General features: G+C 63.8%; 207 protein-coding genes, 4 tRNA genes, 5 pseudogenes and 2 riboswitches (1 of these 218 only partly in view). Of the genes and pseudogenes, 115 read left to right on the forward strand and 101 right to left on the reverse strand.

Annotated elements, in window-relative coordinates:
* Positions 1-243, forward strand: a pseudogene (trkD, locus tag X743_RS168480) (potassium transporter Kup); the annotation flags it as partial.
* Between the two features lie 42 nt (positions 244-285).
* Positions 286-1,326 carry an aldehyde reductase gene (locus X743_RS168475; protein WP_023763281.1) on the forward strand — a complete coding sequence of 347 codons (1,041 nt, stop codon included), beginning with the start codon at positions 286-288 and terminating at the stop codon, positions 1,324-1,326.
* A gap of 34 nt (positions 1,327-1,360) precedes the next feature.
* Here the strand turns inward: X743_RS168475 and X743_RS168470 are convergent, their stop codons facing one another.
* Positions 1,361-2,254, reverse strand: a complete 894-nt coding sequence (locus X743_RS168470) for an SDR family oxidoreductase (protein ID WP_023763282.1) — start codon at positions 2,252-2,254, stop codon at positions 1,361-1,363.
* Between the two features lie 134 nt (positions 2,255-2,388).
* Here X743_RS168470 and X743_RS168465 point away from each other — a divergent pair, with 134 nt between their 5' ends.
* Together X743_RS168465 and X743_RS168460 are read left to right on the forward strand one after the other, a co-directional pair.
* Positions 2,389-2,799 carry a helix-turn-helix domain-containing protein gene (locus X743_RS168465; RefSeq protein WP_023763283.1) on the forward strand — a complete coding sequence of 137 codons (411 nt, stop codon included), beginning with the start codon at positions 2,389-2,391 and terminating at the stop codon, positions 2,797-2,799.
* Between the two features lie 47 nt (positions 2,800-2,846).
* Positions 2,847-4,184, forward strand: coding sequence for an NAD(P)/FAD-dependent oxidoreductase (locus X743_RS168460; RefSeq protein WP_023763284.1), 1,338 nt, complete (start codon positions 2,847-2,849; stop codon positions 4,182-4,184).
* On the opposite strand, the pseudogene X743_RS01000000168485 reads toward X743_RS168460, so the two are convergent.
* Positions 4,108-4,796 (reverse strand): annotated as a pseudogene (locus tag X743_RS01000000168485) (glutathione S-transferase family protein); the annotation flags it as partial. The gene X743_RS168460 and the pseudogene X743_RS01000000168485 overlap by 77 nt on opposite strands.
* A gap of 98 nt (positions 4,797-4,894) precedes the next feature.
* Between X743_RS01000000168485 and X743_RS168455 the strand changes: the two are divergent.
* The 3 genes from X743_RS168455 to ilvC all read left to right on the forward strand — a co-directional run bounded on the left by X743_RS168455 (position 4,895) and on the right by ilvC (position 7,193).
* Complete coding sequence (locus X743_RS168455; protein ID WP_023763285.1) at positions 4,895-5,353, forward strand: MarR family winged helix-turn-helix transcriptional regulator; 459 nt, start codon at positions 4,895-4,897, stop codon at positions 5,351-5,353.
* A gap of 137 nt (positions 5,354-5,490) precedes the next feature.
* Positions 5,491-6,150, forward strand: coding sequence for a TetR/AcrR family transcriptional regulator (locus tag X743_RS168450; RefSeq protein WP_031257336.1), 660 nt, complete (start codon positions 5,491-5,493; stop codon positions 6,148-6,150).
* Complete coding sequence (gene ilvC / locus X743_RS168445; protein ID WP_348625894.1) at positions 6,150-7,193, forward strand: ketol-acid reductoisomerase; 1,044 nt, start codon at positions 6,150-6,152, stop codon at positions 7,191-7,193. Before X743_RS168450 ends, ilvC begins: the two co-directional genes overlap by 1 nt.
* Positions 7,194-7,370: 177 nt before the next feature.
* Here ilvC and X743_RS1000000169750 read toward each other — a convergent pair whose 3' ends face one another.
* Both X743_RS1000000169750 and X743_RS168440 read right to left on the reverse strand, forming a co-directional pair.
* Positions 7,371-8,660: an alpha/beta hydrolase gene (locus X743_RS1000000169750; protein ID WP_023763287.1), complete on the reverse strand. Its 1,290-nt coding sequence runs from the start codon at positions 8,658-8,660 to the stop codon at positions 7,371-7,373.
* A gap of 179 nt (positions 8,661-8,839) precedes the next feature.
* Positions 8,840-9,412 (reverse strand): BA14K family protein, encoded by a 573-nt coding sequence (locus tag X743_RS168440; RefSeq protein WP_023763288.1) that lies wholly within the window; start codon positions 9,410-9,412, stop codon positions 8,840-8,842.
* 187 nt (positions 9,413-9,599) lie between these two features.
* On the opposite strand from X743_RS168440, the gene X743_RS168435 reads away from it, so the two are divergent.
* Both X743_RS168435 and X743_RS168430 read left to right on the forward strand, forming a co-directional pair.
* Positions 9,600-10,715, forward strand: coding sequence for an endonuclease/exonuclease/phosphatase family protein (locus X743_RS168435; RefSeq protein WP_023763289.1), 1,116 nt, complete (start codon positions 9,600-9,602; stop codon positions 10,713-10,715).
* Between the two features lie 2 nt (positions 10,716-10,717).
* Positions 10,718-11,434 (forward strand): hypothetical protein, encoded by a 717-nt coding sequence (locus X743_RS168430; protein ID WP_023763290.1) that lies wholly within the window; start codon positions 10,718-10,720, stop codon positions 11,432-11,434.
* Here the strand turns inward: X743_RS168430 and X743_RS168425 are convergent.
* From X743_RS168425 to X743_RS168415, 4 genes and pseudogenes are all read right to left on the reverse strand, one after another.
* Entirely contained in the window at positions 11,431-11,673 is a 243-nt protein-coding gene (locus X743_RS168425; protein ID WP_023763291.1) for a hypothetical protein, read from the reverse strand. The two genes, X743_RS168430 and X743_RS168425, sit on opposite strands and share 4 nt — an antisense overlap.
* A 124-nt stretch (positions 11,674-11,797) precedes the next feature.
* Positions 11,798-13,023 (reverse strand): annotated as a pseudogene (locus tag X743_RS01000000168490) (ABC transporter permease).
* Positions 13,024-13,025: 2 nt separating this feature from the next.
* Positions 13,026-13,733: an ABC transporter ATP-binding protein gene (locus X743_RS168420; protein ID WP_023763292.1), complete on the reverse strand. Its 708-nt coding sequence runs from the start codon at positions 13,731-13,733 to the stop codon at positions 13,026-13,028.
* A 4-nt stretch (positions 13,734-13,737) separates the two neighbouring features.
* Positions 13,738-15,030 (reverse strand): efflux RND transporter periplasmic adaptor subunit, encoded by a 1,293-nt coding sequence (locus X743_RS168415; RefSeq protein ID WP_023763293.1) that lies wholly within the window; start codon positions 15,028-15,030, stop codon positions 13,738-13,740.
* 101 nt (positions 15,031-15,131) lie between these two features.
* Between X743_RS168415 and X743_RS168410 the strand changes: the two genes are divergently transcribed.
* Both X743_RS168410 and X743_RS168405 read left to right on the forward strand, forming a co-directional pair.
* Positions 15,132-16,040, forward strand: a complete 909-nt coding sequence (locus tag X743_RS168410; RefSeq protein ID WP_023763294.1) for a PhzF family phenazine biosynthesis protein — start codon at positions 15,132-15,134, stop codon at positions 16,038-16,040.
* 106 nt (positions 16,041-16,146) lie between these two features.
* Positions 16,147-16,222, forward strand: a tRNA-Lys gene (locus tag X743_RS168405).
* A 76-nt stretch (positions 16,223-16,298) separates the two neighbouring features.
* Here the strand turns inward: X743_RS168405 and X743_RS1000000171825 are convergent.
* The 8 genes from X743_RS1000000171825 to X743_RS168370 form a co-directional block, all read right to left on the reverse strand.
* Positions 16,299-16,568: a hypothetical protein gene (locus X743_RS1000000171825; RefSeq protein WP_156934365.1), complete on the reverse strand. Its 270-nt coding sequence runs from the start codon at positions 16,566-16,568 to the stop codon at positions 16,299-16,301.
* Between the two features lie 88 nt (positions 16,569-16,656).
* Positions 16,657-17,667, reverse strand: coding sequence for a nicotinate-nucleotide--dimethylbenzimidazole phosphoribosyltransferase (gene cobT / locus X743_RS168400; RefSeq protein WP_023763295.1), 1,011 nt, complete (start codon positions 17,665-17,667; stop codon positions 16,657-16,659).
* A 40-nt stretch (positions 17,668-17,707) separates the two neighbouring features.
* Entirely contained in the window at positions 17,708-18,487 is a 780-nt protein-coding gene (cobS, locus tag X743_RS168395; RefSeq protein WP_023763296.1) for an adenosylcobinamide-GDP ribazoletransferase, read from the reverse strand.
* Positions 18,488-18,490: 3 nt separating this feature from the next.
* A complete protein-coding gene (locus X743_RS168390) occupies positions 18,491-19,804 on the reverse strand; it encodes a cobyrinate a,c-diamide synthase (RefSeq protein WP_023763297.1) in 1,314 nt (437 codons plus the stop codon).
* Positions 19,801-20,619, reverse strand: a complete 819-nt coding sequence (gene cobA, locus X743_RS168385) for a uroporphyrinogen-III C-methyltransferase (protein WP_023763298.1) — start codon at positions 20,617-20,619, stop codon at positions 19,801-19,803. Before cobA ends, X743_RS168390 begins: the two co-directional genes overlap by 4 nt.
* On the reverse strand, positions 20,616-21,380 hold the full coding sequence (gene cobM / locus X743_RS168380; protein WP_023763299.1) for a precorrin-4 C(11)-methyltransferase: 765 nt from the start codon (positions 21,378-21,380) through the stop codon (positions 20,616-20,618). Before cobM ends, cobA begins: the two co-directional genes overlap by 4 nt.
* Positions 21,377-21,763 (reverse strand): cobalamin biosynthesis protein, encoded by a 387-nt coding sequence (locus X743_RS168375; RefSeq protein ID WP_023763300.1) that lies wholly within the window; start codon positions 21,761-21,763, stop codon positions 21,377-21,379. The genes cobM and X743_RS168375 overlap by 4 nt, the downstream gene beginning before the upstream one ends.
* Positions 21,760-23,001: a bifunctional cobalt-precorrin-7 (C(5))-methyltransferase/cobalt-precorrin-6B (C(15))-methyltransferase gene (locus X743_RS168370; RefSeq protein ID WP_023763301.1), complete on the reverse strand. Its 1,242-nt coding sequence runs from the start codon at positions 22,999-23,001 to the stop codon at positions 21,760-21,762. The genes X743_RS168375 and X743_RS168370 overlap by 4 nt, the downstream gene beginning before the upstream one ends.
* A 1-nt stretch (position 23,002) precedes the next feature.
* On the opposite strand from X743_RS168370, the gene X743_RS168365 reads away from it, so the two are divergent.
* On the forward strand, positions 23,003-23,779 hold the full coding sequence (locus X743_RS168365) for a cobalt-precorrin-6A reductase (protein WP_023763302.1): 777 nt from the start codon (positions 23,003-23,005) through the stop codon (positions 23,777-23,779).
* Here X743_RS168365 and X743_RS168360 read toward each other — a convergent pair.
* The 8 genes from X743_RS168360 to X743_RS168325 form a co-directional block, all read right to left on the reverse strand.
* The gene (locus X743_RS168360; RefSeq protein ID WP_023763303.1) at positions 23,743-24,507 is read right to left on the reverse strand and encodes a precorrin-3B C(17)-methyltransferase; all 765 of its coding nucleotides are present in this window, start codon (positions 24,505-24,507) and stop codon (positions 23,743-23,745) included. The genes X743_RS168365 and X743_RS168360 overlap by 37 nt on opposite strands.
* Positions 24,504-25,262 (reverse strand): precorrin-2 C(20)-methyltransferase, encoded by a 759-nt coding sequence (locus X743_RS168355; protein ID WP_023763304.1) that lies wholly within the window; start codon positions 25,260-25,262, stop codon positions 24,504-24,506. Before X743_RS168355 ends, X743_RS168360 begins: the two co-directional genes overlap by 4 nt.
* Positions 25,259-25,891 carry a precorrin-8X methylmutase gene (locus X743_RS168350; RefSeq protein WP_023763305.1) on the reverse strand — a complete coding sequence of 211 codons (633 nt, stop codon included), beginning with the start codon at positions 25,889-25,891 and terminating at the stop codon, positions 25,259-25,261. Before X743_RS168350 ends, X743_RS168355 begins: the two co-directional genes overlap by 4 nt.
* Positions 25,892-25,893: 2 nt before the next feature.
* Positions 25,894-27,387: a precorrin-3B synthase gene (gene cobG, locus X743_RS168345; RefSeq protein WP_023763306.1), complete on the reverse strand. Its 1,494-nt coding sequence runs from the start codon at positions 27,385-27,387 to the stop codon at positions 25,894-25,896.
* Positions 27,384-31,040, reverse strand: a complete 3,657-nt coding sequence (locus X743_RS168340; protein WP_023763307.1) for a cobaltochelatase subunit CobN — start codon at positions 31,038-31,040, stop codon at positions 27,384-27,386. The genes cobG and X743_RS168340 overlap by 4 nt, the downstream gene beginning before the upstream one ends.
* Before the next feature lie 16 nt (positions 31,041-31,056).
* Positions 31,057-32,109, reverse strand: coding sequence for a cobalamin biosynthesis protein CobW (gene cobW / locus X743_RS168335; RefSeq protein WP_023763308.1), 1,053 nt, complete (start codon positions 32,107-32,109; stop codon positions 31,057-31,059).
* 2 nt (positions 32,110-32,111) lie between these two features.
* Positions 32,112-32,540 carry a DUF1636 family protein gene (locus X743_RS168330; protein WP_023763309.1) on the reverse strand — a complete coding sequence of 143 codons (429 nt, stop codon included), beginning with the start codon at positions 32,538-32,540 and terminating at the stop codon, positions 32,112-32,114.
* A 38-nt stretch (positions 32,541-32,578) separates the two neighbouring features.
* Positions 32,579-32,785, reverse strand: a riboswitch (cobalamin riboswitch).
* Between the two features lie 29 nt (positions 32,786-32,814).
* Positions 32,815-34,014: a winged helix-turn-helix domain-containing protein gene (locus tag X743_RS168325; RefSeq protein ID WP_023763310.1), complete on the reverse strand. Its 1,200-nt coding sequence runs from the start codon at positions 34,012-34,014 to the stop codon at positions 32,815-32,817.
* A 333-nt stretch (positions 34,015-34,347) separates the two neighbouring features.
* On the opposite strand from X743_RS168325, the gene X743_RS168320 reads away from it, so the two are divergent.
* The 23 genes from X743_RS168320 (at position 34,348) to X743_RS168205 (ending at position 59,509) form a co-directional block, all read left to right on the forward strand.
* On the forward strand, positions 34,348-34,713 hold the full coding sequence (locus tag X743_RS168320) for an NADH-quinone oxidoreductase subunit A (RefSeq protein ID WP_010910112.1): 366 nt from the start codon (positions 34,348-34,350) through the stop codon (positions 34,711-34,713).
* Positions 34,704-35,285 (forward strand): NADH-quinone oxidoreductase subunit B, encoded by a 582-nt coding sequence (locus X743_RS168315; RefSeq protein WP_013894808.1) that lies wholly within the window; start codon positions 34,704-34,706, stop codon positions 35,283-35,285. The genes X743_RS168320 and X743_RS168315 overlap by 10 nt, the downstream gene beginning before the upstream one ends.
* 4 nt (positions 35,286-35,289) lie before the next feature.
* Positions 35,290-35,892 carry an NADH-quinone oxidoreductase subunit C gene (locus tag X743_RS168310; RefSeq protein WP_023763311.1) on the forward strand — a complete coding sequence of 201 codons (603 nt, stop codon included), beginning with the start codon at positions 35,290-35,292 and terminating at the stop codon, positions 35,890-35,892.
* Complete coding sequence (locus tag X743_RS168305; protein WP_013894810.1) at positions 35,893-37,083, forward strand: NADH-quinone oxidoreductase subunit D; 1,191 nt, start codon at positions 35,893-35,895, stop codon at positions 37,081-37,083.
* Complete coding sequence (locus X743_RS168300; protein ID WP_023763312.1) at positions 37,084-38,364, forward strand: NADH-quinone oxidoreductase subunit E; 1,281 nt, start codon at positions 37,084-37,086, stop codon at positions 38,362-38,364.
* A gap of 10 nt (positions 38,365-38,374) precedes the next feature.
* On the forward strand, positions 38,375-39,679 hold the full coding sequence (nuoF, locus tag X743_RS168295; RefSeq protein ID WP_013894812.1) for an NADH-quinone oxidoreductase subunit NuoF: 1,305 nt from the start codon (positions 38,375-38,377) through the stop codon (positions 39,677-39,679).
* A 77-nt stretch (positions 39,680-39,756) separates the two neighbouring features.
* Positions 39,757-40,446, forward strand: a complete 690-nt coding sequence (locus tag X743_RS168290; RefSeq protein WP_023763313.1) for an NADH-ubiquinone dehydrogenase subunit — start codon at positions 39,757-39,759, stop codon at positions 40,444-40,446.
* A 73-nt stretch (positions 40,447-40,519) separates the two neighbouring features.
* Complete coding sequence (gene nuoG / locus X743_RS168285) at positions 40,520-42,601, forward strand: NADH-quinone oxidoreductase subunit NuoG (protein WP_023763314.1); 2,082 nt, start codon at positions 40,520-40,522, stop codon at positions 42,599-42,601.
* 2 nt (positions 42,602-42,603) lie between these two features.
* A complete protein-coding gene (nuoH, locus tag X743_RS168280; RefSeq protein WP_023763315.1) occupies positions 42,604-43,647 on the forward strand; it encodes an NADH-quinone oxidoreductase subunit NuoH in 1,044 nt (347 codons plus the stop codon).
* Positions 43,647-44,138 carry an NADH-quinone oxidoreductase subunit NuoI gene (gene nuoI, locus X743_RS168275; protein ID WP_023763316.1) on the forward strand — a complete coding sequence of 164 codons (492 nt, stop codon included), beginning with the start codon at positions 43,647-43,649 and terminating at the stop codon, positions 44,136-44,138. The genes nuoH and nuoI overlap by 1 nt, the downstream gene beginning before the upstream one ends.
* Before the next feature lie 233 nt (positions 44,139-44,371).
* Entirely contained in the window at positions 44,372-44,992 is a 621-nt protein-coding gene (locus X743_RS168270; protein ID WP_023763317.1) for an NADH-quinone oxidoreductase subunit J, read from the forward strand.
* A 1-nt stretch (position 44,993) separates the two neighbouring features.
* Positions 44,994-45,302, forward strand: coding sequence for an NADH-quinone oxidoreductase subunit NuoK (nuoK, locus tag X743_RS168265; protein ID WP_013894819.1), 309 nt, complete (start codon positions 44,994-44,996; stop codon positions 45,300-45,302).
* A gap of 10 nt (positions 45,303-45,312) precedes the next feature.
* Complete coding sequence (nuoL, locus tag X743_RS168260; RefSeq protein ID WP_023763318.1) at positions 45,313-47,286, forward strand: NADH-quinone oxidoreductase subunit L; 1,974 nt, start codon at positions 45,313-45,315, stop codon at positions 47,284-47,286.
* Positions 47,286-48,791, forward strand: a complete 1,506-nt coding sequence (locus X743_RS168255) for an NADH-quinone oxidoreductase subunit M (RefSeq protein ID WP_023763319.1) — start codon at positions 47,286-47,288, stop codon at positions 48,789-48,791. The genes nuoL and X743_RS168255 overlap by 1 nt, the downstream gene beginning before the upstream one ends.
* Positions 48,792-48,809: 18 nt before the next feature.
* Positions 48,810-50,246, forward strand: coding sequence for an NADH-quinone oxidoreductase subunit NuoN (gene nuoN / locus X743_RS168250; protein WP_023763320.1), 1,437 nt, complete (start codon positions 48,810-48,812; stop codon positions 50,244-50,246).
* A gap of 5 nt (positions 50,247-50,251) precedes the next feature.
* A complete protein-coding gene (locus tag X743_RS168245) occupies positions 50,252-51,073 on the forward strand; it encodes a biotin--[acetyl-CoA-carboxylase] ligase (protein ID WP_023763321.1) in 822 nt (273 codons plus the stop codon).
* 94 nt (positions 51,074-51,167) lie between these two features.
* Positions 51,168-52,838, forward strand: coding sequence for a ribonuclease J (locus tag X743_RS168240; protein ID WP_023763322.1), 1,671 nt, complete (start codon positions 51,168-51,170; stop codon positions 52,836-52,838).
* Between the two features lie 102 nt (positions 52,839-52,940).
* The gene (gene mce / locus X743_RS168235; protein WP_023763323.1) at positions 52,941-53,345 is read left to right on the forward strand and encodes a methylmalonyl-CoA epimerase; all 405 of its coding nucleotides are present in this window, start codon (positions 52,941-52,943) and stop codon (positions 53,343-53,345) included.
* Entirely contained in the window at positions 53,342-53,626 is a 285-nt protein-coding gene (locus X743_RS168230; protein ID WP_023763324.1) for a DUF1467 family protein, read from the forward strand. The genes mce and X743_RS168230 overlap by 4 nt, the downstream gene beginning before the upstream one ends.
* 655 nt (positions 53,627-54,281) lie before the next feature.
* Positions 54,282-55,610 carry a proline--tRNA ligase gene (gene proS / locus X743_RS168225; protein ID WP_023763325.1) on the forward strand — a complete coding sequence of 443 codons (1,329 nt, stop codon included), beginning with the start codon at positions 54,282-54,284 and terminating at the stop codon, positions 55,608-55,610.
* A complete protein-coding gene (locus X743_RS168220; protein WP_023763326.1) occupies positions 55,607-56,893 on the forward strand; it encodes a lipoprotein-releasing ABC transporter permease subunit in 1,287 nt (428 codons plus the stop codon). The genes proS and X743_RS168220 overlap by 4 nt, the downstream gene beginning before the upstream one ends.
* Entirely contained in the window at positions 56,890-57,573 is a 684-nt protein-coding gene (locus X743_RS168215; protein ID WP_023763668.1) for an ABC transporter ATP-binding protein, read from the forward strand. The genes X743_RS168220 and X743_RS168215 overlap by 4 nt, the downstream gene beginning before the upstream one ends.
* A 685-nt stretch (positions 57,574-58,258) precedes the next feature.
* Entirely contained in the window at positions 58,259-59,509 is a 1,251-nt protein-coding gene (locus tag X743_RS168205; RefSeq protein WP_023763328.1) for a peptidase M50, read from the forward strand.
* Positions 59,510-59,530: 21 nt separating this feature from the next.
* Here X743_RS168205 and lipB read toward each other — a convergent pair whose 3' ends face one another.
* Positions 59,531-60,274, reverse strand: coding sequence for a lipoyl(octanoyl) transferase LipB (gene lipB / locus X743_RS168200; RefSeq protein ID WP_023763329.1), 744 nt, complete (start codon positions 60,272-60,274; stop codon positions 59,531-59,533).
* Positions 60,275-60,508: 234 nt separating this feature from the next.
* Between lipB and X743_RS168195 the strand changes: the two genes are divergently transcribed.
* The 3 genes from X743_RS168195 (at position 60,509) to X743_RS168185 (ending at position 64,185) form a co-directional block, all read left to right on the forward strand.
* Positions 60,509-60,593 (forward strand) — tRNA-Leu (locus X743_RS168195).
* A 155-nt stretch (positions 60,594-60,748) separates the two neighbouring features.
* The gene (locus X743_RS168190) at positions 60,749-63,187 is read left to right on the forward strand and encodes an FAD-dependent oxidoreductase (protein ID WP_023763330.1); all 2,439 of its coding nucleotides are present in this window, start codon (positions 60,749-60,751) and stop codon (positions 63,185-63,187) included.
* 209 nt (positions 63,188-63,396) lie between these two features.
* Positions 63,397-64,185, forward strand: a complete 789-nt coding sequence (locus tag X743_RS168185) for a hypothetical protein (RefSeq protein WP_023763331.1) — start codon at positions 63,397-63,399, stop codon at positions 64,183-64,185.
* A gap of 24 nt (positions 64,186-64,209) precedes the next feature.
* Here the strand turns inward: X743_RS168185 and sucD are convergent, their stop codons facing one another.
* The 5 genes from sucD to X743_RS168160 form a co-directional block, all read right to left on the reverse strand.
* Entirely contained in the window at positions 64,210-65,109 is a 900-nt protein-coding gene (sucD, locus tag X743_RS168180; RefSeq protein WP_023763332.1) for a succinate--CoA ligase subunit alpha, read from the reverse strand.
* Positions 65,110-65,123: 14 nt separating this feature from the next.
* Positions 65,124-66,308 carry a malate--CoA ligase subunit beta gene (locus tag X743_RS168175; protein WP_023763333.1) on the reverse strand — a complete coding sequence of 395 codons (1,185 nt, stop codon included), beginning with the start codon at positions 66,306-66,308 and terminating at the stop codon, positions 65,124-65,126.
* Between the two features lie 18 nt (positions 66,309-66,326).
* Positions 66,327-67,304 carry a CoA ester lyase gene (locus X743_RS168170; protein ID WP_023763334.1) on the reverse strand — a complete coding sequence of 326 codons (978 nt, stop codon included), beginning with the start codon at positions 67,302-67,304 and terminating at the stop codon, positions 66,327-66,329.
* Between the two features lie 13 nt (positions 67,305-67,317).
* Positions 67,318-68,508 carry an aminotransferase class V-fold PLP-dependent enzyme gene (locus X743_RS168165; protein WP_023763335.1) on the reverse strand — a complete coding sequence of 397 codons (1,191 nt, stop codon included), beginning with the start codon at positions 68,506-68,508 and terminating at the stop codon, positions 67,318-67,320.
* Between the two features lie 137 nt (positions 68,509-68,645).
* Positions 68,646-69,314 (reverse strand): response regulator transcription factor, encoded by a 669-nt coding sequence (locus X743_RS168160; RefSeq protein WP_023763336.1) that lies wholly within the window; start codon positions 69,312-69,314, stop codon positions 68,646-68,648.
* Positions 69,315-69,689: 375 nt separating this feature from the next.
* Here X743_RS168160 and mgtE point away from each other — a divergent pair, with 375 nt between their 5' ends.
* Both mgtE and X743_RS168150 read left to right on the forward strand, forming a co-directional pair.
* Positions 69,690-71,102 (forward strand): magnesium transporter, encoded by a 1,413-nt coding sequence (gene mgtE / locus X743_RS168155; protein WP_023763337.1) that lies wholly within the window; start codon positions 69,690-69,692, stop codon positions 71,100-71,102.
* Between the two features lie 141 nt (positions 71,103-71,243).
* Positions 71,244-71,630 (forward strand): MerR family DNA-binding transcriptional regulator, encoded by a 387-nt coding sequence (locus tag X743_RS168150; RefSeq protein ID WP_006203215.1) that lies wholly within the window; start codon positions 71,244-71,246, stop codon positions 71,628-71,630.
* A 337-nt stretch (positions 71,631-71,967) separates the two neighbouring features.
* Here X743_RS168150 and X743_RS168145 read toward each other — a convergent pair whose 3' ends face one another.
* Together X743_RS168145 and X743_RS168140 are read right to left on the reverse strand one after the other, a co-directional pair.
* Complete coding sequence (locus X743_RS168145) at positions 71,968-72,444, reverse strand: isoprenylcysteine carboxylmethyltransferase family protein (protein ID WP_023763338.1); 477 nt, start codon at positions 72,442-72,444, stop codon at positions 71,968-71,970.
* The gene (locus X743_RS168140; RefSeq protein ID WP_023763339.1) at positions 72,441-73,439 is read right to left on the reverse strand and encodes a DUF1624 domain-containing protein; all 999 of its coding nucleotides are present in this window, start codon (positions 73,437-73,439) and stop codon (positions 72,441-72,443) included. Before X743_RS168140 ends, X743_RS168145 begins: the two co-directional genes overlap by 4 nt.
* A 236-nt stretch (positions 73,440-73,675) precedes the next feature.
* On the opposite strand from X743_RS168140, the gene X743_RS168135 reads away from it, so the two are divergent.
* Positions 73,676-74,875, forward strand: coding sequence for an MFS transporter (locus tag X743_RS168135; RefSeq protein ID WP_023763340.1), 1,200 nt, complete (start codon positions 73,676-73,678; stop codon positions 74,873-74,875).
* On the opposite strand, the gene X743_RS168130 is transcribed toward X743_RS168135, so the two are convergent.
* Positions 74,867-76,090, reverse strand: coding sequence for an aromatic ring-hydroxylating dioxygenase subunit alpha (locus X743_RS168130; RefSeq protein ID WP_023763341.1), 1,224 nt, complete (start codon positions 76,088-76,090; stop codon positions 74,867-74,869). The genes X743_RS168135 and X743_RS168130 overlap by 9 nt on opposite strands.
* 158 nt (positions 76,091-76,248) lie before the next feature.
* Positions 76,249-76,447: riboswitch (cobalamin riboswitch) on the forward strand.
* Between the two features lie 35 nt (positions 76,448-76,482).
* On the opposite strand from X743_RS168130, the gene X743_RS168125 reads away from it, so the two are divergent.
* Genes X743_RS168125 through cobO form a run of 4 tightly spaced genes read left to right on the forward strand, consistent with a single transcriptional unit; the run spans position 76,483 to position 78,617 of the window.
* Positions 76,483-76,662 (forward strand): CbtB domain-containing protein, encoded by a 180-nt coding sequence (locus X743_RS168125; RefSeq protein ID WP_023763342.1) that lies wholly within the window; start codon positions 76,483-76,485, stop codon positions 76,660-76,662.
* Positions 76,663-76,677: 15 nt separating this feature from the next.
* Positions 76,678-77,478 (forward strand): CbtA family protein, encoded by an 801-nt coding sequence (locus tag X743_RS168120; RefSeq protein WP_023763343.1) that lies wholly within the window; start codon positions 76,678-76,680, stop codon positions 77,476-77,478.
* On the forward strand, positions 77,471-77,986 hold the full coding sequence (cobU, locus tag X743_RS168115; RefSeq protein ID WP_023763344.1) for a bifunctional adenosylcobinamide kinase/adenosylcobinamide-phosphate guanylyltransferase: 516 nt from the start codon (positions 77,471-77,473) through the stop codon (positions 77,984-77,986). Before X743_RS168120 ends, cobU begins: the two co-directional genes overlap by 8 nt.
* A 1-nt stretch (position 77,987) precedes the next feature.
* Positions 77,988-78,617, forward strand: coding sequence for a cob(I)yrinic acid a,c-diamide adenosyltransferase (gene cobO, locus X743_RS168110; RefSeq protein ID WP_023763345.1), 630 nt, complete (start codon positions 77,988-77,990; stop codon positions 78,615-78,617).
* Between the two features lie 84 nt (positions 78,618-78,701).
* Here the strand turns inward: cobO and cbiB are convergent, their stop codons facing one another.
* The gene (gene cbiB, locus X743_RS168105; RefSeq protein ID WP_023763346.1) at positions 78,702-79,670 is read right to left on the reverse strand and encodes an adenosylcobinamide-phosphate synthase CbiB; all 969 of its coding nucleotides are present in this window, start codon (positions 79,668-79,670) and stop codon (positions 78,702-78,704) included.
* Between cbiB and cobD the strand changes: the two genes are divergently transcribed.
* Both cobD and X743_RS168095 read left to right on the forward strand, forming a co-directional pair.
* Positions 79,669-80,715 carry a threonine-phosphate decarboxylase CobD gene (cobD, locus tag X743_RS168100; protein WP_023763347.1) on the forward strand — a complete coding sequence of 349 codons (1,047 nt, stop codon included), beginning with the start codon at positions 79,669-79,671 and terminating at the stop codon, positions 80,713-80,715. The genes cbiB and cobD overlap by 2 nt on opposite strands.
* A complete protein-coding gene (locus X743_RS168095) occupies positions 80,712-81,221 on the forward strand; it encodes a tyrosine phosphatase family protein (RefSeq protein ID WP_023763348.1) in 510 nt (169 codons plus the stop codon). Before cobD ends, X743_RS168095 begins: the two co-directional genes overlap by 4 nt.
* A gap of 103 nt (positions 81,222-81,324) precedes the next feature.
* On the opposite strand, the gene X743_RS168090 is transcribed toward X743_RS168095, so the two are convergent.
* From X743_RS168090 to X743_RS168080, 3 genes are all read right to left on the reverse strand, one after another.
* The gene (locus X743_RS168090; RefSeq protein WP_023763349.1) at positions 81,325-81,579 is read right to left on the reverse strand and encodes a type II toxin-antitoxin system ParD family antitoxin; all 255 of its coding nucleotides are present in this window, start codon (positions 81,577-81,579) and stop codon (positions 81,325-81,327) included.
* Between the two features lie 79 nt (positions 81,580-81,658).
* Complete coding sequence (locus tag X743_RS168085) at positions 81,659-82,462, reverse strand: creatininase family protein (RefSeq protein ID WP_023763350.1); 804 nt, start codon at positions 82,460-82,462, stop codon at positions 81,659-81,661.
* A 55-nt stretch (positions 82,463-82,517) separates the two neighbouring features.
* A complete protein-coding gene (locus X743_RS168080) occupies positions 82,518-82,901 on the reverse strand; it encodes a RidA family protein (RefSeq protein WP_023763351.1) in 384 nt (127 codons plus the stop codon).
* 266 nt (positions 82,902-83,167) lie between these two features.
* Here X743_RS168080 and X743_RS168075 point away from each other — a divergent pair, with 266 nt between their 5' ends.
* From X743_RS168075 to X743_RS168045, 7 genes are all read left to right on the forward strand, one after another.
* A complete protein-coding gene (locus X743_RS168075; RefSeq protein WP_023763352.1) occupies positions 83,168-84,172 on the forward strand; it encodes an ABC transporter substrate-binding protein in 1,005 nt (334 codons plus the stop codon).
* 13 nt (positions 84,173-84,185) lie between these two features.
* A complete protein-coding gene (locus X743_RS168070; RefSeq protein ID WP_023763353.1) occupies positions 84,186-85,010 on the forward strand; it encodes an ABC transporter ATP-binding protein in 825 nt (274 codons plus the stop codon).
* Positions 84,997-85,842, forward strand: a complete 846-nt coding sequence (locus tag X743_RS168065) for an ABC transporter permease (protein ID WP_023763354.1) — start codon at positions 84,997-84,999, stop codon at positions 85,840-85,842. Before X743_RS168070 ends, X743_RS168065 begins: the two co-directional genes overlap by 14 nt.
* Positions 85,843-86,037: 195 nt before the next feature.
* The gene (locus tag X743_RS168060; RefSeq protein ID WP_023763355.1) at positions 86,038-87,330 is read left to right on the forward strand and encodes a cytosine deaminase; all 1,293 of its coding nucleotides are present in this window, start codon (positions 86,038-86,040) and stop codon (positions 87,328-87,330) included.
* Positions 87,330-88,733, forward strand: a complete 1,404-nt coding sequence (locus tag X743_RS168055) for an FAD-binding oxidoreductase (protein WP_031257340.1) — start codon at positions 87,330-87,332, stop codon at positions 88,731-88,733. The genes X743_RS168060 and X743_RS168055 overlap by 1 nt, the downstream gene beginning before the upstream one ends.
* Before the next feature lie 205 nt (positions 88,734-88,938).
* The gene (locus X743_RS168050; RefSeq protein ID WP_023763357.1) at positions 88,939-89,520 is read left to right on the forward strand and encodes an NAD(P)H-dependent oxidoreductase; all 582 of its coding nucleotides are present in this window, start codon (positions 88,939-88,941) and stop codon (positions 89,518-89,520) included.
* On the forward strand, positions 89,520-90,107 hold the full coding sequence (locus X743_RS168045; protein ID WP_023763358.1) for an NAD(P)H-dependent oxidoreductase: 588 nt from the start codon (positions 89,520-89,522) through the stop codon (positions 90,105-90,107). Before X743_RS168050 ends, X743_RS168045 begins: the two co-directional genes overlap by 1 nt.
* Positions 90,108-90,254: 147 nt before the next feature.
* On the opposite strand, the gene X743_RS168040 is transcribed toward X743_RS168045, so the two are convergent.
* The 5 genes from X743_RS168040 to X743_RS168020 are packed head-to-tail and all read right to left on the reverse strand — an operon-like array spanning position 90,255 to position 97,862.
* A complete protein-coding gene (locus X743_RS168040; protein WP_023763359.1) occupies positions 90,255-92,714 on the reverse strand; it encodes an FAD-dependent oxidoreductase in 2,460 nt (819 codons plus the stop codon).
* Positions 92,711-93,892, reverse strand: a complete 1,182-nt coding sequence (locus tag X743_RS168035) for a pyridoxal phosphate-dependent aminotransferase (protein ID WP_023763360.1) — start codon at positions 93,890-93,892, stop codon at positions 92,711-92,713. Before X743_RS168035 ends, X743_RS168040 begins: the two co-directional genes overlap by 4 nt.
* Positions 93,892-94,791 (reverse strand): homocysteine S-methyltransferase family protein, encoded by a 900-nt coding sequence (locus X743_RS168030; protein ID WP_023763361.1) that lies wholly within the window; start codon positions 94,789-94,791, stop codon positions 93,892-93,894. Before X743_RS168030 ends, X743_RS168035 begins: the two co-directional genes overlap by 1 nt.
* Positions 94,788-97,241 carry an FAD-dependent oxidoreductase gene (locus X743_RS168025; protein WP_023763362.1) on the reverse strand — a complete coding sequence of 818 codons (2,454 nt, stop codon included), beginning with the start codon at positions 97,239-97,241 and terminating at the stop codon, positions 94,788-94,790. The genes X743_RS168030 and X743_RS168025 overlap by 4 nt, the downstream gene beginning before the upstream one ends.
* A 21-nt stretch (positions 97,242-97,262) precedes the next feature.
* On the reverse strand, positions 97,263-97,862 hold the full coding sequence (locus X743_RS168020) for an XRE family transcriptional regulator (RefSeq protein ID WP_198028397.1): 600 nt from the start codon (positions 97,860-97,862) through the stop codon (positions 97,263-97,265).
* A 163-nt stretch (positions 97,863-98,025) separates the two neighbouring features.
* Here X743_RS168020 and X743_RS168015 point away from each other — a divergent pair, with 163 nt between their 5' ends.
* Entirely contained in the window at positions 98,026-98,730 is a 705-nt protein-coding gene (locus X743_RS168015) for a nitroreductase (protein WP_023763364.1), read from the forward strand.
* Between the two features lie 22 nt (positions 98,731-98,752).
* Here X743_RS168015 and X743_RS168010 read toward each other — a convergent pair whose 3' ends face one another.
* The 5 genes from X743_RS168010 to X743_RS167990 all read right to left on the reverse strand — a co-directional run bounded on the left by X743_RS168010 (position 98,753) and on the right by X743_RS167990 (position 105,515).
* Complete coding sequence (locus X743_RS168010; RefSeq protein ID WP_023763365.1) at positions 98,753-100,195, reverse strand: MFS transporter; 1,443 nt, start codon at positions 100,193-100,195, stop codon at positions 98,753-98,755.
* A 153-nt stretch (positions 100,196-100,348) separates the two neighbouring features.
* A complete protein-coding gene (locus X743_RS168005; protein WP_023763366.1) occupies positions 100,349-100,936 on the reverse strand; it encodes a sarcosine oxidase subunit gamma in 588 nt (195 codons plus the stop codon).
* Positions 100,929-103,952 (reverse strand): sarcosine oxidase subunit alpha, encoded by a 3,024-nt coding sequence (locus tag X743_RS168000; RefSeq protein WP_023763367.1) that lies wholly within the window; start codon positions 103,950-103,952, stop codon positions 100,929-100,931. Before X743_RS168000 ends, X743_RS168005 begins: the two co-directional genes overlap by 8 nt.
* On the reverse strand, positions 103,949-104,245 hold the full coding sequence (locus X743_RS167995; RefSeq protein WP_023763368.1) for a sarcosine oxidase subunit delta: 297 nt from the start codon (positions 104,243-104,245) through the stop codon (positions 103,949-103,951). The genes X743_RS168000 and X743_RS167995 overlap by 4 nt, the downstream gene beginning before the upstream one ends.
* 10 nt (positions 104,246-104,255) lie before the next feature.
* Positions 104,256-105,515 (reverse strand): sarcosine oxidase subunit beta, encoded by a 1,260-nt coding sequence (locus X743_RS167990; RefSeq protein WP_023763369.1) that lies wholly within the window; start codon positions 105,513-105,515, stop codon positions 104,256-104,258.
* Between the two features lie 198 nt (positions 105,516-105,713).
* On the opposite strand from X743_RS167990, the gene X743_RS167985 reads away from it, so the two are divergent.
* From X743_RS167985 to X743_RS167915, 15 genes are all read left to right on the forward strand, one after another.
* Positions 105,714-108,203: a mechanosensitive ion channel family protein gene (locus X743_RS167985; protein ID WP_023763370.1), complete on the forward strand. Its 2,490-nt coding sequence runs from the start codon at positions 105,714-105,716 to the stop codon at positions 108,201-108,203.
* Between the two features lie 144 nt (positions 108,204-108,347).
* On the forward strand, positions 108,348-108,611 hold the full coding sequence (locus tag X743_RS167980) for a hypothetical protein (protein ID WP_023763371.1): 264 nt from the start codon (positions 108,348-108,350) through the stop codon (positions 108,609-108,611).
* A gap of 226 nt (positions 108,612-108,837) precedes the next feature.
* Complete coding sequence (locus X743_RS167975) at positions 108,838-110,271, forward strand: UbiA family prenyltransferase (protein WP_023763372.1); 1,434 nt, start codon at positions 108,838-108,840, stop codon at positions 110,269-110,271.
* Positions 110,272-110,273: 2 nt separating this feature from the next.
* Positions 110,274-111,623, forward strand: coding sequence for an FAD-binding oxidoreductase (locus X743_RS167970; protein ID WP_023763373.1), 1,350 nt, complete (start codon positions 110,274-110,276; stop codon positions 111,621-111,623).
* 88 nt (positions 111,624-111,711) lie between these two features.
* Entirely contained in the window at positions 111,712-112,179 is a 468-nt protein-coding gene (locus X743_RS167965; RefSeq protein WP_280800541.1) for an EamA family transporter, read from the forward strand.
* A complete protein-coding gene (locus tag X743_RS167960; protein WP_023763375.1) occupies positions 112,176-113,183 on the forward strand; it encodes an NAD(P)-dependent oxidoreductase in 1,008 nt (335 codons plus the stop codon). Before X743_RS167965 ends, X743_RS167960 begins: the two co-directional genes overlap by 4 nt.
* Before the next feature lie 103 nt (positions 113,184-113,286).
* Positions 113,287-114,717 (forward strand): aspartate aminotransferase family protein, encoded by a 1,431-nt coding sequence (locus X743_RS167955; RefSeq protein ID WP_245264143.1) that lies wholly within the window; start codon positions 113,287-113,289, stop codon positions 114,715-114,717.
* Positions 114,718-114,757: 40 nt separating this feature from the next.
* Positions 114,758-115,987 (forward strand): DUF2029 domain-containing protein, encoded by a 1,230-nt coding sequence (locus tag X743_RS167950; protein WP_023763377.1) that lies wholly within the window; start codon positions 114,758-114,760, stop codon positions 115,985-115,987.
* Positions 115,984-116,742, forward strand: coding sequence for an FkbM family methyltransferase (locus tag X743_RS167945; protein WP_023763378.1), 759 nt, complete (start codon positions 115,984-115,986; stop codon positions 116,740-116,742). The genes X743_RS167950 and X743_RS167945 overlap by 4 nt, the downstream gene beginning before the upstream one ends.
* 148 nt (positions 116,743-116,890) lie before the next feature.
* Positions 116,891-119,452 (forward strand): FAD-dependent oxidoreductase, encoded by a 2,562-nt coding sequence (locus tag X743_RS167940; RefSeq protein WP_023763379.1) that lies wholly within the window; start codon positions 116,891-116,893, stop codon positions 119,450-119,452.
* 92 nt (positions 119,453-119,544) lie between these two features.
* A complete protein-coding gene (locus tag X743_RS167935) occupies positions 119,545-120,393 on the forward strand; it encodes a DUF1194 domain-containing protein (protein ID WP_023763380.1) in 849 nt (282 codons plus the stop codon).
* Positions 120,394-120,485: 92 nt separating this feature from the next.
* Positions 120,486-120,824, forward strand: a complete 339-nt coding sequence (locus tag X743_RS167930) for a peptidase inhibitor family I36 protein (RefSeq protein ID WP_023763381.1) — start codon at positions 120,486-120,488, stop codon at positions 120,822-120,824.
* A gap of 162 nt (positions 120,825-120,986) precedes the next feature.
* Positions 120,987-121,937 carry an ABC transporter substrate-binding protein gene (locus tag X743_RS167925; RefSeq protein WP_023763382.1) on the forward strand — a complete coding sequence of 317 codons (951 nt, stop codon included), beginning with the start codon at positions 120,987-120,989 and terminating at the stop codon, positions 121,935-121,937.
* A gap of 99 nt (positions 121,938-122,036) precedes the next feature.
* Positions 122,037-122,810, forward strand: coding sequence for an ABC transporter permease (locus tag X743_RS167920; protein WP_023763383.1), 774 nt, complete (start codon positions 122,037-122,039; stop codon positions 122,808-122,810).
* On the forward strand, positions 122,807-123,604 hold the full coding sequence (locus X743_RS167915) for an ABC transporter ATP-binding protein (protein ID WP_023763384.1): 798 nt from the start codon (positions 122,807-122,809) through the stop codon (positions 123,602-123,604). The genes X743_RS167920 and X743_RS167915 overlap by 4 nt, the downstream gene beginning before the upstream one ends.
* Before the next feature lie 16 nt (positions 123,605-123,620).
* On the opposite strand, the gene X743_RS167910 is transcribed toward X743_RS167915, so the two are convergent.
* From X743_RS167910 to X743_RS167905, 3 genes are all read right to left on the reverse strand, one after another.
* Positions 123,621-124,622, reverse strand: coding sequence for a GlxA family transcriptional regulator (locus tag X743_RS167910; RefSeq protein WP_023763385.1), 1,002 nt, complete (start codon positions 124,620-124,622; stop codon positions 123,621-123,623).
* Between the two features lie 252 nt (positions 124,623-124,874).
* Complete coding sequence (locus X743_RS1000000173875) at positions 124,875-125,009, reverse strand: hypothetical protein (protein ID WP_013894968.1); 135 nt, start codon at positions 125,007-125,009, stop codon at positions 124,875-124,877.
* A gap of 339 nt (positions 125,010-125,348) precedes the next feature.
* Complete coding sequence (locus X743_RS167905; protein WP_023763386.1) at positions 125,349-125,534, reverse strand: hypothetical protein; 186 nt, start codon at positions 125,532-125,534, stop codon at positions 125,349-125,351.
* 224 nt (positions 125,535-125,758) lie between these two features.
* On the opposite strand from X743_RS167905, the gene X743_RS167900 reads away from it, so the two are divergent.
* Entirely contained in the window at positions 125,759-126,658 is a 900-nt protein-coding gene (locus X743_RS167900) for a LysR substrate-binding domain-containing protein (protein ID WP_013894970.1), read from the forward strand.
* Between the two features lie 27 nt (positions 126,659-126,685).
* On the opposite strand, the gene X743_RS167895 is transcribed toward X743_RS167900, so the two are convergent.
* The 9 genes from X743_RS167895 to X743_RS167855 form a co-directional block, all read right to left on the reverse strand.
* Entirely contained in the window at positions 126,686-127,639 is a 954-nt protein-coding gene (locus X743_RS167895) for an alpha/beta hydrolase (protein WP_023763387.1), read from the reverse strand.
* 251 nt (positions 127,640-127,890) lie between these two features.
* Complete coding sequence (locus X743_RS1000000172665) at positions 127,891-128,076, reverse strand: hypothetical protein (RefSeq protein ID WP_023763389.1); 186 nt, start codon at positions 128,074-128,076, stop codon at positions 127,891-127,893.
* A 1-nt stretch (position 128,077) separates the two neighbouring features.
* The gene (locus tag X743_RS167885; RefSeq protein WP_245264144.1) at positions 128,078-130,375 is read right to left on the reverse strand and encodes an ASKHA domain-containing protein; all 2,298 of its coding nucleotides are present in this window, start codon (positions 130,373-130,375) and stop codon (positions 128,078-128,080) included.
* Positions 130,376-130,427: 52 nt separating this feature from the next.
* The gene (locus X743_RS167880; protein WP_023763391.1) at positions 130,428-131,402 is read right to left on the reverse strand and encodes a methyltetrahydrofolate cobalamin methyltransferase; all 975 of its coding nucleotides are present in this window, start codon (positions 131,400-131,402) and stop codon (positions 130,428-130,430) included.
* Positions 131,403-131,483: 81 nt separating this feature from the next.
* Entirely contained in the window at positions 131,484-132,575 is a 1,092-nt protein-coding gene (locus tag X743_RS167875) for a methylenetetrahydrofolate reductase (RefSeq protein WP_013894976.1), read from the reverse strand.
* Positions 132,572-133,201: a methylenetetrahydrofolate reductase C-terminal domain-containing protein gene (locus X743_RS167870; RefSeq protein ID WP_023763392.1), complete on the reverse strand. Its 630-nt coding sequence runs from the start codon at positions 133,199-133,201 to the stop codon at positions 132,572-132,574. The genes X743_RS167875 and X743_RS167870 overlap by 4 nt, the downstream gene beginning before the upstream one ends.
* Positions 133,194-133,496, reverse strand: coding sequence for a virulence factor (locus tag X743_RS167865; RefSeq protein WP_023763393.1), 303 nt, complete (start codon positions 133,494-133,496; stop codon positions 133,194-133,196). The genes X743_RS167870 and X743_RS167865 overlap by 8 nt, the downstream gene beginning before the upstream one ends.
* 305 nt (positions 133,497-133,801) lie before the next feature.
* Positions 133,802-134,584 carry a formyl transferase gene (locus X743_RS167860; RefSeq protein WP_023763394.1) on the reverse strand — a complete coding sequence of 261 codons (783 nt, stop codon included), beginning with the start codon at positions 134,582-134,584 and terminating at the stop codon, positions 133,802-133,804.
* Between the two features lie 114 nt (positions 134,585-134,698).
* Entirely contained in the window at positions 134,699-135,274 is a 576-nt protein-coding gene (locus X743_RS167855) for a DUF4893 domain-containing protein (RefSeq protein WP_023763395.1), read from the reverse strand.
* Between the two features lie 150 nt (positions 135,275-135,424).
* Here X743_RS167855 and X743_RS167850 point away from each other — a divergent pair, with 150 nt between their 5' ends.
* Positions 135,425-136,348, forward strand: a complete 924-nt coding sequence (locus tag X743_RS167850) for an NAD(P)-dependent oxidoreductase (protein WP_023763396.1) — start codon at positions 135,425-135,427, stop codon at positions 136,346-136,348.
* Position 136,349: 1 nt separating this feature from the next.
* Here X743_RS167850 and X743_RS167845 read toward each other — a convergent pair whose 3' ends face one another.
* Positions 136,350-136,994 carry a DUF1638 domain-containing protein gene (locus tag X743_RS167845; protein WP_023763397.1) on the reverse strand — a complete coding sequence of 215 codons (645 nt, stop codon included), beginning with the start codon at positions 136,992-136,994 and terminating at the stop codon, positions 136,350-136,352.
* A 65-nt stretch (positions 136,995-137,059) separates the two neighbouring features.
* Between X743_RS167845 and X743_RS1000000170160 the strand changes: the two genes are divergently transcribed.
* On the forward strand, positions 137,060-137,194 hold the full coding sequence (locus tag X743_RS1000000170160; RefSeq protein WP_013894983.1) for an entericidin A/B family lipoprotein: 135 nt from the start codon (positions 137,060-137,062) through the stop codon (positions 137,192-137,194).
* A 100-nt stretch (positions 137,195-137,294) separates the two neighbouring features.
* Here X743_RS1000000170160 and X743_RS01000000168495 read toward each other — a convergent pair.
* Positions 137,295-138,057: pseudogene (locus tag X743_RS01000000168495) on the reverse strand (B12-binding domain-containing protein).
* 290 nt (positions 138,058-138,347) lie between these two features.
* Here X743_RS01000000168495 and X743_RS167835 point away from each other — a divergent pair.
* From X743_RS167835 to X743_RS1000000172670, 6 genes are all read left to right on the forward strand, one after another.
* The gene (locus X743_RS167835) at positions 138,348-139,922 is read left to right on the forward strand and encodes a trimethylamine methyltransferase family protein (protein ID WP_013894985.1); all 1,575 of its coding nucleotides are present in this window, start codon (positions 138,348-138,350) and stop codon (positions 139,920-139,922) included.
* Between the two features lie 97 nt (positions 139,923-140,019).
* On the forward strand, positions 140,020-140,700 hold the full coding sequence (locus X743_RS167830) for a 4Fe-4S dicluster domain-containing protein (RefSeq protein ID WP_023763399.1): 681 nt from the start codon (positions 140,020-140,022) through the stop codon (positions 140,698-140,700).
* 105 nt (positions 140,701-140,805) lie between these two features.
* Entirely contained in the window at positions 140,806-141,543 is a 738-nt protein-coding gene (locus X743_RS167825; RefSeq protein WP_023763400.1) for a dienelactone hydrolase family protein, read from the forward strand.
* A 69-nt stretch (positions 141,544-141,612) separates the two neighbouring features.
* A complete protein-coding gene (locus X743_RS167820; RefSeq protein WP_023763401.1) occupies positions 141,613-142,173 on the forward strand; it encodes an RNA polymerase sigma factor in 561 nt (186 codons plus the stop codon).
* Positions 142,174-142,175: 2 nt separating this feature from the next.
* A complete protein-coding gene (locus tag X743_RS167815) occupies positions 142,176-144,332 on the forward strand; it encodes a VWA domain-containing protein (RefSeq protein ID WP_023763402.1) in 2,157 nt (718 codons plus the stop codon).
* 210 nt (positions 144,333-144,542) lie between these two features.
* Positions 144,543-144,812, forward strand: a complete 270-nt coding sequence (locus X743_RS1000000172670; protein ID WP_023763403.1) for a hypothetical protein — start codon at positions 144,543-144,545, stop codon at positions 144,810-144,812.
* 15 nt (positions 144,813-144,827) lie between these two features.
* Here the strand turns inward: X743_RS1000000172670 and bmt are convergent, their stop codons facing one another.
* Positions 144,828-145,850: a betaine--homocysteine S-methyltransferase gene (gene bmt / locus X743_RS167805; protein ID WP_023763404.1), complete on the reverse strand. Its 1,023-nt coding sequence runs from the start codon at positions 145,848-145,850 to the stop codon at positions 144,828-144,830.
* A 116-nt stretch (positions 145,851-145,966) separates the two neighbouring features.
* Complete coding sequence (locus X743_RS167800; RefSeq protein WP_023763405.1) at positions 145,967-146,824, reverse strand: helix-turn-helix transcriptional regulator; 858 nt, start codon at positions 146,822-146,824, stop codon at positions 145,967-145,969.
* Positions 146,825-147,052: 228 nt separating this feature from the next.
* Here X743_RS167800 and X743_RS167795 point away from each other — a divergent pair, with 228 nt between their 5' ends.
* Positions 147,053-148,063, forward strand: coding sequence for a fatty acid desaturase (locus X743_RS167795; RefSeq protein WP_031257344.1), 1,011 nt, complete (start codon positions 147,053-147,055; stop codon positions 148,061-148,063).
* A gap of 92 nt (positions 148,064-148,155) precedes the next feature.
* The gene (locus X743_RS167790) at positions 148,156-148,983 is read left to right on the forward strand and encodes a PhnD/SsuA/transferrin family substrate-binding protein (protein WP_023763407.1); all 828 of its coding nucleotides are present in this window, start codon (positions 148,156-148,158) and stop codon (positions 148,981-148,983) included.
* Here X743_RS167790 and X743_RS167785 read toward each other — a convergent pair.
* The 4 genes from X743_RS167785 to X743_RS167775 form a co-directional block, all read right to left on the reverse strand.
* A complete protein-coding gene (locus X743_RS167785; protein WP_023763408.1) occupies positions 148,948-150,303 on the reverse strand; it encodes a Xaa-Pro peptidase family protein in 1,356 nt (451 codons plus the stop codon). The genes X743_RS167790 and X743_RS167785 overlap by 36 nt on opposite strands.
* A gap of 9 nt (positions 150,304-150,312) precedes the next feature.
* The gene (locus X743_RS167780) at positions 150,313-152,883 is read right to left on the reverse strand and encodes an FAD-dependent oxidoreductase (protein ID WP_023763409.1); all 2,571 of its coding nucleotides are present in this window, start codon (positions 152,881-152,883) and stop codon (positions 150,313-150,315) included.
* On the reverse strand, positions 152,880-153,365 hold the full coding sequence (locus X743_RS01000000168500; RefSeq protein ID WP_023763410.1) for a DUF559 domain-containing protein: 486 nt from the start codon (positions 153,363-153,365) through the stop codon (positions 152,880-152,882). Before X743_RS01000000168500 ends, X743_RS167780 begins: the two co-directional genes overlap by 4 nt.
* A gap of 568 nt (positions 153,366-153,933) precedes the next feature.
* Entirely contained in the window at positions 153,934-155,511 is a 1,578-nt protein-coding gene (locus X743_RS167775; RefSeq protein ID WP_023763412.1) for a trimethylamine methyltransferase family protein, read from the reverse strand.
* A 255-nt stretch (positions 155,512-155,766) separates the two neighbouring features.
* On the opposite strand from X743_RS167775, the gene X743_RS167770 reads away from it, so the two are divergent.
* From X743_RS167770 to X743_RS167750, 6 genes are all read left to right on the forward strand, one after another.
* Positions 155,767-156,948: an MFS transporter gene (locus X743_RS167770; protein ID WP_023763413.1), complete on the forward strand. Its 1,182-nt coding sequence runs from the start codon at positions 155,767-155,769 to the stop codon at positions 156,946-156,948.
* The gene (locus X743_RS167765) at positions 156,945-158,108 is read left to right on the forward strand and encodes an MFS transporter (RefSeq protein ID WP_023763414.1); all 1,164 of its coding nucleotides are present in this window, start codon (positions 156,945-156,947) and stop codon (positions 158,106-158,108) included. The genes X743_RS167770 and X743_RS167765 overlap by 4 nt, the downstream gene beginning before the upstream one ends.
* Positions 158,109-158,192: 84 nt before the next feature.
* Complete coding sequence (locus X743_RS167760; protein WP_023763415.1) at positions 158,193-160,256, forward strand: prolyl oligopeptidase family protein; 2,064 nt, start codon at positions 158,193-158,195, stop codon at positions 160,254-160,256.
* 132 nt (positions 160,257-160,388) lie between these two features.
* On the forward strand, positions 160,389-160,514 hold the full coding sequence (locus X743_RS1000000170165; RefSeq protein WP_041164190.1) for a hypothetical protein: 126 nt from the start codon (positions 160,389-160,391) through the stop codon (positions 160,512-160,514).
* Positions 160,515-160,563: 49 nt separating this feature from the next.
* Complete coding sequence (locus X743_RS167755; protein ID WP_023763416.1) at positions 160,564-161,943, forward strand: aspartate aminotransferase family protein; 1,380 nt, start codon at positions 160,564-160,566, stop codon at positions 161,941-161,943.
* Positions 161,944-162,088: 145 nt separating this feature from the next.
* A complete protein-coding gene (locus tag X743_RS167750; protein WP_023763417.1) occupies positions 162,089-162,733 on the forward strand; it encodes a cytochrome c oxidase assembly factor Coa1 family protein in 645 nt (214 codons plus the stop codon).
* Between the two features lie 290 nt (positions 162,734-163,023).
* On the opposite strand, the gene mmsB is transcribed toward X743_RS167750, so the two are convergent.
* Entirely contained in the window at positions 163,024-163,908 is an 885-nt protein-coding gene (mmsB, locus tag X743_RS167745) for a 3-hydroxyisobutyrate dehydrogenase (protein ID WP_023763418.1), read from the reverse strand.
* Between the two features lie 26 nt (positions 163,909-163,934).
* Positions 163,935-165,101, reverse strand: a complete 1,167-nt coding sequence (locus tag X743_RS167740) for an isobutyryl-CoA dehydrogenase (protein WP_023763419.1) — start codon at positions 165,099-165,101, stop codon at positions 163,935-163,937.
* A gap of 138 nt (positions 165,102-165,239) precedes the next feature.
* On the opposite strand from X743_RS167740, the gene X743_RS167735 reads away from it, so the two are divergent.
* Both X743_RS167735 and X743_RS167730 read left to right on the forward strand, forming a co-directional pair.
* A complete protein-coding gene (locus X743_RS167735) occupies positions 165,240-165,854 on the forward strand; it encodes a dimethylsulfonioproprionate lyase family protein (protein ID WP_023763420.1) in 615 nt (204 codons plus the stop codon).
* Between the two features lie 3 nt (positions 165,855-165,857).
* Positions 165,858-167,333, forward strand: coding sequence for a cobyric acid synthase (locus X743_RS167730; protein ID WP_023763421.1), 1,476 nt, complete (start codon positions 165,858-165,860; stop codon positions 167,331-167,333).
* A 192-nt stretch (positions 167,334-167,525) separates the two neighbouring features.
* Here the strand turns inward: X743_RS167730 and X743_RS1000000170170 are convergent, their stop codons facing one another.
* Together X743_RS1000000170170 and X743_RS167725 are read right to left on the reverse strand one after the other, a co-directional pair.
* Positions 167,526-167,696 (reverse strand): hypothetical protein, encoded by a 171-nt coding sequence (locus X743_RS1000000170170; protein ID WP_023763422.1) that lies wholly within the window; start codon positions 167,694-167,696, stop codon positions 167,526-167,528.
* 52 nt (positions 167,697-167,748) lie between these two features.
* Entirely contained in the window at positions 167,749-168,534 is a 786-nt protein-coding gene (locus tag X743_RS167725) for a TSUP family transporter (RefSeq protein WP_023763423.1), read from the reverse strand.
* Between the two features lie 116 nt (positions 168,535-168,650).
* Between X743_RS167725 and X743_RS167720 the strand changes: the two genes are divergently transcribed.
* Positions 168,651-169,082, forward strand: a complete 432-nt coding sequence (locus X743_RS167720; RefSeq protein WP_023763424.1) for a TerB family tellurite resistance protein — start codon at positions 168,651-168,653, stop codon at positions 169,080-169,082.
* A 15-nt stretch (positions 169,083-169,097) separates the two neighbouring features.
* On the opposite strand, the gene X743_RS167715 is transcribed toward X743_RS167720, so the two are convergent.
* The 5 genes from X743_RS167715 to X743_RS167695 all read right to left on the reverse strand — a co-directional run bounded on the left by X743_RS167715 (position 169,098) and on the right by X743_RS167695 (position 175,692).
* A complete protein-coding gene (locus X743_RS167715; RefSeq protein WP_023763425.1) occupies positions 169,098-170,720 on the reverse strand; it encodes a dipeptide ABC transporter ATP-binding protein in 1,623 nt (540 codons plus the stop codon).
* Positions 170,717-171,586: an ABC transporter permease gene (locus X743_RS167710; RefSeq protein ID WP_023763426.1), complete on the reverse strand. Its 870-nt coding sequence runs from the start codon at positions 171,584-171,586 to the stop codon at positions 170,717-170,719. Before X743_RS167710 ends, X743_RS167715 begins: the two co-directional genes overlap by 4 nt.
* On the reverse strand, positions 171,583-172,530 hold the full coding sequence (locus tag X743_RS167705) for an ABC transporter permease (protein WP_023763427.1): 948 nt from the start codon (positions 172,528-172,530) through the stop codon (positions 171,583-171,585). The genes X743_RS167710 and X743_RS167705 overlap by 4 nt, the downstream gene beginning before the upstream one ends.
* 244 nt (positions 172,531-172,774) lie before the next feature.
* On the reverse strand, positions 172,775-174,253 hold the full coding sequence (locus X743_RS167700) for an ABC transporter substrate-binding protein (RefSeq protein WP_023763428.1): 1,479 nt from the start codon (positions 174,251-174,253) through the stop codon (positions 172,775-172,777).
* Between the two features lie 158 nt (positions 174,254-174,411).
* Complete coding sequence (locus X743_RS167695) at positions 174,412-175,692, reverse strand: acetylornithine deacetylase/succinyl-diaminopimelate desuccinylase family protein (RefSeq protein WP_023763429.1); 1,281 nt, start codon at positions 175,690-175,692, stop codon at positions 174,412-174,414.
* A 222-nt stretch (positions 175,693-175,914) separates the two neighbouring features.
* On the opposite strand from X743_RS167695, the gene X743_RS167690 reads away from it, so the two are divergent.
* Positions 175,915-176,343 carry a L,D-transpeptidase gene (locus X743_RS167690; RefSeq protein ID WP_023763430.1) on the forward strand — a complete coding sequence of 143 codons (429 nt, stop codon included), beginning with the start codon at positions 175,915-175,917 and terminating at the stop codon, positions 176,341-176,343.
* A gap of 163 nt (positions 176,344-176,506) precedes the next feature.
* Here the strand turns inward: X743_RS167690 and X743_RS167685 are convergent, their stop codons facing one another.
* The 10 genes from X743_RS167685 to X743_RS167640 all read right to left on the reverse strand — a co-directional run bounded on the left by X743_RS167685 (position 176,507) and on the right by X743_RS167640 (position 187,168).
* Entirely contained in the window at positions 176,507-177,490 is a 984-nt protein-coding gene (locus X743_RS167685) for a lipid A biosynthesis lauroyl acyltransferase (protein ID WP_023763431.1), read from the reverse strand.
* A 13-nt stretch (positions 177,491-177,503) separates the two neighbouring features.
* Positions 177,504-178,532, reverse strand: coding sequence for a zinc-binding dehydrogenase (locus X743_RS167680; protein WP_013895022.1), 1,029 nt, complete (start codon positions 178,530-178,532; stop codon positions 177,504-177,506).
* Between the two features lie 36 nt (positions 178,533-178,568).
* Positions 178,569-179,846 (reverse strand): beta-ketoacyl-ACP synthase, encoded by a 1,278-nt coding sequence (locus X743_RS167675; protein WP_013895023.1) that lies wholly within the window; start codon positions 179,844-179,846, stop codon positions 178,569-178,571.
* Between the two features lie 42 nt (positions 179,847-179,888).
* A complete protein-coding gene (locus X743_RS167670) occupies positions 179,889-181,079 on the reverse strand; it encodes a beta-ketoacyl-ACP synthase (RefSeq protein WP_023763432.1) in 1,191 nt (396 codons plus the stop codon).
* Positions 181,080-181,135: 56 nt separating this feature from the next.
* Positions 181,136-181,417: an acyl carrier protein gene (locus tag X743_RS167665; protein ID WP_010909964.1), complete on the reverse strand. Its 282-nt coding sequence runs from the start codon at positions 181,415-181,417 to the stop codon at positions 181,136-181,138.
* Positions 181,418-181,648: 231 nt separating this feature from the next.
* Entirely contained in the window at positions 181,649-182,791 is a 1,143-nt protein-coding gene (locus tag X743_RS167660) for a slipin family protein (protein WP_023763433.1), read from the reverse strand.
* A 360-nt stretch (positions 182,792-183,151) separates the two neighbouring features.
* Positions 183,152-183,219 (reverse strand) — tRNA-Met (locus X743_RS167655).
* A gap of 2 nt (positions 183,220-183,221) precedes the next feature.
* Positions 183,222-183,295, reverse strand: a tRNA-Gln gene (locus X743_RS167650).
* Between the two features lie 206 nt (positions 183,296-183,501).
* The gene (locus X743_RS167645) at positions 183,502-184,050 is read right to left on the reverse strand and encodes a histidine phosphatase family protein (protein WP_023763434.1); all 549 of its coding nucleotides are present in this window, start codon (positions 184,048-184,050) and stop codon (positions 183,502-183,504) included.
* Positions 184,051-184,150: 100 nt separating this feature from the next.
* Positions 184,151-187,168 carry a caspase family protein gene (locus X743_RS167640; RefSeq protein ID WP_023763435.1) on the reverse strand — a complete coding sequence of 1,006 codons (3,018 nt, stop codon included), beginning with the start codon at positions 187,166-187,168 and terminating at the stop codon, positions 184,151-184,153.
* A gap of 111 nt (positions 187,169-187,279) precedes the next feature.
* Between X743_RS167640 and X743_RS167635 the strand changes: the two genes are divergently transcribed.
* From X743_RS167635 to X743_RS167625, 3 genes are all read left to right on the forward strand, one after another.
* Positions 187,280-188,230 carry an AEC family transporter gene (locus tag X743_RS167635; RefSeq protein ID WP_023763436.1) on the forward strand — a complete coding sequence of 317 codons (951 nt, stop codon included), beginning with the start codon at positions 187,280-187,282 and terminating at the stop codon, positions 188,228-188,230.
* Between the two features lie 170 nt (positions 188,231-188,400).
* Complete coding sequence (locus X743_RS167630; protein WP_013895029.1) at positions 188,401-189,858, forward strand: NAD-dependent succinate-semialdehyde dehydrogenase; 1,458 nt, start codon at positions 188,401-188,403, stop codon at positions 189,856-189,858.
* 93 nt (positions 189,859-189,951) lie between these two features.
* A complete protein-coding gene (locus X743_RS167625; protein ID WP_023763438.1) occupies positions 189,952-190,974 on the forward strand; it encodes an aldose epimerase family protein in 1,023 nt (340 codons plus the stop codon).
* A gap of 12 nt (positions 190,975-190,986) precedes the next feature.
* Here the strand turns inward: X743_RS167625 and X743_RS167620 are convergent, their stop codons facing one another.
* Entirely contained in the window at positions 190,987-191,907 is a 921-nt protein-coding gene (locus X743_RS167620) for a sugar kinase (protein ID WP_023763439.1), read from the reverse strand.
* A gap of 149 nt (positions 191,908-192,056) precedes the next feature.
* Here X743_RS167620 and X743_RS167615 point away from each other — a divergent pair, with 149 nt between their 5' ends.
* From X743_RS167615 to X743_RS167605, 4 genes are all read left to right on the forward strand, one after another.
* On the forward strand, positions 192,057-192,506 hold the full coding sequence (locus X743_RS167615) for a FixH family protein (RefSeq protein WP_023763440.1): 450 nt from the start codon (positions 192,057-192,059) through the stop codon (positions 192,504-192,506).
* A 7-nt stretch (positions 192,507-192,513) separates the two neighbouring features.
* Complete coding sequence (locus X743_RS167610; RefSeq protein ID WP_023763441.1) at positions 192,514-193,716, forward strand: cytochrome c peroxidase; 1,203 nt, start codon at positions 192,514-192,516, stop codon at positions 193,714-193,716.
* A 228-nt stretch (positions 193,717-193,944) separates the two neighbouring features.
* The gene (locus tag X743_RS1000000173180; RefSeq protein ID WP_245264139.1) at positions 193,945-194,094 is read left to right on the forward strand and encodes a type II toxin-antitoxin system RelE/ParE family toxin; all 150 of its coding nucleotides are present in this window, start codon (positions 193,945-193,947) and stop codon (positions 194,092-194,094) included.
* Positions 194,091-194,405, forward strand: coding sequence for a helix-turn-helix transcriptional regulator (locus X743_RS167605; RefSeq protein ID WP_023763442.1), 315 nt, complete (start codon positions 194,091-194,093; stop codon positions 194,403-194,405). The genes X743_RS1000000173180 and X743_RS167605 overlap by 4 nt, the downstream gene beginning before the upstream one ends.
* A gap of 3 nt (positions 194,406-194,408) precedes the next feature.
* On the opposite strand, the gene X743_RS167600 is transcribed toward X743_RS167605, so the two are convergent.
* Positions 194,409-194,861, reverse strand: coding sequence for a winged helix-turn-helix transcriptional regulator (locus X743_RS167600; RefSeq protein WP_023763443.1), 453 nt, complete (start codon positions 194,859-194,861; stop codon positions 194,409-194,411).
* Positions 194,862-195,024: 163 nt separating this feature from the next.
* Here X743_RS167600 and putA point away from each other — a divergent pair, with 163 nt between their 5' ends.
* Together putA and X743_RS167590 are read left to right on the forward strand one after the other, a co-directional pair.
* Positions 195,025-198,633, forward strand: a complete 3,609-nt coding sequence (gene putA, locus X743_RS167595) for a bifunctional proline dehydrogenase/L-glutamate gamma-semialdehyde dehydrogenase PutA (RefSeq protein WP_023763444.1) — start codon at positions 195,025-195,027, stop codon at positions 198,631-198,633.
* A gap of 108 nt (positions 198,634-198,741) precedes the next feature.
* Positions 198,742-199,794 (forward strand): glycosyltransferase family 2 protein, encoded by a 1,053-nt coding sequence (locus tag X743_RS167590; protein ID WP_031250597.1) that lies wholly within the window; start codon positions 198,742-198,744, stop codon positions 199,792-199,794.
* Positions 199,795-199,919: 125 nt separating this feature from the next.
* Here the strand turns inward: X743_RS167590 and X743_RS167585 are convergent, their stop codons facing one another.
* The 4 genes and pseudogenes from X743_RS167585 to X743_RS167575 all read right to left on the reverse strand — a co-directional run bounded on the left by X743_RS167585 (position 199,920) and on the right by X743_RS167575 (position 204,085).
* Positions 199,920-200,234, reverse strand: coding sequence for an antibiotic biosynthesis monooxygenase (locus tag X743_RS167585; protein WP_023763446.1), 315 nt, complete (start codon positions 200,232-200,234; stop codon positions 199,920-199,922).
* A gap of 57 nt (positions 200,235-200,291) precedes the next feature.
* Positions 200,292-201,428 (reverse strand): TonB family protein, encoded by a 1,137-nt coding sequence (locus X743_RS167580; protein WP_348625893.1) that lies wholly within the window; start codon positions 201,426-201,428, stop codon positions 200,292-200,294.
* A 1-nt stretch (position 201,429) separates the two neighbouring features.
* A pseudogene (locus X743_RS01000000168515) lies at positions 201,430-201,872 on the reverse strand (hypothetical protein).
* Positions 201,873-201,877: 5 nt separating this feature from the next.
* Positions 201,878-204,085: a TonB-dependent hemoglobin/transferrin/lactoferrin family receptor gene (locus X743_RS167575; protein ID WP_023763448.1), complete on the reverse strand. Its 2,208-nt coding sequence runs from the start codon at positions 204,083-204,085 to the stop codon at positions 201,878-201,880.
* A gap of 200 nt (positions 204,086-204,285) precedes the next feature.
* Here X743_RS167575 and hemP point away from each other — a divergent pair, with 200 nt between their 5' ends.
* From hemP to X743_RS167550, 5 genes are read left to right on the forward strand one after another with little or no spacing between them, the layout of a single operon-like run.
* Positions 204,286-204,492 carry a hemin uptake protein HemP gene (hemP, locus tag X743_RS167570; RefSeq protein WP_023763449.1) on the forward strand — a complete coding sequence of 69 codons (207 nt, stop codon included), beginning with the start codon at positions 204,286-204,288 and terminating at the stop codon, positions 204,490-204,492.
* Positions 204,493-204,514: 22 nt separating this feature from the next.
* Positions 204,515-205,573: a hemin-degrading factor gene (locus X743_RS167565; RefSeq protein ID WP_023763450.1), complete on the forward strand. Its 1,059-nt coding sequence runs from the start codon at positions 204,515-204,517 to the stop codon at positions 205,571-205,573.
* Between the two features lie 10 nt (positions 205,574-205,583).
* On the forward strand, positions 205,584-206,507 hold the full coding sequence (locus X743_RS167560) for a hemin ABC transporter substrate-binding protein (protein WP_023763451.1): 924 nt from the start codon (positions 205,584-205,586) through the stop codon (positions 206,505-206,507).
* Positions 206,508-206,512: 5 nt separating this feature from the next.
* Positions 206,513-207,616 (forward strand): iron ABC transporter permease, encoded by a 1,104-nt coding sequence (locus X743_RS167555; RefSeq protein WP_023763452.1) that lies wholly within the window; start codon positions 206,513-206,515, stop codon positions 207,614-207,616.
* Positions 207,617-207,653: 37 nt separating this feature from the next.
* Positions 207,654-208,445, forward strand: coding sequence for a heme ABC transporter ATP-binding protein (locus tag X743_RS167550; RefSeq protein WP_023763453.1), 792 nt, complete (start codon positions 207,654-207,656; stop codon positions 208,443-208,445).
* 130 nt (positions 208,446-208,575) lie between these two features.
* On the opposite strand, the gene rirA is transcribed toward X743_RS167550, so the two are convergent.
* A complete protein-coding gene (gene rirA / locus X743_RS167545) occupies positions 208,576-209,037 on the reverse strand; it encodes an iron-responsive transcriptional regulator RirA (protein ID WP_013895047.1) in 462 nt (153 codons plus the stop codon).
* 287 nt (positions 209,038-209,324) lie between these two features.
* Between rirA and X743_RS167540 the strand changes: the two genes are divergently transcribed.
* The 3 genes from X743_RS167540 to X743_RS167530 all read left to right on the forward strand — a co-directional run bounded on the left by X743_RS167540 (position 209,325) and on the right by X743_RS167530 (position 211,881).
* A complete protein-coding gene (locus X743_RS167540; RefSeq protein ID WP_023763454.1) occupies positions 209,325-210,620 on the forward strand; it encodes a DUF445 domain-containing protein in 1,296 nt (431 codons plus the stop codon).
* Positions 210,621-210,721: 101 nt separating this feature from the next.
* On the forward strand, positions 210,722-211,150 hold the full coding sequence (locus X743_RS167535) for a phasin family protein (RefSeq protein ID WP_023763455.1): 429 nt from the start codon (positions 210,722-210,724) through the stop codon (positions 211,148-211,150).
* Positions 211,151-211,383: 233 nt separating this feature from the next.
* Positions 211,384-211,881 (forward strand): MaoC family dehydratase, encoded by a 498-nt coding sequence (locus X743_RS167530; RefSeq protein ID WP_013895050.1) that lies wholly within the window; start codon positions 211,384-211,386, stop codon positions 211,879-211,881.
* 125 nt (positions 211,882-212,006) lie between these two features.
* Here the strand turns inward: X743_RS167530 and X743_RS167525 are convergent, their stop codons facing one another.
* Positions 212,007-213,461: an MFS transporter gene (locus X743_RS167525; RefSeq protein ID WP_023763456.1), complete on the reverse strand. Its 1,455-nt coding sequence runs from the start codon at positions 213,459-213,461 to the stop codon at positions 212,007-212,009.
* A 130-nt stretch (positions 213,462-213,591) separates the two neighbouring features.
* Here X743_RS167525 and X743_RS167520 point away from each other — a divergent pair, with 130 nt between their 5' ends.
* A complete protein-coding gene (locus X743_RS167520; RefSeq protein ID WP_023763457.1) occupies positions 213,592-214,482 on the forward strand; it encodes a LysR family transcriptional regulator in 891 nt (296 codons plus the stop codon).
* Positions 214,483-214,484: 2 nt separating this feature from the next.
* Here X743_RS167520 and X743_RS167515 read toward each other — a convergent pair whose 3' ends face one another.
* Entirely contained in the window at positions 214,485-215,834 is a 1,350-nt protein-coding gene (locus tag X743_RS167515; protein ID WP_051508495.1) for a PLP-dependent aminotransferase family protein, read from the reverse strand.
* Positions 215,835-216,024: 190 nt separating this feature from the next.
* Between X743_RS167515 and X743_RS167510 the strand changes: the two genes are divergently transcribed.
* Positions 216,025-216,888: a DMT family transporter gene (locus X743_RS167510; protein WP_023763459.1), complete on the forward strand. Its 864-nt coding sequence runs from the start codon at positions 216,025-216,027 to the stop codon at positions 216,886-216,888.
* A 14-nt stretch (positions 216,889-216,902) separates the two neighbouring features.
* Here the strand turns inward: X743_RS167510 and X743_RS167505 are convergent, their stop codons facing one another.
* The 4 genes from X743_RS167505 to X743_RS167490 all read right to left on the reverse strand — a co-directional run bounded on the left by X743_RS167505 (position 216,903) and on the right by X743_RS167490 (position 219,869).
* Positions 216,903-217,943, reverse strand: a complete 1,041-nt coding sequence (locus X743_RS167505; RefSeq protein WP_023763460.1) for a zinc-dependent alcohol dehydrogenase family protein — start codon at positions 217,941-217,943, stop codon at positions 216,903-216,905.
* Between the two features lie 90 nt (positions 217,944-218,033).
* Positions 218,034-218,519, reverse strand: coding sequence for a DUF4262 domain-containing protein (locus X743_RS167500; RefSeq protein WP_023763461.1), 486 nt, complete (start codon positions 218,517-218,519; stop codon positions 218,034-218,036).
* Entirely contained in the window at positions 218,509-219,159 is a 651-nt protein-coding gene (gene maiA / locus X743_RS167495) for a maleylacetoacetate isomerase (protein WP_023763462.1), read from the reverse strand. The genes X743_RS167500 and maiA overlap by 11 nt, the downstream gene beginning before the upstream one ends.
* Before the next feature lie 11 nt (positions 219,160-219,170).
* Positions 219,171-219,869 (reverse strand): fumarylacetoacetate hydrolase family protein, encoded by a 699-nt coding sequence (locus X743_RS167490; RefSeq protein WP_023763463.1) that lies wholly within the window; start codon positions 219,867-219,869, stop codon positions 219,171-219,173.
* A gap of 206 nt (positions 219,870-220,075) precedes the next feature.
* Between X743_RS167490 and X743_RS167485 the strand changes: the two genes are divergently transcribed.
* Positions 220,076-220,759 carry a response regulator transcription factor gene (locus X743_RS167485; protein WP_013895059.1) on the forward strand — a complete coding sequence of 228 codons (684 nt, stop codon included), beginning with the start codon at positions 220,076-220,078 and terminating at the stop codon, positions 220,757-220,759.
* A 118-nt stretch (positions 220,760-220,877) separates the two neighbouring features.
* Here the strand turns inward: X743_RS167485 and X743_RS167480 are convergent, their stop codons facing one another.
* Both X743_RS167480 and X743_RS167475 read right to left on the reverse strand, forming a co-directional pair.
* Positions 220,878-222,218: a hybrid sensor histidine kinase/response regulator gene (locus X743_RS167480; protein ID WP_023763464.1), complete on the reverse strand. Its 1,341-nt coding sequence runs from the start codon at positions 222,216-222,218 to the stop codon at positions 220,878-220,880.
* A gap of 14 nt (positions 222,219-222,232) precedes the next feature.
* A complete protein-coding gene (locus tag X743_RS167475; RefSeq protein WP_031257346.1) occupies positions 222,233-223,339 on the reverse strand; it encodes an FIST signal transduction protein in 1,107 nt (368 codons plus the stop codon).
* 343 nt (positions 223,340-223,682) lie between these two features.
* Here X743_RS167475 and X743_RS167470 point away from each other — a divergent pair, with 343 nt between their 5' ends.
* The 4 genes from X743_RS167470 to X743_RS167455 form a co-directional block, all read left to right on the forward strand.
* Positions 223,683-224,183 (forward strand): (2Fe-2S)-binding protein, encoded by a 501-nt coding sequence (locus X743_RS167470; RefSeq protein WP_023763466.1) that lies wholly within the window; start codon positions 223,683-223,685, stop codon positions 224,181-224,183.
* A 113-nt stretch (positions 224,184-224,296) separates the two neighbouring features.
* Positions 224,297-226,648, forward strand: a complete 2,352-nt coding sequence (locus X743_RS167465; protein WP_013895065.1) for a xanthine dehydrogenase family protein molybdopterin-binding subunit — start codon at positions 224,297-224,299, stop codon at positions 226,646-226,648.
* A 113-nt stretch (positions 226,649-226,761) separates the two neighbouring features.
* Positions 226,762-227,559 (forward strand): xanthine dehydrogenase family protein subunit M, encoded by a 798-nt coding sequence (locus tag X743_RS167460; protein WP_023763467.1) that lies wholly within the window; start codon positions 226,762-226,764, stop codon positions 227,557-227,559.
* Between the two features lie 273 nt (positions 227,560-227,832).
* Positions 227,833-228,249: the start of an acyltransferase gene (locus tag X743_RS167455; RefSeq protein WP_023763468.1), read on the forward strand. It continues 606 nt past the right edge of the window; only the first 417 of its 1,023 coding nucleotides appear in the window; its start codon is at positions 227,833-227,835; the stop codon falls past the right edge of the window.

Below are 228,249 nucleotides of genomic sequence, written 5' to 3' on the forward strand. Positions count from 1 at the left end.
ATGGAGCAGCCCAACATCCCGCGCGCCCTGGCGATCTGCCGCAAGCAGGGCTGGAAGTTCGACATCATGACGACGTCGTTCTTCCTGTCGCGGCGCTCGCTCAAGGCCTCGCCCAATTCCGGCATGCCGGTGTGGCAGGACCGGCTGTTCATCGGACTGGCACGCACCGCGGCCGATGCGACCGAATATTTCCAGATCCCGACCGGACGCGTCGTGGAAATCGGCACGCAGGTGGCGATCTGACGAGCTCAGTCGCCTCGGCCTGATGGATGGGGGAGGTTGGGGATGAGCGGCGAATTGGTGCTTGTCACCGGCGGGTCTGGCTTCCTCGGCGCCCACTGTATCCTCGCACTCTTGAAGGCGGGCTACCGCGTGCGCACGACCGTGCGCTCCGCCAAGCGGCAGGCCGACGTCCTGGCCATGCTCAAGGCCGGTGGCGCCGACCCGGGCGGTAGCCTCTCCTTTGCCATCGCCGACCTCATGATCGATGCGGGCTGGCCGCAAGCGGTCGCCGGCTGCGACTATGTGCATCATGTCGCCTCGCCATTCCCGCCCGGCGTGCCGAAGCACGAGGATGATTTGATCGTTCCGGCTCGCGAAGGCGCGCTGCACGTGTTGCGGGCGGCACGGGACGCTGGTGTGAAACGCGTCGTGCTGACCTCGTCCTTCGCCGCCATCGGCTATGGCAAGATGCCACCCGACGGGCGGCCGTTCACGGAGGAGAGCTGGACCGATCCGACCGGCAAGGTCAGCGCCTATGTCAAGTCGAAGACGCTTGCCGAGCGCGCCGCCTGGGATTTTGTCGCCGCCGAGGGTGGCGGACTGGAGCTGGCTGTCGTCAATCCGGTCGGCATCTTCGGCCCGGTGCTCGGGCCCGACCATTCGACCTCCACGGAATTTGTCCAACGCATGATGAACGGTGCGATGCCCGGGTTGCCGCGCCTGTCCTTCGGCGTCGTCGACGCACGTGACGTGGCGGACCTGCATGTGCGCGCCATGACCGATCCCGCCGCGCGCGGCGAGCGCTTCCTGGCGGTGTCGGGCGATTTCATGACCGTGCGGGACATCGCGCAGACCTTGAAAACGCGGCTGGGCGGCGCAGCGTCGCGCGTTTCCACGCGGCAGCTTCCCGATTGGCTGGTGCGGATCGTCGGCCTGTTCAACCCGGAAGCCGCGCAGCTGGTGGCGGAATTGGGCAAGGTCAAGAATGCCACCGGCGCCAAGGCGGTGCGCATGCTCGGCTGGGCGCCACGATCGCGGGAAGACGCACTGGCCGCCACCGGAGAAAGCCTGATCCGGCTCGGCCTGCTTAAGAGTTCGAAGTAACGCGGCGGGAGAAAGACCTGCCGCCGCGCTGCTTTCAGCCAGCCAACGCGGCTTTGTTGGCCTCGAGGAATTGCTTCAAGGTCTTCGGCGTCCTGCCGGAAAGCGTCTCGATCGCGTCGGTCACCATGGCGATGCGGCCGGAGCGCGTGTTGACGTCGAAGGACACGACGACGTCGGCGAAATCATCGGGAATGCCGGCCGCCTTCACACCTTCGGCCAGCGCCGCGTCCGGAACCTGAATGACTTCCAGCGGCTTGCCGGTAACCTCGCTTACCAGGGCCGCGATCTCGACCGTGGTGTAGGCATGCGGACCGGTCAAGGTGTAGGTCTTGCTGTCGGTCGAACCGGAAACAAGGCCCGCGGCGATCGCCGCCGCCATGTCGTCGCGTGCGCCGTGGGCGATGCGGCCTTCGCCGGCGGACGTATACCAGCGTCCCGAGGCGATCGCATGCGGCAATGCCAGGAACAGGTTCTCCTGGTACCAGCCGTTGCGGAAGATCGTGTAGGGAATGCCGCTCGCCTTGATCGCCTGCTCGGTGCTGTAGTGGTCATCGGCAAACAGGACCGGCGATACCGGCTCCGGATTGGGCATCGAGGTGTAGAGCAAATGCGAAATGCCGGCGGTTTTGGCCGCGGCGACGGCATTTTCGTGCTGCTTCAGGCGCCTGCCGCTCTTGAGATCGAGATCGCCGGTCGAAATGATCAGCACCTTGTCGGCGCCCTTGAAGGCGGTTTCCAGCGAGGCCGCGTCGTTGAAGTCGGCGGCCCTGACGACGACGCCGCGCGCCGCCAGATCGGCAACGCTTTCTGGATTGCGTGTGGTGGCGATGATGTTTGCCGGCAGAACTTTGTGCGTGTCCAAGAGAAAGTTGATGACGCCGCGGCCAAGCTGGCCGGAGGCGCCTGTAACGAGGAGGGTTTCGGTCATGGGAGATCCTGACATTGTACCGCAACGGCGGTCGAGTGGTAGTCTCAGAAAGAGACCAGCACTAAAATAGGAATTGACCCGGTGCCGTAAAGAAGGCAGTTTTTTGGGAGGTAGGCACGCGCAGGGAACCAGCCATGGACGGCAAGATCATCAATCTGAAATCGAAGATGGAGATCTACAAAGCGATCAGCGGCGGCGGCAATATTGCCAATTGTCCGGTTCGCGACGTCATCCAGGGCGTCAGCGGCAAATGGAGATCGCTGCTGATGATGGCATTGGCTGAACAACCCTACCGCTTCGGCGAGTTGCGGCGCCTTGTGCCCGACATTTCGCAGCGCATGCTGACCCAGACGCTGTACGATCTCCAGCGCGATGGCTACGTGCATCGCGAGGTGTTTCCGACCAAGCCACCGAGCGTCGAATATAGCCTGACCGATCTCGGGCGCTCGATGTTCGGCGCCTTTCATCAATTGATCCTGTGGGCCGAACGCAACCATGATGCGGTGCGCGAGGCTCGTGCCGATTTTGATGCCGCCCAAGGCTGAACAGCCGAAGAGCCGCCGCGACTTGATTTCATCCGGCCGCTGAAGGATTGTCCCGGCCAGATCGGCTTGGGGGCACTGGCATTTCCTACGACATCGCAATTGCAGGCGCCGGCCCGGCGGGGCTCGCCATGGCGCTCTATCTCAAGCGCGCCGGGCACAGGGTCACCATCTTCGAGCGCTTCGAGGGACCTAAGCCCGTCGGCTCCGGACTGATCCTGCAGCCGACCGGGTTGACCGTGTTGGGCGATCTCGGCCTACTCGACGACATACTGGCGCTCGGCGCCCGCATCGACCGGCTGCATGGCGCCGACGCCTCGACCGGCCGCACCGTGCTCGACGTCCGCTACGATGCGCAGCGCGGCCGCCGTTTCGGCCTGGCGGTGCATCGGGCTGCCCTGTTCGGCGTGCTTTTCCGCGCCGCCCGGCGCGAGGCCATCGCCATCGAGACCGGCGTCGAGATCGAGGCCGTGGAGGCCGGCGAACGGGCGACGCTGGTCTGTGGCAACGGACGAAGGGCAGGGCCGTTCGATCTGATCGTCGACGCCAGCGGCTCGCGCTCGAAACTGCGGCGATGCGCTGATAATGGAGGCGCGCCGCGGCCGCTCACCTATGGCGCGTTCTGGGCATCGCTCGGCTGGCGCGGCGATGGCTTCGACGAGCACGCGCTTTCGCAGCGCTACGACAGGGCGAGCGTGATGATCGGCGTGCTGCCGATCGGCCGGCCGGAACCGGGTGCTGAAAAGATGGCGGCCTTCTTCTGGAGCCTGAAGCCTGATGATGCCGACGCGGTGCGCGCTCAAGGCCTGGGCGCCTGGAAGGAGAGGGTGGTCCGGCTGTGGCCTCAAAGCCAGGCGTACACCAGCCAGATCGACAGTTTCGACCAGTTGTCGCTGGCCCGCTACGGCCATCACACGATGAAGCTTCCGGTTGGCCGGCGGCTCGCGATCATCGGCGATGCCGCGCATTCGACCAGCCCGCAGCTCGGGCAAGGGGCCAACATGGCGCTGCTCGACGCCGCGGCACTCAGCCATGCGCTGGCACGGACCGACAATATCGAGGCTGCACTCGAAGCGTATGCCAAAGCGCGGCGCTGGCATGTGCGTGTCTTCCAGGCGCTGTCGCTGGCGTTCACGCCGTTCTACCAGTCGGATTCCGTGGCGCTGCCCTTGATCCGTGACCGGCTGGTGGCGACCATCGCGAAAATCCCTCCGGCGCCGCAGTTCCTGGCGTCGATGGTGGCCGGCACGGCGATCGATCCGTTCAAGCGGATTGGGCTGACGGAAGCGCGATGGGCAGATCGTTTCGATGGCTCGACAGAAATGAGCCCTTCGCCCGCAGGAAGGTATCCAGACGCTGCGGATAATCCGGTGCAACGGCGTCCCTGATGGAGGGGCGTTCGCTCAATGCTTTTCGCCAAGCCTGGACGCGCGGCTTGCCGTCCAGGATGCCGAAATCGCCGATCCGGTCGAAGGCGTCGAGATATCTGAAAACAGGGCCATAAACAGCATCGACGAGCGAGAAACAGTGGCCGGCAAACCATGGCCCACCCTGCCGGGCTTCGTTCGCCAATTCGGCTTCAAGACGGCCAAACATGGCAGAGAGCGTGCTGGTCTCGGCAAGGAAGCCGGCCTCGGTGGGTGNGTGGGTGCCGAATAGAAGCGGCCGATGGCGTTGAGGATGGCCGAGCCGAATTCGATCCAGGCACGATGCTGGGCGCGGGCATAGGGATCGGCGGGGTGGAGGGGATTGGCCTGTGTCTCTTCGAGGAATTCGAGAATGACAGCCGACTCGAAAATTACCGTTTCCTCGCCATTCCGCGGCACGCGCAGCAACGGAACCTTGCCGAGCGGCGAGATCGCCTTGAACCAGTGCGGCTTGTCGGCGAGGTCGATGGCGATGCGCTCGAACGGCACGGCTTTTTCGGTCAGCGAGATCGCCGCGCGCTGGACATAAGGGCAGAGAGGGTGGCTGACGAGAATGAGTTTGTCGTGCGTCATGGATTTGTCTTTCAGTATTGATGCAATTGCATCTATGTAGATGCGTGTGCATCGATCGTCAAGCTTGATGCATCTGCATCTATCGCCTAATGTGGGCCATGACCGAGAACACCACGCCTTCGCCGGACGCCATCAAGGCATGGGCTCGCCTGATGCGCGTTTCACGCCAACTGGTGGAGAGTGCCGAAGACGCGCTGAAGCAAGGCGGCCTGCCATCGCTCGACTGGTACGATGTGCTGCATGAACTCGCAGAGGCGGGCGAGGGTGGCTTGCGGCCGTTTCAGCTGATCGAGCGCACCCTTTTTGCGCAGTACAACATCTCGCGGCTGCTGGCGCGGCTCGAAGCGGACGGGCTGGTCGAGAAACTGCCCGTGGCCGATGACGGTCGCGGCCAGACGATCCGCATCACGGCCAAGGGGCTGGAGATGCGCCGGCGGATGTGGGCGGTCTATGGCCGGTCGATCGCGGAACTGGTTGGCGCCAAGCTCCGCGCGGATGAGTTGAACGCGCTGTCGGCATTGCTTGGACGGCTGCGTCATCCGCCTGCCGGAGACTAACATATGCGATGTGTGGCATCGCAGGGACTTGCAGTTTTTTCTTAGTCCCCCTTGCGCCGAGGACCGGATTGCGCAATATGCCGAACCGTAACGTACGGTACGGCTGCCGGATTTGCGACCAGCCTTGCCTTTTGGGAATGATCGCGTTGCTAGCAAACGCCGACATCGAAACCAGCGAGACGCTGACGGAGCGGCAGAAGGCCGTTCTGGATGCGGCATTGCGGCTGTTGGTCGAGGAGGGCGATCAGCTGACCATGACCGCCGTGGCCAGGCGCGCAAGCTGTTCCAAGGAAACGCTCTACAAATGGTTTGGCGACCGCGACGGGCTGCTGACGGCGACGGTACAGTGGCAGGCCTCCAAGGTGCGGGTGGCGCCGGTCGATGGCAGGGGGCTCGATCTTGCCTCGCTGGCGGCAAGCCTCGAGCGTTTCGCTTCCGACTGGCTGAAAGTGATTTCGAGCGATACCTCAATAGCGCTCAATCGCGTCGCTGTCGGCCATGCCGGGTCAGGCAAGGATAATCTTGGCGCCGTCGTGCTGGACAATGGCCGCTTCGCGCTGGCCAAGCGGCTGAAGCCGGTGCTGGAGGCAGGCCGCCAGGCAGGGCTTCTGGATTTCGCGGATGCCGAGACGGCGTTCCGTACCTTTTTCGGGCTGGTCGCCCGCGACGTGCAGATCCGTCTCTTGCTCGGCGACCGGCTGGAATTGACTGAGGCGGCGATCGGCGGCGACGCCGCGCGGGCGACGCAGCAGTTTCTCGCTCTTTTCGGAGCAAAAACCGGGCCGCAAGGCCTCTGATATCAAACGGGAAGGAAGTAAAAATGCGCGTCTATTACGATCGTGATGCCGATCTCAACCTGATCAAGGGCAAGAAGGTCGCCATCATCGGCTATGGCAGCCAGGGTAGGGCGCATGCGCTCAACCTCAAGGATTCCGGCGCCAAGGAGATCGCCATCGGCCTCAAGGCCGGCTCGGCGACCGCCAAGAAGGTCGAGGCCGACGGACTCAAGGTGATGAGCGTGGCGGACGCCGCCAAATGGGCCGACCTGATGATGATGGCGACGCCCGACGAATTGCAGGCCGACATCTACAAGAACGAGATCGCGCCGAATATCCGCGACGGTGCCGCGATTGCCTTCGCGCACGGCCTCAACGTGCATTTCGGCCTGATCGAGCCGAAGTCGACGGTCGACGTGGTCATGATCGCGCCGAAGGGCCCCGGCCATACCGTGCGCGGCGAATACCAGAAGGGCGGTGGCGTGCCGTGCCTGGTCGCCGTCAACCAGGACGCTTCGGGCAACGCGCTCGACCTGGCGCTCTCCTATGCCTGCGGCGTCGGCGGCGGCCGTTCGGGCATCATCGAGACCAATTTCCGCGAGGAATGCGAAACCGATCTGTTCGGCGAGCAGGTGGTGCTGTGCGGCGGCCTGGTCGAACTGATCCGTGCCGGTTTCGAAACGCTGGTGGAAGCCGGCTATGCGCCCGAAATGGCCTATTTCGAGTGCCTGCACGAGGTCAAGCTGATCGTCGACCTGATCTATGAGGGCGGCATCGCCAACATGAACTACTCGATCTCGAACACCGCCGAATGGGGCGAGTACGTCTCGGGCCCGCGCATCATCACCGCCGAGACCAAGGCCGAGATGAAGCGCGTGCTGAAGGACATCCAGACCGGCAAGTTCACCTCGGAGTGGATGCAGGAATACCGCGCCGGCATGTCGCGCTTCAAGGGCATCCGCCGCAACAACGACAGCCACCAGATCGAGGAAGTCGGCGCCAAGCTGCGCGCCATGATGCCGTGGATTTCGAAGAACAAGCTGGTCGACAAGGCCAAGAACTGAGCGAATCCACGGACCTTCCCCTACCATGCAAAAGGGCGGCGAGTGCCGCCCTTTTCATTTCTGATCGCCAAATTGCTTAAAGCGGTTCACCGTTTCACGGAAACGGTGAACCGCTTTAACTCTTTGTTTTGACGCAATTCCGGACGGAAAACCGTTTTACACTTTTCCTGGAATTGCTTAGGCGCTCGATCCGTCCGGCTCGCCGTCGTCATCCAGCAAATCGATCAATTTCTGCATTTCCACGCGCAGTTGATCGTGCATTTCAGACAGCGCCTGATGCCACTGCCGAGCCTGTTCGACTGTCGGCATCTCCTTCACCTTGGTGATCTGATTGACGACGAACTGGCGCCCGTTCCATTGCCGTTCGACTTCCTGGAAAGCGTTGCTGTATTTCTTGTCGATGGTCTGCCTGCCTGTGGAGGTTATGAGAATGATGTTGTTGCCCAAGTCGACCACCCTGGAGTCATAATTGCGCGCTTTGGCCACGCCCTCATCGATCTGTTTCAGCAGGACGTCGGCGACCTGAACGATCTGAGCCCATCTCTCGGGTGTCGGATTGTCTTCAAACTGGTACATCATCGGAAACAGCCGGCCGCCCTTGAGATCGAGCGTCATGTTGACCTCGGCAACGACATCGCCCAACTGCTTCTTCAGATCCTTGCGCCCTGCCAGCCAGTCTTCCGTGACGCATTGTCCTTTGTAGGGTTTCAGGTCACTGGCGCAGCCGCCAAACCACCCGAAAGGGTGCACGACAAAAAGTGCCGCGATCCCGACGGCCGCGGCCAGCGGAATCCACTTCAGCGGCAGCCGCAACAGGTTGAACCATGCCGGCGTCCCACCACCTTGGGTATCCACATCGGAGAATGTCACCTTCTCGCCGCGAACCAGGGGGATCCAGTTGGCCTTGACGAATTCGTTGGTGAAGTACTCGCTATGCGTGATGTCGTGGAAGCGGTCCCGGACATTGAACATTCCGAAGCCGTAAGTGCCGGTGGCGCCGTAACCCCAGGTGCCGGACTGCGCCATGACAGGCCAGATGTCGCGCGTTCCGCATTCATTGATGATGGCATTGCGCTTGTCCGTGCCGCGTATCTGGTTTTCCACCGCGCGCCAGTCGAAATCTCCCGGAACCACCGAGCCGCACAGGATGATGCGGTCGAATTGGAAAAAGGGGTTCTGCAGGATGACCCGGGTCAGCGCATAGGTACCATAGCTGTGCGCAAAGACGATCAGCGGCCTGTCGCCATAGTGCTTGCCGATCCCTTCGATCTGCTGGCGGAGCTTTTCGATCGGGCCGGCCCGGCAGATGCCAAGCGGGCACCAGAACCGCAGCAGGTCGAAATAGCCGTATTTGATCGGAATAACGGTGGCCGAAGTCTCGCTCTCGATGACAGAGGCGATCCGGTTCTGCCACCAGGCGGCGGTCCTGATGCCATGGATCAGGATCACGACGGGCGCTTCGGACATTTCAGCTTACCCCCTCAAGCCGCAAAGTCTTGCGGGGTGATAGTAGTTGCAGCGAGAGGAAAAGTTAAGTCCGCCGCCTGTTATGAGAATTCCAGGATGGGGAGAGCTTTTTCGACCGCGGCACCAAATGAAAACGGCGCCGCGATGCGGCGCCGTTGAGCATGCCCAGGCGTTCCGGCTCAGCTATAGGGCGACCAGCATTGCTGGCGCGGGCCGTTATAGGGCTGGAACGTGTTGTCCCAGGCGCGATACGACCGGTACCTGTTGTAGCACCATTGCACATGGGCGTTCGAAAGCCGTCCCGCGCGGTAATAACGGCGCGGCGCAGGCCTATAATAATCGTAGTTGTTGTAGTTGTTGTACATGCTGCCAAGGCCGAGCCCCAAGCCGAGGCCCAGGACCGCGGCGGCGCCGTCATCATAATAGCCGCCGTGATAGTGGCGGCGGCCGTGACGCCAGCGCCAGTTGTCGCCGCCGTTCCAGTTGCCGCCGCCGTTCCAATTGCCCCCGTTCCAGTGCCGGTTTCCATTCCAGCGGCCCGACCGGCGCCATCTCCAGTCGTTGTTGAACGAGCGGTCGTTGCCGCCTGCCCAGCTGTCGCGAACCGGAGTGACCGCAGGTGCTGCCGTGCTGGCGGGAACCGACAGGTTCGGCTGAAGGATCGGACCGGCAGCGGACGGCGCCGTGATGCCGGAGACAATTCCGAGCGCTATCAGCCCGGATTTCATCGTGAAAGACAAGAGCGAATTCATTGCACTCTCCAAGAGACACAGGCCCCACGCCTACCCTGGAATGGGCCTACTGTGGATGTTCGCATCTGAACGGCGGATGAACGGAAAGGTTCCGTCAACCATGACGCGAATACCGCAGGACCAATCGATCTCCGCTTGTGGTCCTGCGATCTTGTTTTCTGGCGCACTTGCGGGCAAAGGTCGGGGCATGTCGCTGCGCCTTGCCACCTTCAATGTCGAGAACCTGATGAACAGGTTCGATTTTTCCGGTTATCGCAACCAGCTCAACGAAGACCGGACGCTGGCGCTGTTCGATATCCAGAGCGAGGCCGAATACAAGATGCTGGAGCAGGCCCGGGCGATCGCCCAGTCCGACGACATGCGCCAGCTCACGGCGCTGGCGATCGCCGCCACCCGTGCCGATGTCATCTGCATGCAGGAGGTCGACAACATCGAGGCGCTGAAGGCCTTCGAATACGGCTATCTGTTCAAGATGGTGGGGCAGGGCTACCGCCAGAAATACATCACGTCGGGCAATGATTCGCGCGGCATCGATGTCGCCATCATGATGCGCAACGAGACCGCACAGGGCCAGCCGATCGAATTCGTTCGCATGACCAGCTACGCCCATGTCACCTACGAGCAGTTCGGGCTGCATACGCCGGAACTGGCGGCCCTCGGCAACCAGGCCAATGAACGCGTCTTCCGGCGTGACTGCCTGGAAATCGATATCACCGTGGGCGGCGTGCCGCTGACGCTCTATCTTGTGCACTTCAAGTCGATGGGCTCGCCGCGCAACGGCCTCGACGGGCGCGAGGCGACGATGCCGGTGCGTATCGCCGAGGCGCAAGCAGTGCGCCGGATCATAGAACAGCGTTTCGGCACGGATCATGCCGCCGACAAGCGCTGGGCGATCTGCGGCGACATGAACGATTACCGCCAGCGTGTGAAGATCGCCGGCGATGAATTCGACGGCTACCGTTTCGAGGTGGTCGACGAGGCCCAGTCCTGTATCGACGTGCTGACGGCGGGCGGCTTCAGTGAAAACATCGTCGAACGGCGGCCGGAAATGAACCGCTGGACCTTCTACCACACACGCGGACCCGAGGAGCGGCATCTCTGCCAGCTCGATTATATCTTGCTTTCGAAGGGGCTGGCGGCGAAGAATGCCACCGCCGTTCCCGACATCATCCGCAACGGCCAGCCCTGGCGCACGATCTTTCCCGCGGGCCAGGAAGTCGAGCGTTTCCCTCGCGCCGGCTGGGACCGGCCGAAAGCGTCGGACCACTGCCCGGTGGCGATCACGCTGGATATTGTCCAGTGAGCATGCGTTTCGATCTGCCGCGCAATGTCATCCTGCCTGTCGATGCCGTCGAGGTCCGGCTCGATCCCGGCCCGCACCCTTTCGCGCTGGAAAACGCTGACGCGATCGCCGAGAACTGGCAGCGCGAGATCGCGGCCAATCCGGCGCTGTTCGACGGCACGGTCGTGCTTTTGTCGCAACTTGCCTGGCGCGACAAACGGCTCGTCGGCCGCTGTCATGCGATCAACTACTCCACCTTCATGCTTTGGCGTCAGCAGCGCGAAAATACCGGCGCCGAGCATGCTTATGCACATGCCATGCTGGTGGCCGGCGACAATGCGCTGGTGGCGATCCGCATGGGGCCGCATACCGTGAGCGCGGGCCGCGTCTATTTTGCCGCCGGATCGTTCGAGCCGATCGACTTTCGCGACGGGCTGGTCGACGTCGATTTCAACATGATCCGCGAGGTGCGCGAGGAGACCGGGCTCGACCTGTCGGCTGCCAGGCGCGGGGTGCGTTATCACGCCCTTTCGATGGCAAGCGGGACAGTCATCTTCCGCCGTTATCACGTGACGACCCCGGCCGACGAGATCGCGCGGCGAATCTCAGCCTTCGTCGCCAGTGAGACCGATCCGGAGATCGAAGGGCCGGTCATCATCCGCCATGCCGCCGACCTGCCGGAGGGGTTGTCGCCGCACATGAAGCCGCTGATCGAGTGGCATTTTTCCGGCGAGGGTTAGGGGCGCGTCTTGCCCTGCGCCGCCTTGCGATCGTTTTTGGCCGCGACGAAGAACAAGATGAAGCCGATACCCAGCAAGCCGCCCATCGCCATGCCCATGGTCTGGCCGACGATTGCCTGGAAATCCGATGTGACGCGGTCGGGATTGGCCATGCCGTAGCGGGCGAGATACCACCAGATGCCGGCCAGGGCGGCTTCGATGATGACCATCACCAGGATCAATCGCGCCTTCTTGCTCATGCGTCATTCCTCAACCAGGGATGTCCTGGCCTAACATTGCGAGCCGCGTGGCGGGAGAGGGGAAACGTCGAAGGTTGTGCAAAACCAGATCGAAGCGCCGGACACGCTTTCCGATTGGGATTGCCTATTCGTGCCGGAGCGCGTCGATCGGGTCGAGCCTGGCGCCGCGCAGCGCTGGGAAGAAGCCGAACACCATGCCGATCAGCGCCGAAAAGCCGACGGCGAGCAGGATGACCGCCGGACTTGGCGCGAAGGGGATGGTCAGCGTCGCCGAGGCGANGAGGCGAGGCCGGCCAGGGCCAGCCCGATCAGGATGCCGATGATGCCGCCGAGCAGCGACAGCACCGTCGCCTCGACCAGGAACTGGATGAGGATGTGCTTTTCATGCGCGCCGATGGCGAGCCTGATGCCGATCTCGCGGGTGCGTTCGGTGACCGAGACCAGCATGATGTTCATGATGCCGATGCCGCCGACCAAAAGGCTGACGCCGGCGACCGCACCCAGCATGCCGGTCATGGTGGTGGTGGCGCTGGCCATGGCGTCGGCGATCTGCGTCATGTCGCGGATGCCGAAATCGCTCTCGCGGTCGGGGGTGATGCGGCGTGCGTCGCGCAAGATGTCCTCGACGCGCGGCTGCAATTCCGTGGTCGGCGTGCGGTCGTCGGCGGCGATGTAGATGTTGTCGATATCGCGGTTGCCGGCGATGCGGCGCTGGTAGGCATGCAGCGGCATCAGCACGACATTGTCCTGGTCCTGGCCGAAGCCGGTATAGCCCTTGGGTTCGAGCAGGCCGATGATCTTGCAGGAGGTTCGGTTGACGCGGATGATCTCGCCTTCGGGATCGCCGGCGCCGAAGAACTGCTGGCGCACCGTCTCGCCGATCAGGCACACGCCGGTGCCGGAACGGGTTTCGGAATCGCTGAACGGCCGGCCTGATACCAGCTTCCAGTCGCGCGCGTCGAGATAGGCACTGTCGGTGCCGGTGACGCCGGAGGTCAGGCTCTCGGTGCCGAAGATGACGCGCACCTGTTTCTGCGAGGCCGGCGAGATGGCGCGTGCGCCGCTGAGATGCGCGACCAGCGCCGCCACGTCCTTCTCGGCCAGCGGCCGCACCGCCTGGTCGAGCCCGCCGGGGGCGCCGGGACCGGCGGGCCGCCCGGCGCGAACGACCAGCAAATTGCTGCCGAGCTTGGAGATGTCGGCCTTGACCTTCTGCGTGGTGCCGGAGCCGATGGTCAACATGGCAATGACGGCGGCGACGCCGATGACGATGCCGAGCAGCGTCAGGAACGAGCGCAGCACATTGCGGCGGATCGAGCGCAGCGAGAGGCGGACGGTTTCCCAGATCATGGTCAGGCCACTTCCGTGTTCAGAGAATCGGAAGCGACATGCCCATCGAGGAAGCGGATGGTGCGCTCGGCATATTCGGCGACGTCGGCCTCGTGGGTGACCATGGCGATGGTCAGGCCAAGCTCCTTGTTGAGCCGCGTCAGCAACTCCATGATTTCGTGCGTGCGTGCGGTGTCGAGGTTGCCGGTCGGCTCGTCGGCGACAAGCAGCGTCGGCCGGGTGACGATGGCGCGCGCGATCGCCACGCGCTGCTGCTGGCCGCCCGACAGTTCGGCCGGCGTGTGATGCTCGCGGCCGACGAGGCCGACCTCGGCGAGCGCCTGCATGGCGAGGTCGCGGCGCTGACGGGCGGCCACGCCGCGATAGATCAGCGGCAGTTCGACGTTTTCGGCCGCTGTGGTGCGGGCCAAGAGATTGTAGCCCTGGAAGACGAAGCCGACATAAAGGTTGCGTAGCATGGCGCGGCGGTTGCGGTCGAGGCGGCCGGCGTCGATGCCCATGAAGGAATAGGTTCCGGCCGTCGGCGTGTCGAGGCAGCCGATGATGTTCATCGCCGTCGACTTGCCGGAGCCGGACGGGCCCATGATGGCGACGAATTCACTGCTGCGGATCGCAAGGTCGACGCCGGCCAGCGCATGCACCTTGGCCTCGCCCTGGCCATAGCTCTTCCAGACCTTGTCGAAGGTGATGAGGGCAGCACCGGCGGCCACGGCCTCAGCCCCGCTGCTGCGAGGCGGTGATGACCTGCGCGCCTTCCTCCAGGCCGGAGGTGATCTCGGTCAGTTCGCCATCGGTCGAGCCGATCTTGACGTTGACGGGATGCGGCCGGCCGTTCTCCAGCACATAGAGCGTGCGCGATCCATCGGTGGGGGCCGTCGCTGCCTGGCGCTGGCGATTGCCGCCCGGGCGGCCCATGCGGCCGGTGAACAGGTCGCTGAAACTCCAGGGTCGCGCGGCCTGCTGCGCCGGGCGGTAGCGGAAGGCGCCGGCGGGCACGGTGAGCACATCCTTGGCCTGCCGCGTCACGACTGAAACCGTGGCGGTCATGCCGGGACGCAGCAGCAGTTCGGAATTGTCGACCTCGAGCCGCGCATTGTAGGTGACGACGCCGTCGGTGGTGACCGAGGCATAGGAGATATCGCGGATCTCGGCGTCGAACGGCCGGTCCGGAAATGCGTCGACCGTGAAGCGCGCATGCTGGCCCGGCTTGACGGCGCCGATGTCGGCTTCGTCGACCGCCGCCACCAGTTCCATGTTCCTCAAATCCGCGGCGATGATGAACAGCACCGGCGCCTGCAGCGAGGAGGCGACGGTCTGGCCGGGATCGACCGAACGCGTCAGCACGATGCCGTCGATCGGCGCGTAGATGGTGCTGTTGGCAAGGTCGGTCTGCTGCGATTTCAGATCGGCATTGGCGATGGCGAGATTGGCCTCGGCGCTGTCGAGCGCCGCCTTGGAGCGGTCGCGCGTCGCGGTCGCCGCCTCAAGCGACTGGTCTGTCGCCATGCCGCGCTTGGTCAAGGCCGCCGCGCGCACCAGCGCGCTTTCATTCTCGGCAAGCGTTACCTTGGCGTCCTCGACATTGGCCGCCGCCGCCTTGGCGGACGCTTCAGCCCGTTCGATCTGGACCTGCAGCTTGGCGGTATCGAGGGCCGCAAGCACGTCGCCCTTCTTCACTTGCTGGTTCTCGTTGACCGAAACCGAGCGTATGATGCCGGAGAGCTGGCTGGAAATATCGACCTGGGTGAGCGGCTGCAACGTGCCGGTGGCGGACACCTGGACAGTGAGGTCGGCCTTGGCAGCGGGTACGGTGGTGTAGTCGATCTTGGCCGGCGTGCCGGCATACCATTGGTAGAGGCCAAGACCGGCGGCAAGCACGATCAGGGTCAGCAACGCATAGAGCCAACCACGCCGGCGCGTCTTGCGCTGACCTTGTCGGTCGAGCCCAAGCGCCGTCTCGATGGCGGAATCCGATTCCGTCTTTGGCAGATTGACAATCTGGTCCACGCCGGACCCCTATGAAGCGCAATGTCCCTATCTGCGTACAGATCAGGCTTGATGGTTCAAATATCAAATTAAATTTCGCCCATGTTGGGATTGAGGCAGGAATGCAAACCCGGAATTACTTGCTTTACGATGTGTTCACGACCGAGCGACTGGCCGGCAATCCGCTGGCCGTGGTGTTGGATTGCAAAGGTCTGGACACGGCGGCGATGCAGGCCATCGCGCGCGAGTTCAATCTGTCCGAATCGGTCTTTGTGCTGCCGCCGGACAATCCCAAGCATAAAAACCGCATCCGTATCTTCACGCCGGACTATGAAATGCCGTTCGCCGGCCACCCGACGGTGGGGTCGGCAATCGCACTGGCCGAGCTTGCCGGCGAGGGCGCGGCCGGCATCTTCGTGCTGGAGGAGAACATCGGCCCGGTGCGCTGCGCCGTCAGCAGGCACGATGGCGCGACTTTCGCCGAGTTCGACCTGGCGAAATTGCCGGAGCCGCTGAAGCTCGAAGCCGATCCGGAGGCGATTGGTGCCGCCCTTGGCCTGACGCCGCATGAGATCGGCTTCGAGAATCACCGCGTTGGGTTCTGGTCGGCGGGCGTGCCCTATGTGACCATCCCGGTCGCCAATCTCGAAGCGGCGGGCCGCATCCGGCTGGACAACCAGGCGTGGTCGGAACTGGCGCCGCGCAAGAGCGACTGGGCCTTCGCCAGCCCCTATGTCTACTGCCGCGAGACGGTGAACCATGAAAGCGCGTTCCATGTGCGCATGATCGTGCCCGGCACGCCTTCCTACGAAGATCCGGCGACCGGCTCGGCGGCGGCCGCCTTCGCTGGCGCCATCATGCATTTCGACGGCCCGACGGACGGGGTTTCGCAGCTGTGGATAGAGCAGGGGTTGGAGATGGGACGGCCGTCGCGCATCCGCCTCGAACTGACCGTGCAAGGCGGAAAACTGACCTCCGCGCGCATCGGCGGCAACGCGGTCAAGGTGGCGGAAGGCAAGCTTTTCGTCTGATTGCGATGGGCTGAAAGCGATTTGTCGGGAAATGACTCCGGCAGGGCTGGACATGACGGATGGTGGCGGCTATATGCCCGCCAACGCCGGTTTTTGCCGGCCGAGTGGGTGCGTAGCTCAGTTGGTAGAGCAGCTGACTCTTAATCAGCGGGTCCACAGTTCAATCCTGTGCGCACCCACCAAATTCCTTGAAGACTTGGTGGAAAGACCCTGAAAGCGGGAAACCGGTGAGGCTCATCCAAGGTGAGCCATCGGCGTTCAAAGGCGATTATTGCCACGCCCAAAAACGCGGCCCAGAAACCTGCCGAATCGAAAAGCGATACCACCGTTTATGCTTTGATGTCCGTCGACGTCACTGCCGGCCTTTCCTCCTGAAAAATCGCTGATGAGCCACCAGAAGAAAATCAGGAAAAGAACAAGAATCCCGGTGTCGATTGGGCCGTAGGTGGAGTATCCGCTGCGCCAAAGCACAGCAGCACATATTGCAGCGATGGTAGCAGCAGCAGCGACTGGATGTAGCTTTTTCATCCTAACACTCTATTGGAAAATCGCCGGGAACGAAAGCTGCCGTCCTGTGGGGCAGCTCTGTCGGCCGCACCCACCGGAAATCCCCTGATTACTTCTCCGACACACCAGCCTCGGCAAAACTCGCCATCCTCGCGTGACACTCGAGCGCCGAGCGGACGATGTTGACGGCTAGGCAGGCGCCGGAGCCTTCGCCGAGCCGCATGCCGAGATCGAGCAGCGGCGGCAGGGCGAGCGCTTCGAGCAGGCCGCGATGGCCGGATTCGGCCGAGACATGGGCAGCGATCGTGTGTGCGAGGCCTGTCGGATGCAGCCTTGCCAGCGGGGCCGCTGCGGCGGTGCAGACGAAGCCGTCGAGCAGCACGGGTATGCCGAGATGACGGGCGGCCAGCGTGGCGCCGAAGATGGCGGCGAGTTCGCGCCCGCCGAGCGTTGCGGCCACGCCCAGCGGATCGGCAAGAGCGGCGGCGTGACGCTTCAGGCCGGCCTCGATGGCGACCACCTTGCGCTTCAGGCCGGCATCGTCGACGCCGGTGCCGCGCCCGGTCCATTTTTCCGCACCGCCGCCGAACAGGGCGGCTGAAATGGCCGCGGCCGGTGTGGTGTTGCCGATCCCCATCTCGCCGAAGCAGATCAGGTCCAAATCCTTCGTCACCGCGTCATGGCCGGCCGAGACGGCGGCCAGGAACGCTTCCTCGTCCAGGGCCGGCACTTGCGTGAAATCGCCGGTCGGATGGTCGAGGTCGAGCGGGATGACGTCGAGTTCGGCGCCGGCAATGCGGGCAAGCTGGTTGATGGCGGCACCGCCGCCGGCGAAATTCGCCACCATCTGCACGGTGACTTCCGAAGGGTAGGCCGACACGCCCTGCGCGGTGACGCCATGATTGCCGGCGAAAACGAAGACTTTCACCCGGTCGAGTTTCGGCATGTCGCGGCCCTGCCAGCGCGCCAGCCATGCGGCGATGGTTTCCAGCCGGCCGAGGCTGCCTTGCGGCTTGGTCAGCGTGTCCTGGCGGCGGGCGACCGCATCGGCGGCCGTGTCGCTGCCGGTGGGCAGGTCGAGGCAAGCAGCGCGCAGTTCATCAAGTGATTTGAAGGACATGGGGGAAAAATCTCCAAAAAGGGAATCAAGCTAAGGGAAATCAAGAGAGGGCGACGGAAGTGACGAGCAGCACCGCGATTTCGCTCACCTGCTGCAAGGCGCCGATCGTGTCGCCGGTCTGGCCATCGATCTGGTTGAGGCAAAGGGCGTGGAAGGCGGCAAACAAAAGGCCAAGCAGGATGAACGCGGCGATGGCGCCGCCGATCCCGAGCAGGAAGAGCGGGATGGCGCCGAGCACGGCGCCGGCGATTGCCGTTTCCCGCGAGACGGTGCCGGCGCCGGCCGAAAGGCCGTCGTCGCGGGCCGGGGGCAAGATGTGCATGAAGGCGCCGAGCACGCCGCGCGAGGCCGCGTGCGCGGCAATGAGGGCGAAGAGCGCCTGTGTCGGGTCGACGAGTTCGGAGAGCGCGCTCCAGCGGATCAAGAGCGACAGTGCCAGCGCCATGGCGCCATAGGCGCCGATGCGGCTGTCGCGCATGATCTCGAGTTTGCGGCCGCGCGACTTGCCGCCGCCAAAACCGTCGGCGACATCGGACAACCCGTCCTCGTGCAGGCAGCCGGTGGTGACCACCGTTGCAACCAGCGCAAGCGCCGCCGCCGGACCCATGGCAAGGCCAAACCGTTCCGCCGTGGCAAAGACGATCGCGCCGATCAGGCCGACGACGGCGCCGGCGATGGGCGCTGCCCAGATCGCGGCGGCAAGGCCGCGGCCGCGAAAGTCAAACACGGGCAGCGGCAGCCTGGTGAAGAAGACCAGGCAGAGCGCAATGTCATCAAGGATTTGCCGGGGTGAGAAGGTCAAGTTGGGGAGCTTCTTCATGGCCTAGCCCCTCGCAATGGCGTGGAAGAAGGTGCCGCTGACATGGCCGCGCCGATAGCCCGAAGCGCCGATCGGATTGCCTTGGCCGTCGGCGAGGTCGGCCAGCGGCTCGTCATTGCCGGTGGCCGTCATCTGCGCATAGTGGAATTCGTGGCCGCGGATCAGCGCGCCCGGTGAGCCCAACGGACAGTCGGCGCGCAGCCGCGCCTCGCGATAGCCGAGGTTCATCTTGCGTTTGGCGAAGCTGGTGGAATGACCGAGCAGGCCAAGCATGCGATGCGTCTCGCTCGAAGCATCCTCAAGCGCTTCACCGAGCACCATGAAGCCACCGCACTCGCCATGGATGGGCTTCGTCGCCGCGAAACGTGCCATTCCTGCTTTGAAAGTATCCGCTGCTGCCAGGCGACCGGCATGGAGTTCGGGGTAGCCGCCGGGCAGCCAACAGACGTCGCAGCTGTCGTCAGGTGCTTCATCGGCGAGCGGCGAGAACGGAACGATCTCGGCGCCGGCCTTGCGCCAGTAGCCTGCCACATGCGGATAGAGGAAGGTGAAGGCGGCATCTTCCGCCAGCGCGATGCGTTGGCCGGGCGGCTGCAGCGCGTCTTCAAAGCCGCCTTCTGCCGGGGTGAGGGGCGTTGCCAGCCTCATGATGGCATCGAGGTCGAGCGATTTCTCCGCCATGTCGGCCAGCCGGTCGAGATGCGCCATCAAATCATCATATTCGCCGGCCTGGACGAGGCCGAGATGGCGTTCTGGTAAATTGAGCGTGGGATCGCGCAGGATGGCGCCGACGACGGGCAGTCCGATCGCCGCGATGGCGTCGCCGGACAGCCGCCGGTGGCGCTCGCTGCCCAGCCGGTTGAGCACGACGCCAGCCATGCGCACGTCTGGATCGTAGGTGGCGAACCCCTTGGCGACGGCCGCCGCCGTGGTCGATTGGCCGGACACGTCGAGCACCAGCAGCACCGGCAGGCCGTAGAGCCGGGCAAGATCCGCCGCCGAGCCGGTGCGGCCCGGCGCGGCCGGAATGCCGTCGAACAGGCCCATGGCGCTTTCGAGGATGACGAAGTCCGTATCGTCTGCCTGTTGCGCGGCGAGCGCGTTGAGCAGCGATGGCGGCATAGCCCAACTGTCGAGGTTGACGCCGGACAGGCCGGTGGCGGCAGTGTGGAAGCCGGGATCGATGTAGTCAGGGCCGGATTTGGCGCCGCGCACTTTGACCCCGCGCCGGGTGAGCGCGCGCAAGATGCCGATGGTGACGCTGGTCTTGCCGGAGCCGGAGCGCGGCGCACCGATGATGATGGCCCGTGCCGTCATGCCCCGCCCGCCAGTGCCGCGCGCATGGCGACGATGCCGCCGACGACGATCAGCGCCGGCGAGGCGAGCCCGGCGGCGGCCGCTTGCTCGGCGATGGTGGCGAGCGTGGCGACGACGGTTCGCTCCTGCGGCGTGGTGGCTGCGACGATCACCGCCGCCGGTGTCGACGGCGCCAGCCCGCCATCGAGCAGTGCGGCGGCGATCAGGGGCAGATTGGCCATGCCCATATAGACGACGACAGGCTGGCCGGTGCGGGCGATCGCCGCCCAGTCGATGTCGTCATCGGTGCCGGCCGCGTGGCCGGTCGCCAGGATCACCGCCTTGTTGATGCCGCGCATGGTGGCCGGGATGCCGGTAGCGGTCAGTGCGCTGAGGCCCGATGTCAGGCCGGGCAGGACGCGGAAGGGAATGCCTTCACGGGCGAGTGCCAGGGCTTCTTCACCGCCGCGCCCGAATATATAGGGATCGCCGCCCTTCAGCCTGATAACGCGGCGGCCTTCGCGGGCCAGCCGCACCAAAAGTGCGGTGATGTCGTCCTGCTTCATCGATGGTTTTCCACCGCGCTTCCCGGCAAAGAACAGCTCGGCATTTTCGGCAACCGCGACGACATCAGGGGAGACCAGCGCGTCGTAGACCAGCGCATCCGCTTCGGCCAGTGCCGCCAGCACTTCCAAGGTCAGGCAACCGGGGTCGCCGGGACCGGCGCCGGCCAGCCAGACATGGCCCGGATCGAGCTGGCGCGGCTTGAAGTTCAGCCGCGACAAGGCCTGTTCGAGCGTGGCGTTGCCGCCCTTGTTTTTGCTGGTGCCGCTCACAATCCGTCCCGTCCGCGAAAACGCCGCTGGTAATGGGCGTCGTAAAGAGAACTCTCGCCAAAGCCTTCCGCTGCAAGCGAGCGGCCGACGAAGATGATCGCCGTGCGCTCCATCGGATCGGCCGCAAGCTGTGCCTCGATCGTCTCCAGCGTTCCGGTCAGCACGCGCTCATCCGGCCATGAGGCGCGGAAGACGATCGCCACCGGGCAATCACCGCCATAGTGCGGTGTCAGCTCGGCGACCACGCGGTCGATGGCGTGGATGGCCAGATGAATGGCCAGCGTGGCACCGGTGCGGCCGAAGCCGGCCAGCGTTTCGCCCGGCGGCATTTTCGAGGCGCGGCCGGAGATTCGGGTCAGCACTAGGCTTTGCGCGACCTCGGGAATGGTCAACTCGCGGCGCAGCGCGGCCGCCGCTGCGGCGAAGGAGGGCACGCCCGGCGTCAGCGTGTAGGGGATGCCGTGCCTTTCCAGCCGGCGGATCTGCTCGGCAACCGCACTCCACACCGACAGGTCGCCGGAATGCAGGCGGGCAACGTCTTGGCCGGCCCTGTGGGCATCGAGATAGGTGGCTTCGATCTCGTCGAGCGACATCGGCGCCGTGTCGATCAGCTTTGTCCCCGGCGCGCAGTGCTGCAGCAATTCGGGCGCGACGATCGAGCCGGCATGGAGGCAGACCGGGCAGCTTGCCAACAGTTTGGCACCGCGCAGCGTGATGAGATCGGCGGCGCCCGGACCGGCGCCGATGAAATGAACGGTCATGGCGCGTCTCCGCTGATGGCGATGGCGCAGGTGACCGGGCCAAGCACCGTTCGGGGGCCGAGCAGCCTGGCGCCCTTGCCGGCCACCGCAAGGGCCGATGCTTCGGAAACCGACGACGTGCCGGCCAGATCTTGCGAGAGATCGGAATGGCTGAGCGTGTCCGTCGATACGGCCTGAAGCGCTGCGTCATCGACGATGATGACGGGAAGGTTCAGCGCGCGGCCGGCGGCGGCGATCGCATCCTCATCGTGTTTGAGCGTGGCGGTCGCCAGTGCGGAAAGCGCCGTCATCGCCAGCCCATGCGCTTCGAGAGCGGTTTCGATCGCCGCAAGCACGTCTTCAACGTTCACGCCTTTTCGGCTGCCGATGCCCGCGACCATCATGGTTTTACCCAGCTCCATTGGGTGACCGGCATGGCCGGCCGCCAGGCCTGCATCGAGCCGACCGGCGAAGCGCGCGAAATGGCGATGCGCGTGAGATCGCCGCCCAGTTTTATGTGCTGGGCGAGAAGCAGGGTCTCCATCTCCAATGTCACCGCATTGGCGACGAGCCGGCCGCCGGGGCGCAGCGCCTTGATGGCGGCGGCCAACACGCCGGAGTCGCTGCCGCCGCCACCGATGAAGATGGCGTCGGGCGTGTCCAGTTTGGCAAGCGCCCTGGGCGCGCTGCCTTCCACCACAACGAGGCCGGGAACGCCGCAGGCAGCGGCGTTGTTGCCGATGCGAGTGGCGCGGATGGGGTCGGCTTCGATGGCAATCGTGCGCATCAGGGGGTGGGCGAGCATCCATTCGATGCCGATGGAGCCCGAACCGGCGCCGATGTCCCACAGCAGTTCGCCGCGCCTTGGCGCCAGCGCCGACAGGGTGATGGCGCGGATTTCGCGCTTGGTGATCTGCCCGTCATGGTCGAACAGATGATCGGCAAGGCCAACCGTGAGCGGCAGCACGCGAGCTTGCGGGCTAGATTCAATTTCGATCGCCGAAACGTTGAGCGGATTGATGTTTTCGATGTCGAAGGCATCGGCTCGCGTGGAGCGCGTGGTCTCCATCGGACCGCCCAGCGCCTCCAGAACCGTCAGCCGCGAGGCGCCGAAATCGAGCTCTGTGAGCAGGCGTGCGATTGCGGCCGGTGCGTCGCCATCGGATGTCAGCGCCAGAATACGCGCGTTGGGCTGCAGCAGCGGGCGGATCAGGTCGATCGAATGGCCATGCAGCGAGACGGTCTCGATCTCCTGCAGCGCCCAGCCAAGGCGGGCGGCCGCCAGCGAGACGGCCGACGGCGCGGGGATGACATGCATCTCACGCGCTTTGACCTTGTGGGCGAGGGTGGCGCCGACCCCGTGGAAGAAGGGATCGCCGGAGGCGAGCACGCAGACATTCTTCCCGGCAAGCGCCAGCACATCGCGCATCTCCGGATCGAAAGGAACCGGCCAGGGCCGCGCATCGCCCTTGGCGAACGAAGCGACCAGCGCCAAATGCCGCTTGCCGCCGAAGATGATCTCCGCCTCGGCAATCCGCTGCTTGGCCTCGTCACCGAGACCCGCTAAACCGTCTTCGCCGATGCCGACGATGGTGAGCCATCTTGCGTTGAGCTTGGCGCTGCGCGGACCCTCAGCAGGCATGATGACCCACCGCATTCTGATCCTTGGCGGCACGACGGAGGCCCGGCAACTCGCCGAGAAGCTGGCCGCGCGCGCTTCGGTCACGCTGTCGCTGGCCGGCCGTACCGAAAGCCCGGTGGCGCAAGGCGTGCCGGTGCGAAGCGGAGGGTTTGGCGGCGCCGACGGGCTGGTTGCTTATCTCAGGGAGAAGCGCACCGATCTGCTGATCGACGCCACGCATCCCTACGCGGCGCGAATCTCCGCCAATGCCGCGCAAGCCGCGCGTGTGGCCGGCGTGCCGATCCTCGCCTTGCGCCGCCCAGGCTGGGAACCGGTAGAAGGCGACCGCTGGACGCTGGTCGATACGGTCGATGATGCCGTGCAAGCGCTGGGAGCGGCGCCGCGCCGCGTGTTCCTGGCGCTGGGCCGGCAAGAGGTCGGTGCCTTCGATGCCGCGCCCCAGCACCATTATCTCATTCGCAGCGTCGATCCGGTCGAACCGAAGCTGGCTGTGCCCGATGCGACCTATCTGCTGGCGCGCGGGCCGTTCCGGGAGGACGACGAACGCGCCCTGCTCGAAACGCATCGTATCGAATTTGTCGTGTCCAAGAACAGCGGCGGCGCGGCCACCTACGGCAAGATCGCCGCGGCGCGGGCGCTGGGCATCGAGGTGGTCATGGTCCAAAGGCCTGATCTGCCGGATGTTCCCTCGGCGGAAACCGTCGAAGTTCTGGCCGCGCTTGTTGATCAATTTGGGATCGATCATTTTGTCGGGCCCGCTGCCGAACGCGGTGTGTAGACCAGCGCCGGCTTGTCGCCGCGCTTGATGATCCGGGTTTCCGGAGAGCCGATGATGATGCAGGTCGCCATGTCGGCCTTCTCAGCCTCGACATCGGCTAGCAGATAGACCTCGATGCGCTCGTCCGGGCGGCCGGCGGCGCGGCCGAAAATGACCGGCGTGGTGCCGGGCAGGATCGCGGTCAGGCACTCGAAGGCGCGGCCAAGCTGCCAGGGGCGCGCCTTGCTGATCGGGTTGTAGAGCGCGATGACGAAGCCCGCGCCGGCGGCTGCCAGCAGGCGCAGCTCGATCAATTCCCATGGCTTCAGATTGTCGGACAGCGAGATGGCGCAGAAATCATGGCCAAGTGGTGCGCCGATGCGGGCGGCGACCGCCAGCATGGCAGTGATGCCGGGAACGACCGCGACATCGACAGCGCGCCATTCGGCCGGGCCGGCCTCGATCGCCTCGCAGACGGCGGCCGCCATGGCGAACACGCCGGGGTCGCCGCCGGAGACCACGGCGACGTCATAGCCTTCCGCGGCCTTGATCAGGGCATCCTTGGAGCGGGCGAGTTCCTCGCGATTGTCGGAGGCGACGCGGGTCTGGTCGGCGCGAAGCTCCAGCCGGTCGAGATAGGGCTTGTAGCCATAGAAGAATTTCGCTTGCGCCACAGCACGGCTGGCTTCCGGCGTGACCTGGTCGGCATTGCCGGGGCCGAGGCCGATGACGGTGAGGCGGCCGCTCATGTCTGCGCTCCCAGCGCACCGGGCCTGCCGGACCAGCCGGCCACCAGCACGATGGCGAAATAGGGCGCCTTGTCGTCCTGTTTGTCGGCAAGCCTCATCGAAATGCTGCCGGCCATGGTGCCACGCTCCACATAGACGGCGCGCGCCAGCTTGCCGGTCGCCTCCAGCGCGCGCCTGATCTTGGGCAGGTTGCGGCCGACCTTCATGATCACGGCGGCATCGGTGTCGGCGAGCCGGCGGCTCAGCTCGAACTCGCTCATCGTGCCCGGCAGCACGGTCAGCACGTCATCGCCCTGGACGATCGGAACGCCGGTCTGCGACCAGCAGCCGGACATGGCGGTGATACCGGGAATGACTTCGGTCGGGAAGCGATGGGCGAGGCGCACATGCAGGTGCATGTAGGAGCCGTAGAACAGCGGGTCGCCTTCGGACAGCACGGCAACCATCCTGCCGGATTCGAGGTGCCTGGCCACCGCCTCGGCGGATTCTTCGTAGAAAGTCGTGATCTGCGACCGGTAGTCGTCGTGATCCTTGTCGATCTCGGTGGTCACGGGATAGAGCAGGGGCAGTTCCGTCATGTCCGGACGGAAGCGCGTTTCAACGATGGCGCGCGCGTTGCTGTTGTTGCCGCGCTTGGCGAAATAGGCCACCACGTCGGCCTCGGCCAACGCCCGCGCGGCCTTCAGCGTCAACAACTCGGGGTCGCCGGGACCGGTGCCGACGCCGACGAGACGGCCTTTTGCAATGGCGTTCACAGGCCGGGCCTCGCCAATGAATTGAGCGTGGCGGCGGTCATGGCGCTGCCGCCGAGCCGGCCGCGCACGATGGCGTAGGGCACGCCATAGGAATTTTCGGCCAGCGCATCCTTGGATTCGGCCGCACCGACGAAACCGACCGGCATGCCGATAATGGCGGCCGGCTTCGGTGCGCCGTCGCGCAGTTTCTCCAGGAGATAGAACAGCGCGGTCGGCGCGTTGCCGATGGCGACGACGGAGCCCGCCATGCGTTCGCCCCACAGGTCTATCGCCGCGGCGGAGCGGGTGTTGCCGATTTCCCTGGCGATGTCGTGCGTACGCGGGTCGCGCAAGGTGCAGATCACCTCGTTGCCGGCCGGCAGCCGGGCGCGGGTTACACCATGCGAGACCATCTCCGCGTCGCAGAAGATCGGCGCGCCAGCCGCCAGAGCGGTGCGGGCGGCGGCAACGAAATCGGGGGAGAAAACGAAATGGCTGGATGCTTCGACCTGGCCGCAGGCATGGATCATGCGGATGGCGACATCGGCCTCGGCTTCCGAGAAGCGGGAAAGGTCGGCCTCGGCGCGAATGATGGCGAAGGAGCGCTCGTAGATCGCCGTGCCGTCGTGAATGTAGTCGTAGGCGGCCATGCTCATTTCCGTTTTTTAGTTTGGGCCTGTCGGTAAGCCTCGGCGATGCCGGCCGGCCCGAGCCTTGTCAGGCAAGCGGCGGCGGTCTCGCCCTGAAATCGTGCGCTGCGGATCGCAGCCGCGACGCGACTGAAACCACGCGCGGCGTCATAGCCCGGCCTGTACCCGGCAGGAAGGGCCTTTGCCGTCGCGTTCACGACAAGTCCGGCTCCATTTTCGCCGCCGACGATCGTCAGCGCCGCCGGGCCGGGATGCGCGCAGCCCTTGGCGCAGCCGGAAATGTGCAGCGTGAAGTCGAGGATGTCGGCGTTTTCGGCGGCAATCGTCCCGGCCATGTCGCGCGTGGCGATCCGGCCGGAAGCGCAGGCCGGGGTGCCGGGGCAAGCCGCGATGCGTGTGCGCGGGTCGGTGGGGGAGGTGACGAAGCCGAGGGTGGCGGCCGTGTCTTGAAGGGGCTGGTTGGCGGCCGGCGGCTGGCCGAGGAAGAGCAAAGCGCGGCCTGGGGCGAGGCGGATTTCGGTGGTGCCGAGGGAGAGGGCGCTTTGGGCGAGGGCGATGATTTTATCCGCCGGCATGCTGCCGTAAGGGAGGGCTATGCCGAGGGTGAGAGTGTCGCCGGCCAAAGGGAAAAGGCCGATAGGTTTGCGCGAGGCGCCCCCCTCTGTCCTGCCGGACATCTCCCCCTCTAGGGGGGAGATTACGCTGTCACCGATGGTTTCGCCAATCTCCGGTCTTGTTAAGGAAAAGCCGGCGCCCGAACTGCCAATCTCCCCCCTTGAGGGGGAGATGTCCGGCAGGACAGAGGGGGGCGCCTCGCGCAAACTTGTCAAGCATAGCCAACCTGCCAGAGACACCAACTGTCGATCCGACAAATCCCGTGTGTGAGCCTCACGGCCTTTCTCGGCGACCATTCTCAGCGCAGCGACGGCTATGTCTCTCGCTGCATCCGCATCGACCTTGGCCAATATTTTCGCGTTTCGGCCGTCGCCGGCAATCGAAACGCTCCAAACGATGTCGTTGTCGGCTCGCACCGCCTTCAGCCGCACATCAGCTGTCACTGCATCCATCGACAGCTGCCCGCCGCCGTCCACGATGACCGAAACCTTCGGCCCCAGCCGTTGCGTCAACCCAGCCTCATCGACCGCCACCCTGATCCGCTCAGCCATAGGCCGCGGATCGGCGATCTCCTGCGGATCGATGCCCGCCAGCGGTCCCGTCTCGACCGGCACGCCTGTGCGCACCGCAATGCCCAGCGCATCGACTTCCGCCGCCAGCAGCGCGGCGCTGTCCGTCGTTAGCCCGCGTATTTGCAGGCTGCCGCGCGCGGTTACCTCCATGATGCCGCTGCCGTGTCGCAGGGCGGATTCGGCCAGGGCGATCAACAGCCTCGGCGATAGGCCTCCGGCAACCGGGTTGAGCCGCACCAATAGCCCGTCGCCGGTCTGCATCGGCGCCGACAGGGCCGGGCAGGCGCCACGGCGCGAGAAGGCGTTCATGCCGCCACCCCGAGCGCTTCCGCCTCGGCAATCAGGGCGGCAAGGTCGTCGTCGACGGAGTTGCGCAGGGGATGCCAGAGGCCACGCCGGCGCGCCGAGAGAAAACGCTCGGCAATGACTTTCGCGGCGGCCGGGTTTTCGCGCAGGATGAAGGCGCGAACTTCGGCGTCGCCGACATAGGCGTCGTGCACGGCCTCGATCAGCGCGCCCGATATGGCATGGGTGGTCTCGGCAAAGCCGACCAGCCGGTCGACCGTCTCGGCGAATTCGGAAGCGCCGCGCGGGCCGTGGCGCATCTGGCCGGCGATGAAACGCGCGTTGACGGCGCGGGCGCGCACCACCCGCGACACCGCCTCACCGACCGAGCGTGGCTTCGGCTTTTGCGGATCCGTGGTGTCGAGCACGATGACGTCGGCATTCCTGCCGAGCGCTGCGAGTGCGGCCGAAAAGCCGCCGATGAAGGCGACGTCGGCCGAGCCTTCGAGGATGTCGCGGCCGGGGTCGTCGCCGGTGTGGACGAGAAGGTCGGCCTCGGCGATGCGGCCCTCGAAAGCGCCGGGCGCGGAGACGCCTTCGCCGCCGGCGCCGCCATAGGCATGCGAGGTGGCGTCGAGATAGGCGCGGCCGATCTCCTCGCGCGCGCTCCAGTCGCCGCTCGACAGCAAATCCTCCACGCCGGCGCCGTAAGTGCCGGGCGAGGTGCCGAAGATGCGCGGGCTGATCTTGCCCTCAATGCGGGTTTTGGCTGCGAGCGGGTTTTCCGCATCCTCCTCGTCGCGGGCGGCGACGGCGTTGGCGGCGGCATCGATCAGCGCGATCTGGGTCGGGAACATGTCGCGGAACAGGCCCGATATGCGCCAGGTGACGTCGACGCGTGGCCTGCCGAGCGTGGCCGGCGGCAACACCTCGATGCCGGTGATGCGGCCGGTGGCAGCATCCCATTGCGGGCGGCAGCCCATCAATGCCAGACCTTGAGCAATCTCTTCGCCGCCGGTGCGCAGCGAGGCCGAGCCCCAGAGGTCGATGACCAGCGAGCGCGGCCAGTCGCCATGCGACTGCATGTAGCCGCGCACCACTTCTTCCGCCGCAGCCTTGCCCAGATCATAGGCGGTCGGCGTCGGCATGGTGCGCGGATCCGACGTGAACAGGTTACGGCCGGTGGGCAGCACGTCGGAACGGCCCCGCGCCGGCGCGCCGGCCGGACCGGCCTTGACGTGGCGGCCATCGAGCGCGGCGAGCAGCGCCGCCTTCTCGGCCTCGGCACTTTGGCGGCGCATGGCGTCGGACTCGTCCTCGGGCACGCGGCCATAGACATGCAACCCGTCCTTGATGGCAAAATCCTTGAGATCGCAAAGCCAGGCGTCGATGCGGCGCAGCGCTTCGTCGGGTGCGTCGGTCCTGGCGACGCCGGCTTCCGAGGCGAGGCCGGTTTTCTGCGCGGTCTCGACGATCAGCTTGGCCAGACGATCGCGGCGGCGGCGGTCGAGGCCATCGGCCTGGGCGTATTCGTCGACCAGCCGTTCAAGCTTGTGCTGGTTTTCGTCGAGCCCGGCACCGGTCAGCGGCGGCGGCAGATGGCCAAGCGTGACGGCGGCGATGCGCCGCTTGGCCTGTGCTGCCTCGCCGGGGTTGGAGACGATGAAGGGATAGATGACAGGCAGCGGACCGGTGACGATCTCGGGAAAGCAGTTTTGCGAAAGCGCGACGGTTTTGCCCGGCAGCCATTCCAGCGTGCCATGGGCGCCGACATGGATGAGGGCATGGACGCCGAGCGACTTGCGCAGCCAGAGGCCAAAGGCGAGGAGCGCATGGCGGGGCGGGAGCGTCGGGTCGTGATAGTCGGCGCGGCGGTCGGCGGAGCGGCCGCGATCGGGGGCGAGGGCGACCGTGATGTTGCCGAAGGTGGCGGCGCGGAAGGGGAAGTGGGCGGCCGCCTTTTGTGAAGGTTGGAGCGAGGCGCCCCCCTCTGTCCTGCCGGACATCTCCCCCTCAAGGGGGGAGATTGGCAGTTTAGTCGCCGGCTCTCCCTTTACAAGATCGGAGATTGGCGAAGGCGGAGATGGGAGCGCAATCACCCCCCTAGAGGGGGAGATGTCCGGCAGGACAGAGGGGGGCGCCTCGCTCAAGCCTCTCCCTTCGGCTTTTCCCCATGCAGCCTCTACCGCGGCAATTGCCGCGGTAGGCAGGCTCTTCGAGAAGTCCAGATACTCCTCCAGCCCCAGCCCATCCTTGCTGCGCTCCAGCAAACCCAGCAACTCACGCGGCGTCTCAGGAATCCCCTCAACCCCATAACCCTGCTCCTTCAGGTCGTGCAGCATGGCCAGCACGCTGGACGGCACGTCGAGGCCGACGGCGTAGCCGGTGCGGCCGGGGGCGCTTGGGTAGTCCGGGATGAGGATCGCCAGTTTGCGGGTCGCGCGGGGCGCTTCCTGCAGTTCTATGAAAGCCGCTACCCGATCCGCCACGTGCGCGACGCGATCCGGTTCCGGCCGATTGGCGAAAGCGCGATGACCAAGTGCCGGATCGGTCTCGCTCTCGCCCTTGAAGGAAATGGCGCCGGCCAGGATGCGGCCGTCGAGTTCGGGCAGCACGACATGCATGGCAAGGTCGGCGGGCGCCAGGCCGCGCTGATTGTTGTCCCACACGTCGCGGCGGGTGGTGGCGACGATGACCTGGAAGACGGGCACGCCGGCGCGGTCGAACAGGGTCTCGACGCCGGGTTCGGCACCGGAGGCAAAGGCGGTCGCGGCGATGATGGCGGCAGGTTTCAGCGTGGCGAGCGCGGTTTCCACGAAGGCCAGGGATGCCGGGTCCTTGAGGCTGGAGACGAAGATCGGGACGGGGGTTATGCCGCGTTGGGTGAGTGCTTCGAAAAGGGCATCGATCGGCGCGACATCGGCGGCTAGCAGCATCGAGCGGTAGAAGAGGATCGGGATGACTGGCGTGGCGTTTCCCTCCCCCTCGAGGGGAGGGTGGCCCGCAGGGCCGGGTGGGGTCGGTACGACCGGGGGCGACGTTTCCTTGAGTCGGCGCGCTCCGGAGAGGACCCCACCCCCGGCCTGCGGCCGGACCCTCCCCTCGAGGGGGAGGGGGACGATGCCGCGTGTGGGCTCGTAGTAGCCGACTTTTGGAACTTCGACCGGCTCGGCAATTTCCGCATCCTGCCCAGCCAGCCCCGCTAGCCTCCGCACCAGCGCATTCATATTGGCCGGGCCGCCCTCGCGGAAATAGCCGAGCAGGCTATCCAACTCCTCGCGCGGCAGCGTCGAGGCTTTGATGAGGCGGAGATCCTCGTCGTGGCTCTCACCCGGCAGCAGCGCCAGTTTAATGCCGTGCGCGCGGGCGGTCGCGGCGAGCTGGTCGCAGCCGTAGCGCCACCAGTCGTGGCCGCCGAGGATGCGCACGAGGATGATCTTGGCATGGCGGGCGACGCTGTCGACCCAGAGGTCGACGGACATGGGATGACGCAGGTCGCGCAGTGCGGCGAGCCGCATCGAGGGCAAGCGGCCAGCATCGGCCTTCCACGCCTCCGCCAATCCGGCCAGATCGCTGTCGGTGAAGGACAGCGCCACGATATCCGCCGGCGTCTGCCGCAGGTCGACCGGCTCGGCGAGATCGTCGAGCGAGGCGGAAGTCGTGGTGAGGATGTGCATCGCGGCCTGTCCGAGATCAGCCGGCGAGTATGCGTTCGATCGCCGGGCGGTTCAGCCCCTTGAGACCGATGACGACGAGGCGCGAACGACGATCGTCCTCAGCCGTCCAGGCGCGGTCATAGTAATGATTGACGCGCGGCCCGACGGCTTGGAGCAAGAGCCGCATCGGCTTGCCGCCGACCTCGACGAAGCCTTTGACGCGCAGCACGTTTTCCTGTTCGGCGGCGTTGGCGACGCGCTTTGCCAGCTCGTCGGGATTGGCGATCGAGGGAATGTCGACGATGAAGGTGTCGAAGTCGTCATGCTCGTGGTCGAACGCACCGTCATGATGGGACTTGCGGTTCTCGATGTCGTCCTCGACGGCGAGACCGAGGCCGAGCAGCACGGAGGGATCGACCTTGCCATGCGAGGTCGGCACGATCTTCACGGCGCGGGCGGAGTGTTCGTTGATGATGGCGTTGGCGCGGGCTGAGCCTGCGGCGTCCATCAGGTCGCTCTTCGACAGGATGATCAGGTCGGCGCAGGCGATCTGGTCCTCGAACACTTCCTCGACCGGGTCGTCATGGTCGAGGCTCTCATCCTGAGCGCGCTGCGCCTGCAGCGCGTCCATGTCGTTGGCGACGCGGCCTTCGGCCAGCGCCGGGCCATCGACCACGGCGATGACGCCGTCGACCGTGACGCGGCTTTTCACCGTCGGCCACTGGAAGGCCTGGACCAGCGGCTTGGGCAGAGCCAGGCCCGAAGTCTCGATCAGGATGTGGTCGACCTTCGGCGTCAGCGCCAGGATCTGGTCGAGCGCCGGCACGAAATCGTCGGCGACGGTGCAGCAGATGCAGCCATTGGCCAATTCGACGATGTTTTCCTCCGGACAGGTGTCGATGCCGCAGCCCTTCAAAATCTCGCCGTCGATGCCGATGTCGCCGAACTCGTTGACGATGATGGCAATGCGTTTGCCGCCGGCGTTTTCCAGGAGATGGCGGACCAGCGTCGTCTTGCCGGCGCCGAGAAAACCGGTGACGACGGTGCAGGGAACGCGAGAAAGGTTGGCGGACGAATCTGGAGCAGTCATGGTCAGTCCTTCAGCATGTCGAGGGGAGGGATGCGGGCAACGAGGCCACGCTTGAGGCTATCGGGCCGGCCACGCCACGGGATGAGGCCGTCGGTCGAGGTGGCGAAGAGCTTCGCGCCGGCGACAAGGTCGGCGCCGCTGGCCGTGGTCAGGTCGCCGAAGACATAGCTCCAGCAGCCGTCGCGCAGGATCGCGGCGCTCAGCCGGCGCTTGCAATTGCCGAGGCATTCGACGGTGCGGACGCAGATATCTTCGCCCGAGGCGGCGTTGCGCGTATCCTGCGCGAGCAGTTCGCCGGCGCGGGGATGGGCGTCGGAGCCGGTTTCGTCACGGCACGAGGCACAGATGATCACGGTGACGCCGGACAAGGCATCGCTGTCGGCGGACGAGTTGTCCGCTTTGCCAGCCGAAAAACTGCTGTTCTGGTCCAAAAACCGGGCTCCTTGCCCGGAAACCCGCCGGGCGATCGGATTATGTTGTCGCGGACGGCAGGTCTCCTGGCTCGCGGGTCATCGCCTTGGTTAGCCGCCTTCCCGGGAACTCCCAGTGGCTTTCGGCCTTGGCTCGTCGCTTACAGTTGCGGGGACAGCCGCGGATTTGAGATTTTTCATCCCGCACCGCATTCCCTCTTAGCCCCTCTCATTGAAGAGAAGAGACCGTCTGGAGCGGATTTAGGCTGTTGCGGGCAGGACTGTCAACGCGGGCCTACGACATGGCGATGTCGGCAAGTGACGGTCCGAGGTCGCCAGCGGGCGTCACTTCCATGCGCTCAAGCCCGAGCCAGCCCTGCATTTGCTTCAATTCCTCGAAAAGCTGGGCGGCGGTTTCAGGCGGTGCGCCAGCTTCGGCATAGGCCGCGTGGACGCGTAGCACACTCGCCGGCCGATCGGCCTTGAGATCGACGCGCGCTACGATCCTGTCGCCGAGCAGGAAGGGCAGGACGTAGTAGCCGTATTGGCGCTTTTCGGCCGGCGTGTAGATCTCGATGCGGTAGTGAAAATCGAACAGCCGCTCCGAGCGCGAGCGTTCGAAGACCACGGGATCGAACGGGGCCAGCAAGGCACGGGCGTCGATTTTCCTGGGCAGACGCGCATCCTTGTGCAGGTAAGCGGGCTTATCCCAGCCTTCGACGCGCACCGGCAGCAGCTCACCGAGTTCGACCAATTCCTCCAGGCGGCCCTTCATGTCGGCGGGGGACAAGCGGAAATAGTCGCGCAAATCGCCTGATGTCGCCACGCCATGGGCGCGGGCGGAGATGCGCAGCAATTCGCGGTGCGCGTCCTCGGCGGCCGGTACGGGCAGGTCGAGAATCGCCTGCGGCAGCACGCGCTCGGGCAGGTCATAGAAGCGCTCGAATCCGCGGCGGTGCGCCGTGGTGATGCGCCCGGCCCAGAACAGCCATTCGAAGGCATGCTTGGCGTGGCTCCAGCCCCACCAGCCGCCCGAGCCTTTCTGGCCTTCGAGCGCGGAAGCAGCGATCGGGCCGCGCGCGACGACCTCGCGGTAGATCTCTTCTATATAGGCGGCGTGCTCGCGGCCCCATTTGGCCAGCCCCAGATACATCTCTTTGCCTTGCTCGGCGCGCTGCATGCGCCAGCGCATCAGCGGCCAGGTCTCCACCGGCAGGAAGGAGGCCTCGTGCGCCCAGTATTCGAACACCGTGCGCTTGCGGGTGACGGCGGCGTTGTCGAGCAAGGCGAGCGGGTAGGGGCCAAGGCGCGAATAGAGCGGCATGTAATGCGCGCGCACCACCGCGCTGACGGAATCGATCTGCAGCAGGCCGGTGCGGGATAGAACGCGGGCGAAATGACGGCGGTCGGGCGTGCCATTAGGGCGGGGGTCGAGAAAACCCTGAGCGGCGAGCGCGACGCGCCGGGCGGTGGCAAGCGAGATCTTTTCCTTCATTCGGATGCGACTCTTGTAACTCGTTGACCGTCGTTTGATGGGTGATTCCTGCCCATGCTAGCAGGGTTTTGGCGGCATCCATGTCAGGAGAGAAAAGTGGAGTAAAAAGCGAAGGAAATCAAACAGGAGCGTATCGGACCAGTTTCTCCGTATATGCCGTCCAGCACCGCCTTTTGAACAAGGTTTGACTTGCTTCGCTGGAAGTGCTGCGCTAACCCTCGCCGCGTTGCAGCATAGGCCCCTTAAAACGGTTCAGCGGTTAAACTGTCACGCTTCCGCATTAAGGTCCGGTGCTGTAATCAAAATGGATTGGCGCCAACGGAAAGCCGCTGCATGAACGCACTTCTCAGTTCGTACCTGCCCATCGTCCTGTTCATCGGCGTGGCGCTGGTTGTCGGCCTGGCGCTGCTGGCCGCACCGTTCCTGGTGGCGTACCGCAACCCCGATCCCGAAAAGCTTTCCGCCTACGAGTGCGGTTTCAACTCGTTCGACGATGCCCGCATGAAATTCGACATCCGCTTCTACCTGGTGTCGATCCTGTTCATCATCTTCGATCTGGAAGTGGCCTTCCTGTTTCCCTGGGCGGTGTCCTTCTCGAAGATCGGCATGCTCGGCTTCTGGTCGATGATGGTGTTTTTGGCAGTGCTGACCATCGGCTTTGCCTATGAATGGAAAAAAGGAGCGCTGGAATGGGATTGAACGACAGTTCAGGCACCCTCGTCGCGCCGAAGCCCAAGGGTATCATCGATCCCAACACCGGCAAGCCGGTGGGACAGGACGATCCCTTCTTCCTCGAAATCAACAACGAGCTTGCCGACAAGGGTTTCCTGGTCACCTCGACCGAGGCGCTGATCACCTGGGCGCGCAGCGGCTCGCTGATGTTCATGACCTTCGGTCTGGCGTGCTGCGCGGTCGAGATGATCCATACCTCGATGCCGCGTTATGACTCGGAGCGGTTCGGCGTCGCGCCGCGCGCGTCGCCGCGCCAGTCCGACATCATGATCGTCGCCGGCACGCTGACCAACAAGATGGCGCCGGCGCTGCGCAAGGTCTACGACCAGATGCCGGAGCCGCGCTACGTCATCTCGATGGGCTCCTGCGCCAATGGCGGCGGCTACTACCACTATTCCTATTCGGTGGTGCGCGGCTGCGACCGCGTCGTGCCGGTGGACATCTATGTGCCCGGCTGCCCGCCGAGCGCCGAAGCCCTGCTCTACGGCATTCTTCTGCTGCAGAAGAAGATCCGCCGCACCGGCACGATCGAACGGTAAATCCATGGCCGCATCCCTTAGCGAACTGTCGACCTATCTCGGCGAGAAGCTGCCTGGCCGCTTCAGTGACGCGGTGCTCGCTTATGGCGAACTCACCGTCCATGTCGAGCCGCAAAACCTGGTCGAGGTGGTGACCTTCCTGCGCGACGACCCGCGCTGCCAGTTCATCTCGATCATCGATGTCTGCGGCGCCGATTATCCGTCGCGGGCCAAGCGCTTCGACGTCGTCTATCACCTGTTGTCGCCGAGGCAGAATGTCCGCATCCGCGTCAAGGTGCAGGCCGACGAGGAAACGATGGTGCCGTCGATCACCGGCGTCTTTCCGGGTGCCGACTGGTTCGAGCGCGAGACTTACGATCTCTATGGCGTGCTGTTCTCGGGCCATCCCGATCTGCGCCGCCTGTTGACCGACTACGGCTTCGAAGGCCATCCGCTGCGCAAGGATTTCCCGCTGACCGGTTTTGTCGAAGTGCGTTACGACGACGAAGCCAAGCGCGTCATCTACGAGCCGGTCGAGCTCAAGCAGGAATTCCGCAATTTCGATTTTTTGTCCCCGTGGGAAGGTACGGACTACGTGCTGCCGGGTGACGAGAAGGCAAAGCAGTAAATGGCTGAAACCTCCGTCCGTAACTTCAACATCAATTTTGGCCCGCAACACCCTGCAGCGCATGGTGTTTTGAGGTTGGTTCTCGAACTGGACGGCGAAGTCGTCGACCGCGTCGATCCGCATATCGGGCTCCTGCATCGCGGCACGGAAAAGCTGATCGAGGCCAAGACCTATCTGCAGGCAGTGCCTTATCTCGACCGGCTCGACTATTGCGCGCCGATGAACCAGGAGCATGCCTTTGCGCTGGCCGCCGAGCGCCTGCTCGGCATCGAGGTGCCGAGGCGCGGCCAATTGATCCGCGTGCTCTACTGCGAAATCGGCCGCATCATGTCGCATATCCTCAATGTGACGACGCAGGCGATGGACGTCGGCGCGCTGACACCGCCGCTGTGGGGCTTCGTCGAGCGCGAAAAGCTGATGGTGTTCTATGAGCGCGCCTCCGGCTCGCGCATGCATGCCGCCTATTTCCGCCCCGGCGGCGTCCACCAGGACCTGCCGCGCCAGCTGGTCGAGGATATCGGCAAGTGGATCGACCCGTTCCTGAAGTCGCTCGACGATCTCGACAAGCTGCTCACCGGCAACCGCATCTTCAAGCAGCGCAATGTCGATATCGGCATTGTTTCGCTGGCCGATGCCTGGGCCTGGGGCTTTTCGGGCGTCATGGTGCGCGGCTCGGGCTCGCCTTGGGACCTGCGCAAGTCGCAACCTTATGAATGCTATTCGGAAATGGATTTCGACATTCCGATCGGCAAGAACGGCGACTGCTTCGACCGCTACCTGGTGCGCATGGAAGAGATGCGGCAGTCCGCGAAGATCATGCGCCAGTGTGTCGATCTCCTGCTCGGCAAGGAAAGCACCGGACCGGTGTCGAACCTCGACGGCAAGGTGGTGCCGCCGAAGCGCCAGGCGATGAAGCGCTCGATGGAAGCGCTCATCCACCACTTCAAGCTCTACACCGAGGGCTATCGCGTGCCGGCCGGCGAGGTCTATGCGGCCGTCGAGGCGCCGAAGGGCGAGTTCGGCGTCTACCTGGTCTCCGACGGCACCAACAAGCCCTACCGCTGCAAGCTGCGCGCACCTGGTTTCGCGCATCTGCAGGCCATGGATTTCCTGTGCCGCGGCCACATGCTGGCCGACGTCACCGCCGTCCTTGGCTCCCTCGACATCGTGTTTGGTGAGGTCGATCGCTAAATGTCAGTCCGCCGTCTCGCAGAAGCCAGCGTCCAGCCAGCCTCCTTCGCCTTCAACCGGGCAAACGCGGCCGCGGCGAAGCAATGGATCAAGAAATACCCGAAGGGCCGGGAGCAGTCGGCGATCATTCCGCTTCTGATGATAGCGCAGGAGCAGGAAGGCTGGGTCACCAAGGCGGCGATCGAGACGATTTCGGACATGCTCGGCATGCCGCGGATCCGCGGGCTCGAGGTCGCGACCTTCTACACGCAATACCAGCTCAATCCCGTCGGCACGCGCGCGCACATCCAGGTCTGCGGCACCACGCCCTGCATGCTGCGCGGCTCGGAAGCGCTGATGGATGTGTGTCGGTCAAAAATCCATCACGACCAGTTCCACACCAACGACAAGGGCACCTTGTCGTGGGAGGAGGTCGAGTGCCTCGGCGCCTGCGTCAACGCGCCGATGGTCATGGTCTTCAAGGACACGTTCGAGGACCTGACACCCGAAAGGCTGGCCGAAATCATCGACCTCTATGATGCGGGCAAGGGCGCCTCGGTGGCGCCGGGACCGCAGAACGGCCGCACCGGCTCGGAGCCGGCCTCTGGCCTCACCACGCTGAAGAGCGAAAAGGCGATCCTCAAGTCGACCCGGGACCGGGACGCCAGGGAAGCAGCCAAGGCCGCCAAGGCGGCGCCCGACGCGATCATCGCGGCGCCTGTTCCGGCACCCGCCACTGCCCCTGTCGCGCCGTCCAATGCCAGCAAGCCGAAGACCGATGCGGCCGAGACCAGCCCGGCATTGAAGACACCCTCGAAGACCAAGGTGGCGCCGGCGGCGGAGAAGGCGGCTAGCGTTTCGGCGCCGCGGCATTCGGCCGTCAATGCCAACAAGGCGGCCCCCGAGGTCGAGAAGGTTTCCAAGCAGCGCAGCGGTCCGACCGCCAAGGCCGCGCCGGCCACCGCCTTCAAGGCGCCGGAGGCCAAGGTGCCCATGGCAAAGCCGGCAAAGCCATCGCTTGAGGACAAGAACCGTCCGGCCGGCATCGACAGGCCGGCCGCTGTCGACGACCTCAAGCTGATCTCCGGTGTCGGTCCGAAGATCGAGGGCATCCTGCATACGCTGGGCATCTTCACCTTCGCGCAGGTCGCGTCGTGGAAGAAGGCCGAGCGCGAGTGGGTCGACGGCTATCTTTCCTTCCAAGGCCGCATCGACCGCGACGACTGGGTCAAGCAGGCCAAGGCGCTCGCCAAGGGCGGTGTCGCCGAATACATCCGCGTTTTCGGCAAGAAGCCGGTCTGAGGGACGAAAAATGCTTCAGGACAAAGACCGCATCTTCAATAACATCTACGGCCTGTTCGACAAGTCGCTGGCCGGCGCGATGGCGCGTGGCGCCTGGGACAACACGCCCGGCATCATCGCCAAGGGGCGCGAGTGGATCGTCAACGAGATGAAGGCGTCGGGCCTGCGCGGCCGTGGCGGCGCCGGCTTCCCGACCGGCTTGAAATGGTCGTTCATGCCCAAGCAGAGCGACGGCCGGCCGAGCTACCTCGTCGTCAATGCCGACGAATCCGAGCCCGGCACCTGCAAGGACCGAGACATCTTGCGCAACGATCCGCACACGCTGGTCGAGGGCTCCTTCATCGCCGGATTCGCCATGGGGGCGGTCGCCGCCTACATCTATGTGCGCGGCGAGTTCATCCGCGAGCGCGAGGCGCTGCAGCGCGCTATCGACGAGGCCTATGAGGCCAAGCTGATCGGCAAGAACAACACGTCCGGCTACGATTTCGACATCTACATGCATCACGGCGCCGGCGCCTATATCTGCGGCGAGGAGACAGCGCTCCTCGAAAGCCTCGAAGGCAAGAAGGGCCAGCCCAGGCTGAAGCCGCCGTTCCCGGCCAATGTCGGACTTTATGGTTGTCCGACGACCGTCAACAATGTCGAGTCGATCGCGGTGGCGCCGACCATCCTGCGCCGCGGCGCGGCCTGGTTCTCGTCCTTCGGCCGGCCCAACAATGTCGGCACCAAGCTGTTCTGCATCTCCGGCCACGTCAACAATCCGTGCACCGTCGAAGAGGCGATGTCGATCCCGTTCCGCGAGTTGATCGAGACGCATTGCGGCGGTATTCGCGGCGGCTGGGACAATCTCTTGGCGGTCATTCCTGGTGGCGCCTCGGTGCCGCTGGTTCCGGCCGAGCAGATCATCGACACGCCGATGGATTTCGACGCGCTGCGCGACCTGAAGTCCGGTCTCGGCACGGCGGCCGTCATCGTCATGGACAAGTCGACGGATGTGGTGAAGGCGATCGCGCGGTTATCCTATTTCTACAAGCATGAGAGCTGCGGCCAGTGCACGCCGTGCCGCGAAGGCACCGGCTGGATGTGGCGGGTGATGGAACGGCTGGTGCGCGGCGAGGCGCAGAAGCGCGAGATCGACATGCTGCTCGACGTCACCAAGCAGGTCGAGGGCCACACGATCTGCGCGCTGGGCGACGCGGCGGCATGGCCGATCCAGGGCCTGATGCGGCATTTCCGCGGCGAGGTGGAGCGCCGCATCGACGAGTTTTCGCGCAATGCGCACCGGGCCGAACCGGTGATGGTGGCGGCGGAATAGATTTGTGACTGCGGGCGAAAGCCCGGGACGAGACGAACGGGGCGGGGCGAACGAAGAAACGACCAGGAGAACTTTCTATGGCGCCGTATTCGTACCCATTGATGCCCAATTTGGACCAGATCGAGAAGATGAACCAGGACCTGACCAGGATGATGCCGAAGGAGATGGCCAGTGCCGTCAACCTTTTCGCGCACCCTGTCGCGGGTGCCGCTGCAATGTCGGCCTTGAGCCTCGGGCTCGCCAACCACGCGTTCGGCGTCTGGCTGGGCGCGCTTTCGGGAGCCGCCGAGGCATCCCAACGCCTCATGCAGCCGCTGATCGAGGATTTCGAGACGCGCGTAGAGCAATTCGAGGACGCGAATTCTTCGTCCACCAAGGCGCGGGCGACGGCGAAGACCATGATTGCCGAGGCGCAGTCCTTCGCGCAGGAAGTCACCGACATTGCCGCCAAGGAAGCCGCCACCACAGCGCCGGTGGCCAGTGCCGGCCCGGCAACGGGCGACGTCCCCGACGCATTGTTGCCCGAGGATTTCCGCCAGCCCAAGGCCATGGACAAGCCGGCGAAGCCGTCGGATTTGAAAGCGATATCGGGCATCGGGCCGAAGCTCGAGAAAGTTCTGAACGGGCTCGGCATCTGGACATATGCCCAGATCGCGGCCTGGTCGCCGCAGGAGATCGCCTGGGTCGACGACTATCTGTCGTTCAACGGCCGCATCGGCCGCGACGATTGGACTGCCCAGGCAACTGCGCTGTCCGCGAAGAAGTGAATGAAATGTCGGGCGCTGCGTCTGTCGCGCCCGGGAAATTAGATTGCGGGAAATCCGCAGGGGTTTGAGGCGAATGGCAAAGCTCAAGGTCGACGGGAAAGAGATCACTGTACCCGACCACTATACGCTGCTGCAGGCGGCGGAAGACGCAGGCGCGGAAGTGCCGCGCTTCTGCTTCCACGAGCGGCTGTCGATCGCTGGCAACTGCCGTATGTGCCTGATCGAGGTCAAGGGCGGGCCGCCCAAGCCGCAGGCCTCCTGCGCCATGGGCGTGCGCGACCTGCGCCCGGGCCCCAATGGCGAGCCGCCGGAGATCTTCACCAACACGCCGATGGTCAAGAAGGCCCGGGAAGGCGTGATGGAGTTCCTGCTGATCAACCATCCGCTCGACTGCCCGATCTGCGACCAGGGCGGCGAATGCGACCTGCAGGACCAGGCGATGGCCTTCGGCGTCGATTCCTCGCGCTATCACGAGAACAAACGCGCGGTCGAAGACAAATATATCGGCCCGCTGGTCAAGACGGTGATGAACCGCTGCATCCACTGCACGCGCTGCGTCCGCTTCACCACCGAGGTCGCCGGCATTTCCGAACTCGGCCTGATCGGTCGTGGCGAGGACGCCGAGATCACCACCTATCTCGAAAGCGCGATGACATCGGAGCTGCAGGGCAATGTCATCGATCTCTGCCCCGTCGGCGCGCTGACGTCCAAGCCGTTCGCCTTCCAGGCGCGGCCGTGGGAGTTGACCAAGACCGAATCCATCGACGTCATGGATGCCGTCGGCTCGGCGATCCGCGTCGATAGCCGTGGCCGCGAGGTGATGCGCATCCTGCCGCGCGTCAACGAGCAGGTGAACGAGGAGTGGATCTCCGACAAGACCCGCTTCATCTGGGACGGCCTGCGTACGCAGCGCCTCGACCGCCCCTATGTCCGCAAGGACGGAAAGCTGGTTCCGGCAAGCTGGGCCGACGCGTTCGCCGCGATCAAGGACGCGGTGTCGAAGACGACGCCCGAGAAGATCGGCGCCATCGCCGGCGATCTGGCCGCGGTCGAGGAAATCTACGCGCTGAAGCTGCTGATGGCTTCGCTCGGCTCCAGGAATACCGATTGCCGCCAGGATGGCGCCGCGCTCGACCCGGCGCTCGGCCGCGCCAGCTACATCTTCAACCCGACCATCGAAGGCATCGAGCAGGCCGACGCGGTGCTGATCATCGGCGCCAATCCGCGCTTCGAGGCCTCGGTGCTCAACGCCCGCATACGCAAGCGCTGGCGGGTCGGCGATCTGCCGGTCGGCGTCATCGGCGATGTCGGCGACACCCGCTACGAGTACGAATTGTTGGGCGCCGGACCGGATTCGCTCAAGGATCTGGCCGACGGCAATGGCAAGTTCTTCCAGACGCTGAAGAAGGCCACGCATCCGCTGATCATCATCGGCCAGGGCGCATTGGCACGCGCGGACGGCGCTGCCGTGCTCGGCCAGGCTGCCAAGCTCGCCACCGCGGTGAACGCCGCACGGGCCGACTGGAACGGCTTTGCCGTGCTGCACAATGCGGCTGGGCGCGTTGGCGGCCTGGATCTCGGCTTCGTGCCGGGCGAGGGCGGCAAGAACGTCGCCGGCATGCTCGGCGAGACGGACGTGCTGTTCCTGCTCGGCGCCGACGAGATCGACATGGCCAAGACCGGCGGCGCCTTCGTCGTCTATATCGGCACCCATGGCGACGCCGGCGCGCACCGCGCCAATGTCATCCTGCCGGCGGCCGCCTACACCGAAAAGTCGGGCACCTATGTCAACACGGAAGGGCGCGTGCAGCAGACCAACCGCGCCGGCTTCGCACCGGGCGATGCGCGCGAGGACTGGGCGATCCTGCGGGCGCTGTCGGACGTGCTGGGCAAGAAGCTGCCGTTCGATTCGCTGCCGCAACTGCGCGCCAAGCTTTATGGCGAATACCCGCATCTGGCCCGCATCGACCAGGTCGCGGCCGGCAATGCCGAGGATATCGCCGGGGTGGCGAAGCTCGGCGGGCGGCTGAACAAGGGCACCTTCACCTCGCCGGTCAAGGATTTCTACCTGACCAACCCGATCGCGAGGGCGTCCGCCGTAATGGCGGAATGCTCGGCACTGGCCAAGAGCGGCTTCAAGCAGGCGGCGGAATAAGCATGGACACCTTCTTCTCCTTCTACGTGCTGCCGGCGCTGCTGATCCTGCTGAAATCAGTGGTGCTGATCGTCGTGCTGCTGATCTTCGTCGCCTACATCCTCTACGCCGACCGCAAGATCTGGGCGGCGGTGCAGTTGCGCCGTGGCCCGAACGTCGTCGGCCCCTGGGGCACGCTGCAGGCCTTCGCCGACCTGTTGAAGTTCGTCTTCAAGGAACCGGTCATCCCGTCAGGCGCCAACAAGGGCGTGTTCCTGCTGGCGCCGCTGGTTTCCGCCGTGCTGGCGATCTCGGCCTGGGCGGTCATTCCGGTCAGCCAGGGCTGGGCGATCGCCAACGTCAATGTCGGCATCCTCTATGTCTTCGCCATCTCCTCGCTCGAGGTCTATGGCGTGATCATGGGCGGCTGGGCGTCGAACTCGAAATATCCGTTCCTCGGCGCGCTGCGCTCCGCGGCCCAGATGGTGTCCTATGAAGTCTCGATCGGCTTCGTCATCGTCACGGTGCTGCTCACCGCCGGTTCGCTCAATCTCAGCGATATCGTCCTGTCGCAGCAAGGCGGGCTTGGAACGCGGCTCGGCCTGCCCAACACCTTCCTCGACTGGAACTGGCTCGCCCTGTTCCCGATGTTCATCATCTTCTTCATCTCGGCGCTGGCCGAGACGAACCGGCCGCCCTTCGACCTGGTCGAAGCCGAATCGGAGTTGGTCGCCGGCCACATGGTCGAATATTCGTCGACGCCGTTCCTGCTGTTCTTCCTCGGCGAATATGTCGCCATCGTCCTGATGTGCGCGCTGGCCACCATCCTGTTCCTCGGCGGCTGGCTGCCTCCCTTCGACTTCGCGCCCTTTACCTGGGTGCCGGGCGTCATCTGGTTCGTGCTGAAGGTCTGCTTCGTGTTCTTCGGCATTTCCATGGTCAAGGCCTTCGTGCCGCGCTACCGCTACGACCAGCTGATGCGATTGGGCTGGAAAGTGTTCCTGCCGATTTCGCTGTTCATGGTGGTCGCCACCGCCGCCTTCCTCAAGATCACGGGGTTTGCGTGATGTCCGCTTTGTCCCAGGCCGCAAAATCGCTGCTGCTGCAGGATTTCGTCAGCGCCTTTTTCCTGTCGATGCGCCAGTTCTTCGCGCCGAAGGAGACGATCAACTATCCGCACGAGAAGGGGCCGGTGAGCCCGCGCTTCCGTGGCGAGCATGCCTTGCGCCGCTATCCCAATGGCGAGGAACGCTGCATCGCCTGCAAGCTGTGCGAGGCGATCTGCCCGGCGCAGGCGATCACCATCGAGGCCGGCCCGCGCCGCAATGACGGCACGCGCCGCACGGTGCGCTACGACATCGACATGGTGAAGTGCATCTATTGCGGCTTCTGCCAGGAAGCCTGCCCGGTCGACGCCATCGTCGAGGGGCCGAATTTCGAATTCGCGACGGAGACGCGCGAAGAACTCTACTACGACAAGGACAGGCTGCTGGCGAATGGCGACCGGTGGGAGCGCGAACTGGCGCGCAACATCTCGCTGGACTCGCCCTACCGCTGATATCGACGCATGGACGGGGCGAGGGGCCTCGTCCAGAGGATGATCCCGAAAAGTTGCAGACTTTTCGGACGAGATCATCCTCCGGAACAAGAGAGTGTCGCATGTTTCTGTCGATCGGGCCTTTCAACCCGATCGGAACATGCGATAGGAACACGCAACTTGCGACCGGAGGCGGTCGCAAAACTCGAACAGGACGGTTGTCCTGTTTCGGATAGGAACCCGGGGGATCCCCAATGCTGAGTGGACTAGAGGCGGCCTTTTTCTACCTCTTCGCCTTTGTCGCGGTGGCATCGGCGTTCATGGTCATTTCGTCGCGCAACCCCGTGCATTCGGTGCTGTTCCTGATCCTGACCTTCTTCAACGCCGCCGGCCTCTTCATGCTGACCGGCGCCGAGTTCCTGGCGATGATCCTGCTCGTCGTCTATGTCGGCGCGGTGATGGTGCTGTTCCTGTTCGTCGTCATGATGCTCGACGTCGACTTCGCCGAGATGAAGGAAGGCGCCCTGCAATACGCGCCGATCGGCGCGCTGGTCGGGCTGATCCTGGCGGCCGAACTGATCGTGGTGCTCGGCGGCTACACCTTCGCGCCGCAACTTGCCTCGACGGTATCGAAGCCGATTCCCGATCTCGCGGCGCGTTCGAACACGGCCGCGCTCGGCGACATCCTCTACACCGACTACCTCTACTACTTCCAGATTTCGGGCCTCATCCTGCTGGTTGCCATGATCGGCGCCATCGTGCTGACGCTGCGCCACAAGGAAGGGGTCAAGCGGCAGTCGATCGCAGCCCAGGTCGGCCGCACGCCGGCGACCGGCATGGAAATCCGCAAGGTCAAGTCGGGCGAAGGAGTCTGAGATGGTCGTCGGCATCGCACATTATCTGACCGTATCGGCGATCCTGTTCACGCTCGGCGTGTTCGGCATCTTCCTGAACCGCCGCAACATCATCGTCATCCTGATGTCGGTCGAACTGATCCTGCTTGCGGTCAACATCAACTTCGTCGCCTTTTCGGCGGCGCTCGGCGATCTGGTCGGCCAGGTGTTCGCGCTGTTCGTGCTGACGGTCGCAGCGGCCGAAGCCGCCATCGGACTTGCCATTCTCGTCGTCTTCTTCCGCAACCGCGGCTCGATCGCGGTCGAAGACGTGAACATGATGAAGGGTTGACGGAACCACCATGTATCAGGCCATCGTCTTCCTTCCACTGCTCGGCTTCCTGATCGTCGGCCTGTTCGGTACGTCGCTCGGCGCCAAGGCGTCCGAATACATCACCTCCGGCTTCCTCGTGATTGCGGCCGTGCTGTCGTGGGTCGCCTTCTTCAGCGTCGGCTTCGGCCATGGCGAGGTGTTCACCGTGCCGGTGCTGCACTGGATCCAGTCCGGCGGCCTCGACGTGTCCTGGGCGCTGCGCATCGATACGCTGACGGTGGTGATGCTGGTGGTGGTCAACACCGTCTCGGCGCTGGTTCACATCTATTCGATCGGCTACATGCACCACGATCCGAACCGGCCGCGCTTCTTCGCCTACCTGTCGCTGTTCACCTTCGCCATGCTGATGCTGGTGACCGCCGACAACCTCGTGCAGATGTTCTTCGGCTGGGAAGGCGTGGGTCTGGCGTCCTACCTGCTGATCGGCTTCTGGTACAAGAAGCCGTCGGCCAATGCCGCCGCCATCAAGGCCTTCGTCGTCAACCGCGTCGGCGATTTCGGCTTCGCGCTCGGCATCTTCGGCGTGTTCGTGCTGTTCGGCTCGGTCAATCTCGGCACCATCTTCGCCAATGCGGCAACCTTCGTCCCCGCTGAAGGCGCGCCGCAAGGTGCCGCCGTGCTCACGTTCCTCGGCCATGCGCTCGACAAGCAGGCGGCAATGACCGTCGTCTGCCTGCTCCTGTTCATGGGCGCCATGGGCAAGTCGGCGCAAGTGCCGCTGCACACCTGGCTGCCAGACGCCATGGAAGGCCCGACACCGGTCTCGGCGCTGATCCATGCCGCCACCATGGTGACGGCCGGCGTGTTCATGCTGGCGCGGCTGTCGCCGCTGTTCGAGCTGTCGCATTCCGCGCTGACGGTGGTGACCTTCATCGGCGCCTTCACCGCCTTCTTCGCGGCGACCGTCGGTCTGGTCCAGAACGACATCAAGCGGGTCATCGCCTATTCGACCTGCTCGCAGCTCGGCTACATGTTCGTGGCGCTCGGCGTCGGCGCCTATGGCGCCGCGATCTTCCACCTGTTCACGCACGCCTTCTTCAAGGCGCTGCTGTTCCTCGGCTCCGGTTCGGTCATCCATGCCGTCTCCGACGAGCAGGACATGCGCAAGATGGGTGGCTTGAGAAAGCTGATCCCGGCCACCTACTGGATGATGGTGATCGGCACGCTGGCGCTGACCGGCGTCGGCATCCCGGTGACCGTCATCGGCACCGCCGGCTTCTTCTCCAAGGACGCCATCATCGAGACCGCCTTTGCCAGCCACAATTCGGTCGCCGGCCTTGCCTTCGTGCTGCTGGTCATCGCCGCCGGCTTCACCTCCTTCTACTCCTGGCGGCTGATCTTCATGACCTTCCACGGCAAGCCGCGGGCGAGCCATGAGGTGATGCACCACGTCCATGAATCGCCGCCGGTGATGTTGGTGCCGCTGTTCATCCTGGCCGCCGGCGCGCTGTTTGCCGGTATCATCTTCCACAATTCCTTTATCGGCGAAGGCTATGCCGAGTTCTGGAAGGCCTCGCTGTTCACCCTGCCGGACAACAACATCCTGCACGAGATCCATGAGCTGCCGCTGTGGGTCGAGCTGTCGCCCTTCATCGCTATGCTGATCGGCCTGGCGCTGGCCTGGAAATTCTACATCCGCTCGCCGGAAATGCCCGTCAATCTGGCCGCCCAGCATCGCGGGCTCTACGCCTTCCTGCTCAACAAGTGGTACTTCGACGAGCTCTACGATTTCCTGTTCGTGCGGCCGGCCAAGCGTCTTGGCCATTTCCTGTGGAAGACCGGCGATGGCACCATCATCGACGGGCTTGGGCCGGATGGCATTTCGGCGCGCGTCGTCGACGTCACCAACCGCGTCGTCAAGCTGCAGACCGGCTACCTCTATCACTATGCCTTCGCCATGCTGATCGGCGTTGCCGCATTCGTCACCTGGATGATGCTCTGATGACCGCCTGGCCAATCCTCTCGCTGGTCACCTTCCTGCCGCTGGTTGGTGTGCTGCTTATCCTGTTCATCAACGATGACAGCGAAAACGCACGTCGCAACATCCGCGCCATCGCGCTGTTGACGACAACGTTCACGTTCATCATCTCGCTGTTCATCTGGACCGGCTTCGACAATTCGCAGGCCGGCTTCCAGTTCGTCGAGAAGGTCGCCTGGCTCGACTCCGGCATCTCCTACCATATGGGCGTCGATGGCATTTCCATGCTGTTCGTCATCCTGACGACGTTCCTGATGCCGCTTTGCATCCTGGCGTCCTGGGAATCGATCGAGAAGCGCGTCAAGGCCTACATGATCGCCTTCCTGCTGCTCGAGACGCTGATGATCGGCGTGTTCTGCGCGCTCGATATCGTGCTGTTCTACGTCTTCTTCGAGGCCGGCCTGATCCCGATGTTCATCATCATCGGCGTCTGGGGCGGCAAGCGGCGCGTCTATGCCTCGTTCAAGTTCTTCCTCTATACGCTCGCCGGCTCGGTACTGATGCTGCTCGCCATAATGGCGATGTTCTACCAGTCCGGCACGACCGACATTCCGACGCTTCTGACCCACAGCTTCCCCGCCAACATGCAGACCTGGCTGTGGCTCGCCTTCTTCGCCTCCTTCGCGGTGAAGATGCCTATGTGGCCGGTGCACACCTGGCTGCCGGACGCGCACGTCGAGGCGCCGACGGCCGGCTCGGTCATCCTGGCCGCCATCCTCCTGAAGATGGGCGGGTACGGTTTCCTGCGCTTCTCCTTGCCGATGTTCCCGCTGGCGTCCGAGATGTTCGCGCCGCTGGTGTTCACGCTCTCCGTCGTCGCCATCATCTACACCTCGCTGGTGGCGCTGATGCAGGAGGACATGAAGAAGCTGATCGCCTATTCGTCGGTCGCCCATATGGGCTTCGTCACGATGGGCATCTTCGCCATGAACCAGGAAGGCGTGCAGGGCGCGATCTTCCAGATGCTCAGCCACGGCCTCGTTTCGGGCGCGCTGTTCCTGTGCGTCGGCGTGATCTACGACCGCATGCACACGCGTGAGATCGCCGCCTATGGCGGCCTCGTCAACAACATGCCGAAATATGCCACCGTGTTCATGGTCTTCACCATGGCCAATGTCGGCCTGCCCGGCACGTCAGGCTTCGTCGGCGAGTTCCTGACCATGCTCGGCGTGTTCCGGGTCAACACCTGGGTGGCGTTCTTCGCCGCCACCGGCGTCATCCTGTCGGCCGCCTACGCGCTCTGGCTCTACCGCCGGGTGATCTTCGGCGCGCTGACCAAGGATAGCCTGAAGGGGCTGTTCGACCTGTCGCCGCGCGAGAAGGCCATCATCTACCCGTTGGTGGTGCTGGTCATCTTCTTCGGCGTCTATCCCGCTCCCGTCTTCGACGCGACGGCCCAGTCGGTCAAGTCGCTCGTCACCAATGTCACCGCATCCATCGGCGCCGCGCAGACCGCGGCGGCGAACTGACCAGAGGTTTTGCGAACCATGACGCCGGACCTTCTCTCCAGCCTGTCGCTCTCGACGCCCGAACTGATCCTTGCCATCGGCGCGCTCGCGCTGCTGATGGTCGGGGCCTATTCGCGCGCCAACACCGCCAACACGGTGACCGGCCTTGCCGTCGCCGTGCTGGTGATATCCGGCGCCTGGCTGATCTTTTCCACGGGGCAGGGCAGCGCCTACGGCAACGCCTTCGTCCAGGATTCCTTCGCCCGCTTCATGAAGGTGCTGGCGCTGGTCGGCTCGGCGGTGACGCTTGTGATGTCGATGCGCTTTGCCAAGGTGGAGCGTTTCGACAAGTTCGAATATCCGGTGCTGATCCTGCTTTGCACGCTGGGCATGATGCTGATGATCTCGGCCAACGGCATGATCGGGCTCTATCTCGGCCTCGAACTGCAGTCGCTGGCGATCTACGTGCTGGCGGCGATCAATCGCGACAATCTGCGTTCGACCGAGGCCGGCCTGAAGTACTTCGTGCTCGGCGCGCTGTCGTCGGGCATGCTGCTCTATGGCATCTCGTTGGTCTATGGCTACACCGGCAACACCGGCTTCCAGGAGATCGCGACCGCACTTGGCGGCGGCGAGCGTCAGCTTGGCCTTGTCGTCGGCCTCGTCTTCGTGCTGGCCGGCCTTGCCTTCAAGATCTCGGCGGTGCCGTTCCACATGTGGACGCCGGACGTCTATGAGGGCGCGCCGACGCCGGTGACGGCCTTCCTCGCGGCAGCGCCGAAAATGGCGGCGATGGCGCTGATCGTGCGCGTGACCATGGGCGCGTTCAAGCCGATCGCCGCCGACTGGCAGCAGATCATCGTCTTCATCTCGATCGCCTCCATGGCGCTCGGCGCCTTTGCCGCCATCGGCCAGACCAACATCAAGCGGCTGATGGCCTATTCCTCGATCGGCCATATGGGCTATGCGCTGGTCGGCCTTGCGGCCAACAGCCAGGCCGGCGTGCGCGGCGTCGCCATCTACATGCTGATCTACCTGGTGATGACGCTCGGCACCTTCGCCTTCATCCTCGCCATGCGGCGCAAGGAAGGCAATGTCGAGCAGATCAGCGACCTGGCAGGCCTGTCGTCGACCAATCCGATCATGGCGACGATCTTGACCATCCTGATGTTCTCGCTGGCCGGTATTCCGCCGCTCGCCGGCTTCTGGGGGAAGTGGTACGTCTTCCTCGCCGCCATCAACGCCAACCTCTATGCGCTGGCGATCATCGGCGTGCTGGCCTCGGTGGTGGGCGCCTATTACTATCTGCGCATCATCAAGATCATGTGGTTTGACGAACCCGTCGGTGGTTTCGTGCCGATGGCCACGGAATTGCGCGTCGTGCTCGGCGTCTGTGGCGCCTTCGTGCTGTTCTATGTGTTGATCGGCGGGCCGATCGGCACCTATGCCGAAGCCGCCGCCAAGACGTTCTTCTAGACGGCATGGTATTTCGGCTGGCTCCAACCTCGGCGTCGGAAGGGTTCCGGCTCGAGGCGCATGACAGCGTCGGCTCCACCAACGCGTTGGCGCTTGATCATGCCCGGGCAGGCGATCCGGGCAGGCTGTGGGTCGTTTCCAAGAAGCAGGAAAGCGGGCGCGGGCGGCGTGGCCGCGTCTGGGCGACGCCGGAAGGCAATCTGGCCGCGACATTGCTCGTCCTCACCGGCGGCGAACTTCGCCTTGCCGCGACACTGGGATTCGTTGCCGGCCTGGCGCTGGCCGATGCGCTCGACGCCGTGGTGCCGAAGGGCCGCATCGCCATCGGCCTCGACGGCGCCAGCCAGGGCCAAAACCGCTTCGAGCTGAAATGGCCGAACGATGTGCTGGCCTCCGGCGCCAAGCTGGCCGGCATCCTGCTGGAATCGGCCGTCCTGGACGGCGGGCGTTTCGCGGTCGCGGTCGGCATCGGCGTCAATGTTGTGGCGCATCCGCAGGATTTGCCGTATCCCGCGACATCGCTTCACGCATTGGGCGCGGCGTGCGACGCCGAAACGCTGTTCCTGGCGCTGTCGGATGCCTGGAGCGAGAATGCCCGGCTTTGGGATGAAGGGCGCGGCCTTGCCGCCATCCGGCGGCGCTGGCTGGCACGCGCGGCGGGCCTTGGCGGTGAGGTTGCTGTCAGAATTGACGGTAATGTGGTGCGTGGCGTGTTCGAGACCATTGACGAGGACTGCCGTTTCGTGATCCGCGACGATGACGGGTCTGTTTTGACGATCGCCGCCGGCGATGTGCATTTCGGCGCGGTCGCATCCGCGCGGGTATAGTTTTGTTTTTACGCAATTCCGGTGGGAAAGCCGTTACACACTTTTCCTGGAATTGCTTCAACGGCTTGGCCTGAGGGCCAGGAAGGGAAAAATCATGGCGAAAGCGGAAAACGCCGAACTTGTCTTCGTGCCCCTCGGCGGCGTCGGCGAGATCGGCATGAACTTCGCCCTCTACGGCTACGGCCCGCCGAGCGCGCGCGAATGGATCGTCATCGATGTCGGCGTCACCTTTCCCGATGCGGCGCATCCGGGCGTCGATCTGATCCTGCCGGACACGCGATTCATCGAGGAGAACCTCGCCAACCTGCGCGGCATCATCATCACCCATGCGCATGAGGACCATTATGGCGCGCTGCTCGACACCTGGCCGAAGCTGAAGGTGCCGGTGTGGATGACGCCGTTCAGTGCCGGGCTGCTGGAAGCCAAGCGGCAGGGCGAACAGGGTGCGCCGAAGATCCCGTTGACGATCTACCGGGCGGGCGAGAAATTCACCGTCGGCCCGTTCGAGATCGAGGCCATTCCCGTCGCGCACTCGATTCCCGAGCCGATGTCGCTGGCGATCACCTCGCCGGCCGGCACCGTCATCCACACCGGCGACTGGAAGATCGACCCGGAACCGACGATCGGCCCGAAGACCGACGAAGCGCGCTTCCGTGCCTATGGCGACAAGGGCGTGCTGGCGCTGATCTGCGATTCGACCAATGCGCTGCGTGAAGGCGAGTCGCCTTCGGAAGTCGCGGTGGGCGAGGGCCTCAAGGGTGTCATCCAGGCCGCCAAGGGCCGCGTCGCCGTCACCACATTCTCCTCCAATGTCGGGCGCATCGTCTCCATTGCCAGGGCAGCACGCGATGCCGGCCGTCAGTGCCTGGTGCTCGGCCGCTCGCTGAAGCGCGTCATCGATGTGGCCGATGAGCTCGGTTACATGGACGGCCTGCCGGAGTTCATCGCCGAGGAGGATTTCGGCTTCATCCCGCGCGAAAACCTCGTCATCATCTGCACCGGCAGCCAGGGCGAGCCGCTGGCAGCCCTTGCCAAGCTGTCACGCGACGAGATGAAATCGGTATCGCTGACGGCGGGCGACACGGTGGTGTTTTCCTCGCGTACCATTCCCGGCAACGAAAAGGCGATCCTCGAGATCAAGAACCGCCTCATCGATCTCGGCATCAAGATCATCGAGGACGGCGACGCGCTGGTGCATGTCTCGGGCCATCCCCGCCGCAGCGAACTGCGCAAGATGTACGAATGGGTGCGCCCGCAGATCGGCGTTCCCGTGCATGGCGAGGCCGCGCATCTGGTGGCGCAGGGATCGCTGATGTCGACCTCCGGCATCGGCCAGGTGGCGCAGGTGCGCGACGGCGACATGCTGCGGCTCGCTCCCGGCCCCGCCACGATCATCGACCAGGTGCCGTTCGGCCGCATCTACAAGGACGGCAATTTGATCGGCACCGACCAGGCGATGGGCATTCGCGACCGGCGCAAATTGTCCTTTGCCGGCCATGTCGCGGTCAATGTCGTGCTCGACGACAAATATGAACTGGCCGGCGATCCCGACCTTGTCGCTATCGGCGTCGCCGAGGCCGATGCCCGTGGCGACACGCTGGAAGACCTGATGATCGATGCGGCCGTCGGCGCGGTGGATTCGATCCCCCGCCAGCGCCGAAAAGACCTCGACTTGGTGCAGGAGGCGGTGCGGCGCGCGGTGCGCGGCGCCGCCAACGAAGCCTGGGGCAAGAAGCCGCTGGTGACGGTGTTCGTCACAAGGTGACGAACAGGGGAATAAGGGAGTAGGGCAGTACGGCAGCAGGGAAGGCAAGTTGCGTTGTGCTCGCCCCTCGGTCCGTTTGCCTTACTGCCTTGAGGAAAACCAATGCTCGAACGGCTGAACCATGTCGCGCTTGCGGTGCCGGATCTGGCGGCGGCAATTGCTGCTTACCGCAATACGCTTGGCGCCGAAGTGACGGAACCGCAGGCTTTGCCGGAGCATGGCGTCACGGTGGTGTTCGTCGATGTGGGCAACACCAAGATCGAATTGCTGGAGCCGCTTGGCGAGGGCTCGCCGATCGCCGCGTTCCTGGCGAAGAACCCGTCCGGCGGCATGCACCATCTCTGCTACGAAGTCGACGATATCGTGGCCGCGCGTGACCAGCTCAAGGCCGCCGGCGCCCGCGTGCTCGGCGACGGCAACCCGAAATTGGGTGCGCATGGCAAGCCGGTGCTGTTCCTGCACCCGAAGGATTTCTTCGGCACGCTGATCGAACTGGAGCAATCATGAGCTGGGTTTCGTTCACCGCGCTGTTTTTCGCGACCTGGTGGGTGGTGCTGTTCGCCGTGCTGCCGTTTAGCGTGAGGACGCAGGACGACGATAAGGACGTTACGCTGGGCACGGTGCCGAGCGCGCCGCGCGGGCCGCATATGCTGCGCGCCGTGATCCGCACGACCATCGCCACGGCGGTCCTGATGGGCATTTTTTATGGCCTGACGCACGGGCTGGGATACAGCCTCAACGACATCCCGCACATCGTGCCGGATTTCGGCCAGACCCCGGCGAAATAGAGCGCCCGGCAAGGCTGCTTGGAAGAGATCGGAGCGGTGTGGATGGGCTTGAAATGCCGCCACGCGCCGCCACCCATGTGCCAGCTGACGCTGGGTCATGTAAGCTGGCAACTCGCCGCGCTAACCAGATGATTGCACAAAAAAAATGCAAGGCACGAGGCCTTGCAATTAAACGCGTCCGATCTGTTTCCGGTTTCCGGCGGCAGCGAGTAACCGCGCCTAGATCGCATCCTCCCAAGACTTTGACCGCGTAGGAGAGCAGATTTGTCTCCGCCCTCTCGGTTATCGCGGGACATTAGCCTAAGCCGAATGAAAATGTCACGAAGAATTTGGCCTCGAAACAGGCATTCTCGTGCTGCACTGCACAATAGTATGGCATGCTTTGCTTTCGAAACGACCAGCAGTGGGCAAGGCAGCCTTTACGGCATGTTTTGCATTGACGCGCGCAAAGAATTGGAGGCCAAATCCGAAGAGGTTCGGCACGCTCGATTGCCAGCGCGGCCTGACCGGGAACCAAGGGATTCCGGGGCCTGAAGGCGTTGATGAGCGGCGATGCCCGGGTTTCCATTCCGCCATGAAATGGCTATGAAGCCGGGGCAAGCAAACCTGCGTCGCGCCGATTCTGGCGCGGCCGTTCTCATTCACGGACCAGTCCATGCGTTTGTCGCGCTATTTCCTGCCTATTCTGAAAGAAAATCCGCGCGAGGCCGAGATCGTCTCGCACCGGCTGATGCTGCGTGCCGGCATGATCCGCCAGCAGGGGCAGGGCAGTTTTTCCTGGCTGCCGCTCGGCAAGCGGGTGCTGGACAAGGTCTGTCAGATCATCCGCGAGGAGCAGAACCGCGCCGGCGCACTGGAAATCCTGATGCCGACCATCCAGTCGGCCGATTTGTGGCGCGAGAGCGGCCGCTATGACGATTATGGCAAGGAGATGCTGCGCATCAAGGACCGGCAGGACCGCGACATGCTCTACGGTCCGACCAATGAGGAAGTGGTCACCGAAATCGTCCGCGCCTACGTCAAGTCCTACAAGGACCTGCCGCTCAATCTCTACCACATCCAGTGGAAGTTCCGTGACGAGGTGCGGCCGCGCTTCGGCGTCATGCGCTCGCGCGAATTCCTGATGAAGGACGCCTATTCCTTCGACCTCGATTTCGAGGGCGCCAAGGCGGCCTATAACAGGATGTTCGTGTCCTATCTCAGGACCTTCACGCGCATGGGCCTGCAGGCTATCCCGATGCGGGCCGATACCGGGCCGATCGGCGGCGATCTCAGCCACGAATTCATCATCCTGGCCGACACCGGCGAGAGCCAGGTCTATTGCGATCGCGATTATCTGTCGCTCCAGGTGCCCGGCGAAAACACCGACTTCTCCAATGACGGCGAGATCGCCGATATCGTCAAGACGTGGACGACGCCTTACGCCGCCACCGACGAGATGCATGACGAGGCGGCGTGGGACAAGATCGGCGAAGCCGACCGGGTCTCGGCGCGGGGCATCGAGGTCGGACACATCTTCCATTTCGGCGACAAATACTCCAAGCCCATGGGCGCCAAGGTGACCGGCCCCGACGGCAAGGATCATTTCGTCTCGGGCGGTTCCTACGGCATCGGCCCGTCGCGGCTGGTCGCTGCGATCATCGAAGCCAGCCACGACGAGAACGGCATCATCTGGCCGGAAGCCGTGGCGCCGTTCGACATCGGCGTGATCAACATGAAGGTGGGCGATGCCGACTGCGACCGCGTCTGCGACGAGCTTTATGCCGCCTTTGCCGACGCCGGCAAGGATGTGCTCTACGACGACACCGACCAGCGGCCGGGCGGCAAGTTCGCCACCGCCGACCTGATCGGCCTGCCCTGGCAGGTGATCGTCGGGCCGCGCGGCGTCGCCGCCGGCGAGGTCGAAATCAAGAATCGCAAGACCGGCGAGCGCGAGACGCTGCCGATCGCCGAGGCGAAAAAACGCTTCGGTGCCGCCGCATGAGCGAGGCGGCCGCGGCAAGATCGGCGGGCGCCGGTCCCTTTTCCGTCTTCGAACGCACGGTCGCATGGCGCTACCTGCGTTCGCGGCGCAAGGAGACGGTGATCTCGGTCATCGCCTCGATCTCCTTCCTCGGCATCATGCTGGGCGTTGCGACGCTGATCGTGGTGATGGCCGTGATGAACGGGTTCCGCGCCGAACTGTTGACGCGGATCCTTGGCGTCAACGGCCATTTGATCGTGCAGCCGATCGATTCGCCGCTCGAGGACTACGCCCAGGTCGCAGGCCGCATCAACGGCGTGCCCGGCGTCAAATACGCCATCCCGCTGATCGACGGCCAGGTGCTGGCGCAAGGCAATGTCGGCGGCGGCACCGGCGCGCTGGTGCGCGGCATACGCAGTGAGGATCTCGGCAAGATCGCCATCGTCGCCAACAACATCAAGCAGGGTTCGCTCGCCGATTTCGACAGCGGCGAGGGCGTTGCCATAGGCAAGCGCATGGCCGAGAATCTCGGCTTGACGCTGGGCGACACCATCACGCTGATCTCGCCCGATGGCGACGTGACGCCGATCGGCACGACGCCGCGCATGAAGGGCTACAAGATCTCGGCGATCTTCGAAGTCGGCATGTCGGAATATGACACTTCCATCGTCTACATGCCGTTCTCAGAGGCGCAGCTCTATTTCAATATGGACGGGCGCGCGCAGACGATCGAGATCTATGTCGACAATCCAGATAATGTCGACGCGCTGAAACCGAAGGTGGAAGAAGCGGCACAGCGGCCGATCGACATGGTCGACTGGCGCCAGCGCAACGAGACCTTCTTTTCCGCCCTGCAGGTCGAGCGCAACGTCATGTTCATGATCCTGACGCTGATCGTGCTGGTGGCGGCCCTCAACATCATTTCCGGCCTGATCATGCTGGTGAAGGACAAGGGCCGCGACATCGCCATCCTGCGCACCATGGGCGCCTCGCGCGGCGCCATCCTGCGCATCTTCCTGATGACTGGGGCTGCGATCGGCGTCACCGGCACGCTTGCCGGCGTGCTGCTCGGGGTCGTCATCTGCACCAATATCGAATCGATCCGCCAGTTCTTCTCCTGGATGACCGGCAAGGTGCTGTTCAACCCCGAGCTCTACTTCCTCAGCCAGCTGCCGGCAAAGATGGATCCGCGCGAGACCACCTATGTCATCATCATGGCGCTCGCCCTGTCCTTCCTGGCAACGGTGTTTCCGGCATGGCGGGCAGCTCGCCTCGATCCGGTCGAAGCCTTGAGGTACGAATAATGGCCGAGGTCATTATCGAGCTGAAGAGCGTCGAGCGGCACTATGTCCAGGGGCCGCGCAAGCTCACCATCCTGAACGGCGCCGATTTTGCGCTGCGGCGCGGCGAGATGGTGGCGCTGGTGGCGCCGTCGGGCACCGGCAAGTCGACGCTGCTGCACACGGCGGGCCTGCTGGAACGCCCCGACGCCGGTGACGTCATCCTGTCCGGCCGGGCCTGCGGGCGGCTGTCCGACGATGAACGCACCTCGATACGCCGCAACGACGTCGGCTTCGTCTACCAGTTCCATCATCTGCTGCCGGAGTTTTCCGCGCTGGAAAACATCATGATGCCGCAACTGATCAAAGGGCTGAGCCGCAAGGAAGCGTCCGAGCGCGCCGCGCAACTGCTCGACTACATGCAGATCGGCAAGCGCGCATCGCACCGGCCGGCCGAGTTGTCCGGCGGCGAGCAGCAGCGCGTCGCCATCGCGCGCGCGGTCGCCAATGCGCCGCTGGTGCTGTTGGCCGACGAGCCGACCGGCAATCTCGATCCGGTCACCGCCTCCTATGTTTTCGAGGCGCTGGAGGCGCTGGTGCGGCAGTCTGGACTCGCCGCGCTGATCGCCACCCACAATCACGAACTGGCATCGCGGATGGACCGGCGCGTCACGCTGGCCGACGGTAAGGTGGTGCCACTGTAGGGGCACCTCGCTGCTCGCTGCGGGAGTGGTCCAATCTGGACCCCCAGCGAGATTTTTGCGGATATAAGTTGCCGCCAGGGATTGTGGTCTTTCCGAGAGTCACTCAGGCTCAGAACCGCCAGTGAGCATTCAGGGCGATCAGGGTGGAAGTGATCGCGACCATCGCCAGGATGAGCAGCCAGGTTAGAAAGTTGCGAGAGAGGCGCCACCGGCGGCCTTGTCTCATGCGCTTTCGCCAGCGATCAGCTTGATTGGCGCCTTTGTGTTCCCCCACGTCCATCACTCGGTACTCGCACGGCTGACCCACTATTGTCTCGGCCGAGATTGAGCGCAAGCAGGCGTCGCCTGTTGATAGGTGCCGCGCCGTCAACCTTTTCTTAACCTTGCCGATTTGATCGCTCGAAGATTCTGGCCGCGAGCGGATTCTGTTCGTTGACTTTGAAACAAAATTAGAACAAATTGCGAACATATCAACAACAGGAGAGAGTTATGACCGATCTGGTTCAGGATGTCGTCTCGCTGGTTTGCATGAGTGCGTTTCTCGTTTCCATGGCGATCTGGATCGGAGCCATGTGATTTGGCGGCTTTCGCCGCAGTTCCGGCGGGCGCAAGGCCGCCCCGCCGTTAAGCTTTTCTTGCCGCCGCGACGTTAGGGTTCTCCTCCAAGGCAGGGAGCAACGTCCAGGTGTCGCCCATCATCACCGCCATTCTGGTGGTCAGCAATCTCGGGCTGATCTTCCTCCTGATAACCGTGCCGCTTGGTTTGCGCACGGTGAAATCCAGCCGCGTGGTCGCCATGGACCGGCAGCGCCTCTGGCAGGCGCTGTGGCCGCTCGGCAACGATGCCGGCTGGTCCGGCGAGATCCTGTCGGCGCAGGCCTTGGACGGGAAGGGCGAGGCCCGCATCATGCTGTCGTGGGAAGGCCGCGACGGCAAGCCGATCGAGCGCAGGTCGAAGCTCGAAGACGTCGTCGAAGGCAGCAGCTTCACGATGCGCGTCATCGAGGACACCGCCCTCGATGGCTCGTTCTGGGAGGATTATAGCGAAACCACGGAGCTCGTTTCGGAAAGCGGCGGCACGCGGGTGACGCTCGGCCGGACCGACCGCTACCGTGGCGTCGCCTTCCTGGTGTTCCGTTATTTCGCCATGCGCCGGGAACTCTCCAAGCTGCAGCATTGGGCGGCGACCGGGCAGTATCGCAAGGGCGGGTGGTTCGAGCATCCGCTGAGCCAGGTCGGTTTCGCCGTGCTGTCGGCACTGATTCTGTGGCCGTTTTTCGGGCTGCACCTCGGCGGGCTGGCGCTGGCCTCGATCCTGACGTCGGTCGTGGCCTTGCACGAACTCGGCCACATGGCCGCGTTCCGCCTGATGGGCCACCGCAAGGCGCGGATGATCTTCATTCCGCTGCTCGGCGGCATCGCCATTGGCGGCCGGCCTTACAACAGCCGTTTCGAGGTGGCCTTCGTGGCGCTGATGGGGGCGGGCTTTTCCGCCTTCCTGGTGCCGATCGTCATTGCCGCCAGCGTGTTTGCCGGCGGCGAGGGGCACAAGGCGGCCGCCGCGCTGCTGGCAGCATTGGCGGGTTGTGCTGCCCTGTTCAACATCGCCAATCTGGTGCCGGTGTGGAAGTTCGATGGCGGCCAGGTGCTGCGCCAGATCTGCCCGGGGCCGATCGTGCTGGCGCTGGCCTCGTTCTTCCTGCTGTCCGCGTTCCTGGCGCTCGGCCGACAGGCCGGCTTCTCGTCAGGGTTCCTGATCGTGGCGGGAGCTGTCTTTTCGATCCTCAGCCTGCTGACGGTGGGCAGCGGGATAAAGCCGCGTCACGAATTGGAGCCGATCCGCACCGTCGACCGCTTCGCCATCGCCGGCGCGCTGCTGGCAGTGTTCGTCATCCATGGCTGCGGTGTGTTGTGGGCATCCGCGCAGCTCATCTGAGCCGCCCCGGATTGGAAAGGCTCAACCGGCCTTGCGGGCCGCTTCGACAGGCAATGCGATGGCCGGACCAAACACATCCTCGAAGGCGGATTTCAGCGCCAGATCGAGGTCGGCCATGCCAACGGGAAGGCCGAGGTCGACGAGGCTGGTGACGCCATGGTCCTGGACACCGCACGGCACGATGCCGCTGAAATGGGAGAGCTCCGGCTCGACATTGATGGCGATGCCGTGAAAGCTCACCCAGCGCCGCAGCCGGATGCCGATGGCCGCGATCTTGTCTTCGGCCGGCGAGCCGTCCGGGAGTGCTGGGCGATCGGGCCGCACCACCCAGACGCCGACCCTGTCCTCGCGGCGTTCGCCGCGCACGTTGAAGGCGGCGAGCGTGCCGATGATCCACTGTTCGAGCGCCGCGACGAAGGCGCGCACATCCTCGCGGCGCCGCTTCAGGTCGAGCATCACATAGGCAACCCGCTGGCCCGGCCCATGATAGGTGTATTCGCCGCCGCGTCCTGCCGAAAAGACCGGAAAGCGGTCAGGCTCGATCAGGTCCTCGATGCGGGCACTGGTGCCGGCGGTGTAGAGCGGCGGGTGTTCGACCAGCCAGACCATTTCGCCGGCGGCACCTCTGCGGATCGCCTCGGCGCGCGCCTCCATGAAGGCAAGCGCGTCGGGATAGGCGGTGAGGCCGGGCTCGATGCGCCATTCGACCGGCGCTGACCCGGGCAGGGGCAGGAATGACGTGGCGATCTGGCTGCGTTCTGTCATGGCGTGTCGCCTTTTGCCCATGCATACCATAGCCCAAGACCGCCTTGCACTTCCGGGCGACATGCATTTGCTTCCATATGGCCTCAAACGGGCAAAACGTCCAGTTCCGGCCCAGTTTTCCAATCCTGTGGACCGTTATGCCAATCGCTTGAGATTATTGCTCGCGGCGCACTTGTTTCGCCGGAAACGATTTGCTACACGCCGCGAGCCGGTCGGTTCCGGCTCCTACCACGTGCGGTCGTGGCGGAATTGGTAGACGCGCAGCGTTGAGGTCGCTGTGGGGCAACCCGTGGAAGTTCGAGTCTTCTCGACCGCACCATTCTCTCTCCGATCCGCCTTGCCTCGGCGCCAGTGCGCGCCAGCACGCAATGGTGCACCAATCACCATTCGCCACGCCAGCGTCGCAAATGGCGTGACCGACGAGATCGCGCTTGCCTATAGTGCCCGTGACAACTCCATCCAGGGGCATCGCGTATGTCGGGCAATTTTCGGGCCGTGGTCGTCGGTGGCGGCTGTGTCGGCGCAGGCATTCTTTACGGCCTGGCGAAGCGCGGCTGGAGCGATGTCGCGCTGCTCGAGCGAACGCAGCTCACCGCCGGTTCGACATGGCATGCGGCGGGGCTGATACCCTCCTATGCGCGCAGCCTCAACGTCGGCCGCATGATCGCCAAGTCCATCGAGATCTATGAAGGGCTCGAAGCCGAAACCGGCCAGAAGGTCGGCTGGCACAAATGCGGCCAGCTGCGCATCGCCAACACACGCGACCGGCTCGACGAATATCGCAGCTATATGGATGTCGCCGAGGTCCAGGGGATCCGGGCGCGGATCGTATCGCCCGCCGAGGCGCGCGAGATCTGGCCGCTGCTCGACAACAACGACATGTTGGGCGCGCTCTATCATCCCGATGACGGTCATATCGCGCCCGCCGACGTGACCCAGGCCATGGCCAAGGGGGCGCGCGACCTTGGCGCCAAGATCCATCTCGGCACCGAGGTGACGGGGTTCGAGCGGCTGCCGGGCGGCGAGTGGAAGGTCAGAACTTCGCGTGGCGACATGATCTGCGAACACCTCATCCTCGCCACCGGCAATTATGCGCGCCAGACCGGCGCCATGCTGGGCCTCGACATTCCGGCAATCCCGATCGTGCATCAGTACTGGATCACCGAGGCGGTGCCCGAAGTCGTGGAGCGCAAGCGGCTTGGCCTTCCGGAAATGCCGATCCTGAGGGACGAGGGCTACGAGGGTTATTTGCGCGAAGAGGGAGACGGGCTGATGTTCGGCCCCTACGAGCGCACCGAACAGCTCAAGCTGTTCGCCGAGAACGGCGTGCCGGAATGGTTCGGCGCCGACCTGCTCGATGAGGATTTCGACGCCGTCTCCTGGAACTGGGAACGGGCGAGCGAACTGGTGCCCGCGCTCGGGCGCGCCGGCATCAAGCGGAACGTGCGCGGACCTTTCCAGATGACGGCCGATGAACTGCCGCTGATGGGGCCGGCCTGGGGACTTCAAAATGTCTGGCTCGCCGAAGGTGTGCCGGGCGGCATCCTGTGGGGCGGAGCGATCGGCCACTATCTTTCCGAGCGGATTGTCGAGGGCGGCAACAGCATCGACACGGCGGAACTGGATCCGCGGCGCTTTGGCGACCATGCCAACAAGAACTGGACCCGGGAGAAGGTGCGGGAAGCCTGGGGCACCCATGCGGCACAGCATTATCCGGGCCAGGACATGCCGGCGGCACGGCCGCAGAAGACGGCTCCTTCCTACGAGCGCCTGAGCCAGCTCGGCGCGGTGTGGGATGTGCTGAACGGCTGGGAAATGCCAAGCTGGTTCGCGCCTTCGGGTGTCGAGGCCCGCAATTCGTACAGCTGGCGCTGGACCGCCAAAGGCACCTATGTCGGCGAGGAGGTCCAGGCCGTCCGCCAAGCCGTCGGCCTGGTCGAAATGACGCCGATGACCAAGTTCGAGGTCGGCGGCCCGGGCGCCGAGCGCTGGCTCGACGGCATCCTCGCCAATCGCTTGCCGAAGCTCGGAGGCATCGTGCTCGCCCATCACCTGACGCCGACCGGCGGCGTGCAGGCCGAGTATGTCGTGGCGCGGCTGGGGAGCGACCTGTTCTACCTCGTCTCGACACCGCGCGCCGAGCGCTGGAACCACGACGACCTCAGCCGGCTGCTGCCGAAGGACGGCGGCGTGCACCTGCGCAATGTCACCAACGATCGCGGCAGCTTCACCGTGGTCGGGCCCAAAGCGCGCGACGTGCTGCAGCCGCTGACCGAGATCGATCTGTCGAACGAGGCTTTCCCGTGGTTCAGCGTCAAGTCGGCGACCGTTGGCCTGGCCAGCGACGTGCGGCTGATGCGTGTCAACTATTCGGGCGAACTCGGCTGGGAGCTTTATCATCCGCTCTGCTACCAGCGGCATTTGCTGGATGCGCTTCTGGAATCGGGACAGGCGCATGGGCTCAGGTTGGTCGGGCTGCAGGCGCTGGAATCGCTGCGTCTCGACAAGTCCTACCGCGCCATGTACCGCGACATGAACCTCGAACTCTCGGCCTGGGAAAGCGGTCTCGACCGCTTCGTGAGGCTCGACAAGGGCGACTTCATCGGCCGTGCCGCCCTGGCCACGAAGCAAAAGCAGGGCACGACGCGCCGGATCGTCACGCTGTCCATCGACACGGACGGTGCGAGCGCCTTTGCCTATGAGGGCGTCTATCGCGACGGCAAGCTCGTCGGCCGCGTCACCTCGGCGGGTTACTCCTATACGTTTGGCCACGACATAGCGTTGGCGCTGCTGCCGCTGGAGCTTGGCACGCCGGGGACAGCGCTGGAGGTTTCAATCCTCGGCGAGCGACGTCCGGCAAGGGTGATCTCGGACTCTCCCTATGACCCGGAAGGCGCGCGCGGGCGCATGTAGGAATCCCCGTGCGGAGGCGCCAAGTCACAGGAAAGAGAATTTGTCTACGGGAAAATGTCTGACATTTTCCTGTAGCGGGACCAAAAGTCTGAGAATATTTGATAGGTCGCCCTCAACCAAAGGACGACACAAATGACGGTTCTACAAATTGCTTACATGGTGCTGGCGGTAGGATACATCGCTGCAGCCATCGCGCTATCGGTGCATTGATGGAACAAGAAATTGGACAAGAAGCGCCGCTTTCCGAAGAGGAGTTTGGTGGGCGCGTATTTGATAATTTCTTCAAGCTCTATTTTCAGCCTGAGCTGGAACGCCGAAGCGCCGATGGAAGGATAAGGCTTCCGGCCGACATTGCAATGGGTCAGGTAGTATTCCCTGAAGATGGAAAGCCAATAATTAGATTCGATGAAGAGGTCAGGATCGTAGCGCGGTTAAGCATGCCTCTTACCGATATTACAAATGCTGACACGGGTAATTTGTCCAGTCTCGACGGGGTGGAGCGCTTGGATCTCGTCGATGAAGAGCTCGATTACGGGCATTTCACCTTTCTTCGCCTCGGCGAAAAGATTCGAATGGCCTTCAGTTTTTTATACGGTCGCTTGACAGCACGGAAAAAGATCGATCGTGCCGACGAGTTCCTTATTGCTGCGAAGGAGGCCAAAAATCGCGGACATACAGCGGTCGCATTTGACAACCTGTTCAGCGCTACAGAATTGCTATCGAGGGTGCATTTGGAGATTCACTCAAATATCAAGAAGGGGGTAAAAACTCACTCTTCCGTGGCTTCTGGGATCAATCGGTGGGGTAAGCTGGGAAACGTACCTGAGGCGTTTACAGCTATTTTCAATAAGGCATCTAATGCGCGGGATCAGGCACGCTATAGGGCGTGCTCAAACGACGAGCTTATCCTGGCCGATGAAGAGTTTGCCGTTGTTGACCGCGAGATCAAGTTATTGCGTGACCAATGCTCCGGACTCGATAGGGTTGCCAGTCGCTAGTCTAGTAACAGATGAAGTGACGATCTACGCCGCCTTCTTCATCCTGGCCAGCGTATCGGCCATCACCTCGCCAAACGATGACGGCGTCGGCACGATTATCACCCCGGCCTCTTTCAGGATCTCGACCTTCTCCTGCGCCGATTCGCCGAAGGCGGAGATGATGGCGCCGGCATGGCCCATGCGGCGGCCTTTCGGGGCGGAAAGGCCGGCGATGTAGGCTATCAGCGGCTTCCTCATATTGTCGCGCGCCCAGATCGCGGCTTCCGCCTCCTGCGGTCCGCCGATCTCGCCGATCATCACCACGGCGTCGGTCTCGTCGTCCTGCTCGAACAGCTTTAGAATGTCCTTGAAGGAGGAGCCGTTGATCGGGTCGCCGCCGATGCCGACGCTGGTCGACACGCCGATGCCGAGCGCCTTCATCTGCGAGGCCGCCTCGTAGCCCAGCGTGCCGGAGCGTCCGACGATGCCGATGCGGCCGGGCAGGTAGATGTTGCCGGGCATGATGCCCATTAGCGCCTGGCCTGGCGTGATGACGCCGGCGCAATTCGGCCCAATCAGCCGCATGCGGTCCTCGAAGCGGTAGCGGCGCATGTAGCGCTTGACCTGCATCATGTCCTGCGAGGGGATGCCGTCGGTGATGCAGATGCAGAGTTTTATCCCGGCGTCCGCTGCTTCCATGATCGAATCGGCGGCGAAGGGCGGCGGCACGAAGACGATGCTCGCCTCGGCGCGGGTCTCGCGCACCGCCCCCTTGACCGTGTTGAAGACGGGCAGGCCGAGATGCTTCTGGCCGCCCTTGCCGGGGGTGACGCCGCCGACGAGCTTGGTGCCGCAGCGTTTCATGTCCTCGGCGTGAAAACTGCCGATCTTGCCGGTGAATCCCTGGACGATGACGCGGGTGCTGCGATTGAGCAGGATTGCCATTTTCTCGACCTCCCTCAGGCTGCTTTTTTCTTGGCGGCCGCGCGCCATGCGGCGACGGCTTTTTCGGCGGCTTCGGCCAGCGTGTCGGCGACGATCACCGCCTCGCCGGAATCGGCCAGGATGCGGCGTCCTTCCTCGGCCTTGGTGCCGGAGAGCCGCACCACCAAGGGCACGTTGACGCCGACCTCGCGGATCGCCTTGATGACGCCCTCCGCAACCCAGTCGCAGCGGTTGATGCCGGCGAAGATGTTGACCAGGATGGTCTCGACATTCTTGTCGCCGAGCACGGCGCGGAACGATTTCGCCACCCGCTCGGGCGAGGCGCCGCCGCCGATGTCGAGGAAGTTGGCCGGCTCGCCGCCGGCGATCTTGATCATGTCCATCGTCGCCATGGCAAGGCCCGCGCCATTGATGATGCAGCCGATGTTGCCGTCGAGGCCGACATAGGAGAGGCCGCGATCGCTGGCGAAGGTCTCGCGCGGGTCTTCCTGGCTCTTGTCGCGCAGCTCGGAGATTTCCGGACGGCGGAACAGTGCGTTCTCGTCGAACGACATTTTTGCGTCGAGCGCGATCAGGCTGCCGTCGCGGGTCACCACCAGCGGATTGATCTCCAGCATGGAGGCGTCGTAGTCGCGAAACACCTGGTAGCAGCTGAAGATGGTCTCGGTCGCCTTGCCGATCAAATCGTGGTCGAGGCCGAGCCCGAAGGCGATCTCGCGTGCCTGGAAGCGCTGCATGCCGACGCCGGGATCGACCGATGTGCGCAGGATGGAATCGGGGGCCTTCTCGACGATGTCCTCGATCTCCATGCCGCCGGCGGCCGAGGCAACGATCATGACGCGCTCTTCCTTGCGGTCGAGCACGAAGCCGACATAGAGCTCCTGCGCGATGTCGACGGCTTCCTCGAGATAGAGCCTGGAGATCAGCTTGCCGCGCGGGCCGGTCTGCTGCGTCACCAGCTTGCGCCCGAGCATCGCTTCGGCGGCGTTGGAGATCTCCTCGTCATTGGCGCAGAGCTTGATGCCGCCGGCCTTGCCGCGCGCGCCGGAATGCACCTGCGCCTTCAGCACCCATTTGCCGCCGCCGATCTCGCGCGCCCGGTAGGTCGCCTGTTCGGGGCTGTAGGCCAGCCCGCCGCGCGGCACATGCACGCCGTGCCGTGCCAGCAGTTCCTTGGCCTGATATTCGTGAATGTCCATTTTTTCCTCCCTGAACAGTCAAAGTGCTGCGACGCGCGGCTCTCGTTGGGTAAGTTGGCCCGCGCGCTCGATCGCTTCGTTGACCACCAATACGTTTCTGGCCATGCGTTCCGACGCGGCGTCGATCATCTTGCCGTCGAGCGCGGCCGCTCCCTTGCCCTGCGCCTCGGCTTCCTTCAGCACTTCGAGGATGCGCCTGGCGCGCGCGACCTCTTTTTCCGGCGGCGAGAAGACATCGTTGGCAAGCGCGATCTGCGAGGGGTGGATCGCCCATTTGCCTTCGATCCCGAGAGCGGCGGCGCGCCTGGCGCCGGCGATGTAGCCTTCGGGATCGGAGAAATCGCCGAACGGCCCGTCGATGGCGCGCAGCCCATAGGCGCGGCAGGCGACCGTCATCCGCGAGAGCGCGAAATGCCACTGGTCTCCGGGATAGTCGGGGTTGAGGCCGCCGATATTGACAGTGCGTGCCTTGCAGCTCGCCGCATAGTCGGCGACGCCGAAATGCATGGCTTCCAGCCGGCCAGGCGTCGCGGCAATCGCCTCGACATTGGCCATGCCGAGCGCGGTCTCGATCAGCGCTTCGAGGCCGACGCGAGTCTTGAAACCCTTGGCCATCTCGATCTGGTTGACCATGGCCTCGACCATATAGAGGTCGGCCGGCACGCCGACCTTGGGCACCAAAATGGTATCCAGCCGGTCGCCGGCCTGTTCCATCACGTCGACCACGTCGCGGTACATGTAATGCGTATCCAGCCCGTTGATGCGTACCGAGACGGTCTTGCCCTTGGCGCGCCAGTCGATGTCGTTGAGCGCCTGGATGATGTTCCTGCGGGCGCGCTCCTTGTCGGGCGGCGCGACCGCGTCCTCGATGTCGAGGAAGACGAAGTCGGCGGCGCTGTTGGCCGCCTTGTCGATCATCTCCGGGCTGGAGCCGGGAACCGCCAGCTCGCTGCGCTGCAGCCTCAGTTTCTTCAAATGGTTGATGGTGTGGCTCATCGTCGGTTCCCTCTCACGCCGCTTCGGCGACCGGCACCGCGGCCGAGGCGCGAAAATGCTGGATGGCGGCGCCGACGCCGGAGCCGGGCGCCAGCCGCACGCCGCAATCGAGCAGCGCCATTTCGGCTGCCGACAGCGAGGCCAGCACCATCACCTCGTTCAGCCAGCCGAGATGGCCGATGCGGAAGACCTTGCCGAATACCTTGTTGAGACCGCCGCCGAGCGAGGTCCGGTAGGTCTGGTAGGCACGCTTGACGACGTCGCCGCTGTCGATGCCTTCCGGCACCAGGATGGCGCTGACCGTGTCGGAACGCCATTTCGGCGCCTTGGCGCAGAGTTTCAGGCCCCAGGCGTCAACCGCCTTGCGCACGCCTTCGGCCAGCCGATGGTGGCGGGCGAAGACGGTGTCCAGCCCTTCCTCGGCGATCAGGTCGAGCGAGGCGCGCAGGCCGCGCAGCAGCTGCGTCGCCGGCGTGTAGGGGAAATAGCCGGCATCGTTGGCGCGGATCATGTCCTCGAAGGAGAAGAAGCAGCGCCTATGGGTTGCGGTTCTGGAAGCGACGAGCGCCTTCCTGCTGACCGACAGGAAACCGAGGCCGGCGGGCAGCATGAAGCCTTTCTGCGAGCCGCTGACGGCGCAGTCGACGCCCCATTCTTCCTGGCGGAAGTCGATCGAGCCGATCGACGACACGCCGTCGACGAAGAGCAGGGCAGGGTGGTTTGCATCGTCGAGCGCCGCGCGGCAGCCGGCGACGTCGCTGGTGACGCCGGTCGCCGTCTCGTTCTGCGTGCAGAAGACCGCCTTGATGCGGTGCGTCTTGTCGGCCTTCAGCCTCTCCGCGTAGAGTTCGAGCGGAACGCCGGTTCCCCATTCGCAGTCGATGACGTCGACCTCGAAACCCAGCCGCTCGGCCATGTCGACCCACAGATGCGAGAACTGGCCGAAGCGCGACATCAGCACGCGGTCGCCGGGGCTGAGCACATTGGTCATCGCCGCTTCCCAAGCGCCGGTGCCCGAGGACGGGTAGATGAAGACGCGGCCGGTCTCGTTCTTGAAGACGCGTGCGATGTCCTCGAACAGCGGCAAGGTGAGATCGGGGAAGGACGCGGCGCGCATGTCCTCCATCGGCAGGTTCATCGCCTGCCGGACCTGTTCGGGAATGTTGGTCGGCCCGGGAATGAAAAGATGGGTGAAACCGGCCATGGTGCGAACTCCTCCTGATCCAGCAAAGCGGTGATGGGGAGTTTCGTTTCGACGGCCAATGCCGACAACACCTTGGCGGGTAACATCTCGCCGCGCGCGGGTGGGGTGGGCCTACCCGGTAGGCCTACCCGCTTGCCTTAGCCGAAAGGCTGCTTCTGGGTGCGCCTCTCGCGTGAATAGAGCGCGACGGCCATCGCCCGGTTGCGGACGTCGAGCTTGTCGTAGAGATTCTTGAGGTGGTACTTCACCGTGTTCTCGGAAATGCCGGTCCGCGTCGCGATCTGCAGATTGGTCCAGCCGTCGGAAAGTACCGCAAGCAGCTCGCGCTCGCGGACCGTGAGCTGCGCCAGGGGCGTGTCGTTGACCTTGTTGATGTCGATGTAGGGGATGCAGATGCGTCCATGCGCGACTGCCAGGATCGTCTCGAAGATGATATGCGGATCGTCGAACTGGAAGCAGTAGCCCTGGGCCCCGAGCCGCACGCACTGCTTCAGGATGCCGATGTCATGGTCGTTTGAAAACACGGCGATGCGCACGGGGAGCTTGCTGGCCTGGATTTCGGCCAGGACATCGGCGCCGTCCATATCGGCGAGCTTCCAGCCGATGACGGCGACATCGAATTCGCGTGCCGTCGCCAGCTCCAGGAAATGCCTTCCGCTCTGCACGGATGCCAGGAGTTCGAAACGCCCGTCGCATTCCAGCATTTCACGCAGGGCCGATATGACGAGCGGATTGCGTTCGGCGACGACCACGCGAACGCGCCGGTCGCCAACTGTCTTGCTCGTTTTCCCGGGCTTGCTGTTCAAGGGCCGTTTTTGTCCTGGCTTGATCGTGCCGCAACTCGGAGGCCAGGCTTCAGGCCTGGACCCGTATCATGACAATTCTGCCGCAATCGCGCCGGGGTGCTCTTTCCCCAGCGACATCGGCTGTCGCGCCGTCTGAAGCCTGGATTCGCTGGTTTTGATGGGATAGGCATTGCCAGGTCAGGCATCGGCGATGTGCTCGCCGGGTGGCGTGGAACAAGCGTTTCGTTTGATATTCCGTGCCTTAGGACGATAAGTTCTCGAAATCGAATTGCGTCTTCAAGCGAGATGCAACGGATTTCCGCGAAACCGGTTTTCGCTTTAAGGTTCGATGCTCTAGACCTGAGACAGAATTTTTCGGGACGGCGGGAGGCGCTGATGGAGGACAAGCAGACGACCTCCGCCAAGGCGGCTGACGACATCCACGCCGACATCTATGGCGACGATGGCGCGGTGCTTTCGTCCTTTCTTGCCCAGATCGGGGCCGCGATCGGCGACCGCGATACGCCGACCCTCAAGCATGAAGTCGACCACCTGCACCAGTCGGAACTCGGCGACCTGATCGAGGCGCTGCATCCCGAACAGCGGCGGACCCTGGTCGAGCTCCTGGGCGCCGATTTCGACTTTTCCGCGCTGACCGAGGTCGACGAGGCGATCCGCATGGAGATCGTCGATCAGCTGCCCAATGCGCAGATCGCGCAGGCGGTGCAGGAACTCGATTCCGATGACGCGGTCTACATTCTCGAAGACCTCGAGAAGGAAGACCAGGACGAGATCCTGTCGCAGCTGCCGTTCACCGAGCGGATCAGGCTGCGCCGCTCGCTCGACTATCCGGAGGAGACCGCCGGGCGGCGCATGCAGACCGAGTTCGTCGCGGTGCCACCGTTCTGGACCATCGGCCAGACCATCGACTACATGCGCGAGGACAAGAACCTTCCCGACCGCTTCAGCCAGATCTTCGTCATCGATCCGAGCTTCAAGCTGCTCGGCGCCATCGACCTCGACCAGATCCTGCGCACCAAGCGCACGGTCAAGGTCGAGGAGGTGATGCACGAGACCCGCCATGCCATCCCGGCCACCATGGACCAGGAGGAGGCGGCACGGGAATTCGAACAGTACGATTTGCTTTCGGCGGCCGTCGTCGACGAGAACGAGCGGCTGGTCGGCGTTTTGACCATCGACGATGTCGTCGACGTCATCCAGCAGGAAGCCGAGGAAGATCTGCTGCGCATGGGTGGCGTCGGCGACGAAGAGCTGTCCGACAGCATCCTTTCGACCTCGCGCTCGCGCGTCCCCTGGCTGCTGGTCAACCTGCTGACCGCATTCCTGGCGGCTTCGGTGATCGGCCTGTTCGATCACACGATCGAGCGGATCGTGGCGCTTGCCGTGTTGATGCCGATCGTGGCCGGCATGGGTGGCAATGCCGGTTCACAGACCATGACCGTCACCGTGCGGGCGCTGGCGACCAGGGACCTCGACATCTACAATGCCGGCCGCATCATCCGCCGCGAAATGGGGGTGGGCTTCATCAACGGCATCGTTTTCGCCATCCTGATCGGCATCGTCGCGGCCGCCTGGTTCCACGATGTCAATCTGGGCGGCATCATCGCGGCGGCGATGATCATCAACATGTTCGTCGCCGCACTCGCCGGCATCCTGATCCCGCTGCTGCTCGACCGGTTCAAGATCGATCCGGCGGTGGCGTCGGCGGTGTTCGTCACCACCGTCACCGATGTCGTTGGTTTCTTTGCCTTCCTCGGCCTTGCCACTTGGTGGTTCGGCGTCCGGTGATCGAGCTCAATTGACTTTTACGTAAATGCCATGCGAGGCTCGCGCGGGGTGCCGTGTCGATTCCGGCGCGGCAAGGGTTTTGGTTTGGGACGAAAGGCGACGCACGGCGATCGCCAGGGTTTCCGGCGTGTGGGAGTGACGATGCGGGAATATTATTCGATCACCGAACTGACCCGCGAATTCGACGTGTCGACGCGGACACTGCGTTTCTATGAAGATGAGGGGCTGGTGCAGCCGGTGCGGCGTGGCCGCACGCGGCTGTTTCGTCCCTCCGACCGCCACCTCATCCGGCAGATCATGCGCGGAAAAAGGCTCGGCTTCTCGATCAACGAGATCCGCGAAATCATCCAGATGTACAAGGAGCCGCCGGGCGAGGTCGGGCAACTCAAGCTGATGATCAAGCGGATCGAGGAAAAGCGCGAGGATCTCCGGCAAAAGCGCCGCGACCTCGAGGAGACGCTGGCAGAACTCGACCAGGCCGAGGAGTCCTGCGTCGAGCGGCTGGTGGAACTTGGGGTGAATACCTGAGGGCCAGATTCTATCGCGCGTTTGAGCGACAAACGTTCGTGACTGGCCGGAGCGTTTCGAACTTCGTCATCCTAGGGCGGAGCAGGAGCGAAGCTCCGTCGCGGAGACCCTAGGATCCATGCCGTTACCTCCGTCGTTGAGTGCAGCGGAGCAGAATTCTGCACTGTAGCGACGCTCAGGTGTCGCGGCATGGATCCTCGGGTCTGCGCTGCGTCGCTGCGCTCCTTGCTCCGCCCGTGGATGAGGACGGGATAGGCGTTCGGCCAATCGCCGAGGTATGCCGCCTCATCGGCCAAGAGCTGTCAAAATCTCTGCGCCGCGGAATACAGGCCCCGGCTCAGATCCAGCGCCGCACTCTCTTTGCGTAATCCCGGTATTTCTTGCCGAACTTTGCCGCCAGCACCTTTTCCTCGCCCTCGATGGCGAGCTTCTGGGTGGCGAAGGCCGCGATGAACGCCAGCGGCAGAAACCAGACGATGCCCGTGACGAAGGCGACGCCGATCAACAGCAGCGTGTTGGCCAGATACATCGGGTTGCGGGTGATGCCGAAGGGGCCTGACGTGACGAGATGGTCGGGCATCGCGTTGGGATTGAGCGTCGTCTTGGCCCGGACCATCGTGCGGATCGCCGTGAACCAGAGTGCCGCGACGCCGAACAGCGCCACCCAGCCGGCGGCGAACAGGATGTCGCCCAGGAGGTCGCCGATCCAGGGCAGGGGATAGAGCATGCCGAGAATGATGCTGATGGCGATGGCGGCGGTGTAAATCACCGGCGGCCACGGTATCCCTCCTGGCTTCGGCTGGCTGTCGGTCATTGCTGTCCCCCCTCGGTCATCTTGTCGTCGGTCTGGGCCGTGCAGGTGCCGGCCAGATCGCCCAGATGTGCCTTCCATTGCGCAGTCTGATCGTTGTTGTAGAGCCGATCAAGCGAGGATTCGCCCTCCAGCGTGTCGAGCATGCAGCTACAATAGCTCGAACAGAACTTGGCGTCGCGCGACTGCTCGCACGAGATCTGGCAGGTCTTCAGGAAATTGACCTGCGGGGTTTCGACCTTGGCTGGCATCACCTGCGAGAACAGCCAGACGCAACCGATCAGCAGCGGCTGGTGGATCAGGTAGAAGGCGAGGCTGTGTCGGCCGATCAAGACCAGCGGATTGGCCCACCGGCCGGCCGTCAGGCTTGCCAGGCGCGCCCGCATGCCGGAAGCGGAGGCAAGTTTCGCGACACCGATGCCGACAAGCACCGCGCCGAACCATGGAAACAGCGGCACATAGTCGTTGGAACGAGGATTGATCGCCGACAGGCCTATCCACCACAGCCAGGGATGATCCAGGGCCTCGAAGCGCTGATAAACCGGCGCCGCAATAACCAGTGCCGCCACAAGCAGGGTCAGCAACGCCGGCAGGCGCAGGAAGGCGAGGCCGAGCAGGCTGGCGAGCGCGATCTCGTGCAGGATGCCGAAAAAGATGAAGCCGTCCGGCGTCGCGATGCGGGTGACGATCGAGATGGCGACCGCGGCGCCGGCAACCATGGCGAACCGCTTCCAGAAGCCGTTCCAGCGGATTTGCCGGCCATGGGCAAGGTACAGGCTGACGCCGACCAGGAACAGGAAGGTCGAAGCGATGCAGCGGGCGTAGATCTTCCACCAGCCGAAGGCTGTGAGGCCGGGGTCGGTGTAGCCGAAGAACTCCAGATCCCAGGTGAAGTGGTAGCTCGCCATGGCGAGCAGCGCGATGCCGCGCAGGATGTCGATGGCGACGATGCGTTTTGGCTGATTCTGGACGGGTGCGGTCGGCGTGTCGATGGTCATGGTCTCGCGATCTGATTCAGCCCCGCCTTGAGGACTATCACGGTTGGCCGGGACAGAAGAAGACCGGGTTCCTCGGCACGGCGCCGCGTGGGCGCAGGCCATGTCGGATGCCGCTTTGGGCCAGCGCCGGAAAGGCTTTGACCAACTCGCTTTTCGCCGCCTGCGCGTCGGTTTCCTCTTAATGGCCCGGAAACGGCCAAGGCAGATTTGACCGGTGATTCTGCTTTGGGGAAGCAATGTCGACCCATGTGCGCCATCCGATCTGGCTCCCGGCCCTCAAGGCCGCGGACGCGCGCACCTTCGCCTCGCTCTACGCAGTCGAATCCTTTGCGCGCGCCACGGTGTCCAGCGTCATTCCGATCCAGGCCTATGAGATACTGCACAACGAGCAGATGGTCTCCATCCTCTACACCATCGTGGCGCTGCTTGGCCTGTCGGTGACCCTGTTCATGCCGATGCTGATCCGCCGCTTTGCGCGGCGCTGGGTCTACACCGCAGGGGCCTGCCTGCTCGCCATCGGCTCGCTGTTCTTCGTCACCCACACGCTTGCCGGACAAGTAGCGGGGATGCTGTGCCGGGTGATGGGCGCCAGCGCGCTGTCGATCACGCTCAACCTCTACATCATGGACCACATCCGCAAGACAGACTTCATGCAGGCCGAATCGCTGCGCATGGCGTGGTCGATGTTTGCCTGGACCGGCGGGCCGACGCTCGGCATTTTCCTCTACGCGCATTTCGGCATCTATGCCGCGCATGGCGCGGTGGCGGTGTTCGCCGTGGCCTTGCTGGCGCTGTTCTGGTTCTATCGGCTTGGTGACAACCAGTCGATCCAGCCGGGCAAGACACGACCGGTCAATCCGCTCGCCAATATCGGCCGCTTCGTCGCGCAGCCGAGGCTGAGGCTAGCGTGGCTGATTGCCTTCGGACGCTCCTGCTTCTGGACGACCTTCTTCGTATACGGCCCGCTGTTCATGGTGATCACCGGCGAAGGCGAACTGACCGGCGGTCTGCTGGTCTCAGCCGGCAACGCGCTGTTGTTCATGGCCATCTTCTGGGGCAAGGCCGGAAAACGTTTTGGCGGCCGGCGCACCATGACGTTTGCCTATTTCGCCATGTCGGCAATGCTGCTGGCCGCGGGCACAGTGGGAGCGACCGCGCCGCTGCTCACCGGCGCCTTCCTGCTTGGCGGCGCGTTCTTCACCATTGCGCTCGATGCATTGGGCTCGACCGCCTTCATGCGCTCGGTACGCTCCTACGAAAGGGCGCAGATGGCGGCGGTCTACCGCACCTATCTCGATTTTTCCGAGCTGACGCCGCCGCTGGTCTATTCCGTGGTGCTGATCTTCTTCGGGCTCGGCTCGGTGTTCGTCACGCTGAGCTTGCTGGCCGCGGTTTGCGGCTTCGTGACCTGGCGTTATCTGCCGAAGTCACTGTGACGGCCACGGCGAAAGCGCCGTGTGGCGCTCGCGCACCCATTTGTGGAAGCGGTGCAGATCATATTCCTCGGGCATCAGCACGCCGGCTTTGTGGCGCATGGAGCGCAGCCCTTTCTGGTTGACCTCGCAGATCGCCGCGTCCTCCTCCAGCACCTGCGTGCCGAAGGCGACTATGTTGTCGATGTCGGCCGACGGGTCGCCAAGCGCTCCGGGCGCGAACAGCCATTCCGCGACAAGACCGGTCTGTTCGGGACCGAGCGGCACCAGCCGCACGGTCCGGACATAGTCGACGTGACCGACGATGAACATCGACGGCAGGCTGGTGGCGTAGGTCTGGCCGGCGGCGCGCTCGGCCGGCGTCAAGCCCGCGAAGACCGGTGCATGGGTCTTGCCGTCGCGCGACCAGGTTTCGGCGCCGACGCGCAAACCACCCGAAAATTCCGGCGCGTCATTGTCGGCGTGGCGCACCCATTCGGGGTCGTCATGCCGGCTCATCAGGCCGCGGCCATAGATCGGCACCAGCCGCGACAGGTCCTTGTGAACGCCGGGGCAGTGCAGGCATTCATTGAAGTTTTCCCAAAAAATCTTCCAGTTGCAGTTCATCACCTTGCGCAGCACATGGCCTGATACAAGCGTTTCCAGCGGCCAATTGCCGAGATCGCCGGAGGCGGGATCGAAGGAGGCCTGCGCCGAGCCCGCCGTGCCCTCCTGCGAATTCGCGTCCTCCTGCAAATTCGCGTCCTCTTGCAAATTGACGAACACGAAGCCGCGCCACACCGAGAGCGCGACGCGATAGAGCGGATGGTCGGCCTTGTCGAAGCCTTCGGGCAGCGATTTCGACGGTACGCGCACGAGGTCGCCGCGCAGCGAATAGGACCAGGCATGATAGGGGCAAGTGATCAGCCGCGCCTTCAGCCGGCCTTCGCTTTCCTGGCACAGCTGCGAGCCGCGATGCCGGCAGGTGTTGTGGAAGGCGCGCAGTTCGCCGGTTTCGTCGCGCAGCACGACGATTTCCTGCGTGCCGACGCGGAAGGTGCGGAAAGCCAGCGGTTGGGCGAGATCGGCTTCCCGGCAGACGAGCAGCCAGCTTCGATACCAGATCGCATCGAGGTCGCGCTGATAGCTCTCGCCGTCCCAATAGGCCGATGACGGCAACGTCGCTTCAGCCCGGGTCAGGCCGTTGTAGCGATCGCGTTCGCTGGCATTGGGCTGCAGGGCTGGAGGCTGCATGGCTGGCTTCCTGTGAAGTGGCCAGCCGACACCCGGCCGGGATGATTGTCAATTGTGGTGCCGAGAACGGCCGATGTCGCCGGCATGGCGCAATCGCGCTGGTTGCCGGCGGAATTTGGTTTGCCGCGTGCCGTGATTTTCCGTATAGTCAAGCTGTCGTCGGTTCCGTTTTGGAGCCAAGAGGGAATGCGGTGCGGGCTCAATTGTCGCCCAATGCCGTGGCTGCCCCCGCAACTGTGTGCGGTAGTCCTCTCCATATGCCACTGAAGATTTTTCTTCGGGAAGGTGGAGAAGGGCGCTGATCCGCGAGCCAGGAGACCTGCCGGCGACAGGAAACTGACTTCGATGCCCTCGGGTGGAGGGTGAAAGGACAAGACATGAATACTGCTTCCGTCTCCCTCGGCGCCTCCGTCTCCTCGCAGTCGCGCTTCATGCAGCTCGCGCTAGCCGCGCTGCTCGGCATCTTCGTCGTCGGCTTTGTCGGCTTCTCGCATATCGATGCGGTCCACAATGCCGCCCACGACTATCGTCATTCGATGGCGTTTCCCTGCCACTGACGAGGATTTGACATCATGAACCTGTTTCGCAACGTCGTGTTCATCGCGGCGATCGCAGGGCTTGTGGCCGGCGTCGTTCTCGCCTGCATGCAGGCCTATGCCACCGTGCCGCTTATCCTCAAGGCCGAAGTCTACGAGCAGGCCGGTGGCGGCCACCATCATGACCAGGCCGCGCCCACTGCCGCGGATACCAATGCCATGAGCACCGCCGCACCGGCGGGGAATGCCATGAGCTCCGCCGCGCCGGCGCCGGCAGAAGCCGCCGCTCCGGCGGAAGACGAAGGCTGGGCGCCGGCCGATGGTCTCGAGCGTTTCGGCTTCAGCGTGCTTGCCAACATCGTCACCGGCATCGGCTTCGCGCTGGTCCTGGTCGCGGTCTCGGAATTCGCGGGCGGCATCGGCAATTGGCGCCAGGGTGTGTTCTGGGGCCTGGCAGGGTTTGCTGTGTTCACGCTGGCGCCTGGCCTCGGCCTGCCGCCGGAACTGCCGGCGATGCCGGCGGCCGAGTTGCTGCCGCGCCAGATTTGGTGGGTCTCGACGGTGGCGGCCACGGCGATCGGTCTTGGGCTGATCGCCTTCCGCAAATCGCTGCCGCTCGCGATCCTTGGCGTGGCTTTGATCGTCGCCCCGCATATGGTCGGCGCGCCGCAGCCAGACAGTTTCGAGACGCCGATTCCCGAGGGCCTGCACCACCAATTCGTGGTGGCGGTGACCGTGACCGATCTGGTGTTCTGGCTGGTGCTCGGCGCGGTCGTCGGCGTGGTGCGCGGCCGCTTCACGGGCGCTGCGAGCAGCCTGCGCGACAGCTTTGCCTGATCGCGGCAAGCTGACTTTCATCATTGGTGGCGCGCGCTCCGGCAAGAGCGCGCACGCCGAGACCCTGGCGACGGCGTTGCCCTCGCCATGGACCTATATCGCCACTGCTGATACCTATGACGACGAGATGCGCGAGCGCATCGCGCTGCACCGCTCGCGGCGCGGCGAGGGCTGGTCGACCATCGATGCGCCGCTGGACCTCGCCGGTGCGATCGAGGCCTTGCCGGACAATCAGCCGGTGCTCGTCGACTGCCTCACCCTGTGGCTGACCAATCACATGCTTGGCGAACGTGATCTCGAGCAGGAATGCCTGCGGCTGGCGGCCGTGCTGTCGCGGCCGCGCGGGCCCTGGTTCGTGGTGTCCAACGAAGTCGGGCAAGGCATCGTGCCGGACAATGCCCTGGCACGTCGGTTCCGCGATGCCGCCGGCCGGCTCAACCAGCAGGTCGCGGCGATTGCCGATACGGTGCTTTTGATGGTGGCCGGGCTGCCGCTCAAGGTGAAGTGAGATGACTGATATAGACGGCAAGGCCAGTGAGAACAGGGATGAAGAGCGCCACCGCGCCAAGATGGCCAAGCGCAAGGCGGTGCAGGACGCCGAGGTTGCGAGCAAGACGGTCGAGAAGGGCCTGCTGATCGTCAACACCGGCCCCGGCAAGGGCAAGACCACGGCTGCGTTCGGCCTGGCGCTGCGGATGCTCGGCTATGGCAAGCGGGTCGGCGTCGTCCAGTTCATCAAGGGCAAATGGCACACCGGTGAGAAAGATGCGTTTGCCGCGTTCGGCGACCGGGTCGTCTGGCACGCGATGGGCGAGGGTTTCACCTGGGAGACGCAGGATTTGAAGCGCGATATCGCGGCGGCCGAGGCCGCCTGGGCCAAGGCGCTTGAATTGATCGCCGATCCGTCGATCAGTCTCGTCGTGCTCGACGAGCTCAACATCGCGCTGCGCTACGATTATCTAGATCTCGACAAGGTGGTTGCCGCGCTGAAGGCTCGTCGCGAGGACCTGCATGTCGTCGTCACCGGTCGCAACGCCAAGCCGGCGCTGGTTGAAGCGGCGGATCTGGTCACCGAGATGGGCGTGACCAAGCACCATTTTTCCGCGGGCGTGAAGGCGCAGCAGGGGATCGAGTTCTGACCGTTCCTTACCCTCCCCCTTGNCCTTGGCGCCGCCCCACCCCGTCGCTGCGCGCCGACCCTCCCCACAAGGGGGAGGGTGAGATCACGCCACAATTGCGATCGCGGAGATCAAACCAAACAGCCCGATCAGCAGATAATCGGCGACGCGATAGAGTTTCAGCGCTCGCCTGATGTCTAGACTGTCGGCTTCGCGGCGGCCGCCTTCGCCCATGAAGACGTCGTCGACCAGCACGCCGCCATAGCTGCGCGGGCCGGCGAGTGCCAGGCCAAGTGCGCCGGCCATCGCCGCTTCCGGCCAGCCGGCATTGGGCGAGCGGTGCTTTTTTGCGTCACGCCGCACTGCTTGCCAAGCATTGTTCGGATCGGCTTCCTTGACCAGGAAAGCCGCCAGCACGATCAGCAGAGCCGTCAGCCGCGACGCCGGAAGATTGATCCAGTCGTCGAAGCGGGCCGCCGCCCAGCCGAAAGCTTCATGGCGCGGGGTGTGGTGGCCGATCATCGAATCGGCGGTGTTGGCGGCCTTGTAGGCGGCGCCGCCGGCGAGCCCGCCGACGCCCGTCCAGAAGGCGGGAGCGACGATGCCATCGGAAAAATTCTCGGCCAGGCTCTCGATCGCCGCACGGCAGACACCGGCCCTGTCCAGAGTTTCTGGATCGCGGCCGACGATGCGCGAGACGGCGACGCGGCCCATGGCGAGACCGCCTGAGTCCAGCGCATCGGCCACGGCCTCGACATGTTCGTAAAGGCTCTTCTGCGACAGGAACGATGTCGCCAGGAGCGCGGTGACGAACAGGCCCAGGGGGACGAACCAGAGCAGGACCTGCACGCAGAGCCCGATCACGGCCGGCACCAGCACGATAACCAGCAGCGCCTGGACACCGCGTTGACGACGCAGCGCGTCGGGATCAGTAGCGCGGTTGAGCCTTAGGTCGAGAAAGGATATCAGCCTGCCGAACCACGTCACTGGATGACCGATGGCGCGAAACAGCCAGTCCGGATAACCCAGAAAAAATTCGATGACCAATGACAGGAAAGCGATCAGGACTGACATGAAGCTTCTTGATGGAGCGGTGGACCATGGTGGAAGTCTTGGCCGGGCGAGGGTGCTTTTCCCCAACGCCGTACTGCCTTTCGTCGACCTCTCGACCGGTATCAATCCGCACTCCTACCCGCTTTTCGATCTGCCCGCCACCTCGCTGTCGCGATTGCCGGAGGCCGCGCGCGGGCGCGAACTGACAGCAATCGCCGCCGGCACTTACGGTGCGCCGTCGCCAGCCCATGTCGTGGCGGCACCGGGCACGCAGATCCTGCTGCCGCGCGTCGCAGCGCTGGTCAGGCCCGGCAAGGCTTTGGTGCTGGGACCGACCTACGCCGAACATGCCCGCGCAGCAGCAATCGCGGGGCATCAGGTGAGCGAAGTCAGCGATTTTGCGACGCTGGCCGAGGCTGACCTTGCCATCATCGTCAATCCGAACAACCCGGACGGGCGCGTCATCGAGCGCGACCGGTTGCTGGCGCTGGCGGCGCAATTGCGCGCCAAGGACGGGCTGCTGGTCGTCGACGAGGCGTTCATGGATGTCGGTCCGCGCGAACACAGTCTTGCCGGCGATGTCGAACAGGGTGGCATCGTCGTCTTGCGCTCGTTCGGCAAGTTCTTTGGCCTGGCCGGCCTGCGGCTCGGGTTTGCGCTTTCCGATGCGCCGACGGTGGAATTGCTGGAAACGCAATTCGGGCCATGGGCCGTCGCCGGCCCGGCGCTGGAGTACGGCATTCGCGCGCTTGCCAATATCGGCTGGCAGGCGGATATGAGGGCTTCCCTCCTGAAGGCATCCGCGCGGCTGGACGCCCTGTTCGGCCGCTTCGGCGTTGCTGTCGCCGGCGGCACCACGCTGTTTCGCTATTTCAGCCTGGCGGATGCCGCCGGACTGTTTTCGGCACTTGGCGAGCACGGCATCCTGCTCCGGCATTTCTCCGACCGGCCGCATGTCCTGCGCGCCGGCCTGCCGGGAAGCGAGGAAGAGTGGCGGCGGCTCGAATCGGCTCTTGCCGGCTGGCCGATGCGGCGCCAGGATCAAACGAAGGGTACAGAACGATGATCCATGTCTGCTCGCTGGCAAAGATCGAGGAAACGGTGGCCAGGACTGGCGCTGATCGCATGCTGTCCTTGCTGACGGCGGGAACCGAGGTTGTTCGGCCGTCCTCGATATCGCGGGAAAACCATCTGCATCTGGTCATGCACGACATCGCGGTGGCGCAGGACGGCATGACCATGCCGGGCGAGGAGCATGTGCGCAGCCTGCTCGATTTCGCGCGCCGCTGGGACCGGGCAAAGCCGATCGTGGTGCATTGCTATGCCGGCATCAGCCGCTCGACGGCGTCTGCGTATATCATCGCCGCCGCACTGGCGCCGAAACGCGACGAGGCCGAACTGGCGCAGACGCTGCGTGCCCTGTCGCCCTCGGCCACACCAAACCCGCGGCTGATCGCGGTGGCCGATATGCTGCTTGGCCGCAATGGCCGCATGATCGAGGCGATCGAATCGATCGGGCGCGGTGCTGATGCGTTCGAGGGCACGCCATTCGCCCTGAAGATCGACAGCTAGCTATGCCCGTGCATCGTTGTTGGATTAGCACCAAACAGGCGCATCCCTTGCTCGGCAATATCGACGATGTCCTCTTCCGCGGCTAAAGAAAGGCGAAATCCCATTACCCGTTGCCGGGCAACTTCTCAGCGCGTTTGACCGCCTCGGTAAAAAGCGCGTCCCTGGATCGATTGCAGATGCCACTCTTCAAGCCATCATCGACAAAGCGCTGCATGGCGGCAATCTTATCGTTGCGCTCCTGATCCCGACGGATCAAATCGCGCACATAGTCGCTCGCGTTGGCGTAGCGGCCCGTTTCGGTTTGCGCCTCAACCCAATCCTTCATCGGATCGGGCAATGATACGTTCATTGTTGCCATGTCGGCATCCATATTCCGTCGAGTATGATCCGTTTTGGCAAAGTTTGTCAAAATCTGATGCGCGGGAATCTCTTCGAAGCTATTTCAGCCACTCGGCCAACTTCGCCTTGCGCACATCCCTGAGCAGGCTGATGAAGCCATCGGCCTGATATTCAGCCGTCAGCCGGCCTTTCTCCGCCGTTGCGATGCTGGCGTCGCCGACCACGCCGTTCGGGTTGAGATCACTGGCGATCCAGGCGAAGGCGTGGGTGCCGGTGTGGCGCAGCAGCGAAAATTCCTGCTCGGCCTTGGCGACGTTGGAGACGAAATTGTCGGCCTTGCCCATGTCGACGAGATCCGGCCGGAAATGCAGCATCAGCGAGGTCTCGACATCGCCGCCGTGGATACCGTGGCGGTCCTCGAGCTCGGTGTACATGCCGGCCGGGCGGCCAAAACGCTGCCAGCTGGTCTTCACCGCCAGCATCTTCTCGCGCACCCGCAATTCGCGCGTGATGATGCCCATGATCTCTTCATTGCCGCCATGCGAGTTGACGACGATGAGCTTGCGCACACCGGCGCGCGCGATCGACAGGCCAAGCTCGGTCCAGGCCTCGACCAGCGTCGTTGCCGGCAGGGTAAGAGTACCCGGCGCGTGCAGATGCTCGTTCGACTTGCCCACCGCCTGGACCGGCAGAATGCGGATGTCGAGATCGTCGGGCAGGCGCGAAATGACGGTGTCCAGCATGCCGTTCATGATCGAGGTGTCGGTCGACACCGGCAGATGCGGTCCATGCTGCTCGATCGCCGCCACCGGCAGCACGGCGATGGTCGCCTCGGGATCGATCGAAGCGTATTCGGTGGTCCGGTAGTCGCCCCACCACACGCGTCTTTTTGCAACGGTCATGTCATGCCTCTTCGATGAACCGGCCAGACCTAGCGCGGGACGGACGGCCTGTCGATCACCCGGCTGCGATGGCTTCGATCTCGACCTTGAATTCGGGCCGCGCGAATCCGCTGACGATCATCAGCGTCGAGGCCGGTGCCGGGCTGGAAAACAGCCGGTCGCGGACGTCCATATAGGGCCGCAGATGCACGCGGTCGGTGACATAGGCGTTGATGCGCACGATATCCCCAAGTCCAAGCCCCGCCTCGCCGAGGATCGCGGCGATGTTGCGGAAGCAGAGCTCGGCCTGGGCGCCGGCGTCTTCGGGTATCTGGTCATCCGCCGTGATCGCAACCTGGCCCGAGCACAGCACCAGTCGCTTGCCAGGGGGCACCTCGACGCCGTGGCTGTAGCGGGCAAAGGGCGGCTTGATCGACTTGGGGGTGAGGAATTTGAACATGGCAATCTCCTGGATACCGCCAGCGTAAGGCGGGATGCATTGCAGCATCAAGATGGCGGTGCATGTTGCCGGTGCGATTGTGGACAGGCGTTCAAAAAATAGGCACGATGCCTCCAGTGCAGCACGACCTTTCCGGCTTTCGCAGATGGCTGTGGTGCAGGCGGGCGGGTCCCGGCGCGCGACGCCGGTGGCATGTGTCTTGCTTCTTGAATCTTTGGTGTCGAGCCTGGCGCGTGTCGCGCCGGAGCAAACAAAGGGTGGTGTCGATGTACGCAAAACAGAAGATCTCGGTGGCGGTGGTGGCCTTGCTTGCCGCCGGCACGCTTGGGGCGGCGGCGAATGAAAAAGTCACCTTCGGCACCAACTGGTTGGCCGAGCCGGAACATGGCGGCTACTACCAGGCCGTGGCGGACGGCACCTATGCCGCCTGCGGCCTCGACGTCACCATCATGCAGGGCGGCCCGCAGGTCAGCGGCCGGCCGATGCTGCTGGCCGGCAAGATCGATTTCTACATGGGCGGTAACCTGCTGTCGGCCTTCGATGCCGTCCAGCAGGGCATTCCGATGCGCGTGGTGGCCGCCGACTTCCAGAAGGACCCGCAGGTCATCATGTCCCATCCCGGCGAGGGGCTCGACAAATGGGAGGATCTGAAGAACGCCGACCAGTACATCCTGGGCGACGAAGGCGTGCAGACCTTCTTCCAGTGGATGGTCACGGCACTCGGCTTCGACGCCGCCAAGCGCGCGCCTTATACCTACAACACCGCTCCGTTCCTCGCCAACAAGAAGTCGATCCAGCAGGGCTATGTCACGTCGGAACCGTTCGCGGTCAAGAAGGAAGGCGGCTTCGTGCCGAACCAGTTCCTGCTCGCCGACTATGGCTGGGATACGTATTCGACGACGATCGAGGTGATGCAGGACACGATCGACAAGAAGCCGGAGGTGGTCCAGTGCTTCGTCGATGGCTCGGCCAAGGGCTGGTACAAATATCTCTACGGCGACAACAAGGCCGCCAACGACATGATCAAGAAAGACAATCCTGACATGAGCGACGAGCAGATCGCATTCTCGATCGAACAGATGAAGAAGTTCGGCCTTGCCGATTCCGGCGACACCGAGAAGCTCGGCATCGGCGCCATGACCGACGCGCGGATCAAGAGTTTTTACGACAAGATGGTCAAGGCCAAGGTCACGCCCGACGGCATCGACATCACGAAGGCCTATACGCTGGCCTTCGTCAACAAGGGCGTCGGGCTCGAGCTGAAGAAATAGGCCGGTCCCGGCAATGATAAAGGAAAAGGTGGCGCAAGCGCCGGCCTTGGTCACCGCTCCGACCTTGCTGGCGCTGCGTGGCGTCGGCAAGGTCTTTTCCAACGGCGTGACTGCGTTGAGCGATGTCGACCTGACGATCCGGGAAGGCGATTTCCTCAGCCTGCTCGGACCGTCCGGCTGCGGCAAATCGACGGCTCTGCGGCTGATCGCCGGCCTGTCGACGCCAACTTCCGGCGTGCTCGATTGGCGCGGCGGCGGCTCGCTCGACCGCGCCAACATCGGCTTCGTCTTCCAGGAGCCGACGCTGCTGCCCTGGGCGAGCGTCTTCGACAATGTCTGGCTGCCGCTGCGGCTGAAAGGCATTTCCCGCGCCAAGGCGGCACCGGCGATAACGGAGATGCTGGCGCGGGTGCACCTGACCGGCTTCGAGGACGCGGTGCCGCGCGAACTGTCGGGCGGCATGAAGATGCGCGTCTCGATCGCGCGGGCCATGGTGACCAAGCCGCGCGTGCTTTTGATGGACGAGCCGTTCGCCGCGCTTGACGAGATCACGCGTTTCAAGCTCAACAACGACCTCCTGGAGCTGTGGCAGGACGAACGCTTCACCGTCGTCTTCGTCACCCACAGCGTCTTTGAAAGCGTGTTTCTCTCCAACCGCGTCGTCGTCATGGCGGCACGCCCGGGCAGGGTGTTCGACGAACTCGCCATCGATGCCTCCTATCCGCGCGATGAGGTGTTTCGGACCTCTCCAGACTACGCTGCTTTGTGCCGACAAGCATCCGATGTGCTGGTCACTGCCATCAATTCAACAGCAGGCGCGCATCATGACGGCCATTGACGAGCTCAAACTCGATCCAGAGGAAGCGCGACGCGTGCGTCAGGAGCGGCTCGAGCGGATCGGCCGCTGGGTGTTGCCGCTGGCGATCATGATCCTGGCGATCTGGCTCTGGGACCGCATCTGCGTCTGGAACGAGATCCCGCAATATATCCTGCCGCGCCCTGGCGTGGTGCTGTGGACGCTCTATAGCGATGCCGGCCTCCTGTTCTCGTCGCTGCTGGTCACCTTGCGCATCACCTTCCTCAGCCTGGCCTTGGCCGTTATCGGCGGCGTCGGCCTGTCGGTGCTGTTCGCGCAGTCGAAATGGGTCGAGATGTCGTTCTTCCCGTTCGCCATCGTGCTGCAGGTGACGCCGATCGTGGCGATCTTTCCGCTGATCAACATCTACGTGAACAACCAGACGACCAAGCTTCTGCTGTGTGCCTGGATCGTCGCCTTCTTCCCGATCCTGTCCAACACAACGCTCGGCCTCAACTCCGTCGACCGCAATCTGCGCGACCTGTTCAAGCTCAACGGCGCGACGCGTTGGCAGCAATTGCGCTATCTCAGGCTGCCGGCGGCGATGCCGTATTTCCTCGGCGGGCTGAAGATCGCGGGCGGCCTGTCGCTGATCGGCGCCGTGGTGGCCGAGTTCGTCGCCGGCGCCACCGGCCAGTCGTCGGGGCTTGCCTCGCGCATCATCGAGGCTGGCTACCGGCTCAACGCGCCGCGGCTGTTCGCGGCGCTGTTCCTGATCTCGCTGACCGGCATCCTGATCTTCCTCGTGCTGTCGCTGATTTCGCATCTCATTTTGCGGCGCTGGCATGAGAGCGCGCTAAAGCAAGAGCGGTAGGGTGTGTGACGTGATTGATATGTTGGTGCGAGGCGCCCCCCTCTGTCCTGCCGAACATCTCCCCCTCAAGTGGGGAGATTGGCCGCTGTCACGATCTTCGCCAATCTCCAACATTGAAAAAAATGAGCCGGCGCGGACGCTGCCAATCTCCCCCCTTGAGGGGGAGATGCCCGGCAGGGCAGAGGGGGGCAACGCTTGATACCAACCTTCGGCCCTTACCATCTCGCCAATGTTCGCCTTCATCGCTCACTGACGCCAGGCCTTTCCGCGCCCTTCGATGCTGACGGCTTTGTGCTTGCCGACATCGCTGTTGCCGACGGCAAGATTTCCAGCATCACCGCGCATGGCCGATCCGCCGATGCCGTCGATCTCGGCGGCCGCATCATCCTGCCCTGTTTCGTCGACTGCCACACGCATATCGACAAGGGCCATATCTGGCCGCGCAAACCCAATCCCGACGGCACCTTCATGGGGGCGCTGAACGCCACCGGCGCTGACCGCACAGCCCGCTGGAGTGCCGAGGACGTGGCGCGGCGGATGGATTTCTCGCTGCGTTCGGCCTACGCGCATGGCACAAGGGCGCTGCGCACCCATATCGACAGCGTCGCGCCGCAGGAGGAGATTTCCTGGCCGGTGTTCGAGACGATGCGCGAGACATGGCGCGGCCGCATCGAATTGCAGGGCGCCTGCCTGCTCGGCATCGAGGGCGTGCGCGACAGAAAATGGTTCGACAGGCTGGCGAAACGGGTTGCAGCGGCCAAAGGGGTGCTCGGCGTCGTCACCTATATGGTGCCGGACCTGGAAGAACTGCTCGACCAGGTCTTCGCGCAGGCGATCAAGCATGGCCTCGATCTCGATTTCCATGCCGACGAGACGGACGATGCCGCCGCGATCTCGCTGAAGAAGATCGCCGAGGCGGCACTCTGGAACGGGTTCGAGGGCAACATCCTCGTCGGCCATTGCTGTTCGCTGGCGCGACAGCCGGATCTCGATGTACTCGACACACTGGACAAGGTGGCGAAGGCCGGCTTAGCCGTCGTGTCGCTGCCGATGTGCAATCTTTATTTGCAAGATCGGCGCACGGATCAAACCACGCCGCGCTGGCGTGGCGTGACGCTGCTGCATGAGATGAAGGCGAGGGGCATTCCGGTCGCCGTCGCATCAGACAACACGCGTGACCCGTTCTATGCCTATGGCGACCTCGACATGCTGGAGGTCTACCGCATGGCGACGCGCATCCTGCATTTCGATCACCCGGTCGCGGATTGGCCGCAAACCGTCAGCGCGACGCCGGCCAGCGTGATGCGGCTCGACGGGTTCGGTACGCTTGCCGCCGGCGGCGATGCCGACTTCATCCTGTTCAAAGGTAGGAGCTGGACCGAATTGCTGTCGCGGCCCGAATCGGATCGCATCGTCGTGCGCGGCGGGCGCGCGATCGACCGGCAGTTGCCCGACTATGCCGAACTCGATGGACTGATGGTGGAATGATGGACGTCTCGGCGCTCAAACGCGATCTCGTAGGCCTGAAGATCGACGACAATCCGGCCATCGTCCAGCAGAAGAGCCGCGATTTCTACTGGTACAGCCCGGTGCTCAAGCGGCAGCTCGACCATGTCACCGGCGATCTCATCGTGACGCCGAGGAACGAGGCCGAATTGGTGCGCGTGCTGGCCGCCTGCCATCGGCATGGCGTGCCGGTGACGCCACGCGGCAGCGGCACCGGCAATTACGGCCAGGCGATGCCGCTGTCCGGCGGCGTGGTGCTCAATCTAGCCGAGATGAAGGAGATCAAGTCGATCGCGCCGGGCCGTGTCGTGACCGGACCCGGTGCGATCCTGGCCGATATCGACAAGGCGACGCGGGCGCATTCGGGCCAGGAGTTGCGGCTGTCGCCCTCCACCTACAACACTGCCTCGATCGGCGGCTTCATCGCCGGAGGCTCGGGCGGTGTCGGCTCGATCAATTTCGGCGGGTTGCGCGATTTCGGCAATGTGCTGCGCCTGCGCGTGGTGACCATGGAGGCCGAACCGAAGGCGCTCGAACTTACCGGCGAGGATTTGCACAAGGTGACCCACGCCTACGGCACCAACGGCATCATCACGGAAGTCGAGATGCCGCTGACCGCTGCCTATGAGTGGGTCGATGTCATCGTCGGCTTCGACAAGTTCATGGACGCGGCGCGCTATGGCAATGCGCTGGCCTGCCAGGACGGCATCCTGACCAAGCTGATCACGCCGATCGCCGCGCCCGTGCCGCAGCTCTATTTCAAGCGGCACCAGAAATTCCTACGGGAAGGGCAGAGCATCTGCGTCGTCATGGTGGCGCGGCATGGGCTGGATGCTTTCCTCGCCTTCACCCGCCGCGCCGGCGGCGAGTTGATCTTCAATGCCGCGACGGCAACGCCGGAGGAGAAAAAGGGTCTGCCGCCGGCCTATGAGCTGGCCTGGAATCACACCACGCTGAGGGCGCTGCGGGTTGACCCTTCGATCACCTACCTGCAATCGCTCTATCCCTTTCCAAATCAGTTGGCGCTGGTCGAGAAGATGGACGCGATGTTTCCCGGCGAAGTGTTCTCGCATCTCGAGTTCGTGCGGCTGGACGGCAACATCACCTGTTTCGGCCTGCCGTTGGTCAAGTTCACCACCGAGGCGCGGCTCGACGGGATCATCCGCTTGCATGAGGACAATGGCTGCCCGATCTTCAACCCGCACCGCTACACGCTGGAAGAGGGCGGCATGAAGCAGACCGATGCGGTGCAGCTCGCCTTCAAGCGCGAGACCGACCCACAGGGCTTGCTCAATCCCGGCAAGATGATCGCCTGGGAAAATCCGGATTATGACTATCGTTCGGGGCGGACTTTTTTGTTCAGGGGGCTGCAGAGGGTGGGATGAGGAGAGGTTCGCGCTTGAACACCCCCCTCTGGCCTGCCGGCCATCTCCCCCGCAAGGGGGGAGATCGGGCTGCCGCAACGCTTTCGCTAATTGGCAGCGTGGCAGGTTGGCCGCAGCGGCCAAGCTGCCAATCTCCCTCCTTGCGGGGGAGATGCCCGGCAGGGCAGAGGGGGGTGCCTCGCACTGACCCACGAGACTTCCTCCAATGAATATCCTCGTCCTCTACGCCCATCCGGTCGAGACCAGCTTCAATGCCGGCCTGCACCGGATGATCGTCGAGCGGCTGACGGCGGCGGGTCATGCGGTCGATGACTGTGATCTCTACGCCGAGGATTTCGACCCGCGGCTGACGCACCAGGAGAGGCTGGATTATCACAATCGGCGCGGCCCCGAAGACCCGGCGGCGCCCTATGTCGAGCGCCTGTTGCGGGCCGATGCGCTGGTGCTTTCCTATCCGGTCTGGAACTACGGCTTCCCCGCGATCCTGAAAGGCTTCTTCGATCGCGTCTTCCTGCCCGGCGTGTCGTTCAAGCTGGTCGACGGCAAGGTGCAGCCGTCATTGCACAATATCAAGAAGGTCGCGGCCGTCACCACCTATGGCGGCAGCCGGTTTCGCGCCATGCTGATGGGCGATCCGCCGCGCAGGCTGATCAAGCGCATGCTGCGCGCCACCGTGAAACCCGGGGCGCCGGTGACCTATCTCGCCCATTACGCGATGAACCTGTCGACGGACAAAACCCGCAAAGCTTTCATGGCCAAGGCCGCGGCCAGCATGGATGCCTTCTGATGCGCGCGCTGGTCGTGTATTGCCATCCGGTGCCGGAGAGTTTTTGCGCCGCGATCCGCGATGCCGCTGTCGAAGTGTTGACGCAAAGAGGCTGGGAGGTGCGGCTGCTCGACCTCTATGCCGAGAAATTCGACCCGGTGATGGGCTGCGAGGAGCGGCGCGGCTACAATAACCAGGCGCCGCGGGACCCGGCGCTGAAGCCGCATTTCGAACTGCTCAACTGGGCCGAGGCGATCCTCTTCGTCTATCCGACCTGGTGGTATGGGCTGCCGGCGATGCTGAAGGGCTGGCTCGATCGCGTTTGGGCGACCGATGTCGCCTTCAAGCTGCCAGCGGGCAAGGGACGGATCAAATCGCTGATGACGCATGTAACCAAGGTCGGCGTCATCACCACCTGCGGCGCGCCGACCTGGTGGAGTGTCGTTGTCGGCCAACCCGGGCGCAAAACCCTGCTGCGCGGCATGCGGGCGCTCTGCGCGACGCGCTGCAGGACATTTTTCCTGGCGCATTATCTGATGGATGCCTCGACGCCACAATCGAGGACGGCGTTTCTGGCGAAGGTAAGGGCGAAGCTGGAAAGGTTTTGAGGAAATTAGCGTCCTTCTCCCCGTTCCACGGGAAGAAGATGCCGGCAGGCAGATGAGGGGCAGCGCGAACTTTCGAATGCTGGCGCCGCCCCTCATCCGGCCCTTCGGGCCACCTTCTCCCTTGGAACGGGGCGAAGGAAGAGGGCGCTACGTCTTCGTTCGCTCGGCCTTGGGATCATACATCGGCTTCAACGACGCCTCTGCTGCAAAACGTTCGCCGGCGATCTCGATCTCGTAGGACGAGGCCAGCACATCGGCCTCGCTCTCGCCGGGGCAGGGCACATAGCCGAGCCCGATCGCACCGCCGAGATGATGACCGTAATTGCCCGAGGTGATCGGGCCGACGATCCTGCCGTCGCGCAGGATCGCTTCATTGTGGAAGAGCAGCGGCTGCGGGTCTTTCAGGCGGAATTGGACGAGCCGGCGTGAGAGCCCGGCCTCCTTCTTGCGCAGCACCGCATCGCGGCCGATGAACTCGCCCTTGGCCGTTTTGACGGCGAAGCCGAGCCCTGCTTCCAGGACATTGTCCTCGTCGGTGATGTCGTGGCCGAAATGCCGGAAGGCCTTTTCGATGCGGCATGAATCCAGCGTGTGCAGGCCGCAGAGTTTCAGGCCGACATCGGTACCGGCCTCCTCGATCGCCTCGAAGACATGGGCGGCCTGATCGGTCGAGACATAGAGCTCCCAGCCGAGTTCGCCGACATAGGTGACGCGGTGGGCGCGGGCGATGCCCATGCCGATCTCGATCTCCTGGAACGTGCCGAACGGATTGTTCTCGTTGGAAAAATCGTTGGGGCTGACCTTCTGGATCAGCTTTCGGGCGTCCGGACCCATCAGGCAAAGTACGCTTTCGGCCGCGGTCACATCGGTGATGACGACGAATTCCTCGCCGACATGCCGTCGCAGCCAGGCGAGATCGCGCTGCAGCGTGGCGCCGGGCACGACGAGGAAGTAGGCCGTGTCCGATAGCCTGGACACGGTGAGATCGCTCTCGATGCCGCCGCGCCGATTGAGCATCTGGGTGTAGACGATCTTGCCCGGCGCCACGTCCATGTCGTTGGCGCACAGCCTTTGCAGGAAGTGCCGAGCGTCGCGGCCCTCGACGCGGATCTTGCCGAACGAGGTCATGTCGAACATGCCGACCTTGTCGCGGACCGCGAGATGTTCCTCGCGCTGGTTGTCGAACCAGTTCTGCCGCTTCCAGGAATAGCGGTATTCGCGCTCCTGTCCCTCACGGGCGAACCAGTTGGCCCGCTCCCAGCCCGCGACCTCGCCGAACACGGCGCCGCGCGCCTTCAGATGCTCGTGCAGGGGCGAGCGCCTGATGTTGCGCGATGTCGCCATCTGGCGATAGGGGAAGTGATCGGCGTAGAGCAGGCCGAGCGTTTCGGAGACCCGCTCCTTCAAGTAGCGTCGGTTCTTCTGGAACGGCTGGGCACGGCGGATGTCGACTTCCCACAGGTCGAACGGTGCTTCGCCGTCGTTGATCCACTGCGCCAGCGCCATGCCGGCGCCACCGGAAGAGACGATGCCGATCGAATTGTAGCCGGTCGCCATCCAATAGCCCCGCAGTTCCGGCGCCTCGCCGAGATAATAGCGGTCGTCGGGAGTGAAACTCTCGGGGCCATTGAAGAAGGTGTGGATGCCGGCGGTGGCCAGCATCGGCATGCGGTTGACGCCCATTTCGAGGATGGGTTCGAAATGGTCCATGTCCTCGGGAAGCTGGTCGAAGCAGAAATCCTCGCGGATGCCGTCCATTCCCCAGGGCTTTGCCACCGGCTCGAAGGCGCCGAGCATCATCTTGCCGGCGTCCTCCTTGTAATAGGCGCACTCGTCCGGCACGCGCAGCACCGGCAGGCGGCCGAGACCGGGGATGGGTTCGGTGACAAGGTAAAAATGCTCGCAGGCGTGCAGCGGGATGGTGACGCCGTTCTGGGCGCCCAGTTCGCGCGCCCACATGCCGGCGCAGTTGACGACGATGTCGGCCTCGATCATGCCCGTTTCGTCACCTTGCGCCCAGGATACGCCGGTGACGCGGCCGGCCCTGGTGTGGACTTTTGTCACCTTCACATTCTCGACGATGGTGGCGCCGCGCTGGCGAGCGCCCTTGGCCAACGCCATGGCGATGTTGGCCGGGTCGCACTGGCCGTCGAGCGGCAGATGGACGGCGCCGACGACGTCGGACACGTTGAGATGCGGATACATCTCCTTGACTTCGCTGGGCGAAATCTCGCGCACGTCGACATCGAAGGCGCGGGCCAGCGAGGCCTGTCGATAGATCTCGTGCTTGCGCTCCTCGGTCAGGGCCACGGTGATCGAGCCGACCTGGCGCATGCCGGTTCCGACCTCGGTCTCGGCTTCCAGCTTGACATAGAGGTCGGCCGAATATTTGGCCAGCCGCGTCATGTTCTGCGAGCCGCGCAACTGGCCGATCAGGCCAGCGGCGTGCCATGTCGTACCCGACGTCAACTGCTTGCGCTCGAGCAGCACGATGTCGGTCCAGCCGAGCTTGGCAAGGTGATAGGCGACCGAACAGCCGGAGACGCCGCCGCCGATGATGACCGCCCTTGCCTTGGCAGGGATGGCCTTGGTGGGGATGGTCGTCATGCGGCCTCGCGGCGATAGCTGGAAGCAAAACGGCGCAGCCGCAGCGCTGCTTCCCGCAGCACGGGCTCAGGCTGGCAGAGGCTGATGCGGATGTGGCCGGCGGCGGCCTCGCCGAAGCTGGAGCCGGGCATCACGCCGACATTCTCCTTGTCGAGCAAGGCCCAGGCGAATTTCTCGTCGTCGGGTTCGACATTGGATATGTCGAGCATGACATACATGCCGCCTTCTGAACCGCGCACGGTGACATCGTTCATGCCGCGAACGGCCTCGATGAAGACGGTGCGGCGCGCCGCGTAGCGCTCGGCGATGTCCTTGACGCCGTAGCGGTTCTCCAGCGCCTCTGCGCAAGCGATCGAGATGAAGGCCGGCAGGCCGTAGGTCGTCACCAGGTTGAGGTTGATCAGCAGCGTGATCATCTCGCTGGGACCGGTCAGCCAGCCCATGCGCCAGCCGGTCATGCCATGGCTCTTGGACATTGAATTGATGACCAGCGTGCGCTCGGCCATGCCGGGCAGCGAGCGCGGCGAGACGTGCTCGCCGCCGCCGAGCGTCCAGTAGACCTCGTCCGACAGCAGCCAGAGGTCGTGCTCGCGGCAAATCTCGGCCAGTTGTTCCAGCCGTTCGCGCGAATAGACGGCGCCTGTCGGGTTGTTCGGCGTGTTGATCAGGATGGCGCGCGTGTTGGGCTTGATCGCCGCGCGGATCATGTCGGCGCGGGGCTGGAAGCCATCCTCGGCCGGCGTCTCGACGACGGTGAAACTGGCGCCGGCGGCGCTGAACGTGTTGGGATAGGTGGCGTAGTAGGGCGCCACGACGATGGCGTGGTCGCCCTGGTCGAGCACGGCCTGCACCGCGGCGTAAAGGGCGGCCTGGCCGCCCGGCGTGGCGATCACCTGATCCGGCACCGTCTCCACGCCCGTGCAGGCGCTCGAGGCCGCCGCCATCGCCTTGCGCAGGCGTGGCAGGCCGGGCAGCGGGGTATAGTGGTGATTGCTGCCGCGAACCGCGGTCACGCAGGCTTCGATCGTTTCCGAGGGCGTGTCGAAATCATGATCGCCGACCGACAGCATGATGATGTCTTCGCCAGCTTCCTTGCGTGTCCAGGCGGCGAAATGAACCTCCCAGCCATCCTTGCCGGAAGGTACGATACCGGAAATGCGTGATGATGGTCTTGGCATTATTGAACTCCCGAAATCTCATACCCGGCCTGCTCGAGCCGGTCGCGCAGGGCCGCTATATGCGGCGGCCCGACTTCGCAGCAACCGCCGACGATAGTAGCGCCGGCTTCGACCCAGCCGGTCGCCTGGTCGGCGTAGGCATCAGGGCCAAGGTCATGGCGCGCGTGCAGAACATCCACCGTGCCGCCGTGCTTCAGCGCTTCGGTGGAGGTGAAGCCATTGGCATAGGCGCCGACCGGGCCGCCGAGGTCGATCAGTTCAGGCAAGGCGGCGGCGATCGCTTCCGGCCGGCAGCAATTGAGCAGCCGCGCCGCGATGGTCAGGCCGTCAAGCGCGCTGGATGCGCCGGCTATCGTCTCGCCGCTGCGCAGGCGCGGCGCGCCATGGTCGGCAAGCGTCCACGACACCCACACGGGCTTGCCGCTTTCCGATGCAGCGGTGACGGCCGCGCGCGCTTCGTCGGACGACGCCATCGTCTCGCACAGGAAGAGGTCGACGCCATCCGCCTGCTCGGCAACGATGCGGCGGTAGATGTCGAGCGTTTCCTGATAGGAAATGGTCAGCGCCGGGGCGTAGCTGCCGAAAAGCGGTGACAGGCAGCCGGCGATCGTCGCATCGCCGGCTTCATCGCGGGCCTGCCTGGCCAATTCGATGCCGCGCCTCTGCAGTGGCTTGAACAGGTCTTCGGCACCCTCGCGCGCCAGGCGTTCGGGCGTCGCCGAATAGGTGTTGATGGTGATGACGCGCGCGCCGGCGCGGATGAATTCCGCGTGCAGGCCGCGTACGAGGTCCGGTTCGTCGATCAGCACCCTGGCCGACCACAGCGGCGTCGGCTCGGACTTGCTGCGCCGCACCAGTTCCTGGCCCATGCCGCCATCGGTGAGAATGACCGTCTTCATGCGCGCAGCCTCTCGTTCTTCGGATCCCACAGGGGTTCGTCCTTCTGCACGATCGCCTTGAAGCGATCGCCGAAGATTTCGACTTCGACGGCGGTGCCGGGTTCGGTCAAATCGGCGCGCAGCATGCCAAGCGCGATCGATTTGTCGATGCGATGGCCCCAGCCGCCCGATGTGGTCTCGCCGACGATCTGGCCATCGTGCCACAGCGTCGACATGTAGGGTGCGTCGCAATCGCCGGGGCTTTCGACGACCAGCGTGACGAAGCGCTTCTTCACGCCTTGCTGCTTCTCGTTCTGCAGTGCGGCCTTGCCACGGAAGTCGGGCTTTTCCCATTTGACGAAGCGCTCAAGCCCGCCCTGCAGGATGGAATAGTCGGTCGACAGGTCACCCTTCCAGGTGCGGTAGCCTTTTTCGAGCCTGAGCGAATCCAGCGCGTACATGCCGAACGGTTTCAGCCCATGGTTTTGTCCTGCCGCGCAGATGGCGTCGAAGATGGCGGCGGTGTCGTCGACCCTGGTGTGGATTTCCCAGCCGAGTTCGCCGGCGAAGGAGACGCGCACGAGCTTCGCCCAGCGGCCGGCGATCTTGGTCTCCTGATGCGTCAGCCATGGCAGCGTCAGGTCGGCGTCGCAAACTTCTGCGAGGATTTTTCGCGAATTGGGTCCGGCCAGGATCTGGGTGGAGAATTCCTCGGTCCGGTCGATCAGCTTGAAGGTGGCATCTTTCGGCATGCGCGATTTCAGCCATTCGAAATCGTGCCACTGCGCCACCGCCGCGGTGATCAGCGTCATCAGGTTCTCGTCGTGGCGGACCACGGACATTTCGGTGACGATGCGGCCCTTGTCGTCGGCGAAATAGACGAGGCCGATGCGGCCGGGTTTCGGCACCAGCCCGGTGACCTGCAGACCGAGCCATTCTGCCGCTCCCGGCCCATCGAGGTTGAAGCGCGAGAACCCAGGCAGGTCGAGGATGCCGGCGGCGTCGCGCACGGCGAGGCACTCTTCGCGCACGCGATGCTGCCACGGCCCGTCGCGGCGGAAGGTCAGTGTAGCTTCCTCGGAGATGTCGTCGCCGTCCTGCGCATACCATGTGGCGCGCTCCCAGCCATTATAAGCGTCGAAGCGGGCACCCTGCGCCTTGATGCGATCGTGGATCGGCGACAGCTTGCGATCGCGCCCTTCGGGCCACGCATGGCGTGGAAACTGGATGGCGTATTCGTTGCCATAGATTTCCATGCCCTTGGCGACGCAATAGTCCGGTGCCGAAGCGAAAGAGGTGAAGCGGCGCGGATCGCACGACCACATGTCCCATTCGGTCTGGCCTTGCGTGATCCATTCGGCGAGCACCTTGCCGGCGCCGCCGCCCTGGGCAATGCCGAAGGTGAAAACGCAGGCTTCGAAGGCGTTGGGAACGCCTGGCATCGGGCCGATCAGCGGGTTGCCGTCCGGCGCGTAGGGGATCGGCCCGTTGATGACCTTGGACAGGCCGGCGGTGCCCAGGATCGGCACGCGGGCGACGGCATCGGCCAGATAATGTTCCAGCCGGTCGAGATCGTCAGGGAAGAGCTGGAAGGAGAAATCGTCCGGCATCGGATCGTTATGATCAGCCCAATGCGCGCGGCAATTGCGCTCATAGGGGCCGAGATTCATGCCGGCCTTTTCCTGGCGCAGATAGTAGGACGTGTCGACATCGCGCAGCAGCGGCAGCTTCTTGCCCTGTTCCTTGGACCATGCGGCGAGTTCGGGGATTTCCTCGAACAGGATGTATTGGTGGCTCATCACCATCATCGGCACCTCGCGCCCGAACATCCGGCCTACTTCGGCGGCGCGGTAACCGGCGGCATTGACGACGATTTCGCAACGGATATCGCCTTGCGCCGTCTCCACCACCCATTCGTCGTTCTCGCGGCGCACGCCGGTGACGGGGCAGAAGCGGATGATCTTGGCACCCATGTCGCGCGCACCCTTGGCCAACGCCTGGGTCAACTGCGCCGGGTCGATGTCGCCGTCGCTCGGATCATAGAGCGCACCCTTCAAATCATGCGTTTCGATAAAGGGATAGCGGCGCTTGATCTCGTCGACGCCGACCACGTCGATGTCCATGCCCTGATAGCGGCCCATGCCCTTGGCGCGCTGGAACTCCTGCATGCGCTCCTTCGAATGGGCGAGGCGCAGCGAGCCGGTGACGTGATAGTTCATGGGGTAGTCGACCGCGTCGGCCAGGCCCCGGTAAAGCTCGGTCGAATAGCGCTGCATGTTCATCAGCGACCAGGACGAGGAGAACGTCGGCACATTGCCGGCCGCGTGCCACGTCGAACCGGAGGTCAGCTCGTTCTTCTCTAGGAGCACGCAGTCGGTCCAGCCAGCCTTGGCGAGATGATAGAGCGCGGAAGTGCCGACCACGCCACCTCCGATGATCACCACGCGCGCCGTGCTCGGCAAACCCGCCATGTTCTTCTCCCAACTTGAAACTTAATAGACCGGTGGCGAAACCACCCAGATGACAACCGCCGGCTCGGTGCCTGGATTGCGCCAGCGATAGGGCTTGCCTTCGAAGCGGAAGGAATCGCCTTCCCCGAGCCGGTGCCAGACACCCGCTATCTCGATCTCGAAAATGCCCGAGGCGATATAGCCGGCCTCCTCGGTCGGCCGCAGCTGCTCGGTCTTCATCTCCGCGCCCGCCGCGAAGATCGAGCGCACCATTTCAAAACTACCACTGAGATCGGGCGACAGGAGTTCTTCCACCAGGCCGGATTCGCTGGTGCCAAGCGAGCGGCGCCTGCCGGCACGCACCACCACGCCGCGCTCGCTCTCGACAGGCACCTCATGGCTGAAGAACAGGCTGATCGGCACGCCGAACAATTCGGCGAAAGCCCTGAGGTCGCCGACCGATGGCGTCGAGAGGCCACGTTCGACCTGGCTGACCCAGCCAACCGAACGGCCGAGTTTCAGCGCGATCTCGGCCAGCGTCAGCCCGCGAACGCGACGCAAGGCTCTGATGTCGCTGGCCAGCACGCGTTCGTCGGACCCCTGCAGTGTTCGTGCGGTCGTCGGGGGCAAAACGCTCTTCATGAAAATTCCCATCCGAATTTCATGAGAAATCAAGCTCATGAAAAAATCAAGTAGATTTTCACCAATGCTCAAGATTTGCTTGCAGGACTTTGACGGTTCATGCAAAGGCTCCGCCGCGAGCGGCGAGTGGGGACGTCCGATCGCGATAGCTAAGGGACGGCCCATGCTGGAAAGTAAGGCTCGAATCGCGGTTGAGGCCGAGATCGTCGACGATGCGATCCTATCGCGCCGTTCGGTGCGCGCATTTTTGCCCGACATGATCGACGACGAGACGATCCGGGACATTCTGACGGTCGCGGCACGCGCTCCATCCGGCACCAACATGCAGCCATGGCGGGTCTACGTCACCAAGGGCAAGGCCAAGCAACAGATATCGGATGCCATCCTGAATTCCGGCATCCGCGCCGAGAAGGCCGATTGGGACGAGTACCGTTACTATCCCACGCAGTTCTTCGAACCGTATCTCACCCGCCGACGCGCCAACGGGTTCGGCCTCTATGGCGCGCTCGGGATCGGTCGCCGCGAGGTCGACAAGATGCGTGCCCAGCACGACCGCAACTTCGTCTTCTTCGACGCGCCGGTCGGCATGATCTTCACCATTGACCGCCGGCTCAACCAGGGCTCGTGGATCGATTACGGCATGTTCCTGCAGAACATCATGGTCGCGGCACGGGGCAGGGGTCTGCACACGTGCCCGCAGGCGGCCTTCGCTCCCTATCACCGGCAGATCAGGCCGGTGCTCAACATTCCCGACGAGGAGATCGTCGTCTGCGGCATGGCGCTGGGCTATGAAGACATTTCCAAGCCCGAGAACGCCTTCCGCACCGACCGCGTGCCGCTCGAGGAATGGGTTACGTTCAGCGAATAGCCGGCCGCGACGGGCTGCGGCACTATTCCGTATTCATCTGCGCGCTATGTCCGCTGACGTGGGCGCCGTCCTGTGGCGTCAGCTTGAGATACGCTGATAGTGCGCAGAGCGTGATGACGCCCTCGATCACGAACAGGATCCGGAAATCGCTGGTCACGGCAGACCCGCCGCCGGCCAGGAACGATAGCATGGCCGCCGCAAGGCCGACGCTGATCGCCACCGCCAACTGCCATAGGATGTAATAGAGCGCGCTGAAGCGGGGGAGTTGGTCGGGAGCGATGTCGGAATAGGCGAGGTTTCCGGTCGAGGCCCATTGCACCGAGCGGAAGACGCCGAAAACGAAGATATAGCCAAGCACGATCCAGACCGGCGTCGCCGCCTGCATCAGGGCGAAGCCCGCAACCATGGCGGCGACGATCGGCGTGTTGACGACCAGCACGCGGCGGAAGCCGAAGCGGTTGAGGACGCGCGGCATGAAGAAACGCATGACCACCGAGCCGAGCGCGGCAACGAAGGTCAGCGATCCCGCCTGCACCGCGCTCATGCCGAAGCCGAGCTGGAACATCAGCGGCAGCAGGAAGGCAACGGAACTGAGGCCGATCGTGTCCAGGCCGCCGCCGGTGAGAAACGAGATGCGGAAGGTGCGGATGCGCAGCAGCTTGAGGTCGAGCAGGGGATTGGGCACGCGCAGGCAGTAGAGCGAGGCGATCGACAGGATGATGACCGCCAGCGCCAGTTCGCCGGCAATCATGCCGCCGGCGGCATCCTTGGCGGCAAGCGAGTCCATGCCGAAGACAAGCAGGATCATGCCGCTGCCGACCAGCAGAAAACCGGGAAAATCGAACCGCGTGCGAACGGGCTTGGTCACCGTCGGGAACAGCGAGGCGGCAAGGATTGCCGCCGCCAGCGCGAACGGCACATTGATGAAGAAAATCCAGCGCCAGGAAATGTAGGTGGTCAGCGCGCCGCCGACGAGCGGGCCGACCAATGGCCCGGACTGGCTGGCCAGCGAGATGTACATGTTGATCTTGAGCGTGCGGCTGCGCGGAAAGCTCGACAGGATGACGACCTGGCCGAGCGTGCCCATCAGCGCACCACCAAAGCCCTGCAGCGCGCGGGCGCCGACCAGTGTCCAGATATCATCAGACAGGCCGCAGAGCGCCGACGAGGTGGCGAAAACCAGCAAGGCAAAGCAGTAGACGTTGCGCAGGCCGAAGCGGTCGGCGGCCCAGCCGCCGAGCGGCATGGAGATGATCAGGCTGGCGACATAGACGGTGATCAGCAGGCCGAGCTGGCTCGGTGGACGACCGAGGCTTTCGCCGATGCCGGGCAGTGCCGTCACCACGACATTCTGGTCGAGACTGGTCATGAAAACGCCGCAGGCGACCGTCAGCGGCAGCAGGAGCAAGGCTCGGGCCGACACATCGGCGCGATCCGTGGCGCCGGCGGATAGTTCTGCGGTCATGGGGATGTTCGAACCAAACGAATGCGCCGACTCTTAAAGACGGGATTTATGCCCCTCGGACCGGTTGGGCGGCCATTTTTTTCCACCATGGACGCACGCGGCAGGATTCTCTAGCTGCAGAACCGGCTGGTGTTGATGCCAGAAGCAATTGCTCTATTGCACCTCGTAGCCGACTTCCTCGCTGGCATGGCAGAGCGCCTTCCAGAACGAGCGGGCGAACGAGCGAAAGACGTAGATGTCGAACTCGTCGGCGCCGGTGCGCTGGATCTGGGCGAAGACATCGTGATGTGCGGTCGAGCGGCCGGCGCCTATTGGAAAAGCCGGCAGCGCGAAGTCGATGGCGAAGAATTTCGCCAGCACCCATTCGGCCTTCGGCCCGGCGATGCGGATCGCGGTGCGGCCATGCGACAGGTCCGTCACCGTGCCGATGGCCGGTGTCACCGCCTTGGCGAAGGCGGCGGCCAAGCCTTCGGCCTCGTCGGCCACGGTGAATTTTCCCGGCGCGAAGCCGAACACCGACTTCACGCCGTCGCTCAGGCCGCCGCCGGCACCGTCGGGCAACGCAAGGCCGGTGACCGTGCGGATGGCAGCGATCAGCTTCTTCTCCTCGCCTGGCCATGCCGCGAGCTGCACGATCGAGCCCGGCCTTGTCTCGGTCAGGAGGATCTCGACGCCGTGCTCGAAATTGCCGTGCGAGCCGACATGAAACGCCGGCTCAAGGGGAGATTTGCGCTCAACCATGCATGCGGGTCCCTTCCGGATCGTAGAAATGGTTGGAGACGATCTCGACCGGCCCGAAGCGGTTGCGCAGCGGATCGGAGACGTAGGCACGCGTGCCGTGCCTTGCCTTGCCGCCCTTGACCAGCGCCAGCGCGATATGCTTGCCGAGCGCCGGCGAATAGCAGCAGGCGGTGATGTGGCCGATCGAGCCGTGCGGATTGGCTTCGTCAACCTCCTCGACGATGTGCGCACCACCATTGAGCGGCCGGTTGTCCAGCGCGATCAGGCCGACCAGTTCCAGCCGGTCGGCCGCGATCAGGCCTTCGCGGTCCATCATGGCCGAGCCGATGAAGGGCTTCTTCTTCGATAGCATCCAGTCTAGATGCAGATCGCGCGCCGTGGTGCGGCCGTCGATCTCGGCGCCGGTGACATGGCCCTTTTCGATGCGCATCGTGCCGAGCGCCTCGAGCCCGTAGGTGACTAGCTCGAACGGCTTGCCGGCCTCGATCAGCGCTTCCCAGACATGCGTGCCATGGCCGGCGCCGCAATAGACCTCGAAGGCCATCTCGCCGGAGAAGGACAGCCGGCAGATCATCACCGGGACGCCGGCGATCTCGCCACGCACGATGCCCATGAAGGGCAGCGTCGCATTGTCGACAGCGGTGCCGGTGACGCAAGCCCCAAGGATCTGCCTCGCCTTCGGCCCGCCGATCGCGGCGCCCGCCCATTCATCGGTCACCGAGGTGACGTGCACTTTCAGCTCCGGCCAGACCACGTCGAGGAAATATTCCAGATGCTGCATCACCTTGCCGGCATTGGCCGTGGTGGTGGTCATCAGGAAATCCTGCTCGCCAAGCCGCCAGGTGGTGCCGTCGTCGAAGGCAAAGCCGTCCTCGCGCAGCATCAGCCCGTAGCGCGCCTTGCCGACGGCGAGCGTCGAAAACATGTTGGTATAGACGCGGTCGAGGAAAGCGGCTGCGTCGGGACCTTGCACGGCGATCTTGCCCAGCGTCGAGACATCGACGATGCCGGCGCTTTCGCGCGTCGCCTTGGCTTCGCGTACATAGGCCTGCTCGACCGTCTCGCCGGCATGGCCGTAGATCATCGGCCGGTACCAGAGGCCGGCGGAATACATGGTCGCGCCGTTGGCGAGGTGCCAGTCATGCATCGGCGTCAGCCGTTCGGGCTTCAGGTCGCCGAAACGCTCGGCCGCCAGCGAGCCGATCGACACCGGCGCGAAGGGCGGCCGAAAGCGTGTCGTGCCGACTTCCGGGATCGGCTTGCCGAGCGCCTCGGCCATGATGGCGAGCCCGGGGACGTTGGAGCTCTTGCCCTGGTCGGTGGCCATGCCAAGCGTGGTGTAGCGCTTGAGGTGCTCGACCGAGACAAAGCCTTCGCGATGCGCCAGCCGCACATCCTCCGCCGTGACGTCGTGCTGGAAATCGACAAAGCTCTTGCCCTTGGCCCTGATCTCGAAAACCGGCGCCGGATCGGGATCGCCAGGTGCGGCCTCAACAGTGGGCAACGCCGGCGGGGTGGCTGTTCCACCAGCCGCCGTGAGCCCGGCAGCGCGGCCTTCGGCGATGGCTTCGGCCGTCGAAAAACTGCCGGTAAAGGCGCCGGCACCAATCCATTGCTGTGTTGGCCATTGTTGTCTCGGCCCCTTCTGTGTGGGCTTCGGCGGCAGGAAGGCCTGCCGGGCTGCGTTCCATTCCGCCCTGGCGCCAGCCTGGCTGGCGAGATGGATGGTCGGCGACCAGCCGCCCGACATCAGCAAGCAGTCGGCATGGATCGAGCGCGCATCGTCGCTCAGCGTGCCCGTGACCATATCGAAATGCTGAACCTTGATGCCCGAGAGTGCCTTGCCGCCTTCGGTGGCGACGACGGCATGGCCCGTCAACAGCTCGGCCTCGGCTTCCGCGGCGAGCTTGCGCATCTCGGGCGAAAGCTCGGACCTGACGTCGGCGATGGCGATGATCGCGGCGCCCGCTTTCTTCAAGGCGACCGCCGCGCGATAGGCGCTGTCATTGTGGGTGAACAGGGCGACCCGTTCGCCCGGCAGCACGCCGAACTCATTGGCATAGCGCTCGGCCGCATGCGCCAGCATGACGCCCGGCCTGTCATTGCCAGGGAAGACAAGCGGCCGTTCGAAGGAACCCGTGGCAAGCACGACGGACCTGGCGCGGATCGCCCAGTAGCGATGGCGCGGCTCGCCCTTGGCGGGCTGCTCCTTGTGGTCGCTGACCCGTTCGAGCGCGGCAAGCGTGTTGTTGTCGTAGTAGCCCCAGACCGTGGTGCGCGGCAGAAGCCGGACATTGTCGCGGCCTGCGAGCTGGGCGACGGTGCGGCGCGCCCAATCGGCGGCGGGCGCGCCATCGATGATCTCAGCGGACCAGTTGGCCGAACCGCCGAAACGCGGTTCGAGATCGGCCAGCATGACACGGGCGCCCTGATCGGCGGCTGCCTTGGCGGCCATCAGGCCGGCAGGGCCGGAGCCGACCACCAGCACGTCGCAAAAGGCGTTCATGCGTTCGTAGCGGGCCGGGTCCTTCGCCGATCCGGCGCTGCCGAGGCCGGCGGCACGGCGGATGAAGTGCTCGCAGAACATCCAGAAGCGCGTGCCCTTGAGCGGGCCGACCACCGGTCCCATGAAGGTCTTGTAGTAGAAGCCGGACGACAGGATCTTGCCGCCGAGCTGGTTGACGGCGTGGATGTCCCAGGCAAGCGAGGGGAAGCGGTTCTGGCTGACGGCCACCAGCCCGTCATGGATCTCGACCATGGTGGCCGGGATGTTGGGCTCGCGCACCTCGCCCTTCAGCACCGTCACCAGCGCATTGGGCTCCTCCACGCCAGCGGTCAGCAGGCCGCGCGGCCGGTGATACTTGAACGAACGCCCGAAAAGCGTGACGCCCTTGGCCAGCAGCGCGGAAGCCAGCGTGTCGCCGGCATGGCCCGTATAAGCAACGCCGTCGAAGGTGAAACGGATGGTCTTCAGCCGGTCGATGCGGCCGCCCGTGTCGGTGCGGCGCGGGCTCATGCCTTGTCCTCCGTCTTGCGGCGGGCAGCCGAACCGTGGTCGCCACGCACGAAGGCGACACTCGAAATCTCATGTGTCAGCGTGTTGCGGACGACCCGCAGATGCGCGCGGCAAGCGCCGGAATGCTGCCAGATCTCATTGTGGTCGCCGGCCGGGTTCAGCCGGTCGTAGACATAGGCGTTCCACGCCTCGAAATTCTGCGAGGCTGGATCGGGGCGTTCGCGGTTGCCATCACCCTGGTAGGTGAATTCGATGACGTCGCGCGGGCCGCAATAGGGGCAGGTGATCAACATTCAATTCTACCTAATGCAGCCTGGGGTTCGCACCCTGGCCCTTGTCGTCGATGACGAGGCCGCGGTGGAAACGGTCGAGCGTGAACGGCGCGTTGAAGTCGTGCGGCTCATCCTTGGCGATGGTCCAGGCAAAGGTCCAGCCAGAGGCCGGCGTCGCCTTGAAGCCGCCATAGCACCAGCCGCAGTTGAGATACATGCCGGGCAGGGGGCCGGTGGTGATGATCGGCGAGCCGTCCATCGACATGTCGCAGACGCCGCCCCAGGAGCGCAGCATGCGCACGCGGGCAAGACCCGGGAACAGCGCCAGCATCTCGCTCATCACCTCGTCGACGACAGGCAGGTTGCCGCGCTGGGCGTAGCTGTTGTAGCCGTCGATGTCGCCGCCATAGACAAGGCCGCCCTTGTCCGACTGCGACATGTAGAAATGGCCCATGCCGAAGGTCACGACGGTGTCGATGAAGGGCTTTAGCGATTCCGTGACGAAGGCCTGCAGCACATGGCTTTCGATCGGCATCGTCTCTACGCCGGCCAGTTGCATGACCCGGCCCGTGCTGCCGGCCACCGCGACCGCCACCTTCTTGGCGCGGATGTCGCCGCGCGAGGTGGCGACGCCGGTGATGCGGTCGCCGTCGCGCAGGAAGCCGGTGACCTCGCAATTCTCGATAATGTCGACGCCGCGCCGGTCGGCACCGCGCGCATAGCCCCAGGCGACAGCGTCGTGGCGGGCGGTGCCGGCGCGCCGTTGCATCAGGCCGCCAACCACAGGGAAGCGCGCATCGCCGGAGATGTCGAGCGCCGGGATCAGGCGCTTGATCTCGGCCGGGTTCATCAGTTCGGCATCGACGCCGAGATGGCGCATGGCGTTGCCGCGCCTTGCGTAGTCGTCGAACTGGGCCGGCGTGTGCGCCAGGTTCAGGCAGCCGCGCTGCGAGAACATGACGTTGTAGTTGAGTTCGTGCGAGAGGTTCTCCCACAGTTTCATCGAGTGTTCGTAGAAACGGGTGTTGGCCGGCAGCAGGTAGTTCGAGCGCACGGCCGTCGTGTTGCGGCCGACATTGCCGGAGCCGAGCCAGCCCTTTTCCAGCACCGCGACATTGGTGATGCCGTGCTCCTTGGCAAGGTAGTAGGCGGTCGCCAGCCCGTGGCCGCCGCCGCCGACGATGATGACATCATAGGACGCCTTCGGGTCCGGCTTGCGCCAGGCCGGTTTCCAGTCCTTGTTTCCCTTGAGCGCGTTCGCGAGCAGCGAAAGGGCCGAGTACTCTGCCATGTGCATGTTGTCCGGTTCGGGCGATGCGGCAGACTATAGAGCAGGCCGCACGCGCAAAGCCAATATTGCGCCATGGCCTTTCGACTGGCCGACGCCTTTGTCAACGCTCCGACGCGACGGCTTGCCCCATGATATGGCCGTCTTTATCAAGGACAGGCTTTCAAATTGCCTTTGCCGTCCATGAGTCGCCTACAAATCATGCTTTTCCGATTGCTTCGCCTCATTATGGTCTTCGCGCTGGTCGTTTCGGCGCCGCCGGCGTTCGACGCGGCGGCGCAAGGCGTCGGCCATGCGCCCGCCGGATTGGTCGCCGACCAGCAGAAGATCATCCAGGGCCTGACCACCAAGACCGACAGTTTCGAAAAGCAGACCCAGCAGAACGGCGAGAACGATAGCAGCCTGGTCGATATCCGCCTGCAGCTGGAGGAATTGTCACGGCAATCGCTTAACAGCGCGCTGGCCTTCCGCACGCGCCTTGGCGAGATCAACGCCCGTCTGGAGCAGCTTGGCCCGGCCCCCGCCGCCGGCCAGCCGGAAGAGCCCGATATCGTCAGTGCCGAACGCCAGGCGCTGACATCCGAAAAGGCCGAGATCAACGCTGTCATCTCGCAGGCCCAGGCCCTGTCGATCCGCATCAGCGGGCTGATCGACAAGATCGGCAACATGCGCAGCGAGCTGTTCCGCAATCTTTTGACCAAGCGCTACGTGCTGTCGGACGCGCTCAGCCCGCAGGTGTTTTCCGACGCCCGCGACGAGTTCGGCAATTTCTACAAGGCGGTGTCGTCCTGGCTGAGCTTTGCCTTCAAGTTCAAGTTCCAGGCGATCCTGGCGGCAACCTTCGTGGCGCTCGGCCTGGCGCTGGTGCTGCTGGTCGGCGGCAGGCGCCTGTTCGGGCGGGTGTTCGAAGCCGACCCCACCAATGAGGACCCATCCTATCTCAGCCGCTTGTCGGTGGCCTTCTGGTCGACCTTGCTGCCGACGTTGGCGGTCGCCGCCTTTCTTGGATCGACAATTTTCTTTTTCAATTATTACAATGTGTTGCGCGGCGACATTGGGCTCTTCCTTAACGCGCTGGCGACCGTCATTGGCGTGGTGTTCTGCGTCAACCGGCTGACCAATGCGGCGCTGGAACCGCGGCTGCCGAACTGGCGCCTGATCCCGGTCGAAACCGGGCCGGCGCGCTGGCTGGTGCGCCTGGCCACCGCCATGGCCGTGGTCATCAGCGTCAACACCTTCCTGTCGGTGATCAACGACAAGATGGGCTCGCCGCTGTCGCTGACCATCGCGCGCAGTTTTGTCGCCACCATCGTCGTCGGCATCATCCTGATCCTGATGGCGATGCTGCGGCCGTTCAAGGCGCGCGACGGAAGCTGGCGGCCGTGGCCAGCATGGCTGCGTTACCTGTCGCTGGGCCTTGGCCTGTTCACCATCATAGCAGCCTTGCTCGGCTATATCGGCCTCGCGCTGTTCGTCTCGCTGCAGGTGGTTGTCACCGGCACAGCCTTGATCACCGCCTATATCGGCTTCCTGTCGGCGCAGGCGATCGGCGAGGAAGGCGCTTTCGCCAACACCTTCGTGGGCCGCTGGCTGTCGGCCAATTCCAGCTATGACGACACCGCGCTCGACCAGCTCGGCCTCGTCGTCAGCATCGCCATCAACCTGTTGATCGTGCTGGTGTTCCTGCCGCTGATCCTGTTGATGTGGGGGTTTCAGCCCGGCGACATCCAGGCCTGGGCCTACAAGCTCGCGACAGGGATCAACATCGGTTCGGTGACGATTTCGGTCACAGGCATCCTTTCGGGCATCGTCGTCTTCGTCATCGGCTATTTCCTGACGCGCTGGTTCCAGGGCTGGCTCGACGGCTCGGTCATGGCGCGCGGCAAGGTCGATACCGGGGTGCGCAACTCGATCCGGCTGGCGGTCGGCTATGCCGGCGTCGCGCTGGCGGCGCTGGTCGGTATCTCGGCCGCCGGCATCGACCTCTCCAGCCTGGCGCTGGTCGCGGGTGCGCTTTCCCTCGGTATCGGCTTTGGCCTGCAGAATGTTGTGTCCAATTTCGTCTCCGGCCTGATCCTGCTGGCCGAGCGGCCGTTCAAGGTCGGCGACTGGATCGTCGCCGGCGATGTCAGCGGCACCGTCAAGAAGATCAGCGTGCGCGCCACCGAGATCGAAACCTTCCAGCGGCAGTCGGTGATCCTGCCCAATTCCAACCTGATCAACAACGCCGTCGGCAACTGGACGCACCGCAACAAGCTCGGCCGCATCGACATCAAGGTCGGCGTCGCCTATGGCAGCGACGTCAAGCAGGTTCACGCCGTCCTGCTGGACATCGCCCGCAGTCATCCGCTGGTGTTGAAGAACCCCGAGCCCTTCGTGCTGTTTTCCAATTTCGGACCTGCCGCGCTCGAATTCGAGATCCGCGTGTTTTTGGCCGACGTGATGAACGGCAACATCGTTCAGAACGATGTCCGCTTCGCCGTGCTGGAAAAGTTCAGCGACCAGCATATCGAGATCCCCTCGACGCCGCGCGCCGTCGTCGAGGCCCACAAGCCCAAGGCCTGGCCGACCGACGACGACAAGATCGAGGCCGACTTCGCCGAACAGGAACAAGCCAAGGTTGAGGCCGCGGCCGAAGCGAAAAAGCTCGCCAAATCAGGACGCAAGCTGCGCAAGCCGGATCCGGACTAGACCGGAAGCCGGCAAGCCGAAGCCAATTGCGGCATGAATGCGGCATTCAGTTGCGGTTCAGCTTCCATCTCATATAAGCTCCCATGCAAAGGCGAAAATGCCTTGCGTAATGCAACAGAGGCGGTGGGAACACCGATATTGCAAATGTGGAAGTCTCTCGTCGCTGCCGTCGCCTTGCTCGCCGTGAGCGGCTCGGCCCATTCCGCCAGCGCGGTCAACAAGGACGCCGAGACCCGCACGCTGATCGTGACGGAGGGCGGCAGCAAGACCGACCTTGCGCTGGCCGGCGGTGAAACCGTCGAATTCTGCCAGAATGGCTGCTTCGTCACCTTGCCCAATGGCGACCTCGAAGCGCTGACGGGTTCTGAGACCGTCGAGATCTCCGGCGGCGTCGCCCGCATCAAGTAATCCTGGCGGCATGATTGGAAGGCCGGGCATTTGTCCGGCCTTTTATTGTTTTCGGTAGCGGTTGCTTAACAATGACGCCGGAAATACCACCGCGACAGCCGCCCACAACCGTGCGTTTTAACGTTCGCTACGCCATACCCCGCTATACCAGCCCCAAGACGCCGAAACACGGCGCGCAACGAGATTCCGGTTTCCCGGATCAAACGGCGGCAGGGGCAGGACGTACATGGATGCGCGGTCGGACAGGAACGCAATACCGCTTGCGGTCGATCTCGACGGCACGCTGATCGCAACCGACCTGTTGTGGGAAGGACTGTTCATCCTTCTCAAGAAGAACCCGCTCTATATCTTCCTCGTCCCGTTCTGGGCGGCTGGCGGGCCGGCGCGGCTGAAGCAGGCGATTGCGCAGCGCATCGAGATCGATCCCGCGTCGCTGCCTTATCGCGAGGCGTTGCTCAACCGCCTTCGCGCCGAACATGCCGAGGGCCGCAAGATCGTGCTGGCGACCGGCACGCCGCGCAAGTTCGCCGACGCCATATCGGCCCATCTCGGCATTTTCGATCGGGTGCTGGCCACCGACGGCTTCGACAATCTCACAGCGAGCCGGAAGCGCGCCTCGCTGATATCAGCCTATGGCGATGGCGGTTTCGACTATGCCGGCAACAGCCGCCATGACCTCCAGGTCTTCGACGCCGCGCGCAATGCGATTGTCGTCGCACCCGACCGTCATGCCGCGCGCTGGCAGGCGGCGCATGGCGCCGAAACGATGCCGGCGCCGAAGCCGACATTGCGGACCGTCGTCAAGATGCTGCGTGTGCACCAGTGGCTGAAGAACTCGCTGATCGCGGTGCCGATGGTGCTCTCGCACGAATATTTCAACTCCAACATGATCTGGGAATGCCTGCTGGCGTTCGTCTCGTTCAGCGCGGTGGCGTCGGCGATTTACATCCTCAACGATTTCTTCGACCTGGCGCTCGACCGCAAGCACGTCACCAAATGCAACAGGCCGTTCGCCAGTGGCGCGCTGTCGATCCCCTTCGGCCTCGGGGCTATCGCGGCGCTGCTGGCGATCGGCATCGGCACCGGGCTCTTTCTGTCGCTCGAATTCCTCGCCGTGCTTGGTGGCTACATGGTGGTCACGACTGCCTATTCGCTGTCGTTCAAACGCATGCTCCTGGTCGACGTGCTGACGCTTGCCGGCCTCTACACGATCCGGGTGATCGCCGGCGCGACCGCGACCGGCGTCGACGTCTCGTTCTGGCTGCTCGCCTTCTCCATCTTCTTCTTTCTGTCGCTGGCGCTGGTGAAGCGTTTCGTCGAATTGCGCACCACCGCCATTCCGCCCGGCGAGCGCATTGCCGGACGGGGTTATCGCACCGAGGACCAGGAGATCATCGCCCAGGCCGGCATGGCTTCGGCCTTCTCCTCTGCTCTGGTGCTGGCGCTCTACATGGACAGTGTCGCGGTGCGCGAACTCTATCCGCATCCATGGCTGATCTGGCCGCTGGCGCCGATCGTGCTCTATCTCACCATGCGGGTCTGGATCCTGGCGCGTCGCGACGAAATGCATGACGATCCGGTTGTCTTCATCATCCGCGACTGGCGCAGCCAGATCGTGGTGCTGATCGGCGCGGTGCTGCTGGTCATCGGGGGCTGGTAGGCATGGCTGAACGCTTCCGCAGCTTTGGCCTTGCCACGCCGCCGGCGCCAAGGGCCATCCAGGCCGATGATGCCATCGCGTTGCTGAAGGCTGGTCAGGCCGGCGAAACCTCGCTGCTTGCCTATGGCAATGGCCGTTCCTATGGCGATTCCTGCCAGAACCAGGCCGGCGCGGTGGTCGACATGCGATCCCTGAACCGCATTCGCGGCTTCGATGCCATGACCGGTGTGCTCGAAGCGGATGCCGGCGTGTTGTTGTCCGACATTATCGCGCACGCAGCACCCCACGGCTTCTTTCCGGCAGTGGTTCCGGGAACGCAATTCGTCACGCTCGGCGGCGCCATCGCCAATGACGTGCATGGCAAGAACCATCACCGGCGTGGCACGTTCGGCTGCCACGTGGAGAGTTTCACGCTGCTGCGATCCGACGCAAAGACCTATCGCTGCTCGGCCACCGACAATCCGCGCCTGTTTGCGGCGACCATCGGCGGCATGGGGCTGACCGGCCTGATCCTGTCGGCCTCGATCCGGCTGATGCGGGTTCCTTCGCTCGACATCGTCGAGAAGGCAACGCCGTTTCGCGACCTCGGCGAATTCTTCGATATCGCCGAGGCGGCGGATCAGGCCAATGAATATGCCGTGGCCTGGATCGATCAGCTCGCGGGCGGCCGCCGCAGCGGGCGCGGCCTTTTGTTTACCGGCAACCACGCCGAACATGGCTCGCATACGGCCGCGCGGGCCGGCGGCAATCTGTCGGTGCCGTTCCAGCCGCCCTTCAACGTGCTCAACCGGTCGTTCCTGACCGTTTTCAACGCCGCCTACCGGTGGAAGAAGGGCCGGGCGACAGTGCCGCGCCAGAGCGGTTACCAGGGTTTCTTCTTTCCGCTCGATGGCGTGCGCGACTGGAACCGGCTGTATGGCCCCAATGGACTGTTCCAGCACCAGAGCGTGGTGCCGGAGGAGGCCGCGCGGATCGTCGTGCCGGAATTGCTCGCCGCCGCCAGGCGGGCGGGGCAGGGATCCTTCCTGACCGTGCTGAAGCGCTTCGGCGGAGTCCGCTCGCCGGCACTGCTGTCATTTCCGCGGCCGGGTTATACGCTGACGCTGGATTTCCCCAACAGGGGGGCGGCGACGCTTGCCCTGCTCGGCGAGCTCGACCGCATCACCATCGCGGCCGGAGGGGCGGTCAACCCATACAAGGATGCGCGCATGGCGGCTTCGACCTTCGCCGCCTCCTTCCCGGACTGGCCGCGGCTGGAAGCGCTGCGCGACCCTGCCTTCATGTCTGATTTCTGGGCGCGCACGGCTGGGAGCATCGACCTGCGGCGACGCGGCGCCGAGGCTGCCGAATAGCTAAAATTGAAATGATTCATGGTTATCGAATGCTTAACGCCAAGGTTTACTCAAAACATTCTTCTGAGTTCACGAAATCTTTTGGGGTTTGTATTACTCGATGTCACGGGGCGGGCGCACTGACATGAAATATATCGTCTTCATTCTATTTACGGTCATGACCAATGCGGCTGCGCAGCTCATGCTGAAGCAGGGCATGATGTCGCTTGGGCCGATCTCGTTCGAGGGTGCCAACCCGCTGGTCAAGCTGCTGCAGATCGTCTTCAGCCCGTGGGTCTTCCTGGGGCTTTGCACCTTCGCGATTTCCATGGCCTCGCATCTTTATGTGCTGTCCAAGGTCGAGCTTTCCTTTGCCTATCCGTTCCTCAGCCTCGCCTATGTCGCCGTTGCCTTCTTCGCCTATTTCGTCTTCCGCGAGGACCTCAATGGCTGGCGCATCGCGGGCATCGCCTTCATCTGCGTCGGCACTGTGCTGATCGCGCAGAGTGGTCGTGGGCACGAAGAGGAAACGGCTTCCCTTTCGTCCGACAAGATTCACAGCGAGACCGTTCGATGAGACATGTTATTTTCGGTGGTGACGGCTTCGTCGGCCGCCACCTTGCCCCGAAGCTTGTGGCCGATGGCGAAGAGGTCGTCGTTGCCGACATCGCCAGGAGCGACCTTGCGCACTACCGCAACGTCCGCTTTGTCACCTGCGATGTCACCGATCCTGCGTCCGTCGCCGCTGTCGGGCTCAAGGCCGACGACATGGTCTACAATCTGTCGGCCAAGATGCTGTCGCCGATCCAGGTGCGCGCCAAGCGGCACGATTTCTTCTTTCCGGTGAATTTTCACGGCACCGAACACATCATGCAGGCCATGGACAGAGCCAGCGCGCCCAAGCTCGTCCACTACACGACCGACATGATCTACGGCCACACGGTCACCCAGCCGATGACCGAGGAGCATCCGGTCGCGCCGCTCGGCGAATATGGCTGGTCGAAGCAGAAGACCGAGGAACTGGCAGCCGTTTGGCGCAAGCGCGGCATGTCGATCTCGCTGTTTCGCCCGCGCCTGATCATCGGGCCCGGCCGGCTCGGCATCCTGGAAAAACTGTTCAAGCTGATCGACTGGAACTTGCCGGTGCCGATGATCGGTTCGGGCAAAAATCCCTATCAGTTCATTTCGGTTTTCGATTGTGCGGAAGCTGCCCGCGCGGCCTGGAAAGCCGGCGTGCCAAACGAGGCCTACAATCTCGGCTCGCTCAATCCTCCGCCGGTCAAGAAGCTGCTTGGCGACCTGATCAGGCATGCCGGCTCGAAATCGATCCTGATCCCGACGCCGGGTTGGGCGGTCAAGCGCACGCTCGACCTGCTCGATCTCATGAACATGCCGATCATGGATCCGGAGCAGTATCTGATCGCGGACGAGGAGTGCGTGCTCGACGTGTCCAAGGCCGAGCGGCAGCTCGGTTGGGTGCCGCAATATCGCGACGAGGACATGCTGATCGCCGCCTACAGCGAGTACCGCGCCAAGAAGGCCGGGCATGCCGTCGCCACCAACCATGTGCCCGCCGAATAGCGGGTTTGCCAACAGCTTATGGCGCACGACTCTGGTCGTAAGCGCGGACAGGGAGATTGAAATGACCGTCATGGCCAAGCCCGAACAGACGAATGCGCGTACCATGGTCAACGCGCCGGCGCTGTCGCTCGCCACCATCGCCAAGCCCGACCTGATCAGCGTCGAGCAGGCCAAGGCGATGGATGTCGCGGCGATGACCGACCTGTTCAAGGCGCATCTCAACCCCGGCCAGCTGCATTTCATGAAGCTGCTCGGTTTCCACAAGATCAAGATCGAGCGTGCCGAGGGCATGTTCTACATCGACCAGAACGGCCGCAAGATTCTCGATTTCTTCGGCGGCTTCGGGTCGCTGGCCTTCGGCCACAACCATCCGCGCATCCTGGAGGCGCGCAAAAAGTTCCAGGAGGAGAAGCGCCAGGAAATCGCCATCGCCTTCATGTCGCAATATGCGGCGGCTTTGGCGCACAACCTCGCCAAATGCTCGCCCGGCGATCTCGACATGGTGTTCCTGGGTTCGTCCGGCTCGGAGGCCATGGAAGCGGCGGTGAAACTCGCTGAGCGCGCCGCAGGCCCCAAGCGGCCGAAGATCGTCTATGCCGAGAATTCCTTCCACGGCAAGACCAAGGGCGTGCTCGGCATTACCGACGGGCAGCTCTACCGCGCCGACTTCAAGATGGCGGACAATACGGTGCGCATTCCCTTTGCCGACATCGATGCGGTCGAGCGCCTGTTCCGCTCCGATCCGGAGGTCGGCGTCATCGTGCTCGAAACCATCCAGGGCGGCGGCGGTATCATTCAGGCGCCTGCCGAGTATTGGCAGAAGCTGCGCGCGCTGTGCGACCAGTATGGCGTGCTGTGGGTCGCCGACGAAGTGCAGTGCGGCTATGGCCGTTCGGGGCGGTTCTACGCCTTCGAGCACTACGGCGTGGTGCCCGACGTGACGGCGCTGGCCAAGTCGCTCGGCGGCGGTAAGGCGGCGGTCGGCGCCATGATCGCGCGCCGCGAGGTTTACATGAAGGCCTACGGCACGCCGAAGACGGCAATGATCCATGCCATGGCCACCTTCGGCGGCATGGGCGAGGCCTGCGTCACCTCGATCGAGGGCCTCAACGTGCTCTATGACGAGGGGCTGATCGACAACGCCGCCGTCACCGGCGATTATCTGCTCGCGCGCCTGCAAGCGCTCAAGGACAAATATCCCAAGATCATCAAGGATGTGCGTGGCAAGGGCTTCATGGTCGGGCTTGAGTTCCACGACTTCTCGCAGACCCTGCCGATGGTGCTGCGCCCGATCGTCAGCGTGCTCGACGACAAGCTGAAAGGCTCGCTGTCCGGTTTCGTTGGGGCGCTGTTGCTGCGCGACTACGATGTGCTGGTCGCCTTTACCGAATACAACCGCAACGTCATCCGGCTCGAGCCGCCGCTGATCTGCCAGCGCGAACATGTCGATCGTTTCGTCGATGCCTTCGACAGCCTGTTGTCGCGCGGCATCGTCGGAATCGTGAAGGATTTCGTCAAAAGCCAAGTCCGTTAAGACGCCAGTCCGTTAAATCGAAAGTTCGTTGAGCATCGCGATGCTGACCAAGTCTCCCGCTCCGCAAAACCAGCTTGACCGGCTCACCGAGGCCGGCCTGGCGTGGGGCGAGGGGACTTATGCGCGGCTGGCAGCCTCGATCGGCGCGGCGGCCTTCGCGCTCTACATCCTTTTGACGGCGTTCACGGCCTGGGTGATGCCGGACGCCAACTGGGACATGCTGCCCTATCTCGCAATATCGGAGGAAGGCACCTATCCCGATGTGCAGGCGCTGCATGACTACGCCTACGACACCGTCAAATCCGGCGTATCGGCCGGCGACTACAAGACGCTGACCGACGATGGCGGCGGCTTCCGCAGCCATATGACGGAGAATGCCGCCGATTTCCATTCGCTGCTCGGCATGTACCGGATCAAGTTCCTCTATGCCGAGATATTGTCGACGATGAGCTCGGTGATGTCGCCGGTCGAGGCGATGCGGCTGGTGCAGGTATTCTCGGTGCTGCTGTTCGGCGCAATCACGCTGCTCTGGCTGCGTTCTCAAAACGCATTGGCCATGGCGCCGCTGGTCGGCGCGGTGCTGATCATGGCCGATTTCGGCGATGCGGCGCGCGCCTCGACGCCGGACCTGCTGACGTCGGCGCTTCTGCTCGGCGGGCTCTACGCCTACATCAGGGGCCGCGAGGCGGCGACGGCGATCCTGCTCTTTCTCGCCTTCATGGTGCGGCCGGACAATATTGTTTTCCTTGCCGTTTTCGCGGTGCTGCTGGTCGTCTTCCGGCACAAGGCATGGGGCGCGCTGGCCGGCTTTGCCGCGTCCTTCATTACCTATTTCGCCATTTCGCATTGGGCCCATCATCCCGGCTGGTGGCCGCATCTTTGGTTCTCCAGCATCGAGCAGCACTATAATATGGACGGGTTCGAGCCGGCCTTCTCGGTCATCGCCTATCTCAGGGCGTTCGCCGCGTCGCTGTTGCGCGCCGTCAACCTGAACAGCTGGGTCGGCGTTTCGGTGCTGGCGCTGGCCGGCTGGTATGCTGCCGGTCGCGCCGGCTTCCGCCTCGACCGGCGTGCCGGCATCCTGTTCGCCGCACTGGTGCTTGGCGCGCTGGCGAAGTTCACCGTTTTCCCGATCCACGACACACGGATCTATTTCCCGCATTTGATCCCGCCCTTCCTGCTGCTGGCAACGCCGTTCATGGCACTGCGGGCAGCTATTGCCCGCCAGCATCGCGCGGCGCCGCAAATCATTCCCGGAGACAAGCCATGAATTCGCTATCCAGCCTGGCGCGGACCGCGCTGTCGCTCGGTCTTCCGGCAGGCCTGCTCGATCGCGGACCGTCGCTGCGCGGCACGAAATTCCTCGCCAAGGCGGGGTTGAAAGCACGCTTCGGTGGGGCAGGACGGCCGTTCCAGATGGTCAATGTCGGCGCCTGCGACGGCGCGCTGTTCGATGACGTCACGCCATGGCTGCACACGATTGCCGGCGCGCGCGCCATGCTGGTCGAGCCGATCCCCTACAATCAGAAGCGGCTGCGCGCCAACTATCCCGACACGGGCCGCTTCATCATCGAGCCCGTGGCTGTCACAAAAACCAAGGGCACGATCACGGTCCACACTTTTGATGCCGCGGCGCTCGAAGCCGGCACGCTGCCGATCGAGTTCATCGGCTGCTCGTCGGTCACCGACACCAATTTGATGTCGGGCAAGAATGCCTGGGGCGAGGCCGACGCCAACTTCAACAAGTTCGCACCGCACCTTCGGGATATCGAGGTGCCGTCGGAAAGGCTGCAGACGCTGCTCGACCGCAACGGCATCAGTCATATCGACGCCTTCCTCGTCGATTGCGAAGGCGCCGACTGGGTCGTCTTCGAACAGCTCGATCTCAAGCGCTATCGTCCGGGCATGATCAAGGTCGAGGTCGGCGCGCTGCCGGCCCCGGAGATCGGCCAGGTCGTGGTCAAGCTGAAGACGGCGGGCTACCAGGTCGGCTTCCAGGCCGAGGACATCTGGGCCTTCGCCTGAGGGTTACGATTCTCCTGACCATCTAGGGGTCGCGCCGCACCAGCGGCGTGTCGCAAACAGGCGGTAGCGTGGTCGCTGTCGCCTGCATATTGTGCGCCGATCAAACGGGCGCCGACGCTGCCCGCAAAAGCATCTGGAGTCGCGGGCAATGGCAGAGTTTCCGAAAAAGGCGAAGGTCGTCATCATAGGCCTCGGCGGCATTGTCGGCGCGTCGATCGCCCATCATCTGATCGAGCGTGGATGGGACGACATCGTCGGCATTGACAAGTCCGGCATCCCGACCGATATCGGTTCCACCGCGCATGCCTCCGACTTCTGCTACACGACCAGCCACGACTTCCTGTCCTGCTGGACGACGCTCTATTCCATCGATTTCTACGAGAAGATGGGCCACTACGCGCGCATCGGCGGCCTTGAAGTCGCGCGCGTCGGCGACGACGGCCGCATGGACGAGATCAAGCGCAAGATCGCGTCGGCGAAGGCTTTTGGCACACGTGCACGCCTGATCGAACCCGCCGAGATCAAGGAAAAATTCCCGCTGATCGAAGAAGAGATGGTGCAGGGCGGCCTCTGGGACCCTGATGCGGGCCTCGTCATCCCGCGCTCGCAAACCGTTGCAGGCAAGCTGGTCGACCAAGCGGAAGCTTCGGGCAAGCTCAAATCCTTCGCCAACACGCCGGCCAGGTCGCTCGTCGTCAAGGACGGCCGGATCAGCGCCGTGGTGACCAATCGCGGCACCATCGAAGCCGATTATGTCATCGTCTGCGCCGGTATCTGGGGCCGTCTGATCGCGGAGATGGTCGGCGAGGATCTGCCGGTCATGCCGATCGACCATCCGCTGACCTTCTTCGGCCCTTATGATGAGTTCGCCGGCACCGGCAAGGAGATCGGCTGGCCGTTGCTGCGCGACCAGGGCAACTCGGCCTACATGCGCGACACCGGCGATCCCAAGACCGCCGAGGGCGGCCAGATCGAGTGGGGCTATTACGAAGAAAACAATCCGCGCCTCTGCCATCCGCGCGACCTGCTTGAGAAGGACCAGGCGCGGCTGTCGCCGTCGCAACGCGACCTCGACATGGAGCAGATCCTGGCGCCGCTCGAGCGCGCCATGGAACTGACGCCGATCCTGGGCGAGCTCGGCTACAACGAAAGCCATTCCTTCAACGGCCTCTTGCAGGTGACGGCCGATGGCGGTCCGTCGATGGGCGAAAGCCAGAAGGTGAGGGGGCTCTGGTATGCCGTCGCCATCTGGGTCAAGGACGGCCCCGGCATGGGCAAGCTGATCGCCGATTGGATGACGGACGGCCGCACGGAAATCGACCACCACGCCATCGACTATGCGCGCTTCTATCCGCACCAGACGAAGGAACAGTTCATCTGGGACCGCTGCACCGAAACGGCGATGAAGGTCTATAATCCCGCGGTGCATCCGCGCGAGCCGTTTTCCAAGGCCCGCAACATCAGGCGTTCGCCGTTCTGGGAGCGCGAGAAGGAGCTCGGCGGCTACTTCATGGAACTGGGCGGATGGGAGCGTGCTCACGGCTATGCCGCCAACGAGCATCTCCTGGAGAAATACGGCAACCGCGTACCGGTGCGCGAGAACGAATGGGACAATCGCCATTTCTGGCGTGTCTCCAACGCCGAACATCTGGCGATGAGCGAGGATTGCGGCATCGTCAACCTGTCGCATTTCTCGATGTACGACATCGAGGGACCCGACCACGTTGCGTTGCTGGAGTGGCTTTGCGCGGCCAAGATCGGCGGTGACAACAATGTCGGCAAGGGCATCTACACCCACTTCCTCGATGAGGAAGGGATGGTTCGCGCCGACTTCACCGTCATCCGCATGGCGGACCGCTGTCGTTTGATCGACGGCGCGGACGCCGGCCCTAGGGACTTCCAGTACATGCGCCGTACGGCGCAGGACAAAGGTTTCGATGTCACCATTACCGACGTGACGGAGAAATTCGTCACCATCGGCATCTGGGGTCCGAATGCCCGTGCCACCCTGCAGAAAGTGGTCGAGAACCCCGAGGGTCTTTCGCTCGAGAACTTTCCGTTCGCGGCGATCAAACCGGTCAGGATCGGCGGCAAGGACGTCACCGCCTTCCGCATCTCCTATGTCGGCGAGCAGGGCTGGGAACTGCACATGCGCTACGAGGACGGTCTCGCCGTATGGGATGCGCTGCGCTCGACCGGCGTGATGCCGTTCGGCGTCGAGACCTATGCCAACACGCGCCGCATGGAAAAGAGCCTGCGACTGCAGAACGCCGACCTCTTGACCGAGTACAATCTGCTCGAAGCCGATCTCGCGCGTCCGAAGGTCAAGGAGAACGATTTCTGCGGCAAGGCCAAGCATCTGGAATACCGCGCCCGCGAGCACCAGCCGGCCATGCTGTGCACGCTGGTGATGACCGAGAACACCGATGCCAAGGGCGTCGCCCGCTATCCCGTCGGCATCATGCCGGTGATGGACCCCAAGACGGGCGAAACGCTGGTCGACGAACTCGGCCGCCGGTCCTTCACCTCCTCGGTCGCCTACGGCCCGACCATCGGCAAGAACATTGCGCTCGCCTATCTGCCGTGGGCATATGCCCAGGAAGGCCGCAAGCTGGCTGTCGAGTATTTCGGCGAGACATATCCGGTCGAAGTCGCGGCTGTCGGTTACAAGCCGCTCTATGATCCGGAGAACCTCAAGCCGCGCAGCTGAGCGCCGGCGGAGCAGCGGAGCGATCGCAAAAGCCTGGCCTCGAGCCGGGCTTTTGTCTTTTTAACCGGATGGTTTTCGCTTACCCTTGCGGCATGTCTGCTTTCCCGTGTGCAAGACATCTGCTTTCCGGCTGCGCCGCGCTGGCACTGACGCTCTGGCTGGCGCCGGGATCGCGCGCGGACGAGCCGGTCGATGTCGAGCTGGTGCTGGCGGTCGATGTTTCGCTCTCGATGTCGGCGGACGAGCTCGAAATCCAGCGCCATGGCTACGCGGCGGCGCTGACGCATGACAATGTTTTGCAGGCGATCGCCAATGGCTCCTATGGCAAGATCGCCGTCACCTATGTCGAATGGGCCGGCACCAGCTGGCAGCGTGTCATCGTGCCATGGACGGTCATCGCCAACCGTGACGATGCCGAGCGGGTGGTCGCACAAATGTCGGCGCATCCGCCCGACAGCGCGCGACGCACCTCGATTTCCGGCGCCCTGGAGTTCGGCAGCGACCTTTTCGCCGAAAGTGGCTACCAGGCGACCAAGCGGGTCATCGACATTTCCGGCGACGGGCCCAACAACCAGGGCGCGCCGGTCAACCTCACCCGTGACGGTGTGGTCAGGCAAGGCATCGTCATCAACGGCCTGCCGCTGATGACCCGCGGCGGCTTTTCCAGCGCCTACGACGTCAACGATCTCGACCGCTACTACAGCGACTGCGTCATCGGCGGCCCTGGAGCCTTCATGATCCCGGTCAACGATTGGACGCAATTCCCCGAAGCCATCCGCCGCAAGCTGGTGCTGGAGCTTGCCGGCCCGGCGTCACCGCAATGGGCGGCCGAGGAGGCGGATCGTCCGCCAGTCGTGCTGGCGCAGGAAAAGCCCGCCAGCGATTGCCAGATCGGCGAGAAAATGTGGCGCAATCGGAGCTGGATGCCGGAGAGCCGCTAGAGACCCTGGCGCGGGTAGAGGAGGCATTGGCAAACTGATCGGCCCGCGCTATCCAGCCGGTGGGGGCCACGGTCGAACCGAGGAAACATCAGATGAAACGCCTTGCCGTCCTGACAGCTGTCGCCTCCGTGCTTTTTGCAGATGGCGCCAGCGCCCAATACAACGACCAGCCTGCCTGCGTCATGTTCGAGCACGCGAATTTTCGCGGCCGGTCGATCGAAATGGCGCCCGACGATTCGGTGAGTTTTCGCGGTGGTCAGTTCTGGAACGATCGTGTTTCGTCGGTGTTCGTCAGCCGCGGCTGCACGCTCGTGGCCTATGAGGATACGCGGATGGGCGGCCGTTCGATCGAGATCAGCCGCAGAGCCCGCTATCTCGGAGGCAACTGGAACGATCGCATCTCGTCCGCCGAGTGCGTCTGCGACGGTTAAAATATCCTGGATTCAGGCAACCAGCAGCCATTGGGTCATTTGGCTGCCGGGCCGGCTGCGTGTCTCAGGCCAACCCGACACGCGCTTCACCATGCTGTTGATTGACAAGGTCGCCGGTGTCTGTGAACTATTTCCCCCAAGAGAAACAAAAGGGGAACCGACATGAACAGACTCGCCATTTTCGCCGCAACATTGACACTTGCCGCCGGCCTGTCCGCGCCGGTGATGGCCGCCACGTCGGTCACCATCGGCATCAGCGGCTGGACCGGCTTCGCGCCGCTGACGCTTGCCAAGCAGGCAGGCCTGTTCGAGAAACACGGCCTCGACGTAACCTTGAAGAAAGTGCCGCAGGCCAGCCGTCCGCTCGCCATCGCCAGCGGCGACCTGCAATGCGCCGCCACCACGGTCGAGACGTGGCTGGTGTGGAACGCAAGCGGGGTGACCACCAAGCAGATCTTCCAGCTCGACAAATCCTACGGCGCCGACGGCATCGTCGTGCGCAACGACATCAAGACCGTCGCCGATCTCAAGGGCAAGAATGTCGCGTCCTCGGCGCCGGGCACGTCACCCTATTTCATGCTCGCCTGGGTGCTGAACAAGAACGGCATGTCGACCAAGGATGTGACCGTCGTCAACCTAGAGCCGGACGCGGCGGCGCAAGCCTTCCTTGCCGGCCAGAACGATGCCGCGGTCACCTATGAGCCGTTCATCTCGGCGGTGCGCGACAAGGCCGACCAAGGCCATATCCTGGCGACCACGCTCGACTATCCGATGGTCCTCGACACGGTCGGCTGCACGCCCGAATTCCTCAAGGCCAACCCGGATGCCGCCAAGGCGCTCGCCGACAGCTATTTCGAGGCGCTCGATCTGATCAAGAAGGATCCGCAGAAATCCTACGAGATCATGGGCGCCGATGTGAAACAGTCCGCCAAGGAATTCGAGGATTCGGCGAAGTACCTGAAATGGTCCGACAAGGCCGAAAACAAGCAGTTCTTCACCAAGGAATTCCAGGATTTTTCCAAGACCGCCGGCGATCTCCTGCTGCAGATGGGGCTGATCAAGGAAGCGCCCGACGTCAGCACGTTGGCCGACACCAGCGCGGTGGCGAACTGACGAACAGCCTTTGCCCATGAAGCGGCGGCGCCTGGCGCCGCCACTTTCCCACGGACAAATTTGAGCATGGGACGAAATGATGATGCGGACGATCTGACGATGCGCCCCTTGCATCCGATCGCGCCGGGCCTCCGAACCGTGCTCGGCATTTCCTTCTTCGTGCTGTTTGTGGCGTTCTGGGCCTGGATCACGCTTGGCGGGCACGTCAACCGCATCTTCCTCGCCGACCCGCTGTCTATGTTGCGGGACGGCTGGCGGCTGTTGGTCGAGGACCGTTTCTGGCTCGACATACTGATCACCATCTGGCGGGTCTTCGGCGGTTTTGTGCTGGCGTCGGTCGTTGCCGTGCCGATCGGCATCGCGATGGGGGCCTGGAAGCCGGTGGAGGCGTTTCTCGAACCTTTCGTCTCTTTCGCCCGCTACCTGCCGGCATCCGCCTTCATTCCGCTGCTCATCCTGTGGGCCGGCATCGGCGAACTGGAAAAACTGCTCGTCATCTTCGTCGGCTCGGTGTTCCAGATCATCCTGATCATTGCCGTCAAGGTGGGGTCGACGCGGCGCGACCTGGTCGAGGCCGCCTATACGCTGGGCTCGACCAACAACGGCATCGTCAAGCGGGTGATCATGCCGGCCAATGCGCCCGAGATCGCCGAGACGCTGCGGCTGGTGCTCGGCTGGGCCTGGACCTACGTCATCGTCGCCGAGCTGATCGGCTCGTCGTCGGGCATCGGCTACATGATCATCAACAGCCAGTCGCGGCTGGCGACCGGACAGATCATCTTCGGCATCATCGTCATCGGACTGATCGGCCTGTTGTCCGATTTTGCCTTCAAGGCGTTCAACCGCTGGCTCTTTCCGTGGAGCCTGGCGTGAGCAAGCTTCTTATCGAGGGCGTCTCGCGCACCTTTGCCGGCGTGCGCGGCGGACAGCCGGTCAGGGCGCTGATGCCGGTCGACATGGCGGTCGCCGCCAACGATTTCATCACCATACTGGGGCCGTCCGGGTGCGGGAAGTCGACACTGCTCAGGATCGTCGCTGGCCTCGAAGCCCCGAGCGAAGGCCGCGTGCTGCTCGACGGCAAGGCGGTGACGCGGCCGGGACCGGATCGCGGCATGGTGTTCCAGTCCTACACGCTGTTCCCCTGGCTGACGGTGGCCGAGAATATCGCCTTCGGACTGCGCGAACGCGGCATGGCGCAAAAGGAGCGCGACGAGGTCGTCGCTTCCTATGTCGATCTCGTCGGGCTGAAAGGGTTCGAGAACCATTGGCCGAAGCAGCTTTCGGGCGGCATGCAGCAGCGCACGGCGATTGCTCGGGCGTTGGCCAACGATCCGGAGATCCTGTTGCTGGACGAGCCGTTCGGCGCGCTCGACAACCAGACGCGCGGGCTGATGCAGGAATTGCTGCTCGGCATCTGGGAACGGCGCAAGAAGACGGTGCTGTTCGTCACCCACGACATCGAGGAGGCGATCTTCATGGCCTCGCGGGTGATCGTTATGACGGCGCGGCCCGGCAGCATCAAGTCGGATGTCGCCATCGACCTGCCGCATCCGCGCCATTACACGCTCAAAACCAGTCCGGAATTCTCCGCGCTGAAGGCGCGGCTGACCGAGGATATCCGCGTCGAGGCGATGCGGACGGCGCAGGCGCAGCCGACCGAGGCCTGACGGGCGGAATTGCGGGTCAGGCGGCCAGCAGCTGCTTGCGGTCGACACGCTCCTGCTGCGGCGAGCGGGCGTAAAGCTCGCGGTAGCATTTGGAGAAATGCGAGGCCGAGACGAAGCCGCAGGCGACAGCCACCTCGACCACCGGCAACGACGACTGGATCAGCAGATGCCGGGCGCGGTCGAGCCGGATTTCCAGGTAGTAGCGGGCAGGGGAGCGGCCCATCTCGGTGCGGAACAGGCGCTCGATCTGGCGGCGCGACAGGTCGACATGGTCGGCGATCTCGATCAGCGACAGCGGCTCGGAGAGGTTGCCTTCCATCAGCTCGATGATGGTCAGCACTTTCGAGTTCTGCACGCCGAGGCGGGCACGCAACGGCAGGCGCTGGCGGTCGGTCGGGCTGCGCACGCGGTCAGTCAGCACCTGCTCGCAGACGCGGTTGACGAGGCTCTCGTCGAAATCGTCACCGATCAGCTTCAGCATCATGTCGAGTGCTGCGGTGCCGCCGGCGCAGGTGTAGATGTTCTGGTCGATCTCGAAGAGATCGGCAAAGACATTGGCCTTGGGAAACGCCTCGGAAAAGCCCGGCAGGTTTTCCCAATGAATGGCGCAGCGCTTGTTGGACAGCAGACCGGCGGCGGCGAGGATGTGCGCGCCGGTGCACAGGCCGCCGACGGCGACACCGCGATTGTACTCTTCGCGCAGCCAGGCGAACGCCGACTTGTTATGGTAGCGCTCGACATCGATGCCGCTGCAGACGATGGCCATGTTGGGCCGTTCAGGGCCGGCCATCTTCTTGCGCTCCTCGTCGAGCGAGGTGTTGACGGCGCATTCGACCCCGTTGGAGGCGCGCACCGGCTTGCCGTCGATGCTGGCCAGGCGCCAGCGATAGGCCTCGTAACCGAGCATGCGGTTGGCCGAACGCAGCGGGTCGAGCGCGGTCGCAAAAGCGATCATGGTGAAATCGGGGACAAGGAAGAACACAAACGATCGCTTGATCGGATGCTTTACGGCGTTCAAGTGAACCTCACACAGCCATGACGCGAACAGGATGTCGCGAATAGCATAGCGTCATCAGGAAAAACCATGCTTGTCAATCGGCTACGCCGCCTGGACGCGATTAAATTTGCGACATGGGTCGCAAATGGGCAATGCGATCGATGAACCGCGCGGGAGCGGGTGAGGTCGAAACAAAAACGCCGCCTCGGTCAAGGCCGGGCAGCGTTGCAGTCATGGGAGCAGCGGCAGGGACGCGCAGCCCCGAAGAAATCTTCAGGCGACGAAGCCGAGGCGTGCAGCAGCCATGGCGCCGGTCTGGCCGGGCATGGTGTTGGCGAGGCGCTGACGCTCGAGAGCGGTCGTCAGGTTCATTTCGCGGCGGGCGAAGAGGCGGGCAAAAAGCTTCATGATTATCTCCATTCGGTTGCTCAGACGGGTCGCCTTCGCTTGATGGAGTGGGGCAGCTCGTTTGCTGGCGGTGATATAGGCTTGTGTAAGCAGAAACTAAATCGCAAAAGCGAAGCGCTTGATATGAAAAGCGACATCAGATGCGACAAATTTGGGCATGATGCTCAGAATCTATTATTGTTTACAGCCGGTTAGTTCAAAAATCGGGATGCTATGCGGCTTGTTCATATGCGCCATGCAGCGGCAGCATGGCTCGTGAATTCATTTGAATGCAAATAAAACAGAGAAGGCCTGCCGGGCGGGTGGCGCGGCAGGCCTTCAGCATTTGATACACACGGTTTACTTTGCTCCAGCCCAGGATCCGATGCCGTTGCGAATACCGGCCTTGGCGTCGGAGGCTTCAGGCCAGCCAATATCCTTCTGCAGTTCGATCGGCAGGGAACGGATGGCACGTTCGGTCTGGTAGCGGGCACGGGCCTCGCTGAATTCGGTCGCGATGCGGCCGATGGACGACAGGATAGACATTTCATTCTCCCTTCTGTGCCTGACGGGGATGCCAGGCAGTGGCTGGTTACGTCATGTCTGTTTCAGCTTCATTTCATGTCGAATGCAGGTCTGTGTCGTGTTGGTTTCATGGGCTGCATCTGGCAGCATCCTGCTTCGACAAGATTGACTATCCTCCCAAACTGATGTTCAATCAAACGAAATGGAATGATGCTTTGTATCAGAAAAATTGAAGGTCGATCGCCATGAACGCCCCACTCAATCATCCGCTGCCGCTGCTCGATCTCGACGTTTTGCGCACTTTCGTGGCGATTGCCGAGACCGGCAGTTTCACCACCGCCGCCAACGCCGTCTTCCGCACGCCGTCTGCGGTGTCGATGCAGATCAAGAAGCTCGAGGACATTCTCGGCCGCTCGGTGTTCGCACGCGACGCGCGTTCGGTGACGCTGACCACGGACGGCGAAATGCTGCTCGGCTATGCCCGCCGGCTGTTGTCGATCAACCGCGAGGTGGTGTCGAAGTTCATCATCCCCGATATCGTCGGCGTGGTGCGGCTCGGTTCGCCGGATGACTATGGCGAGCGCGTGCTGCCGCATGTGCTGAAGCGCTTCGCGCAGTCGCATCCCTCAATCGCGGTCGACGTCACCATCGACCAGAGCAGCAACCTGCGCCGGCGCATGGACGACCGGGCGCTCGACATCACGCTGCTGACCAATTCCTACAAGACCAGCGCGCTCGGCGCCGAGGTGCTCTTGACCGAGCCGATCGTATGGGCCGGCGCCAAGGGCGGCTGCGCGCATCTGCGCGAGCCCTTGCCGGTGTCGCTATGGGAAGAGGGCTGCGCCTGGCGCGCCGGCGCGCTCGAAGCGCTGAGCCGCGAAGGGCGCAATTACCGCATAGCCTATATGAGCGCCCATACGGCCGGCCAGCGGGCCGCCATCATGTCCGACCTCGCCGTGGCGCCGCTGCCGAAGTCCTTCCTCGGCAACGACATGGTCGAACTCTGCCCGAAGGATGGCATGCCCGACATCGGCACCTACAATCTGGCCATGGTGGTGGCGCCGGACGCCAGCGCTCCGGTCAAGGCTGTCGCCGACCACATCCGTGCGACCTTCGAAGTGTTCCGGGAAACCGGCAAGTTTTGATCCGCCGGGCGTGCGGGACTGAAAGCGCTACTCCGCCGCCTCGGCGGAGGGCGCTTCGAAGCTTGTTCTGGTGCCTTGGCTGATCGGTGCGCCGACGTCGTTGAGGAACGTGACGATGTGCTGGCGCGCGCGGCGCGATTCCGGCATGTCGATCAATGGCCAGACATGAAACATGCCTTCCTCGTACACGAGCTCGACCTCGACGCCTGCGCTGCGCGCTTTTTGCGCGAAGATCAGATTGTCGGGTGTAAGGAGATCGCGCGAGCCCGTCAGAAGCAATGTCTTGGGCAACACCGAGAGATCGCCATAGACCGGACTGATATGCCAGTCGGTGGGAAGCATTCCGGCACTGTAGAGCCGGATCGCCTCCCGTCCGCCGGCAATGCCCAACCAGGGATCGTTCCGCTCCGCTTCGAACACTGCGGGGTTTGCAAGCGAAACGTCGAGCCCTGGTGAAATCAGAACGTGGCGCGATGGCGGCGGCAGACCCTGTTCGGCCGCCATCATGGTCAGCACGACGGCCATGTTGCCGCCGGCGGAATCGCCCATGAAGACGATGTCCTCGGGGTCGGTCTCGTCGAGCATTTGGCGATAGACGTCGCCAACCATGCCGAACATGGCGTGGAAGTCATGCTCGGGAGCGATGGGATAGATCGGTACGGTGACGGCATAGCCCAGACGGTCGGCCATGTCGGCAATCAGATGCCAATGATAGGGCGTGATTTCAAAGACATAGGCGCCGCCGTGCAGGTAGAGAATCCGCTTGCGCTCGCCGGCCCTGGGGGCGATCTCGTAGACTGGAAAGCCGTCGACTGCGCGCGCCTGGATGTCGAAACGCTGCTGCAGCGAGACCGGCGGATGATGATCCTCGGTCTTGCGCGCGGCCGCAATCCAGCGTTGCAGGCTTTCCGGGCTGGAAAACGCCTTTTTCCGGCTGTACCTGAGCACGAAGGAAACGAAGTGGCTTTTCAAACTTGGCATGCGCATACACGAGCTTCGGCGACAGCCGACTAAAAGAACTCCCCTTCTTTTTTGAAGATCGTGCACTGGCCGAAAATGTCAAGATTGACGCCGTGTGCAACACGGTGGTGTGATCCGCCGCATGGATCCGACATACTGCGGCGGTCAGCGGCGCGGCAAGAGTGCGGCGCGCAACCGGTTGCTGGTGATCGCCGGGGACATGCGAGATCCCCGGCGGATGCCGAGCAATTTGCATTTGTCGGCGAAGGTCATCAGCGTGACGTACCCAGAAGCAGCGCGGTGAGCGCGGCCTGCGGATCATTCTGCGGCGATGCCGGCCAGCCGATGTCCTTTTGGACATGTGCCGGCAGGCTGTTCAGCGCGCGGGTCGCCCTGTTCCTGGCGTGGGCCTGCCTGATGGTCGCACCGAAGCGGCCGAGATTTTCGAACATCGACATTTCATCTCCCTTGAAGAGCAGCGGCGGCCGAGGGTTTATTCGTGGCCGCCGTGCAATGCCGGGTAAATGCGCCTGCCATGTATCGGATGGATTTCGCGAAAACAGCGTTTTGGTTTCCGGATCGGGCGATCCGGAAACATTTGCATACAAATGAAATTGAATGCGTAAGGGCGGGGCCTATTCCCGGCCGCGCCTTGCCGCGTGACCTTCGCGTGAACGCCGGCGCGGTGTGGCGTCGCCGGCGACGCCATCCTCGCTGACCGTCTTGCGTGGCGGCAATTTCACCGCCGCCGACAATTTCGGGAACGGATCGACCTTGTTNGCCATCCTCGCTGACCGTCTTGCGTGGCGGCAATTTCACCGCCGCCGACAATTTCGGGAACGGATCGACCTTGTTGGGCAGCGCCATGGCATAGACGAAGTGCTCCTGGAATTTCGGCTCCAGTGCGGTCTCGATCTTCTCGATCTGGCTCACCGTCTCCTCGATCTCGCGGCGATAGCCGCGATTGAGCAGCGCCATGCGCGCACCGGCGCCGGCGGCGTTGCCGACGGCCGAGACCTTGTCGAGATCGCAATCGGGGATCAGCCCCAGCACCATGGCGTATTTCGGATCGATGAAGGAACCGAAGGCGCCGGCGAAGTGGATGCGGTCGACATGCTCGGTGTTCTGCTTTTCCATCAACAGCTTGGTGCCGGCATAAAGGGCCGCCTTGGCAAGCTGAATGGCGCGCACGTCGGTCTGGGTGATGGTGATCTTGGGCCCATCCTCCTTTGACGCAGAGCCTTCCTTCAGCACATAGGAGAAGGTGCGGCCATTGGCGACGACGCGCGGCGAGCGCGCGGCCAGCGATCCGTCGACGACGCCATCCTCGGAAATGATGCCGGCGAGATACATCTCCGCCACGATCTCGATGATGCCGGAACCGCAGATGCCGGTGACGCCGGTCGCCTGCACACTGTCGAGGAAGCCCGGTTCGTCGGACCACAGTTCGGAGCCGATGACGCGGTATTTCGGTTCCAGCGTCTCCGGATCGATGCGCACGCGCTCGATTGCGCCGGGGGCGGCGCGCTGGCCGCCGGAGATTTCGGCACCCTCGAAGGCGGGACCGGTCGGAGAAGAGGCGGCCACGACCCGCTTGCGGTTGCCCAGCACGATCTCTGCATTGGTGCCGACATCGACGATCAGCATCATCTCGTCCTGGCGGTGCGGGCCTTCCGACAGCGTCACCGCCGCCGCATCGGCGCCGACATGGCCGGCGATGCAAGGCAGCATGTAGAGCCGGGCGCCCTGGTTGAGCTTCAGGCCGATGTCGGAGGCCTTGATGCGCACCGCTCCGGAGACGGCAAGCGCGAAGGGCGCGCCGCCGAGTTCGGTCGGATCGATGCCGAGGAACAGATGGTGCATGATCGGATTGCCGACGAAGACGGAATCCAGGATGTCGTTGCGCTGGACGTTGCCTTCCGCGCAGACCTTGTCGACAAGGCTGGAGATCGCTTCGCGCACGGCGACCGTCATGCCTTCCCGGCCGTCCGGGTTCATCATCACGTAGGAGACACGGCTCATCAGATCCTCGCCGAAGCGGATCTGCGGGTTCGACGTGCCCGACGAAGCGGCGACACGGCCGGACAGCAACGACACCAGATGCATGGCGATGGTGGTCGAGCCGATATCGCAGGCAAGGCCATAGGCCTCGTTCTTGAGGCCCGGCCACAGTGCGATGACCCGCGCGATGTCGCTGTCGGCATCCTTGTGGATGGCCGCGGTGGCGGTCCAGTTGCCCTTGCGCAGGATGCCCTGCACCTGCGGTAGCAAATAGAAATCGAATTCGAGGTTCTTGAAGCCCCAGTCCTTCATCAGCGCGATCTTGAGCCGATCGAGGTCGCCTGATGGATTGTGCATGTCGGGCTCTTCGATCTCGACATAGCACATGCGGATCGCGGTATCGCGGGCGATCACCCTGGTGTCGGCATCCTTGCGGATGGTCTGCGCATTGATGACCGTGTCCTGCGGCACGTCGATGACGAGGTCGCCGAGGATCTGCGCCGAGCAGGAGAGGCGGCGCCGTTCGGGCAGGCCGCGCACGCGCTCGTAGCGCTCTTCCTTGGGACCCTTGGGCGAAATGTGGTCGTTGGACGAGACAATCTTGTGCTTGGCGAAATTGCCTTCCTGCACCTCGACCTGGCAGCGCCCGCACGTGGCGCGTCCGCCGCACACGCTTTCGACATAGACGCCAAGCTGGCGCGCGGCATCCAGGACCGGCGTGCCGACAGGAAACCGCCCGCGCTTGCCCGACGGCATGAACAGCACGAGCGGATCGGTGATGTTTGCAGGTGAATTCACGATTGCGCGCTTATCCCCGGCCCATCCGGGCCTCACGACCGCCACGGCGGCGGCCACCATTGCCGGCGCCATCGCCCGGCGCATTGACCGCTGTCGGCGCCGCGACCGCTTGGCCGCCTTCGGCCGGCTTGTAGTCCTTGTAGGTGCGGATCCAGTTGGTGCAGTTCTCATCGGTGCCGTTCAGCACATTGGCGCCGCGCACGGCTTCCATTTCCTGCGGACGCACCGGGTTCATGATCGCCGAGGTCATGCCGGCGCCGATCACCATCGGGATGAAGGCGGCGTTGATGCCGTGGCGGTGCGGCAGGCCGAACGAGATGTTGGACAGGCCGCAGGTGGTGTTGACCTTGAGTTCCTCACGCAGGCGGCGCAGCAGCGCGAACACCTGGCGGCCGGCATCGCCCAGCGCGCCGATCGGCATGACCAGCGGGTCGACGACGACGTCATGCGCCGGAATGCCGAAATCGGCACAACGCTGCACGATCTTCTTGGCGACGGCGAAACGCACGTCCGGATCCATCGAGATGCCGGTCTCGTCATTGGAGATGGCAACGACCGGCACATTGTATTTCTTGATCAGCGGCAGGATGGCTTCGAGCTTTTCCTCCTCGCCGGTGACAGAGTTGACCAGCGGACGGCCCTTGGCGACCTTGAGCGCCGCTTCGATCGCGGCGGTGACGGAGGAGTCGATCGACAGCGGCAGGTCGACCAGGCCCTGGACGATCTCCAGCGTCTGCACCAGCAGCGCCGGCTCAGTCGCGTTGGGGTCGACGGCGGTCACGCCGGCATTGACGTCGAGCATGGTGGCGCCGCAGGCGGCCTGTTCCAGCGCGTCCTTGATGACGGTCTCGAAGTTGCCGGCGATCATCTCGGCGGCGAGCTTCTTGCGGCCGGTCGGGTTGATGCGCTCGCCGATCACGCAGAAGGGCTGGTCGAAGCCGATGATGATTTCTCGTGTCGCCGAGGCGACGATGGTCCGGGTCATGAAATCTCTCCGTCGTGATATAAAGAGTTCTTTATATCGTTATCTCTTCTCGATCAAGTGAATGGTCGCTCTCCGCACGGATCAATGCGCGGTCTTCACCATGTCCACCTGGGTTTCGGTAATCTCGTCGTGCAGGATGTGGTCGAGCCGGTCGGCGACCATCTGGTCGTCGCGGCGAATCTCACGCTTCCATGGCTGGCGGCCCTTGAGTACGCCCGATTCATCGACGATCTCGGCGACGTATTCCTCCTGGCGGTAGGCCATCACATGGATGCCCGAGACGCCGGGGATTTCCTTCACCTCGTTGATGATGTCGGTGCAGAGCTGCTTGCCTTCCTTCTTCTGGTCCTGGGCGCCCTCCAGCCGCTTGATAATGGCATCCGGGATATGGATGCCCGGCACGTTGGAGCGGATCCACTTGGCCGTCTTGGCCGAGGCGAGCGGGCCGACCCCGCACAGGATGAACACTTTCTCGGTGTGTCCGAGATCGCGCGCTTTCTGCATGAAGGTCCTGAACATCGGCACGTCGAAACAATACTGCGTCTGTACGAACTGCGCGCCGGCGGCGATCTTCTTGCCGAGATGGATCGGGCGGAAATCGAAGGGCGGCGCAAACGGATTGACGGCGGCACCCAGGAACAGCTGCGGCGGCGTGGTGAGCTTGCGGCCGGACAGGAACTTGCCGTTGTCGCGCATGATGCGGCAGGTCTCGAGCAACGACATGGAATCGAGGTCGAACACCGGCTTGGCGCCGGGCTGGTCGCCGGCCTGGACGCCGTCGCCGGTCAGGCACAGCATGTTGGCGACGCCCATGGCGGCACCGCCGAGCACGTCGCCCTGTATGGCGATGCGGTTCTTGTCGCGGCAGGCGATCTGCATTATCGGTGCATAGCCCATGCGGGTCAGCAGCGCGCAGATGCCGACCGAGGACATGTGGCAGTTGGCGCCGGACGCGTCGACCGCGTTGATGGCGTCGACCCAGCCGTCGAAGATCTTCGCCCTGTTGTAGACGTCTTCCGGGTCGGCGCTGTCTGGTGGATTGAGCTCGGTGGTCACCGCGAATTCGCCGCGCCGCAGCACGCGCTCGAGCCGGCCACGCGAGGTGTGGCCGGGCAGGGGATCGAGCGGCAGGTGAATGCCGGCCGGGTTCTCATCACGCTGGCGGCCGATCATGCGGCGGCTCCGGTCTTGGCATCTGCGGTTTTGGCATCGGCCGCGGCCTGACGGGCCGCCGCCGCCTGCGCGGTGACGCGCAGCCAGGCCGAGGTTTCGCGCAGCGACTGGTCGACCGGCTTCTGCACGGCCAGGATCTTGTCGGAGTTGACCATGTTTTGCGAGCCTTCCCAGGCCTTGACCCAGACGCAGGGCATATCAGGCTCGACCTCGCAATTGCCGTTGGCGCGCACGCCGCCGCAGGGGCCGTTGCGCAACTGCTTGGGGCAGTTCATCGGACACGACATGCCGGTCGAGGACAATATGCATTGGCCGCACATGCGGCAGTCGAACATGAAGCCTTTTACGCGCTTCTCGACGAACTTGATCGGGGCCTCGACGCGGCCGTAGCCGATGCCTTTCCACAAGGGATGCAGCAGCAGGAACATGTCGGCGAACCTGGAGTAGAACCATTCGAGCAATCGCGAGTGCCGGATCGACCACAATCTGACGGCGAACGAGCGCTGCACGCGCCGCTGCGGCGACACGTCGGCCGGCTTGTAGTCGGATTTCGGCGCTGCCTTCTTGTTGAGCGTGGCCTGAGTAACCGCCGCCCCTTCCTTGTTGACGGGAGTGGTCTCAGACATTTTCTTTGCCGCCCGCCTTTACCAGAGCGACCAGCCGCTCACGGTCATACTTCGCGTCGATATCGTTGAATGCCTTTTCGACCTCGGCTTCGAGGTCGTCGCCGACCGGAACCGGATCGGCCTTGCGCCATTCGGCCAGATAGTCGTCCGTGCCGCCGGCGCCGGTGCGCATGGCGCACATGTCGATCGCCTCGGTGAAGCGCAAAGGCAGCTCACGCTTGGCATTCTGCCGGCCCTTCTTGACGATGACCTGGGCAGGGATGTCGCGCCAGTAGACGACGATCAGATCGGCCATGAATTCTCACTCCCGTAGAGCGCCGTGCCTCCACTTGGATGCACAAAGGACGCTCTACCACTTCAAGTTCGCAGCATCATGCTTTCCGAAGATCGGGTCCGATTTCGGGACGATGCAGCAACTGCGAGCATTGCCGCATGCGCAATGGGGCCGCTTGTTATGGGACGACGCGCGCGCATTCAAAAGCGACGCATTTCAATGTCGTAAAATGAAAGGTGCGTTTATTCGTTTCCGGCACGGGCGACGGCAGGCCCAGCGCGACGGAAAAGCCGGCGTGCGGCAAGTGGCTCGGGGTGAGGAATCCGCTACCAGATGCCGGTTCTGATGCCTGTCCAGACGTAGAACCAGATCGTCGGGTGGTACCATTGCCGCGACGGCAGGCCGGGGTCGAAGGTGGCGAGCTTTCCGGCCAGCACGTCGCTGACGGCCTCGACGCAGATGTCGAGCGAGAATGCGGTCTGCCGGAGCGCATAGCTGGAAATGGTGTCGCCCCGCTTGGGCTGGCCGCGAACCTGTTTCAGCACCGCACCGGTGTCGACGCCGGGATCGACCAGATGCACGGTGGTGCCGAAATTCTGGCGATCGCCCGATGTCAGGGCCCAGTAGCCGCCATTCATGCCGCGGTATTTCGGCGTGATGCCGGCGTGATAGTTGAGCACCGGGCAAGGCATCCTGGCCAACATGTCCTTCGACAACAGCCGGCAGCCGTTGAGCAGGACGACGCCAGGCTGGAGCTTCTGGATCGCCTCGAGGCACTCCGGACCGTTTGCCGAGGCAACATGGATGATCTCCTGGTCCCGCCTGGGCTCGGTCTCGAGTTTCTCCTCGGCGATCAACCGTGCGGTATGGCTGACGAGGAACCGTTTACCCAGCCTGCTCAGCACCATCGTGCCAAGCTGGCCGATGGCGGAGATCCAGCCTTGGCGACGAGCCCGGCCAATTAGCAATTGCTTTTTGGATTCAGGGGTTTCGAGGACGACGCTTACAGGACCGACGCGGTCCGCGATCGCGTTGATCATGGCCCAGACATGCTGGCCTCCTCCGGTGACGACCACGATCGGACGCGGACTGGACTGCGATGCTGCCATGGATCTTGCCACCCTCCAAGCGACCCGTTCTCGACAATGGGCCGGATGCTAGGCGGGGCGGGTTAATTGTTGGTGTGTCCAAAGCTCGCCAGGCAAGACATGAAAGGACCCGGGTCAGCGCTTGAATTCGAGGATGTCGAGCTTCGATTCATAGTAAGGGGCGGGAAATTCGATGCGCCATTCGCTGGCGCCGGTGCGGAAGGCATAGCCGACCTGGTCGCTCTGCGGACCGCTGCCGTAAGGCTTTGCCGGATCCTCGTTGACGGTGAAGGAGCCGAGATAGATGGCACGCTTTTCGCCGTCGTCGAAGAAGCGGCCCTTGGTGCGCTGCGAACCGCTCACCTTTTCCAGCCGCCAGCCGGAGCCGTCATCGGTCACCTTGCACTTGAACCAGCCATAGATGACGAGCGCCGACGTTCCGCCCGCCTTGATGGTGCGGCACTGCCAGTTGCCGGTCAGGTCCTTGTCGGAAAAGGACACCAGGGGCTTCGCAACCAAGACGTCGAGCTGCTTGACCTCGGCCGGGTTGCCGGCCTTCGCCTCGGCAAGTGCCGCCTTGCGCGTCTCGCCATATTTGTCGAGGCGGGCCTTGTCGGCAGGTGTGATCAACTTCTGCACCTCGCCGTCGGCAAGGGCGGGCAGGGTGCAGCAGAGCAGGCCGATGGCGGCGAAAAGGGGACGAAGGATCATCTGGAACTCCCTGGATAAAATGGCAATCGATAAAAAATGGCAGTTAATGTCTGGAGCGGTGCCGCTGCCAGCCGATGCCTGACTTTACCGGGTCGCTCGCGCCTGTCATCCGTGCTTAACAGCGTCACCATCAAAAATCATGGTGCGCGCATGCGAATCTTGCTCACGGGGTCATCGGGCTGGCTTGGCAGCGCGCTGGCGCCGCGGCTGCGGGGCCTTGGTCACGAGGTGATAGGTCTTGACCCGGTTCCATCTGTTGAAACGCAGATGATCGGCTCGATCGCCGACCGTGACCTTGTCCTGCGCACGGTCGGCGACAACCGCATCGAAGCGATCATCCACAGCGGCGCGCTGCACAAGCCCAACATAGAAAGCCACGCCAACAGCGATTTCGTGGCGACCAATGTGCAGGGCACGCTGAACCTGCTCGACGCGGCGGTGGCGGCCGGTGTGGAGCGCTTCGTGTTCACGTCGACGACCTCGCTAATGATCTCGCAGGCGATACGCGACGGGTTCAGTGGCGGCGCGCGCAAGGCCGCCTGGCTGACGGAGGCGATGTCGCCCGAACCACGCAACATCTATGGCGTCACCAAGCTTTCGGCCGAACATCTTTGCCGTCTCTATCATCTTCAGCATGGCCTGCCGGTGGTCGTGCTGCGCACGGCCCGCTTCTTTCCCGAAGCCGACGACATGGCGCATGCCATCGAACAGTCTGATGCCAACACCAAGGCGAACGAATTGCTGTTCCGGCGGCTGACCGTCGAAGACGCGGCCGAGGCTCATGTCGCTGCCTTGGAGAAGGCGCCGCAGCTTGGCTTCGATATTTTCATCGTCTCGGCGGCGACTCCGTTTCAGCCCGGCGACTGCGACGCGCTGATTAGGGACGCGCCATCGGTCGTCGCGCGCTATTTCCCTGACTTTCCGGCGCTTTACGCGGGAAAGGGCTGGACGATGTTTTCCTCCATCGACCGGGTCTACGATGCGTCGCGGGCGCGGGACAGGCTGGGTTTCGTCTGTAAGACGAGCTTCGCCGATGTGCTGGCGGCGCTGCGGGTGGAAGAGAGTCCGGCTTAGATTAGCGCTGGCGCGGGGCGGCGCCAGCCGCGGCTTGTGCCATTCCGGCCGTCAGGTCGCCATAGCCCGTCGCGCGCCGCTCATAGGCGAGGCCGAGCAGGGCGGCGGCCTTTTCCGCGACCTTGTCGAGCTCCGGATCGTCGGTCTGGGCGAGATAGATCAGCTTCTCGTAATTGCCGAAATAATCCTTGATCAGCTCCGGGTGCTTGTCGAGGCCGAGCGGCTTCATGAAGAAGGCGTCGAACTGGCGGCACAGGAAATCCGTCATGTAGAAGGACATCATGTCGTCGTCGGCGACCTTCGCATAGGCGTCCATCCCCTGGTAGAAGGCGAAGCAATGCGGGCCGTCCATGCGCTCGACGCCGTGCTTCTCGCAGACCCGGTCGAGCAGGCCGCCAGTGCCGCAATCGGCATAGCCGACGAAGATATGCTTGTGGCCCTCCGCCTTGGCCTTCTCGATCGCCTTGTCCATGGCGGGCGCGATGCGGTCGGGATAGAAATGAAACTCCGCCGGCAGACAGGTCAATTCGAGGTGATCGAGCCCGAGCTGTTCCTTGACGGCCAACACCTCGCGCGCAATCATCCCGCAGGCGATGACGAGCAGCCTGTCTTCTTGATTCGGTTTCGTTTTCAGTGTTTTGGCCATGGAACCAGCCGAGCTGGCCTTCGTTGCTGCGGGGTTAAATTTAGCTATTGAGGGAGACACCATCCATGAAACTACTACGCATCGCACCAATCGCCATTCTTGCCTGTGCGCTGGCCCTTACAGCTTGCGCGAACACTGTCCGCGGCGTCGGCAAGGACGTCAAGTCGACGGCCAGGGCGGTCAAGGACACCGTCAACTGATCGGCAGTCTCGCCCGTCATTTGGGAACAAAAAAGCCGCGCTGCAAGGCGCGGCTCTTTCCGTTGGCCATGCCGGCCACTGTTCATGCCGGATTGGCCAATCAGGACGCAGCGCGCACATTGTGCTTGCGCTTCATGTAGTCCTTGGCGGTCTCGACCGCCACGGCGGCATCGCGGCAATAGGCGTCGGCACCTACGGCCTTGCCGAATTCCTCGTTGAGCGGCGCGCCGCCAACCAGCACGACATAGTCGTCGCGGATGCCCTTTTCCTTCATCGTGTCGATGACNCGCGCCGCCAACCAGCACGACATAGTCGTCGCGGATGCCCTTTTCCTTCATCGTGTCGATGACGACCTTCATGTAGGGCATGGTCGTGGTCAGCAATGCCGACATGCCGATGATGTCGGGCTGGTGCTGCTCGATGGCATCGAGATATTTCTCGACCGCGTTGTTGATGCCAAGGTCGATGACGTCGAAGCCGGCGCCCTCCATCATCATGCCGACCAGGTTCTTGCCGATGTCGTGGATGTCGCCCTTGACGGTGCCGATCACCATCTTGCCCTGCTTGGGCGCGCCGGTGGCGGCCAGCAGCGGACGCAGGATGAACATGCCGGCCTTCATGGCATTGGCCGACAACAGCACCTCGGGAACGAACAGGATGCCGTCGCGAAAATCCTCGCCGACGATGCGCATGCCTTCGACCAGCGCCTCGGTCAGCACCTTGTAGGGCACCCAGCCGCGCTCGAGCAGGATCCGCGTGCCTTCCTCGATCTCTTCCTTCAGCCCGTCATAGAGATCGTCGTGCATCTGCTGCACCAACTCCTCGTCGGAAAGCTCGGAAAGGATGATCTCGTCGTCGGCCATTTTGATCCAACTCCTCACGGCATCGCGACTGCGTCGCAAGGCACAACAGATTTGCGTCCATACCTAACCCGCTGGGGGCGGGTATCCATAGCTGATTTGCGACTTCCCGCAAAAGGAAAGCGACTGGAAAATCTATTGGTTTTCTTGTCGATTTTGCGACAGGCGTTGGCGCGGACGGGCCGTTTCGAATAGGGTGCATGGCTACGATCCGGCGAAAGCCGCGCCATGCGGCCGCAACGGTTACGGACCGGTCCATATCGAGGCCCGGCCATATTCAGGGAAGAGCGATCATGAGCGAACACGCGGCAGTCGACCAGGAAGCGTCAAACGCGCGGCGTGGGCGAGGCGCCAGCGGTGGAGCGGCGGCCAGGCGCGCGGCGCGCTCCGGCGGCGGCCCCGGCACGCAGCTCACCTACATCAAGCGCAAGATCAACGTCTATGAGGTGCTCAACGAAGAGGGCCTGGCGCTGATCGAGAAGAACACCGACACGGTGCTGGAAGAGATCGGCATCATCTTCCGCGACGACGCCGAAGCGCTGCAGCTGTGGAAAGAGGCGGGCGCCGACGTCAAGGGCGAGCGCGTGCATTTCCCGAAAGGTCTCTGCCGTTCGCTGCTGAAGACCGCGCCGTCCGTCTACACCCAGCATGCCCGCAATTCCGAGCGTTCGGTGCAGATCGGCGGCAATGCCACCGTGTTCGCGCCGGTCTACGGCCCGCCCTTCGTGCGCGATCTCGACGGTGTCAGGCGCTATGCCACGATCGAGGATTTCCGGAATTTCGTGAAGCTTGCCTATATGGCGCCGTCGATCCACCATTCGGGCGGCACGGTGTGCGAGCCTGTCGACGTGCCGGTCAACAAGCGCCACCTCGATATGATCTACAGCCACATCAAATATTCCGACAAGCCGTTCATGGGCTCGGTGACCGCGCCGGAGCGCGCCGAGGATACGGTGGCCATGGCCAAGCTCGTCTTCGGCGACGATTTCGTCGAGAACAACACGGTGCTGACCAGCCTGATCAACGCCAACTCGCCGATGGTGTTCGACGAGACCATGCTGGGCGCGCTCAAGGTCTATTCGCGCCACAACCAGGCCTGCATCGTGACGCCGTTCATCCTGGCCGGCGCGATGAGCCCGGTGACGGTTGCCGGCACGCTGACGCAGGTCCTGGCAGAGGTGCTCGCCGGCGCATCGTTCACGCAGCTGATCCGGCCGGGCGCGCCGGTGCTGTTCGGCACCTTCGCCTCGTCGATCTCGATGCAGTCGGGCGCGCCGACCTTCGGCACGCCGGAGCCATCGCTGGTCTCCTACGGCGCGGCACAGCTCGCACGCCGCCTCGGCCTGCCGTTCCGCACCGGCGGTTCGCTCTGCGCCTCGAAAATCCCGGACGCACAGGCGGCCTATGAGAGCGCCAACACGCTGAACTCGACCATCCTGGCCGGCACCAATTTCGTGCTGCATTCGGCCGGCTGGCTCGAAGGCGGGCTGGCGTCCTGCTACGAGAAGTTCATGATGGACATCGACCAGCTCGGCATGACGCAGAAATTCTCCGAGGGCGTCGACCTGTCGGAGAACGGCCAGGCGATGGACGCCATCCGCCAGGTCGGGCCGGGCAGCCACTATCTCGGCTGCGACCACACGCAGGCGAATTTCCAGACCGCCTTCTACCGCTCCAACATCGCCGACAACAATTCCTATGAGCAGTGGCTGGCCGAGGGCGAGAAGACCGCGCCGCAGCGCGCCAACGAACTCGCGCGCCGCTGGCTGGAAAGCTATGAGGCGCCGCATCTCGATCCGAGCATCGACGAGGCCCTGAAGGACTTCATCGCCAAGAAGAAGGGGTCGATGCCCGACGCCTTCACGTGAAAGGAGCCCGAGTCAGGCGGGGCTAAAGTCGCCAACATCATCCACAAGGAAGTCTGGCGGAGCGCGTTCTCCGATCCGGTCAAGAAGGAATGATGTTGTGCGCGGCATGATCGAGGAGATCACGGCCGCGCTTGGCGCCAATGGCCTCATCCTGCGTGGCGGCTTTGCGTTTGCGAACAGCGACGAGGCACCTGATGGCGTCTCGGGCGCGCCGGCAAAATCCGTCTTGCTGGTGGGGCAGGCGGGGGCGGATCCTTGGCCGCATTTCCTGCGCTGGCGCGAGCAGCAGCCGCAGCAAATCGCCAATCCGCTCGACAACTGGTCGCGCCAGGTCATCGGCGCGGTGGCGGAGGCATTCGGCGCACGCGCGGTTTCGCCCTCGGACAAGCCTTATTTGCCATTCCAGAAATGGGCAATGCGGGCGGAGGGGCTGAAGCCGTCGCCGCTCGGCATCCTCATGCACCCGCAATACGGGCTTTGGCATGCCTATCGCGGCGCGCTGCTGTTCGAGGACGAGATCGCGCTTCCGGAGCATAATGAGGCGATCCATCTTTGCGATGGCTGTGTCGAGAAACCGTGCCTGAAATCCTGTCCGGTCGACGCTTATTGCGCTGACGGGTTTGCCTACCAGGCCTGTCTGGCGCATGTACGGGGCGCGAATGGCGGGCCGTGCCGCGGCGGCGGGTGCCTGGACCGCAATGCCTGTCCCTATGGCACGTCCTATCGCTATCCTCCCGAAGTCCAGGCCTTCCACATGGCTGCGTTTGCACGCCTGTAGATCCAGGCGGCATGCCGCACGAAATCTTGAATGCCGCGGCTTCGTTGCGCCTTGCCCATCCGCCCAGCGCCGATATGTATCGCTCGACACTCAGCGGAGCAGGCGATGACGAAGCAGGACCTTCAGATCAACACCTGGGATGGCCTTGCCAAGGCAGGGCTGTTCCGCCCGGCGGACGCTTCTCGGGCCAAGGCCGGCGTCGTGCTCTATATGGATGCGTTCGGGCCACGGCTGACGCTCGACGGCATGGCCGAGCGGCTGGCGAACGAAGGTTATGCGGTGCTGGTACCCGACCTGTTCTATCGCAATGCGCCCTACGGGCCCTTCGATGCCAAGAGCGCTTTTGCCGTGGAGCATACCAAGACCGAGCTGACGGCGCTGATCAGCGGCACGACGCAGGAGATGACGATCCGCGACAGCGGCGACTTCCTCGATGCGCTCGCCCTGGAGGGCGTCACCGGGCCGGTCGGGACAATCGGCTACTGCATGGGCGGCGCGCGCGCGCTGAACGCCGCCGCGAGCTACCCCGATCGCATCGCCGTGGCAGCAAGCTTCCATGGCGGCAATCTGGCCAGCGACGCCGCCGACAGCCCGCATCGCAAGGCGGCCTCGATCAAGGCTCGTGTCTATGTCGGCACGGCCGGTATCGACAGGAGTTTCCCGCCGGAACAGTCGGGGCGGCTGGAGGAGGCGCTCAGAGCAGCGGAAGTCGACCACACGATCGAGAACTATGTCGGCATGGCGCATGGCTGGTGCGTGCCGGACCACAGCGTCTTTGATGCTGCCGGCGCGGAGCGGCATTGGAAACGGCTGATTACCCTGCTTGCGGAAACGCTGGGCTAGGACCGCGGCCAAAAAAATCTTTGCATCACCCCAAGGATCAGCCATTAGCCTTCGTCCTACAGGCAAATGATGGCGATGATGCTGGATGAGAGCGAAGCCTCCGACGCCGAACTGATCGGGCGGGCGAAGGGCGGAGACAGGGGGGCTTTCGGCACATTGCTGGAGCGTCACTACGACTTCGTCTATCGCGCCGCCTATCGCTGGTGCGGCAAGAAGGCGGATGCCGAAGACATCGCCCAGGAAGTCTGCGTGCGGCTCGGCAAGGCGATCCGCGACTATCGCGGCGGCGGCGCCTTCACGACATGGCTCTATTCCGTGACGATGAACGCCGCGCGAGACATGATGCGCAAGACCGCGCGCGAGACCGTCAAGACCGAGGCCTACGGCGTTCATGCGCTGATTTCCGGCGAGGCCTTGGCCGAGAGCGAGGATCCCGCCGAGGGCCTGTGGGCAGCGGTGCGGCAGTTGCCGGACAAGCAGCGCGACGCGGTGCTGCTGGTCTATGGCGAGGGATTGAACCACGCGGCCGCCGCGGAGGCGATGGCGATCTCGGAGACGACGGTTTCCTGGCACATCCATGAAGCGAAGAAACGGCTGAAGACGCTGATGCGTTCGGCCGGGGAAGTGTGACCATGGTCGACGACAACGAACTCAGCAAACTGCGCGGCATCAGGGCGCCGGCGCCTGGCGAGAACGCGAAGGCACGTGCCTTCGAAGCCGCCATGCGTGCCTATGATCAGGAAAATATTTCCACCGTCACCCAAGGATCGGCAGGCGGTCTTCGTCTCACAGAGCGAGCACAAAAGCTCTGGAGCGAGATCATGCAAAAGAAACTTATTGCCACGCCGGCCCTTGCCGGGCTCGTCGCCCTGCCGATCGCCGGATACGCCACCTTCCACCTCCTGAGGGAACAGCCGCCTGAATTCGGCGGCGACGAGAAGATCACCGAGACGCTGGCCGACAAGCCGGCGACCGTGAAGCCGTTGGCCAAGCAGGCGCCGGGAGATCAGGCGGTCAACGGGCCGCTTGCAACGAGCTTGCCGGAGAAAGACAAGAAGGCGGACGCGGATGTGGAAAGCCGCGATGCGACGGATGCCCTTGTGGCACCGGCCTCGCCGCCGAAATCCGAACCCACTGTTGCTGGAGGTTTGGCGCAGCAGAATGCGCAGGGACAGGTTGCGCCGGCTGAACCGGCACCGGCGCGGAGCGGCGGCCAAAGAGTAATCATGTCCTTGACGCCACCTCCACAGGCGGACGACAGCACGTCACGAGCCGCACGCATGCCTGCCGCAGAGTCCAAGCTGATGGCGCCGCAACAGCCTGCCACCGCACCGGCCGATCAGATCGCGCCCCAGGAAGAAAACCGCGACCGCGTCCAGGATTTCAAGACCAATCCGGTGCATGCGGCCCTGGAGGATCCGGTCTCGACCTTCTCGATCGATGTCGACACGGCATCCTATTCCTTCGTGCGCCGTTCGCTCAAGGAAGGCTTCGTGCCGCAGGCCGATACGGTGCGCGTCGAGGAGATGATCAACTACTTCCCTTATGACTGGAAGGGGCCGGACTCGGCGTCGACGCCGTTCAACTCGACTGTCAGCGTCATGCCGACGCCATGGAACACGCACACCAAGCTGATGCACGTCGCCATCAAGGGCTTTGACGTCAAGCCGGCCGAACAGCCGAAGGCCAATTTGGTGTTCCTGATCGACGTCTCGGGCTCGATGGACGAACCGGACAAGCTGCCGCTGCTCAAGTCGGCGTTCCGGCTGTTGGTCAGCAAGCTGAAGGCTGACGACACCATCTCGATCGTCACCTATGCGGGCGATGCCGGCACCGTGCTGATGCCGACGAAGATTGCCGAGAAGGACAAGATCCTCAATGCCATCGACAATTTGCAGCCGGGCGGCTCGACCGCAGGCGAGGCCGGCATCAAGGAAGCCTACAAGCTTGCCCAGCAGTCCTTCATCAAGGACGGCGTCAACCGCGTGATGCTTGCCACCGACGGCGACTTCAATGTCGGCCAGACCGATGATGACGACCTGAAGCGGTTGATCGAGCAGGAGCGCAAGACCGGGGTTTTCCTGTCGGTGTTCGGTTTTGGCCGCGGCAATCTGAACGACGAGATGATGCAGACCATCGCTCAGAACGGCAACGGCACGGCCGCCTACATTGATACGCTGGCCGAGGCCGAGAAGGTGCTGGTCGAGGATGCCTCCTCGACGCTGTTCACCATCGCCAAGGACGTGAAGATCCAGGTCGAGTTCAATCCAGACAAGGTCTCGGAATACCGGCTGATCGGCTACGAGACCCGGGCGCTGAACCGCGAGGATTTCAACAATGACCGCGTCGATGCCGGTGATATTGGCTCGGGCCACTCGGTCACCGCGATCTACGAGATCACGCCCAAGGGCAGCGGCGGCGAGCAGATCGATCCGCTGCGCTATGGCCAGGCGGGGGTGAACAATGGCGGCGTCGCCAATGCGGACGAGTATGCCTTCGTCAAGATCCGCTACAAGCTGCCGAACGAAGACGTCTCGAAGCTGATCACCACGCCGGTGACCTCGGCCAACGAGGTCGCGTCCTTCGACCAGGCCAGCACCGACCAGCGTTTCTCCGTCGCCGTCGCGGCCTTCGGCCAAAAACTGCGCGACGAGGATGCGACCGCCAAGTTCGGCTACGACAAGATCATGGAGATTGCCACCGCCGCCCGAGGAGCCGACCCGTTTGGGTACAGGTCCGAGTTCCTTTCGCTTGTGCGCCTTGCCTCGGCGCTGGGCGGTAACCGGTAGTGGCAATACGCCGGTTCCTCTCAGACGGGGGTCGTTCTGATACGGGGAACCGGCCTACGGGCGGGTGAGGCAGGCCGGCGAGGGATCCATTCCCTTGCCGGCCTTTTTTGAATTTTCCCGGATCGTTAAATTGCACTCGATTTCCGGTACCGGATCGCAACTCCCCTCACGTTACACCGGCGATGTCTACGGGGCTTGAGGGAGCCGGAATTGCAGATCAGGACTATCGCCAACTCGACACCGCCGGCACGAGACGCTTCGGCGGTTTCATCAGCCCCATCATCCGAATCCAGACGCATCAGCGACGATGTCGCGCAGGCGCGCAACACCGCCATGTCGGCGCTGACCAACGACCGCTTCCGCGTCATGCTGGAGCAGATCACCGACCCGGTTTCATCCGGAGCGCTGATGACGATGCACGGCGACAACGTGGTCGATTTCAAGTCGGCGCAGTCGAGCTACGCCGACAACAGCGAGTAACCGAACCCGATAAAGTCAGGCGCGACTGCGGCGACGCTCGCGACGGGCTTCGCTGGTCTCGGCGGTGTTTTCCGTCGCCACCTTGTTGCGCATCGGACCGATGCGCTCGACAATTTTCTCAACCGTCGGACGATCCGCCTTGGTATGCGCATCGAGCGCCTTGCGCATCGCGGCAAGGTGCTGGAACGAGGTGCCGCAGCAGCCGCCGACGATTTTCGCGCCGGCATCGACGGCGAGACGGACATAGTCGGCCATCAGCTCCGGGGTGCCGGAATAGTGGATCTCGGCGCCACGAAATTCGGGAATGCCGCAATTGCCCTTGACGATCACCGTCGCCTCCGGCTTCGCGTCGGTCATGTCGAGCAGCGAGGCGAGGATATCGGAGGCGCCGACGCCGCAATTGGCGCCAACGCCGAGCGGCGATTGCGACAGGCCGTCGGTGACGCCGTGGATGTCTTTCGGCAGCAGGCCCATCATGGTGCGGCCGGCGGTGTCGAACGAGCCGGTGTAGGTATAGGGCAGTCCGACGCGGATTGCCGCTTCGGCGGCGGCGCGGATCTCGTCCGGCGCCGACATGGTCTCGATCCAGGCGACTTCGGCGCCGCCTTCCTTGAGACCCTCGATCTGCTCGGCGAAGGCGTCGACCGCTTCGTCATAGGTCATGGCGCCAAGCGGCATCAGCAATTCGCCGGTCGGGCCGACGGAGCCGGCGACGATCACCTTGCGGCCGGCCTTGTCGGCGACAGCACGGGCGATCTCGGCGGCGCGCTTGTTCAGTGCATGCACGCGGTCCTGCGCATGATGCAGCTTCAGCCGGTGGCGGGTGCCGCCGAAGGAGTTGGTCAGGATGATGTCGGCGCCGGCATCGACGAAGTTCTGGTGCAGGCTGGTGATGGTGTCGGGCGCCGTCTCGTTCAGCAGCTCGGGCGCCTCGCCGGCTTCCAGACCCATGGCGAACAAATTGGTGCCGGTGGCGCCATCGGCCAGCAGCACGCCTTTTTCAGCCAGCAGCGCATCGATCGGGTTGGTCGTCGTCATCGGATTGGCTTTCGTGTTTTGAATTCGAATAAGGATATAAAGAAGTCTTTATGTCTAGTCAATGAAATAGCGGTGAGATTGCCGGTGGCGATAGCCTGCTCACGGCGTCGCGGTGATCAGACAGCGCCTGACGGGAACGCCATCCCGGCCAGATTGCGCGCGAAGCTTGCTGCCTCATGCGGGTTGACGTCGGCGGCTCGGATCAGATTGTCGAAATGCCGGGTCAGCGCCTGGACCGGCTGCGTGGCGTTCAGCACCACATACATGTCGCCGACATAGATGGCGGCGCGATAGGGGCCGAAGATGGTGAGCGGGATCGAATAGCGCATGCGGCCGTCATAGAGAAACAGGCGAAAGGTCGGGTAGAGGTCGTCAAGCAGCGTCGCCATATGAGCGAGCTGCTGCCGGCGGTCGGCCTCCGGAAAGCGGTCCCACACGCCGAGGCCACGCGCGAAGATCTCCAGCGTGTGGCGCGGCATGCAGACTTCCATGTCGGTTTCCGGGCGCCGGTTGTATTCGATGCGGTATTGCGTCTCGCTGGCCTGCGCCAGACGGCTCCTGTTGGTGATATTGGCCTCGTAGTCGACCAGCGCACGCGTGCGCAGAAGGTCGGGGATGCCGGCCGGCACATAGCGGATCTTGGTGCCTGCGGCCTCGGCGAACCATTTGGCGAGCAGCGTTCGGTCGAAACCGTCGGGTGCCTCCTCGATCTCCAAGCTTTCGCGGATTTCACCGGTGACGCCTTCATCCTGGCTTAAGCCCAGCAGCCAGTCGAGCGACACCTTGAATTCGGCGGCGATGTTGAGCAGCGTCTCGGCCCGCGGCAGGCGCGTCGAGGCGCCCGACATCAGCTGCGACAACGCCGAGCGATCGATGCCGACAGCGGTCGCGAAAGCCGACTGGTTCAGGTCGGAGCGTGTCAGGAGCAGCTTCAGACGCTCCCGAAAGATTGCTGACAGGTCCCGTTTGTCCATCGCTTCGCTCCCCGAATCATGAGGAAAAATTTGCGCCGAAGTGGCCGAACCGGCGTCTCAGGCGTAAATGAATCCGTAATGCTGTTTACAATGTATAACATGTGCGGTCAAAAATGCGCAATCGCAACATTTTGTACACTTTGTCTCGTTGAGTAGAATCACTTCTCCTGACACTATGCTGTCAGGAACCATTGGGGTTCCGGCGACTGAGGGGCAGTGGTCGATAGCATGACAGGCAAGAGCATCAAGCGACGCAACGCACCGGCCATCGAATGGCCAACCGTGGTCCTCGCTTTCTTCTGTTACGGAACATGGCTCGCCATCGGTGTCCTGCTCTGGCCGTCTTATCCCATCCTGGCGCTCGCCATCCTTGGCTTCATCCTGGCACTGCAGTCGTCGATCATGCACGAAGTCCTGCATGGCCATCCGACGCGCAGCGCATCGGTCAACGAGGCCTTCGTCTTCCTGCCGATCGGTCTGGTCTGGCCGTTCCGCCGCTTCAAGACGCTCCACTTGCGCCACCACGCCGATGAGCGGCTGACCGATCCGCTCGACGATCCGGAAAGCTACTATCAGGCGCTGTGGCATCATGACGACCTGCCGCCGACGATGAAGTTCCTGCTCAAGATCAACAACACGATGGTCGGCCGATTCTTCCTCGGTCCGTGGCTGTCCTGCATCGGCTTCTTCATCGACGACGCCAAGCGTATGATTGCCGGCGACAAGGCGATCCGCAAAGCTTGGCTGCTGCATGCGGTCGGCCTCGCCATCGTGATGCCCATCGTGCAATTCGGCTTCGGTATTCCGCTGTGGCTCTACATCCTTGCGCCGGTCTGGCTCGGCCAGTCGCTGATCGCGATCCGCACTTTCGCCGAGCATCAATGGTCCGAGCACCCGGAAGGCCGCACGGTCATCATCGAGCGCTCGCCGCTGTCATTCCTGTTCCTCAACAACAATCTGCACTTCGTCCACCACAAGATCCCGACAGTGGCCTGGTACAGACTGCCTCAGCTGTTCCGCGAGCGTCGTGACGAATGGCTGCGGATGAACAATGGCTATGCCTACCCCAATTATTTCGCGCTGATCAAAGCCTATGCCTTCAAGGCCAAGGAGCCGATCGTGCACCCGGTGCTGCGGCGCGCGCCGGAGCCGGGCAGGGCCTTCAAGCCACGTATCCGGGCGCGCAACATCAATGGGCTTGGCACCGCGCCGGTGCCCGCCGAGCCGCCCAAGGAATAATTCCGGGCATCCTGGAAACCCGTGTCGGCCAATTCTGATTGGGCGCCGTGTTTTTGCGATCCTTTCTCGATGCACCATGATTGAGTGTCGGCATGAGTGAATTGGTTGCGGCCTTGCCGATGTATGACTGGCCGGAAGTGCGTGGCGAAGTCGACGCGCAGTGGGCAGGATTGCGCGATGTCTTCCGGCAGAGGGGCATCGACGCGCCGTCGACGATCGTTCGTCGCAATGGCGAGTTGCCGGCGGTACCAGGCGGCATCCGCGACGCCGAGGGAAAACTGATCGCGCCGGATCCGGCGACACTGCCACCTGACAAACTGGACTTTCACAAGCTTTGGCTGCATCCGGCGCTGCTCTTCGCGCAAACCTGCTGGGGTCCCATGGAGCTTGGCCTGTCCCGCCATGTGCAAGTGGTCGGCCAGCCAAGCTACGACGCCTATGAGGGCGGACAGGGCGAGCTCTATTCGAGCGCGCTGGTGATGCGGACAGGCGAAGGGCCGGAAGTGCGATCGCCGGCGGATGGCAGGGCCTTGCTGCCGCTCGATTTGATCCGCGGCAAGCGCTTCACCTTCAACAGTCTCGATTCCATGTCGGGCATCATCGCACCGACGCGTGATCTGGAAGCAGCTGGCGAAAGCCTCGATATCTTTTCCTCGCGCAATGAAAGCGGCGGCCATCGCGGCTCGATCGTCACTGTGGCCGAGGGCAGGGCGGATATAGCGGCGATCGACTGCGAAAGCTGGGCGCTGGCGCAGCGTTTCGAGCCGGCGGCGCGCAAGGTCGTGATCGTCGGCTGGACGGCGCGGCGCAAGGGGCTGCCCTTTATCACCGCCAGGACAACACCGGAAAAAACGATCAAAGCAATGCGTGAGGCCCTTGTAGGGTTAGCCGAGCAGCCTCGCATCCAACGGGTAGGTTGAGAGCTGCTCGTTGCCGGTCTCGGTGATCAGGATCTGCTCCTCGATCTTGACGCCCTCGCGGCCGCCGAGCCGGCCAATATAGCTTTCGACACAGAGCACCATGCCTGGCTCCAGAACGCCATCCGGCGTGTCCGGCATCCAGTCGCTGGCATGCGGCAAAGTCGGGTATTCGTCGGCAAGGCCGACGCCGTGATAGAGCACGCCATAGCGTGTCGGGAAGCAGTCTCCCGGCGGCACCGCCGAGCGGTCGACAAGGTTTCGGAACGAGATGCCGGGACGTATCAATTCGGTGTTGTGCCGGATCTGATCGGCGGCGATGCGGAAGAGGTCGCGCTGTTCGTTCGAAGGTTCTGCGTCGCCGCAAAGCCAGGTGCGCGACAGGTCGGCACAGAAGCCGTAGGGCCCGATCAGGTCGGTATCGAAGGCGACGAGGTCGCCGGCCTCGATCTTGCGCGAGGAGCATTCCTGGAACCATGGATTGGTGCGCGGGCCTGAAGCCAGCAGCCGCGTCTCGATCCATTCGCCACCGCGCGCAATGTTGCCGCGATGCAGTTCCGCCCACAGTTCGTTCTCGGAGATACCGGGCGTCAATGCCTGTTCCATCTCGCCCATCGCGGCCTCGCAGGCGACGATGGCGCGGCGCATGGCGAGGATTTCGTCAGGCGATTTGATCAGCCGCGCGTTTTCCATCACCGCTTCGCCATTGCCGATCGAAATACCGAGGCGAGCGAGTTCCTCGACGCCCTCCGGATCGAGGTGGTCGACGGCGATGCGGTTGTTGCCGTCGCCATGTTCCCTGAGCAGATCGGCGATGCCGGCGGCCCAGCGGCGGACCTTTTGCTCGGTCAGCTCGCCGCTGTAGAGATAGATCCACGACACAGCCGGACGTACCTCGTCGACGACGCCGGAATGGTCGGACAGATGCTCGCAGGAAAAATAGTCGAACAGCACCACAGGACCTTCGGTGGCGACGAAACAATGCCGCGTCGGGTTGTGCGCCACCCACAGCTGCATGTTGGTCGAGTCGGTCGCATAGCGGATATTGACCGGATCGTAGAGCAGGGCGCCGGCATAGCCACGGCGCTTCAACTCGGCGCGGATGCGCTCCAGCCGGTATTTGCGCATCGCCGGCAGGTCGGGGGCAGGAATGCCTGCCGCCGCCCATTCAGCTTCCGCTTGCGTGCCATAGCCCAGCACATGCTGGTTGAGTGACGCCGCCTTCTGGCGGGAGGCGTCGCGCAGGGCATCGATCGAGCCCGGCTCGAAGGGCATGATCTTGCGGTGGCGGCCGAAGCCGCCTTTTGGCCCCGCGCTGTCCATGGTCGAACCTCAGCTCCGCATCTTCTCGCCGCTCGGGTCGAACGGCGCCTCGACATTGATGCGTGCCGGCCGGCGGTGTCCGAGGATCTCGATCTCGAACAGTCCCGCGCTTTCGTCCTCGGCAAGTGCTGCCGGCACATAGCCTTGCGCCATCGACTTCCGGACATAGTGGGCATAGCCGCCCGACGTCACCCAGCCGACCACGCGCCAGTCGCCGTCGACAATGCCGCGCACGGCGGAAGCGCCTTCCGCCGCCTTGGAGCCACGCACTTCCTTGCCCTTGTCGTCGAAGCGCGGCGCGCCGTAGCCGTGCGGCTTTTCCACGGTGCCAAAATCCTTGCTGACCTTGGCCCAGATCGGCTCGTCGCCCATCACGTCGGCATCGGCGGCATCGACGATGAAGGAGACACGGCGCAGTTTTGGCCCCTCCGCCTGTTCCTTGGCGGCTGCCTCGCGGCCGATGAAGTCGTTCTTCTCGAGCTTGATGAAGCGGTCCATCGAGCCTTCAAACGGCCCGTAGATCGGCCGCAGCTCGCGGAACCAGGTCGGGAAGTTCTTTTCGAGGCGCATGGAAAGCAGGGCGCGCATGCCGAAATCGACCAGGCCGAATTCCTCGCCGGCGTCCTTGATCGCCTTGTAGACCAGCCTCTCATAGGCCGGCGCCATCCAGATTTCGTAGCCGAGATCGCCGGTGTAGGTGATGCGGTTGACCATGCAGGGCGCGCCGCCGACCGCCATCTCGCGAAAATCCATGAAGCGGAAGGCTTTTGTCGAGATGTCGACATCGACAAGCTTCTGCAAGAGGTCACGCGATTTTGGGCCGGCGATCGATAGACCCACCAGCGTCTGGTCGAAGCGGTGGATGCGTACGGACCCGTCCTTCGGCAGGTGCTTTTCGAACCAGCGCATATGGTACTTCTGCGCTGCCGACGAGCCCCAAATCATGAAGCGGTCTTCACCGGCCTTGGCGATGGTGAAGTCGCCGATCAGCTTGCCGAATTCGTTGATCATCGGGGTGAGCACGATGCGACCGGTTTTCGGCATGCGGTTGGTCATCAGCCGGTTGAGGAACTCTTCCGCGCCCGGTCCCGAAACTTCGTATTTGGCGAAATTGGCGATCTCGGTGACGCCGACGCGCTCACGCGTGGCGCGCACTTCCTCGCCGATCGGACCGAAATCGTTGGAGCGGTGGAAGGAAACGATATCCTTGGGCTCCTTGCCTTTCGGCGCGAACCAGAGCGGCGTCTCGAGGCCCCAGGAGTCACCCATGACGGCGTTGTTGGCGAGCATCGTGTCGTAGAGCGGCGTCGTCTGCGCCGGGCGTGCGGCCGGCAGTTCCTCGTTGGGGAAGCGGATGGAGAAGCGGCGAGAATAGTTTTCGCGCACCTTGGCGTTGGTGTAGCGCAGGCCGGCCCACTCGCCGAAGCGGGCGACATCCATGCCCCAGACGTCGAAGCCGGGATCGCCATGGACCATCCAGTTCGACAGAGCGAGACCGACGCCGCCACCCTGGCTGAAGCCGGCCATGACGGCGCAGGCGCACCAGAAATTGGTCAGGCCCTGCACCGGGCCGACCAGCGGGTTGCCGTCGAGCGCGAAGGTGAAGGGGCCGTTAATGATCTGCTTGATGCCGGCCTTTTCGATGCCGGGGAAATGCTTGAAGCCGATCTCCAGCGACGGCGCGATGCGGTCGAGATCTGGCGGCAGCAGTTCATGGCCGAAATCCCACGGCGTGTTGACCGGCGACCACGGCTTGCAGGCCTTTTCATAGGTGCCGAGCAGGATGCCGTTGCGTTCCTGGCGCGTGTAGATCTCGCCCTTGAAGTCGAGCACGCCGATCATCTCGCGACCGGTCGACTTGTTGAATTCCTCGACCTCGGGCATCGGCTCGGTGAGCAGGTACATGTGCTCCATGGCCAGCACCGGCAGTTCGACGCCGACCATGCGGCCGATCTCGCGCGCCCACAGGCCACCGCAGTTGACGACATGCTCGGCGTGGACCGTGCCCTGTTCGGTGACGACGCTCCAGGTGCCGTCGGGCTGCTGGGTCAGGTCGACGACGCGGTTGCGCAGCACGATCTCCGCGCCGAGCTTCTTGGCCGCCTTGGAATAGGCGATCGTCGTGCCCGAAGGATCGAGATGGCCCTCGACCGGGTCCCACATGGCGCCGACGAAGTTGGTCTCGTCCATCAGCGGGAACATCGCCTTGGCTTCGGACGGGGTGATCAGCTCGGTGTCCATGCCGAGATAACGGCCCTTGGCGTGGGCCAGCCGCAGGAAGTCCATGCGCTCGGGCGTATCGGCCATCATCACGCCGCCGGTCAGGTGCAGCGAGCAGGACTGGCCGGATATTTCCTCGATCTCCTTGTAGAGCTGCACGGTGTAGGCTTGCAGCTTGGCAACGTTGGGATCGCCATTCAGCGTGTGGAAGCCGCCCGCCGCGTGCCACGATGAGCCGGAAGTGAGCTCCGAGCGCTCGATCAGCATGATGTCGGTCCAGCCGGCCTTGGCCAGATGGTAAAGAACCGAGCAGCCGACGACGCCGCCGCCGATGACAACCGCTTTTACATGGGATTTCATGAAGATAGGTCCGTTTTTAGAGAGATTGAATCGAGTGAGTGCGGCGCGAAGACAAAGCGTAGGTCGGATACGGCGACGTTTTCCGCCAGCCTGCCATCAAGCGCGGCAAGAATGGTTTCACAGACGGGAGTACGATGTTTCAGGACGTCGTGGCTCCAGACACGCAGGATCGAATAGCCTTCGGCGCGCATGAAATCGTCGCGGCGGCGGTCAGAGGAACTGTCGGCGTGTTGCGAGCCGTCGATCTCGACGACGAGCCATTTTTCGCGGCAAGCGAAATCGGCGAAGAAAGGGCCGATGGAGAATTGGCGGGTGAAACGATAGCCCCCAAGCTTGCGGGCTTTCAGTTCGAGCCAGAGCAATGCTTCAGCCTGATTGCCGCCTTGCCTCAGCTTTCGCGCGCGTTGAGTGGTGCCCATCTTGCGGCGGCTGCGGGTTTCACGGGCGGATTCCCCCACTCCGTCGCCGCTTCGCGGCGCCACCTCTCCCCCCTCCGGAGGGAGAGGAAGGGAGCCAGCCGGCATAAGCTCGCGCCTTTCCTCTACCCCGTCGATCGGGGGAGAGGTGTCGAGCGAAGCTCGACGGAGTGGGGGTCGACCGTTCATNTAGGAAAGGTGCCTCCCGGCATAAGTTCGCGCCTTTCCTCTCCCCCGTCGATCGGGGGAGAGGTGTCGAGCGAAGCTCGACGGAGTGGGGGTCGACCGTTCATCAGATCCGCTTGATTGCCTGACTGCCTAAGCTCTCGCGCGCGTTGAGCGGTGCCCGTCTTGCGGCGGCCGGGCGCTTCGTCAACGGCTTCCCCCACTCCGTCGCCGCTTCGCGGCGCCACCTCTCCGCCCTCCGGAGGGAGAGGAAGGGAGCCAGCCTGCGCAAGCTCACGCCTTTCCTCTCCCCCGTCGATCGGGGGAGAGGTGTCGAGCGAAGCTCGACGGAGTGGGGGTCGACCCTTAGCGCGGTACGGCNGCGCCTTTCCTCTACCCCGTCGATCGGGGGAGAGGTGTCGAGCGAAGCTCGACGGAGTGGGGGTCGACCGTTCATCAACAACATTGATCAGAAATCGGTCGGCGCGCCGCCCTCGGAGCGGCGCTTTTCGACGAAGGCGTTGAGTTCTTCACGGATCGCCGGGTCCATGTAGGGATCTTCGTAGGATGCCAGCCGTTCCTTCCAGACCTTGTTGGCCTTTTCCAATGCCGTTGGCGATCCGGCTTCCGCCCAGGTCTCGAAGTTGCGCCAGTCGGAGAGAATTGGCGAATAGAAGGCCGTCTTGTAACGGTCCTGCGTGTGCTGGGTGCCGAAGAAATGGCCGCCGGGTCCGACAGACTGGATGGCGTCGAAGCCGAGCGCCTCATCGGACAGGTCGAGCGGGGTCAGGAACTCCGCCACCATCTGCAACAGGTCGATGTCGAGAATGGTCTTCTCGTAGGAGCAGCGCAGGCCGCCTTCGAGCCAGCCGGCGCCGTGCATCATCAGATTGCCGCCGCCCTGGATGGCGCCCCAAAGCGAGAACACGCTTTCATAGGCCGCCTGCGCGTCGACCGTGTTGGCCGCGCATGTATTGGAGGTGCGGTAGGGGATGTTGTAGCGGCGGGCAAGCTGGCCGCCGACCAATTGCGCCTTCATGTATTCGGGCGTGCCGAAGGCCGGCGAGCCGGACTTCATGTCGACATTCGAGGTGAAGCCGCCATAGCCGACAGGCGCGCCTTTGCGCACCATCTGGGCAAAGGCGATGCCGGACAGCGCCTCGGCATTCTGCTGCACCAGCGCGCCGGCGATGGTGACGGGCGCCATTGCGCCCGACAGGGTGAAGGGCGTGACGACGACGACCTGGCCCTTGCTCGACATCTGGATGATGCCTTCCATCATCGGCACGTCGAGCTTGAGCGGCGAGTTGGTGTTGATGATGGTAAAGACCGACGGCTCCTCCAGCATCTGCTCATGGCTGATGCCGCGGGCGATGCGGGCGATCTCGATGCCGTCGACGTTGCGCTCCTTGCCGAGCGAATAGATGTGAAACACCTTGTCGGTCAGCGTGGCGAGGTCGCGTATGCATTCGAGATGGCGGACCGACGGGTGGATGTCGGTCGGCTCGACCGGATAGCCGCCGGTGCAGTTCAGAATGTTGTGCATCTGCGCCAGGCGCAGGAAATTGCGGTAGTCAGCCTGATTGCCAGGGCGACGGCCGCGATCGATGTCGGAGCAGTTCGGCGCCGACGCCATCATCGACAGGATCACATTGTTGCCGCCGAAGCGGAGATTGTGCGCGGGATTGCGCGCATGCATGGTGAATTCAGACGGGCAGTGCGACACCAATTCGAGGATCATGTCGCTGTCGAAGCGCACCCGCTCGCTGCCTTCGCGCACGTCGGCGCCATGCGCCTTCATGATGCGGCGGGCCTCGTCATGCAGCACGTCGACGCCGATTTCCCTGAGCACGCGCAAGGAGGCGAGGTGGATAGATTCCAGCTCGTCGTCCGAAACCAGCCTGGTCGGCGCCAGCGGGTTTTTCAGCTGGCGGAAAGGCGGCTGCTCGAACGCGGCCGAGCCTCCGGCGCGCTTCCCGGCGCGGCCGCCACGGCGGGCACGGTCGGGCGCCAAAGCCGGTTCTGCAGATTGTAGGGCGGCGGTCATGATGGTCCTCGTAGGATGCGATAGCGGGCGGCATAATGGACCGGCGGCCCGCCGACCATTGCGGAGGCGGCGACCACTAGGGCGAGGGAAGCGACATGACCGGACGGCAGTCGCGTGGCCGCGACATCGCCTCGATCATCCGACCATTGGCGCAAGCGGAATTCCCTTGCCGGCCCTTTCTTTCCCCCGGCCGAACCAGTAGCTGGTGACGCTTGCCGGCCGGGACGCCAGCCGGCATCGCACGTGGATAATTACATGGTCGCAACCGGCACGAGCGAGGTCGAAGCGGGGACGCAGTGGGCAGCGCTCGCCGGCGTCACCGCAGCGCTTGCCATGTTCGGCGCCGCGCAGGGGCTGAGCTCGCCGCTGTTCACGCTCCTGATGCAGAAGCAGGGCATGTCGCCCGGGTTGATCGGCCTGTCGGCGGCGATGATGCCGCTCGGTTTGATCCTGTCGGCTTCCTTCGTGCCGGCGGCGGTGCGGCTGGTCGGGGCGCGCAACCTTGCGGTCGGCTGTTCGCTGATCGGCGCGCTGTGCTTCCTGGGCGTCGGCTATCTGCAGAACTGGGCGGCCTGGTATGTCATCCGGTTCATCATCGGCGTGGTCATCAATCCGCTCTACATCCTTGGCGAGGTCTGGGCGCTGTCGCTGGCGGCGCCATCGCGGCGAGGCCGGGTCATGGGCGTGTTCAACACGCTGATGGGCGCCGGCTATGCGGCCGGGCCCTTCACCTTGACCCTGGTCGGTACGTCGGGCTGGGCTCCCTTCAGTGTCGGCATCGGCGGCTTCGTGCTTTGCGCGGTCATTCTGCGTCTTGTCTCGTCGAGGCTCACCGGTTTTGAAGATGACGGCCAGCCCGCCGGCAGTTTTTTCAGCTTCGCCCGCCTGGCGCCGGCTCTGCTGCTGGCCGTGCTGGTCTCGGCCGCCGTCCAGCAAAGCACCTATGCGCTGGTCCCGGTCTTCGGCGCCGGCTATGGCCTTCCGGAAGCGGTGCTCGCCGCGCTGGTCATGGCGCTTTCCCTCGGCAATATCCTGCTGCAGATCCCGCTTGGCCTGCTGGCGGAGCGGTTCGGCGGCCGCCCCATGATCTTGGCCTGCGCGATGGCGACCACCGGCTGCGCGCTGTTGCTGCCGCTGCTGATCATGACGCCGCTGGTCTGGGTTGTGCTTCTGGTGATGGGCGCGGTTGGCTACGGCGTCTATACGATGGCGCTGGTCGAACTCGGCAGCCGGTTCAGGGGCACGCTGCTGGTCACCGGCAATGCGGCCTTCGCCTTGCTGTGGGGCGTTGGCGGTATTGTCGGCCCGCCGAGCGCCGGCCTGCTCATGGAGGGCATCGGCCCGCTCGGCCTGCCGATCGTGATCATCGGCCTCGATGCTTTGCTGGTGATCTTTGCACTCTATCGCTCGTCGGTCCGCCGGAGCGGGCAGACATGATCGCGGCCAGCCCCGGCAACGGCGAGGCGGGGATGCAATGGGCTGCGATCACCGGCGTGATCGCGACCGTCTCGGTGTTCGCGATCGCGCAGGGGCTGTCCTACCCTTTGCTGAGCTTCATCCTGCAGCGGCAGGGCATCTCGCCGGCGATGATCGGCCTGTCGGCGGCGATGACGCCGATCGGCTTCATCGTCTCGTCGCCGCTCATTCCGGCGCTGGCACGGCGGTTCGGAGCAGGGCGCACGGCGCTTACCTGTGCAGCACTTTCGGCTGTCGTGCTGGCCCTGATCGGCTGGACGCAGAATGTCTATCTGTGGTTCCCGCTGCGTTTCCTGATCGGTGTGGTGACCAATCCGCTCTATGTCTTAAGCGAAATCTGGGTGATCGCGCTGGCGCCGCCGGCCCGTCGCGGCCGCATCATGGGCATCTATTCGACGATCATTTCGGCGGGCTTCGCGGCGGGTCCACTCTGCCTGCTTGCCGTCGGCACCCAGCGATGGCCGCCATTCCTGGTCGGCATTGGCGCCTTCGTGCTGTGCGGCATCTGCCTGGCGTCCGTGCTGCCGCGCCTGCCGAAAGTCGACGAGGCCGGTCACCAGGTTTCCGTCCTGGGTTTCGTGCCGCTGGCCTGGCTGCTTTTGTTTGCGGTCATCGTGGCCGCCGGTTTCGAACAGGGAGCGCTGGCCTTGCTGCCGGTTTACGGCACGCATTACGGCATCGCCGAAGCCCGGATGTCGGCGCTGCTCATGGTGATGATTGCCGGCAACATCGCCATGCAGGTGCCGCTCGGCCTGCTGGCGGAAAGGCTGACGGCGCGGTTCGTGCGGCTGGTCTGCATAAGCGTTACGGCGCTAGGATGCGCGCTGTTGCCGTTTCTCATCGAGACACCGCTGATCTGGCCGATGATCTTCATCTGGGGCGCCGTCTCCTACGGCATCTACACGATGTCGATCATCGAACTCGGCGAACGCTTCACCGGTTCGACACTGGTCGCCGGCAATGCCGCCTTTTCGCTGATGTGGGGTGTCGGCGGCATCGCCGTGCCGCCGGTGGCGGGAAGCGCCATGGATGTGCTGGGCGCGGGCGGCCTGCCGCTCACGCTTGGCCTGCTGTGCCTGGCGCTGGCGGTTGCGAGTGTCGCCGGTCGCGAGAAAGCCTGAATCCTTGGCCTCGATGCCGCAGCTATTGAATATCGGACAAGGCATGTCGATGTTGCATGCCAAGACATGCCTATCGGAGATTCCATGACCAAGCCCATCGCCAAGCCAGACTCCAGCACGGACGATCCCTTCCTCTGGCTGGAGGACAGGACCAGCAAACAGTCGCTGGATTGGGTGCACCGTCAGAACGAAGTGACGGTAGGGCAGTTGCAGGGCGATCCGTCCTACCAGGCATCGTTCCAGACCGCGCTCGATCTGATGACGGCCGAGGACAACATGGCCGTGGGCGCGGCGATTGCGGGCCATGTCTATAATTTCTGGCAGGACAGGACCAATGCGCTCGGCCTGTGGCGCCGCACGACCGTCGCTTCCTACAAGACCGAGAAGCCGGAGTGGGAAACGATCATCGACTTCGACCAGCTCGCGGCGAAGGAGGGAATCAAATGGGTATTCAGCGGCGCCAGCCGGCTCTATCCGGAGTTCAGCCGCTGCCTGCTCTCGATGTCGCCGGATGGTGGCGATGCCAGCGAGATGCGGGAGTTCGACATCGAGACCAAATCGTTCATCGAGGGCGGATTCCGCGCGCCGGCCTCGAAATCGGGTTTTGGCTGGCTGGATAAGGACACGGTCATCGTCTCGGCGGCCTTCGAGGAAGGAGACAAGACCGAGTCCGGCTATCCGCGCGTGGTCAAGCTCTGGAAGCGCGGCACCAAGCTCGAAGACGCGACGCTGATCTTCGAGGCAAAGACCGAGGATCTCGCCGTCGGCGCCGGTGTCGAGTTCGACGGCGAGAAGCGCCATCTGTTTCTGGCGCGGACGCTCAACTTCTTCGCATCGCACAGCTTCCTGCATTTGCCGTCAGGCGAAAACAGGCGCATCCCGCTGCCGGACGACGTCACCGACACCGCGCTTTTCAAGGACCAGATGGTGTTCGGGGTGCGCACCCCTTGGACGGCGCCGGATGGCACGGCCTGCCAGCCGGACGGGCTCTATTCGCTCGATTTCGCGCACTGGATCAAAATCGGCAGCCTTGGCGCCATCGAGACCTTGCTCGCGCCGGCGCATCGCGTATCGATTGCGGGCATTGCCCGCACCCAGGACCGGTTGTTCATCAGCCTGATGGACAATGTGCGCGGCAAGGTTCTCGTCTGCGAACGCAAGGACGGCGCCTGGTCGCTGACGCCGGTCGCCCTGCCTGAAAACGGCACCGTCGGCATCAGTCACGCTGAGCATTTCGGCTCCAGCGTGTCCTTCTCCTTCACCGATTTCCTGACACCGAGCTCGATCATCTGGTCCGATGACGATGGCGCGACGCTTGAAACCGTGAAGTCGCAGCCAGCACGCTTCGATGCTTCGCCGCTGATTTCGGAACAGTTCGAGGCGCGCTCGAAGGACGGCACGATGATCCCTTATTTTGTCGTCCGGCGGCGCGACCAGAAGGGCCCCGTGCCGACGTTGCTCTATGGCTATGGCGGCTTCGAAGTGCCGTTGCTGCCCGGCTATGCCGGCGTGCGCGGCAGGCTGTGGCTGGAGAAGGGCAACGCCTATGTGCAGGCCTGCATCCGCGGCGGCGGCGAATTCGGCCCGGCCTGGCATCAGGCGGCGCTGAAGGGCAAACGCCAGAATGGTTTTGACGATTTCGCCGCGGTCGCCGAGGACGTCGTCCGCCGCGGCATCGCCACGGCTGCCTCGCTCGGCATCCAGGGCGGCTCGAATGGCGGCTTGCTGACCGGTGTTTCCCTGACGCAGCACCCGGAGCTGTTCGGTGCCGTCATCGTCGAGGTGCCGCTGCTCGACATGCTGCGCTACACGCAATTGCCGCCCGGCGCCTCGTGGATGGCCGAATATGGCGATCCGTCGAAGCCCGAAGACGCCAAATGGCTTTCCGCCTATTCGCCCTACCAGCATGTCGATGCCGACGTCGCCTATCCGCCGGTGCTGTTGACCACCTCGACGGCGGACGACCGGGTCCATCCCGGCCATGCGCGCAAGATGGCGGCCCGGCTGCAGGAGGCCGGCCATGCCAGGACGCTGTTCTTCGAGGAAACCGAGGGCGGGCATGGCGGGCGCGGCGACCGTAGGCCTCAAGCGATGCAGGCGGCGATGAAATATGTGTTCCTGCAGAGGGCGCTAAGCGGCAAGGCCTAGCCACCACATTCCGCCGTCATCGGCCAAGCAAAGGGTGGTCGAACCGCCCTTTGCCCTGAATCCTTGTTCTGACGCAATTCCGGACGGAAAACCGTTTCACACTTTTCCTGGAATTGCTCTAAGGTGCCTGCCATGGCTCTCGCTAGGCTATCAGCTCGCGCATTCCGGGTGGCGGTGACACCGTCATCGCGCACGCTGCGCGCCGAGCTTTTGCGGCTATGTGCCCGCATCGGCTATTCGCCGCCTGCCATCCTCTGACGAGTTCGCCCCGGCGCCAGCCGGATTGAATCCAGAGGAAAGATCAGACATGACCTATCAGAATTATTCGCTGAAGCAGCTTCAGCAGATCGACGCCGCGCACCATCTGCATCCCTTCACCGACCACAAGGAATTGCGTGAGGCGGGCGCGCGCATCATCACCCATGCCAATGGCCCGTTCATCTACGATTCCGAAGGAACGGAACTGCTGGACGGTATGGCCGGCCTGTGGTGCGTCAACATCGGCTATGGCCGTGACGAACTGGCCGAAGCCGCCTATGCGCAGATGAAGGAGCTGCCCTACTACAATTCCTTCTTCAAATGCTCGACGCCGACGCCGGTGCTGTTGTCCAAAAAACTGGCTGAAATCGCGCCGAAGAACGTCAACCAGGTCTTCTATGGTTCCTCCGGCTCGGAGGCGAACGATACGGCGCTGCGACTTGCCCGTCATTACTGGGTGCTGGAAGGCAAGCCGGAGAAGAACCGCGTCATCTCGCGCAAGATGGCCTATCACGGCTCGACCATAGCCGGCACCTCGCTCGGCGGCATGGATGCCATGCACAAGCAGCTCGGCGGCGCGGTGCCGAACATCGTCCATGTGATGATGCCCTATGCCTATGAGCTGGCATTGCCGGGCGAAAGCGATCACGATTTCGGCCTGCGCGCGGCCAAGGCCGTGGAGGATGCCATCCTCGAGGCCGGCGCCGACAAGGTCGCTGCTTTCATCGGCGAGCCGGTGATGGGGGCAGGCGGCGTGAAAATACCGCCGATGAGTTACTGGCCGGAAGTGCAGCGCATCTGCCGCAAATACGATGTGCTGCTGATGCTGGACGAGGTCATTACCGGCTACGGCCGCACCGGCGAGTGGTTCGCCGCCCAGACCTTCGACATCGAGCCGGACACCATCACCACGGCCAAGGCGCTGACATCGGGCTATCAGCCGCTGTCGGCGCTGCTGGTCGGCGACCGCATCACCTCGACGCTGGTCGAGAAGGGTGGCGAGTTCAATCACGGCTACACCTATTCCGGGCACCCGGTGGCCTGCGCCGTGGCGCTGAAGAACCTGGAGATCATCGAGAGGGAAGGCCTGGTCGAGCGGGTCAGGAACGACACCGGGCCTTATTTCGCCAAGGCCCTGCAGGAACGCATCGCCGGGCATGATCTGGTCGGCGAGGTGCGCTCCATCGGCCTGATGGGCGCGATCGAGATCGTCAAGGACAAGGCGACCAAGGAACGGTTCCTGCCGTCTGGAAGTGCCGCGGTGACCGTGCGCGACCATGCGATCGCCAACGGCATGATGCTGCGCGCCACCGGCGACACGATGATCTTGTCGCCGCCGTTGATCTGGACCCGCGACACGATTGACATGGCTTGCGAGCGTATCGGCAAGGCGCTGGATCTGGCGCAAGCGGATCTGCGCAAGCGATAAGATATTGCAGGCGTCCCGTGGTTCGGGACGCCTGCCATCCGTCCTGAGCCGGTCTCTTGTTCGTCTTTCCCCGATAGGCCAAGGGTTCCGGTCATCGGCGCTATCGGCTACAAGCCGTCGAGGCCGTTCGCCGAAGGGAGAGTTGATGACAGGACAACCGCTCAACCAGCCGGCTGAAATTCCGGCCGAGCTCGACCGCTGGAACTGGGGCGCCTTTTTCCTCAACTGGATCTGGGGCATCGGCAACAGCACCTTCATCGCGCTGCTGGCGCTGATCCCGTTGGTCAACATCGTCATGATCATCTTGCTCGGCGCGCGGGGCAGCCGCTGGGCTTGGCAGAATCGTGCCTGGCGCGACGCCGAACAGTTCCGCAAGACGCAGCGGAACTGGGCGATCGCGGGACTGGCGGTGTGGGTGGTTGGGATCGGCGGCTGCGCGACGATGGTAGGCGGTATTCCTTTCGTTCTGAAAAGCAGCGACGCCTATCACATGACCATGGATGCCATTCGCGCCGACACGCGCGTGAAAGCTGCCATCGGCGAGGACGTGACCGACAATTTCTGGGTCGGAGGCAATCTCGACGTCAATGCGAATGGCGCGGGGGATGCCCAGTTCAGCATTCCGGTCCATGGCGCCAAGGGCAAGGGCACGGTGTATTCGCACCTGGTTCGCAACGCCGGCTCATGGAGCTCGCGCCTGCTCGTCGTCAGGGTGGACGGGGAGGACGCGCCGATCGTACTGACCAACGAAGATCACGTTCCGATCCCGAACGCGGCAATCGGAATATAAATTTCAGGAGCGGCAGAAACGCAAAAACCGCGCTCCATCGGGAACGCGGCTTTGCCAGATACGCAGGCGCTTCGCTACGCAAACAATTTGCGAAACTTTATGGGCACTTGTCGAACTTACGGGCTCCGGTACGCGAGACCTGATCCGGAGCGCCGGGCGGATGTGATATGTCCGCCTCGCCATCCGTTTTATAGGGACATCGTTACCGCGGAGTTATCGAGAGCTTAAGCAAATCTAAATTTGCAATTTTTCTGGCTGTGGAATTCAGGAAACACAATAATATCAGCTAGTTATGCAGGGTTCCCGCGCAAAAAATTAATTATGCCGGAGAAATCGGCGCCACCGTTCCCTTGAGCGTTGAACAGGGCGTAGAGTTGGGCCGCCTCGGCGCCCAGCGGTGTCACGGCGCCGGAACCCTGAGCGGCTTCCTGCGACAGTTTCAGGTCTTTCAGCATCAATGCGGCTGCAAACCCTGGCTTGTAGTCCCTGTTGGCCGGCGAAGTGGGCACCGGGCCGGGCACGGGGCAATAGGTGGTCAGCGACCAGCACTGGCCGGACGATGTCGAGGCGACGTCGAACAGCGCCTGATGCGACAGACCGAGTTTTTCCGCCAGCACGAAAGCTTCGGCGACGCCGATCATCGAAATGCCGAGGATCATGTTGTTGCAGATCTTCGCCGCCTGGCCGGCGCCATCACCGCCGCAATGGACGATGCGGCCGGCCATCGGCTTCAGGATCGGCTCGGCGGCGGCGAAGGCATCGTCTGAACCGCCGGCCATGAAGGTCAGCGTGCCGGCCGCCGCACCGCCGGTGCCGCCCGAAACAGGCGCATCGATCGACAACAAGCCATGCCTTGCGGCTGTCGCATGCGCCTTGCGTGCCGATTCGACGTCGATTGTCGAGGAGTCGATGAACAGCGCGCCCTTTTTTGCCTTAGGCGCGATGTCCTCATAGACCGACAGCACGTGCTTGCCGGCCGGCAGCATGGTGATGACCACATCGGCATCCTTCACCGCGGCCAAGGCATTCGCCATGACGACGACGCCGTGCTCTTTCGCTACAGTCAAGTTCTCGGGCACGAGGTCGAAACCGCTTACGGTATACCCGGCCTTGACCAGATTGGCAGCCATCGGATTACCCATATTACCAAGGCCGATGAAGGCGATCGTCGTCATTGTCTCTCTCCCGGAGCCAGCTGGCTTCAGCGTCCGATTAGCGCCCGCGCGATGATGACGCGCATGATCTCGTTGGTGCCTTCGAGGATCTGGTGGACGCGCAGGTCGCGCACCAGCTTCTCGATGCCGTAATCGTGCAGATAGCCGTAACCGCCGAGCAGTTGCAGCGCATCGTTGGCGACGTTGAAGCCGGTGTCGGTGACGAAGCGCTTGGCCATCGCCGACCATTTGCCGGCATCAGGCGCCTTGCTGTCGAGCTTGGAGGCAGCCGCATAGAGGAAGATGCGCGCCGCCTGCAACTCGGTCTCCATGTCGGCCAGCCGGAACTGCAGCGCCTGGAACTGGTTGATCTTCGAGCCGAAGGCCTCGCGCTCGGCGGTGTAGGACAGCGCCTTGTCGAGTGCCGACTGCGCACCGCCCAGCGAACAGGCGGCGATGTTCAGCCGGCCGCCGTCGAGACCGGCCATGGCGATGCCGAACCCGGCGCCTTCGCCCGACAACAGGTTCTCCGCCGGCACCTTGCAATGCTCGAAGATAACCTGGCGGGTCGACTGCATGTGCCAGCCCATCTTGTGCTCGTTGGCGCCGAAGGAAAGGCCGGGCGCATCTTTCGGCACAATGACCGTGGAAATGCCTTTCGGACCATCGGCGCCAGTGCGGACCATGACAGCATAGACATCGCTGTCGCCGGCGCCCGAGATGAACTGCTTGGTGCCGTTGAGGATGTAGTCGCCGCCGCTCTTCACCGCGCGCGTCTTCAGCGCGGCGGCATCGGATCCCGAACCCGGCTCGGTCAGGCAGTAGCTCGCCAGCCATTCCATCGAGGTGAGCTTGGGCAAAAAGCGCTGGCGCTGCTCGTCATTGCCGAAGCGGTCGATCATCGATGCCACCATGTTGTGGATCGAGATGAAGGACGAAAAGGCGGGATCGGCGTGCGACAGCGCCTCGAAGATCAGCACGGCGTCGAGCCGGCCGAGTGCGGAACCGCCAACATCGTCCCTGATATAGATGCCGCCGAGGCCGAGCGGGCCGGTCTCGCGGATCACATCGGCGGGGAAATGTTTTTTGCGGTCCCAGTCGAGCGCATTCGGCGCGACGCGGTTGGTGGCGAAGGCCCGTGCCATCTCCTGGATGGCGCGCTGTTCCTCGTTGAGTTCGAACTGGCTGGTGCTCGCATCGACCGCGGCGTCCATGGCGTTCTCCCTGATGGTTTCGACCTGCTGGCCTGTCGTTTTTGGCTTTGCGCGCGCACCAATCTAGACCAATGATGCCGCCGCGCAACCCGACCCGCCGCGGAGCGGCTGTGCGCCAATGCATGTCCGGAGTGAGATGTGACGACAAAATTCGACGAACTGCTGGGGCGGTTCCACGCCTATCTTGGTTGCGTGGACAATGCGCTGGTGCGCGAGGCCGTGGCGCGCATCGGCTGGGACATGCCGACTCGCCCACTGGAGGCACATCCGCTCGCTTGCCTTCGCCATCTCGATCGCGCCGTCGAACTGGCGCTCCCGGATGCGAAGCCTCTGGTGCGATGTCTTGCCGGGCAGCGCGGCAATCTGCATTGGGGGCAGACCTACAGCGAATCGGACTTCGGCAGCGCGTTCGTCGATAATTACGGCTGGCTGGAGGTGTTCGGCACGCGTGGCCATTTCGCCAATGACGAGGCCGCGTCCGGCCTGCTGATCCTTGGGCCGGATATCGTCTATCCTGACCATCACCACATCGCCGAAGAGATCTACATTCCGTTGACCGGCGGCACCGAGTGGCGCATGGGCGAGGGTGGCTTTCGCATGCGAGAAGCCGGCGAGGTCGTCCACCACGCTTCCAGTGTCAACCACGCCATGCGCACCGGCCAGGAGCCGCTGCTGGCACTCTACATCTGGCGCGGTGGGCCTCTGGCGCAGAAATCCGAGATCACCGGAACCACAGCGCAAGGCAGGGGCTGAACCATGGCCAAAGCCATTATGCTGCAGGGCACGGGTTCTGATGTCGGCAAGACGGTGCTGGTCGCCGGCCTGTGCCGTGCCGCGAAAAAGCGCGGGCTGAAGGTGCGGCCGTTCAAGCCGCAGAACATGTCGAACAATGCTGCTGTGGCCGACATTCCCGGCGACGGCAACCATGGCGGCGGCGAGATCGGCCGCGCGCAGTGGCTGCAGGCGATCGCCTGCGGCGTCGCGCCATCAGTTCACATGAACCCGGTGCTGCTCAAGCCGCAGACCGATGTCGGCGCGCAGGTCATTGTCCAGGGCAAGGTGTTCGGCGAGGCGCGGGCGCGCGACTATCAGGCGCTGAAGGGCCGGCTGATGGATGCCGTTCTGGATTCCTGGGGCAAAGTCGGCGAAGATGCGGATCTGGTCATCGTCGAGGGCGCCGGCTCACCGGCCGAAATCAATCTCAGAAGCCGCGACATCGCCAATATGGGCTTTGCGACGCGTGCGAACGTGCCGGTGGTGCTGGTCGGCGACATCGATCGCGGCGGTGTCATCGCCTCGGTCGCCGGCACGCATCTGATCCTGCCGGAAGAAGACCGACGCATGATCGTCGGCTACCTCATCAACAAGTTCCGCGGCGATGTCTCGCTGTTCGATGACGGCCTGAAGGCGATCGAAAAATTCACCGGCTGGCGCAGCTTTGGCGTCGTGCCGTGGCTGACGGCGGCGGCGCGGCTGCCTTCGGAGGATTCGGTCGTGCTGGAACGGCTCGTGTCCGGCGGGAAACGTGCGCTGAAGGTCGCGGTGCCGATGCTTGGGCGGATCGCCAATTTCGACGATCTCGACCCGCTGAAAGCCGAACCGCAGGTCGAAGTGGTGTTCGTGCCGCCGGGAAAGCCGTTGCCGGCCGATGCCGGGCTGGTGGTCATTCCCGGCTCCAAATCGACGATCGGCGATCTCCTGAAATTCCGCGAAAACGGCTGGGACAGGGATATTGCGGTGCATCGCAAGCGCGGCGGGCACGTCGTCGGCATTTGCGGCGGTTTTCAGATGCTTGGTCGGATGGTGCGTGATCCCGAGGGCATCGAGGGCAGCGTCACCGAGGCCGAAGGGCTCGGCCTGCTCGACATCGAAACGGTGATGGAGCCGGAGAAGACCGTGCGCAATGTCAGCGCGCGATCCGTCCCGTTCGATGTGCCGCTCGAAGGCTATGAGATCCATCTCGGCCGGACCACCGGCCCGGACACGATGCGACCGTCGGCAATCATCAACGGCGTCGAGGATGGTGCTGTTTCCACCGACGGCAAGGTGCTGGGCACCTATATGCATGGCCTGTTCGGCGCCGACGGCTTTCGCGGAAAATTCCTCGAAAGCTTGGGCGTCAAAGGCGGCGGCATCGATTATCGCGCCGACGTCGAGCGGGCGCTGGACGACGTCGCGGCCGAGTTGGAGACCCATCTCGACTGTGACGCGATTTTTGGGCTGGCTCGGTAGAGCGGCGCTACGCATTTTCTCCCGCCTTCGGCCAACCGGCCGGCGACCGAGCGGTCCTGTTCCTTCCGGCGCTGCATCTCGATTGGCATCGGTCATCCTTCCGCCAAGGCAAATCTAGCAGAGCCTTGATTGGAATCAAAAGCGCCCGGCTTTTGGCCGGGCGCTCTCGGTCCCCACTTCAAGGGAAACTTGTCAGGCGCCGCGCATCAGGCAGCCGGCGGCAAGCACGATGTAGGCGATGAGAACGATCCACACCGATGCGATTGGAATGAACGCAAGGACGCCAAGCGCGGCAAGAATGCCGATGATGGCGATGACAAGGGAAATGATGAAAACAATCTGGGTAGGCGCGCTGAGATTCATGTCTGGCTCCTCCAACATGATTCGAACAGCGGCATTCTATCAGGGCGTGTGGTCACACACCAATCATGACGCGAAGCGGGTTGGCCGGATCGGCCAGCAGCTTCACCGCCAGTGCGACGCAGACGACCACCAGCAGCGGCTTGATCAGTCTGGCGCCGATGCGCATGGCCAGGCTGGCGCCGACGCGGGCGCCGAGGAACTGGGCGACGCCCATCATCAGGCCGATCTTCCAGGAGATGACGCCGACGGCGGCAAAGACGATGAAGCCGCCAATGTTGGAGGTGAAGTTGAGCAGTTTGGTATGCGCCGTCGCCTTGAGCACGCCGTAGCCGGCCAGGGCGACGAAGGCGAGCATGTAGAAAGAGCCGGTTCCAGGCCCGAACAGGCCGTCATAGAAGCCGATTGCCGGCACAAGGGTCAGTCCAAACAGGAATGGCGACAGGCGTTCAGCGCGGTCGACGTCGTTCATGTTGGGCTTGAGCGCGAAATAGAGGGCGATGGCGATCAGTATCAGCGGCAGCAGGGCGCGCAGGAGATCACCCGGGACGATGGTGGCCAGCAACGCGCCTACGGCGCCTCCGGCGAGCGCCAGCAGCGCCGACGGCAATTGCCGGCGCAGATCGACATGGCCCTTGGAGGCATAATGGATTGTCGCCGATCCGGAGCCGAACATGCCCTGCAGTTTGTTGGTTCCAAGCGCCTCGACCGGCGAGAAACCGGCCAGCAGCAGCGCCGGAATGGTGATCAGTCCACCGCCGCCGGCAATCGAATCGACAAAGCCCGCCGCAAAGGCGGCGAAGGCGAGCATGGCAACTGTCTGGATGCTGAGATCGATCATCTGATCCGTGGGAGCGTCGGTCGGCTGAGATAGCGGGCGTTCGATCACGACCACCCCATTTGCGCAAGGCCGATTTCGCGCTAACTCTAGTGGAGAGGAATCGGAAAGGGGCACCGATGGCATTCGCATTGTTGGACCAGATACGCTCGATCTTCGACGGCGACCCCGGCGTGCGCAAGGTGGCGGACGATCCCGTCCTGTCGGCCGAACTTCTGATGCTGTTCCGCATGATCCTGGCTGACGGCACAGTCAGCGAGAGCGAGATGGTGGCCTTCCGGCGCATCTGCAAGGACGCCTTCGGCATCCAGGAAAGCAGCATCGACAGCGTTATCGAATATCTCAACGAGTTCGGCTACGAGACCAACGGCTCGCAGGCGATTGCGCTGTTCCGCGATCTCGACGTCGAACGGCGCAAGCAACTGGCCCAGCATATGGCGGAGATCGCCAAGGCGGATTCTCAATTGGCCGAGACCGAGGTGCGCCTGCTGCGCCGCACACTCGATCTGCTCGACATCAGCCCAGTCGATGTGGTGAAGGCGGAAGAGTAGGGGGGAACCGCCTTCTTAACCTTGCTCCTGCATCCGACGCGCGATTGCCCTGTGCAGGTCCGGGGCGGCGGCAACCAGCGCCCTGGCGGCCTCGGATTGCGGATGATCGAGCACCTCGTTCGTCCTGCCGCGCTCGACGATCTTGCCGTCATGCATGACCAGCACCTCGTCGGTGATGGCTCGGGCGACGGTCAGGTCATGGGTAATGAAGAGATAGGCGATGCCGAGCTTCTGGTTGAGTTCGGCGAACAGATCGAGGATCTGGGCGCGGATCGAGACGTCGAGCGCCGAGACCGGCTCGTCGGCGACGACCAGCTTGGGGCGGGTGATGATGGCGCGGGCGATCGACAGGCGCTGGCGCTGGCCACCCGAAAATTCGTGCGGGTACTTGTCCATGTCGCTGATGCCGAGGCCAACCTCGTGCAGCGCATGCGCCACCATCTCGCGACGCTCGGCGCGGGTCGGTTTCTTTTCCAGCACATGCAGCGGCTCGGCGACCAGCCTTTCCACCTTCTGGCGCGGATCGAAGGAGCCATAGGGATCCTGGAAGACAACCTGCATGTCGCGTCGCGCCGGCTTCAGCTCCGCTTCGCGCTTGCCGGTGATGGTGTCGCCGCGAAACCGGATCGTGCCGGCGCTTGGCCGGTCCAGTGCCAGGATCATCCGGGCGAGCGTTGACTTGCCGCAGCCGGAGCGGCCGACCAGCGCCATTGATTGACCCGGCGCCATCGACAGGGAGACATCGTCGACGGCGCGGATGTCGGGCGCGCGCCTGAACAGCGCGGTGCGCCGGCCGGCATAGTCACGGGTCACGTTTTCGACCTGAAGCAGGGGCTTGCCTGTTCCAGCGCCATGCGGCTTGGCGCGCGCCGGCACATGCATCGAGGCTTGCGCCAGTTGGCGCGTGTAGGGGTGGAGCTGTTCGGACAGCGTGCGCGCCGTGTCGCCGGCCTCCATCACCTCGCCATGGCGCAGGATGGTGATGCGGTCGGCCATCTCGGTCACCACGGCGAGGTCGTGCGAGATCAGCAGCAGGCCCATGCGGCTCTCCGCCACGAGGTCGCGCAGGAGATCGAGGATCTGCGCCTGCAGCACCACGTCGAGGGCCGTCGTCGGTTCGTCGGCGATCAGCAGCTTCGGTTTCAGCGCACAGGCGATGGCGATGACGACGCGCTGGCGCTGGCCGCCGGACAGCTCGTGCGGATAGCGCGACAGCGGGAATTTGGCCGAGGGAAGGCCGACGCGGTCGAGCATTTTTCGCGCCCGCTCTTCAGCTTGCGCGCGTGTGGCCTTGGTGTGCCAGCGTATGCCTTCGGCTACCTGTTCGCCGATGGTCTTGACCGGATTGAGAGCCGTCATCGGCTCCTGGAACACCATGCCGATGTCGTCGCCGCGCAGCGCGCACATCTGGTCCTCCGTCGCGGCGAGGATGTCTATGCCATCGAATGTGACGCGCCCGGTGGCGCGCGCGGCGTGGGGCAGGAGCCGCATCACCGTCAGCGCGGTCATCGATTTGCCGGAGCCGGATTCGCCGACCAGCCCCATGACTTCGCCTGATGCAAGGGAGAGCTCCACGCCTTTCAGGATCGGCGTGTCGCCGATGGCGAGCGACAGGTTCTCGATCTCCAGCAGGCTCATCGCCGCCGCCGCGATTTCGGGTCGAGGATGTCGGCGATGCCGTCGCCCAGCAGATTCAAGCCGAGCACTGCAACGACGATCGCCATGCCGGGAAAGATCGCCATCCACGGCGCCACCACAATGCGGGTCTGGGCGTCGAACAGCATGCGGCCCCAACTTGGCATTGGCGGCTGCGCGCCGAGGCCGAGATAGGAAAGCCCGGCTTCGGCCAGGATGCCCAGCGCGAACTGGATGGTGCCTTGCACCAGAAGCAGCGTGGCGATGTTGGGCAAGACATGCTCGATCGATATCTGCGTGCTGCTTTTTCCCGCGGCGCGCGCGGCCAGGATGAATTCGCGCGGCCAGATCGCCAGCGCGCCGGCCCTGGCGACCCGTGCGAACACCGGAATGTTGAAAATGCCGATGGCGATGATGGCGTTGACGGCGCCCGGCCCGAAGATGGCGGTGATCATGATCGCCGACAGCAGGGCGGGGAAGGCGAAGACGAGATCGTTGATGCGCATCAGCGCCTCGTCGACGAGACCGCCGCGCGCAGCGGCAAATGCGCCGAGCGGCACGCCGACGCCCATGCCGATGCCGACCGCTACAAAAGCCACCGCAATCGAATTGCGGGCGCCGACCATGATCATCGACAGGATATCGCGGCCGAAATGATCGGTGCCGAACCAATGCGCCGGCGAGGGCCCCTGCGTCTTGTCGGCTATGACCAGCTTCGTTACATCGTAGGGCGTCCAGACATAGGAGATGATGGCCATCACCAGGATGAGCAAGGTGATGACGAAGCCGGTGACGAAAGCGGTGTTCCGGAATGCCTTGGCCAGGATGCTGCCGAACGTTTCCTCGGGAATGTCGATGTGCAGGGTCATTGCCGGCTTCTCAGGCGCGGATCGACGACCGCATAGGAAAGATCGACGATGAGGTTGACGGCTATGACGGCGGCGACCAGCAGCATGACGACGCTTTCGACGACGATCAGGTCGCGCTGGGTGATGGCCTGGAACACCAGCCGGCCGAGGCCGGGGAGATAAAAAACATTCTCGATGATGATGGTCCCGGCAAGCAGGAAGGCGAATTGCAGTCCGAGTATGGTCAGCACCGGGATCATGGCGTTGCGCAGTGCATGCCGCCAAAGCACGGCGCGATAGGGCAGGCCCTTGGCGCGGGCGGTGCGGATGTAATCCTCGTTCAGCACCTCGATCAGCGCCGAGCGGGTGACACGTGCCAGGATCGCCGCTTGCGGCAAGGCAAGGGCGACTGCCGGCAACAGCAGCGATTTCAGCGCCGGCCAGACACCGGCTCCCCAGCCGGGAAAGCCACCGGCAGGAACCAGGCGCAGCCAGACCGCGAAGACATAGATCAGCATCAGCGCGAACCAGAAATTGGGCACGGCGACGCCAAGCTGCGCCGCGCCCATCGCCACGGTGTCGCCGGCGCGTCCGCGCCGGCTGGCGGAAAACAGGCCGACGGGAACGGCGATGACCGTGGACAGCACAAGCGCGATCAGCGCCAGCGGCAACGACACGGCAAGCCGTTCGCGCACGAGATCGATGACCGGCACCGAATAGGTATAGGAGCGGCCGAAATCGAGGCTGAGCAGGCCGCCGGCCCAATGCAGGTAGCGCCAAGGCAGCGGTGCGTTGAGGCCCATCTGGTTGCGCAGCAACTCGACCTGGTCGGCGCTGGCGTTCATGCCCAGCATCAGCCGGGCGGGGTCGCCGGGAAGGATTTCCAGCACCGCGAACACCACCATGGAAGCCAGCACCAGCGTGGCGAGCGCTATTGCGAGGCGCTTGAGGAGGTAGGCGGTCATGGGAGGTGGCGGAGCCCTGTTGCAAACGGGCGAAGGTCGAGTTCCCGCACACCCCCCTCTGTCCTGCCGGACATCTCCCCCGCAAGGGGGGAGATTGGCGATTTCAGCGCCGGCGCCACAAATGCGTCGTTGATGATTGGCGAAAGCAGCGGCGGCAGCGCAATCTCACCCCTTGAGGGGGAGATGCCCGGCAGGGCAGAGGGGGGCGTCAAGGTGCGCAAGCGCCGCCTGTTAGCCAACAGCCTCACTCGCTCCACTTCACCTTGGTCAGGTCATTGGCCTGGATCGGGGCGTTTTCCCACAGCCCTTGCAGTTTGGCGTCCCAGACGCCGACCTTCGGCAATTCATAGAGGAAGCCGACCACGGCGTCGTCGGCCAGGATCTTCTGCGCCTGTCCGAGCAACGCCTTGCGCTTGGCCGCGTCGGAGGTGAGGTTGAGGTCGGCGATCACCTTGTCGAAGGCCGGATTGTCATAGTTGAAATAGTAATCCTTGCGCGAATAGATATCGATGTCGTTGGGCTCGGTGTGGGAGACGATGGTCAGGTCGTAGTCCTTTTTGGTGAACACCTGGTCCAGCCACTGCGCCCATTCGACCGGCAAGATCTCGAGGTTGATGCCGACGTCGCGGAGTTCCGAGGCGATGATCTCGCCGCCGAGCCGCGCATAGCCGGGCGGCGGCAGCTTCAGCGTCGCCTTGAAGCCGTTCTCCAGGCCTGCTTCCTTCAGCAATTCCTTGGCCTTGGCGACATCGTGCGGATAGCGGCCGGTGAGGTCGACATAGTCCTTGTTGGCCGGTGACATGTGCGAGCCGATCGGCTGGCCGAGCCCGGCCGAGGCGCCGTCGATGATTGCCTTGCGGTCGAGCGCGTAGGAGATCGCCTGCCTGACCTGCAGCTTGTCGAAAGGCGGCTTCTTGTTGTTGATCGACAGGATGGTTTCGCCCTCGGTCGAGCCGATCACCACCTTGAAACGCGGATCGTCCTTGACCTGCGCCAGGCTGTCGGGATCGAAGAACGGGAAGGCTTGGATGTCGCCGGAAAGCAATGCCGGAACGTTTGCGGCGGCATCCGGCACGATGCGGAACTCGACCTTGTCGAGGAATGCCGGCGTGCCCCAGTAATGGTCGGCTTTCACCAGCGTGATCGACGATCCCTTGGCCCAACCCTGGAATTTGAACGGACCGGTGCCGACAGGCTTTTCCTTGTTGGTGTCGGCGGATCTCGGAGAAACGATGACGGCGTCACCCCAGCCCATATTGTAGAGGAAGGATCCTTGCGGGTTCTTCAGCGTAATCTTGACCGTCGCCGGATCGATGACATCGACCTTGTCGATGGCCGCGAACAGGTTCTTCTGAGCATTGACGGAATTGTCGCCGCGGGCGCGGTCCAGCGAGAATTTCACGTCGTCGGCGCTGAAGTCGGCGCCGTCGTGGAATTTCACGCCGGTATGCAGCTTGAAAGTGTAGGCCTTGCCGTCGTCGGAAATGGTCCAGCTTTCGGCTAGGTCCGGCAGCACTTCGCCATTCGGGCCGATGCGTGTCAGGCCTTCGAACACATTGGCGTAGAGCACCTCATCGATGGCGGCGGCGGCGCCGGCGGTCGGGTCGAGATGCGGCGGCTCGAGCGGAATGCCGATGACAAGGTCGGTGCGCGCGGCAAAGGCCGGGCTTCCGGCGGCCAGTGCCAGGACGGCCGCGGCCAGAATGGTTTTCCACAATCTCATCGTGCACTCCCATGCGTTCAGACACGTGCTCAAACCGGGCGATAGAAGCGTGATTTCGCGCGGGAGTAAATTGCGTTTCGTGCTGCCGGGCTTCGTGGTTGGGAAAGTTTTTCTCCTGGCGGCCGTTTCGATCGGTCGAAGCTTCCCCGCGGGAGACCTCAGCCCGCGGCCGTGCCGCGCAGCAGCACGTTCAGCCCGATCGCCATCACCTTGGCCGATTCCACCATGTCCGATATCCCGACCCACTCATCCGGCCGATGGGCAAGGTCGAGAATGCCGGGTCCATAGGCGATGCAATCATAGATGTGGCCGATGCGGGCAATGTGCTTCTGGTCGTACGTGCCAGGCGAAATGACGTAGTCAGGCTCGCGGTCGAAGATCGCATGAATGCCTTGCGCCACGGCCCTGACCACGGGTGCGTCGCGCTCTGTCATCAGCGGCAGCACTTCCATCAGGTCGCGTATCTCGTAGTCGAACTTTTTGCGCTCGCGCTTCAGCCGGTCGAGAATGCCGGTCACTTCGCCTTTGACCGTGGCCAGATCCTCTTCGAGCAGGAAGCGGCGATCGATGGTCAGCCGGCAGGAATCGGGCACGTTGGGCGAGGGCAGGCCGGGCCGGAAATCCTCGGTCTGGCCGCCATGGATCGAATTGATGTTCATGGTCGAGCGCCTCGCCCCTTCGGGCACCACCGGCATGCGCGTCATCTTGCGGTCAAGCGCGGGGAACAACTCGTCCTCGAAAGCTTGCAGTACAGCGCCCATATGGCGCACCGCGTTGTCGCCGAGAAACGGCATGGAGCCATGCGCGATCTCGCCCTTGGTCTCGATTTCCGCCCACCAGACGCCGCGATGGCCAAGACAGATGCGGTCCTTGTTGAGCGGCTCGGGGATGATGACGTGGTCGACCCTGGGCTTCGAGAAGTAGCCGAGCCCGGCCAGATGGGCGACGCCGCCGAAGCCGCCGGATTCTTCGTCCACCGTGCCCGATATCTCGATGGCGCCGGGAAATTCGGGGAATACTTCCATGAAGGCCTCGACGGCGATGATGGAGGCGGCGAGCCCACCCTTCATGTCGCAGGCGCCGCGGCCGTAAACCTTGCCGTCCTTGACGACGCCGGCGAAGGGATCGACGGTCCAGCCATCGCCGGCTTCGACGACGTCGATATGCGAGTTGAAGTGGACGCAGGCGCCTGGAGAGCGTCCGTCGAATCGCGCGACGACATTGATTCGCGGATAGCGATCCGTATCGCCGGGCGTGCCTTCGCCGCGGATGAATTCCGTCTCGAAGCCGCGCTTCTTCAGCCGCGCACCGATGTATTCGGCGCATGGCCCATAGGCTTCGCCAGGCGGATTGATGGTCGGAAAACGGATGAGGTCGGCGGTCAGCGCAACGACATCGTCGCGCTTGCTGTCGATTGCCTTGAGGAGTCGCTCGTTCATACGACGAGTTGAGCAGCGATATCGGCGGTTTTGCAAGCCCGCTGGTGATCAGGCCGGTGCGGCGTGATGCGGCAACTATCGCGGGAATCGTTCAAATTCTCTGCTTTGGATTGGCCAATTGGTCAACGAGTGTGTGTTACTTCATTCACTTGCCATTAAAAAGATGAAAAACATCGTGATGGCAGGCAGGCAAGCAAGGGGCAATCAAAGGGGTTTGATCGCATGAAAAAGACAATTCTCATGGCGGCCGTATTTGTCGCGATGCTGTTCGGCGCTTCGGGGCAGGGCTGGGCAGCCAGCCTCGAGGCGAACATAGACGTATCTTCGCAGACGATGACGGTCCGGTATGGGCTGTCGGTTTACAGGTGGAGCGTGTCGACCGCGCGCACCGGCTATTTCACGCCGCGTGGCAACTATCGGCCGCAACGCACGGCCCGGATGTGGTATTCGCGCAAATACCATATGTCGCCGATGCCGTATTCCGTGTTCTTTCATGGCGGCTATGCCATCCACGGAACCGGTGCCGTCAGGCAGCTCGGCCGCCCGGCTTCGCATGGCTGCGTGCGGCTGCACACGGCCAATGCCGCGGCCTTCTATTCGATGGTGCGGGAAGTGGGATTCGGCAACACGCGCATTGTCGTCTCCAACTGAGCGCCTGATTTCGCCGGTACCTGATCGGCTGGCGTAAAACGCGTGTTCTTGCCATAGGCCTTGCTTAAAGCGCGTCGCGACGAAACAGATTCATGCGACGCGCTTTAAGTCTTTGCTTATGCATCTCGTTCTCCCAAAACCAGATCAGTTTGGGCGACATGCATTAGGTGTTTGCGACTGGAGTCGGCTTCGGGCGCTGTTTGCGACGCCAGTTGCTGATCTCCCATCTTTTGTGGAACCACATCCACTGGCCGGGATCCTCGCGCACCCAGCGCTCGACCACGTCATTCAGCATCTGGGTGGTGGCGTGAACGTCGACGCTGCCGTCGGCGGTACGCGGCAGGACCAGCTTCTCCTCGATCTCGAGCCGAAAGCGGTTGCCTGGCAGCCTGACGCAGCGCGCCGGATAGACATCGCAGTCGTAGTGGCGGGCGAGCGTGCCCAGCACGCGGTTGCTCTGGCAGGGACGGCCGAAGAAGGTCGTCTCCAGGCCGTTGGAGAATTTCTGGTCGACAAGGACGCCGATATTACCGCCGTTCTCCAGGATGCCCGCCAATGCGAACGAGGCGCCGGCCATCGATGGCAGCAGGGAACCCATGGTCGAGCGGCGCGTCGAGAGGATGTAGTCGGCAAGGTAGGGGTTGTTGGGCGGGCGAAACAGCGCCGTGATGTTCATGCCGAAGGTCGCGGCGGCCACCGGCAGCAGTTCGAAATTGCCGAGATGGCCGGTGAAGACGATATGCGGCTGCTTTTCGGCGGCTATCTCGACGAAGTGCTCCGTTCCCTTGACCTCGACGCGGCCGGGGTTGCTGGAGGCGGGGTCGTAGTCGAACAGGGCGTCGAGAAAGATGTATTCGGCGGCCAGCCGCGCCATGTTGCCCCACATATCCGACGCGATGGCCTGGATCTCGCTGTCGCTCTTTTGCGGATAGGCCTTGTGCAGATTGTCGATGGCGACCTGATGACGCCCGACCCAGGGGCCGATACGGCGCGCGACGCGGTCGGCGAAATTCAGCGCGGCGTCGACCGGCAGCAGGCGCAGTATCGAGATGATGATCATCGCGGCGCGCGCAACCAGCCAGTAGTTCACCTGGCGCAGCTGTCTGCCGTAGCGAAACCTGAGATCGCGGCGAAACTTCTTGAGCACCGAAATCAAGGCTCTAGACGACGCGCAGGATGATCTTGCCGAAGACGTCGCGGCCTTCCATGCGCTTCAGCGCCGCATCGATGTCATCGAAGCCGACCTCGGTGTCGATGACCGGCGAGACCTGGCCCGCCGCCATCTTCTGCATGGCGTTGGCCATGTTTTCCATGCGGCAGCCGAAGGATCCCAGCAGTTTCAGCTGCTGCTGGAACAGCTGCATCAAATTGATCTGTGTCGACACGCCCGACGTCGAGCCGCAGGTCACCAAGCGGCCACCGCGCTTCAGGCACAGCATCGAGCCGGCGAAAGTGTCGGCGCCGACATGTTCGAAGACGACGTCGACGCCCTTCTTCTTGGTCAGCTTGCGCACGACGCCTTCGAAACGGTCGTCACGGTAGTTGATGACATGGTCGGCGCCGAGCGCCTTGGCCTTGTCGATCTTGTCGTTGGAGCCGACCGTGGTGATGATTGTGCAGCCCATGCGCTTAGCCAGTTGGATCGCCGCCGAGCCGATGCCGGATCCGCCGGCATGGACCAGGATCGTCTCGCCGGGCTGAAGCCTGGCGTTGTCGAACAGCATGTGCTCGACGGTGCCGAAGGTCACGGGCGCCACTGCGGCCCCGATATCGGTCACGCCGGGAGGAGCGGGGACGAGCAGGCGCGCTGGCAGGTTGATCTTCTCCTGCGCGAAGCCGTCGAGGTGGAAGCCGTGGACTCCCGAGACATGCTCGCAGAGATTGTCGCGACCTTCGCGGCAGGCGCGGCAGAGGCCGCAGGTGCGCGCCCCGTAGATCGACACCAACTGTCCGGGCAGCAGGCTGGAAACACCGGGACCGACCGCCTCGACCTCGCCGGAGGCTTCGGCGCCGACGACCAGCGGCAGCTTGCGCTTGGCGAAGGCCATGCCGCGCCAGCCCCAGACGTCGATATGGTTCAGGGCCACCGCCTTGATGCGCAGCGTGACTTCGCCGAGTGCGGGTGGCGGCGGGGGCGGCAGGTCCACCGTTTCAAGACGGCGGTCCTCGATAAGTTGCAGTGCGCGCATGAGGCCTGTCGGTTCTGTATGGCTGAAAAAGGTCGCTTAGACCGGTTCCCGCGCCATGACAAGGCAAGTGTTCTGGCCACCGAAGCCGAAGGAGTTCGACAAAACGCTGCGAACCTCGGCATTGCGCTTCTTGTTCGGCACCACGTCGAGCACGATCGCGGGGTCCGGATTGTCGTAGTTGATGGTCGGCGGAATGACGCTTTCGCGCATCGTCATCAGCGAGAAAGCGGCCTCGACAGCGCCGGCCGCCGACAATGTATGGCCGATCATCGACTTGTTCGACGAGACCGGCATGGAGCTTATGCGCTCGCCGAACACCGTCGACAGCGCCAGATGTTCCATCTTGTCGTTCTCCGGTGTCGACGTCCCGTGGGCGTTGACATAGTCGATTTCGTCTTCACCCAGGCCGGCATCGGCCAGCGCGGCGCGAACCGCGGCAATGGCCGGCGAAGCGTCCGGCTTCGAGCGGGTGCGGTGGAAGTCGTCGGCCTTTTCGCCGCAACCGCCCAGGATGCCAAGGATGGTGGCGCCGCGAGCCAAAGCCGCCTCAAGCGATTCCAACACCAGTGCTCCGGATCCCTCGGCCAGCACGAAGCCGTCGCGATCCCTGGAGAAAGGCTTCGATGCTTTTTCGGGAATGTCGTTGTGCGTAGATAACGCCGAAAGCAACGAGAAACGGATCAGTGCCTCGGCGGTCGCCGAGCCGTCGGCGCCGATCGAAAGCGCCCGGTCGCATTCGCCACGGCGGATCGCCTCGACACCGAGTTGGATCGCGGTGGCGCCCGAGGCGCAAGCCGTCGACAGCGTGATCGGAAGACCGCGCGTGCCAAGGCGGTCGGCAAGGCGGTCGGCGATCGAGCCGAACTGGGTCGTTTCGAAAATATCAAGCTCTTTCAAGCTGCGCGCCACCCGGAGCAGTCTTTCGGCGGCGGTGTCATCCTTGTCCTTGTCGGAATTGTAGAGCGAAAAGCGCTCGGCCCAGTCAAGTTCGACCGGCGGGGAGGCAAGGAAGAGCGGTCCGCCGAAATCGTTGGAATCAAGACCGGCTTCGGCCACGGCTTCGATACCCGCAAGCTCGGCCAACTCGTAGGTGAGAGGGCTCGCGCCTTTCGAACTCGACGGCAGGAAGTCGACCATGCCGGAGATGCGGGTGTTCAATTGATCGATGGGAAAGCGGGTGATCGGATGGATGCCCGACTTGCCCGAGGTCAGTGCTGCCCAATTGTCTGATTTGCCGACTCCCAGCGAGGTCACCACGCCGATGCCGGTGACGGCGACGATTGGCCTGCCCATGTGATCTCTGAGATTGGCCATTCGGGATCCTCTTGTCGTTGCAGCATGGATCGTGGAGCCGCGTTACGCGGCGTTGACCAGCGCCATGCCCTCGAATTGGTGATAGCCGATCGCCGTTGCAAGGACGCTTGCGGGAATGCCTTCGAACGGCTTCTCGGCTGTGGCATCGAAGACAGGGTAGCCAGCCTTGCGGTCGACGGCCAGTGCCGCCAGCGCCACGGCAAACGGAAACTGCGCTTCCTTCATATGCCCGGTCAGTGTCGAGAAGCCGCGCGCGGCGATTGCCTCGACAGCATCGAGGGCCGCTTTCTCGGCGATGGTCGCCGCATGCGCGCCAGAGGCGCCGGACATTGCGAGCAACTTGCCATTCGGCAAGGCCGCACGGCTGAGCAGGGCTGCGATCTCGGCGTCGAGTTCCCCGCGCGAACGTCTCGCGCGGCCGGAGACGACCGGCCCGAGCTCGGCATAGATCTTGCGCCCACGGCTTGCCGCGTGCTCGCGCTGCTCCAGCACCAGGAAGGCGCCGCCGGAGCCCGACACCACGCCACCGCCCTCGGTGCCCTGTCTTTGCCAGACGGGTTTCCAGGGGCCACGATGCAGATAGCCGGCAAGTTCATAGCCGAGCAGCATGTCGGAATGTTCGGTCTGGAAGGCGCCGCCGACCAGGACATGCGTCGACTGGCCCGAGCGGATGCGCGCGGCCGCCGTCTCGACGGCCGAGACGCCGGCACCTTCCTCGCCCATGAAGGTGCGCGACGAGCCCGTCACCTTGTGGACGATGGAGATGTTGCCGGCGAGCAGATTGGAGAGCTGGGCCAGGAACAAAGTCGGCCGCAATTCCGTCGTCAGCTTCTCGTTGAGCAGCACATCGCGGTCGTTGCGGTTTTCCGAAGCGGCCAGAATGGCGGCATCGACCGCCTCATCGCGCTCGCCGCCGCCGGCGGCCACCACCATGTCCATGGTCGTGCACAGTTCGTCATTGCCCTTGATGCCGGCGTCATCCAGCGCAAGTCCCGCGGCATAGGTGCCGAGCCGCTGCCAGGTTTCCATCTGCCGCTGGTCGCCGCGCTTGGCGATCTGCAGGTTCCAGTCGATCTCGGGCAGTGGATGGACGGTGTAGGGCGCAAAGCGCGCGGCTTCGAGCACCGGCTGCAGGCCTGGCTGCGAGAGCTTCTGCCAGTGTGCGTCAGGGCCTTCTCCCAGCGAGGAGACAAGGCCGATGCCAGTGATGACGACGTCGTGGGGGCTGCTCATGAGCGGCTTTGTGGGTCAGGAGGCGCAGCCCGTCAAGGCCGCGCGCTTGCCCGATCTCAGGCGGTCTTGGCGGCAACCAGCGCGTCGATCTTGGCGCACAGGTTCTTCATGACGAAGTAGTCGTCGGTCGATGCCTTGCCGTCGTTGACTTCCTGGGTCCACTTTTCCAGCGGCACCTTGATGCCGAATTCCTTGTCGATGGCAAAGACGATGTCGAGGAAATCGAGGCTGTCGATGCCGAGATCGTCGATCGTGTGGCTCTCGGGCGTGATGGTGTCGATATCGATCTCGCTGGTGTCGGCAATGATCTTGGCGACTTTGTCGAACGTGGTGGACAAGGGCTTTTCCTTCTTTGCGGGCGGAATCTGTCCGCATTCGTTTGGGCGCTGTCTAATCGGTTTTTCCCGGCAGGAAAAGGCCTGATAAGCCGGGCGCAGATGGGAAGCGTGCCCAGGAAAGGCAAGAAGGGCCGCCGGTCAAACCTGCGGCCCTTCCCATTGACGTTGCGTCAGCCTTGTTTGGATGCATGTCGTTATCCCAAAACCGGCCCCACTTTTGGGCGACATGCATCAATCTTCGCGGAGCTTCACAAGGTCGTTGAGCAGCCCGCTCGTCCCGTTGTGGACGGTCAGCCGCTCGACCTTGCCGGCGATGGTTTCCAGAGCCTCGAGCTCCTTCAGCCGCAGCATCACCGGGTTCTCCGCCATCACCTTGGCCGTGTTGAGCAGGGAACGCGTGGCGTTCGTCTCCTCGCGACGGCGGATGACGTTGGCCTCGGCCTGCTTTTCGGCCGACACCACCTGGTTCAGGATCTCGCGCATCTCGCCCGGCAGGATGACATCCTTGAGCGCGATATCGCTGACCTCGACCCCGATCTCGGCCATATCGGCACGGACTTTGGCCGCCGCTTCCTCGTCGATCGTCACCTTCTTTTCCAGGATCTGGTCGAGGGTGAGCGAGCCAAGCGTCTTGCGGAAGGCGTACTGCAGGGCGCGGTAGAGGGCCTCGGAGAAGTCCTTCACAGCGCTCACTGCCTTGACCGGATCGACGACCCGGTATTCGGCGGCGATGTTGACGCGGATCGTGACGCGATCCTTGGTCAGCACTTCCTGCCCAGCGACATCGAGCGACTGGCGCTTGAGGTCGACGACCTTGATCTGCACCATGCGTCCGACATTCCAGAAGCCATGCACGCCAGCGGCGAGCGTGCGCACCAGCACACCGTCGATGAACAGCAGCCCGGCCTGGCCGTCGAGGACCGGGTGGACGGACATCAATTCCGCCTTCCGGGCCTGGCCGAGCCGGCGCATCACCGCCGGATCGATGGCGAGATCGGCCGAGGTGTCGACCAGCGTCACCTTCCACGGACCGGCATCCGTCCACAGCACCAGCTTGCGATCCGGCGCCAGAACGGCGTGCAGGTTGCCGTCACGCTCGATGATTGCGACATCCGCGCGACCGGTGCGAATGACGGTGAAATGACGTGCGGCCACATCCGGGAGCTTGTCGAACAACGCCTTCTCGTACGCCGAAACGAATTCCGGGTTCTTCAGATCGTGCCGCGACACTTCAAGGCTTCCACCCCGGTTGGCGAGCCAATGCTCGCCCGGCAGCAGGACAGCCTTGATCTCACCCTTGTAGAGGGTGAGGGCACGTTCATTTTCCTTCACGAGGACGCGCTGGCGTCCAAGAACCTTATCGAGAACAGTCATTGTCTTACTCCTGTCGGGCATGGCCCCATGCGAGGCGTCACGTCATGCGTCGATCTTCCCTTCGTTTCTCGTTTCACGTCGTCATGGTCCGGGCACGAATGATCCGGGGACTGGTGGCATCGATCCGCGGCGGGCCTTCGGGAGCGGATCGCGGGGCAACGAAGCGGGCGCCGGAGGCCTTGGCCTCCCTTGCCGGCGACGCTGCGCCTTGATCGTCACCGCGGGCCTGGCCGCGAGCCGATGGCATCGGACCTTTCGATACGGCTGCGGCCCGAAGGCTTCTGCCGTCCGTCAGATCTTCAGCATTCCAGTCCCCGGACCGTTTTCAGATAACACCGTGATAGGGTGCTGGCTTTGAGGCCAATGGAGAAGGACTCGAACCTTCGACAGTCAGATTATGAGTCTGATGCTCTCCCAACTGAGCTATCCGTGGTGCAGACAGCGGGACTCGAACCCACAACCTCCGGACCAAATCCGGCGCTCTCCCAGTTGAGCTACATCCGCGATCCCAATCCCCGAAGCGGCGCCGTATACAGGGCGGCAAAGCCGCCTGCACGGGCGGAGGCAAAAGCTCCAACCGTTGTGCTCGCTTCGGTTTTCGTGACCGGGAGCGCGGCTATAGAGCCTGCGACGGGTTGTCGCAAGCGGCATTGTCGCGGCGAATTCGCGGCTTCTTCGGGTAGTGGTATTTCGGCAACACTGCCGCCGTCTCAAAACGTGACGCGGCCGAGCACCCGCAGGCCGTCGCCTTGCGGCTCGACGACCACGGCCTCGCCTTCGCGCGGCGAGATGCCGGTCAACGCCACGATGTCTTCCAGGTGGGTGACCATGACCAGATTGTCGGAGCCGGAATAGGCGCGGATTTCCTTCATGATCGCGGCGACCTGCTCTGCCTTCTGCGCATCGCCGCCCTTCAGCAGGTCGAGCGGCGCAAAGGGTTCCGGTTCGGCCTCGAAGGCGATGCGCGCGGTGTCGAGGCAGCGGCAATAGCGGCTGGACAGCACGCGCTCGATGGGAGCGGCGCGCGCGGCGAACAAGGCGCCGATCTTGCTCGCCTGTTGCTTGCCGCGCGCCGAGAGATTGACCTGGGTGGCGCAGCTGTCGATGTCGAAATTGGCGGGGTCGGTGGTGCCGGTGACCATGGCATGGCGAAGCAGCACGACATGGCCGCCGTCACGCAGCAGTGCCCAGCCGGCATCCGTGGCGTGGGCCGTGAAAGGAATGACGAGCAGAAACAACGCCAAGGCAAATCGAATCATCGCAACCTTCCAGGGGCGTGGCATCACGCGCCGGTCATTCGCATATAGGGATCGGAAAGCCGGCACAAAGACAAGCAAAGCACCTGTGGCCCCCGTCGCCTCACTTTTTGGCGATCTGCTTCTTCACCAGGTCGATCTTCTGGTCGGTAAGCGGGATAGGCATGGTGTAGCCGGCTTCGGTAAAGCCCTGCTTGGCGTTCTCGAAGAATTCGATCGCCTTGAGATATTCCGGTTTGCCGCCGCCATAGCCGGCGCGGTTCCAGTGGATGTCGCCGAGATTGTTCTGTTCGAACGCCCATTGCATGGGCTGGCTTTCCCTGGTGAACACTTTCAGCGTCGCCGTGAAGGCCGCTTCCGCATCGTCGAGATATTTGCCGGTGCGCTGGATGTTCCCGAGGTTGAGCAGGCTCATGCCGATGCCGTTCTGGGCATTGGCCCAGTCGACGGGTGCCGTTTTCATGGTGAGAATTTCAAGCGCGGCCCGCCGTGCGGCGATCGAATCCTGCAAGGTCTTGGGATCGGCATTGCTCATGCTCAGCCAGTGCAGCGTCGATCCGATGCCGGCCTGGGTCAGCGCCCACTGCCGAGGGTTCGTCTCGCGCTTGTACTCGCGCAACGCATCGCGGTAGGCGTCGACCGCCTGGCTGTAATGCTCGGGCTTGTCGGTCACGCCGCCAAGAAGCTGCAGCGTGTTGCCGAGATTGTAGTAGCTCATGGCCCAGTCGAGCGGGAATTTCCGCCTGACATAGACCTGCCGGGCTGCCTGGAACGCTGCTGCCGACTGCTCGAGCTTGGCTGCGTCGCGGGTGCGCTGGCCAAGCGTCTGATAGATCGAGCCGAGATTGTTCTGGGCTGACGCCCAGTCCATCGGGAACCTTTGCCGGGTAAATACCGTCAGCGCATCGTCATAAGCTTCCGCTGCCTCTTCGAGCGTGCCGGTTCCCATGTCGAAGCGGGCGACGCCGCTCAGCGCATTGCCGAGGTTGAGACGGCTGGTGGCCCACGAGACGGGGAAGGTTTCACGGGTTCGCACTTCGAGCGCGGCGCGGAAGGCGTCGGCCGCCTCGTTGATCTTGGCCTTGTCGTTGAGCTGGATGCCAAGCGTCACAAGCGTGTTGCCGAGATTGTTCTCGACCATCGCCCATTCCACCGGCGCTTTCTCGCGGGTGTATTCCTCAAGCGCCAGCCGATAGGCCGCTTCCGCCTGGCCGAGATGCTCGCCGGCGGGTTCGCGCTCGGAGAGCGCATAGAGCGCGAGGCCGAGATTGTTCTGCGACGAGGCCCAGTCGAGCGGTACCTTGTCGCGCGGGCGCTTCTCCAGTGTGGCACGCATCGCCGCAACCGCTTCGTTCAGCCGCTTCGGGTCGCTTTCGCGCTCGCCGATCTTCAGCAGCACATTGGCCAAATTGTTCTGCGCGGCGGCCCAGTTGAGATCGTCCTTCACGCGATCGAACACCACAAGCGAATCGCGGAAGATCCGCGCTGCCTCTTCGAGGCGCGCGGTCTCGGTCTCGCGCTCGCCGATGGTCTGCAGCACCACCGCCATATTGTTGCGGGTGATCGCCCAGTCGCGATTTTGTTCGCCATTGGGGATGAAGTTCAGGATGACGCGAAAGGCCTCGATGGAATGCTGCAGCGCATCGAGGTCGCCGGTGGCATAGCCATAGGCGTTGAGCGCCTCCGCCTCCTGGTTCTTGTAGTTCCAGCGCAGCTTGTCGTCCCATTTCTGCGCCAGCGAGAACGCCTTGGCGTAATCGCCGGCGGCGGACTTGTAGTCGAACACCAGCGCCGAGGCATCGGCGCGCCTGGCATAGATCGCAGCGTCGGCAAGGCGCTTCTGCTTGACGAGATCCTCGGCCTCGTCGACCGCATCGCTGGTCCGCTCGACCCGGCCGACCGCGTCGTCGAGGAACTTGCGCGCCGTCACGATCGCGCCCTGGCCAATGGCCTTGTCGGCGGAGGCGACCAGGCGCTTGATCTCAGGATCGTCGGTGCGCAGCGCGGTGCGCTCGGACATCATCTTCTTCAGCCGCTCGGCCTGCGCGTAGAGCACTTTCTGCAGATCGGTGGGATCCTCGGGGATCTTTTCCGTGCCAAGCGCCCTCAACACACCATAGAGCGCATCGAGCGGCACATTTTCCTGCAGAGAAGCCAGTTCCACTTGCGCCCGCTTCGGGTCGGGCAGGTCGGATATGGTCAAAAGCAGCTGCCGCCGTTCGCCGGTGATCAGCCCATCGTCGCCGGTCGGTTCCGGCGGCGCCACGCCGAAATAGAGCAGCCGGCGCAAGCTTTCATTGACCCAAGGGCGCTGCCTCGTCTTGGTGTCGAGATAGACTTCCTCGGTCACCATGCGCATGACCGAGCCGAACTCGGTGCCCTTCATCGCGGCGAGATGGCGCAGCAGCGCTGCCGCGTAGGGGCTGTTTTCGCCAGCAGCGCCATCCAGCGCCGGGCGGCCGGGTTCGGCAGCGAAGCCGACCACCGTGCCGAGGCTGGCGTCGGCCGCCGGCGCGTTGCCGAGCGCCTTGGCGCCACGCACCGGCTCCAGTCCGCCGCCAATCGGCTCGGCGGAGGCGGTCGGCGCCCGCCGGACCATGGCGTTGGCCGGGAAAGGGTTGGTGCGGCAGGCATCGAGCAGCACGATCGTCACCGGCACGGTCTTTTTCAACGCGTCCATGACCGCCGATATCGGCACCAGCGCCTGGTCGGCATCTGCGAGCGACGACACGTCCGCATCGACCGGAACCAGGTAGTTCTCGCCGCCGGCCTCGATGCCGTGACCGGAATAATAGATGAGGGCGACGTCGGCACCCTCGGCATCTTCCGTAAAACGTTCGAGGTCGCGTTTGAGCTTGGCGGCATCGCGATTGCTGACATTGCGGGCGTCGAAGCCGAGGTCGGTCAGCATCTTGGCCATGTCGCGGGCGTCGTTGGCCGGATTGGGGAGGGCGGCGATGTGCTCGTATTGCGACTGGCCGATAATCAGCGCCACGCCCTTGAGGCTTTTGGTCTCGGCAAGTGCAAGCGTGGTCGCGGCAAGGCAGAACAGCGTGGCGACGAAAGCCGTCCGCCATGTCTGCCGGAAAAGATTACGCTTCGAGATATCGACAAAGCCCATTTGTCGCCCGCGTCCGCCCTGATACTCCAAACCCTGTATAACGCTGCCAGCGGACCATGATCAAATTTGGGCGCGATTGCGCCACCGGCCTTGCTCGCCTATCCCTGAAAAATGTCTCCGCTTACCGAAACCGTGCTTTTTGTCTTCAGCCTCGTGGCGCTCGGCTATCTCGCCGGGCTCACGGGCTATCTCAGACCGGCGAGCGGCGAGGGGATAGCCGATTTCGCCGTCTCGGTGGCGATGCCGCTGCTTTTGTTCCAGACGATGGTGAACGCCGATTTCCACGGCGTGGCGCCATGGCCGCTGTGGGGCGCCTACTTCACCGCCGTGGCGATCACCTGGGCGGCGGGCCATGTCGTCACCACACGGGGTTTCGGGCGCGATGCACGCGCCGGCGTCGTCGGGGGCGTGTCATCAGCCTATTCCAATGTGGTGCTGCTTGGCGCGCCCTTCATTCTCGGCATATTCGGCCCGAGCGGCTTCGAAGTGCTGTCACTGCTGGTTTCCGTTCATTTGCCCGTGATGATGATGGCATCGATCGTGCTGTTCGAGATGTTCGGCCGCGGCGGTGGCGAGCATGTGCATCCGCTGCGGGTGCTGCGCAGTTTCCTGCGGCGGTTGTTCATCAATCCGCTGATCATCGGCATTCTCCTGGGGCTGGCATGGCGGCTGAGCGGCGTGCCGCTGCCCGACCTCGTCATGCGGCTGGTCGATGCGCTGGCCGACACGGCAGGGCCGGTAGCGCTGTTTGCCATGGGGCTCAGCCTGCGCCGCTTCGGCATATCCGGCAATGTCCGCCCGGCGCTGGCGCTTTCGGTGTTGAAGCTGTTCCTGATGCCGGCGTTGGTGCTCGCTTTGGTCTGGTTGCTCGGGCTGCCGCCGTTGACGGCCAAGGTCGCCGTCGTGGTTGCCGCCTTGCCGTCCGGCATCAATTCCTATCTCATCGCCGTTCAGTTCAACACCGGCCAGGCACTGGCGTCGAACCAGATGACCATCGCCACGGCCTGCGCCGCTGTCACCACGGCTTTCTGGCTGACGGTTGTCTTGCACGTTTTCGGGTAGCTCTCGTCTCGCGCTGGCCCAAGCCCTATATGCCATCTTGCGATTGCTTGCGGGCCTTGCCCTAGGTAAAGAGCAGTGGCTCCGGCGTGCCGGCTTTTCCAAAGGCGTGGCGCCCGCTCACCGAAGAATTCACAGGCCGGCCCGTCAGTGCGCCGAACGGAGGATAGACCATGCTTCAGAAAACCAGCCATTTCATGCGGCAGGCCAATCTCATCAACGGCGACTGGGTGCAGGCCGACAGCGGCCAGACGGTCGACGTCAACAACCCGGCCACCGGCCTCAAGATCGGCACCGTGCCGAAGTCGGGCAAGGCCGAGACCCGCCGCGCCATCGAAGCCGCCAGCGAAGCTTTCAGGAGCTGGCGCAAGACCACCGCGCTCGAGCGCTCGAAGCTGCTGCGCAAGCTGCATGACGCGATGATGGACAACCAGGATGTGCTGGCCGAATTGCTCACCATCGAGCAGGGCAAGTCGCTGTTCGAATCGAAGGGCGAGATCGGTTCGGCCGCGGCCTACATATTGTGGTTCGCCGAGGAAGGCCGCCGCACCTATGGCGACGTCGTGCCGTCGCCGTGGGCGGATCGCCGCATCTTGGTGACCAAGGAACCGGTCGGCGTCATTGCCGCCATCACGCCGTGGAATTTCCCGTCCTCGATGCTGGCCCGCAAGCTTGGCCCGGCCCTTGCCGCCGGCTGCACCGCGGTCGTCAAGCCGGCCTCGCAGACGCCGTATTCGGGTCTGGCCTGGGGTGCGCTGGCCGAGGAAGTCGGCTTCCCCAAGGGCGTCGTCAACATCCTGACCGGTTCGGCCAGCGAGATCGGCGACGAGATCTGCGCCAACCCGCTGGTGTCGAAGATCACCTTCACCGGCTCGACCGAGGTCGGCAAGCTTCTCATCCAGAAGTCATCGGTGACCGTCAAGAAGGTGTCGATGGAACTGGGCGGCAACGCGCCGTTCATCGTCTTCGATGATGCCGACATCGAGCGTGCGGTCGCCGGCGCGATCACCGCCAAGTACCGCAACTCCGGCCAGACCTGCGTCTGCACCAACCGCTTCCTGGTTCAGGCCGGCGTCTACGACAAGTTCGTCGAGAAGCTCGCCGCCGCCAGCAACGGGCTTAAGGTCGGTTCCGGCCTCGAAGAGGGCGTGCAGCAGGGACCGCTGATCGACGAGAAAGCGGTCGAGAAGGTCGAGGAACTGATCGCCGACGCCACGTCGAAGGGCGGCAAGGTCGTCGCCGGCGGCAAGCGCCATGCGCTGGGCGGCTCGTTCTTCCAGCCGACGGTCATCGCCAACGCCACGCCCAAGATGCGCTTCATGAAGGAAGAGATATTCGGGCCGGTAGCACCCGTGTTCAAGTTCGAGACCGAGGAAGAGGCCGTCGCGCTCGCCAACGACACCGAATTCGGCCTTGCCTGCTACTTCTACACCGGCGATCTCGGCCGTGCCTTCCGGGTCATGGAAGGGCTGAAATACGGCATGGTCGGCGTCAATGAGGGCCTGATCACCACGCCGGAAGCGCCGTTCGGCGGCGTCAAGGAATCGGGCCTCGGCAAGGAAGGCGGGCATCAGGGCATCGAGGATTACCTCGATACCAAATATGTCTGCATCGGCGGTCTCGGCCTCTGATAGACTGCTCTGAGACGGGCGGGTCGGTGACCTGTCCACCTGGGCTTAAGAAAACCAGCCGAAGCCCTCTGGATCAATTTGGCATTTGCGGGCATGGCGATGAAAGACGGCGAGGTTTTCGGTACGACGCAGGCGGGCGAGCCGGTGCGCCGCTTTACGATCAGGGGTGGCGGTCTCACCGCCAACATCATCGGACTCGGCGCCGTCATCCAGGATTTGCGGCTGACCGGGCATGATGCACCGCTGGTGCTCGGCTACAACACCCTGGAAGCCTATGAGGCCGACAACGCCTTTTTCGGCGCGGTTGTCGGCCGCTATGCCAACCGCATCCGCGACGGCCGCTTCACCATTGGCGGCAACCGCTACCAGACCGAGCAGAATTTCCTCGACAAGCACACGCTGCATGGCGGCTCGCAAGGTTATGCGCGCCGCTCGTGGGCGGTTTCGCTGCATGGCAGGGACTTCGTTACGCTGACGCTACATGATCCCGACGGCGCGATGGGCTTTCCCGGCGCGCTTGATGTCACCTGCACCTACCGGCTGAAGATCCCCGGCACGCTCAGCGTCGAGCTGACGGCGACCTGCGAGGAGCCGACATTGTGCAATCTCACCCAGCATTCCTACTTCAACCTGGATGATGGCGGTGCCGGCGACGTTCTCGACCACAGGATGATGCTGAACGCCGGCGCCTATCTGCCTGTCGACAGCGATATGATTCCAACCGGCGTGGTCAAGCCGGTCGACGGCACGCCCTTCGACTTCCGCCAGGCACGGCCGCTGCGCATGGAGACCGAGGGCGAACAGCTGCCTTATGACCAGAATTTCTGCCTCGGCGCGACGCGCGGGCCGCTGCGGCAGGCATCATGGACGCAAGGGGCGAGTTCCGGCGTCGAGATGGAAGTCTGGACCACGGAACCAGGCGTCCAGCTCTATACCGGCCAGTATGTGACGCCGCGCACGGGTTTGGAAGGGCGGGACTACAAGGCCTTTTCCGGCTTCTGCCTCGAGCCGCAGATATGGCCGGATGCGCCGAACCGGCCGTATTTCCCGCAAGCGACGCTGTGGCCGGGCGCTATTTATCACCACGTGACGGAATATCGTTTCAGACTGCCCTAAGATCAGCAGACCTCAGCCGTCGAAGGCCGCTCTTAGTGTCCCGAATGGCGCCAGCGCGCCGCGCACCTGCACCACGGCGGCGGCGACGCGGTGGCCGCGGCGCGCGGCTTCCACCGGCTCATGGCCGGCAAGGCGCGCCGCAAGATAGCCGCCGTTGAAGGAATCGCCGGCTCCGGTCGTGTCGACAGGGGCCGCGACATGAATCGCCGGCACGTCGTCCAGTGTCCCTTTACCGGCAATCAGCGCCGGCGCTTCGCCGTTCTTGACGACTACCTCACCGACCAACTTGCCGAGACGGTCCGCGGTCGCTCGCGGGGTTTCGTCGCCGAACAGCATCTGCTCGTCGGGGAAGGTCGGCAATGCGATGTCGGTAGCGGCAAGGGCTTCGACGATCGCAGCCTGGGCGTCCTCGCGATGGCGCCAGAGCCGTGGCCGATAGTTGGGGTCGAAGGCGATCAGCGAGCCTGCCGCTCGCGCCTTGGCGATGGCCGCCAGCAATGTGGCGCGCGCGGCATCGTCCAGAATTGCCAAAGTGATTCCGGAAAAGTACACAAGGGACTGATTTTCAAGGTTTTTTGAAAGGGCTTTGGGATCCGAAGCAAGCTGCCGGGCAGCGGCGTCGCTGCGCCAATAGGTGAAGGAGCGCTCGGCGCCGGTCAGCGTGATCGCGTAGAGGCCGGGCCGTGCACCGGGTATGACCGGGCTGGAGCCGATGCCGATGCCGTTTTCGGCGAAGAAGCCGATCTGTCCTTGCGAGAAGGGATCGTCGCCGAATGCCGAGACATAGGTTGCCGGCCGGTCGCCGCTCAGCGCATGCAGCGCCCAAAGCGTGTTGAATGTGTCGCCGGCAAAACCCATGCGCCAGTTTGGACCCGTCTGACCCGACAGTTCGAGCATGCATTCGCCGATCGAGGCGACACCGTTTCCAGCCATCCAGAATCCTCCAGTGATTTCGGTGCTGTAGCTTTTTGCCACCGGCAGCGCCATGCTTGGCAAGCAGGCTTTTTTGCGCCACAGCGTTTTCCCACAGCCGACGGGATGCGATCTGCCCGGCAAACGTTGTCTGCAGAAGAGGAACCGGTTTGGCATCGTTATGGCGTTATCTGTTAGCGGGTCTTGGTCTGGCTGCCTTGCTGGTCAGCATCCTGGCGGTCGTCTACCTGACCGCGCCGCGCTCGGCGCTGCCCGCCGGCCCGGATGTGTCGCGCACGAGAAACAGCGACAACGGGCTGTTCACGGCGAGTTTTTCGCCGGAGCGGGGCGTCGTGCGGCAGGGCGAGCTGGAATCCTGGCTGCTGACCCTGAAGACCAAAGCCGGCGTTCCGGTGGAAGGGGCCGCGATCGCGATCTCCGGAGGCATGCCGCTGCACAATCACGGCCTGCCGACCAGCCCGCAAGCGACCGACTATCTCGGCGACGGACGCTACCGGATCGAAGGGGTCAAGTTCACCATGAGCGGCTGGTGGCAGCTGCATTTCGCCATATCGGCCACCGCCGGTTCCGACACGGTGCTGTTCAACGTGGTGCTGTGAGCGAGCGATGAGGCGCCTTTTCTATTTTCTGGCGCTGATGGTGGCCGTCGTCCTCGCGGGCTGCGGCAAGCCGGATTTTTCCGACGCTGAGAAGAAGAAGATCGCTTCGCTGGCGCTGAACACATTGCCGCCACTGAAGCCCGACACGACGAACCGGTTTGCCGATGTGCCGGCGGCAGCCGCGCTCGGCTCGACGCTGTTCTTCGATCTCGGCATGAGCCGTGACGGCACGGTCTCCTGCTCGACCTGCCACAAGATCGACCGCCAGTTCCAGGACGACCTGCCGCAAGCCGTCGGTGTCGGCCGCACCAACCGGCGCACCATGCCGTTGGCCGGCGTGGCGCGCGATCCCTGGTTCTTCTGGGACGGCCGCCGCGACAGCCTTTGGGCGCAAGCGCTGACACCGCTTGAAAACCCGCTGGAGCAAGCGGGAAACCGCGCCGCCTACGCCCATTACATCAAGGCGCGCTTCGGCGAGCGCTATGAGCGCATCTTCGGGCCTTTGCCCGATTTTTCCGGCATTCCGGCGAATGCCAGTCCGCTTGGCACCGATGCCGAAAAGGCGGCCTGGAATGCAATGAACGACGCACAGCGCGACGCGATCAACCGCGTCTTTTCCAATATCGGCAAAGCGATCGCCGCCTTCGAGCGGTCGATCGAGCCGGCACAGACGCGCTTCGATCGCTTTGCACTGGACCTTGCCACCGGCGCAGAGCCGAAGGGCGATGCCGTCTTTTCCCGGGAGGAAATCCTCGGGCTGAAACTGTTCATGGGCAAGGCCAATTGCGTGACCTGCCACGACGGTCCGCGCTTCACCGACAACAGTTTTCACAACACTGGCGTGCCGCCCGTGACGGGCCTGCCGCCGGATCGTGGCCGCGTCGACGCGGTGACACAGGTCGAGGCGGATCCGTTCAATTGCTTCGGCGCCTATCGCGACGGCGATGCCGGCGCCTGCGGCGAACTGCGCTTCATGGTCAAGGATGCGCCGCAACTGATTCGCGCCTACAAGACGCCGTCGCTGCGCGGCGCTGCAACGCGACCGCCCTACATGCATGCCGGGCAATTCTCGTCGCTCGACGAAGTGTTGGCGCACTATGCCAAGGCCGCGCCCAGCGTCGAGGGGATATCCGAGATTCACCCGCTGGAGCAGCTGTCCGACCGTGAACGCGCGGCGCTGGTGGCTTTCCTGAAGACGCTGTCGGAGTGAGGTTGCCGAGAATATCGGCGATTGAAAATTATTGCAAAAAAGGTATACTGGGCGGGATGAGTTGGTCAGTCGCATTTCTCAATATCGAGGTGAGGCGGGAGCTTGAGGCCCAACCGAAAGATATTTTGGCCAGTTTTCTCCGGATATCGCGTTTGATTGAGCGCATGGACTGCAAAAAGTCCACGAGCCCTATTTAAAGCATCTGGAAGGCAAGCTTTGGGAATGCGCATGAAGGGCCGGGATGGCATCGGCCGTGCGGTCTATGTGACTGCGGCCGAACGCCGTGTGATTGTGGTGCGTGTGTTCGCTAAAAAGACCCAGAAGACACCACGAAGCGAGATCGAATTGGCTCTTAAACGAGCAAAGGAGGTTCTATGAGCCGGAAAACAATCCCTGTTGAGGATGTCGCCAAGGAATGGTTCAGAGATCCGGAATTCGTTGCGGAATACGAGGCGTTAGAGGAGGAGTTCGCGATCGCCGAAGCTCTGATCAAGGCCCGAGGTGAGGCCGACATGACGCAGGAAGAGGTCGCTACCGCCATGGGAACGACGCAGGCAGTGATTGCTCGCCTGGAGAGCGGTCGAAACATGCCTTCGACCCGAACCCTGCAGCGTTTCGCCAAGGCGACAGGCTCGAAGCTTCGCATCAGCTTCGAGCCTGAAAAGTCGAAATCGCGTATCGGTCATTGAACTCTATCGATCCTTCACCGTTTCCATCGCCACGAAGGTCGACGTCTGGGCGACGTGGGGGAGTGCCGAGATGCGCTCGCCCAGCACGCGGCGATAGGCGGCGATATCCTTCGTGCGGACCTTCAGCAGATAGTCGAAGCTCGATGCCATCATGTGGCACTGCTCGATCTCGGCTACGCCCTGCACCGACCGGTTGAAGGCGTCGAGGGCCGCGGAGCGGGTGTCGGACAGTTTCACCTGGACGAAGGCGACATGGCCTTCACCCATGCGCTCGCGGTCGACGATTGCCTGATAGCCCCTGATATAGCCGTCCTTCTCCAGCCGCTTCACCCGTGCCTGCACCGGCGTTTTGGACAGACCGACCTTTGCCGCCAGTTCGGACATGGAGAGCCGGCCATTGCTTGCCAGTGCCGACAGGATGTTCCTGTCAATGCGGTCCAATTGGTCTTCTGTCATCGAAAAGGCAGTCTGTTTGTTAGATCTTGACCGCAATGATAGATCAAATGACCTGCCATGTCGATTTCTTTGGACCGGCTGAAATTTCGCGCCTGTGCTAGCTTGCGCCATTCGGTCCGGTGACCGCCGGCCCGCTCCCCGATGCTCGCTCCGCAGGACCGCCATGCCGCTCGACACCATCCGCCAGCAGATCCGCGCCAACTACCTGCCCGACGAAGACGAGGCCGTGAAGCGGCTGGCGGAGACGACAGGACTTTCCGCGAAAGACCGCAAGGCGATTTCGGCGCGAGCCGCGGATCTGGTCAGGGCTGTGCGCGGCTCGTCCGATCCGAGGCTGATGGAGGTTTTTCTCTCCGCCTATGGCCTCTCCACCAAGGAGGGCGTGGCGCTGATGTGCCTGGCCGAGGCGCTGCTGCGCGTGCCGGACACCGAGACGATGGACGATCTCATCGCCGACAAGATCGCGCCGCACGACTGGTCGTCGCATTCGGGCGGTTCGAGCTCCATCTTCGTCAACGCCTCGACCTGGGCGCTGATGCTGACCGGCCGCGTCCTCGACGAGGGCGAGGGTGGCATCGAAGGCACGCTGCGCTCGATGGTGCGGCGGCTGGGCGAGCCGGTCATCCGCAAGGCGGTTGCGGCCGCGATGCGCGAAATGGGCGAACAATTCGTGCTCGGCCGCACCATCGCCGAGGCAGTCAAGCGCGGCCGGCCGATGACGCAGAAGGGCTATCTCTATTCCTTCGACATGCTGGGCGAGGCGGCCCGCACCGAGGCCGACGCGCTGCGCTATCACAAGGCCTATGCCGACGCCATTTCCTCGCTCGACAGCGGTTCCAACGGCCCCGACATCCGGCAGAACCATGGCATCTCGGTCAAGCTGTCGGCGCTGCATCCGCGCTACGAGGTGGCGCAGAAGGAAGAGATGCTGCCGGTGATGGCCGAGCGGCTGCTGTCTCTTGCGCTCGCCGCACGGCATTCGCGCATGGGCCTCAACATCGATGCCGAGGAGGCCGACCGGCTCGACCTGTCGCTCGACGTCATCGAGCGGGTGCTGGCCGAGCCGGAGCTCGCCGGCTGGAACGGCTTTGGCGTCGTCGTCCAGGCCTATGGGCCGCGCGCGGCCTTTGCCATCGACTGGCTCTACGCGCTGGCCAAGAAATACGACCGCAACATCATGGTGCGGCTGGTCAAGGGCGCTTATTGGGACACCGAGATCAAGCGGGCGCAGACGCTCGGACTATCGGGCTATCCCGTCTTCACCCGCAAGGCCAACACCGACGTCTCCTACATTGCCTGCGCAAAAAAGCTGCTTGGCATGACGGACCGGATCTACCCGCAATTCGCCACTCACAACGCCCACACCGTCGCCGCCATCCTGTCGATGGCCGACAACCGCGACGCCTTCGAGTTCCAGCGCCTGCACGGCATGGGGGAGGCGCTGCACGAGACGGTGCGCCGGTCCGAACGCACGCGCTGCCGCATCTATGCGCCGGTCGGCGCGCATTCGGATTTGCTTGCCTATCTGGTTCGTCGACTGCTGGAGAACGGCGCCAATTCCTCCTTCGTGCACCAGCTGACCGACGAGGACGTCGAGCCGGAGGACATCGCGCGCGATCCGCTGGAAACCGTCGAGAGCCAGGGCCCTGCCGCCAATCCAGCGATTGCCCGGCCATCCCAGATTTTTGGGGCCGGCCGCCGCAACTCCAGGGGATTCGACATCACCGACACCGTGACGCTGGCGGCGATCGACAAGGCCAGGGCGGCCTTTGCCGGTTCCGACCGCTGGCATGCCAAGCCGATCACGCGCGCCGCCGGCTACGGCAAGCAGCGTCCGATCGTCAATCCGGCGAAGCCTGACGAAGTGGTCGGTACGGTTCACGAGGCCGCCGCCAAGCAAGTCGCGACCGCCGTGCGCATCGCGGTCGAGGCGCAGCCGGCCTGGGCCAAACGGCCCATGGCCGAGCGTGCCGCCATCCTCAACCGCGCCGCCGATCTCTATGAGGCGAATGCCGTCGAGTTTTTCGCGCTCGCCACCCGCGAGGCCGGCAAATCGCTGGCCGACGGCGTGGCGGAAGTGCGCGAGGCCGTGGACTTCCTGCGTTACTACGCGGCCGAGGCGGCCAATGCCGAGCCGGGCACGCAGGCGCGTGGCGCCATCGTCTGCATTTCGCCGTGGAATTTCCCGCTTGCCATCTTCACCGGCCAGATCGCGGCAGCGCTGGTCACCGGCAATTCGGTGATCGCCAAGCCGGCCGAGCAGACGCCGCTGATCGCCTTCCGTGCCGTCGAACTGCTGCGCGAGGCCGGCGTGCCGGAAGACGTGATCCAGTTGCTGCCCGGCGACGGCCCATCGGTCGGCGGGCCGCTGACCGCTGATCCACGCATCGCCGGTGTCTGCTTCACCGGTTCGACAGAGGTCGCCAAGCTGATCGAGAAACAGCTGGCCGAGACCGCCGCGCCCGACGCCATGCTGATCGCCGAGACCGGCGGCCTCAACGCCATGATCGTCGATTCCACCGCGCTGCCCGAGCAGGCGGTGCGCGACATCCTGGCCTCGGCCTTCCAGAGTGCCGGCCAGCGCTGCTCGGCGCTGCGCGTGCTCTATGTGCAGAAGGACGTCGAGAAGAAGATGCTGGAGATGCTGAAGGGCGCCATGGAAGCACTCAGCATCGGCGATCCCTGGCGGATCTCGACCGATGTCGGCCCGGTCATCGACGACGAGGCGCAGGCTTCGATCCGCGATTATTGCACCACGATGGGCCTGCAGGGCCGCCTGATCGCCAAGCTCGAGGCGCCGAAAGACGGGCGCTTCGTCGCGCCGCATGTCTTCCGGGTCAAGGGCATCGAGGACATGGAGCGCGAGGTGTTCGGCCCGGTGCTGCATGTCGCCAGTTTCGACGCCGACGAGATCGACGCGGTGATCGCCGCCATCAACCGCAAGGGCTATGGCCTGACCTTCGGCCTGCACACCCGTATCGAAGGCCGCGTGCAGCATTTCGTCGACGGCATCCATGCCGGCAACATCTACGTCAACCGCAACCAGATCGGCGCCGTCGTCGGCTCGCAGCCGTTTGGCGGCGAGGGGCTGTCGGGCACCGGGCCGAAGGCCGGCGGACCGCACTATCTCCGGCGCTTCCGCAAGGGGCCGGAAGCCGGCACCGAAGTTGGCGAGGGCCACAAGGTGACGGCGACCGAACTGGCTGACAATCTGCCCGATCCGACACTCGGCGGCTGGTCGACGCGGCCTGATCGCATCGCCATCCTGAGGAAGCATCTGCGCGGCAAGGGCGCGGCAGCCATTGGAGCTGCTGCCGGTATCGACTTCGGCCAGGTCGACCTTCCCGGGCCGACCGGCGAGGCCAACACGCTATCGCTGTCGCCGCGCGGACGCGTGCTGTGCCTCGGTCCCGACGCCGATACGCTGCTTGCCCAGACTATCCAGGCGCTTGCCGCCGGCAATGCGGTCCTGGCCGTGGCGCCGGGCGCACCGGCCGCACTCTCGGCTTTGACCGGCAAGGGATTGCCGCTGGCCGCGATCGACGGCCGGCCGGATCCAGTCGAGGCGCGCTCGCTGCGCGTCGACGTCGTCGCTTTTTCGGGCACGGCTGAAGCCGCGCGCATCGTGCGCAAGGTCATTGCCGACAGGGCTGGTCCGATCGTACCGCTGGTCAGCGAGGTGCTCAATCCGGCGGCCTATGCGCATGAGCGGGCCGTCTGCGTCGACACGACGGCGGCGGGCGGCAATGCGAGCCTGCTCGCCGCGGCTTAGGAGGAAGGCTTTCCCTTGCCATCGGCTTCGGGTCCCTTGTCATCGGCTTCGGGCCGGTGCAAAGGGCAAGAGCCCGAAAACCTGGGCGTCCATCGGGGCAAGCCACGCATGCCAAGCACGACCGTGCTATTCGAGCTTCCTCGAGTAGGCGTCATCATCACTTGTCACAATTATCGCGCCTATGTCGGGGATGCGATCCGCTCGGTATTGGCGCAGACCTATCAGAAATGGGATTGCGTCATCGTTGACGATGCCTCGACGGATGGTTCGGCCGAACATGTGCGCCAGCTTCTCGAAACGATTGGCGACCCACGCCTGCGTCTACTGGTGCGGCCGCAAAATGGCGGCCAGATCGCAGCGTTCCGTGACGGTTTTGCCGCCGGCGATCAGCCGTTCGTGGCTTTCCTCGATGCTGACGATGTCTGGCTACCGAATTTTCTCGTCGCGCATCTGTCGGCTCATCTGAACACGATGCATCCGGCATCTCTGTCCAGTTCCGATGCTTTTCTGGTTGATCGCGACCGTGTCGCCCTGAGCGGCACCTACCTTGGGCTGCGCAAGCCACGTTCCGGGGAGAACCCGATTGGCGTTGCCGTGCCGTCCGTCAATCGGATCGGTGAGGTGGCGCCGGAGATCGCCTATTCATCGGAATATCCAATTACCTATCTGGGCCCCAAAACCCCCGGCTGGATATGGGCACCGACATCATCGATGGTTTTCCGGCGTGGCGTGCTGGAACCGGTGCTGCCTTTCCCATTCAAGGTGAGGACGGGGACAGACTATCTGGCGGCGACTTGTGCGCATATGGTGGCCGGCAGCCTGCTGTTGTCGGAATCTCTAGGCCTCTATCGTCTGCACGGTGCCAATATCTCCACCAACGGCGCATATGAGGGCGGACATGTGCAGCTGTTGCCGGCGAACAAGGTCAAGCAAATCGCTTTGGGCGCCGATGTTCTCGACTATGTTGTGGCTAATGCCGAACGCCTCGACGCGATAAACGGCAAGGGTTTCGTGTCAGAAGTGCTTGCCCATCATTTAAGGCGATTTGGCAAGCTGTTTGACGATCCACGCATAGCGCCCTTTCTGAGCCCAAGAAACCGTTGGCGATGGTGGCGCAAGCGTGCCGTCAGGCATCTGCGGCGCTTGTTTGGCCAAGCCTGAAAATTGCTGCCGTGGTCGCCAGACCTACGCCTTTCCGGCGCGCAGCCGAAAATGCAACGACGGCACCTCGCCGCCCTTATGTAGCAGGACGAGCCTTTCAGGCGGCTTGCACGACGTTTCCGTCGTCAGGCACCCTCGACGACGGAAAAGCCCTCGAATTGCGGGTGACCGAGATAGTGGACTTTCGTGGTGCCGACATTCCTGTGCGCGGCACGGAAGTTCTCCGACTTGGTCCAGGCGACGAAATCGTCGTGGCTCGCCCACACCGTGTGCGAGGCGAACAGCGTGTAGCCTTCGGTCTCGTTGACCGGGCCGCGCAGCAGATGGAATTCGCGGAAGCCTTTCATCTCGGCAAGGCTGGAATCGCGGTTCTTCCATACGGCTTCGAAATCGGCTTCCGAGCCGTTCTGCACCTTGAAGCGGTTCATGGCGATGTACATGGGATTTCCTTTTTCAATCAATGGATTGCGGACTGTTGATGGTTGAAGGCGGGACATTCAAAACGGCCCGATAGCGCCGGTAAACTCCAGGCTGCTGCCGATTTTGGGCGGAATAGGCGGGAACGGCGCCGCCTTGCGGACGATGCCAAGCACGATCTGGTCGAAGTTTGGCGATCCGGAGCTTTCCAGGATTCGCAGGTCATCAATGCCGCCTTTGCTGCTGATAACGAATGTCACAACGGCATTGTTGCGCGCGGTCAGTTGCAGGGAAGGCGGGACGGCTCGATTGACGCGGCTGAGCTTTCTGATCACATCGCCCCGGTAGCTGTCTTCCGCGGCGCTGCCTGGCTCTTCCTGTTTTTTGCCCTTGCTGGCCGCTTGAGCCAGCAGGTCCTGGCCGTCAGCGGTGCCGCGCTTCTCATCCGCTGCTTTTGAAGGGATCGCCGCCGGCGTTGGCCTGGCGCTGGGGATCGGCGGCTGGTCCGGAACGGCGACAGGCATTTTGATGGTTTCGGCCTGGGCTCTTGGCTGTGCCGGCGTTTCGGCCTCGGCAGCCACGCTTTGGTCATCGGGGCGCGGGGCCGCCGCCACCAGTACGTCCGGCGTGACCGCTTGCTCTTTGACAGCTTCCGGCAAAGGCTGGGGCAGTTGCTTTGCCGCCTCCTTTGTTGGCTCGGGAGCTTGGTTCACGGTTTCCTGCTCGGGCCGCGAAGGTTTTGCCGGCGGCGCTGGTCTGGCAGGCTTTGCCTGATGTGGCCTGGCCGGCCGAGGGCTCGGCACCAGCCTGACGTTCACTGCCGCGGGGTCCTTGTCCAGTGCGCTGCCGGCGACCCTGTCACCTGTCTGATTGCTGCCTTCCGACTGCTCCGCATCCTGGAAATCGAATGTGCCGGCGGGCGAGACCAGAAAGGCCGCCGCTGCCGCGGCATGGAGCAGACCGGAGATGATAATCGCCGTCGCCCACTTGCCGTTGCCGGCTTGCGGTCGCGTCTGGGCAAGCGGCTCGGCCGGCGCTATCGCCAGCTCGCCGCCAGCGTCGGGGAGGGGACTGACTTCCTGCATGTTGCGGGCCGGAAACTGCAGCGGCCCACGCAGTGTTGTCAAATCAAGATCGATTGCCCCGCACGGCGGCAGACCGCAGCCGGCCATGGACCATGCCGCGGTGTCTTGTGTGAACGCGGTGTGCAGCCCCACCTTAGACGCCGAAAGCGATGCCGGTCTTGGTGTCGGTCTTCAGTCTGCGCATGCAGGCGTTCGGCTCGACGCCGGTGCCGGCGCATTCCGTCGCGCTGTTGATCAGAACGCGGCTGATCTTGGTGCAATCGGTGCCGGCGAGATCAAAGCGCGTCACCTTGGTCTTGTCTTCCGGCAAATCCTTGAAGTCGAGCACGGTCAGCCGGTCGACGACGCTGGCCTCGTTGAACAGCGCGATCTCGAATGCCGCCTTGGAGAGGCCGGCGCCGAGGTTGTTGTTGACCACGAATGTCAGCCGGCAACCCTTGTCGGAAGGTGCGCGGCGTTCAGTTCGAGGGTCAGTGCGGGGACCGGCGCGGACCCTTCAGCCCACGCCGGAACCATCGCCAGCGACATCGCAAACGTCGAGGTCAGCAGACGAAGTGATGCCGTCAAGCTCTTCATGACCATCAGCCTCCAAAACGCATGGTTGCCGCCAGCTTCAACGTTATGCCCGGCTCATAGACCGCAACTGTCGTGCTGCCGTTCAACGGGTTGGCGTATTTGACGTCGAACAGATTATCGGCACGGAAATCGACCTTCAGATCATCCGTCGCCTGATAGCTGGCGAAGGCGTTGACCAGCGTATAGTCCGTGGCCACGGCATTGCCCTTCGGCTTGCCATTGTATTGCACTTCGCCGCCGACGGTCAGCTTGTCCTCGAGGAAGCGCAGGCCAAGCTGGGCCGTGACCTGGGAGGACGGTATCGTGGCGAGGTCTGCTCGAACGCCCGTGTAGGAAATGGTGTGACCATTGGTTATCGAGGCAGAGAGGCCAGCATATCCCCAACCGGCGTCATAGAGGCCTTCCAACTCGAAGCCGTTTATCTTGGCCTTGGCAAAATTCTGATACTGGTAGCAGATCGGGATGTAGCCGGGGTTGTTCATGAGCTGGTCCCAATCGACCGGGCAGGCGCTCGCTGGATTGGTGAAGGAAGCCCCGAAGGAGGTACCCTCTATGTAGTCGTCCACATTGTTGTTGAAGTAGGCCGCCTTGATGCGAAGCGCATCGCCGGGTTCAAGGATGTCATTCTGCTTGTAGTTGACGCCGAATTCGACGGTCTTGCCGGTCTCGGGCTTCAGGTTGGGATTGGGCAGGAACGGGAAGGTGACCCCCGCCGGATGGTTGCCGCTGATCAGTGTCTCGGTCAGCGATGGAGAGCGGTAGCCCTCCGCATAGGTGCCGTAGAACTGCAACCCCGACAGGCTTGGCGTGTCGAAGGGCGTGACGCCGACGGTGATGCGCGGCGAAAGACGGTCACCTGACGTTTCATGGGTGCCGTCCTTGAGGCTGTAGTTGTCGTAGCGCAGCCCGGCAATGACTTCGAGCCATTCCCAGGTGAGCTTGTCCTGAACGTAGGCTCCAGAGACGTTACGCTTTCCCGAAGGTGTGTAGAAACTGTCTCCGCCCGCGGTACCGCCGGTTTTGACGTCATCATTGACCCAATCGCCGCCATAGGTCAGCTCGTGCGCTACGCCGCCAGTCTCGAATCTCGATGTATTCCAGATGTCTATCGCCGCCGTGCCGACATCGAATGTCGATGTCGATCCAACCGGAAGGATTATGGAATCGCCCGTGATGGGATCGAATCGGCTGAGAGGAACAAGGCTGGTCAGGCCGAGATTGGTCTTGTTGTAGGAGGTGTTGATGTGGAGATCGAGCCAGCTCTTGTCCTCATCCGTGATGTTGTAACGGGCCGTGAAGGTGTTCGACTTCAGGTCGACATCGTTGACCGGCACGCCGCCGCTGGTTTCGTCCCAACTGTCGTTGGAACCGACCCAGCCGAGCTTCAATTCGCTGTTGTCGGTCGGACGGATGGTGGTCTTGAGCAGGCCGCTCAGCACGTCGAAGCCGGTGCCGTTGACGGTATCGCCGGCGCCATCCTTGTAGTTGTCGTAGTTGCGGTAGACGATATTGCCGAGCGCATCCCAATTCTCGTTGAAACGGTAGGCGCCGGAGGCACTGGTGGTCCAGCCCTTGCCATTGCTCTCATAGCGCCCGGTTACCGAAGCGCCCCATGTTTCTTCCGGCTTGAGGAAGTCCACGGCGTCCTTGGTGTCGAAGAAGACGACGCCGCCGATGGCGCCCGAGCCGTAGGTGTTGGCGACGGGACCACGGATCACGTCGACGGATTTGACGAGCTCCGGGTCGATGTAGAAGGTCGACTGGGTGCCGTGGTCCGAACGCTGGAAATCCTGCCGCGCGCCATCGACGATGACCGCGACGCGGCCGAAATCCTGCAGGCCGCGTATGTTGATGCTGGTGCTGACGCGCCTGGCGTCGGCCTGTGTCGCAACACCGGGAACACCGAGCAGCATCTCGTTCGGCGTCGTCGCCATGCGACGGTCGAGTTGCTCCTGGTCGACATGGCTGGCCGAGGCCAGCGATTCGATCGCCGTTTCGCCGGTGCGGCTGATGACCAGCACCTTGTCGAGCAGCGTCGCGCCCGCTTGTCCCGCTTTTTCCTGGTCGGCCTTCTTCGCCTCGTCCGTCTGCTGTGTTGCCTGCTGAGCGTTGGCAAGTTGCGCCGATAACGCGATCGCCGCCACACCTGTCAGCAAAACCGCCGCACCGTTCGCCGCCAACCGGCCACGCCGTTCCCAATTCATCAACCCCATGCCCCAACTCCAAAATCCAGGTTCGATGCTGGCTCGCCCGGGGCTGGCTGGCATTTTTGATCGTGTCCGGCGCCTTAAATCTTGACTCGTTTGCTCCGGTATTGCACTGACTAGTAAACATGATTATTCGAGTCAAGAAATGAATCGGTAATTATGCAACGCCCAGCCAGATGCCCGGCACAGGAAAGGGATCGACCCAGATGAACACGCACAATCCCAATGACTTTCGCCATCGCGTCCGCCGTTCCGACGACACTGCGGTCCGTTTCGATCGAGTTCCGTTGGCGGTGCGGACCCTGTCCAGCAACGCCCTTTTCCAGGGCGAGCACGAGATCGGCATCGAGCACCATGGTGCTCTCTACAGGCTGAAGATCACCCGCCAGGGCAAGCTCATTCTCAACAAGTAAGGCAAGGCGATAGGGGTAAGACATGGACCAGCGCGTAAAACCCGCCCCACATGAAATCCGGCGGGCACGGATGGAGAATCCGAAAACGCGCGAGCGTGACCTGGCGAGCCAGCTCGGCATTTCGGAGGCCGAGCTGGTCGCCGCGCATTGCGGTGACGGCGTGGTCCGCATCGAGCCGCGCGTCAACGATATACTGACCGGTCTCGAGGCCGTCGGGGAGGTAATGGCGTTGACCCGCAACGAAAGCGCCGTGCACGAAAAGATCGGCGTCTACGACAAGGTCGTCACCGGCAACCACAATGCCATGGTGCTCGGCGAGAACATCGATCTGCGCATCTTCCCGAAAGTCTGGGCGCACGGCTTTGCCGTCGAAAAGCGCGATGGCGAAGAGATCCGCCGCAGCCTGCAGTTCTTCGACGCGGCGGGCGAGGCGGTGCACAAGGTGCATTTGCGGCCATCCTCCAGCCTCTACGCCTACCAGAAGCTGGTTGCCTCCCTGGAATCATCGAACCAGGAGCCGACGATCGACATTTCAGGACCAATCTCCGAAGAAAGCGAGGCCTCGGCGGCCACCGCCAGTCTCGACGATCTGCGCGACCGCTGGAGCCGGCTGACGGACGTGCACCAGTTCTTCGGCATGCTGAGGACGCTGAAGCTCAGCCGCCGCCAGGCGGTGCGCATGGTCGGCCAGGATTATGCCTGGCTGCTCGACAATGACGCGGTCCAGGCCATGTTCCATCACGCCGCCCAAGGCGAGATGCCGATCATGTGCTTTGTCGGAAACCGCGGCTGCATCCAGATACATTCCGGGCCAGTCAAGTCGATCAAGCCGATGGGGCCGTGGATCAACGTGCTGGACGAGACCTTCCACCTGCACCTGCGGACCGACCACATTCATGAGGTCTGGGCGGTGCGCAAGCCGACCAAGGACGGCCATGTCACGTCGCTCGAGGTCTACGCGGCCGACGGCAGCATGATCATCCAGTTCTTCGGCAAGCGACACGAAGGCGAAAGCGAGCGCGACGACTGGCGGTTCCTGGCCGAGAACCTGCCGCGCATCCCAAACCCTACGGCAGCCTGAGGACAGTGTGATGCGTTCTTTCCTCAACATGCCGGCCCTGAGCCTGCCGGCAGTACGCGGATCAATCCTTGCGCCGATGATCGGCCTCTCCCTTGCTTTTGCCACGCTGCAGCCGGCCGGCGCCGCCGAAGGCGTCGCGGTCTTCTCCGACCCGTCGAAGATCACTGCGATTGGCGGTTCGATCACCGAAATCGTCTATGCGCTCGGTGAGGAGACACGTCTGGTGGCCCGCGATTCCACCAGCAATTATCCGAAAGCCGCGCTCGACCTGCCCGATGTCGGCTATATGCGCGCGCTCTCGCCCGAGGGCGTATTATCGGTCAATCCGACAGGCATCCTGGCGCTGCAGGGCAGTGGCCCCAGGGAAGCCGTCGATGTGCTGAAGAAGACCAGCATTCCGTTCATCGAAGTGCCCGAATACTATAGTCACGAAGGCATTCTCGAGAAGGTCCGCATTGTCGGCAAGGCACTCGGCGTCGACGCCAAGGCCGAGGTGCTGGCCAAGGAGCTCGATGCCAAGCTCAAGGCCGCCGAAAGGCAGACGGCCTCGATCAAGGAGCGCAAGCGCGTCCTGTTCGTGCTGTCGATACAGGGCGGCAAGATCCTGGCGGCCGGCAGCGACACCGCGGCCGACGGCATGGTCAGGCTGGCGGGTGGGGTCAATGCCATCGAGGGCTTCTCCGGTTACAAGCAATTGTCCGACGAAGCGATCATCACCGCCAGGCCGGACGTGATCCTGATGATGAGCAATGCCGGGCCACCGGTGTCGGACGACGAATTGTTCGGCAATCCGTCGATCGCCCCGACGCCAGCCGGTACTGCGCGCAAGCTGATCCGCATCGATGGCGGCTATCTGCTCGGCTTCGGGCCACGCACGGCGGATGCCATCCACGATCTCGCCGTCTCGTTCTACGGCGCGCAGGTCACGGACTGAGCATCATGGTCGATCAGTCGATCGCCGGCCCGGTAAAGGTGATGGCGAATGCATCCGAAGGCGACCGCTCGGGTCGCGCCCGCATCGTCATCCTGCTGTTGTGCGTGGGGCTGGCGGCTGCCGTGTTCCTGTCGCTGACATCGGGCGCGTCGGACGCATCCGCCGTCAACGTCATCAGGAACTGGTTGTCTGGAGCCGTTCCAGGCGATGCGGCGCTGAGCGCGCGCGACAGCCTGATCGTCTATGACATCCGCTTGCCGCGCGTCGTTCTCGGCATGCTGGTTGGTGCAGCACTCGCGGTCTCCGGCGCCGTCATGCAGGGCCTGTTCCGCAATCCGCTGGCCGACCCCGGCCTGATCGGCGTTTCGGCTGGCTCCAGCCTCGGCGCTGTGGCCATCATCGTGCTCGGCGCCACGGCACTGGCACCGGTGACGACCTTGCTCGGCACGTTGGCGTTGCCGCTGGCGGCGTTCTTCGGCGGCCTTGCCACGACGCTGATGCTTTATCAGGTTGCCACCCGGCGCGGGCAAACCTCGGTCGCGACCATGCTTTTGGCCGGCATCGCGCTGGCAGCCCTTGCCATGGCGCTGACCGGCATCCTGATCTTCGTGGCTGACGACCGCCAGCTGCGCGACCTGACCTTTTGGTCGCTCGGATCGCTCGGCGGCGCGACCTGGGGCAAGATCGCTTCGGTCGGGCCGATCATCGTGCTGGCATTGGCGGCGATGCCGTTCCTGGCGCGCGGCCTCAACGCACTGGCGCTGGGCGAGGCGACCGCCGGCCATCTCGGCATTCCGGTGCAGCGGTTGAAGTACACGGCCATCGTCGGCGTTTCGGCGGCGGTCGGCGCATCGGTCGCCGTCAGCGGCGGCATCGGCTTCGTCGGCATTGTCGTGCCGCATCTGCTGCGCCTGCTGATCGGCCCGGACAATCGTTACCTGCTGCCGGCTTCGGCGCTGCTCGGCGCCTCGCTGCTGCTGCTCGCCGACGCTGTCGCCCGCACCATCGTGGCGCCGGCCGAATTGCCGATCGGCATCGTCACCGCGATAGCCGGTGCACCGTTCTTCCTGTGGATCCTGCTGCGCAAGCGCGGCGTGATTGATTTGTGAGGCTTGGGGTGATGAGGGTTGGGATTGTGAGGTTTTTATGATCGAGGCGAGGGATGTTTCGGTTGATATCGCCGGCAAGCGCATCGTCGGCGGTGTCGATTTCGATGCACGGCCAGGCGAGGTGGCGGCGATCGTCGGTCCCAATGGATCGGGCAAGACGACTTTCCTCAAGGCGCTGTCGGGCGAACTTGCCTTTACCGGACGCGTCGTTCTCAACGGCCGCGATCTCTTGGCCATGAAGCCGGTCGAGATCGCCGTCCAGCGGGCGGTGCTGCCGCAGGCGACAACACTGTCGTTTCCGTTCACCGTGCGCGAGGTGGTCAAGCTTGGCCTTGTCGGTGGCCGCTCGGGCGCCTTGTCGGGCGAAGATCTGCGGCTGCCGGAGCGGGCGCTGGCGCGTGTCGATCTCGACGGCTTTGCCGGGCGTTTCTACCTAGAGCTTTCAGGCGGCGAGCAGCAGCGCGTCCAGCTTGCACGTGTGCTGTGCCAGGTCTGGGCGCCGGTGCTCGACGGCAGACCGCGCTATCTGTTCCTCGATGAGCCGGTTTCCAGCCTCGACATCAAGCACCAACTGATCATCATGAACATCGCCCGCGACTTCGCCAGAAGGGGCGGCGGCGTGGTCGCTATCCTGCATGACCTCAATCTGACGGCCATGTACGCCGACCGCATCTTCGTCATGCATCGTGGCCGGCTGGCGGCGACCGGTTCGCCACGGGATGTGCTGAGCGACGATCTGATCGAGAAGGTTTTCGACTGCCGGCTCCGGGTCGGTGTGCTGCCGGCCGGCAACATGCCGTTCGTGCTGCCGCAATCGTCGGTCGGTTGACAGTCAGGTGAGGCCGGCCTGCGAACGGCAGGTTTCCTGCGCTTCCAACATTGACGCTAGTTGTGGAAGTTGGCGCCGCCCCTCATTGCCCTGCCGGGCATTTCTCCCCGTAGAACGGGGAGAAAGAAGCTCAGGCGGCCGGGGCGCGGCGCTCCAGCATATCGATGCCGAGCAGGCTGCGCACATTCGGGCGCGCCGCCACCATATCGGCGATCGTGTAGCGCTCCAGCACCGCGAAGAACGCGTTCAGCGCTTCACGCAGCGCCGAATTCAGCGCGCAGCTGTCGACCAGCGGGCATTCGGCGGCATCGTTTTCGAAGCATTCGGCCATGGCGAAGCTTTCTTCCGTCACCCGCACGACGTCGAACAGGCTGATCGCTTCGGCAGCGCGGCCAAGCCTGACGCCGCCATTGCGACCACGCACGGTCTCGACAAGGCCGTGCTCGACCAGCGGCTGCAGGATCTTGAACAGAAACAGTTCCGACACCGAATAGGCGGCCGCGATCTCCGGAATACGGCTCAGCCGGTCGTTGTTGGCGGCACAATACATCAGGATGCGCATGGCATAATTGGTCTGGCGTGTAAGCCGCATTTCGTCCTCACTCAGCGCTGGTGCGGTGCAACCACGCCAGATTCCAGAACTCTGCCGGCGCGGCTCTCATCCGGAATTTGGGATTCGCCGCGCTGGCCTCGGCCGAATATGGCCTATACCTTGGAATAATTCCAGACTAGCCGGGCCTTATAGATGAATATTCTCGTCAACTTTATGTGCGGAGCCGGGCAAAACGCGGGCGATGTGGCTGTCACGGGCATTTCGGCCGGGGCAACATTAGATAGGCTCGAGATCCATCCCAGAGATCGGCGAGGAGCAGTTCATCCATGGCACAATCGGCTTCGTCCCTGGCGCCAGTCCGTTTCGATGCCGACGCTGCCGCCAAGCTCTCCGCTTTGCGGCGGACGAAATTCGTCGCCACGGCCGCGCTGGCGCTTTGCGTGCTGGTGTTCGCGTTGGCCAAATCGTTCGAACACTCCTATCCGTGGCTGGGATTCGTCGCGGCCTTTGCCGAGGCGGCGACCATCGGCGGTCTGGCCGACTGGTACGCGGTTGTGGCGCTGTTCAAGCGGCCGCTTGGGTTGCCGATCCCTCATACCGCCATCATTCCCGAGAACCAGCACCGTATCGCCGACAATCTCGGCCGCTTCATCGAGGCGAACTTCCTCGCCCCCGAACCGGTGCGTGAGAAGCTTGCCGAGGTGGATTTTTCGGCGCTGGTCGCCGACTGGCTGGCCGACGGCGAACGCGCGGCCGGGCTGTCGCGCTTCGTCGTGCGGCTGGTGCCGCAGACGCTGGCTGCAGTGGAACAATCCGGCCTGCGTGGCTTCGTCACCAGCCGCATGCTGGAGCAGATCGAGAAGGTGCCGCTGGCGCCGCTCGCCGCCGAACTCTTGTCCGCGCTCACCGACGACCGCCGCCACCAGAAACTGTTCGACGAATTCACCAAGGTGATCGGGCGGTTCCTCAATGACGAACAGGCATTGGCGACGATGCGCGAAAAAATCCGCGAGGAGTTGCCGTCGCTGTTCAACCTGTTTCGGGCCGACGCCTATCTCTTGAAGAAAATCGTCGCCTCGGCCGGCTCGCTGCTTGACGAGGTGCGGGCCGATCCCGAGCATCCGATGCGCGCCGAATTCGACCGTTTCGCCCAAGGCTTCATCGAAAAACTCAGAACATCGAAGCAATACGCCAAACGCGCCGAGCAGATGAAGCGGGATTTCCTGGCCCGGCCGGAGGTCAAGGGATTGGCCGGCGATATGTGGGCAAGCCTCAGCGTGTTCATCGAGCAGGACGCCAAGGCGCCGAATTCGATGATCCGCGCGCATCTCGCCAACATGTTCGTCGAGGTCGGGCGCCATCTCGCCGGCGACGCGCAGATCCGGGCCGACATGAACCAGGGGTTCGTCGTGGCGCTTGCCTCCTTCGTCGAGAGCCAGAAGAGCGGCGTGTCGAAATTCATCGCCGACCAGGTCAAGCGCTGGGACCTTGCCCAACTGACGCGGCTGATCGAGATGAACATCGGCAGGGACCTGCAATACATCCGCTTCAACGGCATGATCATCGGCGGGCTGGCGGGTATCGCGCTCTACACGATCGAACTGCTGCTCCCTGTCAATTGATGCGCATCGGTCGCCTGCCCGTGTTCGAAATGGACACGCGGCAGCCGAGTGCTATGCTCCCGACGAGGCACCCGCATCCGCGGCACAGGGGAGAAGACATCATGGCCAAACAACCGGAATCCGATTCCTTCATGGACATGTTCGGCAGGTTCGGCCGCGACCTGAAGGTGCCCAATGTCGATGTCGAGGCGATCCTTGCCCATCATCGCAAGAACCTCGAAGCCTTGGAGAAATCGGCGCGAGCCGGCGCCGCCGGCGCGACCTCGCTGTTGTCGAGGCAACGCGAGATGTTGCAGGACACGCTGCGTGAGGTTGCCGACATGGCGCAGGGCTACCGGACGCCAGGCAATCCGCAGGAAATCATGGCCAAGCAGACGGAGTTCGCCAAGAAATCCTTCGAGGCCGCGCTGAAAAATGCCGGGGAAGTGGCTGAATTGGCCCGGAAATCCGGCACCGAATCGATCGATATCCTGCGCGCGCGCATCAAGGAGGCGATGGAGGAAATCCGCGCCGGGTATGGGCAGAAATAGGCTCCCGAGGCCTGTCGCTTCGCCTTCATCCGGGCAAGCCGGTTCGCAGGTCCGCGACCTTGCGCGCAGTTGCATCCACCAGGCAGGAATTCGACCCTGCTATTGAATCGCAAGGAATCGCAAGGCATGGCACGATTCCGCTGGAGTTCGGCGGAACGGATTCACGCAGGGCGAATTGACAGAGGCCGTCAGTTCGTGGTCCGGAGGCGCTGAAAGCGATCGGGAAAGCAGGAATGACAGAAATACGGCCTAAAACGCCGCCGACCTACGAGCAGTTGAGGATGATGTCCGGGCAGGAACTCGGCGTCTCGGAATGGACCACTGTCGACCAGGACCGTATCGACCAGTTCGCCGAATGCACCGGCGACCATCAGTGGATCCATGTCGATCCGGAACGGGCGCGGCGGCAAAGCCCGTTTCGCACCACGATCGCGCATGGCTACCTGACGCTGTCGATCATCGGCGCGCTGGCGCTCGGCATGGGGATCGTGCCGGAGAATACGCAGGCTGCGTTCAACTACGGCTTCGACAAGGTGCGGTTCCTGGCGCCGGTCAAGGTCGGCGCGCGCATCAGGCTGCGTACTGTTCTGCTGTCCATGGAAGACAGGGGGCCCGGCCAGTATCTGATGAAGGCCGCCAATACGGTCGAGATCGAAGGCGAGGAAAAGCCGGCGCTGACGGCTGAAACATTGGTCTTGCTCTACGAGCGCCGCAAACGGGCAGGGGCCTGATATCCATATTTAGGTGAGACCGGCCTGCAAACGCTGGCCTCCTGCGCTTCTCAGTTCTACTGCGTCGCAGTAGAACTGTGGTCACGTACTTCAGTACGCTCCGCTCCGGCTCCCGGAAACCACCACTATTGTGAGGCCAACGTGCTAGGTATCCGGCTGGCAAAACGGGTCGAAAGAACCGCCAGGACCAGCGCAGCTAGCACCATGCCGGTTGCCGCTTCGAAAGTGGTCTGCATTCCCTGCGCGGCCGCGGCCGGCGACAGGATCGCCGTGTCCGCAGCGCCTTGCCCCGACGCGACCGCGAATATCGCCCCCATCAAGGATGCGCCTGTGATCAGGCCGAGATTGCGCGACAGGTTGAGCAGGCCTGATACGACGCCGCGTTCGCCGGCTCCGACACCGCTCATGACGGCCGCATTGTTGGCGGTTTGAAACAGGGCGTAGCCGAAGCAGGTGACGGTGATGGGAACGACATAGCTGGCAATGCCGAGCTTCGTCATCGCGAGTGACAGCAGGAAGGTGCCCATGGCGAGGCTGAGCAGGCCGGCGACCATCATCCTGTGAGCTCCAAAGCGATCGGCAAGACGTCCCGCCAGCAGCGCCGACAGGGTCGAGACCAGCGGCCCGGTGGAAAGCACCAGACCGACCATCGCGGCATCCAGCCCGAGACCGCGCGACAGATAGAACGGGGCTACCACCAGGGTCGCCATCATCACCGTGGCGACGATCAGGCTCATGACCAGGCTGGCGCCGAGCTGGAGGTCGCGGAAGCTGGCGAGTTGGACCAGCGGTGTTTTCACTCTCGCCTGCGCAATGGCAAACAGGATGACGCCGATGCCGGCCGCGGTCAGCAGGCCGATGTTGAGCGCGCCGAAACTACCCCGGCCAAGCGTCATCGCCATCGCATAGGCGCCCAGGCTCAGGGCGAGCAGCGCCGTGCCTGTCGCGTCGAACTTGCCTCGGGCGGCCTGCCCCCCATTTCCGCGAGCGGGCAGGGCGCGCCAGGCCAGCGCGAAGGTCAGGAGGCTCAGCGGGACATTGACCAGGAAGATCGCCCGCCAGCCGAGGCCGGCGATCAGCAACCCGCCGAGCGAAGGGCCGAGTGTCGTGCCGATCGCGGACATGGCGCCGAGCAGGCCCATGGCGCTGCCGGTCCGGTCCTTGCTCACCGTTTCGGCGACAAAGGCCAGTGTCAGCGCCATCATCAGCGCCGCCCCCAGCCCTTGCACGGCTCGCGCGGCGATCAGCAGCCACAGTGTCGGCGCCAGGCCGCAGAGCACGGACGCCGCTGTGAACAGTGCGATGCCGCCAAGCAGCAACGGCCGGCGCCCGAACACGTCGGCCAGCCGCCCGGCGCTGACGATCAGCGTGGTGATGGCAAGGAGATAGGCCAGGACCACCCATTGCACGGCCTGGAACGAGGCCCCGAACGTCTGCATCAGCGACGGCAGCCCGACACTGGCAATGCTGGTTCCGAGTGACGACAAAAGCGTGGCGAGCGACAGGCTGGCCAGCGCCCAGCCGGCGGATTCTTTCTGTTGCGGCGCTGACAGCAGCCCTTCTTGCTCGGCGACAGCCATGACGATCTCCTTTTGTCGGCTCCGGTACCGGAGCTGTCGGAGATCTAGTCCTGTGGCTGATATGGCGGAAGGCGCAGCATTTGCATCATATTCGTGCATCAAACGCCATATCATATGCTATGATCGGCCGATGACGTCACCCGATCTCAATCTGCTCTTTGCGCTGGACGTTCTGCTCGCGGAAGGCAGCGTGGCACGAGCCGCGCGCCGTTTGCGTCTCAGCCCTTCGGCCATGAGCCGGACACTGGCACGGCTGCGCGAGGCAACAGGCGATCCCCTGCTGGTTCGCGCCGGGCGCGGCCTTGTGGCGACGCCGCGCGCTGAAGAATTGCGGCGGCAGGTCGGCCCTGTCGTCCAGGACGCGGAGGCGCTGCTGCGCCCGGCCGAACTGCTTGATCTCTCAAGCCTGGACAACGTCTTCACATTACGCACCAACGAAAGCTTCGTCGAAGAATTCGGGCCACGTCTCGTCGCCCGCATCGAGGCCGATGCGCCAGGGGTGCGGCTGCGTTTCGCGCCGAAGTCCGACAAGGATGCGATGTCGCTGCGTGAAGCGGCGATCGACTTGGAAGTCGGCGTCGCCGGTGAACCCGGTCCCGAAGTGCGTATCCAGGCGCTGTTTCGCGACCGCTTCATCGGCGTTGTTCAAGCCGGCCATCCCTTTGGCGAAGGCCCGGTGACGCTCGAGCGCTATGCGGCGGGCCGGCACATCAGCGTCTCGCGGCGTGGCCGCGAGAGAGGGCCGATCGACGAGGCCCTGAGCGCGCTTGGCTTGCAGCGGACGGTCGTATGCATGGTGTCGGGTTTCTCGGCCGCGCTCGCCATGGCACGCGGCTCGGACCTGATCGCCAGCGTGCCCGAGCGGCATACGGTTGGTGCGCGCGCCGGCATGCATAGTTTTCCGCTGCCGGTCGCCATCGTGGATGTCACCATATCGATGCTCTGGCATCCGCGCCTCGATGCCGACCCGGCGCAACGCTGGTTGCGCGACTGCGTGCGGGAGGTCTGCGCGAGCCGCTGAGATCAGCGCGCCATCGCCGCCTCGATTACCTTGAAAATCCGCTTGTCTTCGCACTGCGCAACGTTGAAGCGGAGGAAACGGCTGGCGGTCTGGGACAGGCTGAACGCATTGCCTGGCGCCAGCACGACATTATCCGAAAGGGCACGGCGTGCGACTTCGGCCGCGTCCACGCCATCGGGCAGGCTGCACCACAGGAACAGCCCGGCCGGCTGGTCGATCCAGGGCGTGATGCCGATCGCCTTCAGGCGGGTGGTGGTCTCGCTCATGGCGCGCGCAAGCCTGGCGCGCAGCAAGTCCATGTGCTTGCGGTAGCTGCCGTCCTTCAGCAGCGTCAGCACCAGTTCGGCCGCCAGTCGTCCGCCACCGAAGGTCGTGGCGATCTTGAGGTCGGTCAGGCCCTCGACCCAGTCGCGGGGCGCGGCGATGAAGCCGCAGCGGACCGAGGCCGACAGTGTCTTGGAGAAGCTGCCGATCTGTACAACGCGGCTGAGACCATCGAAGGCCGCCAGCCTGGGGGCGGGGGCATGTTCGAAATCGGCGAAGATATCGTCCTCGACAATGGTCAGGTCCGATTGGTCGGCGAGTTTCAGCAGCCGGTGCGCCGTGACCGGCGACAGGATCGCGCCGGTCGGGTTGTGGATGGCGGAATTGGTGATGTAGAGCCGCGGCCGGTGCTCGGCGAGCGCCTGCGCGAACAGCTCGATATCCGGTCCCGACGGCGTGTAGGGAACGCTGACCACCTTGGCGCGGTGGGCGCGCAGCAAAGCGTGGAAATTGAAATAGCAGGGATCGTCGACCAGCACCGTATCGCCGGGCTCGATCAGGAACCGGCACAACAGGTCGATGGCCTGCGTGCCCGATTCCGTCAGCATGATCTGTTCGGGCGAGACTTCGATGCCATGCCCGGCCATGCGCCGCGCCAGCAATTGCCGCAATGGCGGCAAGCCGAGCGGCGTGCCGTAATCGGCGAGCGCAACATCATCGGCACGCGCCACCGTGCGCAGTGCGCGACGCAATGCGGACTGGGGCATCCAGGAGGCCGGCAGCCAGCCGCAGCCAGGTTTCAGGATCTCGTCGCCGGCTTCCAACGACTGGCGCGAGACCCAGAGCGGATCGACGGCACGATCGAGCCGGGGGCCGATCTCGGCCAGCGATAGCGGCGCCAGCGAGCCGGCGGCATAAAAGCCCGAGCCCGGCCGGGAGCGGATCGCGCCTTCGGCTGCGAGCCGCTCATAGGCCTCGACCACGGTGGATTTCGACACCTGCATGGATTTAGCGAAGGCGCGGATCGAGGGCAGTCGCGCTCCCGGTGTCAGGCTGCGCGCGGCGATACGCTGGCGAATGGTCGCCATGACAGTCTCGACGAGGGTGGTCGCGACAGGGGTGGTCGTGACAAGGGTGTGTGCGCCGTCCGTTTCCAAAGCGGATTCAATCATCTGTACTGCTCGATCGTTCATTACAGTTTCGTGAAATTGTACCCCATTGTCTCTGGCTGCACCATGGGTGTCTGCCCGATAGAGGGCGAAAGACATGGAGCCTGGAATGGACAAGATCGCGAGCGGCTGGCTGAACGGATTTATCGGCGTGCTGATCTTCAGCGGCTCGCTGCCGGCGACGCGCGTGGCGGTGGTGGATTTCGATCCGACATTCCTGACATCGGCCCGCGCCGCGATTGCCGGGCTGCTTGGCCTGGCCATGCTGATCCTGTTCCGGCAAAAGCGCCCGGAGCGTGGGGATTTGCTGTCGCTGGTGATCGTCGCACTCGGCGTGGTGGTCGGCTTTCCGCTGCTGACCGCGCTGGCGCTGAAGCATGTCACCTCCGCCCACTCGATCATCTTCGTCGGGCTGCTGCCGCTGGCAACCGCGATCTTCGGCGTGCTGCGCGGCGGTGACCGTCCACGACCGGCGTTCTGGCTGTTTTCCTGCGTGGGCAGCGCGCTGGTCGCGGGTTTCGCGCTGATGCAGGGCGTGACGGCCTCGCCGGTGGGCGACGGTTTGATGCTCGCCGCCATCGTCGTCTGCGGCCTGGGCTATGCCGAGGGCGCCGCGCTATCGCGCAAGCTCGGTGGCTGGCAGGTGATCTGCTGGGCGCTGACGCTGTCGCTGCCGATCGTGCTGGTGCTGACTTTGGCGACCCTGCCGCCGTCGTTTGCCGCCGTCGGCTCCCACGCCTGGATCGGGCTCGCCTATGTCTCGCTGTTCAGCATGCTGATCGGCTTCGTCTTCTGGTATCGCGGCCTGGCGCAAGGCGGCATCGCCGCAGTCGGGCAATTGCAGTTGCTGCAGCCCTTCTTCGGCCTCGCGCTGGCGGCGACGCTGCTGCACGAGCAGGTCAGCCCGCTAATGGTGGTTGTCACGCTCGGCGTGGTGGCCTGCGTGTTCGGGGCGAAGAAGTTTGCGCGGTAATTCGAGAAGCGAACTTAAAACTTCGTCACAACCCCGATTCCGATTCCCTCGAAACCACCCATCGCCATCAGCGCGGCGGGCGCCTCGTCGAGGCTGATCTTCTTGCCGACCAGCAATTCTGGCTTGAGCTTGCCGTGGCGGATCATCTCCATCATCGCGGGGTAGCGATAGGCCTGCATGCCATGGCTGCCGAGGATTTCGAGTTCGAAGGCGATCACCTTGTCCATCGGCACCTGCGGGCGGGCGTGATCGCCAAGCATCAGCCCGACCTGCACGTGGCGGCCGCGCCGGCGCAGATTGGCGATCGAGTTGAACGAGGTGGTCGGGTGGCCGAGCGCGTCCATCGACATATGCGCGCCGCCATTGGTGATCTGCTTGACTGCCTTGACCACGTTCGGCGTCGTGGACGCATTGATGGTGGCGACGGCGCCGATCTTTCTGGCGAACTCCAGCTTCTCGTCGGTGAGGTCGATGGCGATGACATTGGCGCCCATCGAACTGGCGATCATGATCGCCGACAGGCCGACGCCACCGCAGCCATGCACCGCCACCCATTCGCCCGGCGTCACCCGGCCCTGGTCGACGATGGCGCGGAACGAGGTGACGAAGCGGCAGCCGAGGCTGGCGGCGGTGGCGAATTCCATTTCGTCGGGCAGGCGCACCAGATTGGTGTCGGCATGCTCGATGGCGACATATTCGGCGAAGGAGCCCCAGGCGTTGAACCCGGGCTGCGATTGATGTTCGCAGACCTGGTGATTGCCCGAATTGCATTCGAAGCAATGGCCGCAGCCGACGGCGAACGGCACCGTGACGCGCTCGCCGGCCTTCCAGCGGGTCACATGCTTGCCCGCCGCGACGACGATGCCGGCCAGTTCGTGGCCCGGCACATGCGGCAGGCGGATATCGGCGTCATGGCCCATCCAACCATGCCAGTCGCTGCGGCAGAGCCCGGTCGCCTCGACCTTGATGACGACGCCATCGGCAGCCGGTTTCGGATCGGGAACGGTCTGGATAGTCGGCGCTTCGCCGAATTTCTCGAAGACGACGGCTTTCATCGGTCACTCCACCCTTAAGACGGCACGCATTGCGGGAAACGATAGCCGATTCCTTGTCCGGTCAAGCGGAAATCGATTCCGCCGGACAGGTCAGTCCATGTCCTTTGGCGAAGGCTCGGTATCGAGCAACGGCTGGCGCGCTCGGAACCAGTCGCTGGCGTCGGCCTCCCATGGCCAGACCCCTTCGGTCGTGGGAAAGATCAGCTGCATGACGCGAAAATCGAGCCCATCGTAGAACCAGATATCCCAGCCGAAATGCTCGCGATAATGCCCCACATGAACGGTGCCGAACTGGCAATCGAAGCCGTTGACGAAGCCGGACGCTCGCTGTCCTGGTTCGAAGATCTCGTCTGATCGGACTCGCCTGCAATATTCGTTGATGATGGATTGGGAGATTTCAGGCTTCAGGCCGATGACGATCAACTCTGGAGCCTTGAAGTTGTGCTCTATGCCAACCGAGTAGCTGAACGGTGGGTTGTCGTCCTCTTCCAACACGTAGAGAATGTGGCAGCCATATGCCTCGATATCGGCCAGCGCCTTGGCTTCCGCGGGATCTTTGGCTTCCCTATTCGGCATCGATTTGTTTCTCAGGCGCGGCCTTCTGGAAGGCCGGCAGTGCCATGCAGGCGGCGTTGATGCGTGCGATTGTCGGGTAGGGCGCCAAGTCCACGCCGAAACGGGCGTTGCTGGCGATTTGTGCAACCAGGCAGATATCGGCGAGCCCCGGAGTCTCGCCGTGACAGAATGTTCCGGTCTGCGGCGACGACGCCAGGAGCTTTTCAAGCGGACGGAAACCTTCGTTCACCCAGTGGCGGAACCAGTTGGTGATGTCCTGGTCGCCGGCGCCGAACAGGGTGCGCAGCGAGGTCAGCACGCGCAGATTGTTCACCGGGTGGATGTCGCAGGCGATCATCTGCGCCAGCATTCTCACGCGCGCCCGGCCAAGTGCGTCCCCAGGCAGCAGCGGCGGTTCGGGCTGGATCTCGTCGAGATATTCGATGATCGCCAGCGACTGCGTCAAAAGCGTGCCGTCGCCCAGCACCAGCGCCGGCACCAGCCCCTGCGGATTGACCGCGAGATAGGCCGGCTCCAGATGGTCGCCATGGCGCAAATGGTGGGGGACATAGCTGTAGCTCAGCCCCTTCATCTCCAGCGCGATCCGCGCCCGATAGGAGGTGGAGGACCGATAGTAATTGTGCAGGACGAACTCGCTCATGGCTATATCGCTCACAATTGGGGCTGGCCAATGGTGACTTCGATCGTGCCGATGCCGTCGACGCCGCCGGTCATCGTCTCGCCCGGCTTGACCGCGCCGACGCCGGCGGGCGTGCCGGTAAAGATCAGGTCGCCGGCTTCGAGCTCCATCGCCTCGCTGCAGATCGAGACGACGTCGGCGATCGGCCAGATCAGCTCGGCGAGATCGGCGTCCTGCCTGACCTTGCCGTCGACCGCGAGCCAGATGCGGCCCTTTTGCGGGTGGCCGGATTTCTGGGCCGGGACGAGCGGGCCGCAGGGCGCCGAGCGGTCGAATGCCTTCGACCAGTCCCAGGGCCGGGCCGCCTTCTTGGCCTCGTCCTGCAAATCGCGGCGGGTGAGGTCGATGCCGACACCATAACCCCAGACATGATCCAGCGCCCGCTCACGCGGGATGCGGAAGCCCGGTCTGCCGATCGCGGCGACCAGCTCGATCTCATGGTGCAGGTTGGCGGTGAGCGGCGGGTAGGGAATGGTCATACCGGAATCGACCACTGCGTCGGCCGGCTTGGTGAAGAAGAAGGGCGGATCGCGCTCATCATTACCGAATTCGCGCGCGTGCGCCGCGTAGTTGCGGCCGACGCAGAAGATGCGGCGCACGGCGAACCGCTCGGTCGACCCGCTGACGGCGACAGAAGGCGTTGGCGGGACGGAGAGAACGAAAGCGGTCATGGCGGTCTCTGTCTTGGACGTCGGATGCCGGGTACCTTCGGCCGAATTCAGGGGCCGGGCAAGGCGTCCCATTTCACAGGGCACGCGCGCCGCCGTGCCTGTATGAGAATCCGCCTATCAACGGTAGACTATTTGGCAATAATCCGGTCATGCTCGTGGGATTAGCTTGTGCCGGAAACTGAACACGGGGCTTCGGAACGAATGTCATGACCGCAGTCAATGATCGCGCCCGGTTCCTCATCATCGACGACCATCCGCTGTTTCGCGAGGCGCTGCACAGCGCCGTTCAGATGGCCTATCCGGAAGTCGATACGGTCGAGGCGCGCTCGATCACCGAGGCGCTCGATCTTCTGGCCGACGCCAAGCCTTTCGATCTCGCGCTCCTCGATCTCTCAATGCCCGACGTGCACGGCTTCGACGGCCTGCTGCAGCTCAGGACCCGCTATCCGCGCCTGCCGGTGGTGATCGTGTCGGGGTATGAGGAGCCGAGGATCATTTCCGAGGCCTTGTCCTATGGTGCGGCCGGCTTCATTCCGAAATCGGCGCGCAAGAGCGACCTGGCGGCCGCCATCCGCTCGGTGATGGACGGCGCCATCTACGTCCCGCAAACCTATGAGGGCCAGCCGGCGGACGCCGACAGCAGCGACCGCGCCGACATGGTCCAGCGCCTGTCCAAGCTGACGCCGCAGCAGTTGCGGGTGCTGCAGATGCTGCGCCAGGGTCTGCTCAACAAGCAGATCGCCTATGAACTGCAGGTCGGCGAGACCACGGTCAAGGCGCATGTCTCCGAGATCCTGCGCAAGCTCAATGTCTACAGCCGCACGCAAGCGGTGATCGAGGTTTCGAAGCTGGACAATGCGGAGCTGTTCCGCGATCAGGCCGGGTTTTGATCTTTTACCCTCCCTTGTGGGCAGGGTCGATCCGCGAAGCGGAGCGGGATGGGGGAGCTTGGCGCCGCACCCCGCCCCGGCGCTCCGCGCCGACCCTCCCCATCGAGGGTAGGGTAGCCTAAGCCAGCAAATGTGCCAGCAGCGCCCTTAGTTGTGCTGGTTTCAGCGGCTTGCGCATTAGCTCGATGCCGCCCGCGCGGGCGGCCTTGGCGATTTCCTCGGAACTGTCGGCGGTGACGATCAGCGCCGGCACGGCGCGGCCGAGATAGTTGCGGACCTCCGATATGGTGACGGTGCCGAGATCGCCGCCGTCGAGATGCTGGTCGGCGATGACGATGTCTGGCACCCAGTCGGTATCGCCAAGCATGTCCAGCGCATCGTCGGTCGAGGTAGCGGCCCGCACCAGGCATTGCCAGCGTTCGAGCAGGAAGGTCATCGCCTCCAGCACCTCGATGTCGTTTTCGACCAGCAGCACCTTGGTGCCGAACAGGCCGTAGCCGCGCGGCCGCTCCAGACTGGCGGCGCTGGCGATGGCGTCGGCAGGGGCACCGATGCCGACAGGAACATCGATGTGGAAGATCGTGCCGCGGCCTACCTTCGATGAGAACGTCACGGGGTGCCCGAGCGCGCCGGCCATGCGGCGCACGATGGCAAGCCCGAGCCCGAGCCCGCCGCCGTCGAGCTCGGCATTGGCAGGCAAGGTGCCACGATGGAACTCCTCGAACACCGCCTCGCGCTGGTCCTCGGGAATGCCGCAGCCGGTATCGGCGACATCGATGCGGATGGTGTCGCCGCGATGCCTGGTGCCGACAAGGACCCCACCCGAACGGGTATAGCCTAGCGCATTGGAAAGGATGTTCTGCAGGATGCGACGCAGCAATGTGCGGTCGGAGCGGACCACGGCATTGACCGGGCGGAATTTCAGCGACAGCTGCTTGAGTGCCGCCACCGGCTGGAAATCCGAGCGCAGCGACGAGAACAACGCCTCCAGGCTGACGTCGCCGATGTCGGGTTGCACCACGCCGGCATCGAGCTTGGAGATGTCGAGCAGGGTGCGCAGCAGGTCCTCCATCGTTTCGAGCGAGCGCTCGACCTGGCGCACCAGCTTCCTGCCTTCGTCGCTGGTCTGCACTTCAGCCAGCGCCGAGACGGAGAGGTGGGCCGCGTTCAGCGGTTGCAGCACGTCGTGGCTGGCGGCGGCGAGGAACCTCGTCTTGGACAGGTTCGCCAGCTCGGCATTTTCCTTGGCGGCGCTGAGGTCGATATTGGATTGCTCCAGTCGACGCAGCGTCGAATGCAGCTCTTCGGTGCGCGTGCGCACCCGATTTTCCAGCGAAATCGCGGTCTGGAACAGCGAGAAGGCGTTGCCTTGCTGGTCCATCGACCGCTCGACGCGGCTGACCAAGGCGGCGTTGATCTTCTTCAGCTTTTCAAGATCGTTTATGTCCCTGAGCGGCATGTTGTCCGGCCGCCTTATTCTGCCGCCTGGCGGTCGCCGAAAGCGATGCCCGTGAAGGTCTGGTTCAGATGCATCGACCGGTACTGCTCGCCATAGGTGCCGAAGCCGACGACATTGTTGATCCGGTAAAGCTCCGAAATGTCGCGAAAGACCTGCCGGTTGCGCGCGTCGAGCCGGCGCAGCACGCAGTCGAAGCCGAGGATCAGGTCGATGCCACCCAGCCGCTCCTCGACCTCGCGCAGGGCGGCGCGTGTCGATTCCACCATGTCCTTGGGCTGGGCGATCGACAGCACGACGCCGTCGTCGATGGCGCAGAAGAACGACAGCGAGCCGTCCGCGTGCATTCTCTGGATCGAGCGGCAGTAATATTCGCCGCCCACCTTCACCACCACCGGATGCGAGGCGAAGCTCAAGGGCGTCAGGGTCTGCGGGAGGATGCCCACGGAAGCGGCATATTCGTCTGCCGCATTGGTGGCGTTGAACTCGCGCACGATGCGATGATCGGCATCCGATGCCGTCACCACCAGCTTTTCGTCGGTCGGAACGAAATTGTCGGTCTTGAAGACGTGGAAAGGGATTTCCGTGGCGATCAGCACGATGATGGCGCTGTCCGAGGTGACCCTGCCGTTCGAGATCAGGCGTGTCGTCTCGAACTTCAGATCGTCGCCGGCCGAGCCGCCGAGCAGGGGGATGTCGTCAAGGCCCCAGTGGATGGCGGAGCTGACCGCCTCCTCGGCATAGGATAGCCCGTCGATGAAGCAGAGCGCGAAAGTGTTCCTGGTGTGCTCGCCGCCGACCCGGCCGCGCAGGTTGCGCCTCAAGGCTTCAACCTCGCCGGTGATCCTGTCCATGCCCGACGAGGACAGATCGTCGACCATGGTGCTGACGGCGGTGAACGCCGCCGAGGGCAGCAGCATGGCGAGCACATGGCCGTCCTCGAGGCCCTGCGGCGTGATCTCGCCGGCGGTCGAGCAGCCGGCATGGTGGAGCCCCGGTGCGTGGGTCAGAAGTGCCTGTGACAGGGCGTCGGCCTCGACGAGGCTCTGGGAGAAGAACAGCAGGGCAAAACCAGCGTCGATGGCGGCGGCCTCGGTCGCCACCGCGCATGCAAATGCGTCCATGTCGGGCTCGTCCGTCGTCAGCGCCGACAAGCCGCATGCGTAGCGCGTCCGTGAACTCGTCAGCGGCGTTCTCCCGCATTTCCTCCGACGCTGTTTTTATGCGCTGCTGTTTTTACAAGCTTCCGGCGCGCGGGCGTCGAAGGACATTGTTGCTTCCAACCGGCGTTTTGGCAATGGGGTGAGGGGAATGCATCCTTGGCCCTGGCCATGACCGAAAGTACAATGATCCCGCTTTTCCGTCGCGCTGTTTTTTGTGCGTTGTGCGGTGTACGAATGACGCATGGCCGAAGTGCCACTGCGCGTCGGCAGCGTGATGACCAAGGTTGATACCCAGGGAGGGACCATGTCGGACGTTTCGTTGATGGTGAACGGCAAGCGGGTCAGCGGCGCTGCCGAGGATCGAACGCTGCTGGTTCACTTCCTGCGCGAGAATCTCGGCCTGACCGGCACGCATGTCGGCTGCGACACGTCGCAATGCGGCGCCTGCGTCGTGCATGTCGACGGCAAGGCGGTCAAGTCCTGCACCATGCTCGCGGTCCAGGCGTCCGGCTCCAGCGTGGTGACGATCGAAGGTCTTGCCAACGGCGCCGACCTGCATCCCGTCCAGGCGGCGTTCAAGGAACATCACGGCCTGCAATGCGGTTTCTGCACGCCAGGCATGATCATGACGGCCACCGACATGATCAAGCGCCATCCCGAAGGCCTCGATGAGGCGACGGTGCGGGCCGAACTGGAGGGCAATATCTGCCGCTGCACCGGCTACCACAACATCGTCAAGGCGATCCTCGCCGCATCGAAGACGATGTCGAAGGGGACCAAGGGTAAAGCGAAACAAGCTGCGTGAACGAGGCAGTAGGGCAGTAAGGCAGTAGGGCAGTAGGGAACCGGAGCCAATTTTCCCTACTGCCGTACTGCCCTACTCACCTACTCCCCTATAATCTCGGGAGGGAATTTCTGATGGGCATTGAAGGTGTTGGCGCTCGCGTGGCGCGCAAGGAAGACAAGCGCTTCATCACCGGCGCCGGCCGCTATGTCGACGACATGGTGGTTCCCGGCATGAAGCACGCGGCGTTCGTGCGCAGCCCACACGCGCATGCGCAGATCAAGAAGATCGACGTCAAGAAGGCGCAGGGCATGCCGGGTGTCATCGGCGTGCTAACCGGCAAGGAACTCAAGGCCGACGGCATCGGCAACCTCATCTGCGGCTGGATGATCCATTCCAAGGACGGTTCTCCGATGAAGATGGGCGCATGGTCGCCGCTGGCCGTCGACAAGGTCCGCTATGTCGGCGACGCCGTCGTCATCGTCGTGGCCGAGACCAAGGGCCAGGCGCGTGACGCGGCCGAGGCGGTCGAGATCACCTACAAGGAACTGAAGGCCGTCGTCGACGCCACCAAGGCGCTCGAAAAGGGCGCGCCGCAGGTCCACGCCGAGGCCGAGAACAATTTGATCTTCGACTGGGAGATCGGCGATGCCAAGGCGACCGACGCCGCCATCAAGGCGGCGGCGCATGTCACCCGCATGAAGATCGTCAACAACCGGCTGGTGCCGAACGCCATGGAGCCGCGCGCGGCTCTCGGCCACTACGACAAGGCGGAAGATCACTATACCTGCTGGACGACATCGCAGAACCCGCATGTCGCGCGGCTGGTGATGAGCGCCTTCTACAATGTCGCGCCGGAAAACAAGCTGCGGGTGATCGCGCCCGATGTCGGCGGCGGCTTCGGTTCCAAGATCTACATCTATCCCGAAGAGATCGTCTGCCTGTGGGCGTCGAAGAAGACCGGCGTGCCGGTCAAATGGGTCGCAGACCGCACCGAAAGCTTCCTCACCGACGCGCATGGCCGCGACCATGTCTCGACCGTCGAGATGGCGTTCGACAAGAACAACCGGATCACCGGCTTCAAGGTCGATACGATCGCCAATCTCGGCGCCTACATGTCGCTGTTCTCGTCCTGCGTGCCGACCTATCTCTACGCGACGCTTTTGTCGGGGCAGTACGATATTCCGGCCATCCATGCCAATGTGCGCACCGTCTACACCAACACGGCACCCGTCGATGCTTATCGCGGAGCAGGGCGGCCGGAGGCCACCTATCTCCTGGAACGCACGATGGAAGCAGCGGCGCGCGAACTCGGCGTCTCTCCGGCCGAGTTGCGGCGCAAGAACTTCATCACCGTCTTTCCGCACCAGACCCCGGTAATCATGAACTATGACGCCGGCGACTATGGCGCCTCGCTCGATGCGGCCATGAAGACCTCCGACTATGCCGGCTTTGCCAAGCGCAAGGCCGCGGCGGCAAAGCAGGGCAAGCTGCGCGGCATCGGCATGAGCTGCTACATCGAGGCGTGCGGCATCGCGCCGTCGGCGGCGGTCGGCTCGCTCGGCGCCGGCGTCGGCCTTTGGGAATCGGCCGAAGTGCGGGTCAACGCGGTCGGCACGATCGAGGTGCTGACCGGCTCGCACAGCCATGGTCAGGGCCATGAGACGACGTTCGCGCAGCTGGTCAACGAGCGTTTCGGCGTGCCGATCGATTCGGTTTCGATCGTCCATGGCGATACCGACAAGGTGCAGATGGGCATGGGCACCTACGGGTCGCGCTCGGGTGCGGTCGGCATGTCGGCGATCGCCAAGGCGCTCGACAAGGTGGAGGCCAAGGCCAAGAAGATCGCCGCGCATCTGCTCGAGGCCGACGAAGGCGACATCGTCATCGAGAACGGCGCGCTGAAGGTCGCCGGCACCGACAAGAACGTGCCGTGGTTCCAGGTGGCGCTTGCCGCCTACACCGCGCACAATCTGCCGGCTGGAATGGAACCCGGGCTGAAGGAAACGGCCTTCTACGATCCGTCGAATTTCACCTTCCCGGCGGGCTGCTATATCTGCGAGGTCGAGATCGACCCGGAAACCGGTACGACCGAGATCGTCCAGTTCGTGGCCGCCGACGATTTCGGCAACATCATCAACCCGATGATCGTCGAGGGCCAGGTGCATGGCGGCATCGCCCAGGGCGTCGGCCAGGCGCTGCTGGAAGGCGCTCACTACGACGCCAGCGGGCAGCTGCTGACGGCGAGCTACATGGACTACACTATGCCGCGCGCGGACGACCTGCCTTCGTTCAAGGTCTCGACGTCGAACACCCCATGTCCGGGCAATCCGCTCGGCATCAAGGGCTGCGGCGAGGCCGGCGCCATAGGCTCGCCGCCGGCGGTGATCAACGCCATCACCGATGCCATCGGCATCCCCGACATTGCCATGCCGGCTTCGCCGTCCACCGTGTGGGCAGCGATCCGTGCCGCGACGAAGCACTGAAAAGAGTGAGTAGGGAGTGGTGAGTAGCGAATAGGGAAGCGTCATCAACAACGGCAGCTGAGCATTCACTACCGACTACCCACTACTGACCAAGCACTCTCAAGGAGGACCCCATGTACGCAGTCAACTACCACCGTGCCGGCTCGGTCACTGAAGCCGCCAAGCTGATCAAGACGGACGACGCCAAGCTGCTCTCGGGCGGCATGACCTTGATCCCGGCCATGAAGACGCGGCTGGCGGCGCCTTCCGATCTCGTCGATCTGTCGCGCATCACGGAGTTGCAAGGTGTCAAAGTGTCGGGCAAGACGATCACCATCGGCGCCGCCGCGACGCATTTCGAGGTCGCCAATGACGAGAAGCTGAAGAAGGCGTGCCCGGCGCTTGCCCATCTGGCGTCGCTGATCGGCGACCCGGCGGTACGCCACAGGGGCACGATCGGCGGTTCGATCGCCAACAACGATCCGGCGGCCGACTATCCCGCGGCGCTGCTGGCGCTGGGGGCCACCATCGTCACCAACAAGCGCGAGATAGCCGCCGACAAGTTCTTCAAGGGGTTGTTCGAGACCGCATTGAAGGATGGCGAGATCATCACCGCGGTCACCTTCACCGCACCGGCGAAGGCCGCCTATGAAAAATTCCGCAACCCGGCCTCGCGCTACGCGATCGTCGGCGTGTTCGTGGCCAAGGGCAAGGATGGCGTCAGCGTCGCCGTCACCGGCGCCGGCGACGACGGCGTCTTCCGCTCGAAGGAGATCGAGGCGGCGCTGGCGAAGAGCTTCGACGCCGCGTCGCTCAATGGTGTGAAGGTGTCTGCCAAGAACCTGATGACCGACATCCACGCTTCCGCCGATTATCGCGCCAATCTGATCTCGGTGATGGCCAAGCGAGCGGTGGCGGCAGCCAACGCCTGATACCATTGGTCACGGACGAGGAGAGGGGCCGCCACGGCCCTTTTCGTGTCCGGCGACCCGTAGCGGTCCAGTCCCCCCAGGGAATCGACTCCCCCTGCGCTGCGCCTTTGCTTGAAGCAATTCCGGCCAGCTGCTTCTCCTGGAACTGCCGGGCTGCAATCTCGCACTTGCACAAATTTATCTTGCACTGCAATATGACCTGGGCGGGAATGCGAGCCGGGTTCGGAGCATTCACCGCCGTGCCTTTCGCATGTCCAACGCGAAGGGATCGGCATGTCCGAAGTTTCCGTCACCCATCTGGCTCCGCCGCTATCGGTCGCCGACAGATCGACCAGAACCAGGCTGGCCTATCTCGACGGCTGGCGCGGACTGTCGATCGCCCTGGTGCTGATCGGGCATTTCTTTCCGGTTCCCGGAATCAATCTCGGGGTGCTGGGCGTCGAATTCTTCTTCGTGCTCAGCGGCCGGCTGATGGGCGAGATCCTGTTCATCGAACGCTACCCGCTGAAGAAGTTCTTCAAACGCCGCTTCTCGCGCATCTATCCAGCGCTTCTGGTGTTCGTTGCCGTTGCCATGGTCGCGCTGTCGGGCACGTTCATCGCCTTCAAATGGAAGGCGGCGCTGACGGCGCTGACATTCACCTACAATTACGCCGGAATTCTCGTCACCCGGGCCGGTGCGCTGGACCAT

Origin of the sequence: Mesorhizobium sp. LNHC232B00 (assembly GCF_000502435.1) — a bacterium.
GTDB classification, from domain to species: Bacteria; Pseudomonadota; Alphaproteobacteria; order Rhizobiales; family Rhizobiaceae; genus Mesorhizobium; species Mesorhizobium opportunistum.

Excerpts from the sequence above, each read along its gene's own strand:
- X743_RS167760 (WP_023763415.1), top strand. The coding sequence starts at position 158,193 with ATGACCAAGCCCATCGCCAAGCCAGACTCCAGCACGGACGATCCCTTC.
- X743_RS167740 (WP_023763419.1), bottom strand. The coding sequence starts at position 165,101 with ATGGACGCCGCGGTCGATGCGAGCACCAGCCAGTTCGAACTCAACGAG.
- X743_RS168165 (WP_023763335.1), bottom strand. The coding sequence starts at position 68,508 with ATGGCCGGTTTCACCCATCTTTTCATTCCCGGGCCGACCAACATTCCC.
- X743_RS168085 (WP_023763350.1), bottom strand. The coding sequence starts at position 82,462 with ATGACCGTTGCAAAAAGACGCGTGTGGTGGGGCGACTACCGGACCACC.
- X743_RS168025 (WP_023763362.1), bottom strand. The coding sequence starts at position 97,241 with ATGGCGGGTTTGCCGAGCACGGCGCGCGTGGTGATCATCGGAGGTGGC.
- X743_RS167920 (WP_023763383.1), top strand. The coding sequence starts at position 122,037 with ATGCGCCCCTTGCATCCGATCGCGCCGGGCCTCCGAACCGTGCTCGGC.
- X743_RS167500 (WP_023763461.1), bottom strand. The coding sequence starts at position 218,519 with ATGCCGAATAGGGAAGCCAAAGATCCCGCGGAAGCCAAGGCGCTGGCC.
- X743_RS167835 (WP_013894985.1), top strand. The coding sequence starts at position 138,348 with ATGAGCGAACACGCGGCAGTCGACCAGGAAGCGTCAAACGCGCGGCGT.
- X743_RS167525 (WP_023763456.1), bottom strand. The coding sequence starts at position 213,461 with ATGGCTGTCGCCGAGCAAGAAGGGCTGCTGTCAGCGCCGCAACAGAAA.
- X743_RS168055 (WP_031257340.1), top strand. The coding sequence starts at position 87,330 with ATGGACGTCTCGGCGCTCAAACGCGATCTCGTAGGCCTGAAGATCGAC.
- cobT (WP_023763295.1), bottom strand. The coding sequence starts at position 17,667 with ATGTCCTTCAAATCACTTGATGAACTGCGCGCTGCTTGCCTCGACCTG.
- X743_RS168015 (WP_023763364.1), top strand. The coding sequence starts at position 98,026 with ATGCTGGAAAGTAAGGCTCGAATCGCGGTTGAGGCCGAGATCGTCGAC.
- X743_RS167850 (WP_023763396.1), top strand. The coding sequence starts at position 135,425 with ATGCGAATCTTGCTCACGGGGTCATCGGGCTGGCTTGGCAGCGCGCTG.
- X743_RS168300 (WP_023763312.1), top strand. The coding sequence starts at position 37,084 with ATGTCAGTCCGCCGTCTCGCAGAAGCCAGCGTCCAGCCAGCCTCCTTC.
- X743_RS168465 (WP_023763283.1), top strand. The coding sequence starts at position 2,389 with ATGGACGGCAAGATCATCAATCTGAAATCGAAGATGGAGATCTACAAA.
- X743_RS168390 (WP_023763297.1), bottom strand. The coding sequence starts at position 19,804 with ATGACGGCACGGGCCATCATCATCGGTGCGCCGCGCTCCGGCTCCGGC.
- X743_RS168435 (WP_023763289.1), top strand. The coding sequence starts at position 9,600 with ATGTCGCTGCGCCTTGCCACCTTCAATGTCGAGAACCTGATGAACAGG.
- bmt (WP_023763404.1), bottom strand. The coding sequence starts at position 145,850 with ATGACGACGACCAACCCGATCGATGCGCTGCTGGCTGAAAAAGGCGTG.
- proS (WP_023763325.1), top strand. The coding sequence starts at position 54,282 with ATGCGTTTGTCGCGCTATTTCCTGCCTATTCTGAAAGAAAATCCGCGC.
- X743_RS168220 (WP_023763326.1), top strand. The coding sequence starts at position 55,607 with ATGAGCGAGGCGGCCGCGGCAAGATCGGCGGGCGCCGGTCCCTTTTCC.
- nuoF (WP_013894812.1), top strand. The coding sequence starts at position 38,375 with ATGCTTCAGGACAAAGACCGCATCTTCAATAACATCTACGGCCTGTTC.
- X743_RS167670 (WP_023763432.1), bottom strand. The coding sequence starts at position 181,079 with ATGAGCAGCCCCCACGACGTCGTCATCACTGGCATCGGCCTTGTCTCC.
- X743_RS167660 (WP_023763433.1), bottom strand. The coding sequence starts at position 182,791 with ATGACTGTTCTCGATAAGGTTCTTGGACGCCAGCGCGTCCTCGTGAAG.
- nuoH (WP_023763315.1), top strand. The coding sequence starts at position 42,604 with ATGGACACCTTCTTCTCCTTCTACGTGCTGCCGGCGCTGCTGATCCTG.
- X743_RS167645 (WP_023763434.1), bottom strand. The coding sequence starts at position 184,050 with ATGATTCGATTTGCCTTGGCGTTGTTTCTGCTCGTCATTCCTTTCACG.
- X743_RS167770 (WP_023763413.1), top strand. The coding sequence starts at position 155,767 with ATGGTCGCAACCGGCACGAGCGAGGTCGAAGCGGGGACGCAGTGGGCA.
- X743_RS167705 (WP_023763427.1), bottom strand. The coding sequence starts at position 172,530 with ATGACCGCCTACCTCCTCAAGCGCCTCGCAATAGCGCTCGCCACGCTG.
- X743_RS168140 (WP_023763339.1), bottom strand. The coding sequence starts at position 73,439 with ATGACCATCGACACGCCGACCGCACCCGTCCAGAATCAGCCAAAACGC.
- X743_RS167715 (WP_023763425.1), bottom strand. The coding sequence starts at position 170,720 with ATGAGCCTGCTGGAGATCGAGAACCTGTCGCTCGCCATCGGCGACACG.
- X743_RS168305 (WP_013894810.1), top strand. The coding sequence starts at position 35,893 with ATGGCTGAAACCTCCGTCCGTAACTTCAACATCAATTTTGGCCCGCAA.
- X743_RS168075 (WP_023763352.1), top strand. The coding sequence starts at position 83,168 with ATGTACGCAAAACAGAAGATCTCGGTGGCGGTGGTGGCCTTGCTTGCC.
- X743_RS167980 (WP_023763371.1), top strand. The coding sequence starts at position 108,348 with ATGTGGAAGTCTCTCGTCGCTGCCGTCGCCTTGCTCGCCGTGAGCGGC.
- X743_RS167700 (WP_023763428.1), bottom strand. The coding sequence starts at position 174,253 with ATGAGATTGTGGAAAACCATTCTGGCCGCGGCCGTCCTGGCACTGGCC.
- X743_RS167695 (WP_023763429.1), bottom strand. The coding sequence starts at position 175,692 with ATGAACGAGCGACTCCTCAAGGCAATCGACAGCAAGCGCGACGATGTC.
- X743_RS167565 (WP_023763450.1), top strand. The coding sequence starts at position 204,515 with ATGGACCAGCGCGTAAAACCCGCCCCACATGAAATCCGGCGGGCACGG.
- X743_RS167720 (WP_023763424.1), top strand. The coding sequence starts at position 168,651 with ATGGCATTCGCATTGTTGGACCAGATACGCTCGATCTTCGACGGCGAC.
- X743_RS167725 (WP_023763423.1), bottom strand. The coding sequence starts at position 168,534 with ATGATCGATCTCAGCATCCAGACAGTTGCCATGCTCGCCTTCGCCGCC.
- X743_RS167750 (WP_023763417.1), top strand. The coding sequence starts at position 162,089 with ATGACAGGACAACCGCTCAACCAGCCGGCTGAAATTCCGGCCGAGCTC.
- X743_RS168290 (WP_023763313.1), top strand. The coding sequence starts at position 39,757 with ATGGCGCCGTATTCGTACCCATTGATGCCCAATTTGGACCAGATCGAG.
- X743_RS167860 (WP_023763394.1), bottom strand. The coding sequence starts at position 134,584 with ATGGCAGCATCGCAGTCCAGTCCGCGTCCGATCGTGGTCGTCACCGGA.
- X743_RS167985 (WP_023763370.1), top strand. The coding sequence starts at position 105,714 with ATGCTTTTCCGATTGCTTCGCCTCATTATGGTCTTCGCGCTGGTCGTT.
- X743_RS167970 (WP_023763373.1), top strand. The coding sequence starts at position 110,274 with ATGGCTGAACGCTTCCGCAGCTTTGGCCTTGCCACGCCGCCGGCGCCA.
- X743_RS168040 (WP_023763359.1), bottom strand. The coding sequence starts at position 92,714 with ATGACGACCATCCCCACCAAGGCCATCCCTGCCAAGGCAAGGGCGGTC.
- nuoK (WP_013894819.1), top strand. The coding sequence starts at position 44,994 with ATGGTCGTCGGCATCGCACATTATCTGACCGTATCGGCGATCCTGTTC.
- nuoL (WP_023763318.1), top strand. The coding sequence starts at position 45,313 with ATGTATCAGGCCATCGTCTTCCTTCCACTGCTCGGCTTCCTGATCGTC.
- X743_RS167765 (WP_023763414.1), top strand. The coding sequence starts at position 156,945 with ATGATCGCGGCCAGCCCCGGCAACGGCGAGGCGGGGATGCAATGGGCT.
- X743_RS168135 (WP_023763340.1), top strand. The coding sequence starts at position 73,676 with ATGTCGACCCATGTGCGCCATCCGATCTGGCTCCCGGCCCTCAAGGCC.
- cobG (WP_023763306.1), bottom strand. The coding sequence starts at position 27,387 with ATGAACGCCTTCTCGCGCCGTGGCGCCTGCCCGGCCCTGTCGGCGCCG.
- X743_RS168175 (WP_023763333.1), bottom strand. The coding sequence starts at position 66,308 with ATGGACATTCACGAATATCAGGCCAAGGAACTGCTGGCACGGCACGGC.
- X743_RS167530 (WP_013895050.1), top strand. The coding sequence starts at position 211,384 with ATGACAGAAATACGGCCTAAAACGCCGCCGACCTACGAGCAGTTGAGG.
- X743_RS167600 (WP_023763443.1), bottom strand. The coding sequence starts at position 194,861 with ATGACAGAAGACCAATTGGACCGCATTGACAGGAACATCCTGTCGGCA.
- lipB (WP_023763329.1), bottom strand. The coding sequence starts at position 60,274 with ATGACAGAACGCAGCCAGATCGCCACGTCATTCCTGCCCCTGCCCGGG.
- X743_RS168310 (WP_023763311.1), top strand. The coding sequence starts at position 35,290 with ATGGCCGCATCCCTTAGCGAACTGTCGACCTATCTCGGCGAGAAGCTG.
- cobM (WP_023763299.1), bottom strand. The coding sequence starts at position 21,380 with ATGACCGTTCATTTCATCGGCGCCGGTCCGGGCGCCGCCGATCTCATC.
- X743_RS167470 (WP_023763466.1), top strand. The coding sequence starts at position 223,683 with ATGTCGGACGTTTCGTTGATGGTGAACGGCAAGCGGGTCAGCGGCGCT.
- X743_RS168475 (WP_023763281.1), top strand. The coding sequence starts at position 286 with ATGAGCGGCGAATTGGTGCTTGTCACCGGCGGGTCTGGCTTCCTCGGC.
- X743_RS167930 (WP_023763381.1), top strand. The coding sequence starts at position 120,486 with ATGAAACGCCTTGCCGTCCTGACAGCTGTCGCCTCCGTGCTTTTTGCA.
- X743_RS167465 (WP_013895065.1), top strand. The coding sequence starts at position 224,297 with ATGGGCATTGAAGGTGTTGGCGCTCGCGTGGCGCGCAAGGAAGACAAG.
- X743_RS167640 (WP_023763435.1), bottom strand. The coding sequence starts at position 187,168 with ATGGGCTTTGTCGATATCTCGAAGCGTAATCTTTTCCGGCAGACATGG.
- X743_RS1000000170170 (WP_023763422.1), bottom strand. The coding sequence starts at position 167,696 with ATGAATCTCAGCGCGCCTACCCAGATTGTTTTCATCATTTCCCTTGTC.
- X743_RS168425 (WP_023763291.1), bottom strand. The coding sequence starts at position 11,673 with ATGAGCAAGAAGGCGCGATTGATCCTGGTGATGGTCATCATCGAAGCC.
- X743_RS167485 (WP_013895059.1), top strand. The coding sequence starts at position 220,076 with ATGACCGCAGTCAATGATCGCGCCCGGTTCCTCATCATCGACGACCAT.
- X743_RS168315 (WP_013894808.1), top strand. The coding sequence starts at position 34,704 with ATGGGATTGAACGACAGTTCAGGCACCCTCGTCGCGCCGAAGCCCAAG.
- X743_RS168095 (WP_023763348.1), top strand. The coding sequence starts at position 80,712 with ATGATCCATGTCTGCTCGCTGGCAAAGATCGAGGAAACGGTGGCCAGG.
- X743_RS168245 (WP_023763321.1), top strand. The coding sequence starts at position 50,252 with ATGGTATTTCGGCTGGCTCCAACCTCGGCGTCGGAAGGGTTCCGGCTC.
- X743_RS168325 (WP_023763310.1), bottom strand. The coding sequence starts at position 34,014 with ATGAAGGAAAAGATCTCGCTTGCCACCGCCCGGCGCGTCGCGCTCGCC.
- X743_RS1000000173180 (WP_245264139.1), top strand. The coding sequence starts at position 193,945 with ATGAAGGGCCGGGATGGCATCGGCCGTGCGGTCTATGTGACTGCGGCC.
- X743_RS168150 (WP_006203215.1), top strand. The coding sequence starts at position 71,244 with ATGCGGGAATATTATTCGATCACCGAACTGACCCGCGAATTCGACGTG.
- X743_RS167825 (WP_023763400.1), top strand. The coding sequence starts at position 140,806 with ATGACGAAGCAGGACCTTCAGATCAACACCTGGGATGGCCTTGCCAAG.
- X743_RS168070 (WP_023763353.1), top strand. The coding sequence starts at position 84,186 with ATGATAAAGGAAAAGGTGGCGCAAGCGCCGGCCTTGGTCACCGCTCCG.
- X743_RS168375 (WP_023763300.1), bottom strand. The coding sequence starts at position 21,763 with ATGATGGTCGCGGGCATCGGCAGCCGAAAAGGCGTGAACGTTGAAGAC.
- X743_RS167590 (WP_031250597.1), top strand. The coding sequence starts at position 198,742 with ATGCCAAGCACGACCGTGCTATTCGAGCTTCCTCGAGTAGGCGTCATC.
- X743_RS1000000169750 (WP_023763287.1), bottom strand. The coding sequence starts at position 8,660 with ATGTCCGAAGCGCCCGTCGTGATCCTGATCCATGGCATCAGGACCGCC.
- X743_RS167900 (WP_013894970.1), top strand. The coding sequence starts at position 125,759 with ATGAACGCCCCACTCAATCATCCGCTGCCGCTGCTCGATCTCGACGTT.
- X743_RS167675 (WP_013895023.1), bottom strand. The coding sequence starts at position 179,846 with ATGGCCAATCTCAGAGATCACATGGGCAGGCCAATCGTCGCCGTCACC.
- X743_RS167515 (WP_051508495.1), bottom strand. The coding sequence starts at position 215,834 with ATGGCGACCATTCGCCAGCGTATCGCCGCGCGCAGCCTGACACCGGGA.
- nuoN (WP_023763320.1), top strand. The coding sequence starts at position 48,810 with ATGACGCCGGACCTTCTCTCCAGCCTGTCGCTCTCGACGCCCGAACTG.
- X743_RS167775 (WP_023763412.1), bottom strand. The coding sequence starts at position 155,511 with ATGACCGCCGCCCTACAATCTGCAGAACCGGCTTTGGCGCCCGACCGT.
- X743_RS1000000170165 (WP_041164190.1), top strand. The coding sequence starts at position 160,389 with ATGGCTCTCGCTAGGCTATCAGCTCGCGCATTCCGGGTGGCGGTGACA.
- X743_RS167730 (WP_023763421.1), top strand. The coding sequence starts at position 165,858 with ATGGCCAAAGCCATTATGCTGCAGGGCACGGGTTCTGATGTCGGCAAG.
- X743_RS168230 (WP_023763324.1), top strand. The coding sequence starts at position 53,342 with ATGAGCTGGGTTTCGTTCACCGCGCTGTTTTTCGCGACCTGGTGGGTG.
- putA (WP_023763444.1), top strand. The coding sequence starts at position 195,025 with ATGCCGCTCGACACCATCCGCCAGCAGATCCGCGCCAACTACCTGCCC.
- mce (WP_023763323.1), top strand. The coding sequence starts at position 52,941 with ATGCTCGAACGGCTGAACCATGTCGCGCTTGCGGTGCCGGATCTGGCG.
- X743_RS167950 (WP_023763377.1), top strand. The coding sequence starts at position 114,758 with ATGCTGACCAAGTCTCCCGCTCCGCAAAACCAGCTTGACCGGCTCACC.
- cobW (WP_023763308.1), bottom strand. The coding sequence starts at position 32,109 with ATGACTGCTCCAGATTCGTCCGCCAACCTTTCTCGCGTTCCCTGCACC.
- X743_RS167785 (WP_023763408.1), bottom strand. The coding sequence starts at position 150,303 with ATGGACAGCGCGGGGCCAAAAGGCGGCTTCGGCCGCCACCGCAAGATC.
- X743_RS167880 (WP_023763391.1), bottom strand. The coding sequence starts at position 131,402 with ATGACCCGGACCATCGTCGCCTCGGCGACACGAGAAATCATCATCGGC.
- X743_RS167480 (WP_023763464.1), bottom strand. The coding sequence starts at position 222,218 with ATGCCGCTCAGGGACATAAACGATCTTGAAAAGCTGAAGAAGATCAAC.
- X743_RS1000000172665 (WP_023763389.1), bottom strand. The coding sequence starts at position 128,076 with ATGTCGATGTTCGAAAATCTCGGCCGCTTCGGTGCGACCATCAGGCAG.
- X743_RS168035 (WP_023763360.1), bottom strand. The coding sequence starts at position 93,892 with ATGCCAAGACCATCATCACGCATTTCCGGTATCGTACCTTCCGGCAAG.
- X743_RS168340 (WP_023763307.1), bottom strand. The coding sequence starts at position 31,040 with ATGCACATCCTCACCACGACTTCCGCCTCGCTCGACGATCTCGCCGAG.
- X743_RS168080 (WP_023763351.1), bottom strand. The coding sequence starts at position 82,901 with ATGTTCAAATTCCTCACCCCCAAGTCGATCAAGCCGCCCTTTGCCCGC.
- X743_RS167870 (WP_023763392.1), bottom strand. The coding sequence starts at position 133,201 with ATGTCTGAGACCACTCCCGTCAACAAGGAAGGGGCGGCGGTTACTCAG.
- X743_RS168000 (WP_023763367.1), bottom strand. The coding sequence starts at position 103,952 with ATGAGCCCGCGCCGCACCGACACGGGCGGCCGCATCGACCGGCTGAAG.
- X743_RS167680 (WP_013895022.1), bottom strand. The coding sequence starts at position 178,532 with ATGCGCGCACTGCAACTTATCGAGGACCGCCGTCTTGAAACGGTGGAC.
- cobO (WP_023763345.1), top strand. The coding sequence starts at position 77,988 with ATGACTGATATAGACGGCAAGGCCAGTGAGAACAGGGATGAAGAGCGC.
- X743_RS168030 (WP_023763361.1), bottom strand. The coding sequence starts at position 94,791 with ATGAAGACGGTCATTCTCACCGATGGCGGCATGGGCCAGGAACTGGTG.
- rirA (WP_013895047.1), bottom strand. The coding sequence starts at position 209,037 with ATGCGGCTTACACGCCAGACCAATTATGCCATGCGCATCCTGATGTAT.
- X743_RS167955 (WP_245264143.1), top strand. The coding sequence starts at position 113,287 with ATGGTCAACGCGCCGGCGCTGTCGCTCGCCACCATCGCCAAGCCCGAC.
- X743_RS167520 (WP_023763457.1), top strand. The coding sequence starts at position 213,592 with ATGACGTCACCCGATCTCAATCTGCTCTTTGCGCTGGACGTTCTGCTC.
- X743_RS167990 (WP_023763369.1), bottom strand. The coding sequence starts at position 105,515 with ATGGCAGAGTACTCGGCCCTTTCGCTGCTCGCGAACGCGCTCAAGGGA.
- X743_RS167960 (WP_023763375.1), top strand. The coding sequence starts at position 112,176 with ATGAGACATGTTATTTTCGGTGGTGACGGCTTCGTCGGCCGCCACCTT.
- cobD (WP_023763347.1), top strand. The coding sequence starts at position 79,669 with ATGAAGCTTCTTGATGGAGCGGTGGACCATGGTGGAAGTCTTGGCCGG.
- X743_RS167550 (WP_023763453.1), top strand. The coding sequence starts at position 207,654 with ATGATCGAGGCGAGGGATGTTTCGGTTGATATCGCCGGCAAGCGCATC.
- X743_RS167620 (WP_023763439.1), bottom strand. The coding sequence starts at position 191,907 with ATGGCTGGAAACGGTGTCGCCTCGATCGGCGAATGCATGCTCGAACTG.
- X743_RS168430 (WP_023763290.1), top strand. The coding sequence starts at position 10,718 with ATGCGTTTCGATCTGCCGCGCAATGTCATCCTGCCTGTCGATGCCGTC.
- X743_RS1000000171825 (WP_156934365.1), bottom strand. The coding sequence starts at position 16,568 with ATGAAAAAGCTACATCCAGTCGCTGCTGCTGCTACCATCGCTGCAATA.
- X743_RS167875 (WP_013894976.1), bottom strand. The coding sequence starts at position 132,575 with ATGATCGGCCGCCAGCGTGATGAGAACCCGGCCGGCATTCACCTGCCG.
- X743_RS167795 (WP_031257344.1), top strand. The coding sequence starts at position 147,053 with ATGACAGGCAAGAGCATCAAGCGACGCAACGCACCGGCCATCGAATGG.
- X743_RS167585 (WP_023763446.1), bottom strand. The coding sequence starts at position 200,234 with ATGTACATCGCCATGAACCGCTTCAAGGTGCAGAACGGCTCGGAAGCC.
- nuoI (WP_023763316.1), top strand. The coding sequence starts at position 43,647 with ATGTCCGCTTTGTCCCAGGCCGCAAAATCGCTGCTGCTGCAGGATTTC.
- X743_RS167635 (WP_023763436.1), top strand. The coding sequence starts at position 187,280 with ATGTCTCCGCTTACCGAAACCGTGCTTTTTGTCTTCAGCCTCGTGGCG.
- X743_RS167895 (WP_023763387.1), bottom strand. The coding sequence starts at position 127,639 with ATGCCAAGTTTGAAAAGCCACTTCGTTTCCTTCGTGCTCAGGTACAGC.
- X743_RS168050 (WP_023763357.1), top strand. The coding sequence starts at position 88,939 with ATGAATATCCTCGTCCTCTACGCCCATCCGGTCGAGACCAGCTTCAAT.
- X743_RS168005 (WP_023763366.1), bottom strand. The coding sequence starts at position 100,936 with ATGGTTGAGCGCAAATCTCCCCTTGAGCCGGCGTTTCATGTCGGCTCG.
- X743_RS167475 (WP_031257346.1), bottom strand. The coding sequence starts at position 223,339 with ATGGACGCATTTGCATGCGCGGTGGCGACCGAGGCCGCCGCCATCGAC.
- hemP (WP_023763449.1), top strand. The coding sequence starts at position 204,286 with ATGAACACGCACAATCCCAATGACTTTCGCCATCGCGTCCGCCGTTCC.
- X743_RS168120 (WP_023763343.1), top strand. The coding sequence starts at position 76,678 with ATGAACCTGTTTCGCAACGTCGTGTTCATCGCGGCGATCGCAGGGCTT.
- X743_RS1000000173875 (WP_013894968.1), bottom strand. The coding sequence starts at position 125,009 with ATGAAGCTTTTTGCCCGCCTCTTCGCCCGCCGCGAAATGAACCTGACG.
- X743_RS168255 (WP_023763319.1), top strand. The coding sequence starts at position 47,286 with ATGACCGCCTGGCCAATCCTCTCGCTGGTCACCTTCCTGCCGCTGGTT.
- X743_RS167690 (WP_023763430.1), top strand. The coding sequence starts at position 175,915 with ATGAAAAAGACAATTCTCATGGCGGCCGTATTTGTCGCGATGCTGTTC.
- X743_RS167605 (WP_023763442.1), top strand. The coding sequence starts at position 194,091 with ATGAGCCGGAAAACAATCCCTGTTGAGGATGTCGCCAAGGAATGGTTC.
- X743_RS167710 (WP_023763426.1), bottom strand. The coding sequence starts at position 171,586 with ATGACCCTGCACATCGACATTCCCGAGGAAACGTTCGGCAGCATCCTG.
- X743_RS167925 (WP_023763382.1), top strand. The coding sequence starts at position 120,987 with ATGAACAGACTCGCCATTTTCGCCGCAACATTGACACTTGCCGCCGGC.
- X743_RS167845 (WP_023763397.1), bottom strand. The coding sequence starts at position 136,994 with ATGGCCAAAACACTGAAAACGAAACCGAATCAAGAAGACAGGCTGCTC.
- X743_RS168185 (WP_023763331.1), top strand. The coding sequence starts at position 63,397 with ATGGAACAAGAAATTGGACAAGAAGCGCCGCTTTCCGAAGAGGAGTTT.
- X743_RS167940 (WP_023763379.1), top strand. The coding sequence starts at position 116,891 with ATGGCAGAGTTTCCGAAAAAGGCGAAGGTCGTCATCATAGGCCTCGGC.
- X743_RS167460 (WP_023763467.1), top strand. The coding sequence starts at position 226,762 with ATGTACGCAGTCAACTACCACCGTGCCGGCTCGGTCACTGAAGCCGCC.
- X743_RS168350 (WP_023763305.1), bottom strand. The coding sequence starts at position 25,891 with ATGGCCGCCTACGACTACATTCACGACGGCACGGCGATCTACGAGCGC.
- X743_RS168065 (WP_023763354.1), top strand. The coding sequence starts at position 84,997 with ATGACGGCCATTGACGAGCTCAAACTCGATCCAGAGGAAGCGCGACGC.
- X743_RS168270 (WP_023763317.1), top strand. The coding sequence starts at position 44,372 with ATGCTGAGTGGACTAGAGGCGGCCTTTTTCTACCTCTTCGCCTTTGTC.
- X743_RS167610 (WP_023763441.1), top strand. The coding sequence starts at position 192,514 with ATGAGGCGCCTTTTCTATTTTCTGGCGCTGATGGTGGCCGTCGTCCTC.
- X743_RS168090 (WP_023763349.1), bottom strand. The coding sequence starts at position 81,579 with ATGGCAACAATGAACGTATCATTGCCCGATCCGATGAAGGATTGGGTT.
- cbiB (WP_023763346.1), bottom strand. The coding sequence starts at position 79,670 with ATGTCAGTCCTGATCGCTTTCCTGTCATTGGTCATCGAATTTTTTCTG.
- X743_RS167755 (WP_023763416.1), top strand. The coding sequence starts at position 160,564 with ATGACCTATCAGAATTATTCGCTGAAGCAGCTTCAGCAGATCGACGCC.
- X743_RS167780 (WP_023763409.1), bottom strand. The coding sequence starts at position 152,883 with ATGAAATCCCATGTAAAAGCGGTTGTCATCGGCGGCGGCGTCGTCGGC.
- X743_RS168020 (WP_198028397.1), bottom strand. The coding sequence starts at position 97,862 with ATGAAGAGCGTTTTGCCCCCGACGACCGCACGAACACTGCAGGGGTCC.
- X743_RS167555 (WP_023763452.1), top strand. The coding sequence starts at position 206,513 with ATGGTCGATCAGTCGATCGCCGGCCCGGTAAAGGTGATGGCGAATGCA.
- X743_RS167505 (WP_023763460.1), bottom strand. The coding sequence starts at position 217,943 with ATGAAAGCCGTCGTCTTCGAGAAATTCGGCGAAGCGCCGACTATCCAG.
- X743_RS167935 (WP_023763380.1), top strand. The coding sequence starts at position 119,545 with ATGTCTGCTTTCCCGTGTGCAAGACATCTGCTTTCCGGCTGCGCCGCG.
- X743_RS168365 (WP_023763302.1), top strand. The coding sequence starts at position 23,003 with ATGACCCACCGCATTCTGATCCTTGGCGGCACGACGGAGGCCCGGCAA.
- X743_RS168010 (WP_023763365.1), bottom strand. The coding sequence starts at position 100,195 with ATGACCGCAGAACTATCCGCCGGCGCCACGGATCGCGCCGATGTGTCG.
- X743_RS167945 (WP_023763378.1), top strand. The coding sequence starts at position 115,984 with ATGAATTCGCTATCCAGCCTGGCGCGGACCGCGCTGTCGCTCGGTCTT.
- X743_RS168470 (WP_023763282.1), bottom strand. The coding sequence starts at position 2,254 with ATGACCGAAACCCTCCTCGTTACAGGCGCCTCCGGCCAGCTTGGCCGC.
- nuoG (WP_023763314.1), top strand. The coding sequence starts at position 40,520 with ATGGCAAAGCTCAAGGTCGACGGGAAAGAGATCACTGTACCCGACCAC.
- maiA (WP_023763462.1), bottom strand. The coding sequence starts at position 219,159 with ATGAGCGAGTTCGTCCTGCACAATTACTATCGGTCCTCCACCTCCTAT.
- X743_RS168370 (WP_023763301.1), bottom strand. The coding sequence starts at position 23,001 with ATGCCTGCTGAGGGTCCGCGCAGCGCCAAGCTCAACGCAAGATGGCTC.
- X743_RS167995 (WP_023763368.1), bottom strand. The coding sequence starts at position 104,245 with ATGTTGATCACCTGCCCCTATTGCGGCCCGCGCGACGTCATCGAATTC.
- X743_RS167490 (WP_023763463.1), bottom strand. The coding sequence starts at position 219,869 with ATGACCGCTTTCGTTCTCTCCGTCCCGCCAACGCCTTCTGTCGCCGTC.
- sucD (WP_023763332.1), bottom strand. The coding sequence starts at position 65,109 with ATGGCAATCCTGCTCAATCGCAGCACCCGCGTCATCGTCCAGGGATTC.
- X743_RS168320 (WP_010910112.1), top strand. The coding sequence starts at position 34,348 with ATGAACGCACTTCTCAGTTCGTACCTGCCCATCGTCCTGTTCATCGGC.
- X743_RS167800 (WP_023763405.1), bottom strand. The coding sequence starts at position 146,824 with ATGGACAAACGGGACCTGTCAGCAATCTTTCGGGAGCGTCTGAAGCTG.
- X743_RS168045 (WP_023763358.1), top strand. The coding sequence starts at position 89,520 with ATGCGCGCGCTGGTCGTGTATTGCCATCCGGTGCCGGAGAGTTTTTGC.
- X743_RS167510 (WP_023763459.1), top strand. The coding sequence starts at position 216,025 with ATGGACAAGATCGCGAGCGGCTGGCTGAACGGATTTATCGGCGTGCTG.
- mgtE (WP_023763337.1), top strand. The coding sequence starts at position 69,690 with ATGGAGGACAAGCAGACGACCTCCGCCAAGGCGGCTGACGACATCCAC.
- X743_RS167535 (WP_023763455.1), top strand. The coding sequence starts at position 210,722 with ATGGCCAAACAACCGGAATCCGATTCCTTCATGGACATGTTCGGCAGG.
- X743_RS168170 (WP_023763334.1), bottom strand. The coding sequence starts at position 67,304 with ATGAGCCACACCATCAACCATTTGAAGAAACTGAGGCTGCAGCGCAGC.
- X743_RS167540 (WP_023763454.1), top strand. The coding sequence starts at position 209,325 with ATGGCACAATCGGCTTCGTCCCTGGCGCCAGTCCGTTTCGATGCCGAC.
- X743_RS168240 (WP_023763322.1), top strand. The coding sequence starts at position 51,168 with ATGGCGAAAGCGGAAAACGCCGAACTTGTCTTCGTGCCCCTCGGCGGC.
- X743_RS168360 (WP_023763303.1), bottom strand. The coding sequence starts at position 24,507 with ATGAGCGGCCGCCTCACCGTCATCGGCCTCGGCCCCGGCAATGCCGAC.
- X743_RS168145 (WP_023763338.1), bottom strand. The coding sequence starts at position 72,444 with ATGACCGACAGCCAGCCGAAGCCAGGAGGGATACCGTGGCCGCCGGTG.
- X743_RS167975 (WP_023763372.1), top strand. The coding sequence starts at position 108,838 with ATGGATGCGCGGTCGGACAGGAACGCAATACCGCTTGCGGTCGATCTC.
- X743_RS167865 (WP_023763393.1), bottom strand. The coding sequence starts at position 133,496 with ATGGCCGATCTGATCGTCGTCTACTGGCGCGACATCCCTGCCCAGGTC.
- X743_RS167855 (WP_023763395.1), bottom strand. The coding sequence starts at position 135,274 with ATGATCCTTCGTCCCCTTTTCGCCGCCATCGGCCTGCTCTGCTGCACC.
- X743_RS167630 (WP_013895029.1), top strand. The coding sequence starts at position 188,401 with ATGCTTCAGAAAACCAGCCATTTCATGCGGCAGGCCAATCTCATCAAC.
- X743_RS167815 (WP_023763402.1), top strand. The coding sequence starts at position 142,176 with ATGGTCGACGACAACGAACTCAGCAAACTGCGCGGCATCAGGGCGCCG.
- X743_RS168450 (WP_031257336.1), top strand. The coding sequence starts at position 5,491 with ATGATCGCGTTGCTAGCAAACGCCGACATCGAAACCAGCGAGACGCTG.
- X743_RS1000000170160 (WP_013894983.1), top strand. The coding sequence starts at position 137,060 with ATGAAACTACTACGCATCGCACCAATCGCCATTCTTGCCTGTGCGCTG.
- X743_RS167820 (WP_023763401.1), top strand. The coding sequence starts at position 141,613 with ATGGCGATGATGCTGGATGAGAGCGAAGCCTCCGACGCCGAACTGATC.
- X743_RS167560 (WP_023763451.1), top strand. The coding sequence starts at position 205,584 with ATGCGTTCTTTCCTCAACATGCCGGCCCTGAGCCTGCCGGCAGTACGC.
- X743_RS167575 (WP_023763448.1), bottom strand. The coding sequence starts at position 204,085 with ATGGGGTTGATGAATTGGGAACGGCGTGGCCGGTTGGCGGCGAACGGT.
- cobS (WP_023763296.1), bottom strand. The coding sequence starts at position 18,487 with ATGAAGAAGCTCCCCAACTTGACCTTCTCACCCCGGCAAATCCTTGAT.
- X743_RS168440 (WP_023763288.1), bottom strand. The coding sequence starts at position 9,412 with ATGAATTCGCTCTTGTCTTTCACGATGAAATCCGGGCTGATAGCGCTC.
- X743_RS167905 (WP_023763386.1), bottom strand. The coding sequence starts at position 125,534 with ATGTCTATCCTGTCGTCCATCGGCCGCATCGCGACCGAATTCAGCGAG.
- X743_RS167790 (WP_023763407.1), top strand. The coding sequence starts at position 148,156 with ATGAGTGAATTGGTTGCGGCCTTGCCGATGTATGACTGGCCGGAAGTG.
- X743_RS168190 (WP_023763330.1), top strand. The coding sequence starts at position 60,749 with ATGTCGGGCAATTTTCGGGCCGTGGTCGTCGGTGGCGGCTGTGTCGGC.
- X743_RS167625 (WP_023763438.1), top strand. The coding sequence starts at position 189,952 with ATGGCGATGAAAGACGGCGAGGTTTTCGGTACGACGCAGGCGGGCGAG.
- X743_RS168410 (WP_023763294.1), top strand. The coding sequence starts at position 15,132 with ATGCAAACCCGGAATTACTTGCTTTACGATGTGTTCACGACCGAGCGA.
- X743_RS168455 (WP_023763285.1), top strand. The coding sequence starts at position 4,895 with ATGACCGAGAACACCACGCCTTCGCCGGACGCCATCAAGGCATGGGCT.
- mmsB (WP_023763418.1), bottom strand. The coding sequence starts at position 163,908 with ATGACGACGATCGCCTTCATCGGCCTTGGTAATATGGGTAATCCGATG.
- X743_RS168125 (WP_023763342.1), top strand. The coding sequence starts at position 76,483 with ATGAATACTGCTTCCGTCTCCCTCGGCGCCTCCGTCTCCTCGCAGTCG.